General features: G+C 66.2%; 203 protein-coding genes, 8 tRNA genes, 3 rRNA genes, 1 pseudogene and 3 riboswitches (2 of these 218 only partly in view). Of the genes and pseudogenes, 69 read left to right on the top strand and 146 right to left on the bottom strand.

What is annotated here, in order from left to right; all coding sequences use genetic code 11:
- Positions 1 to 60: the 5' portion of an iron donor protein CyaY gene (cyaY, locus tag BAMB_RS01575; protein WP_006758798.1), read on the bottom strand. The gene continues 267 nt to the left of window position 1, outside the view; only the first 60 of its 327 coding nucleotides appear in the window; the start codon lies at positions 58 to 60; its stop codon lies off the left edge, out of view.
- Positions 61 to 99: 39 nt separating this feature from the next.
- Here cyaY and lptM point away from each other — a divergent pair, with 39 nt between their 5' ends.
- Positions 100 to 378: an LPS translocon maturation chaperone LptM gene (gene lptM / locus BAMB_RS01570; RefSeq protein WP_011655770.1), complete on the top strand. Its 279-nt coding sequence runs from the start codon at positions 100 to 102 to the stop codon at positions 376 to 378.
- 85 nt (positions 379 to 463) lie between these two features.
- Here lptM and msrQ read toward each other — a convergent pair whose 3' ends face one another.
- From msrQ to BAMB_RS01545, 5 genes are all read right to left on the bottom strand, one after another.
- A complete protein-coding gene (gene msrQ, locus BAMB_RS01565) occupies positions 464 to 1153 on the bottom strand; it encodes a protein-methionine-sulfoxide reductase heme-binding subunit MsrQ (protein WP_041491072.1) in 690 nt (229 codons plus the stop codon).
- A 20-nt stretch (positions 1154 to 1173) separates the two neighbouring features.
- On the bottom strand, positions 1174 to 2169 hold the full coding sequence (msrP, locus tag BAMB_RS01560) for a protein-methionine-sulfoxide reductase catalytic subunit MsrP (RefSeq protein WP_041491309.1): 996 nt from the start codon (positions 2167 to 2169) through the stop codon (positions 1174 to 1176).
- 158 nt (positions 2170 to 2327) lie between these two features.
- Positions 2328 to 3518, bottom strand: coding sequence for a c-type cytochrome biogenesis protein CcsB (gene ccsB, locus BAMB_RS01555; protein WP_011655767.1), 1191 nt, complete (start codon positions 3516 to 3518; stop codon positions 2328 to 2330).
- A 4-nt stretch (positions 3519 to 3522) separates the two neighbouring features.
- The gene (locus tag BAMB_RS01550; protein ID WP_011655766.1) at positions 3523 to 5745 is read right to left on the bottom strand and encodes a cytochrome c biogenesis protein ResB; all 2223 of its coding nucleotides are present in this window, start codon (positions 5743 to 5745) and stop codon (positions 3523 to 3525) included.
- Between the two features lie 201 nt (positions 5746 to 5946).
- Complete coding sequence (locus BAMB_RS01545) at positions 5947 to 6600, bottom strand: c-type cytochrome (RefSeq protein WP_006758792.1); 654 nt, start codon at positions 6598 to 6600, stop codon at positions 5947 to 5949.
- A gap of 217 nt (positions 6601 to 6817) precedes the next feature.
- On the opposite strand from BAMB_RS01545, the gene yihA reads away from it, so the two are divergent.
- Together yihA and hemB are read left to right on the top strand one after the other, a co-directional pair.
- The gene (gene yihA, locus BAMB_RS01540) at positions 6818 to 7477 is read left to right on the top strand and encodes a ribosome biogenesis GTP-binding protein YihA/YsxC (RefSeq protein WP_006752938.1); all 660 of its coding nucleotides are present in this window, start codon (positions 6818 to 6820) and stop codon (positions 7475 to 7477) included.
- A gap of 253 nt (positions 7478 to 7730) precedes the next feature.
- Complete coding sequence (gene hemB / locus BAMB_RS01535; RefSeq protein WP_011655765.1) at positions 7731 to 8729, top strand: porphobilinogen synthase; 999 nt, start codon at positions 7731 to 7733, stop codon at positions 8727 to 8729.
- A 109-nt stretch (positions 8730 to 8838) separates the two neighbouring features.
- Here the strand turns inward: hemB and dsbD are convergent, their stop codons facing one another.
- From dsbD to BAMB_RS01255, 55 genes are all read right to left on the bottom strand, one after another.
- The gene (dsbD, locus tag BAMB_RS01530) at positions 8839 to 10674 is read right to left on the bottom strand and encodes a protein-disulfide reductase DsbD (RefSeq protein WP_011655764.1); all 1836 of its coding nucleotides are present in this window, start codon (positions 10672 to 10674) and stop codon (positions 8839 to 8841) included.
- On the bottom strand, positions 10667 to 10993 hold the full coding sequence (gene cutA / locus BAMB_RS01525) for a divalent-cation tolerance protein CutA (RefSeq protein ID WP_011655763.1): 327 nt from the start codon (positions 10991 to 10993) through the stop codon (positions 10667 to 10669). The genes dsbD and cutA overlap by 8 nt, the downstream gene beginning before the upstream one ends.
- Before the next feature lie 200 nt (positions 10994 to 11193).
- Positions 11194 to 11589 carry a 50S ribosomal protein L17 gene (gene rplQ, locus BAMB_RS01520; protein WP_006477175.1) on the bottom strand — a complete coding sequence of 132 codons (396 nt, stop codon included), beginning with the start codon at positions 11587 to 11589 and terminating at the stop codon, positions 11194 to 11196.
- A 136-nt stretch (positions 11590 to 11725) separates the two neighbouring features.
- The gene (locus BAMB_RS01515) at positions 11726 to 12703 is read right to left on the bottom strand and encodes a DNA-directed RNA polymerase subunit alpha (protein WP_006477176.1); all 978 of its coding nucleotides are present in this window, start codon (positions 12701 to 12703) and stop codon (positions 11726 to 11728) included.
- A 124-nt stretch (positions 12704 to 12827) separates the two neighbouring features.
- Positions 12828 to 13451 (bottom strand): 30S ribosomal protein S4, encoded by a 624-nt coding sequence (gene rpsD, locus BAMB_RS01510; RefSeq protein ID WP_006752934.1) that lies wholly within the window; start codon positions 13449 to 13451, stop codon positions 12828 to 12830.
- Positions 13452 to 13607: 156 nt separating this feature from the next.
- Positions 13608 to 14009 carry a 30S ribosomal protein S11 gene (gene rpsK / locus BAMB_RS01505; RefSeq protein WP_004197937.1) on the bottom strand — a complete coding sequence of 134 codons (402 nt, stop codon included), beginning with the start codon at positions 14007 to 14009 and terminating at the stop codon, positions 13608 to 13610.
- 28 nt (positions 14010 to 14037) lie between these two features.
- Positions 14038 to 14403: a 30S ribosomal protein S13 gene (gene rpsM / locus BAMB_RS01500; protein WP_006752933.1), complete on the bottom strand. Its 366-nt coding sequence runs from the start codon at positions 14401 to 14403 to the stop codon at positions 14038 to 14040.
- Positions 14404 to 14441: 38 nt separating this feature from the next.
- Positions 14442 to 14558: a 50S ribosomal protein L36 gene (rpmJ, locus tag BAMB_RS01495; protein WP_004199844.1), complete on the bottom strand. Its 117-nt coding sequence runs from the start codon at positions 14556 to 14558 to the stop codon at positions 14442 to 14444.
- 20 nt (positions 14559 to 14578) lie between these two features.
- Positions 14579 to 14797: a translation initiation factor IF-1 gene (gene infA, locus BAMB_RS01490; protein ID WP_004521905.1), complete on the bottom strand. Its 219-nt coding sequence runs from the start codon at positions 14795 to 14797 to the stop codon at positions 14579 to 14581.
- Between the two features lie 9 nt (positions 14798 to 14806).
- The gene (secY, locus tag BAMB_RS01485) at positions 14807 to 16156 is read right to left on the bottom strand and encodes a preprotein translocase subunit SecY (RefSeq protein ID WP_011655761.1); all 1350 of its coding nucleotides are present in this window, start codon (positions 16154 to 16156) and stop codon (positions 14807 to 14809) included.
- A gap of 42 nt (positions 16157 to 16198) precedes the next feature.
- Positions 16199 to 16633, bottom strand: a complete 435-nt coding sequence (rplO, locus tag BAMB_RS01480; RefSeq protein WP_006482880.1) for a 50S ribosomal protein L15 — start codon at positions 16631 to 16633, stop codon at positions 16199 to 16201.
- Between the two features lie 26 nt (positions 16634 to 16659).
- Positions 16660 to 16842 (bottom strand): 50S ribosomal protein L30, encoded by a 183-nt coding sequence (gene rpmD / locus BAMB_RS01475; RefSeq protein ID WP_006400644.1) that lies wholly within the window; start codon positions 16840 to 16842, stop codon positions 16660 to 16662.
- A 15-nt stretch (positions 16843 to 16857) separates the two neighbouring features.
- A complete protein-coding gene (rpsE, locus tag BAMB_RS01470; RefSeq protein ID WP_006752931.1) occupies positions 16858 to 17376 on the bottom strand; it encodes a 30S ribosomal protein S5 in 519 nt (172 codons plus the stop codon).
- 14 nt (positions 17377 to 17390) lie between these two features.
- Entirely contained in the window at positions 17391 to 17756 is a 366-nt protein-coding gene (gene rplR / locus BAMB_RS01465) for a 50S ribosomal protein L18 (RefSeq protein WP_006477183.1), read from the bottom strand.
- A gap of 12 nt (positions 17757 to 17768) precedes the next feature.
- On the bottom strand, positions 17769 to 18299 hold the full coding sequence (rplF, locus tag BAMB_RS01460) for a 50S ribosomal protein L6 (RefSeq protein ID WP_006752930.1): 531 nt from the start codon (positions 18297 to 18299) through the stop codon (positions 17769 to 17771).
- 18 nt (positions 18300 to 18317) lie between these two features.
- Positions 18318 to 18713 carry a 30S ribosomal protein S8 gene (gene rpsH, locus BAMB_RS01455; protein WP_006477185.1) on the bottom strand — a complete coding sequence of 132 codons (396 nt, stop codon included), beginning with the start codon at positions 18711 to 18713 and terminating at the stop codon, positions 18318 to 18320.
- A gap of 14 nt (positions 18714 to 18727) precedes the next feature.
- Positions 18728 to 19033 carry a 30S ribosomal protein S14 gene (gene rpsN / locus BAMB_RS01450; protein WP_006482884.1) on the bottom strand — a complete coding sequence of 102 codons (306 nt, stop codon included), beginning with the start codon at positions 19031 to 19033 and terminating at the stop codon, positions 18728 to 18730.
- A gap of 7 nt (positions 19034 to 19040) precedes the next feature.
- Positions 19041 to 19580, bottom strand: a complete 540-nt coding sequence (rplE, locus tag BAMB_RS01445; protein ID WP_006482882.1) for a 50S ribosomal protein L5 — start codon at positions 19578 to 19580, stop codon at positions 19041 to 19043.
- 16 nt (positions 19581 to 19596) lie between these two features.
- Positions 19597 to 19905 (bottom strand): 50S ribosomal protein L24, encoded by a 309-nt coding sequence (rplX, locus tag BAMB_RS01440; protein WP_006477187.1) that lies wholly within the window; start codon positions 19903 to 19905, stop codon positions 19597 to 19599.
- A gap of 9 nt (positions 19906 to 19914) precedes the next feature.
- Complete coding sequence (gene rplN / locus BAMB_RS01435; RefSeq protein ID WP_006752929.1) at positions 19915 to 20283, bottom strand: 50S ribosomal protein L14; 369 nt, start codon at positions 20281 to 20283, stop codon at positions 19915 to 19917.
- A gap of 310 nt (positions 20284 to 20593) precedes the next feature.
- Entirely contained in the window at positions 20594 to 20866 is a 273-nt protein-coding gene (gene rpsQ / locus BAMB_RS01430; protein ID WP_006752928.1) for a 30S ribosomal protein S17, read from the bottom strand.
- A complete protein-coding gene (rpmC, locus tag BAMB_RS01425; protein ID WP_006400652.1) occupies positions 20863 to 21057 on the bottom strand; it encodes a 50S ribosomal protein L29 in 195 nt (64 codons plus the stop codon). Before rpmC ends, rpsQ begins: the two co-directional genes overlap by 4 nt.
- Positions 21058 to 21066: 9 nt before the next feature.
- Positions 21067 to 21483: a 50S ribosomal protein L16 gene (gene rplP / locus BAMB_RS01420; protein ID WP_006752927.1), complete on the bottom strand. Its 417-nt coding sequence runs from the start codon at positions 21481 to 21483 to the stop codon at positions 21067 to 21069.
- Positions 21484 to 21485: 2 nt separating this feature from the next.
- Positions 21486 to 22286, bottom strand: a complete 801-nt coding sequence (rpsC, locus tag BAMB_RS01415) for a 30S ribosomal protein S3 (RefSeq protein ID WP_006482899.1) — start codon at positions 22284 to 22286, stop codon at positions 21486 to 21488.
- A gap of 11 nt (positions 22287 to 22297) precedes the next feature.
- Positions 22298 to 22627 carry a 50S ribosomal protein L22 gene (gene rplV / locus BAMB_RS01410; RefSeq protein WP_004199272.1) on the bottom strand — a complete coding sequence of 110 codons (330 nt, stop codon included), beginning with the start codon at positions 22625 to 22627 and terminating at the stop codon, positions 22298 to 22300.
- A gap of 12 nt (positions 22628 to 22639) precedes the next feature.
- Positions 22640 to 22915 carry a 30S ribosomal protein S19 gene (gene rpsS / locus BAMB_RS01405; RefSeq protein ID WP_004199273.1) on the bottom strand — a complete coding sequence of 92 codons (276 nt, stop codon included), beginning with the start codon at positions 22913 to 22915 and terminating at the stop codon, positions 22640 to 22642.
- Between the two features lie 10 nt (positions 22916 to 22925).
- Positions 22926 to 23753: a 50S ribosomal protein L2 gene (gene rplB, locus BAMB_RS01400; RefSeq protein ID WP_006482900.1), complete on the bottom strand. Its 828-nt coding sequence runs from the start codon at positions 23751 to 23753 to the stop codon at positions 22926 to 22928.
- A 2-nt stretch (positions 23754 to 23755) separates the two neighbouring features.
- Complete coding sequence (rplW, locus tag BAMB_RS01395) at positions 23756 to 24070, bottom strand: 50S ribosomal protein L23 (protein ID WP_004199275.1); 315 nt, start codon at positions 24068 to 24070, stop codon at positions 23756 to 23758.
- Entirely contained in the window at positions 24067 to 24687 is a 621-nt protein-coding gene (rplD, locus tag BAMB_RS01390; RefSeq protein ID WP_006477192.1) for a 50S ribosomal protein L4, read from the bottom strand. Before rplD ends, rplW begins: the two co-directional genes overlap by 4 nt.
- Positions 24687 to 25337: a 50S ribosomal protein L3 gene (rplC, locus tag BAMB_RS01385; RefSeq protein ID WP_006752926.1), complete on the bottom strand. Its 651-nt coding sequence runs from the start codon at positions 25335 to 25337 to the stop codon at positions 24687 to 24689. Before rplC ends, rplD begins: the two co-directional genes overlap by 1 nt.
- Before the next feature lie 177 nt (positions 25338 to 25514).
- Positions 25515 to 25826: a 30S ribosomal protein S10 gene (rpsJ, locus tag BAMB_RS01380; protein WP_004199280.1), complete on the bottom strand. Its 312-nt coding sequence runs from the start codon at positions 25824 to 25826 to the stop codon at positions 25515 to 25517.
- A 284-nt stretch (positions 25827 to 26110) separates the two neighbouring features.
- Positions 26111 to 27301 carry an elongation factor Tu gene (tuf, locus tag BAMB_RS01375; RefSeq protein ID WP_011350666.1) on the bottom strand — a complete coding sequence of 397 codons (1191 nt, stop codon included), beginning with the start codon at positions 27299 to 27301 and terminating at the stop codon, positions 26111 to 26113.
- Positions 27302 to 27340: 39 nt separating this feature from the next.
- Positions 27341 to 29443, bottom strand: coding sequence for an elongation factor G (gene fusA, locus BAMB_RS01370; RefSeq protein WP_011655759.1), 2103 nt, complete (start codon positions 29441 to 29443; stop codon positions 27341 to 27343).
- Between the two features lie 123 nt (positions 29444 to 29566).
- Entirely contained in the window at positions 29567 to 30037 is a 471-nt protein-coding gene (rpsG, locus tag BAMB_RS01365; protein ID WP_006477195.1) for a 30S ribosomal protein S7, read from the bottom strand.
- A 172-nt stretch (positions 30038 to 30209) separates the two neighbouring features.
- Positions 30210 to 30590 carry a 30S ribosomal protein S12 gene (rpsL, locus tag BAMB_RS01360; RefSeq protein WP_006400662.1) on the bottom strand — a complete coding sequence of 127 codons (381 nt, stop codon included), beginning with the start codon at positions 30588 to 30590 and terminating at the stop codon, positions 30210 to 30212.
- Positions 30591 to 30818: 228 nt separating this feature from the next.
- Entirely contained in the window at positions 30819 to 32666 is a 1848-nt protein-coding gene (gene recQ, locus BAMB_RS01355; protein ID WP_011655758.1) for a DNA helicase RecQ, read from the bottom strand.
- Positions 32667 to 32909: 243 nt separating this feature from the next.
- Positions 32910 to 37151: a DNA-directed RNA polymerase subunit beta' gene (gene rpoC, locus BAMB_RS01350; protein WP_006753596.1), complete on the bottom strand. Its 4242-nt coding sequence runs from the start codon at positions 37149 to 37151 to the stop codon at positions 32910 to 32912.
- Positions 37152 to 37172: 21 nt separating this feature from the next.
- Positions 37173 to 41279, bottom strand: coding sequence for a DNA-directed RNA polymerase subunit beta (gene rpoB / locus BAMB_RS01345; RefSeq protein ID WP_011655757.1), 4107 nt, complete (start codon positions 41277 to 41279; stop codon positions 37173 to 37175).
- 377 nt (positions 41280 to 41656) lie between these two features.
- Positions 41657 to 42031, bottom strand: a complete 375-nt coding sequence (rplL, locus tag BAMB_RS01340; protein WP_006759674.1) for a 50S ribosomal protein L7/L12 — start codon at positions 42029 to 42031, stop codon at positions 41657 to 41659.
- Positions 42032 to 42094: 63 nt separating this feature from the next.
- The gene (gene rplJ, locus BAMB_RS01335; protein WP_006753593.1) at positions 42095 to 42592 is read right to left on the bottom strand and encodes a 50S ribosomal protein L10; all 498 of its coding nucleotides are present in this window, start codon (positions 42590 to 42592) and stop codon (positions 42095 to 42097) included.
- A gap of 307 nt (positions 42593 to 42899) precedes the next feature.
- Positions 42900 to 43598, bottom strand: coding sequence for a 50S ribosomal protein L1 (gene rplA, locus BAMB_RS01330; RefSeq protein ID WP_006759673.1), 699 nt, complete (start codon positions 43596 to 43598; stop codon positions 42900 to 42902).
- On the bottom strand, positions 43599 to 44030 hold the full coding sequence (rplK, locus tag BAMB_RS01325) for a 50S ribosomal protein L11 (RefSeq protein ID WP_006753591.1): 432 nt from the start codon (positions 44028 to 44030) through the stop codon (positions 43599 to 43601).
- Between the two features lie 140 nt (positions 44031 to 44170).
- Positions 44171 to 44728: a transcription termination/antitermination protein NusG gene (nusG, locus tag BAMB_RS01320; protein ID WP_006400672.1), complete on the bottom strand. Its 558-nt coding sequence runs from the start codon at positions 44726 to 44728 to the stop codon at positions 44171 to 44173.
- Between the two features lies 1 nt (position 44729).
- On the bottom strand, positions 44730 to 45110 hold the full coding sequence (gene secE / locus BAMB_RS01315) for a preprotein translocase subunit SecE (protein ID WP_006753590.1): 381 nt from the start codon (positions 45108 to 45110) through the stop codon (positions 44730 to 44732).
- A gap of 43 nt (positions 45111 to 45153) precedes the next feature.
- Positions 45154 to 45229: transfer RNA gene (locus tag BAMB_RS01310), tRNA-Trp, on the bottom strand.
- 59 nt (positions 45230 to 45288) lie between these two features.
- Entirely contained in the window at positions 45289 to 46479 is a 1191-nt protein-coding gene (gene tuf, locus BAMB_RS01305; RefSeq protein ID WP_011350666.1) for an elongation factor Tu, read from the bottom strand.
- 64 nt (positions 46480 to 46543) lie between these two features.
- Positions 46544 to 46618: transfer RNA gene (locus tag BAMB_RS01300), tRNA-Thr, on the bottom strand.
- A 25-nt stretch (positions 46619 to 46643) separates the two neighbouring features.
- A tRNA-Gly gene (locus tag BAMB_RS01295) sits at positions 46644 to 46717 on the bottom strand.
- Positions 46718 to 46760: 43 nt separating this feature from the next.
- Positions 46761 to 46846 (bottom strand) — tRNA-Tyr (locus BAMB_RS01290).
- 2193 nt (positions 46847 to 49039) lie between these two features.
- Positions 49040 to 49152, bottom strand: a 5S ribosomal RNA gene (gene rrf, locus BAMB_RS01280).
- 181 nt (positions 49153 to 49333) lie between these two features.
- Positions 49334 to 52215: ribosomal RNA gene (locus tag BAMB_RS01275) — 23S ribosomal RNA — on the bottom strand.
- A gap of 290 nt (positions 52216 to 52505) precedes the next feature.
- Positions 52506 to 52581 (bottom strand) — tRNA-Ala (locus BAMB_RS01270).
- Positions 52582 to 52623: 42 nt separating this feature from the next.
- Positions 52624 to 52700 (bottom strand) — tRNA-Ile (locus BAMB_RS01265).
- 63 nt (positions 52701 to 52763) lie between these two features.
- Positions 52764 to 54296: ribosomal RNA gene (locus tag BAMB_RS01260) — 16S ribosomal RNA — on the bottom strand.
- Together the 16S, 23S and 5S rRNA genes with 2 tRNA genes alongside form the textbook arrangement of a ribosomal RNA operon.
- Before the next feature lie 581 nt (positions 54297 to 54877).
- On the bottom strand, positions 54878 to 56143 hold the full coding sequence (locus BAMB_RS01255; protein ID WP_011655754.1) for an SGNH/GDSL hydrolase family protein: 1266 nt from the start codon (positions 56141 to 56143) through the stop codon (positions 54878 to 54880).
- Positions 56144 to 56339: 196 nt separating this feature from the next.
- On the opposite strand from BAMB_RS01255, the gene paaA reads away from it, so the two are divergent.
- From paaA to BAMB_RS01215, 8 genes are all read left to right on the top strand, one after another.
- On the top strand, positions 56340 to 57338 hold the full coding sequence (paaA, locus tag BAMB_RS01250) for a 1,2-phenylacetyl-CoA epoxidase subunit PaaA (protein WP_011655753.1): 999 nt from the start codon (positions 56340 to 56342) through the stop codon (positions 57336 to 57338).
- A gap of 36 nt (positions 57339 to 57374) precedes the next feature.
- The gene (paaB, locus tag BAMB_RS01245; RefSeq protein ID WP_006752453.1) at positions 57375 to 57659 is read left to right on the top strand and encodes a 1,2-phenylacetyl-CoA epoxidase subunit PaaB; all 285 of its coding nucleotides are present in this window, start codon (positions 57375 to 57377) and stop codon (positions 57657 to 57659) included.
- A gap of 10 nt (positions 57660 to 57669) precedes the next feature.
- The gene (gene paaC, locus BAMB_RS01240) at positions 57670 to 58473 is read left to right on the top strand and encodes a 1,2-phenylacetyl-CoA epoxidase subunit PaaC (protein ID WP_011655752.1); all 804 of its coding nucleotides are present in this window, start codon (positions 57670 to 57672) and stop codon (positions 58471 to 58473) included.
- A 25-nt stretch (positions 58474 to 58498) separates the two neighbouring features.
- A complete protein-coding gene (gene paaD, locus BAMB_RS01235) occupies positions 58499 to 59062 on the top strand; it encodes a 1,2-phenylacetyl-CoA epoxidase subunit PaaD (RefSeq protein ID WP_011655751.1) in 564 nt (187 codons plus the stop codon).
- A gap of 2 nt (positions 59063 to 59064) precedes the next feature.
- On the top strand, positions 59065 to 60153 hold the full coding sequence (gene paaE / locus BAMB_RS01230; protein ID WP_011655750.1) for a 1,2-phenylacetyl-CoA epoxidase subunit PaaE: 1089 nt from the start codon (positions 59065 to 59067) through the stop codon (positions 60151 to 60153).
- Positions 60154 to 60283: 130 nt separating this feature from the next.
- Complete coding sequence (locus BAMB_RS01225; RefSeq protein ID WP_011655749.1) at positions 60284 to 61099, top strand: DUF1835 domain-containing protein; 816 nt, start codon at positions 60284 to 60286, stop codon at positions 61097 to 61099.
- A 22-nt stretch (positions 61100 to 61121) separates the two neighbouring features.
- Positions 61122 to 61727: a TetR/AcrR family transcriptional regulator gene (locus BAMB_RS01220; protein WP_011655748.1), complete on the top strand. Its 606-nt coding sequence runs from the start codon at positions 61122 to 61124 to the stop codon at positions 61725 to 61727.
- 235 nt (positions 61728 to 61962) lie between these two features.
- On the top strand, positions 61963 to 62610 hold the full coding sequence (locus tag BAMB_RS01215; RefSeq protein ID WP_011655747.1) for a GNAT family N-acetyltransferase: 648 nt from the start codon (positions 61963 to 61965) through the stop codon (positions 62608 to 62610).
- 67 nt (positions 62611 to 62677) lie between these two features.
- Here BAMB_RS01215 and BAMB_RS01210 read toward each other — a convergent pair whose 3' ends face one another.
- On the bottom strand, positions 62678 to 63202 hold the full coding sequence (locus BAMB_RS01210) for an Lrp/AsnC family transcriptional regulator (protein WP_011655746.1): 525 nt from the start codon (positions 63200 to 63202) through the stop codon (positions 62678 to 62680).
- Between the two features lie 213 nt (positions 63203 to 63415).
- Here BAMB_RS01210 and hppD point away from each other — a divergent pair, with 213 nt between their 5' ends.
- Positions 63416 to 64513 (top strand): 4-hydroxyphenylpyruvate dioxygenase, encoded by a 1098-nt coding sequence (gene hppD, locus BAMB_RS01205; RefSeq protein ID WP_011655745.1) that lies wholly within the window; start codon positions 63416 to 63418, stop codon positions 64511 to 64513.
- Between the two features lie 114 nt (positions 64514 to 64627).
- Here hppD and BAMB_RS01200 read toward each other — a convergent pair whose 3' ends face one another.
- Positions 64628 to 64822, bottom strand: coding sequence for a hypothetical protein (locus BAMB_RS01200; protein ID WP_006752462.1), 195 nt, complete (start codon positions 64820 to 64822; stop codon positions 64628 to 64630).
- Between the two features lie 320 nt (positions 64823 to 65142).
- Here BAMB_RS01200 and BAMB_RS01195 point away from each other — a divergent pair, with 320 nt between their 5' ends.
- Complete coding sequence (locus tag BAMB_RS01195; protein WP_011655743.1) at positions 65143 to 68733, top strand: indolepyruvate ferredoxin oxidoreductase family protein; 3591 nt, start codon at positions 65143 to 65145, stop codon at positions 68731 to 68733.
- 135 nt (positions 68734 to 68868) lie between these two features.
- Here the strand turns inward: BAMB_RS01195 and BAMB_RS01190 are convergent, their stop codons facing one another.
- Entirely contained in the window at positions 68869 to 71139 is a 2271-nt protein-coding gene (locus tag BAMB_RS01190; RefSeq protein WP_011655742.1) for an NADP-dependent malic enzyme, read from the bottom strand.
- Between the two features lie 460 nt (positions 71140 to 71599).
- On the opposite strand from BAMB_RS01190, the gene BAMB_RS01185 reads away from it, so the two are divergent.
- The 7 genes from BAMB_RS01185 (at position 71600) to BAMB_RS01155 (ending at position 79177) form a co-directional block, all read left to right on the top strand.
- Complete coding sequence (locus BAMB_RS01185; RefSeq protein ID WP_006752465.1) at positions 71600 to 72286, top strand: orotate phosphoribosyltransferase; 687 nt, start codon at positions 71600 to 71602, stop codon at positions 72284 to 72286.
- Between the two features lie 240 nt (positions 72287 to 72526).
- Positions 72527 to 73129, top strand: coding sequence for a YbhB/YbcL family Raf kinase inhibitor-like protein (locus BAMB_RS01180; RefSeq protein ID WP_011655741.1), 603 nt, complete (start codon positions 72527 to 72529; stop codon positions 73127 to 73129).
- A 215-nt stretch (positions 73130 to 73344) separates the two neighbouring features.
- On the top strand, positions 73345 to 73917 hold the full coding sequence (locus tag BAMB_RS01175; protein ID WP_011655740.1) for a flavodoxin family protein: 573 nt from the start codon (positions 73345 to 73347) through the stop codon (positions 73915 to 73917).
- 200 nt (positions 73918 to 74117) lie between these two features.
- A complete protein-coding gene (gene argC, locus BAMB_RS01170) occupies positions 74118 to 75068 on the top strand; it encodes an N-acetyl-gamma-glutamyl-phosphate reductase (protein WP_011655739.1) in 951 nt (316 codons plus the stop codon).
- 429 nt (positions 75069 to 75497) lie between these two features.
- Positions 75498 to 76931, top strand: coding sequence for a DUF2957 domain-containing protein (locus BAMB_RS01165; protein WP_011655738.1), 1434 nt, complete (start codon positions 75498 to 75500; stop codon positions 76929 to 76931).
- 154 nt (positions 76932 to 77085) lie between these two features.
- Positions 77086 to 78327, top strand: a complete 1242-nt coding sequence (locus BAMB_RS01160; protein ID WP_011655737.1) for a DUF2957 domain-containing protein — start codon at positions 77086 to 77088, stop codon at positions 78325 to 78327.
- Positions 78328 to 78343: 16 nt separating this feature from the next.
- A complete protein-coding gene (locus BAMB_RS01155) occupies positions 78344 to 79177 on the top strand; it encodes an OmpW/AlkL family protein (protein WP_011655736.1) in 834 nt (277 codons plus the stop codon).
- 213 nt (positions 79178 to 79390) lie between these two features.
- On the opposite strand, the gene BAMB_RS01150 is transcribed toward BAMB_RS01155, so the two are convergent.
- Positions 79391 to 80311: a LysR family transcriptional regulator gene (locus tag BAMB_RS01150; protein WP_011655735.1), complete on the bottom strand. Its 921-nt coding sequence runs from the start codon at positions 80309 to 80311 to the stop codon at positions 79391 to 79393.
- A 97-nt stretch (positions 80312 to 80408) separates the two neighbouring features.
- Here BAMB_RS01150 and BAMB_RS01145 point away from each other — a divergent pair, with 97 nt between their 5' ends.
- Entirely contained in the window at positions 80409 to 81686 is a 1278-nt protein-coding gene (locus tag BAMB_RS01145; RefSeq protein WP_011655734.1) for an MFS transporter, read from the top strand.
- 71 nt (positions 81687 to 81757) lie between these two features.
- Here BAMB_RS01145 and BAMB_RS01140 read toward each other — a convergent pair whose 3' ends face one another.
- Together BAMB_RS01140 and BAMB_RS01135 are read right to left on the bottom strand one after the other, a co-directional pair.
- On the bottom strand, positions 81758 to 82393 hold the full coding sequence (locus BAMB_RS01140) for a LysE family translocator (protein ID WP_011655733.1): 636 nt from the start codon (positions 82391 to 82393) through the stop codon (positions 81758 to 81760).
- Positions 82394 to 82464: 71 nt separating this feature from the next.
- Positions 82465 to 83334, bottom strand: a complete 870-nt coding sequence (locus BAMB_RS01135) for an NAD(P)-dependent oxidoreductase (RefSeq protein ID WP_006757899.1) — start codon at positions 83332 to 83334, stop codon at positions 82465 to 82467.
- A 97-nt stretch (positions 83335 to 83431) separates the two neighbouring features.
- Between BAMB_RS01135 and BAMB_RS01130 the strand changes: the two genes are divergently transcribed.
- Positions 83432 to 84238 carry a Mut7-C RNAse domain-containing protein gene (locus tag BAMB_RS01130; RefSeq protein ID WP_011655732.1) on the top strand — a complete coding sequence of 269 codons (807 nt, stop codon included), beginning with the start codon at positions 83432 to 83434 and terminating at the stop codon, positions 84236 to 84238.
- Between the two features lie 74 nt (positions 84239 to 84312).
- Here BAMB_RS01130 and BAMB_RS01125 read toward each other — a convergent pair whose 3' ends face one another.
- On the bottom strand, positions 84313 to 84552 hold the full coding sequence (locus BAMB_RS01125) for a hypothetical protein (RefSeq protein WP_041491070.1): 240 nt from the start codon (positions 84550 to 84552) through the stop codon (positions 84313 to 84315).
- A gap of 369 nt (positions 84553 to 84921) precedes the next feature.
- On the opposite strand from BAMB_RS01125, the gene BAMB_RS01120 reads away from it, so the two are divergent.
- From BAMB_RS01120 to BAMB_RS01105, 4 genes are read left to right on the top strand one after another with little or no spacing between them, the layout of a single operon-like run.
- Positions 84922 to 86127: an efflux RND transporter periplasmic adaptor subunit gene (locus tag BAMB_RS01120; RefSeq protein ID WP_011655730.1), complete on the top strand. Its 1206-nt coding sequence runs from the start codon at positions 84922 to 84924 to the stop codon at positions 86125 to 86127.
- Positions 86128 to 86137: 10 nt separating this feature from the next.
- A complete protein-coding gene (locus BAMB_RS01115) occupies positions 86138 to 86836 on the top strand; it encodes an ABC transporter ATP-binding protein (protein ID WP_011655729.1) in 699 nt (232 codons plus the stop codon).
- Positions 86837 to 86854: 18 nt separating this feature from the next.
- The gene (locus tag BAMB_RS01110) at positions 86855 to 88009 is read left to right on the top strand and encodes an ABC transporter permease (protein WP_011655728.1); all 1155 of its coding nucleotides are present in this window, start codon (positions 86855 to 86857) and stop codon (positions 88007 to 88009) included.
- A gap of 8 nt (positions 88010 to 88017) precedes the next feature.
- Positions 88018 to 89184 (top strand): ABC transporter permease, encoded by a 1167-nt coding sequence (locus tag BAMB_RS01105; protein WP_011655727.1) that lies wholly within the window; start codon positions 88018 to 88020, stop codon positions 89182 to 89184.
- 13 nt (positions 89185 to 89197) lie between these two features.
- Here BAMB_RS01105 and BAMB_RS01100 read toward each other — a convergent pair whose 3' ends face one another.
- Together BAMB_RS01100 and BAMB_RS01095 are read right to left on the bottom strand one after the other, a co-directional pair.
- The gene (locus tag BAMB_RS01100; protein WP_011655726.1) at positions 89198 to 90535 is read right to left on the bottom strand and encodes a carotenoid oxygenase family protein; all 1338 of its coding nucleotides are present in this window, start codon (positions 90533 to 90535) and stop codon (positions 89198 to 89200) included.
- Positions 90532 to 91164, bottom strand: a complete 633-nt coding sequence (locus tag BAMB_RS01095; RefSeq protein ID WP_011655725.1) for a DUF2239 family protein — start codon at positions 91162 to 91164, stop codon at positions 90532 to 90534. The genes BAMB_RS01100 and BAMB_RS01095 overlap by 4 nt, the downstream gene beginning before the upstream one ends.
- 299 nt (positions 91165 to 91463) lie before the next feature.
- On the opposite strand from BAMB_RS01095, the gene BAMB_RS01090 reads away from it, so the two are divergent.
- Both BAMB_RS01090 and BAMB_RS01085 read left to right on the top strand, forming a co-directional pair.
- Entirely contained in the window at positions 91464 to 92804 is a 1341-nt protein-coding gene (locus tag BAMB_RS01090; protein WP_011655724.1) for an MFS transporter, read from the top strand.
- 72 nt (positions 92805 to 92876) lie between these two features.
- Positions 92877 to 94274: an enolase C-terminal domain-like protein gene (locus BAMB_RS01085; RefSeq protein ID WP_011655723.1), complete on the top strand. Its 1398-nt coding sequence runs from the start codon at positions 92877 to 92879 to the stop codon at positions 94272 to 94274.
- A 109-nt stretch (positions 94275 to 94383) separates the two neighbouring features.
- Here the strand turns inward: BAMB_RS01085 and BAMB_RS01080 are convergent, their stop codons facing one another.
- From BAMB_RS01080 to BAMB_RS01070, 3 genes are all read right to left on the bottom strand, one after another.
- Complete coding sequence (locus BAMB_RS01080) at positions 94384 to 94821, bottom strand: DUF4279 domain-containing protein (RefSeq protein WP_041491069.1); 438 nt, start codon at positions 94819 to 94821, stop codon at positions 94384 to 94386.
- Complete coding sequence (locus BAMB_RS01075; RefSeq protein WP_011655721.1) at positions 94811 to 95542, bottom strand: hypothetical protein; 732 nt, start codon at positions 95540 to 95542, stop codon at positions 94811 to 94813. Before BAMB_RS01075 ends, BAMB_RS01080 begins: the two co-directional genes overlap by 11 nt.
- 228 nt (positions 95543 to 95770) lie before the next feature.
- Complete coding sequence (locus BAMB_RS01070) at positions 95771 to 96859, bottom strand: arginase family protein (protein ID WP_011655720.1); 1089 nt, start codon at positions 96857 to 96859, stop codon at positions 95771 to 95773.
- 79 nt (positions 96860 to 96938) lie between these two features.
- On the opposite strand from BAMB_RS01070, the gene BAMB_RS01065 reads away from it, so the two are divergent.
- On the top strand, positions 96939 to 97619 hold the full coding sequence (locus BAMB_RS01065) for a CGNR zinc finger domain-containing protein (protein WP_011655719.1): 681 nt from the start codon (positions 96939 to 96941) through the stop codon (positions 97617 to 97619).
- A 300-nt stretch (positions 97620 to 97919) separates the two neighbouring features.
- On the opposite strand, the gene BAMB_RS33210 is transcribed toward BAMB_RS01065, so the two are convergent.
- The 11 genes from BAMB_RS33210 to BAMB_RS01020 all read right to left on the bottom strand — a co-directional run bounded on the left by BAMB_RS33210 (position 97920) and on the right by BAMB_RS01020 (position 108115).
- Complete coding sequence (locus BAMB_RS33210) at positions 97920 to 98201, bottom strand: PAAR domain-containing protein (RefSeq protein WP_006761785.1); 282 nt, start codon at positions 98199 to 98201, stop codon at positions 97920 to 97922.
- Positions 98202 to 98211: 10 nt separating this feature from the next.
- The gene (locus BAMB_RS01055) at positions 98212 to 99099 is read right to left on the bottom strand and encodes a DUF4123 domain-containing protein (RefSeq protein ID WP_011655718.1); all 888 of its coding nucleotides are present in this window, start codon (positions 99097 to 99099) and stop codon (positions 98212 to 98214) included.
- A gap of 32 nt (positions 99100 to 99131) precedes the next feature.
- On the bottom strand, positions 99132 to 101312 hold the full coding sequence (locus BAMB_RS01050) for a T6SS phospholipase effector Tle1-like catalytic domain-containing protein (protein ID WP_011655717.1): 2181 nt from the start codon (positions 101310 to 101312) through the stop codon (positions 99132 to 99134).
- A complete protein-coding gene (locus BAMB_RS33205; protein ID WP_011655716.1) occupies positions 101309 to 101935 on the bottom strand; it encodes a DUF3304 domain-containing protein in 627 nt (208 codons plus the stop codon). Before BAMB_RS33205 ends, BAMB_RS01050 begins: the two co-directional genes overlap by 4 nt.
- Positions 101936 to 101950: 15 nt before the next feature.
- Entirely contained in the window at positions 101951 to 104473 is a 2523-nt protein-coding gene (locus BAMB_RS01045) for a type VI secretion system Vgr family protein (protein WP_227739465.1), read from the bottom strand.
- A gap of 247 nt (positions 104474 to 104720) precedes the next feature.
- Complete coding sequence (locus BAMB_RS36235; protein ID WP_414429452.1) at positions 104721 to 104981, bottom strand: hypothetical protein; 261 nt, start codon at positions 104979 to 104981, stop codon at positions 104721 to 104723.
- 681 nt (positions 104982 to 105662) lie between these two features.
- Positions 105663 to 105738, bottom strand: a tRNA-Ala gene (locus BAMB_RS01040).
- A 66-nt stretch (positions 105739 to 105804) separates the two neighbouring features.
- A complete protein-coding gene (locus BAMB_RS01035) occupies positions 105805 to 106164 on the bottom strand; it encodes a c-type cytochrome (protein WP_011655714.1) in 360 nt (119 codons plus the stop codon).
- The gene (locus BAMB_RS01030) at positions 106161 to 106958 is read right to left on the bottom strand and encodes a BON domain-containing protein (protein WP_011655713.1); all 798 of its coding nucleotides are present in this window, start codon (positions 106956 to 106958) and stop codon (positions 106161 to 106163) included. The genes BAMB_RS01035 and BAMB_RS01030 overlap by 4 nt, the downstream gene beginning before the upstream one ends.
- 17 nt (positions 106959 to 106975) lie before the next feature.
- A complete protein-coding gene (locus BAMB_RS01025; RefSeq protein WP_011655712.1) occupies positions 106976 to 107560 on the bottom strand; it encodes an SIS domain-containing protein in 585 nt (194 codons plus the stop codon).
- A gap of 126 nt (positions 107561 to 107686) precedes the next feature.
- Positions 107687 to 108115, bottom strand: coding sequence for a YraN family protein (locus tag BAMB_RS01020; RefSeq protein WP_011655711.1), 429 nt, complete (start codon positions 108113 to 108115; stop codon positions 107687 to 107689).
- A gap of 46 nt (positions 108116 to 108161) precedes the next feature.
- Between BAMB_RS01020 and rsmI the strand changes: the two genes are divergently transcribed.
- Positions 108162 to 109052 (top strand): 16S rRNA (cytidine(1402)-2'-O)-methyltransferase, encoded by an 891-nt coding sequence (gene rsmI / locus BAMB_RS01015; RefSeq protein WP_011655710.1) that lies wholly within the window; start codon positions 108162 to 108164, stop codon positions 109050 to 109052.
- 96 nt (positions 109053 to 109148) lie between these two features.
- Here rsmI and BAMB_RS01010 read toward each other — a convergent pair whose 3' ends face one another.
- The gene (locus tag BAMB_RS01010) at positions 109149 to 109760 is read right to left on the bottom strand and encodes a septal ring lytic transglycosylase RlpA family protein (protein ID WP_011655709.1); all 612 of its coding nucleotides are present in this window, start codon (positions 109758 to 109760) and stop codon (positions 109149 to 109151) included.
- A gap of 658 nt (positions 109761 to 110418) precedes the next feature.
- Between BAMB_RS01010 and BAMB_RS01005 the strand changes: the two genes are divergently transcribed.
- The 3 genes from BAMB_RS01005 (at position 110419) to BAMB_RS00995 (ending at position 112269) form a co-directional block, all read left to right on the top strand.
- Positions 110419 to 111063 (top strand): MBL fold metallo-hydrolase, encoded by a 645-nt coding sequence (locus tag BAMB_RS01005; RefSeq protein ID WP_011655708.1) that lies wholly within the window; start codon positions 110419 to 110421, stop codon positions 111061 to 111063.
- Positions 111060 to 111719: a 3'-5' exonuclease family protein gene (locus tag BAMB_RS01000; RefSeq protein WP_011655707.1), complete on the top strand. Its 660-nt coding sequence runs from the start codon at positions 111060 to 111062 to the stop codon at positions 111717 to 111719. Before BAMB_RS01005 ends, BAMB_RS01000 begins: the two co-directional genes overlap by 4 nt.
- Before the next feature lie 79 nt (positions 111720 to 111798).
- A complete protein-coding gene (locus BAMB_RS00995) occupies positions 111799 to 112269 on the top strand; it encodes an Lrp/AsnC family transcriptional regulator (protein WP_006477376.1) in 471 nt (156 codons plus the stop codon).
- 27 nt (positions 112270 to 112296) lie between these two features.
- Here the strand turns inward: BAMB_RS00995 and BAMB_RS00990 are convergent, their stop codons facing one another.
- The 3 genes from BAMB_RS00990 to BAMB_RS00980 form a co-directional block, all read right to left on the bottom strand.
- Positions 112297 to 113454 carry a cation diffusion facilitator family transporter gene (locus tag BAMB_RS00990; RefSeq protein ID WP_041489740.1) on the bottom strand — a complete coding sequence of 386 codons (1158 nt, stop codon included), beginning with the start codon at positions 113452 to 113454 and terminating at the stop codon, positions 112297 to 112299.
- A 238-nt stretch (positions 113455 to 113692) separates the two neighbouring features.
- Positions 113693 to 113986, bottom strand: a complete 294-nt coding sequence (locus tag BAMB_RS00985) for an H-NS histone family protein (protein WP_011655705.1) — start codon at positions 113984 to 113986, stop codon at positions 113693 to 113695.
- Positions 113987 to 114341: 355 nt separating this feature from the next.
- The gene (locus BAMB_RS00980; RefSeq protein ID WP_041491307.1) at positions 114342 to 115001 is read right to left on the bottom strand and encodes a HugZ family pyridoxamine 5'-phosphate oxidase; all 660 of its coding nucleotides are present in this window, start codon (positions 114999 to 115001) and stop codon (positions 114342 to 114344) included.
- A gap of 98 nt (positions 115002 to 115099) precedes the next feature.
- On the opposite strand from BAMB_RS00980, the gene BAMB_RS34805 reads away from it, so the two are divergent.
- Positions 115100 to 115531 (top strand): hypothetical protein, encoded by a 432-nt coding sequence (locus BAMB_RS34805; protein ID WP_127456382.1) that lies wholly within the window; start codon positions 115100 to 115102, stop codon positions 115529 to 115531.
- Positions 115532 to 115601: 70 nt separating this feature from the next.
- Entirely contained in the window at positions 115602 to 116816 is a 1215-nt protein-coding gene (locus tag BAMB_RS00970; RefSeq protein ID WP_011655703.1) for an MFS transporter, read from the top strand.
- A 120-nt stretch (positions 116817 to 116936) separates the two neighbouring features.
- On the opposite strand, the gene BAMB_RS00965 is transcribed toward BAMB_RS00970, so the two are convergent.
- Positions 116937 to 118079 carry a branched-chain amino acid ABC transporter substrate-binding protein gene (locus tag BAMB_RS00965; RefSeq protein WP_011655702.1) on the bottom strand — a complete coding sequence of 381 codons (1143 nt, stop codon included), beginning with the start codon at positions 118077 to 118079 and terminating at the stop codon, positions 116937 to 116939.
- A 451-nt stretch (positions 118080 to 118530) separates the two neighbouring features.
- On the bottom strand, positions 118531 to 119610 hold the full coding sequence (locus BAMB_RS00960; protein WP_011655701.1) for an NAD(P)H-dependent flavin oxidoreductase: 1080 nt from the start codon (positions 119608 to 119610) through the stop codon (positions 118531 to 118533).
- Between the two features lie 281 nt (positions 119611 to 119891).
- On the opposite strand from BAMB_RS00960, the gene BAMB_RS00955 reads away from it, so the two are divergent.
- Together BAMB_RS00955 and BAMB_RS00950 are read left to right on the top strand one after the other, a co-directional pair.
- Positions 119892 to 120584: a dienelactone hydrolase family protein gene (locus BAMB_RS00955; RefSeq protein ID WP_011655700.1), complete on the top strand. Its 693-nt coding sequence runs from the start codon at positions 119892 to 119894 to the stop codon at positions 120582 to 120584.
- Positions 120585 to 120664: 80 nt separating this feature from the next.
- On the top strand, positions 120665 to 122143 hold the full coding sequence (locus BAMB_RS00950; protein WP_011655699.1) for an amidase: 1479 nt from the start codon (positions 120665 to 120667) through the stop codon (positions 122141 to 122143).
- Between the two features lie 102 nt (positions 122144 to 122245).
- On the opposite strand, the gene metF is transcribed toward BAMB_RS00950, so the two are convergent.
- The 25 genes from metF to flhD form a co-directional block, all read right to left on the bottom strand.
- Positions 122246 to 123076, bottom strand: a complete 831-nt coding sequence (gene metF / locus BAMB_RS00945; protein WP_011655698.1) for a methylenetetrahydrofolate reductase [NAD(P)H] — start codon at positions 123074 to 123076, stop codon at positions 122246 to 122248.
- A gap of 24 nt (positions 123077 to 123100) precedes the next feature.
- Entirely contained in the window at positions 123101 to 123454 is a 354-nt protein-coding gene (locus BAMB_RS00940; RefSeq protein WP_006477367.1) for a phage holin family protein, read from the bottom strand.
- Between the two features lie 155 nt (positions 123455 to 123609).
- The gene (ahcY, locus tag BAMB_RS00935; protein WP_011655697.1) at positions 123610 to 125028 is read right to left on the bottom strand and encodes an adenosylhomocysteinase; all 1419 of its coding nucleotides are present in this window, start codon (positions 125026 to 125028) and stop codon (positions 123610 to 123612) included.
- 34 nt (positions 125029 to 125062) lie between these two features.
- Positions 125063 to 125178: riboswitch (S-adenosyl-L-homocysteine riboswitch) on the bottom strand.
- A 200-nt stretch (positions 125179 to 125378) separates the two neighbouring features.
- Positions 125379 to 126113: an RNA polymerase sigma factor FliA gene (locus BAMB_RS00930; protein WP_006760814.1), complete on the bottom strand. Its 735-nt coding sequence runs from the start codon at positions 126111 to 126113 to the stop codon at positions 125379 to 125381.
- 14 nt (positions 126114 to 126127) lie between these two features.
- The gene (locus BAMB_RS00925; protein ID WP_011655695.1) at positions 126128 to 126946 is read right to left on the bottom strand and encodes a MinD/ParA family ATP-binding protein; all 819 of its coding nucleotides are present in this window, start codon (positions 126944 to 126946) and stop codon (positions 126128 to 126130) included.
- Positions 126939 to 128705, bottom strand: coding sequence for a flagellar biosynthesis GTPase FlhF (gene flhF, locus BAMB_RS00920; RefSeq protein WP_011655694.1), 1767 nt, complete (start codon positions 128703 to 128705; stop codon positions 126939 to 126941). Before flhF ends, BAMB_RS00925 begins: the two co-directional genes overlap by 8 nt.
- Entirely contained in the window at positions 128702 to 130804 is a 2103-nt protein-coding gene (gene flhA, locus BAMB_RS00915) for a flagellar biosynthesis protein FlhA (protein ID WP_011655693.1), read from the bottom strand. The genes flhF and flhA overlap by 4 nt, the downstream gene beginning before the upstream one ends.
- Positions 130801 to 132000 carry a flagellar biosynthesis protein FlhB gene (gene flhB, locus BAMB_RS00910; RefSeq protein WP_011655692.1) on the bottom strand — a complete coding sequence of 400 codons (1200 nt, stop codon included), beginning with the start codon at positions 131998 to 132000 and terminating at the stop codon, positions 130801 to 130803. The genes flhA and flhB overlap by 4 nt, the downstream gene beginning before the upstream one ends.
- 266 nt (positions 132001 to 132266) lie before the next feature.
- Positions 132267 to 132647, bottom strand: coding sequence for a DUF805 domain-containing protein (locus BAMB_RS00905; RefSeq protein ID WP_011655691.1), 381 nt, complete (start codon positions 132645 to 132647; stop codon positions 132267 to 132269).
- A 364-nt stretch (positions 132648 to 133011) separates the two neighbouring features.
- A complete protein-coding gene (locus BAMB_RS00900; RefSeq protein WP_011655690.1) occupies positions 133012 to 133509 on the bottom strand; it encodes a VOC family protein in 498 nt (165 codons plus the stop codon).
- Positions 133510 to 133676: 167 nt separating this feature from the next.
- A complete protein-coding gene (locus tag BAMB_RS00895; RefSeq protein WP_011655689.1) occupies positions 133677 to 134906 on the bottom strand; it encodes a DUF3443 domain-containing protein in 1230 nt (409 codons plus the stop codon).
- Between the two features lie 16 nt (positions 134907 to 134922).
- Complete coding sequence (locus BAMB_RS00890) at positions 134923 to 135426, bottom strand: DUF2844 domain-containing protein (protein WP_011655688.1); 504 nt, start codon at positions 135424 to 135426, stop codon at positions 134923 to 134925.
- A 297-nt stretch (positions 135427 to 135723) separates the two neighbouring features.
- Positions 135724 to 136455 (bottom strand): protein phosphatase CheZ, encoded by a 732-nt coding sequence (cheZ, locus tag BAMB_RS00885; RefSeq protein WP_011655687.1) that lies wholly within the window; start codon positions 136453 to 136455, stop codon positions 135724 to 135726.
- A gap of 1 nt (position 136456) precedes the next feature.
- Positions 136457 to 136852 (bottom strand): chemotaxis response regulator CheY, encoded by a 396-nt coding sequence (gene cheY / locus BAMB_RS00880; RefSeq protein WP_006754880.1) that lies wholly within the window; start codon positions 136850 to 136852, stop codon positions 136457 to 136459.
- 67 nt (positions 136853 to 136919) lie between these two features.
- Entirely contained in the window at positions 136920 to 138011 is a 1092-nt protein-coding gene (locus BAMB_RS00875) for a protein-glutamate methylesterase/protein-glutamine glutaminase (protein ID WP_006754881.1), read from the bottom strand.
- On the bottom strand, positions 138008 to 138769 hold the full coding sequence (gene cheD / locus BAMB_RS00870; protein WP_011655685.1) for a chemoreceptor glutamine deamidase CheD: 762 nt from the start codon (positions 138767 to 138769) through the stop codon (positions 138008 to 138010). The genes BAMB_RS00875 and cheD overlap by 4 nt, the downstream gene beginning before the upstream one ends.
- Complete coding sequence (locus tag BAMB_RS00865; protein WP_006755985.1) at positions 138766 to 139743, bottom strand: CheR family methyltransferase; 978 nt, start codon at positions 139741 to 139743, stop codon at positions 138766 to 138768. Before BAMB_RS00865 ends, cheD begins: the two co-directional genes overlap by 4 nt.
- Positions 139744 to 139746: 3 nt before the next feature.
- Positions 139747 to 141693 (bottom strand): methyl-accepting chemotaxis protein, encoded by a 1947-nt coding sequence (locus BAMB_RS00860; protein ID WP_011655684.1) that lies wholly within the window; start codon positions 141691 to 141693, stop codon positions 139747 to 139749.
- A 37-nt stretch (positions 141694 to 141730) separates the two neighbouring features.
- The gene (gene cheW, locus BAMB_RS00855) at positions 141731 to 142246 is read right to left on the bottom strand and encodes a chemotaxis protein CheW (protein WP_011655683.1); all 516 of its coding nucleotides are present in this window, start codon (positions 142244 to 142246) and stop codon (positions 141731 to 141733) included.
- Positions 142247 to 142294: 48 nt separating this feature from the next.
- Positions 142295 to 144529, bottom strand: coding sequence for a chemotaxis protein CheA (gene cheA, locus BAMB_RS00850; RefSeq protein WP_011655682.1), 2235 nt, complete (start codon positions 144527 to 144529; stop codon positions 142295 to 142297).
- Between the two features lie 33 nt (positions 144530 to 144562).
- On the bottom strand, positions 144563 to 144940 hold the full coding sequence (locus tag BAMB_RS00845; RefSeq protein WP_006755772.1) for a response regulator: 378 nt from the start codon (positions 144938 to 144940) through the stop codon (positions 144563 to 144565).
- 179 nt (positions 144941 to 145119) lie between these two features.
- The gene (motB, locus tag BAMB_RS00840; RefSeq protein WP_011655681.1) at positions 145120 to 146139 is read right to left on the bottom strand and encodes a flagellar motor protein MotB; all 1020 of its coding nucleotides are present in this window, start codon (positions 146137 to 146139) and stop codon (positions 145120 to 145122) included.
- A 13-nt stretch (positions 146140 to 146152) separates the two neighbouring features.
- The gene (gene motA, locus BAMB_RS00835; protein ID WP_006762546.1) at positions 146153 to 147013 is read right to left on the bottom strand and encodes a flagellar motor stator protein MotA; all 861 of its coding nucleotides are present in this window, start codon (positions 147011 to 147013) and stop codon (positions 146153 to 146155) included.
- 179 nt (positions 147014 to 147192) lie between these two features.
- Positions 147193 to 147747 (bottom strand): flagellar transcriptional regulator FlhC, encoded by a 555-nt coding sequence (gene flhC / locus BAMB_RS00830; RefSeq protein WP_011655680.1) that lies wholly within the window; start codon positions 147745 to 147747, stop codon positions 147193 to 147195.
- Between the two features lie 95 nt (positions 147748 to 147842).
- Positions 147843 to 148163 (bottom strand): flagellar transcriptional regulator FlhD, encoded by a 321-nt coding sequence (flhD, locus tag BAMB_RS00825; RefSeq protein ID WP_006751074.1) that lies wholly within the window; start codon positions 148161 to 148163, stop codon positions 147843 to 147845.
- Between the two features lie 666 nt (positions 148164 to 148829).
- On the opposite strand from flhD, the gene BAMB_RS00820 reads away from it, so the two are divergent.
- Complete coding sequence (locus BAMB_RS00820; protein WP_006751073.1) at positions 148830 to 149894, top strand: glycosyltransferase family 4 protein; 1065 nt, start codon at positions 148830 to 148832, stop codon at positions 149892 to 149894.
- Between the two features lie 103 nt (positions 149895 to 149997).
- On the opposite strand, the gene BAMB_RS00815 is transcribed toward BAMB_RS00820, so the two are convergent.
- Positions 149998 to 150294, bottom strand: coding sequence for an H-NS histone family protein (locus tag BAMB_RS00815; RefSeq protein ID WP_006751072.1), 297 nt, complete (start codon positions 150292 to 150294; stop codon positions 149998 to 150000).
- Positions 150295 to 150592: 298 nt separating this feature from the next.
- Here BAMB_RS00815 and aqpZ point away from each other — a divergent pair, with 298 nt between their 5' ends.
- Complete coding sequence (aqpZ, locus tag BAMB_RS00810) at positions 150593 to 151333, top strand: aquaporin Z (RefSeq protein WP_011655679.1); 741 nt, start codon at positions 150593 to 150595, stop codon at positions 151331 to 151333.
- Between the two features lie 105 nt (positions 151334 to 151438).
- On the opposite strand, the gene BAMB_RS00805 is transcribed toward aqpZ, so the two are convergent.
- Both BAMB_RS00805 and BAMB_RS00800 read right to left on the bottom strand, forming a co-directional pair.
- Positions 151439 to 152272 carry a Cof-type HAD-IIB family hydrolase gene (locus tag BAMB_RS00805; RefSeq protein WP_012362821.1) on the bottom strand — a complete coding sequence of 278 codons (834 nt, stop codon included), beginning with the start codon at positions 152270 to 152272 and terminating at the stop codon, positions 151439 to 151441.
- 290 nt (positions 152273 to 152562) lie between these two features.
- On the bottom strand, positions 152563 to 153444 hold the full coding sequence (locus BAMB_RS00800; RefSeq protein ID WP_011655677.1) for a glucosamine kinase nucleotide-binding domain-containing protein: 882 nt from the start codon (positions 153442 to 153444) through the stop codon (positions 152563 to 152565).
- A gap of 141 nt (positions 153445 to 153585) precedes the next feature.
- On the opposite strand from BAMB_RS00800, the gene BAMB_RS00795 reads away from it, so the two are divergent.
- Entirely contained in the window at positions 153586 to 154191 is a 606-nt protein-coding gene (locus BAMB_RS00795; protein ID WP_011655676.1) for a DNA-3-methyladenine glycosylase I, read from the top strand.
- A gap of 254 nt (positions 154192 to 154445) precedes the next feature.
- Here BAMB_RS00795 and rpsU read toward each other — a convergent pair whose 3' ends face one another.
- Positions 154446 to 154658 (bottom strand): 30S ribosomal protein S21, encoded by a 213-nt coding sequence (gene rpsU / locus BAMB_RS00790; RefSeq protein WP_006401410.1) that lies wholly within the window; start codon positions 154656 to 154658, stop codon positions 154446 to 154448.
- A gap of 541 nt (positions 154659 to 155199) precedes the next feature.
- On the opposite strand from rpsU, the gene BAMB_RS00785 reads away from it, so the two are divergent.
- The 3 genes from BAMB_RS00785 to BAMB_RS00775 all read left to right on the top strand — a co-directional run bounded on the left by BAMB_RS00785 (position 155200) and on the right by BAMB_RS00775 (position 157971).
- A complete protein-coding gene (locus tag BAMB_RS00785; protein ID WP_006751066.1) occupies positions 155200 to 156024 on the top strand; it encodes a flagellin domain-containing protein in 825 nt (274 codons plus the stop codon).
- Positions 156025 to 156211: 187 nt separating this feature from the next.
- A complete protein-coding gene (fliD, locus tag BAMB_RS00780; RefSeq protein WP_011655675.1) occupies positions 156212 to 157639 on the top strand; it encodes a flagellar filament capping protein FliD in 1428 nt (475 codons plus the stop codon).
- Positions 157640 to 157674: 35 nt separating this feature from the next.
- Positions 157675 to 157971, top strand: coding sequence for a flagellar protein FliT (locus BAMB_RS00775; RefSeq protein WP_011655674.1), 297 nt, complete (start codon positions 157675 to 157677; stop codon positions 157969 to 157971).
- Between the two features lie 145 nt (positions 157972 to 158116).
- Here the strand turns inward: BAMB_RS00775 and BAMB_RS00770 are convergent, their stop codons facing one another.
- The 6 genes from BAMB_RS00770 to BAMB_RS00745 are packed head-to-tail and all read right to left on the bottom strand — an operon-like array spanning position 158117 to position 169311.
- Entirely contained in the window at positions 158117 to 160381 is a 2265-nt protein-coding gene (locus tag BAMB_RS00770; RefSeq protein WP_011655673.1) for an O-linked N-acetylglucosamine transferase, SPINDLY family protein, read from the bottom strand.
- On the bottom strand, positions 160378 to 162864 hold the full coding sequence (locus tag BAMB_RS00765; protein ID WP_011655672.1) for a tetratricopeptide repeat protein: 2487 nt from the start codon (positions 162862 to 162864) through the stop codon (positions 160378 to 160380). Before BAMB_RS00765 ends, BAMB_RS00770 begins: the two co-directional genes overlap by 4 nt.
- A complete protein-coding gene (locus BAMB_RS00760; RefSeq protein ID WP_011655671.1) occupies positions 162861 to 165362 on the bottom strand; it encodes a tetratricopeptide repeat protein in 2502 nt (833 codons plus the stop codon). Before BAMB_RS00760 ends, BAMB_RS00765 begins: the two co-directional genes overlap by 4 nt.
- Before the next feature lie 12 nt (positions 165363 to 165374).
- A complete protein-coding gene (locus BAMB_RS00755) occupies positions 165375 to 166580 on the bottom strand; it encodes a class I SAM-dependent methyltransferase (RefSeq protein WP_011655670.1) in 1206 nt (401 codons plus the stop codon).
- Entirely contained in the window at positions 166577 to 167518 is a 942-nt protein-coding gene (locus tag BAMB_RS00750; RefSeq protein WP_011655669.1) for a UDP-glucuronic acid decarboxylase family protein, read from the bottom strand. The genes BAMB_RS00755 and BAMB_RS00750 overlap by 4 nt, the downstream gene beginning before the upstream one ends.
- Positions 167515 to 169311 carry an O-linked N-acetylglucosamine transferase, SPINDLY family protein gene (locus BAMB_RS00745; protein ID WP_041491065.1) on the bottom strand — a complete coding sequence of 599 codons (1797 nt, stop codon included), beginning with the start codon at positions 169309 to 169311 and terminating at the stop codon, positions 167515 to 167517. Before BAMB_RS00745 ends, BAMB_RS00750 begins: the two co-directional genes overlap by 4 nt.
- A gap of 403 nt (positions 169312 to 169714) precedes the next feature.
- Between BAMB_RS00745 and BAMB_RS00740 the strand changes: the two genes are divergently transcribed.
- The 6 genes from BAMB_RS00740 (at position 169715) to BAMB_RS00715 (ending at position 177309) form a co-directional block, all read left to right on the top strand.
- A complete protein-coding gene (locus BAMB_RS00740; RefSeq protein WP_011655667.1) occupies positions 169715 to 170500 on the top strand; it encodes a class I SAM-dependent methyltransferase in 786 nt (261 codons plus the stop codon).
- Complete coding sequence (locus BAMB_RS00735) at positions 170497 to 171882, top strand: NAD(P)/FAD-dependent oxidoreductase (RefSeq protein ID WP_011655666.1); 1386 nt, start codon at positions 170497 to 170499, stop codon at positions 171880 to 171882. Before BAMB_RS00740 ends, BAMB_RS00735 begins: the two co-directional genes overlap by 4 nt.
- Positions 171883 to 171887: 5 nt before the next feature.
- A complete protein-coding gene (locus tag BAMB_RS00730) occupies positions 171888 to 172595 on the top strand; it encodes a WbqC family protein (RefSeq protein WP_011655665.1) in 708 nt (235 codons plus the stop codon).
- A 10-nt stretch (positions 172596 to 172605) separates the two neighbouring features.
- Positions 172606 to 173256: a class I SAM-dependent methyltransferase gene (locus BAMB_RS00725; protein WP_011655664.1), complete on the top strand. Its 651-nt coding sequence runs from the start codon at positions 172606 to 172608 to the stop codon at positions 173254 to 173256.
- Between the two features lie 61 nt (positions 173257 to 173317).
- Entirely contained in the window at positions 173318 to 174526 is a 1209-nt protein-coding gene (gene rffA / locus BAMB_RS00720; RefSeq protein WP_011655663.1) for a dTDP-4-amino-4,6-dideoxygalactose transaminase, read from the top strand.
- On the top strand, positions 174523 to 177309 hold the full coding sequence (locus BAMB_RS00715) for a glycosyltransferase family protein (protein ID WP_011655662.1): 2787 nt from the start codon (positions 174523 to 174525) through the stop codon (positions 177307 to 177309). The genes rffA and BAMB_RS00715 overlap by 4 nt, the downstream gene beginning before the upstream one ends.
- A gap of 27 nt (positions 177310 to 177336) precedes the next feature.
- Here the strand turns inward: BAMB_RS00715 and BAMB_RS00710 are convergent, their stop codons facing one another.
- On the bottom strand, positions 177337 to 178923 hold the full coding sequence (locus BAMB_RS00710) for a TIGR04222 domain-containing membrane protein (protein ID WP_011655661.1): 1587 nt from the start codon (positions 178921 to 178923) through the stop codon (positions 177337 to 177339).
- 220 nt (positions 178924 to 179143) lie between these two features.
- Between BAMB_RS00710 and BAMB_RS00705 the strand changes: the two genes are divergently transcribed.
- Both BAMB_RS00705 and BAMB_RS00700 read left to right on the top strand, forming a co-directional pair.
- Entirely contained in the window at positions 179144 to 179458 is a 315-nt protein-coding gene (locus BAMB_RS00705) for a hypothetical protein (RefSeq protein WP_011655660.1), read from the top strand.
- Positions 179451 to 179735: a helix-turn-helix domain-containing protein gene (locus BAMB_RS00700; protein ID WP_011655659.1), complete on the top strand. Its 285-nt coding sequence runs from the start codon at positions 179451 to 179453 to the stop codon at positions 179733 to 179735. The genes BAMB_RS00705 and BAMB_RS00700 overlap by 8 nt, the downstream gene beginning before the upstream one ends.
- Positions 179736 to 179828: 93 nt before the next feature.
- Here the strand turns inward: BAMB_RS00700 and BAMB_RS00695 are convergent.
- Positions 179829 to 179904 (bottom strand) — tRNA-Arg (locus BAMB_RS00695).
- 252 nt (positions 179905 to 180156) lie between these two features.
- On the opposite strand from BAMB_RS00695, the gene BAMB_RS00690 reads away from it, so the two are divergent.
- Positions 180157 to 181065, top strand: coding sequence for a c-type cytochrome (locus BAMB_RS00690; RefSeq protein WP_011655658.1), 909 nt, complete (start codon positions 180157 to 180159; stop codon positions 181063 to 181065).
- 88 nt (positions 181066 to 181153) lie between these two features.
- Here BAMB_RS00690 and BAMB_RS00685 read toward each other — a convergent pair whose 3' ends face one another.
- Complete coding sequence (locus BAMB_RS00685; protein ID WP_011655657.1) at positions 181154 to 183241, bottom strand: UvrD-helicase domain-containing protein; 2088 nt, start codon at positions 183239 to 183241, stop codon at positions 181154 to 181156.
- A gap of 281 nt (positions 183242 to 183522) precedes the next feature.
- On the opposite strand from BAMB_RS00685, the gene BAMB_RS00680 reads away from it, so the two are divergent.
- From BAMB_RS00680 to BAMB_RS00635, 10 genes are all read left to right on the top strand, one after another.
- The gene (locus tag BAMB_RS00680; RefSeq protein WP_011655656.1) at positions 183523 to 184245 is read left to right on the top strand and encodes an SGNH/GDSL hydrolase family protein; all 723 of its coding nucleotides are present in this window, start codon (positions 183523 to 183525) and stop codon (positions 184243 to 184245) included.
- Positions 184246 to 184468: 223 nt separating this feature from the next.
- A complete protein-coding gene (locus BAMB_RS00675) occupies positions 184469 to 185521 on the top strand; it encodes an oxidoreductase (protein WP_011655655.1) in 1053 nt (350 codons plus the stop codon).
- Positions 185522 to 185746: 225 nt separating this feature from the next.
- Positions 185747 to 186115 carry a hypothetical protein gene (locus BAMB_RS00670; protein ID WP_011655654.1) on the top strand — a complete coding sequence of 123 codons (369 nt, stop codon included), beginning with the start codon at positions 185747 to 185749 and terminating at the stop codon, positions 186113 to 186115.
- 112 nt (positions 186116 to 186227) lie between these two features.
- Positions 186228 to 186331, top strand: a riboswitch (glycine riboswitch).
- Positions 186332 to 186363: 32 nt separating this feature from the next.
- Positions 186364 to 186497, top strand: a riboswitch (glycine riboswitch).
- An 84-nt stretch (positions 186498 to 186581) separates the two neighbouring features.
- Complete coding sequence (gene gcvT / locus BAMB_RS00665) at positions 186582 to 187700, top strand: glycine cleavage system aminomethyltransferase GcvT (RefSeq protein ID WP_006754102.1); 1119 nt, start codon at positions 186582 to 186584, stop codon at positions 187698 to 187700.
- 114 nt (positions 187701 to 187814) lie between these two features.
- Complete coding sequence (gene gcvH / locus BAMB_RS00660; protein ID WP_041491064.1) at positions 187815 to 188195, top strand: glycine cleavage system protein GcvH; 381 nt, start codon at positions 187815 to 187817, stop codon at positions 188193 to 188195.
- Positions 188196 to 188260: 65 nt separating this feature from the next.
- A complete protein-coding gene (gene gcvP, locus BAMB_RS00655) occupies positions 188261 to 191188 on the top strand; it encodes an aminomethyl-transferring glycine dehydrogenase (protein WP_011655652.1) in 2928 nt (975 codons plus the stop codon).
- Positions 191189 to 191340: 152 nt separating this feature from the next.
- Positions 191341 to 192477: an alginate lyase family protein gene (locus BAMB_RS00650; protein WP_011655651.1), complete on the top strand. Its 1137-nt coding sequence runs from the start codon at positions 191341 to 191343 to the stop codon at positions 192475 to 192477.
- Between the two features lie 30 nt (positions 192478 to 192507).
- Positions 192508 to 193896: an L-serine ammonia-lyase gene (locus tag BAMB_RS00645; RefSeq protein ID WP_011655650.1), complete on the top strand. Its 1389-nt coding sequence runs from the start codon at positions 192508 to 192510 to the stop codon at positions 193894 to 193896.
- 164 nt (positions 193897 to 194060) lie between these two features.
- Positions 194061 to 195764: a thiamine pyrophosphate-binding protein gene (locus tag BAMB_RS00640; RefSeq protein WP_011655649.1), complete on the top strand. Its 1704-nt coding sequence runs from the start codon at positions 194061 to 194063 to the stop codon at positions 195762 to 195764.
- On the top strand, positions 195761 to 196855 hold the full coding sequence (locus tag BAMB_RS00635) for a glycosyltransferase family protein (protein WP_011655648.1): 1095 nt from the start codon (positions 195761 to 195763) through the stop codon (positions 196853 to 196855). The genes BAMB_RS00640 and BAMB_RS00635 overlap by 4 nt, the downstream gene beginning before the upstream one ends.
- A 63-nt stretch (positions 196856 to 196918) precedes the next feature.
- Here BAMB_RS00635 and BAMB_RS00630 read toward each other — a convergent pair whose 3' ends face one another.
- The 3 genes from BAMB_RS00630 to exaC all read right to left on the bottom strand — a co-directional run bounded on the left by BAMB_RS00630 (position 196919) and on the right by exaC (position 200506).
- Positions 196919 to 197953 (bottom strand): helix-turn-helix domain-containing protein, encoded by a 1035-nt coding sequence (locus tag BAMB_RS00630; protein WP_011655647.1) that lies wholly within the window; start codon positions 197951 to 197953, stop codon positions 196919 to 196921.
- A 185-nt stretch (positions 197954 to 198138) separates the two neighbouring features.
- Positions 198139 to 198684: a hypothetical protein gene (locus BAMB_RS00625; RefSeq protein ID WP_011655646.1), complete on the bottom strand. Its 546-nt coding sequence runs from the start codon at positions 198682 to 198684 to the stop codon at positions 198139 to 198141.
- A 295-nt stretch (positions 198685 to 198979) separates the two neighbouring features.
- A complete protein-coding gene (gene exaC / locus BAMB_RS00620; RefSeq protein WP_011655645.1) occupies positions 198980 to 200506 on the bottom strand; it encodes an acetaldehyde dehydrogenase ExaC in 1527 nt (508 codons plus the stop codon).
- 317 nt (positions 200507 to 200823) lie between these two features.
- On the opposite strand from exaC, the gene BAMB_RS00615 reads away from it, so the two are divergent.
- Complete coding sequence (locus tag BAMB_RS00615; RefSeq protein WP_011655644.1) at positions 200824 to 201252, top strand: pyridoxamine 5'-phosphate oxidase family protein; 429 nt, start codon at positions 200824 to 200826, stop codon at positions 201250 to 201252.
- A gap of 198 nt (positions 201253 to 201450) precedes the next feature.
- Here the strand turns inward: BAMB_RS00615 and BAMB_RS00610 are convergent, their stop codons facing one another.
- Positions 201451 to 203067, bottom strand: coding sequence for an MFS transporter (locus tag BAMB_RS00610; protein ID WP_011655643.1), 1617 nt, complete (start codon positions 203065 to 203067; stop codon positions 201451 to 201453).
- A gap of 154 nt (positions 203068 to 203221) precedes the next feature.
- On the opposite strand from BAMB_RS00610, the gene BAMB_RS00605 reads away from it, so the two are divergent.
- On the top strand, positions 203222 to 204106 hold the full coding sequence (locus BAMB_RS00605) for a LysR family transcriptional regulator (protein WP_041491305.1): 885 nt from the start codon (positions 203222 to 203224) through the stop codon (positions 204104 to 204106).
- Between the two features lie 30 nt (positions 204107 to 204136).
- Here the strand turns inward: BAMB_RS00605 and eutC are convergent, their stop codons facing one another.
- The 4 genes from eutC to BAMB_RS00585 all read right to left on the bottom strand — a co-directional run bounded on the left by eutC (position 204137) and on the right by BAMB_RS00585 (position 209525).
- Positions 204137 to 204931 (bottom strand): ethanolamine ammonia-lyase subunit EutC, encoded by a 795-nt coding sequence (gene eutC, locus BAMB_RS00600; RefSeq protein WP_011655641.1) that lies wholly within the window; start codon positions 204929 to 204931, stop codon positions 204137 to 204139.
- Complete coding sequence (locus tag BAMB_RS00595) at positions 204928 to 206325, bottom strand: ethanolamine ammonia-lyase subunit EutB (RefSeq protein ID WP_011655640.1); 1398 nt, start codon at positions 206323 to 206325, stop codon at positions 204928 to 204930. Before BAMB_RS00595 ends, eutC begins: the two co-directional genes overlap by 4 nt.
- 111 nt (positions 206326 to 206436) lie before the next feature.
- On the bottom strand, positions 206437 to 207849 hold the full coding sequence (eat, locus tag BAMB_RS00590) for an ethanolamine permease (protein WP_006754010.1): 1413 nt from the start codon (positions 207847 to 207849) through the stop codon (positions 206437 to 206439).
- A 212-nt stretch (positions 207850 to 208061) separates the two neighbouring features.
- Complete coding sequence (locus tag BAMB_RS00585) at positions 208062 to 209525, bottom strand: mechanosensitive ion channel (protein WP_011655639.1); 1464 nt, start codon at positions 209523 to 209525, stop codon at positions 208062 to 208064.
- A 379-nt stretch (positions 209526 to 209904) separates the two neighbouring features.
- On the opposite strand from BAMB_RS00585, the pseudogene BAMB_RS00580 reads away from it, so the two are divergent.
- Positions 209905 to 210423 (top strand): annotated as a pseudogene (locus tag BAMB_RS00580) (AraC family transcriptional regulator); the annotation flags it as partial.
- Between the two features lie 245 nt (positions 210424 to 210668).
- Here BAMB_RS00580 and BAMB_RS00575 read toward each other — a convergent pair.
- Together BAMB_RS00575 and BAMB_RS00570 are read right to left on the bottom strand one after the other, a co-directional pair.
- Complete coding sequence (locus tag BAMB_RS00575) at positions 210669 to 211052, bottom strand: zinc ribbon domain-containing protein (RefSeq protein ID WP_011655637.1); 384 nt, start codon at positions 211050 to 211052, stop codon at positions 210669 to 210671.
- Between the two features lie 10 nt (positions 211053 to 211062).
- Positions 211063 to 213741: a heavy metal translocating P-type ATPase gene (locus tag BAMB_RS00570; RefSeq protein ID WP_041491063.1), complete on the bottom strand. Its 2679-nt coding sequence runs from the start codon at positions 213739 to 213741 to the stop codon at positions 211063 to 211065.
- Positions 213742 to 213822: 81 nt separating this feature from the next.
- Between BAMB_RS00570 and cadR the strand changes: the two genes are divergently transcribed.
- A complete protein-coding gene (gene cadR, locus BAMB_RS00565) occupies positions 213823 to 214254 on the top strand; it encodes a Cd(II)/Pb(II)-responsive transcriptional regulator (protein WP_011655635.1) in 432 nt (143 codons plus the stop codon).
- 68 nt (positions 214255 to 214322) lie between these two features.
- Positions 214323 to 214895, top strand: coding sequence for a PadR family transcriptional regulator (locus BAMB_RS00560; RefSeq protein WP_011655634.1), 573 nt, complete (start codon positions 214323 to 214325; stop codon positions 214893 to 214895).
- Between the two features lie 26 nt (positions 214896 to 214921).
- On the opposite strand, the gene BAMB_RS00555 is transcribed toward BAMB_RS00560, so the two are convergent.
- The 4 genes from BAMB_RS00555 to BAMB_RS00540 all read right to left on the bottom strand — a co-directional run bounded on the left by BAMB_RS00555 (position 214922) and on the right by BAMB_RS00540 (position 219315).
- Positions 214922 to 216343 carry an FAD-binding oxidoreductase gene (locus BAMB_RS00555; RefSeq protein WP_011655633.1) on the bottom strand — a complete coding sequence of 474 codons (1422 nt, stop codon included), beginning with the start codon at positions 216341 to 216343 and terminating at the stop codon, positions 214922 to 214924.
- Positions 216344 to 216354: 11 nt separating this feature from the next.
- Positions 216355 to 217143 (bottom strand): ABC transporter substrate-binding protein, encoded by a 789-nt coding sequence (locus tag BAMB_RS00550; protein WP_041491062.1) that lies wholly within the window; start codon positions 217141 to 217143, stop codon positions 216355 to 216357.
- A gap of 116 nt (positions 217144 to 217259) precedes the next feature.
- Complete coding sequence (locus BAMB_RS00545) at positions 217260 to 218414, bottom strand: pyridoxal phosphate-dependent aminotransferase (RefSeq protein ID WP_011655631.1); 1155 nt, start codon at positions 218412 to 218414, stop codon at positions 217260 to 217262.
- Positions 218415 to 218646: 232 nt separating this feature from the next.
- Positions 218647 to 219315, bottom strand: a complete 669-nt coding sequence (locus BAMB_RS00540) for a TetR/AcrR family transcriptional regulator (RefSeq protein WP_011655630.1) — start codon at positions 219313 to 219315, stop codon at positions 218647 to 218649.
- 119 nt (positions 219316 to 219434) lie between these two features.
- Here BAMB_RS00540 and BAMB_RS00535 point away from each other — a divergent pair, with 119 nt between their 5' ends.
- Positions 219435 to 221087 carry an acyl-CoA dehydrogenase family protein gene (locus BAMB_RS00535; RefSeq protein WP_011655629.1) on the top strand — a complete coding sequence of 551 codons (1653 nt, stop codon included), beginning with the start codon at positions 219435 to 219437 and terminating at the stop codon, positions 221085 to 221087.
- A gap of 34 nt (positions 221088 to 221121) precedes the next feature.
- Here the strand turns inward: BAMB_RS00535 and BAMB_RS00530 are convergent, their stop codons facing one another.
- Entirely contained in the window at positions 221122 to 221973 is an 852-nt protein-coding gene (locus tag BAMB_RS00530) for a LysR substrate-binding domain-containing protein (protein WP_011655628.1), read from the bottom strand.
- 113 nt (positions 221974 to 222086) lie between these two features.
- Between BAMB_RS00530 and BAMB_RS00525 the strand changes: the two genes are divergently transcribed.
- On the top strand, positions 222087 to 222755 hold the full coding sequence (locus BAMB_RS00525) for an FMN-dependent NADH-azoreductase (protein WP_011655627.1): 669 nt from the start codon (positions 222087 to 222089) through the stop codon (positions 222753 to 222755).
- Between the two features lie 181 nt (positions 222756 to 222936).
- On the opposite strand, the gene BAMB_RS00520 is transcribed toward BAMB_RS00525, so the two are convergent.
- The 3 genes from BAMB_RS00520 to BAMB_RS00510 form a co-directional block, all read right to left on the bottom strand.
- Entirely contained in the window at positions 222937 to 224076 is a 1140-nt protein-coding gene (locus tag BAMB_RS00520; RefSeq protein ID WP_011655626.1) for a branched-chain amino acid ABC transporter substrate-binding protein, read from the bottom strand.
- Positions 224077 to 224160: 84 nt separating this feature from the next.
- Positions 224161 to 228093 carry a trifunctional transcriptional regulator/proline dehydrogenase/L-glutamate gamma-semialdehyde dehydrogenase gene (gene putA / locus BAMB_RS00515; protein ID WP_011655625.1) on the bottom strand — a complete coding sequence of 1311 codons (3933 nt, stop codon included), beginning with the start codon at positions 228091 to 228093 and terminating at the stop codon, positions 224161 to 224163.
- Positions 228094 to 228443: 350 nt separating this feature from the next.
- On the bottom strand, positions 228444 to 229572 hold the end of the coding sequence (locus BAMB_RS00510; RefSeq protein WP_011655624.1) for a primosomal protein N'. It continues 1133 nt past the right edge of the window; only the last 1129 of its 2262 coding nucleotides appear in the window; its start codon lies beyond the right edge, outside the window — the gene reads right to left on this strand; its stop codon occupies positions 228444 to 228446.

The following is a 229572-nucleotide window of genomic DNA, read 5'->3' as shown; positions in this document are numbered from 1 at the left end:
GGTACGTTCGACGGACGCCAGCACAGCCTCGGCACGGGCCAGGTATTCAGTATCGGACATGCTAAACTCTATCGGTTAAATAATTGCTCAGGGACGATCATGCGAGTCGTTTTCCGGATGAGCGCGATTGTAGCGGCTTTGGCGATTCTTGCCGGCTGCGGGCAACGCGGTCCGCTCTATCTGCCTACCGTGCCCCCGTTGCCGGCGAAGCCCATCCAGCAGCAGGACACGCCGCCGTCGGACGTCAAGCCGACCGATGAAAACGCGTCCGACAGTATTCCCGATTCTTCCGGCACGCCGCTCACGCTGTCGCCCGAGCTGTCGAGCAGTGCGCCGAAGCCCGCCACGCCGGCATCAGGCCCGGCCGCCGCGCAGTAGTCGCGCGCCGCCGCCGCGGCGGTTTCTCTGGCGCCCCAAGGCGATGACTTCCGGTCATCGCCTTTTGTTTTTCGGGCCCGCCACGTCAGGTACGGACGCGCCGCCAGCCCCATGCAAGCAGCCGCCAGCCGAGCAGCACCGCGACGATCGTCGCGTAGAGCTTCGGCTGCGCGAGATCGTGCTTGCCGGCCCGCATCCACCAGAAATGCAGCACGGCGAACAGCGCGATCGCATAGATCGCGCGATGCAGCGTAGCCCAGCGACGGCCGAGCCGGCGCACCATCGCACGCGGCGATGTCGCGGCCAGCGGAATCAGCAGCACGAATGCAACGAAGCCGACCGTGATGAACGGACGCTTGCCGACATCCTTCAGGATCGCGAGCACGTCGAACCACTTGTCGAACCACAGGTACGTCGTGAAATGCAGCGTCGCGTAAAAGAACGCGAACAGGCCGATCATCCGGCGAAAACGCAACAACGCGGGAACGCTCGTCACGTGCCGAAGCGGCGTGATAGCGAGCGTGATGCAGAGCATGACCAGCGTCCAGAGGCCCGTCGAACGCGTGATGAACTCGATCGGGTTCGCACCGAGCCGGTCGGTCAGCCCGAACAGCACGAGTCGTGCGAGCGGATAGAGGCCGGCCGCGAAAACCAGCACCTTGGCGGGCACCAGCCAGCGCGGCGACGTCGTACGCACGGCGCCGGCCCGGGCGCTACCCGCGGCTGCCGTGCGCGTGCCGGACGTGCGCACGGGCTCCAGTGTCGAAGGAGGCATGTCGTTTCTCACCGTCGCGCTCAGAAATTCTTTTTCAGATCCATGCCCTGATACATCGACGCGACGAGATCGCCGTAGCCGTTGAACATCAGCGTCTTGCGCTTCGGCGTGAAGAAGCCGTCCTCGCCGATCCGGCGCTCGGTCGCCTGGCTCCAGCGCGGGTGGTCGACGTTCGGATTCACGTTCGAATAGAAACCGTATTCGTTCGACGCATACGTGTTCCAGCTCGTCTTCGGCTGCTTGTCGACGAAGCGGATCTTCACGAGCGACTTCGCGCTCTTGAAGCCGTACTTCCACGGCACGACGATGCGCACCGGCGCGCCGTTCTGGTTCGGCAGCACCTGACCATAGACGCCCATCGTCAGCAGCGTCAGCGGATTCATCGCCTCGTCCATCCGCAGCCCTTCCGAGTACGGCCAGTCGAGCACCGGCGTCGACAACCCCGGCATCTGCGACGGATCGGCCAGCGTGATGAACTGCACGTATTTCGCGTTGCCGGTCGGCTGCACGCGCTTGATCAGCTCGGACAGCGGCACGCCGATCCATGGAATCACCATCGACCAGCCCTCGACGCAGCGCAGCCGATACACGCGCTCCTCGAGCGGCGCGAGCTTCAGCAGTTCGTCGAGATCGAATACCTTCGGATGCAGCACCTCGCCCTCGACACTCACGCGCCACGGGCGCGGCCGCAACGTGCCCGCGTTCTGCGCCGGGTCGCCCTTGTCGGTGCCGAATTCGTAGTAGTTGTTGTAGGACGTGATGTCCTTGAACGGCGTCACCTTGTCGGCCGCGACGAACTTCGGGTTGGTTTGCGCCGCAAGCTTCGCGGCCCGCGCGTCGGGCGACGCATACGCGGCGAACGCCGCGCCGCTGCCGCCCAGCAATCCGCCCGCCGCCGCCAGGCCGGCTGCCTGCAATACGCGCCGCCGGTTCTCGAACACCGCGCGCGGCGTAATCTGGCTCTGCGCGATATCACCGCCGGTCAGTACGGTGCGCAAAGGGGTTTTGATCCACATCGTGCTGCTCCTCCTGCATGCGCCGCGCGCACGCTTCATCAGCGTTCGACCCGGCCGATCATGGGCCGTTCGACGCCCGGGCCACCCGCCCGTTACAAAACAAAACCGCCGGGCACGCAGTGCGCCGGCGGTCTTTTGTCGGACCAGCGTCGGAAATCTTACAGCTTGCCGTAGCTGTGCAGCCCGGACAGGAACATGTTGACGCCGAGGAACGCGAACGTCGTCACGAGCAGGCCCGTCAGCGCCCACCAGGCGGCGACCGCGCCGCGCAGGCCCTTCATCAGGCGCATGTGCAGCCAGGCCGCGTAGTTGAGCCACACGATCAGCGCCCAGGTCTCCTTCGGGTCCCAGCTCCAGTAGCCGCCCCATGCTTCGGCGGCCCAGAGCGCGCCGAGGATCGTCGCGATCGTGAAGAACGCGAAGCCGACCGCGATCGACTTGTACATCACGTCGTCGAGCACCTCGAGCGTCGGCAGGCGATCGGCGAGCACGCCGCGCTCCTTCATCAGGTACGCGACCGACACCATCGCCGACAGCGCGAAGCTGCCGTAGCCGATGAAGTTCGCCGGCACGTGGATCTTCATCCACCAGCTCTGCAGCGCCGGCACGAGCGGCTGGATCTGCTGCGCATCGCGCGCGACCGAGTACCACATCAGGAAGCCGACAGCCGCACTGATGACCAGCAGCACGAATGCGCCGAGTGCACGCGTGCCGTAGTGGCCTTCGTAATACAGATAAAGCAGCGCGGTGATCAGGCTGAACAGCACGAACACTTCATACAGGTTCGATACGGGGATATGCCCGACGTCGGCACCGATCAGGTAGGACTCGTACCAGCGCACCATCAGACCGGTGAAGCCCATCAGCACGGCGACCCACGTGAGCTTCTGGCCGATCGCGGAGCCCGACTCCGAGCGTGCGAGCAAGCCGATCCAGTAGAAGATCGTCGCGAGCACGAACAGCGCGCTCATCCACAGGATCGCGGACTGGCTCGACAGGAAGTACTTGAGGAAGAACGCCGAATCGGCGCGCGCGAGATCGCCCTGGTAGATCTGGATCGACAGCAGCGACAGCACCGCGATCGACGCCATCATCAGCCGGGCGGGCTTCCAGCGCCAGCCGAGCACGACAAGCGCCGGCACCGTGCCGATCATCACCGCCTTGTCGTAGTAATTCATGTGTTCGTTGTAGTGCACGAACGCATAGCCCGCGCCGACCACGAGTGCCAGCGCGAACAACCAGTCGATGACCGACAGGCGCGCGAGGAACGGACGGTCGTCGAACAACGGCGCCGGATTCGAAGCCTTTGCCGGCCCCGAAGGGGAGGAGGAAACTTGCGTGAGATCCATGATGTTACCGGGTGGAGTTCTCGGAATCGGAATCGGAACCGCCGCCGGCGGGCGGACGGGCAGTCGCTGCCGCGCCTGTGGGCGCGGCGTCGCGCGGTGCGGCGCGCAAGGCGGCGCCGGCCGCGTCGCGCGTCTGCACGAATTCTTTCTCGAAATCGAAGGTCTTGCGGGCCGTGGACATCGCCATCACCACATCGACGCCCGAACCGGCATCCTTGAGCCAGAACCAGAGGCGCCGCTCGCGCACGTAGAACATCGAGAAGATGCCGGCGACCAACAGCAGGCTGCCAAGATACACCAGATTCTTGCCAGGTGCGCGCGTCAACTGAAATACCGAAGCTTGCACCTGCTTGAAGGAGTCAAGCTGCAAATAGACCGGCGATCCATACAAAAAGCTGTCCGATAGCGCATTGATCGCGTTCTGCACGAAGCGGATCGTGTCGGTGCCCTGCTGGGCGGCCGGCTCGCCGGCGCGCTCGCGCGCGATCTGCCAGACCTCCCACATCGAGCCCTCGAGCATGCGCAGCAGCAGGCTCGCCGCCTTTTCCTGCTCGGCCTTCGGCACCGACCGGTCGATGAACGTCGCCACCGCCTGGAAGCCGCCGATCGGCTGGCCGTCGGCACCGCGACCCACGCTGTCGTCGCTCGCCGCGAAGAGGGTCAGCACCTTGAACGCGCTATCTTGCAGGCGGCCGCGCAGCGACGCTTCGGTCGTCGGCAGCGAACGCTGCGCGAAACGCGCGGCGGCGTCGGCGCGCACGGCCGGATCCTCGAGCGCGGCGCGCAGGCGCATCCATTCGCCGATCGAATCCTGGCTGTCGGCCGGAATCCGCATGTAGCGGAACGGATCGTTCGGGCTCCCGCGCACGCCGGCGAGGAACACGCGCGTGCCGCCCATGTCGACGGGCAGCATGTAGTTGTTGAACTCGCGCGCCTGGCCGTCCTTGCCGCGAATCTTGTACTGCACCGACGGGCCGATGTTGTGCAGCTGCATCGGCTTCGACGTCTTCGCGCCCGAGCCGAGCCGCTCGTCGAACACCTCCTTCAGCGACTCCGTCTTCGCGACGCCGCGCACGTCCGGCTTGCCGTTCGCGTCGGCCATGTTTTCGACGTTGATCGCACGGAAGTCGGAGAACTCGATCGTGTCGCCGTCGCTGCCCGGCATCTGCAGCGGCGCCGTACTGCCGATCGTGCCCTTTACCGCGAAGGTCTTCGCGTTGTCGCCCGTCATCGGGTAGGCCGTCATCTGCATCTGCGAGCCGCCGTCCTGGAAGCTCGACTGGTAGATCGACACGCCCTTGTACGTGAACGGCTTGTTGACCTCGACGCGCGCCGGAATCTTCTGGCCCGTCTCGCGATCGATCACGACGATGTCGCTCGCGAACAGCTTCGGCATCCCCGTCGTGTAGTAGTCGACGATGAACTTGTTGAGCTGGATCGAGAACGGCAGGTCCTGGATCAGCGAGCCGCTCGGCTGGTTCAGGATCGCGGTCGACACGAACTGGCCTTCCGGCACCCACGCGTAGCCGCGGAACGTCGGGTTCGACGTGGACAACCGGTGGTCGGGCGAGATCTCGCTGATCGTCGCGCTCGTGTTGACCGGACTCTTGCCGAACATCCACATCTGGAATTTGATGGGCAGGTTGCTGTCGAGCAGGCCGCCGATGCAGATCACGACGATCGCGAGGTGCGCGGAGATGTAGCCCCACTTCGTCAGCGCGCCGCGCTTCGCGGAGATCAGCGTCGCGCCGTCGGTTTCGCGCACCACGTGCTTGTAGCCGGCCTTCGCGACGAACGTGGCGAGCGTGGCCGCAACGGTCGCACGCGTGCCGGACGCCGTGTATTCGGCCTTGTGATGGAACGCGCGCAGGCTGCCTTCGCGGACCTTGTCCTTCCAGCTCTTCGCATCGGCGAGCATCTTCGGCGCGTTGCGGATCACGCACAGCGAGATCGACGTGACGAGGAAGATCAGGATCAGCATGAACCACCACGCGCTGTACACGTTGTACAGGCCCAGCGAGCGGAAGATGTCCGCCCAGAACGGCCCGAACTGGTTCACGTAGTTCGGATACGGGTCATCCTGGGTCAGGACCGTGCCGATGATGCTCGCGATCGACAACACCACCAGCAGCGCGATCGCGAAGCGCATCGAGCTCACCAGCTCGATCGCGCGCCTGGACGCACTTTGACCCGACTTCGACTGCAACCCCGACGTGGTAACGCTCATTCAAACTCCGACTTTGGGGGAAACAGCCCCCACGCTCACTTTGTTCGCTGCCCCGGAAGGGGCGGTCAGCACTCCCGGGGCGGCCCGGCGAGTGCCGACAAAAAAGGGCGAGGCCACCGCGATCGCGCGGCGCCCCACCCTTTTCTTGTTCTGGCTCCGGCTGCCCTTCGGGCGCCGGTCATTCCATTCGCGACGGCCCGTTCAACGCAGGCCCGCGATGTAATCCGCGACGGCCTTGATCTCGTTATCCGACAGACGCGATGCGATCTGATGCATCGCCTCGTTGTTGTTGCGCGCGCCGGCACCCTGCTGGAACGCGGTCAACTGGGCAACCGTGTAATCGGCCCACTGCCCCGACAGACGCGGGTACTGGACCGGCAGCCCCTGCCCCGTCGGCCCGTGACAGCTCGCGCAGGCGGGGACACCCTTTTCCGCGATGCCGCCGCGATAGATCTTCTGGCCGATCGGCACGGTCGCCGCATCGCGCGCGGTGCCGAGCTTCGTTGCCTGCGAGCCGTAATAGGCGGCGACGTTGCGCATGTCGTCCGCACTCAACGCGCTCGCGAACCCGACCATTACCGGATTGGTCCGCGCCGGCCCCTTCGCGCCCGACTGGGTCTTGAAGTCGTTCAACTGCTTGACCAGATATTCGGGATGCTGGCCGGCGAGCTTCGGGAAACTGCCCGACGCGCTGTTGCCGTCGGCGCCGTGACATGACGCACACACCTGCCCGGCAATCGCCTTGCCGCGGTCCAGATCCGGCTTTGCCGCATCCGCCGCGTTTGCCTCCGCTACGAAACCTACGAACCCTGCTGCAACCTGAAGCACCATCAGAGACTTGCACAGTCGATTCATTCGCACACCCTGTTTCGTCTTGTGGGAATTTGAGGTTCTGCAAAAAACGACGTCGACCAGTCTACCGCAGAAGCTACATAAAAGCGCGAGGCAGGCGCCCGCAACTCTTCGGCAAAACCGGCATATTGTACAATATCGCGCTGAAAGCTCCCGCGCCTATCGGGGCTACCCCGCCTCCACCCCAGCGGCTCGCGCCGCCCCGTCCCACCGGTTCCCCATGGCCTTTTTGCTCCATCAAGCCCGCTTCTATACGACCGTCAATCATCTGCGCGACCTGCCGCCGACGGTCCAGCCGGAAATCGCGTTCGCGGGCCGCTCGAATGCCGGCAAATCGACGGCGATCAACGTGCTGTGCAACCAGAAGCGGCTCGCCTTCGCGTCGAAGACGCCCGGCCGCACGCAGCACATCAACTACTTCTCCGTCGGCCCGGCCGCCGAGCCCGTTGCGAACCTCGTCGACCTGCCCGGCTATGGCTATGCGGAAGTGCCGGGAGCCGCGAAGGCCCATTGGGAAATGCTGCTGTCGTCGTACCTCGCGACCCGTTCGCAGCTGTGCGGCCTGATCCTGATGATGGATTCGCGCCGCCCGCTGACCGATCTCGACCGCCGGATGATCGAGTGGTTTGTGCCGACCGGCAAGCCGATCCACACGCTGCTGACGAAGTGCGACAAATTGACGCGACAGGAAAGCATCAATGCGCTGCGTAACACGCAAAAGGGGCTCGACGCGTACCGCGACCAGGGTGTGAAGGGCAAGCTGACCGTCCAGCTGTTCTCGGCGCTGAAGCGCACCGGGCTGGATGAGGCGCACGAACTGATCGAGAGCTGGCTGCGACCGTCCGTCGCCGACGAAAAAAGCGAGCCTGTAGCACAATGAGCGGGCAACGCGCGGCCAGGATTGGCTGTGCGCACCTGACGGCACCTGCGGATTCGGCCGGCTCATAAAAAAACCCGCCGTCGAACGGCGGGTCAAACAGCCTAATCGAATAACGACAGGCACCCGCTCAGGGAGGAGAAGCGGGGAGCAACACGCGACGCGTGCCGCTCGATCGCTATCATATACCAACGGTCTCGAAAATGACCTAAGGGTTCCGTAAGGTTCTTCTTGCCCTGATTTCTGCCAAATCGCCATGAGCTTCCATCCGCTTCATCGTCCGCGCCGGATGCGCCGCGACGACTTCTCCCGCCGCCTGATGCGCGAAAACCGCCTGACCACCGACGACCTGATCTATCCGGTGTTCGTCGTCGAAGGCACCAACGAACGCCAGCCCATACCGTCGATGCCCGGCGTCGAACGCGTGTCGGTCGATCTGCTGATGCAGGTTGCCGAGCAGTGCGTCGAACTCGGTGTGCCCGTGCTGTCGCTGTTCCCGGCCATCGAGCCGTCGCTGAAAACGCCCGACGGCCGCGAAGCGGCCAATCCGGAAGGCCTGATCCCGCGCGCGGTGCGCGAGCTGAAGAAGCGCTTCCCCGAACTCGGCGTGCTGACCGACGTCGCGCTCGATCCGTACACGAGCCACGGCCAGGACGGCGTGCTCGACGAAAACGGCTACGTGATCAACGACGACACGATCGAGATCCTCGTCGACCAGGCGCGCGCGCAGGCGGAAGCCGGAGTCGATATCGTCGCGCCGTCGGACATGATGGACGGCCGCATCGGCGCGGTCCGCGAAATGCTGGAAAGCGACGGCCACATCCATACGCGCATCATGGCCTACTCGGCCAAGTTCGCGTCGGCGTTCTACGGCCCGTTCCGCGATGCGGTCGGCTCGGCGTCCAACCTGGGCAAGGGCAACAAGATGACCTACCAGATGGATCCGGCGAACAGCGACGAAGCGCTGCGCGAAGTCCGCCTCGACATCGACGAAGGCGCCGACATGGTGATGGTCAAGCCCGGCATGCCGTATCTCGACATCGTGCGCCGCGTGAAGGACGAGTTCCGCTTCCCGACCTACGTGTATCAGGTGAGCGGCGAATACGCGATGCTGAAGGCCGCCGCGATGAACGGCTGGCTCGATCACGACAAGGTCGTGCTCGAATCGCTGCTCGCGTTCAAGCGCGCGGGCGCCGATGGCGTGCTCACGTACTTCGCGCTCGATGCCGCGCGTCTGCTGAAAGCGCAGCGCTGAGCCGCGCGCCGGCAGGCACAATGAAAAACGGCGGGACACTTCGGTGTCCCACCGTTTTCATTGGTAGTCCGGTCGACGCAAAGGTCGCCGGTGCACGCGGACGAGCGCGTTACACCGTCGGTACCGCTGCGCGATCGAGGCTGCGCAGGAATGTGTCGGCCGCCTGATAGCCGACCACGCGGCCGATTTCGTGGCCGTTGCGATCGAAGAAGATGATGCCCGGCGGCCCGAACAGGTTGAAGCGCTTGAGCAGCGCCTGGTCGTCCGGATTGTTCGCGGTGACGTCCGCTCGCACCAGATGAAGCTGCGCGAGCCGCGCCTGCACGCGCGAATCCGTGAACGTCAGATGCTCCATCTCCTTGCAGCTCACGCACCAGTCGGCGTAGAAATCGAGCATCACGGGCCGACCCGAGGTCTTCAGCAGCGTGTCGAGTTCGCCACTGGAGCGCACCGATGCGAACGCAGGCCCCTGCTGTGCGGCCGCCGGTGCATCGCCCGACGCAACCGTGCGCGCCGCAAGAACGGCCAGCGGCTTCACCGGGTCGTTGGAACCAGCAGCGAGACCGACGAGCAGCGTCGCAGCCCAGATCGCGAGCGCCGCACCGAGACCGCGGCCGAGACGGCGCCAGATCGACGCGGCGCCGGCATGCGGCGTGAACAGGCCGAGCGCCGCGGCGGCAACCAGCAGCCACAACGCGGCGAGGACCATCTTCAGACCGCCCGCGAGCACCGGCCACACGATCCACAGCGCGGCGGCGAGCAGCACGATGCCGAAGAACACCTTGACGCTGTCCATCCAGGCGCCCGCGCGCGGCAGCACCGTACCCGCACCGATGCCGACCACGAGCAGCGGCACGCCGAGCCCCAGCCCCATCGCGAACAGCGCGGCGCCGCCGAGCAACGCATTGCCGGTATGCGCGATGAACGCGAGCACCGCAAAGAGCGGCGCCGTCATGCATGCGCCGACGACCAGCGCCGACAACGCGCCCATCGCGGCGACCGCGATGAAGTGACCGCCCTGGCGCGCGCTCGATGCTTCGGCCGCGCCGTTTTGCCAGCGCTCGGGCAGCGCGATGTCCTTGCCCGAAATCAGCGATACCGCGAAGGCGGTAAGAATCAGACCGAACGCGCCGAGCACCCACGGATTCTGCAGCCACGCACCGAGGCTCTGGCCGACCAGCGCCGCCGCGATGCCAAGCACCGTATAAACGAGCGCCATGCCGACCACGTAGGTGAGCGACAGCGCAAAGCCGCGCGCATGCGTCGCGCGCGTGCCCTGACCGATGATGATCGCGGATACGATCGGAATCATCGGATACGAGCAGGGCAGCAGACTCAGCACGACGCCCGCGACGAAATACAGCGCGACGATCGTGAAGAAGCCGTGCCCCTCGAGCAGCGACTGCGCGAAATCCGCGCTCGTGACCTTGTCGAACCAGCTGCCCGAAGCCGTCGCGCCATCGGCCGGCGCGGTCGCGCCCAGCGCCGCGCCGTCGACCTTCACGACATGCTCGGCAGGCGGATAGCAGATCCCTTCGTCGGCACACCCCTGCGACGTCACCGCGAGCTCGAACGGCCCCGCTGCCTGCTTGACCGGCACGTGAATCACGACTTCGTCGCGATAGGTCTCGACTTCCTTCTGGAACGTCTGGTCGAACTTCACATGTCCGGGCGGGAATGTCGGGGCGCCGAGCGTCGCCTGTCCGCTCTTCACCGCGAACGCGAACCGCTCGCGGTACAGGTAGTAGCCGTTGGCGACCTTGAAGCGGACGTCCACCTGCCCCGGCGATTCACTCGCGCTGAACTTGAACGCCACCGACGGATCGAGAAAATCGTCGGCCGCACGCGCGACCGACAGGCAGCCCAGCACGAAAATGAACGACAACAGGATCGCGAGGAATCGCGGTGCGCGCATGCGCACGGAAAGCGCCATACCGTTAAACATGAAATAGACGTTGAGTTTCGCTGGTCACCCACTGGCCGTACCCGGCCGAGGCCGTCGCCTGCCACGAGACGATTTCCGGCGTCTCGTACGGATGATGCGCGAGAATAAATCGCTCCAGTTCGAGCGAGCGCACGGGGCTCGTCTTGAACAGCAACTGGATCTCGTCGGCCGTTTCGACCTTTCCCTGCCAGTGATAGCGCGACTTGATCGCACCGAGCTCCGACACGCACGCGGCCAGCCGCGCGTCGAGCGCACCGTCGGCGAGCGCTGCGGCCGTCGCCGCATCCGGCACCGTCGTCAGCATCAACACCACCACCATACGCCCTCCTGGCTGGTTTACCGGCTTTCGCCGCCCGCGATCGCGCGAGTACCCGCGCCGACCGTCCCGTATCGTAGCGCAGCGCGCGCGACGCTGCCGGCACGAGGCTGCGACAATCGATCGCAGCGGGTCGGCCGCCAAAAACAAAAAGGGCCAAGCAATTGCTCGGCCCCTTTCAGATACTGCTGCGTACCGGAAGCTTACTCAGCTTCTTGCACGTTTTCCGTTTCGTCGACTTCCGGACGATCGAGCAGCTCGACCAGTGCCATCGGTGCGTTGTCGCCAACGCGGAAGCCGAACTTCAGCACGCGCAGGTAGCCGCCCGGACGGTTCGCGAAACGCGGACCGAGCACGTCGAACAGCTTCGCCACCGAGTCACGATCGCGCAGGCGGTTGAACGCCAGACGACGGTTTGCCAGCGACGGCTTCTTGCCGAGCGTGATCAGCGGCTCGACGACTTTACGGAGTTCCTTCGCCTTCGGCAGCGTCGTCTTGATGACTTCGTGCTCGATCAGCGAGTTGGACATGTTACGGAGCATAGCCAGACGGTGGCTGCTCGTGCGGTTCAGTTTCCGCAGACCATGACGATGGCGCATTTCAGTTTCCTTGATTCAAAGTTTTGATCCAGCTCTTCTATCGCACCGCAGGGGTGCACGGGCCGGTAACGAAAAAAGCAAGATGCGGATTTTAAAGGAAAATCCGCATCTTTGCCAACTACAGCAACAACCGGGCTTACTTGTCGAGACCAGCCGGCGGCCAGTTTTCGAGCTTCATGCCCAGCGTGAGACCGCGCGAAGCGAGCACTTCCTTGATCTCGTTGAGCGACTTGCGACCGAGGTTCGGCGTCTTCAGCAGCTCGTTTTCCGTGCGCTGGATCAGGTCGCCGATGTAGTAGATGTTCTCGGCCTTCAGACAGTTCGCCGAACGAACCGTCAATTCGAGATCATCCACCGGACGCAGCAGGATCGGATCGATCTGCGGCGCGCGCGACGGTGCTTCGGCAGCCGTTTCCGTGCCTTCCAGTGCCGCGAACACGGACAGCTGGTCGACCAGGATGCGGGCCGATTGACGGATCGCCTCTTCCGGGGTGATCACGCCGCTCGTCTCGATGTTCATCACGAGCTTGTCGAGGTCGGTACGCTGCTCGACACGTGCGCTTTCAACGGCATAGCTCACGCGGCGAACCGGCGAGAACGATGCGTCGAGGACGATGCGGCCGATGATCTTGGCCGTGTCTTCGCCGTAGCGACGGACGTTGCCGGGCACGTAGCCGCGACCCTTTTCGATCTTGATCTGAACGTCGAGCTTGCCGCCCTTCGACAGGTGTGCGATCACGTGATTCGGGTTGATGACTTCGCAATCGTGCGCCAGCTCGATATCGCCGGCCGTCACGACGCCTTCGCCTTCCTTGCGCAGGGTAACCGTCACTTCGTCACGGTTGTGCAGCTTGAACACCACACCCTTCAGGTTCAGCAGCAGGTTGACGACGTCCTCTTGCACGCCATCAAGCGTCGAGTACTCGTGCACCACGCCCGCGATCGTGACTTCGGTCGGCGCGTAGCCAACCATCGACGACAGCAGCACGCGGCGAAGCGCATTGCCCAAGGTGTGGCCGTAACCGCGTTCGAACGGTTCCATGACCACCCTCGCGTGGTTCTCGCCAAGCGATTCCACGGCGATGATCTTGGGTTTCAGCAAACTGGTTTGCATGGGCTTTCCTTTTCAATACCCTCGGCTCGTTACACCGATAAGGCTGACCGGTAACAACCAGAAAATAAACAGCCGAGGCCCCCCCTTGCGAAACGCAATCGGGGTACCTCGGCCGTCAATCGGATTAACGCGAATACAATTCGACGATCAGGCTTTCGTTGATGTCGCCTGCGATGTCAGCGCGTTCCGGCATTTGCTTGAACGTGCCTTCGAACTTCTTCGCATCGACTGCAACCCAGCTCGGCATGCCGCCTTGCTCGGCCAGCGACAGCGCTTCGACGATACGCGCCTGCTTCTTCGCCTTTTCGCGGATCGCGACGATGTCACCCGCCTTCACTTGCTGCGACGGCACGTTCGCGACGACGCCGTTCACGGTGATCGACTTGTGGCTCACCAGCTGACGCGCTTCAGCGCGGGTCGAGCCGAAGCCCATGCGATACACGACGTTGTCGAGACGCGACTCGAGCAGTTGCAGCAGGTTTTCACCCGTGTTGCCCTTGCGGCGGTCGGCTTCAGCGAAGTAGCGGCGGAACTGACGCTCCAGCACGCCGTAAATACGCTTGACCTTCTGCTTTTCGCGCAGCTGCGTACCATAGTCGGACGTACGTGCGCCCGAGGTACGGCCGTGCTGACCCGGCTTGCTGTCGAGCTTGCACTTGTCGGCGAGCGAGCGGCGCGCGCTCTTCAGGAACAGGTCGGTGCCTTCACGGCGGGACAGCTTGGCCTTGGGGCCGATATAACGTGCCACGTTGCATTCCTTTATCAATCAGTCACGCGGATCGCAATCCGCGCTAGTTCGCGCCCTTTGGGGCGAACGGTGGGCTTAGTCAATCAAAAAAGCAACGCCCGTCGACGCTACGCGGCGACAGGCAAATGCGCCAGCACGAACGTGCCAGCAGCATTCTTAGATACGACGGCGCTTCGGCGGACGGCAGCCGTTGTGCGGAATCGGGGTGACATCCGAAATCGCGGTGATCTTGATGCCGAGGCCATGCAGTGCGCGCACTGCCGACTCACGACCCGGGCCAGGGCCCTTGATCCGCACTTCCAGATTCTTCACGCCGTATTCCATCGCCACGCGACCGGCCGACTCAGCAGCAACCTGAGCAGCGAACGGCGTCGACTTCCGCGAGCCCTTGAAGCCCTGGCCGCCCGACGTCGCCCATGCCAGTGCATTGCCCTGGCGATCGGTGATCGTGATGATCGTGTTGTTGAACGACGCGTGAACGTGCACCACGCCTTCAGCGACGTTCTTCTTAACCTTCTTGCGAACGCGTTGCGCCGCGGTATTCGAAGCCTTAGCCATTACGTTTTCCTGTAACTGTCAGTTCCGCTTACTTCTTCAGCGCTTGCGCTGCACGACGCGGGCCCTTACGGGTACGTGCGTTCGTACGCGTACGCTGACCGCGCATCGGCAGGCCCTTGCGATGACGGACGCCACGGTAGCAACCGAGGTCCATCAGGCGCTTGATGTTCATCGTCACTTCACGGCGCAGATCGCCTTCGACGATGAACTTGCCCACTTCTTCACGCAGCTTTTCGAGGTCTGCGTCGGTCAGGTCCTTGACCTTCTTCGAGAATTCCACGCCAGCTGCCGAGCAGATGCTGCGCGAGCGCGTGCGGCCGATACCGAAGATTGCCGTCAGGCCGATCTCGGTATGCTGGTGATTCGGGATGTTAACCCCTGCGATACGAGCCATTGTTTTTCCTCAAACAAAAAGCGCAAACAAACGCGCGGTCAGCCTTGGCGCTGCTTGTGGCGCGGATCCGAGCTGCAGATCACGCGAACGACGCCTTTGCGCTTGATGATCTTGCAATTGCGGCAAATGCGCTTAACCGATGCCATCACTTTCATGATAATACCCTTTTTTCAAATCACTTCGCCCGGAACACGATCCGCGCACGAGACAGATCGTAAGGCGTCAATTCAACCGTGACCTTGTCGCCCGGCAGGATGCGGATGTAGTGCATCCGCATCTTCCCGGAGATATGCCCCAACACGACATGGCCGTTTTCCAGCTTCACGCGGAAGGTAGCATTCGGAAGGTTTTCAATCACCTCACCCTGCATCTGGATTACATCGTCTTTGGCCATAGTCCTGAATTAACGCATTGGGATGTTGCCGCCCTTGAAGTTTGCCTTCTTGAGCAGCGACTCATACTGTTGCGACATAACGTACGACTGCACCTGCGCCATGAAGTCCATCGTGACGACGACAATGATCAGCAGCGACGTTCCACCAAAATAAAACGGCACGTTCCAGCGCAGCACCAGGAATTCCGGCAGCAGACACACGAAGACGATGTAGATCGCACCAGCCAGCGTCAGACGCGTGAGGATGCGGTCGATGTATCGTGCGGTCTGATCGCCCGGACGAATACCCGGAACAAACGCCCCGCTCTTCTTCAGGTTGTCCGCGGTTTCCCTGCTGTTGAACACCAGTGCGGTGTAGAAGAAGCAGAAAAACACGATTGCCAGCGTGTACAGCAGCACATAGACCGGCTGACCCGGCTTCAGCGCCTCCGCGACGTTATGCAACGTGTTGGAGATCCAGCTCCCCGTCGGCTGACCCGTGCTGAACCAGCCGAGAATCGTGGCCGGAAACAGGATGATCGACGATGCGAAGATCGGCGGAATCACGCCCGACATGTTCAGCTTCAGCGGCAAGTGCGACGACTGTCCACCGTAGATCTTGTTGCCGACCTGGCGCTTCGCGTAGTTCACGAGGATCTTGCGCTGACCGCGTTCGATGAACACGACCAGGTAAGTCACCGCGGCAATCAGAACGACGATGATGATCGCCGAAATGATGCTCATCGAACCCGTACGCACCAGCTCGAACAGCCCACCGACGGCATTCGGGAACCCTGCTGCGATCCCGCCGAAGATGATGATCGAGATGCCGTTGCCCAGACCACGCTCGGTGATCTGCTCACCCAGCCACATCAGGAACATCGTGCCGGTTACCAACGTCACAACCGTCGTCAGTCGGAACAGCATGCCGGGGTCGATCACGAGGCCAGGCTGGTTTTCCAGCGCAGCCGCGATACCGAACGCCTGGAAGGTCGCGAGCACCACGGTGAAATACCGCGTGTACTGCGTGATCTTCCGTTGCCCTGCCTGCCCTTCCTTCTTCAGCGCCTCGAGCTGCGGCGAGACGATCGCCAGCAACTGCATGATGATCGACGCCGAGATGTACGGCATGATCCCCAGCGCAAAGATCGTGAAGCGGGAAAGCGCACCACCCGAGAACATGTTGAACATGCCCAGGATGCCGCCCGCCTGGCTCTGGAACAGCTTCGCCAGTTGATCCGGATCGATGCCCGGCACGGGGATGTGCGCGCCGATGCGATAGACGATCAGCGCCAGGAGCAGGAACATCGCTCGCCGACGCAGATCGCCGAATTTCGCCGTGCTTCGACCGGGTTTTGCAAGACTCGGGCTGTTAGCCAAGTACCTTCTCCGATGAATGCAAGTAACGACGCGCTACGCGTGTCACTCGGCGAACGAACCGCCAGCCGCTTCGATCGCAGCGCGCGCACCCTTGGTGGCACCGAGACCCTTCACGACGATCTTGCGCTTCAGTTCGCCCGTCGCGATGATCTTTGCGCTCTTCGTCAGCTCGCCGACCAGGCCGGCTTGCTTCAGTGCGAGCAGATCGATCTCATCGACCGGCAGCTTCTCGAGGTCGCCCAGGCGCACTTCACCGACGAATTCCTTCGTCAGCGACGTGAAACCGCGCTTCGGCAGACGACGTTGCAGCGGCATCTGACCGCCTTCGAAACCGACTTTGTGGAAGCCGCCCGAACGCGATTTCTGACCCTTGTGACCACGGCCAGCCGTCTTGCCGAGGCCCGAACCGATGCCACGGCCGACGCGACGCTTGGCGTGCTTGGCGCCAGCGGCCGGCTTCAGGTTATTCAATTCCATATCAACTCCTTGATCCGTAGGGCCGCTTACGCGATGACCTTAACGAGGTACGAGACCTTGTTGATCATGCCGCGGACCGCCGGCGTGTCCTGCAGCTCGCTAACCGAGTTGAGTCGGCGCAGGCCCAGGCCACGCACGGTCGCGCGGTGCGATTCGCGGGTCCCGATCAGGCTCTTAACGAGCTGAACCTTGACAGTTTTTTCAGACATGGTGACCACCCGGGCTTAGCCCAAAATATCTTCGACGGACTTGCCGCGCTTCGCCGCGATGTCTGCCGGGGTCGACTGCTTGCGCAGACCGTCCAGCGTGGCGCGAACGAGGTTGTACGGGTTCGTCGAACCGTGGCTCTTCGCCACGACGTTCTGAACGCCCATCACGTCGAACACTGCGCGCATCGGGCCGCCGGCGATCACGCCCGTACCTGCCTTCGCCGGAGCGAGGAGGACAGCGGATGCGCCATGCTTGCCGTGCACTTCGTGCTGCAGCGTGCCGTTCTTGAGGGGCACCTTGAACATGTTGCGGCGAGCTTGTTCCATTGCCTTCTGGACAGCGACCGGCACTTCCTTCGCCTTGCCCTTGCCCATACCGATGCGGCCATCGCCGTCGCCAACCACGGTCAGTGCGGCGAAGCCGAGAATACGGCCACCCTTCACGACCTTGGTCACGCGGTTGACCGAAATCATCTTTTCGCGAAGGCCGTCGTCGCGCTCGTCAGCCTGAACTTTCGCTTGCATCTTTGCCATGACGAATTCCTTCCTTAGAACTTGAGCCCAGCTTCGCGAGCTGCCTCAGCCAGCGCCTTGACGCGGCCATGGTAGCGGAAGCCCGAGCGGTCGAAGGCGACGGATTCGATGCCGGCGGCCTTTGCCTTCTCGGCAATACGCTTGCCGATCAGCGTCGCAGCATTAACGTTGCCACCCTTGCCCGACTTGTCGGCCAGTTCGGCGCGCACTTCTGCTTCGAGCGTCGACGCGCTGGCGAGCACCTTGGTGCCGCACGGCGAGAACACTTGAGCGTAGATGTGCGTGTTCGTGCGATGCACGGCGAGACGCGCGACCTGCAGCTCAGCGATCTTGATACGCGTCTGGCGAGCGCGGCGCAGGCGAGATTGAGTCTTATCCATGATTGCGCACCCTTACTTCTTCTTCGTTTCTTTGAGGATCACAACCTCGTCGGAATAGCGCACGCCCTTGCCCTTGTAGGGCTCCGGCGGACGGTAACCGCGAACTTCCGCAGCTACTTGACCGACTTGTTGCTTGTTGATCCCCTTGATCACGATTTCGGTTTGCGTCGGGGTTTCAGCCTTGACGCCTTCCGGCATCTGGTGCACCACCGGGTGCGAGAAACCCAGCGACAGGTTCAGCTTGTCGCCTTGCGCCTGCGCACGATAACCGACGCCAACCAGCGTCAGCTTGCGCTCGAAACCCTTGGTCACGCCTTGCACGGCATTCGCGATGATCGCGCGCATCGTGCCCGACAGTGCATTTGCTTCGCGGCTTTCGTCGACCGGCGACAGATTCAGCGTGCCGTCGTTGTTCGCCACGTTCACGAGCGGATTGATCGCTTGCGTGATGGTGCCCAGCGGGCCCTTGACGGTGATTGCACCGTCGGCCAGCTTGACTTCCGCGCCTTGCAGCGCGATCGGGCTTTTACCTACTCGAGACATGTTTCTCTCTCCTCGGCTTTAAGCGACGTAGCAGATGACTTCGCCGCCGACGCCGGTAGCGCGCGCCTTGCGATCAGTCATCACGCCCTTCGGCGTCGACACGATTGCCACGCCCAGGCCGTTCATGACCTGGGGAATGTCGTTGCGGCCGCGGTACACGCGCAGACCAGGCTTCGACACGCGCTCGAGGCGTTCGATGACCGGGCGACCTGCGTAGTACTTCAGCGCGATATTCAGTTCGGACTTCGCACCTTCCGCCTTGACGGCGAAATCGTCGATATAGCCTTCGTCCTTCAGGACTTGCGCGATTGCAACCTTGACCTTCGACGAGGGCATCGCGACCGATACCTTCTCGACCATCTGCGCGTTGCGGATGCGAGTCAGCATATCGGCGATAGGATCACTCATGCTCATTTACGTTTCTCCTATTACCAGCTCGCCTTGGTCAGGCCAGGAATCTCGCCACGGAATGCGATTTCACGAATCTTGTTACGCGCGAGGCCGAATTTACGGAACGTGCCACGCGGACGGCCCGTGATCGCGCAGCGGTTACGCTGGCGGGTCGGGTTTGCGTTGCGGGGCAGTTGCTGCAGCTCCAGGCGTGCTTCGTAGCGCTCTTCTTCCGACTTGCTTTGGTCTTCGACGATCGCCTTCAGCGCTTCGCGCTTTGCTGCGAACTTCGCGACCAGGCGGGCGCGCTTCTTTTCACGTTCGATCAGTGCCAGTTTAGCCACGGTAACCTCAGTTTCTGAACGGGAACTTGAAGCTGGCGAGCAGTGCCTTTGCTTCGTCGTCGGTCTTCGCAGTGGTCGTGATGCTGATGTTCAGCCCACGCAGTGCGTCGATCTTGTCGTAGTCGATTTCGGGGAAAATGATCTGCTCTTTCACACCGATGTTGTAGTTGCCACGGCCATCGAAAGCACGACCCGACACGCCGCGGAAGTCACGCACGCGGGGCAGGGCGACGGTCACGAAACGGTCGAGGAATTCGTACATCGCACGGCCGCGCAGCGTCACCATCGCGCCAATCGGATAGCCTTGGCGGATCTTGAAGCCTGCGATTGCCTTGCGTGCCTTCGTGACGACCGGCTTCTGGCCGGCGATCTTCGTGAGGTCGCCAACGGCGTTCTCGATGATCTTCTTGTCAGCGATCGCTTCGCCAAGACCCATGTTCAGCGTGATCTTGGTGATGCGCGGCACTTCCATGACCGACTTGTAACCGAACTTCTCGATCAGGCCGGGCACAACCTTTTCTTTGTAAAACTCTTGAAAACGAGCCATTTTTTACTCCGCTGCGTCAGGCGCTCAGTACGGCACCGGTCGTCTTCAGGAAGCGAACTTTCTTGCCTTCCTCGACCTTGATGCCAACACGCGACGCCTTGCCATTCGCGTCGACCAGTGCGACGTTCGAAATATGCAGGGGCATCGTCTTCGCTTCCACGCCGCCCGTCGTACCCTTCATCGGGTTCGGCTTCACATGCTTCTTGACGAGGTTGATACCTTCAACCGTCACATGTTCAGCACCGACAGCCAGCACGACGCCGCGCTTGCCCTTGTCCTTACCAGTGACGACGATAACTTCGTCACCTTTGCGAATCTTGTTCATCGCGACTCCTTACAGCACTTCCGGCGCCAGCGAAACGATCTTCATGAATCGTTCGCTACGCAGCTCACGCGTCACCGGCCCGAAAATGCGGGTGCCGATCGGCTCAAGCTTGTTATTCAAAAGCACAGCGGCGTTGCCGTCGAACTTGATCAGCGAGCCGTCTTGACGGCGAACACCCTTGGCGGTGCGGACCACCACGGCGTTGTAGATTTCGCCTTTCTTCACGCGCCCGCGCGGCGTTGCTTCTTTGACGGTCACCTTGATGATGTCGCCAATGCCGGCATAACGACGCTTCGAGCCGCCGAGCACCTTGATGCACATGACTTCACGCGCACCCGTGTTGTCGGCTACTTCGAGCCGAGATTCGGTCTGGATCATGGTTTGTCTTTCCCAACTTAATCCGGATGCACCACCATGATGCATTCGGTCAGTCTTGGTCCCGTCAGCCAATCGGCTGCTTGGGTTGGAACAGCAGCGACGGCAAACGAAACCCGCCATCGCAATTCGGTGAATCTTTCGGACAGGCTGGCGCCAGTCCGCTTCCCCCACCAACTTCGCCCGCGACGGGGCTCCCATAAAGAGGGAAGACCAGGATTATAACAAGTAATCCTGGTCACGCAAGCAAAAACTTTGCGATTTCAAGCACTTCGTGGAGAAGTGCCTGTTACTGCCTACTGCACGGACCCGCTTAGATCACGCGAGCCGCTTCGACGAGGCGCGACACCGTCCAGGCCTTCGTCTTCGAAACAGGACGGGTTTCCTGGATTTCGACGAGATCGCCTTCGTTGCAGGTGTTCGCTTCATCATGCGCGTGGTACTTCTTCGAGCGCACGACATACTTGCCGTAGATCGGGTGCTTGACGCGGTGCTCGATCAGCACGGTGACGGTCTTGTCCATCTTGTTGCTGACGACCCGACCGACCAGCGTCCGCTTCAGCGAGGTTTTCACGCTATCGTTCATTTCTGGTTCGCCTTCTGAGTCATGACGGTCCGCACACGTGCGATGTCGCGACGAACCTTCTTCAGCTGGCTCGTGTTCGTGAGCTGCTGGGTCGCGAGTTGCATGCGCAGGCCGAATTGCGCCTTCAGCAGGTCCGCCAGCTCCTTGTTGAGCGCGGCCTGGTCTTTCTGGAGAAGTTCGGAAGCCTTCATGTTTTCTCCTTAGGCGCCGAGCTGGCGCACGATGAATGCCGTCTTCAGCGGCAGCTTGGCTGCAGCCAGACGGAACGCTTCGCGTGCCAGTTCTTCGGTTACGCCGTCCATTTCATAGAGCATCTTGCCCGGCTGGATCTCTGCGACGTAGTACTCCGGGTTACCCTTACCGTTACCCATACGCACTTCGGCCGGCTTCTGCGAAATCGGCTTGTCCGGGAAGATCCGGATCCAGATACGACCGCCACGCTTGATGTGACGCGTCATTGCACGACGCGCCGCTTCAATTTGACGTGCGGTCAAACGACCGCGACCGATCGCCTTCAGGCCGAAATCACCGAACGACACTGCGTTGCCGCGCGTCGCCTTGCCGGTGTTACGACCCTTCTGCTCTTTACGATACTTTCTGCGTTTCGGTTGCAGCATCGTTATTCTCCAGTCTTGCCGTCTTCGGGCTTGCCGGCGCCACGGCGCGGTGCGCCACGGCGAGCACCCGGAGCGCCGCCTTCGCCATCACGGCGCGGACGACGGTCGCCCGGACGCGCATTGCGACGCGGACGCTTGTCTTCGGCTACTTCTTCGACCACCGGCGCATCGTTGCGGCCGAGCGTGTCGCCCTTGTATACCCAAACCTTGACACCGATGATGCCGTAGGTCGTCTTCGCTTCCGAAGTCGCGTAGTCGATATCGGCACGCAGCGTGTGAAGGGGCACGCGACCTTCGCGATACCACTCCGTACGAGCGATTTCGATACCGTTCAGACGGCCTGCGCTCATGATCTTGATGCCCTGGGCACCCAGACGCATCGCGTTCTGCATCGCACGCTTCATCGCGCGACGGAACATGATCCGGCGCTCGAGCTGTTGCGTGATCGAGTCAGCGATCAGTTGCGCATCGGTTTCCGGCTTGCGGATCTCTTCGATGTTGACGTGAACCGGCACGCCCATGCGGCGTTGCAGCTCCGTCTTCAGCTGTTCGATATCCTCGCCCTTCTTGCCGATGACGACGCCCGGACGCGAGCTGTAAATCGTGATGCGCGCGTTCTTTGCCGGACGCTCGATGACAACCCGACCGACCGAAGCGTTCTTCAGCTTCTTCTTCAGGTACTCACGAACACCGATGTCTTCCTGCAGCATCGCCGCGAAATTGTTGTTGTTCGCGTACCAACGCGAAGCCCAATTGCGGCTGACAGCCAGGCGGAAGCCAGTCGGATGAATTTTCTGTCCCATCGTATGGCTCCTTAATTCCCGACCGTCACAGTGATGTGACAGGATTGCTTCTCGATGCGGTTACCGCGGCCCTTGGCGCGCGCGGTGAAACGCTTGAGCGATGCAGCCTTGTCGACGTAGATGCTCTTGATCTTGAGCTCGTCGATATCAGCGCCTTCGTTGTGCTCCGCATTCGCGATTGCCGACAGCACAACCTTCTTCACGATGCCAGCCGCCTTCTTCGGCGAGAACGTCAGGACGTTCAGCGCCTTGTCGACCGGCAAACCGCGGATCTGGTCAGCCACAAGGCGCGTTTTTTGCGCCGAGATGCGGGCACCGCGATGAATTGCTTTCACTTCCATCTTGATTGCCCCTTATTTCTTGGCCTTCTTGTCGGCCGCGTGACCCTTGAACGTACGGGTCAGTGCGAACTCGCCAAGCTTGTGGCCGACCATGTTTTCCGAGATGTACACCGGAACGTGTTGACGGCCGTTGTGAACAGCGATCGTCAGGCCGATGAAATCCGGCAGAATCGTCGAGCGACGCGACCAGGTCTTGATCGGCTTTTTGTCGCGCGAAGCTGCAGCCGCCTCAACTTTCTTCAGCAAATGGGCGTCGCAGAACGGACCTTTTTTTACAGAACGTGCCATTGCCTACTCCTTAACGCTTGTGACGGCGCTGAACGATCATCGTCGTCGTGCGCTTGTTGCTGCGGGTGCGATAACCCTTAGCCGGCGTACCCCACGGGCTCACCGGGTCGCGACCTGCAGCCGTCTTGCCCTCACCACCACCGTGCGGGTGATCAACCGGGTTCATCGCAACGCCACGCACCGTCGGGCGGATACCGCGCCAGCGGTTCGCGCCAGCCTTGCCGATCTGGCGCAGGCTATGCTCTTCGTTGCCGACTTCACCGATCGTTGCACGGCACTCGATGTGCACGCGGCGGATTTCGCCCGAACGCAGACGAACCTGCGCGTAGACGCCTTCGCGTGCCAGCAGCATGGCCGACGTGCCAGCCGAACGCGCCATTTGCGCGCCCTTGCCCGGCAGCATCTCGATGCAGTGGATCGTCGTACCGACCGGAATGTTGCGGATCGGCAGCGTGTTGCCTGCACGGATCGGCGCTTCCGAACCCGACATCAGCTGTTGGCCGACGGTCAGGCCCTTCGGGGCGATGATGTAGCGACGCTCGCCGTCTGCGTAGAGCACCAGCGCGATGTTCGCGCTACGGTTCGGGTCGTACTCGAGACGCTCGACCTTTGCCGGGATGCCATCCTTCGTGCGACGGAAATCGACGATACGATAGTGCTGCTTGTGACCACCACCCTTGTGACGCGTGGTGATACGGCCGTTGTTGTTACGGCCGGCGGTCGAGCTCTGCGAGTCGAGCAGTGCCGCGAACGGCTTGCCCTGGTGCAGATTCTTGTTGACCACCTTGACCATCGCGCGGCGACCCGGCGAAGTCGGTTTAACTTTCACGATTGCCATGATTACTTGGCCTCCGCTTCAAAGTTGATTTCCTGGCCGGGCTTCAGGCAAACGTACGCCTTCTTCACGTCCTTGCGGCGACCCATCGAACGGCCGAAACGCTTTTGCTTGCCCTTCTGGACCAGCACGTTGACCGAATCAACTTCAACCTTGAACAGCAGCTCGACAGCCGCCTTCACTTCCTGCTTCGTGGCATCCGGTGCGACTTCGAACACGACTTGCTCGTTCTTGTCGGCAACCAGCGTCGCCTTTTCCGAGATCACCGGTGCGAGCAGGACCTGCATCAAACGATGATCGTTTTTGCGAATCTCGCTCATGACAGCAACTCCTCGATCTGGGCGACCGCAGCCTTCGTGACCAGCACTTTCTTGAAGTAGATCAGCGACAGCGGGTCAGCGTAGCGCGGCTCGACAATCGCCACGTGCGGCAGGTTGCGCGAAGCCAGGTACAGGTTCTCGTCGACCGTATCCGTAATGATCAGCACGGAGTCGAGACCCATGGTCTTGAATTTGTCAGCCAGCAGCTTGGTCTTCGGCGCTTCGAGGATGATGTCCTCGACGACCGACAGACGGCCTTCACGGGCCAGCTGCGAGAAGATCGAGCAGAGACCTGCGCGATGCATCTTCTTGTTGACCTTGTGCGAGAAGTTTTCTTCCGGCGAGTTCGGGAAGATGCGACCACCGCCACGCCACAGCGGGCTCGACGACATACCGGCACGAGCGCGGCCCGTACCCTTCTGACGCCACGGCTTCTTGGTGGTGTGCTTGACTTGCTCACGGTCCTTCTGTGCGCGGTTACCCTGGCGAGCATTCGCCTGGTACGCGACGACGACCTGGTGGATCAGCGCTTCGTTGTAGTCACGACCGAACACGACGTCCGACGCGTTGACCACTGCACCTTCCTGACCATTTTCGTTCAGGAGCTTGAGTTCCATTATTTCGCCCCCTTGGTCTTGACGGCCGGCGTCACGAAAACCTTGCCGCCCTTCGCGCCCGGAATCGCGCCCTTGACGAGCAGCAGCTTGCGCTCTGCGTCGATACGAGCGATTTCGAGGTTCTGCACCGTCACCGTAACGTCACCGAGGTGACCCGTCATGCGCTTACCCGGGAAAACACGACCCGGATCCTGCGCCATACCGATCGAGCCCGGCACGTTGTGCGAGCGCGAGTTACCGTGCGTGGCACGGCCGGAGGAGAAGTTGTAACGCTTGATCGTACCGGCGTAGCCCTTACCGATCGACACGCCTTGCACGTCGACCTTCTGGCCTACTTCGAAAAGATCGGCACCGACCACGGCGCCATTCGACAGCTCGGCTGCCTTGGCCGCGTCAATGCGGAATTCCTTGAGGATTTCACCGGCTTCGACACCGGCTTTGGCGAGATGACCTGCCAGCGGCTTCGTCACGCGCGATGCGCGGCGGGAGCCGAATGCAACCTGCACGGCCGTGTAGCCGTCGGTTTCAACAGTCTTGATCTGCGTCACGCGGTTGTCCGACACGTCCAGCACGGTGACGGGAATCGAATCCCCTTCAGCCGTGAAGATACGGGTCATGCCAACCTTGCGACCTACGAGTCCAAGGCTCATCATTTTCTCCATTCCCGACTGCGATTGGTCGGGGCTGATTTACAAAATGCCGGGCACGCAAGGCCCAACTTTTTTATGCGAATACGCGAAAAGCCAAGCATTATAGCCCGACTTCACGATTTCCGCAAGCAATCAAAGACTTAGCGCCACCCGACAAGCCGGTTGGCGCTGAAAGCCTTACTGCAGCTTGATTTCCACGTCGACGCCAGCCGGCAGATCGAGCTTCATCAGCGCGTCAACCGTCTTGTCGGTCGGATCGACGATGTCCATCAGGCGCTGGTGGGTACGGATTTCGAGCTGATCGCGCGACGTCTTGTTGACGTGCGGCGAACGCAGGATGTCAAAACGCTGGATGCGCGTCGGCAGCGGCACCGGGCCACGGACGATTGCACCAGTCCGCTTCGCGGTATCGACGATCTCGGCAGCCGATTGATCGATCAAACGGTAGTCGAAAGCCTTCAGGCGAATGCGGATTTTCTGTTGCTGCATGACGATTCCTTGAAAAGAGCGAGGCGATGTTGCATCGCCGGACACTAAAAGAACGCGAAACCTGTTGCCTGCGGGGAGCGAGGCGACACGTCCCGAACGGTACTTCCACTGCTAAGCCCGCGATTCTACACGAAAATTCGCAGTGGTGGTGGGCGTTTGTCAATACCGCGACGCACGCCACAAAGACAAAACCGGGTGCCAGATCAGACTGGACACCCGGTTTCGACGGTACAACTGCCTACCGTGGAATCGCGGACCCCGGAGGGATCCGCGGATCGTCGATATTACTCGATGATCTTGGCGACGACGCCGGCGCCGACGGTACGGCCACCTTCGCGGATTGCGAAGCGCAGACCTTCTTCCATCGCGATCGGAGCGATCAGCTTCACCGTGATCGACACGTTGTCGCCCGGCATCACCATTTCCTTGTCCTTCGGCAGCTCGATCGAGCCCGTCACGTCCGTCGTACGGAAGTAGAACTGCGGACGGTAGTTGTTGAAGAACGGCGTGTGACGGCCGCCTTCGTCCTTGCTCAGCACGTACACTTCAGCCGTGAAGTGCGTGTGCGGCGTGATCGAACCCGGCTTCGCCAGAACCTGGCCACGCTCCACGTCTTCACGCTTCGTGCCGCGCAGCAGGATACCGACGTTGTCGCCTGCCTGACCTTGGTCCAGCAGCTTGCGGAACATTTCAACGCCCGTGCAGGTCGTCTTCACCGTCGGCTTGATACCGACGATTTCGATTTCTTCGCCGACCTTCACGATGCCGCGCTCGACACGACCCGTCACCACCGTACCGCGGCCCGAGATCGAGAACACGTCTTCCACCGGCATCAGGAACGCGCCGTCAACTGCACGCTCCGGCGTCGGGATGTACGTGTCCAGTGCGTCTGCCAGGCTCATGATCGCCACTTCGCCCAGCTCGCCCGTGTCGCCTTCCAGCGCCAGCTTTGCCGAACCCTTCACGATCGGCGTGTCGTCGCCCGGGAAGTCGTACTTCGACAGGAGTTCGCGAACTTCCATCTCGACCAGCTCGAGCAGTTCAGCGTCGTCCACCATGTCGCACTTGTTCAGGAACACGATGATGTACGGAACGCCAACCTGACGCGCCAGCAGGATGTGCTCACGCGTTTGCGGCATCGGGCCGTCTGCTGCCGAGCAAACCAGGATCGCGCCGTCCATCTGCGCTGCGCCCGTGATCATGTTCTTCACATAGTCAGCGTGGCCCGGGCAGTCGACGTGTGCGTAGTGGCGGTTAGCCGTTTCGTACTCGACGTGTGCCGTGTTGATCGTGATGCCGCGCGCCTTTTCTTCCGGTGCCGCGTCGATCTGGTCGTAAGCCTTCGCTTCGCCGCCGAACTTCTTCGTCAGCACCGTCGTGATCGCTGCCGTCAGCGTCGTCTTGCCGTGGTCAACGTGACCGATCGTACCAACGTTCACGTGCGGCTTGGTCCGCTCGAATTTACCTTTTGCCATGATTCTCTTCTTTCAAAAATAATCGATTGTGATAGCGAATTACTTCGTCTTCGCGCTGATGATCGCTTCTGCAACGTTCTTCGGAGCTTCAGCGTAGTGCTTGAACTCCATCGTGTACGTTGCGCGACCCTGCGTCAGCGAACGCAGCGACGTCGAGTAGCCGAACATTTCCGACAGCGGCACTTCGGCGCGCACGATCTTGCCGCCGCCTACCATGTCATCCATGCCCTGGATGATGCCGCGACGACCCGACAGGTCACCCATCACGTTACCCATGAAGTCTTCCGGCGTTTCCACTTCCACGGCCATCATCGGCTCGAGCAGAACCGGATCCGCACGACGCATCGCTTCCTTGAACGCCATCGAACCGGCCATGCGGAACGCATTTTCGTTCGAGTCGACGTCGTGGTACGAACCGAACGTCAGCGTGACCTTCACGTCGACAACCGGGAAGCCTGCCAGCACGCCGCTCTTCAGCGTTTCCTGGATACCCTTGTCAACCGACGGGATGTATTCGCGCGGAATCACGCCGCCCTTGATCGCGTCGACGAACTCGTAGCCCTTGCCCAGTTCGCTGCGCTCGAGCGTAATGACCGCATGGCCATACTGACCACGACCACCCGACTGCTTGACGAACTTGCCTTCGACGTCCGCGGCCGACTTGCGAATGGTTTCGCGGTAGGCCACCTGCGGCTTGCCGACGGTTGCTTCCACGCCGAATTCACGCTTCATCCGGTCGACCAGAATTTCGAGGTGGAGCTCGCCCATGCCCGAAATGATGGTTTGACCCGACTCTTCGTCGGTCTGCACGCGGAACGACGGATCTTCCTGAGCGAGGCGGTTGAGCGCCAGGCCCATCTTCTCCTGGTCAGCCTTCGTCTTCGGCTCGACGGCCTGCGAAATCACCGGCTCCGGGAAAATCATGCGTTCGAGCACGATCGGATGTGCCGGATCGCACAACGTGTCGCCCGTGGTCGCTTCCTTCAGGCCGACCGCAGCAGCGATGTCGCCTGCGCGAACTTCCTTGATTTCTTCACGCTGGTTCGCGTGCATCTGCAGAATACGGCCGAGACGCTCTTTCTTGTCCTTGGTCGCATTGAGCAGCGTGTCACCCGAATTGACGACGCCCGAGTAGACGCGGAAGAAGATCAGCTGGCCGACGAACGGGTCGGTCATGATCTTGAACGCGAGTGCCGCGAACTTCTCGTCGTCGGACGCACGGCGCTCCGTCTTCTCGCCATTTTCGAGTTCACCCGTAACCGGCGGGATGTCGACCGGCGACGGCAGGAAATCGATCACGGCGTCGAGCATGCGCTGCACGCCCTTGTTCTTGAACGCGGTACCGCACAGCATCGGCTGAATTTCGCACGCGATCGTACGGTCACGCAGACCCTTCACGATCTCGGCTTCGGACAGCTCGCCCGCTTCGAGGTACTTGTTCATCAGGTCTTCGTTCGACTCGGCAGCCGCTTCGACCATCTTTTCGCGCCATTCGTTGCACGTGTCGACGAGTTCCGCCGGGATGTCCACGTAGTCGAACTTGGTACCTTGCGATGCCTCGTCCCAAATGATCGCCTTCATCTTGATCAGGTCGACGACACCCTTGAAACCTTCTTCCGCACCGATCGGCACCACGACCGGAACCGGGTTCGCCTTCAGGCGCAGACGGAGCTGGTCGTAGACCTTGAAGAAGTTCGCGCCGGTACGGTCCATCTTGTTGACGAACGCGAGACGGGGAACCTTGTACTTGTTCGCCTGGCGCCACACCGTTTCCGACTGCGGCTGCACGCCGCCCACTGCGCAGTACACCATGCACGCGCCGTCGAGCACGCGCATCGAGCGCTCCACTTCAATCGTGAAGTCGACGTGACCCGGGGTGTCGATGATGTTGATGCGGTGTTCCGGATAGTTGCCGCCCATGCCCTTCCAGAAGGCCGTGGTAGCAGCGGACGTGATCGTGATGCCACGCTCCTGTTCCTGCTCCATCCAGTCCATCGTGGCTGCGCCGTCGTGGACTTCACCGATCTTGTGGTTCACACCGGTGTAAAACAGAATGCGCTCGGTCGTCGTCGTTTTGCCGGCGTCGATGTGAGCGCTAATACCGATATTACGGTAGCGCTCGATAGGAGTCTTGCGAGCCACTTTGATCCTCTACTAGGATGACATGATGCAGCCCTGCTGCATCATGCTTCAACACAAACGGGCGAGGCGCCTGAAAAGCGCACCCGCCCGGAATTTATTTCCGCTAACAGCCCAGACAGGCGCTTAGAAACGGAAATGCGAGAACGCGCGGTTGGCTTCTGCCATGCGGTGAACTTCGTCGCGCTTCTTCATCGCGCCGCCACGGCCTTCGGCCGCTTCGGAGAGTTCACCTGCCAGGCGCAGAGCCATCGACTTCTCGCTGCGCTTCTTCGCAGCCTCGCGCAGCCAGCGCATCGCCAATGCCATACGACGCGACGGGCGCACTTCGACCGGAACCTGATAGTTGGCACCACCAACGCGGCGGCTCTTCACTTCGACCACCGGCTTCACGTTGTTGAGCGCAACCGTGAACACTTCCAGCGGGTCCTTGCCACCCTTGGTCTGGATTTGTTCGAATGCGCCATAAACGATGCGCTCTGCGACCGACTTCTTGCCGGACAGCATCAGCATGTTCATGAACTTGGCTACATCAACGTTGCCGAACTTCGGATCCGGCAACACTTCCCGCTTGGGGACTTCGCGACGACGCGGCATGATTCTTCCTTTACCTGTTCAGTTGGAGCTGTATCCAGCTCCGCGGCCACCAACAAACCCGATCACATCTTCACGACTAACCAGCTTGGCCGGGTGACCACTTACTCGACAGCACCGGCAATCCGGCACTCCCGCCTTGACCGCCCTTGGGCGATCCCTGATCAAAAACTGCTTACTTGGCAGCCTTTGCACGCTTCGCGCCGTACTTCGAGCGCGCTTGCTTACGGTCCTTGACGCCCTGGGTATCCAGCGAGCCGCGAACCATGTGGTAACGCACACCCGGCAAGTCCTTCACACGGCCGCCGCGGATCAGCACAACCGAGTGTTCCTGCAGGTTGTGGCCTTCACCGCCGATGTACGAAATCACTTCGAAGCCGTTCGTCAGACGAACCTTGGCGACCTTACGGAGTGCCGAGTTCGGCTTCTTCGGCGTCGTCGTGTACACACGGGTGCACACGCCGCGACGCTGGGGGCAGTCCTGCAGGGCCGGGCTCTTGCTCTTCGTCGTTTCCGACTGACGGCCTTTGCGAACCAGTTGGTTGATGGTTGGCATTGTTTATTCCTGAAATTGAACAAAATCTGCACATCGATTTCGGGCAAAGCGAGAATCGACGCACAGTTGACTTCCGACACCGGCGGGTTGGACACGAACGTTGGAACGCGACGCGGCCTGCCGAATACCGGAACCCAACATCATATTCCGGAAATACCAACTAAGTCAACGGCTTGCGTGATTTGACGCCCACAGGAGCGGTTTACCGGAAGGGTCGGAACACCTGTGTCATGCGGATTCGACGACGTCGATGATCTCGTCGCCGAAGCGTTCGAGCTTGCGCACGCCCATGCCGGGGATATGGCGCAGGTCCTCGATCGTCTCGGGCGCATTGCGCGCGATTTCGGCGAGTGTGGCGTCGTGGAAGATCACGTAGGCCGGCACGCCGTCGGACTTCGCGGTTTCCGCGCGCCACGCACGCAACGCATCCCAGCGGGCCCGCTCGCGCGCGCCCATGCCGGCCGTCGGGTCGACCCGCGTGCCGCTGCGGCTGGACGACTGGCGCGTGCGCTGCGGCTTCACGTAGCGGCGCAGCGTGACCTTCTCCTCGTTCTTCAGCACCGGCTTCGCGGCCTCGGTCAGCATGAGCGCGCCGAATCCGCCATGGTCGACCGCCAGATAGCCGTATGCGACGAGCTGCCGGAAAATCGCGCGCCATTCGGGCTCGGACAGCGCCGCGCCGATCCCGAACGTACTGAGCTGGTCATGACCGCGCTGCAGCACCTTCTCGGTGCGGCCGCCGCGCAGGATCTCGATCAGATGGCTCGAGCCGAAATTGAAGCCGCTCGCGCGCTGCGCGCGGAACACGCACGACAGCGCCATCTGCGCCTCGCGCGTCGCATCCCACGAATCGGGCGGCTCGAGGCAGGTGTCGCAGTTGCCGCACGGCTGGCTCGCCTCGCCGAAGTAGTTCAGCAATCGCACGCGCCGGCACGAGATCGTCTCGCACAGCCCGAGCAGCGCGTCGAGCTTCGACGTCTGGACGCGCTTGTGCGCGTCGTCCGCATCGGATTCGTCGATCATCTTGCGCTGCTGGACGACGTCGCCGAGGCCATACGCCATCCACGCGTTCGCCGGCATCCCGTCGCGGCCCGCACGGCCCGTTTCCTGGTAATAGCCTTCGACGCTCTTCGGCAAATCGAGGTGCGCGACGAAGCGCACGTCCGGCTTGTCGATGCCCATGCCGAACGCGATGGTCGCGCACATCACGACGCCTTCCTCGCGCTGGAACATTTCCTGGTGCTTCTGCCGCACCTCGAACTCCATCCCCGCGTGATACGGCAGCGCCCGCACGCCCTGCGCCTTCAGCCATTCGGCCGTTTCCTCGACCTTGCGGCGCGACAGGCAGTAGACGACGCCCGCGTCGGTCGTGCCGTCCGCGTTCGTATGCTCCGCGCGGATGAAGTCGAGCAGCTGCGCGCGCGCGTTGTCCTTCTCGACGATCCGGTAACGGATGTTCGGGCGATCGAAACTCGACACGAACACGCGCGCATCGTCGAGCGCGAGGCGATGGATGATCTCGTCGCGCGTGATCGCGTCGGCGGTGGCCGTCAGCGCGATACGCGGCACCGACGGGAAGCGCTCGTGCAACACCGACAGCTGAATGTATTCGGGACGGAAGTCGTGCCCCCACTGCGACACGCAGTGCGCCTCGTCGATCGCGAACAGGCCGATCCTCGCGCGTTCGAGCAGCTCGAGGAAGCGCCCCGTCATCAGCCGCTCGGGCGCCACGTACAGCAGATCGATCTCGCCTTCGCGCAGCGCGCGTTCGGTGGCCGCGGCTTCGGCGCCCGACAGCGTCGAGTTCAGATACGCCGCGCGCACGCCGACTTCGCTGAGCGCGGCGACCTGGTCCTGCATCAGCGCGATCAGCGGCGACACGACGATGCCCGCGCCCTGCCCCGCCTCGCGGCGCAGCAGCGCCGGAATCTGGTAGCACAGCGACTTGCCGCCGCCGGTCGGCATCAGCACGAGGCAATCGCCGCCGCCGGCGACGTGTTCGACGATTTCGCCCTGCTGGCCGCGAAATGCGGAATAACCAAATACTTCGTCGAGGATTTCGAGGGCGCGGGACATGAATGAGAACGAGGACGGCGGAACGATGACCGCAATTTTAACAACCCGCTCGCGCAGCGCGCGGCGAATCGTGAAACGTTGGCCATCGGACAGGGTTCGTGCGCGCGCATGACGGGCCTGCGCAACCGTGCGGCAAGCCCGTCATGAACGTGAACGACGGATAAAAAAAACCGCCCGGCGGACCGGGCGGCTTCGATGACAGCGAATACGGCAACGTAAGGCGGCTCGCGCCGCCCATGCTGCTTATTCGGCTGCCGGGTGTTGCGGCTCTTCCGCCGGCGTGCTCGGCGTACCGAAGTCGAATGCCTCTTCCGCAGCGATCTGGTCGAAACGCTCGCGGTCGGACATCTCCTTCGCCTTGCGCGCCTTGTGGAACGCGAGACCCGTACCGGCCGGGATCAGACGGCCGACGATCACGTTTTCCTTCAGGCCACGCAGATCGTCGCGCTTGCCCATGATCGCCGCTTCGGTCAGCACGCGGGTCGTTTCCTGGAACGATGCCGCCGAGATGAACGAGTCGGTCGACAGCGACGCCTTCGTGATACCGAGGAGCACGTTGTCGTACGAAGCCGGGCGCTTGTCCTCGGCGATCATGCGATCGTTCTCGTCCAGCATGTCGGAACGCTCGACCTGTTCGCCCGGGATGAAGCGCGTATCACCGTTGTCGGTGATCTGCACACGACGCAGCATCTGGCGAACGATCACCTCGATGTGCTTGTCGTTGATCTTCACGCCCTGCAGACGATACACGTCCTGCACTTCGTCGACGATGTAGCGCGACAGCGCCTCGATACCCTGCAGACGCAGGATGTCGTGCGGATCGGCCGGGCCGTCCACGATCATTTCGCCCTTGTTGACGACCTGAGCATCGTGGACCAGCACCTGCTTTTCCTTCGCGATCAGGAACTCGTGCTGATTGCCTTCGAGGTCCGTGATGACGAGACGCTGCTTGCCCTTCGTGTCCTTGCCGAACGACGTCGTACCGGTGACTTCCGCGAGAATGCCGGCATCCTTCGGCGAACGCGCTTCGAACAGTTCCGCCACCCGCGGCAGACCGCCGGTAATGTCACGCGTCTTCTGCGCTTCGGTCGGGATACGTGCGAGCACTTCACCCACCTGCACTTGCTGGCCGTCCTTCACGGTGATCAGTGCGCCGACCTGGAAGCCGATCTGCACCGCGTGTTCCGTGCCCGGGATCTTCACTTCCTCGCCGTTCGCGTCGAGCAGCTTCACCTGCGGACGCACGCTCTTCGAAGCTTGCGAACCACGACGCTTCACGTCGATCACGACCAGCGTCGACAGGCCGGTCACGTCGTCGATCTGCTTCGCGACGGTCACGCCTTCCTCGACGTTCTCGAACTTCACCGTACCACCGTACTCGGTGATGATCGGACGCGTCATCGGATCCCACGTCGCCAGCTGCGTGCCGGCCTTGATCGCCGCGCCGTCGAGCTGCAGCAGCGTCGCGCCGTACGGGATTTTGTGACGTTCGCGCTCGCGGCCGATATCGTCGGTGATCAGCGCCTCGCCCGAACGCGAAATGACGATCTGCTCGCCCTTCGCGTTGGTGACGTAACGCATCGTCGCCGTGAAGCGCACGATACCGTTGCTCTTCGCTTCGACCGACGACGCCACTGCCGCACGCGATGCCGCACCACCGATGTGGAACGTACGCATCGTCAGCTGCGTGCCCGGTTCGCCGATCGACTGTGCCGCGATCACGCCGACTGCTTCGCCGACGTTCACGAGCGAGCCGCGGCCCAGGTCACGGCCGTAGCAGGCCGCGCACAGACCGTAACGCGTTTCGCAGGTCAGCGGCGTGCGCACGCGCACTTCGTCGATGCCGAGGCGTTCGATTTCCTCGACCGCCGTTTCGTCGAGCAGCGTGCCCGATTCGTACAGCGTTTCCTGCGTTTCCGGGTTCACGACGTCCGCGACCGCGACGCGGCCGAGGATACGGTCGCGCAGTGCCTCGACGACTTCACCGCCTTCGACCAGCGCCTTCATCGCCACGCCGTTCGACGTGCCGCAATCGTCCTCGACCACCACCAGATCCTGCGTGACGTCGACGAGACGACGCGTCAGGTAACCCGAGTTCGCGGTCTTCAGTGCCGTATCAGCCAGACCCTTACGTGCACCGTGGGTCGAGATGAAGTACTGCAACACGTTCAGGCCTTCGCGGAAGTTCGCGGTAATCGGCGTCTCGATAATCGAGCCGTCCGGCTTCGCCATCAGGCCACGCATACCGGCCAGCTGACGAATCTGCACCGCCGAACCCCGGGCGCCCGAGTCGGCCATCATGTAGATCGAGTTGAACGACTCCTGGCGCGTCTCGTTGCCGTCGCGGTCCGTCACCGGCTCCGTCGACAGCTGCTCCATCATCGCCTTGCCGACCGCTTCCGACGTTGCCGACCAGATGTCGACCACGTTGTTGTAGCGTTCCTGCGCGGTGACGAGACCCGACATGTACTGGCGGTCGTACTCCTTCACCTTCTTCGCGGCGTCGCCGACGATCGTTTCCTTCTGCGGCGGCACGAGCATGTCGTCCACGCAGATCGAAATACCGGCACGCGTCGCGAGACGGAAACCCGACTGCATCAGCTGGTCGGCGAACACGACCGTCGCACGCAGACCGCACTTGCGGAATGCGGTGTTGATCAGGCGCGAGATTTCCTTCTTCTTCAGCGGCTTGTTCAGCACCGAGAACGGCAGGCCGTGCGGCAGGATCTCCGACAGGATCGCGCGACCGACGGTCGTCGCGTACAGCGAGATCTTCGGCACGAATTGCGGCGCGCCTTCCGACGTGTCCTCGTTGCGAACCATTTCGGTGATCCGCACGTTGACGCGCGACGCCAGCTCGACTTCCTTGTTCTCGTACGCGCGGATCACTTCCGACACGCCGGTGAACGACAGGCCTTCGCCCTTCGCGTTGATCGCTTCGCGGGTCGCGTAGTACAGACCCAGCACGATATCCTGCGACGGCACGATCGAAGGATCGCCGTTGGCCGGGAACAGCACGTTGTTCGACGCCAGCATCAGCGTACGCGCTTCCATCTGCGCTTCGAGCGACAGCGGCACGTGAACGGCCATCTGGTCACCGTCGAAGTCGGCGTTGAACGCCGCGCAGACGAGCGGGTGCAGCTGGATCGCCTTGCCTTCGATCAGCACGGGCTCGAACGCCTGGATACCGAGACGGTGCAGCGTCGGCGCACGGTTCAGCATCACCGGGTGCTCGCGGATCACCTCTTCGAGGATGTCCCACACCACCGGCGTCTGGTTCTCGACTTCCTTCTTCGCAGCCTTGATGGTCGTCGCGACGCCCATCACTTCCAGCTTGTTGAAGATGAACGGCTTGAACAGTTCGAGCGCCATCAGCTTCGGCAGACCGCACTGGTGCAGCTTCAGCGTCGGGCCCACCACGATGACCGAACGGCCCGAGTAGTCGACGCGCTTGCCCAGCAGGTTCTGACGGAAACGACCGCCCTTACCCTTGATCATGTCGGCGAGCGACTTCAGCGGACGCTTGTTCGCGCCCGTCATCGCCTTGCCGCGACGACCGTTGTCGAGCAGCGAGTCGACGGCTTCCTGCAGCATCCGCTTTTCGTTGCGGACGATGATTTCAGGCGCCTTCAGCTCGAGCAGACGCTTCAACCGGTTGTTACGGTTGATCACGCGGCGATACAGGTCATTCAGGTCCGACGTCGCGAAACGGCCGCCGTCCAGCGGCACGAGCGGACGCAGTTCCGGCGGCAGCACCGGCAGCACTTCGAGGATCATCCACTCGGGCTTGATGCCCGAGCGCTGGAATGCCTCGAGGACCTTCAGGCGCTTCGCATACTTCTTGATCTTCGCTTCCGAGCCGGTGTTCTTCAGCTCGGTGCGCAGCGTCTCGACCTGCTCGTCGATGTTGATTGCGCGCAGCAGTTCACGCACGCCTTCCGCGCCCATCTCGGCACGGAATTCGTCGCCGTATTCCTCGACCTTGTTGTAGTAATCCTCTTCGGTCATGATCTGCCGCGCCTTCAGCGGCGTCATGCCCGGTTCGATCACCACGTACGCTTCGAAATACAGCACGCGTTCGATGTCGCGCAGCGTCATGTCGAGCACCATGCCCAGACGCGACGGCAGCGACTTCAGGAACCAGATGTGCGCGACCGGCGAGGCCAGCTCGATGTGGCCCATGCGTTCGCGACGCACCTTCGCCAGCGTCACTTCGACGCCGCACTTCTCGCAGATCACGCCGCGGTGCTTCAGGCGCTTGTACTTGCCGCACAGGCACTCGTAGTCCTTGATCGGCCCGAAGATCTTCGCGCAGAACAGACCATCGCGTTCCGGCTTGAACGTGCGGTAGTTGATGGTCTCCGGCTTCTTCACTTCGCCGAACGACCACGAACGGATCTTGTCCGGCGAGGCCAGACCGATCTTGATCGCGTCGAAAACTTCTTCCTGTTGGACTTGCTTGAATAGATCGAGCAGAGCTTTCATTGCCTTCTCTCCGTAGTCCGATTAATTGCGGTCGAGATCGATATCGATACCGAGCGAGCGGATTTCCTTCACGAGCACGTTGAAGGATTCCGGCATGCCTGCATCGATGACGTGATCGCCCTTGACCAGGTTCTCATAGACCTTGGTCCGGCCGTTCACGTCGTCCGACTTCACCGTCAGCATTTCCTGCAGCACGTAGGACGCGCCGTACGCTTCGAGTGCCCACACTTCCATTTCACCGAAACGCTGGCCACCGAACTGCGCCTTACCACCCAGCGGCTGCTGCGTGACGAGCGAGTACGGGCCGGTCGAACGCGCGTGCATCTTGTCGTCGACCAAGTGGTGCAGCTTCAGGTAGTGCATGTAGCCAAGCGTCACGCGACGTTCGAACATTTCACCCGTGCGGCCGTCGTACAGACGGACCTGGTTCTTCGACGGGTTCATGCCGAGCTGTTCGGCGATGTCGTCCGGGAACGCGAGGTCGAGCATCTTGCCCATTTCTTCCTCGGTCGCACCGTCGAACACCGGCGTCGCGAACGGCACGCCTTCGCGCAGGTTCTTCGCGAGTTCGAGGATCTCGTCGTCGGTGAAGCTTTCCAGATCTTCCTTGCGACCCGAGTCGTTGTAGATCTTCGTCAGGAACGAACGCATTTCCTCGATCTTCGCCTGACGCTGCAGCATTTCGCCGATACGCCAGCCGAGGCCCTTCGCGGCCCAGCCGAGGTGCACTTCCAGAACCTGACCCACGTTCATCCGCGACGGCACGCCGAGCGGGTTCAGCACGACGTCGGCCGGACGGCCATCGGCCATGTACGGCATGTCTTCGATCGGGACGATCTTCGACACGACACCCTTGTTACCGTGACGGCCTGCCATCTTGTCGCCAGGCTGCAGACGACGCTTCACCGCGAGGTACACCTTGACCATCTTCAGCACGCCCGGCGGCAGTTCGTCGCCTTGCGTGAGCTTCTTGCGCTTCTCTTCGAACGCGAGGTCGAACTGGTGACGCTTTTCCTCGATCGAGTTCTTGATCGCTTCGAGCTGCGCCGCTGCTTCGTCGTCCGCCAGGCGGATGTCGAACCAGTGGTAGTGGTCGAGGTCTTCCAGGTAAGCCTGGTCGATCTTCGTGCCCTTCGCGAGCTTCTTCGGACCGCCGTTCGCGACCTTGCCCACGAGCATGCGCGCGAGACGCTGGAACGCGTCGCCTTCCACGATGCGCAGCTGGTCGTTCAGGTCGAGACGGTAGCGCTTCAGTTCGTCGTCGATGATCTGTTGCGCACGCTTGTCGCGCTGGATGCCTTCACGCGTGAACACCTGGACGTCGATCACGGTACCGCTCATGCCCGACGGCACGCGCAGCGACGTGTCCTTCACGTCCGAGGCCTTCTCGCCGAAGATCGCGCGCAGCAGCTTTTCTTCCGGCGTCAGCTGGGTCTCGCCCTTCGGCGTGACCTTGCCGACCAGCACGTCGCCCGCTTCGACTTCCGCACCGATGTACACGATGCCCGATTCGTCGAGACGGCCGAGCTGGACTTCCGCCAGGTTCGAGATGTCGCGCGTGATTTCTTCCGGCCCGAGCTTCGTGTCGCGTGCAACGACGTTCAGCTCTTCGATGTGGATCGACGTGTAGCGATCGTCGGCGACCACCTTCTCCGAGATCAGGATCGAATCCTCGAAGTTGTAGCCGTTCCACGGCATGAACGCGATCAGCATGTTCTGGCCGAGCGCGAGCTCGCCCAGGTCCGTCGAGGCGCCGTCGGCCAGCACGTCGCCGCGCGAGACCTTGTCGCCCATCTTCACGATCGGACGCTGGTTGATGTTCGTGTTCTGGTTCGAACGCGTGTACTTGATCAGGTTGTAGATGTCGACACCGACTTCACCTGCGACGGCTTCGTCGTCGTTCACGCGAATCACGATACGGCCTGCGTCGACATAGTCGACGACGCCGCCGCGGAACGCCTGAACCGTCGTGCCCGAGTCGACCGCGCAGGTGCGCTCGATGCCCGTACCGACGACCGGCTTTTCCGGACGCAGACACGGCACGGCCTGACGCTGCATGTTCGAACCCATCAGTGCACGGTTCGCATCGTCGTGCTCGAGGAACGGGATCAGCGATGCTGCAACCGACACGATCTGCGACGGCGCGACGTCCATGTACTGGATACGGTCCGGCGTGACCATCATCGTTTCGCCGGCTTCACGCGACGACACGAGTTCGTCGACCAGCTGGCCGTTCTCGTCGATCGCGGCGTTCGCCTGAGCGATCATGTAGCGGCCTTCCTCGATCGCCGACAGGTAATCGATCTGGTCGGTCACCTTGCTGTCCACGACCTTGCGGTACGGCGTCTCGAGGAAGCCGTACTCGTTCAGGTGCGCGTACAGTGCGAGCGAGTTGATCAGGCCGATGTTCGGACCTTCCGGCGTTTCGATCGGGCACACGCGGCCATAGTGGGTCGGGTGCACATCACGAACTTCGAAGCCTGCGCGTTCGCGCGTCAGACCGCCCGGGCCCAGTGCGGAAACACGGCGCTTGTGCGTGATTTCCGACAGCGGGTTGGTCTGGTCCATGAACTGCGATAGCTGCGACGAACCGAAGAACTCGCGGATCGCCGACGAAATCGGCTTCGAGTTGATCAGGTCGTGCGGCATCAGGTTTTCGCTTTCGGCCTGGCCGAGGCGTTCCTTGACCGCGCGCTCGACACGCACGAGACCCGCGCGGAACTGGTTTTCGGCCAGTTCGCCGACACAACGCACGCGGCGGTTGCCGAGGTGGTCGATGTCGTCCACTTCGCCCTTGCCGTTGCGCAGCTCGACGAGGATCTTGATCGTCGCGAGGATGTCGTCGTCCTGCAGCGTCATCGGGCCGGTGATCTCGTCACGGCCGACGCGGCGGTTGAACTTCATGCGGCCGACCTTCGACAGGTCGTACGCTTCTTCGCTGTAGAACAGACGGTTGAACAGCGCCTCGACCGCTTCTTCGGTCGGCGGCTCGCCCGGGCGCATCATGCGGTAGATCGCAATGCGCGCGGCCGTCTTGTCGGTCGTTTCGTCGACACGCAGCGTCGACGAGATGTACGGACCCTGGTCCAGATCGTTCGTGTAGAGCGTCTGGATTTCCTTGATGCCCGCTTCGCGCAGCTTCTCGAGCACGCTTTCCGTGACTTCGTCGTTCGCGCTCGCGATCACTTCGCCGGTGTCGCCGTCGACGACGTTCTTCGCCAGCACGCGGCCGAGCAGATAGTCTTCCGGCACCGAGATGAACTTGGTCTTCGCGGCTTCGAGGTCGCGAATGTGCTTCGCGTTGATCCGCTTGTCCTTCTGGACGATGACCTTGCCGTCGCGATCCGTGATGTCGAAGCGCGCGACTTCACCACGCAGGCGCTCGGGCACGAACTCGAGTTGCGCGCCTTCGTCCATCAGCGTGAAGTTGTCGAACACGAAGAAGTTCGCGAGGATCTGTTCCGGCGTGAGGCCGATGGCCTTCAGCAGGATCGTGACCGGCATCTTGCGGCGACGGTCGACGCGGAAGTACAGGATGTCCTTCGGATCGAATTCGAAGTCGAGCCACGAGCCGCGGTACGGAATGATCCGTGCCGAGAACAGCAGCTTGCCCGAGCTGTGCGTCTTGCCCTTGTCGTGTTCGAAGAACACGCCCGGCGAACGGTGCAGCTGCGAGACGATGACACGCTCGGTGCCGTTGATGACGAACGAGCCCGTCGGCGTCATGAGCGGAATTTCGCCCATGTACACTTCCTGCTCCTTCACTTCCTTGACGACCGGCTTGTTCGGCGATTCCTTGTCGAGGATGACGAGGCGGACCTTCGCGCGCAGCGCGGAGCAGTACGTCAGGCCCCGCTGCTGGCATTCCTTGATGTTGAATGCCGGCGAGGACAGCGCATAGCTCACGAACTCGAGGCGCGCGAAACCGTTGTGCGAAACAATGGGAAATACCGATGTGAAGGCGGCCTGCAAACCTTCAGGCTTGCGTTGCGTGCCCGGCACATCGGCTTGCAGAAACGTGCTGAATGATTCAAGCTGGGTGGCCAGCAAGAACGGAACTTGGTGAACGATGGGGCGCTTCGCGAAACTCTTGCGAATGCGCTTCTTCTCGGTGAAGGAATATTGCATACGATCTCCGAATCACGGCGGGTGCTGTCGAGGCGGGATACCTGGACGTTTCTAACCCGAGTGTTCACCGACTGAGACCCGATGGCCGCCCGATGGCTTGAACGAGCCGAGAAGCTTGGTGGTTGGCCGCTACCAACCGCTGGCTGACGGCAGCGGATGCCTGTGTTGCCCGCTACCCGACCAAACTTGCCTTCTGCAGTCGCTTCAGAAGACAAAGAGAAACGCCAATCGTGACCATTGACAACGATTCGGCGGTTTTCTTTGGCTTCTGGGGCCGATTATTCGGGCTCCCAAAAGAGTGCCAGAATAACGTCCCCACAAAGCACAAAAAGGCCGGCGGTGAAAATACCGCCAGCCTTCGCACAGCGCGTCGAAACTTACTTAACTTCGACCTTCGCGCCCGCGTCTTCCAGCTTCTTCTTGGCTTCGTCAGCAGCAGCCTTGTCGACGCCTTCCTTGACAGCCTTCGGTGCGCCGTCAACGACGTCCTTCGCTTCCTTCAGGCCCAGGCCCGTCAGTTCGCGAACTGCCTTGATGACTGCAACCTTGTTGCTGCCTGCTTCAGTCAGGACGACCGTGAATTCGGTCTTCTCTTCTGCAGCAGCAGCAGCGCCGCCGCCTGCCGGGCCAGCGACTGCCACTGCAGCTGCCGACACGCCAAACTTCTCTTCGAACGCCTTGACCAGTTCGTTCAGTTCCAGAACGGTCATCCCTTCGACTGCTGCCAGGATGTCTTCTTTTGCGATTGCCATTTGAAATACTCCTAAATTGAATTCGGATACAGCCAGCGATCAGTGACGCTGATGCATGTTCGCTTACGCAGCTTCTGCTTGCTTCTTCTCGGCCAGCGCGGCGAGAGCACGCGCGAAGCCCGAAACAGGCGATTGCATAACGAACAGCAGCTTCGAGAGCAGTTCTTCGCGGCTCGGGATGCTTGCCAGCGCTTGCACGCCAGCCTTGTCCATCACCTTGCCATCGAACGAACCAGCCTTGATGACCAACTTGTCATTGCCCTTGCTGAAGTCGTTGACGACCTTAGCAGCGGCAATTGCATCTTCAGAGATGCCGTAGATCAACGGACCAGTCATCTGCTCTGCCAGCGGAGCAAACGGCGTACCTTCAACAGCGCGACGCGCCAGCGTGTTCTTCAACACGCGCAGGTACACCTGCTTCTCACGCGCTTGCGCGCGCAGCTTGGTCAGATCGCCAACCGCAATTCCACGATACTCAGCCAGCACAACGGTCTGGGCCTTCGCGACTTGCGCGGCAACCTCAGCGACGACGGCTTGCTTGTCTTCTCTATTAAGCGGCACGGTTAGCCTCCAGAAACGATACGTTCGGTGCGGCCGGCATGGCCGAACCTCACGCACCTCGTTCAACAACGGCGTCCGACCTCGTTAGGAGTATTTCCACCTCACGCCGTGAATCGCTTCACGACCTGCGGCTTCACCACTGCAAAACTTTTTCGGGTTCGCCATCTGCGTTGGCTTGAATTAAGGGATCGCCTGCCTGCTGCGCCCCACCAACGGTCTTTGATAACCGGTTGCCCGCCCTACTGCACGAACAACCGCCCAAAGCCCATGTAGGCCGCCTCGCGAACGAAGCGGCCCGAATACTTGCTTACTGTGCTGCCAGCGTAGCCTGGTCGACACGCAGGCCAACGCCCATCGTGCTCGACAGAGCGACCTTGCGCAGGTAGACACCCTTGCTCGTTGCCGGCTTCGCCTTCTGCAGCGCTTCGATCAGTGCCGACAGGTTCGAGCGCAGTGCTGCAGCTTCGAACGATGCACGGCCGATGGTCGCGTGGATGATACCGGCCTTGTCGACACGGAATTGCACCTGACCAGCCTTCGCGTTCTTGACTGCCGTCGCGACGTCCGGCGTGACCGTGCCGACCTTCGGGTTCGGCATCAGGCCGCGCGGGCCGAGGATCTGACCGAGCGTACCGACGATACGCATCGTGTCCGGCGAAGCGATCACGATGTCGAAGTCCATCTGGCCAGCCTTGATCTGCTCAGCCAGGTCTTCCATACCGACGATTTCCGCGCCAGCTGCACGTGCTTGCTCGGCCTTCTCGCCTTGCGCGAACACGGCAACGCGAACCGACTTGCCCGTACCTGCCGGCAGAACGACCGAACCACGAACGACCTGGTCCGACTTCTTCGCATCGATGCCGAGCTGGACTGCGACGTCGATCGATTCGTCGAACTTCGCGCTCGCGCATTCCTTCACGAGTGCCAGTGCGTCTTCGATCGCGTACAGCTTCTGACGGTCGACCTTGGCGGCAAATGCCTGACGGCGCTTGGAGATCTTAGCCATTTACACGCCCTCCACAGTGATGCCCATCGAGCGTGCGCTACCAGCGATGGTGCGAACGGCTGCGTCCAGATCAGCTGCCGTAAGATCCGGCATCTTGGTCTTCGCGATTTCTTCGGCTTGAGCGCGCGTGATCGAACCGACCTTGTCGGTGTGCGGCTTGCTCGAGCCCTTGTCCACCTTCGCCGCCTTCTTGATCAGGACGGTCGCCGGCGGCGTCTTCATCACGAACGTGAAGCTCTTGTCAGCGAATGCCGTGATGACCACCGGCACCGGCAGACCCGGCTCCATACCTTGAGTCTGCGCGTTGAACGCCTTGCAGAACTCCATGATGTTCAGGCCGCGCTGGCCCAGTGCCGGACCGACCGGCGGCGACGGGTTGGCTTTACCTGCAGGAATCTGCAGCTTGATAAAGCCGACAATCTTCTTTGCCATTTGTAAACCTCGTTGGAACGCCACGGGGCGTTCGGTGAGTGATAACGCGCGTTCGCCGCTGGCTACTGACGCTCCTCAACGGCCATAACGCGGGCCGTAAGCGCGAAGGTGGGCAGCCAAGGCTGCCCACCGAATCGGGATCAAACTTTTTCGACCTGACCGAACTCGAGTTCGACCGGGGTGGAGCGGCCAAAGATGGTGACCGACACACGCACGCGCGATTTTTCGTAGTTGACTTCTTCGACCGTGCCGTTGAAGTCCGTGAACGGGCCTTCCTTGACACGCACCATCTCGCCAACTTCGAACAGGGTCTTCGGGCGCGGCTTCTCGACGCCTTCCTGCATCTGCGACATGATCTTTTCGACTTCCTTCGGGGAAATCGGAGTCGGGCGGTTACGCGCACCGCCGACGAAACCGGTGACCTTCGCCGTATTCTTCACGAGGTGCCACGTTTCGTCCGTCATTTCCATTTCCACCAGCACGTAGCCGGGGAAGAAACGACGCTCGGTCACTGCCTTGTGGCCGCCTTTGACTTCGACCACTTCTTCGGTCGGAACCAGGATCTGGCCGAATTTGTCCTGCATGCCAGCACGTTCGATGCGCTCTTGAAGCGCGCGTTGCACGCTCTTCTCCATGCCGGAGTAGGCGTGCACGACGTACCAACGCTTTCCGCTCGGGGATGCCGGAGTATCGCTCATATCATTTCCATCCCAGAATCGCCGAGAAAATCACCCACTCGATCGATTTGTCGCTCAACCAGAGAAAAATCGCCATCACGAGCACGAAGCCGAACACGACGAGCGTGGTTTGCGTCGCTTCCTTGCGGGTCGGCCAAACGACCTTGCGGACTTCCTTGTATGAATCCTTGGCAAACGCGATAAGGCCCTTGCCGGGCGCGGACATCAGACCGACGGCCACGCCGGCGATGATACCTACCGCCAATGCGGCACCGCGGACATACCACTGCTGGTTGGCCAGCCAGAAGAAGCCCACGAATCCGGCCAAGACCAACAATACGCCCAGGGCCAGCATCAGCTTATCGCCGGAGGTATTTACAGTTTCGACGGATGGATTCGCCATAACACCTTAAAACAAATGCCACGTGGGACCACGTGGCGATTTTTGGCAGGGGCAGAGGGAATCGAACCCCCAACCTTCGGTTTTGGAGACCGACGCTCTGCCAGTTGAGCTATACCCCTAAACCATGTTGGGGCCGGCTGCTGCCAGCCCCAAAACTGTCGATCAACGAATAACTGGCTTACTCGATGATCTTGGCGACGACGCCGGCGCCGACGGTACGGCCACCTTCGCGGATTGCGAAGCGCAGACCTTCTTCCATCGCGATCGGAGCGATCAGCTTCACCGTGATCGACACGTTGTCGCCCGGCATCACCATTTCCTTGTCCTTCGGCAGCTCGATCGAGCCCGTCACGTCCGTCGTACGGAAGTAGAACTGCGGACGGTAGTTGTTGAAGAACGGCGTGTGACGGCCGCCTTCGTCCTTGCTCAGCACGTACACTTCAGCCGTGAAGTGCGTGTGCGGCGTGATCGAACCCGGCTTCGCCAGAACCTGGCCACGCTCCACGTCTTCACGCTTCGTGCCGCGCAGCAGGATACCGACGTTGTCGCCTGCCTGACCTTGGTCCAGCAGCTTGCGGAACATTTCAACGCCCGTGCAGGTCGTCTTCACCGTCGGCTTGATACCGACGATTTCGATTTCTTCGCCGACCTTCACGATGCCGCGCTCGACACGACCCGTCACCACCGTACCGCGGCCCGAGATCGAGAACACGTCTTCCACCGGCATCAGGAACGCGCCGTCAACTGCACGCTCCGGCGTCGGGATGTACGTGTCCAGTGCGTCTGCCAGGCTCATGATCGCCACTTCGCCCAGCTCGCCCGTGTCGCCTTCCAGCGCCAGCTTTGCCGAACCCTTCACGATCGGCGTGTCGTCGCCCGGGAAGTCGTACTTCGACAGGAGTTCGCGAACTTCCATCTCGACCAGCTCGAGCAGTTCAGCGTCGTCCACCATGTCGCACTTGTTCAGGAACACGATGATGTACGGAACGCCAACCTGACGCGCCAGCAGGATGTGCTCACGCGTTTGCGGCATCGGGCCGTCTGCTGCCGAGCAAACCAGGATCGCGCCGTCCATCTGCGCTGCGCCCGTGATCATGTTCTTCACATAGTCAGCGTGGCCCGGGCAGTCGACGTGTGCGTAGTGGCGGTTAGCCGTTTCGTACTCGACGTGTGCCGTGTTGATCGTGATGCCGCGCGCCTTTTCTTCCGGTGCCGCGTCGATCTGGTCGTAAGCCTTCGCTTCGCCGCCGAACTTCTTCGTCAGCACCGTCGTGATCGCTGCCGTCAGCGTCGTCTTGCCGTGGTCAACGTGACCGATCGTTCCAACGTTGACGTGCGGCTTGGTCCGCTCAAATTTACCCTTGGCCATTTTCGACTCCCAAAAGGAATTCACATGTTGCGCCGCGCGCAAACAGACACTGACTTGTAACTGCTGGTGCCCATGGGCAGGATCGAACTGCCGACCTCTCCCTTACCAAGGGAGTGCTCTACCACTGAGCCACATGGGCGGTATTACGCTTCAACTGCACGAACTGGAGCGGGTGAAGGGAATCGAACCCTCGTCGTAAGCTTGGAAGGCTTCTGCTCTACCATTGAGCTACACCCGCACGGGCCACTAACGATTCCCTACCGCTCTTTGCGCTGATGTTCTGGTGGAGGAGGTTGGATTCGAACCAACGTAGGCGTAAGCCAACAGATTTACAGTCTGCCCCCTTTAGCCACTCGGGCACCCCTCCGTAGAGAACTGACGATTATGGGGGTGCATCGCACTCTTGTCAAGCACATCCGGAAGATTATTTTCATTCTCTTCCAGCACGCCTGCGCGACTCACCCGACACCCGCACTCGCCCGGCTAAGGCAAGCACGAGAGGATCACCACACGGCGCCCACATCCTCGTCAGACTCCGCCTTCAGCTTCGATTTGCATCTTCGCTGAAAACGAAAGACCGCCATCATACGGCCTCCCGCTCATAATGCCAAGCGGGTAGATGAAAAAAATCCGCAATTTCCATGCCGGGCGGTTTTGCAGGGCGTCCGCGGAGGGGTCGGGGCGGGTGAAGTTGGTTATGCGGAACGCAGGAACGCGCCCGACGTACCGCCAGGCATGGGACGGCCGATGTCTTTGTAGTGGTTGTCAGCACACCAACGCTGAAGCCGGATTTGGAGTAAAGCGGCTACCGCTCTCGTCGTCGCCAACCCGGCCGATCTAACCGTCAGGAAAGGGCCGATTCGGTCGGCACCTTCTCATCACCCCAGATGGAAAGCCGCGCGTCGCCAATCCGCGCCGCACGATCAAGCTGACTCCCCTGCCCTCTCACGCCGTATGCTAAATCCGGCCTTTCTTGCCAGCGCGCCGCTCTTCGGGGCTACTTCGATGCGGGGGCACTCCAAAAGCGTGGGGCCTCGCAGAGAGGATCGCGGCAATGCGGTAGCAGTCGCTTTCCGAGAGCCGCGCCTCACAGCGCGGGGAAAACACGGTGGCCGTCACGGAGGGTGACACGTTAAAGCCGGCCATCGACGCCGGATGCGCGATCACGGCCGGGAACGGGGATGACGCCCGCGCGCTCAACCGGCCGCGCGACCACGACGCTCGCGCGACACGCGCCACCGGTTCGCGAGCTGCAACACGCGCGGCAGCATCCTCGGCGCCGACTGGAAAGGCGGCGTCCCGGCCCGGCGCGCGCATGCGTTCGATCGCGTGTGCGTATACGCGCCACGGGCGCCTCGAGATGCGATCAAGTGCGCGAGGCTGCGGAACGACGCGCAACCTACCGTATCGCGGCGCGCAGCGACCATCACGCCTCCCAGGGCGACGCCGACAGCGCAGCCGGCTTCGATGTCCCGTAGCTGCTGATGCGCGACGATCTGCGCACGCATGTGTGGCTGCCACCCCGGCTGCGCGGCCGGGGTCTCGGCGACCGTGCGGCAGCGCAACCCGCACCGCGGAGCCCCTCGTGCAAGCCGACCAACATGAGCGCCTGGTCGGTCCATCGCAGTGAAGCCGCGCTGTGCAACGACATTCGACGTATCGATACGATGCACGCCGTGTTCAGTTGAGCGGGGATAGTGACTGTCTCGGCGGCACCGGCTATTCGCCTGTCGGAGAAATCCATGTCCTTCGAGACGGGCTGCCGGCTCTCATCAAAAGCAACAGCGCGGGCTCTGACGAAATCGGACCGGCCGACCAAGTTTTTGTCTCCGTGTCGTCTCGACGTCGGCGAAAGGCATGGCGACAATTTCGCTCGGCACTCGGCGCCGAGAAGCATGGTCTTGCAGGTGCGTTCCGCCACACGAGCGTCACGGATTTGCCGCCAGACGCATCAGTCGCGCGCCGAATCCCCGAACGGCATCACCGATATTGAGCGGAGATAGCCGAAATACGCATGCCGATGGGCCGCGATAATGACTCACCACGGCGTGACGAGTCGGCGAGTCGTGCAATGCGCTTAAGGCAGCAAATAACGGGAGTAAGGCCATGAAACGAGATCATTGCGGGCATGAGCAACCACCAATGACAGCCACACGAATGACGAACCCTTTGCCTTGCGCAAGGGCGATCAGGGGGGTTGCCGATGGCCAATCGTTCGAATGATCGCAGTTGAATGGCAGCGCTAACAAGAACCTACGATGCGGCAGATCTCGCTGCGCAGTTCGATGCTGTCGTGCGTAATGAGAACCGGGATGCCTCGGCCTGACATCGCCAGATCGAACCCAATGATTCGGCGTCGCTCCCATTCCCGCTCTGCGCGCGGTGCAAGCTCACCGTCGTGGCCGCGGAGATGGGCGACGATACGGATGCGACCTGTGTAAGGATTCTGCCCGGCCAGCTCACCTGCCCGCCGGGCCAAGGCCCCACCTCGCTGCTCCCCTTTTCGACGCCACAAATGCAAAAACCCCCGCCTTTCGGGCGGGGGTTTCTGGCTTAGGGAGCCTGACGATTACCTACTTTCACACGGGAATCCGCACTATCATCGGCGTAGAGTCGTTTCACGGTCCTGTTCGGGATGGGAAGGGGTGGGACCGACTCGCTATGGTCATCAGGCAAAGAGGGTTGTCACGTTGCTTCGCAACGCGACCAATCTGGGAAGAAGCAGTAATTTAGGTTGTGAGCTGTATCTCACACATACGCGGTAGTTCAACCGCAGTACGTCGAGTGCCTTGCACTCGACGCTCGATATCCGTAAGCGCTGAAGCGCTAACGGCTATCGAGACAGACTTGTTATAGGATCAAGCCTTACGGGCAATTAGTATCAGTTAGCTGAACGCATTACTGCGCTTACACACCTGACCTATCAACGTCCTGGTCTCGAACGACCCTTCAAGGGGATCTAGTCCCCAGGGATATCTCATCTTAAGGCGAGTTTCCCGCTTAGATGCTTTCAGCGGTTATCTCTTCCGAACATAGCTACCCGGCGATGCCACTGGCGTGACAACCGGTACACCAGAGGTTCGTCCACTCCGGTCCTCTCGTACTAGGAGCAGCCCCCTTCAAATATCCAACGCCCACGGCAGATAGGGACCAAACTGTCTCACGACGTTTTAAACCCAGCTCACGTACCTCTTTAAATGGCGAACAGCCATACCCTTGGGACCGGCTACAGCCCCAGGATGAGATGAGCCGACATCGAGGTGCCAAACACCGCCGTCGATATGAACTCTTGGGCGGTATCAGCCTGTTATCCCCAGAGTACCTTTTATCCGTTGAGCGATGGCCCTTCCATACAGAACCACCGGATCACTATGACCTGCTTTCGCACCTGCTCGACTTGTCGGTCTCGCAGTTAAGCACGCTTATGCCATTGCACTATCAGCACGATTTCCGACCGTACCTAGCGTACCTTCGTACTCCTCCGTTACGCTTTGGGAGGAGACCGCCCCAGTCAAACTGCCTACCATGCACTGTCCCCGACCCGGATCACGGGCCAAGGTTAGAACCTCAAACAAACCAGGGTGGTATTTCAAGGACGGCTCCACCGAAACTAGCGTTCCGGTTTCATAGCCTCCCACCTATCCTACACAGATCGGTTCAAAGTCCAATGCAAAGCTACAGTAAAGGTTCATGGGGTCTTTCCGTCTAGCCGCGGGTAGATTGCATCATCACAAACACTTCAACTTCGCTGAGTCTCGGGAGGAGACAGTGTGGCCATCGTTACGCCATTCGTGCAGGTCGGAACTTACCCGACAAGGAATTTCGCTACCTTAGGACCGTTATAGTTACGGCCGCCGTTTACCGGGACTTCAATCAAGAGCTTGCACCCCATCATTTAATCTTCCGGCACCGGGCAGGCGTCACACCCTATACGTCCACTTTCGTGTTTGCAGAGTGCTGTGTTTTTATTAAACAGTCGCAGCCACCAGTTTATTGCAACCCCTTCACCCTCTGCGCGCAGGCGCATCAAGCTACAAGGGCGTACCTTATCCCGAAGTTACGGTACCAATTTGCCGAGTTCCTTCTCCCGAGTTCTCTCAAGCGCCTTAGAATACTCATCTCGCCCACCTGTGTCGGTTTGCGGTACGGTCATCATTAGACTGAAGCTTAGAGGCTTTTCTTGGAACCACTTCCAATTGCTTCGCTCCCTAAGGAGCTCGCGCCACACCCTTGAATTACGCACCCGGATTTGCCTAAGTGCCTTCTCCAATGCAGCGACCGGGACTTCCAACACCCGGACAACCTTCCGCGATCCGTCCCCCCATCGCATCTAACAATGGTGCAGGAATATTGACCTGCTTCCCATCAGCTACGCATTTCTGCCTCGCCTTAGGGGCCGACTCACCCTACGCCGATGAACGTTGCGTAGGAAACCTTGGGCTTACGGCGAGGGGGCCTTTCACCCCCTTTATCGCTACTCATGTCAGCATTCGCACTTCCGATACCTCCAGCACGCTTTTCAACGCACCTTCGCAGGCTTACGGAACGCTCTCCTACCATGCGAGCATAGCTCGCATCCGCAGCTTCGGTATATAGCTTAGCCCCGTTACATCTTCCGCGCAGGACGACTCGATCAGTGAGCTATTACGCTTTCTTTAAAGGGTGGCTGCTTCTAAGCCAACCTCCTGACTGTTTTAGCCTTCCCACTTCGTTTCCCACTTAGCTATATTTGGGGACCTTAGCTGGCGGTCTGGGTTGTTTCCCTCTTGACACCGGACGTTAGCACCCGATGTCTGTCTCCCGTGATTGCACTCTTCGGTATTCGGAGTTTGCTATGGCGGGGTAATCTGCAATAGACCCCCCAACCATGACAGTGCTCTACCCCCGAAGGTGAGACACGAGGCACTACCTAAATAGTTTTCGGAGAGAACCAGCTATTTCCAAGTTTGTTTAGCCTTTCACCCCTATCCACAGCTCATCCCCTAACTTTTCAACGTTAGTGGGTTCGGACCTCCAGTACGTGTTACCGCACCTTCATCCTGGCCATGGATAGATCACTTGGTTTCGGGTCTACGCCCAGCAACTGAACGCCCTATTCGGACTCGCTTTCGCTACGCCTGCCCTATACGGTTAAGCTTGCTACTGAACGTAAGTCGCTGACCCATTATACAAAAGGTACGCCGTCACCCCTTACGAGGCTCCGACTGTTTGTATGCATGCGGTTTCAGGATCTATTTCACTCCCCTCCCGGGGTTCTTTTCGCCTTTCCCTCACGGTACTGGTTCACTATCGGTCGATCACGAGTATTTAGCCTTGGAGGATGGTCCCCCCATCTTCAGACAGGATTTCACGTGTCCCGCCCTACTTGTCGTACACTTAGTTCTTTCATACTGTTTTCGCCTACAGGGCTATCACCTGCTATGGCCGCACTTTCCAGAGCGTTCGGCTAACAATACAAATAAAGAGTACAAGGCTCATCCCATTTCGCTCGCCACTACTTTGGGAATCTCGGTTGATTTCTTTTCCTGCGGTTACTTAGATGTTTCAGTTCACCGCGTTCGCTTCACATGGCCTATGTATTCAGCCATGGATACTCCAAAAGGAGTGGGTTTCCCCATTCGGACATCTACGGATCAAAGCTCGTTTGCCAGCTCCCCGTAGCTTTTCGCAGGCTACCGCGTCCTTCATCGCCTGTGATCGCCAAGGCATCCACCACATGCACTTGTTCGCTTGACCCTATAACGAGTCTGTCTCATCTTTCGACGCGACAGTCGCTACAGGTTGAGTTCTCGCGTTGTGCCGTATTCCAATTGAGTCAAACATAGAGTTCGAATCATCTTGAGATACATCGATACAATCACAACCCGGATAGTTTTCACGTCCATCTCAAGACGCTTCCGCTATCCAAATTACTTACTTCTTCCAGATTGTTAAAGAACGACAGCCGATATCTGTTGATATCACTCTGACTGGCTCAATCGCCAATGACAAAGATTCGACGACGTCGAACACTTGTCATTGAGGATTGGTGGAGGCAGACGGGATCGAACCGACGACCCCCTGCTTGCAAAGCAGGTGCTCTCCCAGCTGAGCTATGCCCCCATGAGTACAGATTTCCTCAGGTACCTACCGCAGACAAGACAATGGTGGGTCTGGTTGGATTCGAACCAACGACCCCCGCCTTATCAAGACGGTGCTCTAACCGACTGAGCTACAGACCCCTGAGTCTGTCTTTAATTTACAGCCGATAAGCGTGAGCGCTCAACTTTGCGAGATAGCTCTGGAAAGGAGGTGATCCAGCCGCACCTTCCGATACGGCTACCTTGTTACGACTTCACCCCAGTCATGAATCCTACCGTGGTGACCGTCCTCCTTGCGGTTAGACTAGCCACTTCTGGTAAAACCCACTCCCATGGTGTGACGGGCGGTGTGTACAAGACCCGGGAACGTATTCACCGCGGCATGCTGATCCGCGATTACTAGCGATTCCAGCTTCATGCACTCGAGTTGCAGAGTGCAATCCGGACTACGATCGGTTTTCTGGGATTAGCTCCCCCTCGCGGGTTGGCAACCCTCTGTTCCGACCATTGTATGACGTGTGAAGCCCTACCCATAAGGGCCATGAGGACTTGACGTCATCCCCACCTTCCTCCGGTTTGTCACCGGCAGTCTCCTTAGAGTGCTCTTGCGTAGCAACTAAGGACAAGGGTTGCGCTCGTTGCGGGACTTAACCCAACATCTCACGACACGAGCTGACGACAGCCATGCAGCACCTGTGCGCCGGTTCTCTTTCGAGCACTCCCACCTCTCAGCAGGATTCCGACCATGTCAAGGGTAGGTAAGGTTTTTCGCGTTGCATCGAATTAATCCACATCATCCACCGCTTGTGCGGGTCCCCGTCAATTCCTTTGAGTTTTAATCTTGCGACCGTACTCCCCAGGCGGTCAACTTCACGCGTTAGCTACGTTACTAAGGAAATGAATCCCCAACAACTAGTTGACATCGTTTAGGGCGTGGACTACCAGGGTATCTAATCCTGTTTGCTCCCCACGCTTTCGTGCATGAGCGTCAGTATTGGCCCAGGGGGCTGCCTTCGCCATCGGTATTCCTCCACATCTCTACGCATTTCACTGCTACACGTGGAATTCTACCCCCCTCTGCCATACTCTAGCTTGCCAGTCACCAATGCAGTTCCCAGGTTGAGCCCGGGGATTTCACATCGGTCTTAACAAACCGCCTGCGCACGCTTTACGCCCAGTAATTCCGATTAACGCTCGCACCCTACGTATTACCGCGGCTGCTGGCACGTAGTTAGCCGGTGCTTATTCTTCCGGTACCGTCATCCCCCGGTTATATTAGAACCAAGGATTTCTTTCCGGACAAAAGTGCTTTACAACCCGAAGGCCTTCTTCACACACGCGGCATTGCTGGATCAGGCTTTCGCCCATTGTCCAAAATTCCCCACTGCTGCCTCCCGTAGGAGTCTGGGCCGTGTCTCAGTCCCAGTGTGGCTGGTCGTCCTCTCAGACCAGCTACTGATCGTCGCCTTGGTAGGCCTTTACCCCACCAACTAGCTAATCAGCCATCGGCCAACCCTATAGCGCGAGGCCCGAAGGTCCCCCGCTTTCATCCGTAGATCGTATGCGGTATTAATCCGGCTTTCGCCGGGCTATCCCCCACTACAGGACATGTTCCGATGTATTACTCACCCGTTCGCCACTCGCCACCAGGTGCAAGCACCCGTGCTGCCGTTCGACTTGCATGTGTAAGGCATGCCGCCAGCGTTCAATCTGAGCCAGGATCAAACTCTTCAGTTTAAACCTGTTACTGTTTTCGGTTCGGTTAAGAACCGGTCGCTCACTCAAAGCTGACAGGAATATGAATCACTTCATAAACCTGACTTACTTTAGTGTGAGACTCTTGATACTTTCGCTATCTGATCCGAGGATCAGCTCGCTTCCATCAAGCGCCCACACTTATCGGCTGTTAATTTTTAAAGAGCATTTCTGCGAGAAACCTTCTGTTTCCCAGCAGCGCTGCGTTTTCAGCAGCAGAGAAGCGAGATTATGAACCGTCTTTCTTCGCTCGTCAACAACTTTTTGAACTGCTTCGTTGCGACGGCGGGGTTCAACTTCGCGTGCGCCGCGGTCGCTACAGCAACCCTCGTCAGCGCCGCTTCCCTTCCCTCCCGCGCCGCGTTTCCGTTAGCGCGAAAGAGGCGTGATTCTAAGCACCCGCCCCGGCCTATGCAACCCCTTTGTGAAAATATTTTGAAAAAGCCCCGGTGCGCTGCCGCGCACGGGGGCTTGGGGTTCGACGGACTACACACCACCCGCGATCCTGATGCATCTGGCGACTGGTCGCACTCCCTCTCTCTATATATATGTACTGGGCGATTTCACTTGCCGCCAGCCGCGGCGTGCAGCTGCTCCATCGGCACCGCGTCGGCCATTGCCGTATAGCCGGCGTCGCTCGGGTGAATGCCGTCACCGCTGTCGTATCGGCGCAGCAGCACACTCGGGCGCGCCGGGTCGCGCAGCACCGCGTCGAAGTCGACCACACCGTCGAACCCGCCGCCGCTCCGAATCCACCGGTTCACCTCTAGCCGGATCGCCTCGCGCCCGGCCGGCAATGCCGCAGGCGTAAGCGTTGCACCGAACACCTTCACGCCCTGGCGGTGCGCGGCCTCGATCAACCGGCGGTAGCCGTCGATCAACGATGCGGCCGTGACCTGCATATGCGGGCTGTCACAATCGAGCCCTGCACGCGGCGGCATCGCCGCGAAGTTGATGTCGTTGATGCCGATCAGCACGATCGCCGCCTTCACCCCCGCGCGCGAAAGCGCATCGCGCTCGAACCGCGACGCGAGCGACGTGCCGTAGCACGCCGAATCGCTGAGCAGCCGGTTGCCGCTGATGCCGAGGTTCACCACGCCGAGCGTATTCGAACCTGCCGCGGTCAGCCGGAGCGCCAGCGCATCCGGCCAGCGACGGTTGCGGTTCAGGCTGGAGCGCAGCCCGTCGGTGATCGAATCCCCGATCGCCGCGACACTCGCCCGCGCGGCGCCGGCCTCGACGGCCAATTCGGTCACCCACGCATACTGGGTAAAGCGCGTACGGAATGCGCCGGCACCCGGGTCGTTCACGTGATCGCCCGGCGCCGATACGTAGTTGAACTGGTTCGACACACGGTGCCACACGGTCATCCGCTGGTTCGCCCCCATCCGCAGGCTGATCGCATACGGCCGCCCGGCTGTCACGTCGATCGTCACCGGGTCGCTTTCGAGTTCCTGGCCCGGCGCGAGCGTCACCGACGCCTTGCCGCCGAAGCGCACGGCCGTGCCCGCCCCATCGGCAAGCGCCGCGCCGTCGCCCGCGCGCGCAAGACCCGCCGCGTCGATCACCAGCGGCGCGCGCCCGTATGCATTGCTCACGCGAATCCGCGCGGCATGTCCCGATGCGGTCGGATAGACGATCTGCCGAACGGTCCGCCCGGCCACGTCCGGCGCACGATAGAGCGGCGGCGGCGCAGCCAGGTCGGGAATCGGCTGCAAGGCCGTCGCCCACGCGGCGACCCACCCGGCCGGGGCGGCCGAGGCCACGAGCGGGGACAGAACCATGGACGCGCCCAGCACGGTCGCGACGAAGCTGCTTCGAAATGACATCGGCGAAATCCTTATCGGAAAGCGGGCATTGTGCCGCAGAAGCCGCCTCACGCGCCCAACCGCCTTCCCATTCAGCGATCGCGCCCCAACGCCCCTCGTTTACCCGAGTCTCCCCGCAAATCCGCAAGAAATTTATTAACCGACCGGTCGGTTGGTTTATACTTCGCACACATTCAACCGGACGAGAATCTCCGCCATGTACACGCAATCCCTCGACATCCCCGGCAACGTCGCGCCGCTCGACGCCGCAGCCGAGTCGCCCGAGCAGGCGCGGTTCGACGCGGTCATGGCCGCGGACGGCAAGATCGAACCGCAGGACTGGATGCCCGATGCCTATCGCAAGACGCTGGTCCGCCAGATCTCGCAGCATGCGCACTCGGAAGTGGTCGGCATGCTGCCGGAAGGCAACTGGATCTCGCGCGCGCCGAGCCTGAAGCGCAAGGCGATCCTGCTCGCGAAAGTCCAGGACGAAGCCGGCCACGGCCTCTATTTATATAGCGCAGCCGAAACGCTCGGCGTATCGCGCGATGCACTGATCGACGCGCTGCACGCCGGCAAGGCGAAATACTCGAGCATCTTCAACTACCCGACGCCGACCTGGGCCGACGTCGGCGTGATCGGCTGGCTCGTCGACGGCGCCGCGATCATGAACCAGATCCCGCTGTGCCGCTGCACGTACGGCCCGTACGCGCGCGCGATGATCCGCGTGTGCAAGGAAGAGTCGTTCCACCAGCGCCAGGGTTTCGATGCGCTGCTGTCGATGATGAAGGGCACCGACGCGCAGCGCGCGATGGTCCAGCAGGCCGTGAACCGCTGGTGGTGGCCGGTGCTGATGATGTTCGGCCCGAGCGATGCCGATTCGGTCCACAGCAGCCAATCCGCGAAATGGGGCATCAAGCGGATCTCGAACGACGATCTGCGGCAGAAGTTCGTCGACGCGACGGTCGACCAGGCGAAGGTCCTCGGCGTGACGCTGCCCGACCCGGACCTGAAATGGAACGACGCGCGCGGCCACCACGACTACGGCGCGATCGACTGGGATGAATTCTGGCGCGTCGTCAACGGCGACGGCCCTTGCAACAAGGAACGCCTCGCGACCCGCGTGAAGGCGCACGACGACGGCGCGTGGGTACGCGAAGCCGCGCTCGCGCACGAAGCGAAGCGCCGCGCCCGCGCCGAACAGCACGCCGCCTGAGCGGCAACCCTCGAATACAGGATTCAGGAGAGAGTGATGAACAAGGAATGGCCGATCTGGGAAGTGTTCGTGCGCAGCAAGCAGGGCCTCGACCACAAGCATTGCGGCAGCCTGCACGCGGCCGACGCGTCGATGGCGCTGCGCATGGCGCGCGACGTCTACACGCGCCGCCAGGAAGGCGTGAGCATCTGGGTGGTGCCGTCGTCGGCGATCACCGCGTCGGATCCGGCCGAGAAGGCCGAGCTGTTCGAACCGGCGGGCGACAAGATCTACCGTCACCCGACGTTCTACACGCTGCCCGACGAAGTCAACCACATGTAACGCCCGCGCCATGACGATCACGCCCGAACACCTCTCCTACGTGCTGCGCCTTGCGGACAACGCGCTGATCCTCGGTCAGCGCAACGCCGAATGGTGCGGCCACGGCCCGATCCTCGAGGAAGACATCGCGCTCACCAACATGAGCCTCGACCTCATCGGCCAGGCCCGCATGCTGTATACGCACGCAGCCGAACTCGAGCGCCAGCTCAACGGCGCGGCGAAGACGGAAGACGATTACGCGTACTTCCGCACCGAGCGCGAATTCGCGAACTTCACGCTCGCCGAGCTGCCGCACTACGGCCCGATCGCCGGCACCGCGCACGCCGACAAGGACTACGCGGTGACGATCGTGCGCAACTTCCTCTACGCGACGCTGATGCTGCACGTGTGGACGGCGCTCGAAACGTCGACGGACGCGCACCTCGCCGCGATCGCCGCGAAATCGGTGAAGGAGACCCGCTATCACGTGCAGCACGCGCGTGAATGGCTGGTGCGCCTCGGCGACGGCACCGACGAATCGCATCGCCGCGCGCAGGCCGCGCTCGATTACCTGATTCCGTACACGCGCGAATTCTTCGCGGCCGACGCGATCGACGACGCCGTCGCCGCACCGGGCATCGCCCCGGCACCGGCCGCGCTCGAAGCCGCGTGGCGCGCGGACGTGGACGATGCGCTCGCGGAGGCGACGCTCACCCTGCCGGCACCCGTCCAGCATGTGACGACCGGCAAGCAGGGCGAGCACTCCGAGCACATGGGCTACCTGCTCGCGGAAATGCAGAGCCTCGCGCGCCAGCACCCCGGCGCGAGCTGGTAACCGGCCGACCCAACGGAGCCCGACGATGTCCGTCCAGACCGCCACACCCGCCGACGCCACGCCCGCCGCGCATCGCCACGATCCGTTGCTCGCGCGTGCGTGGGATGTGCTCGAAGCGGTGCCCGATCCCGAAATCCCGGTCGTGTCGATCCGCGAGCTCGGCATCCTGCGCGACGTCCGTCGCGCCGACGACGGCTTGCTCGAAGTCGTGATCACGCCGACCTACTCCGGCTGTCCGGCCATGTCGCAGATCGCCGAGGACATCGCCGCCGCGCTGCAGGCCGCCGACCTGCCGCCGCACCGGATCGAGACGGTGCTCGCACCCGCGTGGACGACCGACTGGATCACGCAGGAAGCGCGCGAGAAGCTGCGCGCCTACGGCATCGCGCCGCCCGTCGGTCAATGCGGCAGCGCCGCGCCACGGGAAACCGTCGTGCGTTTCGTGCCGCGGCCGGTCGCGGCGCCCGTTTGCCCGCGCTGCGGCTCCGCGCGCACCGAGCGTCTCGCGCAATTCGCGTCCACGGCCTGCAAGGCGCTGTATCGCTGCGTCGACTGCCGCGAACCCTTCGACTACTTCAAACCCTATTGACCATGGCGACTCCGCAATTTCACCCGCTGCGTATCCGCGACGTGCGCCCCGAGACCGCCGACGCCGTTACCGTCTCCTTCGACGTGCCGCCGGAGCTGCGCGACGCGTTCCGCTTCACGCAGGGCCAGTTCGTCACGCTGAAGACCCATATCGACGGCGAGGAAACGCGCCGCTCGTATTCGATCTGTGTCGGCACGACCGACTACGACCGCGACGGCGAACTGCGCATCGGCATCAAGCGCGTGCGCGGCGGCCGTTTCTCGAACTTCGCGTTCGACACGCTGAAGCCCGGCCACACGATCGACGTGATGACGCCGGACGGCCGCTTCTTCACGCACCTGAACGCCGATCACGGCAAGCAGTACGTCGCGTTCTCCGGCGGCTCGGGCATCACGCCGGTGCTCGCGATCGTGAAGACGACGCTCGAACTCGAACCGCGCAGCACGTTCACGCTGATCTACGGCAACCGCAGCGTCGACGCGATCATGTTCGCGGAGGAGCTCGAGGACCTGAAGAACCGCTACATGGACCGCTTCGTCCTGTATCACGTACTGTCGGACGACCAGCAGGACGTCGAGCTGTTCAATGGCGTCCTCGACCAGGCGAAATGCGCGGAATTCCTCGCCACGCTGATGCCCGCCGACGCGATCGACGAAGCGTTCATCTGCGGCCCCGCACCGATGATGGACGCAGCCGAAGCCGCGCTGAAAGCAGCCGGCGTGCCGCAGGCGAAGGTCCATGTCGAACGCTTCGGCACGCCGCTGCCGCAGGCCGGCGCCCCCGTCGTCGAGATCACCGACACGACGCCGGCCGCGGACCTCGAAATCGTGCTCGACGGCAAGAAGCGCAAGCTGCGTCTGCCGTACGAAGGCGTGAGCCTGCTCGACGTCGGCCTGCGCGCGGGCCTCGCGCTACCCTACGCGTGCAAGGGCGGCGTGTGCTGCACGTGCCGGGCGAAGGTGGTCGAAGGCGAAGTGCGGATGGAAAAGAACTACACGCTCGAGGAACACGAAGTGAAGGACGGCTTCGTGCTCACGTGCCAGTGCCACCCGATCAGCGACAAGGTCGTCGTAAGCTTCGACGAGCGTTGAGCGGCGTCGGACCGGCGCCGCGTGCCGGTTTCTCGTCGTCACACATCTCGCTTACACTAGGGGCCGCCGGCCGGCTGGACGTCATCGCGTCCGCCCGTCCGGCGGTTTTCTTTTGTGTGATGACAGGCCGATGAGTACCATTCACGTGATTCAGGGCGGCACCGCCGCCGCGTCGCTGCGCGAGGCGCTCGCGCAAGCCGGACGCGACGAGCGCGTCGTCGGATTGCTCGACGATCTCGCGGTCGGGCCGCTGAAGGGCGCCGACGAGACGCCCGACACGCGCGCCGCCTTCTGGCAGCGCGTGCTCGGCGATCAGATTCCCGACTGGAACGCGGAAATCGAAGGCGAGTTCGCCCGCCTCGACCAGCTCGCGATGGACACGGGCCAGGTAGTCGTGTGGCACGCGCCGAGCGTCGGCGACAAGCTGCTGCTGCGCCGCGTCGCCTATCACCTGCGCAACGTGCCGCAACGCCTGAACGAGGTGCGGTTGTCGGCCGCCGACCTCGACGCACCGCAGCGCGCGGCGCTGACCCGCACCGACCAGGCATGTTCGACCGGGATGTTCTCGCCGGCGGCGCTCGCCCGCAAACGGCCGATGGCCGCGCCGGTCTCGGTGCTGCGCATCGGCCGCCTCGCGCTCGAATGGCAGGAGGCCAAGCATCTGAATGCCGAGTTGCGCTATTGGGTGAGCAATACGATCAAGAGCGGTCAGTATGCCGACCTCGACGCACTGATCGCCGCGCACGCGGAACCCGGCTGGCAGCCCGCACGGCGCGTGGTCGGCAGCATCATGGCCGGCGCCGACCGCGGCGGGCTGTTCGTCAGCGACTCGATCGCCTGGTGGCGCTGCCGCGAGCTCGCGGCAGCCGGCCGGCTCGAGCTGCAGGACGACGCGCCGGCCGCCCTCTCTTTCACGCAGGTACGCGCGCCCGCCGCGCCCCGCTAACGCTACTCTTTCGCATTCCACCATGGCCCGTACCCGAGCGCCCGACCACGAATCCCAGCGCGAGCAGATCCTCGATCTCGCCGCCGAGAAATTCGCGCAAACGAGCTATCCGAGCACGTCGATGTCCGATCTCGCGACTGCGAGCGGCACGTCGAAGGCGCGTCTCTATCACTATTACGAGAGCAAGGAAGCGATCCTGTTCGACCTGCTCGACCGCTACACGAAACGGTTGATGCTGATCATTGCCGAGGTCGAAGGCGCGAGCCAGCGGCGCGGCCTCAGCGAGCGCGACGCGTTCGCCGAACTGGTGCGGGCGTTCCTCGCCGAGTACGAGACGTCGCACAGCCGCCATGTCGCGCTGCTCAACGACGTGAAGTATCTGGAGGATGCGCAGCGCGAAATCGTGCTGGATCGCCAGCGCGACATCGTCGCGGCCTTCGCGCGCCAGCTCGCGCGCGCCTATCCGGACCGGATCTCCAAGGAAAACCAGACGTCGGTCACGATGATGGTGTTCGGGATGATCAACTGGACGTTCACGTGGCTCAAGCCGGGCGGGCGCCTCGGCTACCGCGACTTCGCCGAACAGGTGATCGACCTGATGGAGCGCGGGCTGTCAGCCGGCGCGTGATTGCCGCGGAGCAGCATGCGTTGCGTGGCGGGCACACTGCGGCAGCCCGCCACGCATTTCATATGATGAATTTTTAATCCGTTAAAAATCAAATAGATAGCAAATGAACTAAGCGGATTTAGAATTTCCCTTCAGCACAAATAACGTCAAATACGGGTTTTCCCCAACCCCGCTCGGGTAAAATGCTGTTGCGTCGCACAACACACATGTGCAGCAACACACTGAGGAACCCACGATGAACACGCAATCCAACCGCCGTGCCGATGCCGTCGGCCACGCCGGTACTGCGCCGGTTCTCGTCAGGGAACTGGCTTCCAAAGACCGTGAGCGCATGCTCACCCACTTTCTCTCGCTCGACGAAGAGGACCGCCTGCTGCGCTTCGGCCAGATGGTGCCCGACCACGTGATCGAGAACTATGTCCGGACGCTCGACTTCGGGCGCGACACCGTGTTCGGCGTGTTCGACCATGCGCTCGAACTGATCGGCGTCGGCCACCTGGCTTACCTGCCGGTCGAAGGCGACAAGCGCACGGCCGAATTCGGCGTGTCGGTGCTCGAAAGCGCCCGCGGCCGCGGCGTCGGCTCGAAGCTGTTCGAGCGCGCGGCGATCCGTAGCCGCAACACCCGGGTGACGATGCTGTACATGCATTGCCTGTCGCGCAACGCGACGATGATGCACATCGCGAAGAAGTCCGGCATGCGGATCGAATACGCGTACGGCGAAGCCGATGCGTACCTGTCCCTGCCGCCGGCCGACCACTCGACGATCCTCGCCGAGATGCTGCAGGAACAGGCCGCGGTGTTCGACTATGCGCTGAAGCGCCAGGCGCACCGCACGTCGAAGTTCATCGAATCGCTGATGCCCGCCACGCTGACGGCGTGACATCGGCCGACCGGGCTGCCCCGCGGGGCGCCCGGCCCTGCTTCCTTGCCCCCTTCCTCGCCGCGCGCTAGCGCACCGACCGAATCGGCAACGCCGTCGTCTCCTTGAAGCACTCGAGCGAGAAGCTCGTCTTCACGTCGATCACCGACGGGTGGTGCAGCAAATGCTCCTGCACGAAGCGGGAGAAGTGCGCCATGTCCTCGACCTGCACGCGCAGCAGGTAATCCATGTCGCCCGTCATCGCATGACACGCGACCACTTCCGGCCAGGTTTGCACGGCCGCGCGGAACAGTTCCGCGTGGGTGGCGCCCGCGCGCGCCGATGTCTCGTCGGCCCGGACCGGCGCCAGGCCGCCGCGCTTCTCGAGTCGCACACTCACATAGGCGAGCAGGTCGAGCCCGAGCTTCTGCGGATCGAGCAGCGCGACGTAGCCGGTGATCACGCCGATTTCCTCGAGCCGCCGGATCCGCCGCAGGCACGGGCTCGGCGACAGGTTCACGCGCTCGGCGATCTCCTGGTTCGACAGGCGGCCGTTCTCCTGGAGAATCGCGAGAATCCGCCGGTCGATGGCATCCAATTCGGCTTGCGCCATTTTCTGCCCTCCGATGATTATTTCGAGACTGTAAATTGCGTCATCGTAGGCACGGACAATTAAGTTCGCAAGTTTACGCTCCCCCCTGCCCGCTACACTTTGTCGCATGGAGCGATGCGTGGCGCGCGCCGCGGCACGCATCTCCTTCGACTTGAAACCGGCCGGGCTCCCCACCTCGCCCCGGCCGCTCGCACAGCACACAGGAGACACGGCATGCAGATCCCCAACTGGGAGAACCCCGTCGGCACCGACGGCTTCGAATTCATCGAATACACCGCACCGGATCCGAAAGCGCTCGGACAGCTGTTCGAGCGGATGGGTTTCACCGCGATCGCACGCCATCGCCACAAGGACGTGACGGTCTACCGCCAGGGCGACATCAACTTCATCATCAACGCCGAACCCGATTCGTTCGCTCAACGCTTCGCGCGCCTGCACGGCCCGTCGATCTGCGCGATCGCGTTCCGCGTGCAGGACGCCGCGAAGGCGTACCAGCACGCGCTCGACCTCGGCGCGTGGGGCTTCGACAACAAGACGGGCCCGATGGAGCTGAACATCCCGGCGATCAAGGGCATCGGCGATTCGCTGATCTATTTCGTCGACCGCTGGCGCGGCAAGAACGGCGCGCAGCCGGGTGCGATCGGCGACATCTCCATCTATGACGTCGACTTCGAGCCGATCGCCGGCGCGAACCCGAACCCGGTCGGCCACGGCCTCACCTACATCGACCACCTGACGCACAACGTGCATCGCGGCCGCATGCGGGAATGGGCCGAGTTCTACGAGCGCCTGTTCAACTTCCGCGAAGTGCGCTACTTCGACATCGAAGGCAAGGTGACGGGCGTGAAGTCGAAGGCGATGACGTCGCCGTGCGGCAAGATCCGGATCCCGATCAACGAGGAAGGCTCGGACACGGCCGGCCAGATCCAGGAATACCTCGACGCGTATCACGGCGAAGGGATCCAGCACATCGCGCTCGGCACGAACGACATCTACCGCGCGGTCGACGGCCTGCGCGGCAAGGAAGTGAAGCTGCTCGACACGATCGACACGTATTACGAGCTGGTCGACCGTCGCGTGCCGAACCACGGCGAATCGCTCGACGAGCTGAAGAAGCGCAAGATCCTGATCGACGGCGCCCGCGACGACCTGCTGCTGCAGATCTTCACCGAGAACCAGATCGGCCCGATCTTCTTCGAGATCATTCAGCGCAAGGGCAACCAGGGCTTCGGCGAAGGCAACTTCAAGGCGCTGTTCGAATCGATCGAGCTCGACCAGATCCGCCGCGGCGTGGTTCAGGACAAGGCCTGACGCACACGGCCGCGCGCACCTCGGCGGCACAAGAAAAAAGGGCGGGAATCTTTCGATTCCCGCCCTTTTGTCGTTCTGCGCGTTTCGGCGCGGCCCGGCGGCCGCGCGAACGGATCAACGCACGTTCGCCTTCGCTGCGATGGCGCGCTGGGCGGCCGGCTGCGCGGCGGCGTCCTGCGCCGGCGCGATCTGACGCATCTGCGCGCCGGCTGCCGCCAGTGCGCTCGCGCCGCGCGCGTGCACCGGGCCGGTCATCGCGAAAAACGCCGCGGACACGATCAGGAAACTCTGGATATGACGTGTGTTCATTGCACCTCCTTTAAAACTGCCGGCGCCTCCCCGGTCGCATCGAAACGGGCCGACGCGGCCGGGCACCTCCGGCAGGCCGACAAGATTAACGGCATTTGTACGAAGATGGGGCCGGCTTTACATGCTTTTACATGATGTAACGCATGGCGGCGCGCCGTTTTGTCGACGCGCGGTGGCCAATCGGCCGGTGGGCGACGGGTTTATCCCAGTGCTACCATCGCTTAAAACCGGCCAATATGCCGGCCACTGCCGAGACGTTCACAAGACGTCGACGCCCTTGAAGCTTTGGTGATCCCAAACTGGGTGGAGGAGACTGTTCAATGAATGCCCCGCTAGACGCAGACCAACGCGCTTCGCTCGAAGCCGCGCTGAAGTCCGTCACGCTCGACGACAAATACACGCTCGAACGCGGCCGCGCGTACATGAGCGGCATCCAGGCGCTCGTGCGCCTGCCGATGCTCCAGCAGGAACGCGACCGCGCCGCCGGCCTCAACACGGCCGGCTTCATCTCCGGTTATCGCGGTTCGCCGCTTGGCGGCCTCGACCTCTCGCTGTGGAAGGCCAAGCAGCACCTCGCCGCCCACCAAATCGTCTTCCAGCCCGGTCTCAACGAAGATCTCGCCGCCACCGCCGTGTGGGGCTCCCAGCAGGTGAACCTGTACCCCGGCGCGAAGTACGACGGCGTGTTCGGCATGTGGTACGGCAAGGGTCCGGGCGTCGACCGCACCGGCGACGTGTTCAAGCACGCGAACTCGGCCGGCTCGTCGCCGCACGGCGGCGTGCTGGTGCTCGCCGGCGACGACCACGCGGCGAAATCGTCGACGCTCGCGCACCAGTCCGAACACATCTTCAAGGCCTGCGGGCTGCCGGTGCTGTTCCCGTCCAACGTGCAGGAATATCTCGACTTCGGCCTGCACGGCTGGGCGATGAGCCGCTACTCGGGCCTGTGGGTCGCGCTCAAGTGCGTGACGGACGTGGTCGAATCGTCGGCGTCGGTCGACATCGACCCGCATCGCACCGAGATCGTGCTGCCGACCGACTTCATCCTGCCGGAAGGCGGCCTGAACATCCGCTGGCCCGACCCGCCGCTCGTGCAGGAAGCACGGCTGCTGGACTACAAGTGGTACGCGGCGCTCGCCTATGTGCGCGCGAACAAGCTCGACCGGATCGAGATCGACTCGCCCACCGCGCGCTTCGGGATCATGACGGGCGGCAAGGCGTACCTCGACGTGCGCCAGGCGCTGAGCGACCTCGGCCTCGACGACGAAACCTGCGCCCGGATCGGCATCCGCCTCTACAAGGTCGGCTGCGTGTGGCCGCTCGAGGCGCAAGGCGCGCAGGCATTCGCGCGCGGGCTCGATGAAATCCTCGTCGTCGAGGAAAAGCGCCAGATCCTCGAATACGCGATCAAGGAAGAGCTGTACAACTGGCCCGATGCGCAGCGCCCGCGCGTGTTCGGCAAGTTCGACGAGAAGGACGGCGCCGGCGGCGAATGGTCGGTGCCGATGGGCAACTGGCTGCTGCCCGCGCACTACGAACTGTCGCCCGCGATCATCGCGAAGGCGATCGCGACGCGCCTCGAGAAGTTCGAGCTGCCGTCCGACGTGCGCGCGCGCATTGCCGCGCGGCTCGCGGTGATCAACGCAAAGGAAATGGCGCTCGCGAAGCCGCACGTGCAGACCGAGCGCAAGCCGTGGTTCTGCTCGGGCTGCCCGCACAACACGTCGACCAACGTGCCGGAAGGCTCGCGCGCGATCGCCGGGATCGGCTGCCACTACATGACGGTGTGGATGGACCGCAGCACGAGCACCTTCAGCCAGATGGGCGGCGAAGGCGTGCCGTGGATCGGCCAGGCGCCGTTCACCGACGAAAAGCACGTGTTCGCGAACCTCGGCGACGGCACCTATTTCCATTCGGGCCTGCTGGCGGTGCGCGCGGCGATCTCGTCGAAGGCGAACATCACCTACAAGATCCTCTACAACGACGCCGTCGCAATGACGGGCGGCCAGCCGGTCGACGGCGTGCTGACGGTGCCGCAGATCACGCACCAGCTCGCGTCCGAAGGCGCGAAGAAGATCGTGATCGTCACCGACGAGCCGGAAAAGTACGACGACCAGAAGGCGCTGCTCGCGCCGGGCGTGACGATCCACCACCGCGACCAGCTCGACGACGTGCAGCGCGAGCTGCGCGAGATCGCCGGCACGACGATCCTGATCTATGACCAGACCTGCGCGACGGAGAAGCGCCGCCGCCGCAAGCGCGGCACGTATCCGGATCCGGCGAAGCGCGTGGTGATCAACGACGCGGTGTGCGAAGGCTGCGGCGACTGCTCGGTGCAATCGAACTGCCTGTCGGTCGAGCCGCTTGAAACCGAATTCGGCACGAAGCGCCAGATCAACCAGTCGAGCTGCAACAAGGACTTCTCGTGCCTGAAGGGCTTCTGCCCGAGCTTCGTCACGGTCGAGGGCGGCCAGTTGAAGAAGCCGAAGGCCGTATCGGTCGACGGCGGCGCGCTGCCGCCGATTCCGGAGCCGGCGCTGCCGGCGATCGATCGTGCCTACGGCGTGCTCGTCACGGGCGTCGGCGGCACGGGCGTCGTCACGATCGGCGCGCTGCTCGGCATGGCCGCGCACCTGGAGAACAAGGGCGTGACCGTGCTCGACGTCACGGGCCTCGCGCAGAAAGGCGGCGCCGTGATGAGCCACGTGCAGATCTCGCACGCGCCGACCGACATCCACGCGACGCGAATCGCGATGGGCGAAGCCGACCTCGTGATCGGCTGCGACGCGATCGTCACGGCCGGCGACGAATGCACGTCGCGGATGCGGCATGACACGACGCGCGTGGTCGTCAACAGCGCGCAGACGCCGACCGCCGAGTTCATCAAGAACCCGAACTGGGCGTTCCCGGGCGTGTCCGCGGAAAACGACATCCGCGCGGCGGCCGGCTCGGCCGTCGACTTCATCGACGCGAACCGCTTCGCGGTCGCGCTGCTGGGCGACGCGATCTACACGAACCCGTTCGTGCTCGGCTACGCGTGGCAGAAAGGCTGGCTGCCGCTCACGCTCGCGTCGCTCGAACGCGCGATCGAGCTGAACGCGGTGTCGGTCGAGAAGAACCGGGCGGCGTTCGACTGGGGTCGCCGCGCCGCGCACGACCTCGCGAGCGTAAAGCAGGCCGCGGCCGGCGACGCGCGCCCCGCGCAGGGCGCGACGGTGATCGCGCTGCACACGAAGAAGGCGGTCGATGCATTGATCGCGAAGCGCGTGGAGTTCCTCACCGCGTACCAGAACGCCGCGTACGCATCGCGCTACGCAGCCTTCGTCGACCGCGTGCGGGCGGCCGAACGCGCGCTGGCGGACGGCGACGCCGTGCAGGAGCCGCTGACCGAGGCGGTCGCACGCAATCTGTTCAAGCTGATGGCGTACAAGGACGAATACGAGGTCGCGCGGCTGCAGTCCGATCCTGCGTTCCTCGCGCGCCTGTCGTCGCAGTTCGAAGGCGACTGGAAGCTGAAATTCCACCTCGCGCCGCCGCTGTTCGCGAAGACGGACGCACACGGCCATCTCGTGAAGAAGGCGTACGGCCCGTGGATGATGTCCGCGTTCCGGCTGCTCGCGAAGGCGAAGTTTCTGCGCGGCACGGGGCTCGACCCGTTCGGCCGCACCGAGGAGCGCCGCACCGAGCGCGCACTGATCGGCGAGTACGAAGCGCTGATCGGCGAAGTGCTCGGTAAGCTCAACGCGGCCAACCGCCCGCTCGCGCTCGAGCTTGCGGCGCTGCCGGACGGCATTCGCGGCTACGGCCACGTGAAGGAGAACAACCTGCGTGCGGTGCGCCAGAAGTGGAACACGCTGCTCGCGCAGTGGCGTTCGCCGACGGCCGGGCAGACGAGCCAGCAGGTCGCGTAACGGTGCGCGGCGGGCGTTCGCGGTTGGAACGCCCGCCCCGTGCGGCAAGCAGGACAAAAAAAACGCCACGGAACGCGGGTTCCGTGGCGTTTTTCATGGTGCCGCGCGTGATGCGCGGCCCACGCGGGCGCGAACTTACTTCGTGTTCGCGTTCGCGGCGGCAACCGCCGTCATGTTGATGATCCGGCGCACGGTCGCGGCCGGCGTCAGGATGTGGACCGGCTTCGCCGCGCCGAGCAGGAACGGGCCGACCGTCACGCCTTCGCCGCCGACCATCTTCAGCAGGTTGTACGCGATGTTCGCCGCTTCGACGTTCGGCATGATCAGCAGGTTCGCTTCGCCCGACAGCGTCGTGCCCGGGAACGCGGCCTTGCGGACCGCTTCGGACAGTGCGGCGTCGCCGTGCATTTCACCGTCGACTTCGAGGTTCGGTGCCCGCTCGCTGATCAGCTTGCGGGCTTCCGCCATCCGGCGCGACGACGACGACGGCGCGCTGCCGAAGTTCGAGTTCGACAGCAGCGCGGCCTTCGGCGTGATGCCGAAGCGCTCGATCTCGGCGGCAGCCTGGATCGTCATGTCGGCGAGCTGTTCCGCGCTCGGCACTTCGTTCACGTACGTGTCGCACATGAACAGGTTGCGGCCCGGCAGCATCAGCAGGTTCATCGCCGCGTAGTGCTCGGCGCCGTTCGCACGACCCAGCACCTGCTCGATGAACTTCAGGTGCGTGTGGTACGTGTCGATCATCCCGCAAATCATCCCGTCCGCATCGCCCAGGTGCACGAGCATCGCGCCGATCAGCGTGTTGAACTTGCGCAGCGCGGCCTTCGCGACTTCCGGCGTGACGCCGTCGCGCGCGCCGATCTCGTGGTACGCCTGCCAGTAGCGGTGGTAGCGCGTGTCGTCTTCCGGATTCACGATCTCGAAATCGACGCCGACCTTCAGCTTCGAGCCGATCTTCTGCAGGCGCATCTCGACGACCGACGGACGGCCGATGATGATCGGCTTCGCGATCTTTTCCAGCAGCACGAACTGCGCGGCGCGCAGCACGCGCTCGTCCTCGCCCTCGGCGAACACGATGCGCGCCTGCTTCTGCTTCGCCGTCGCGAACACCGGACGCATCACCATGCCGGTGCGGTAGACGGTCGCGCCGAGCTGCTCGCGGTACGCGTCCATGTCCTGGATCGGGCGCGTGGCGACGCCCGAATCCATCGCGGCTTGCGCGACGGCCGGCGCGATCTTGATGATCAGGCGCGGATCGAACGGCTTCGGAATCAGGTATTCCGGCCCGAATTCGAGCGAGTGGCCTTCATACGCCTTCGCGACTTCCTCGCTCTGCTCGGTTTCCTGGGCCAGTTCGGCGATCGCGCGCACGCACGCGAGCTTCATTTCTTCCGTGATCGTCGTCGCGCCGACGTCGAGCGCGCCGCGGAAGATGAACGGGAAGCACAGCACGTTGTTGACCTGGTTCGGGTAGTCCGAACGGCCGGTCGCGACGATGGCGTCCGGGCGCACCGCCTTCGCGTCTTCCGGGCGGATTTCCGGTTCCGGGTTCGCGAGCGCCAGGATCAGCGGGCGGTCGCCCATCGTCTTGACCATGTCCTGCTTCAGCACGCCCGCGCTCGAGCAGCCGAGGAACACGTCCGCGCCGACGATCGCGTCGGCGAGCGTGCGCGCGTCGGTGGTCGCCGCATAGCGCTGCTTCGACGGATCGAGGTTGCCGCGCCCTTCGTAGATCACGCCCTTCGAATCGGCGACGAGGATGTTCGACTTCGTCAGGCCGAGGTTCACGAGCAGGTCCAGACACGCGATCGCTGCCGCGCCCGCGCCCGAGCACACGAGCTTCACGTCGGCGAGGTTCTTGCCGACGACCTTCAGGCCGTTCAGGATCGCGGCCGACGCGATGATCGCGGTGCCGTGCTGGTCATCGTGGAAGACCGGGATCTTCATGCGCTCGCGCAGCTTCTGCTCGATGTAGAAGCATTCCGGCGCCTTGATGTCCTCGAGGTTGATGCCGCCGAGCGTCGGCTCGAGCATCGCGATCGCCTCGACGAGCTTGTCGGGGTCGGACTCCGACAGTTCGATGTCGAACACGTCGATGCCCGCGAATTTCTTGAACAGGCAGCCCTTGCCTTCCATCACCGGCTTCGCGGCCAGCGGGCCGATGTTGCCGAGGCCGAGCACGGCCGTGCCGTTCGTGATGACGCCGACGAGGTTGCCGCGCGACGTGTACTTCTGCGCGTCGAGCGGATCGGCGTGGATCGCTTCGCACGCAGCGGCGACGCCCGGCGAATAGGCAAGCGACAGATCGAGCTGGTTCGACAGCGGCTTGGTCGGGGTGACCGAAATCTTGCCGGGTTTCGGGTTCAGGTGATAAGCGAGTGCGGCCTGCTTCAGTTGTTCGTCCATGATTGACCTGCGAGAGACATGCGAAATTTTGACGGTTCAGTACACAGCACCTTGAGCCGCGTCTGCCGGAATCGAGGGGATGGTCGACTGCGAGACGGCTCGCGACGCGCCGGATCGGCACGCCACCGAACCTTGGCGGGTGGACAAGAGGAAGTACAAAGTACTGAACGATTTCTAAGGGTCGCCTAGTGTACACCCCCTAAATGACCTCTGTTGGTGCACCGCGGCATCCCTGGCATCGGCATCCGCGTGATCGCGCCCCGTTTGTTTCGCCGGTGGTGAGCCGCGCGTCGAACCTGCGCGAGTTCCGCCGAAAACCGCCCCGAATCGGGTAAAATAGCCGGCTACGCGCGCAGCGATGCGATTGGCCTGCCGATCGCACCCCCGCCCCTCCGGCAGGTTCCCCTTGCTGCGCCGCCGGGCCCGCGCCCGCTCTTCGCTCATCACCCAAGGAATGCCCATGACAGGCTACGATCGTCAGTCGATCTCGGATACGACCGCCAAAATCCTGCTCGAAGTGCAGGCGGTGCACTTCAACGCCGAAAAACCGTTCATCTTCACGTCCGGCTGGGCAAGCCCCGTCTACATCGACTGCCGCAAGCTGATCTCGTATCCGCGCGTGCGTCGTGCGCTGATGGAAATGGCGGAAACGACGATCATGCGCGACGTCGGCTTCGAGCAGATCGACTCGGTGGCGGGCGGCGAGACGGCCGGCATCCCGTTCGCGGCATGGCTCGCGGATCGCATGATGGTGCCGATGCAGTACGTGCGCAAAAAGCCGAAGGGTTTCGGCCGCAACGCGCAGATCGAGGGTCATCTGGAAGAAGGCTCGCGCGTGCTGCTGGTGGAAGACCTGACGACCGACAGCCGCAGCAAGATCAACTTCGTCAACGCGCTGCGCACTGCGGGCGCGACGGTGAACCACTGCTTCGTGCTGTTCCACTACAACATCTTCAAGGAAAGCGTGTCGGTCCTGAAGGACATCGACGTCGACCTGCACGCGCTGGCGACCTGGTGGGACGTGCTGCGCGTCGCGAAGGCATCGGGCTACTTCGAGACCAAGACGCTCGACGAAGTCGAGAAGTTCCTGCACGCGCCGGCCGAGTGGTCGGCCGCGCACGGCGGTGCCACGGCCCCGAAGGAATGACGCCGCGCCGGCCCGCAGGCCGGCACCCTGGCTGAAAGAGCCGCTCGCCTGATCGCGAGCGGCTTTTTTTTCGTCCGTCGATCCGCATCACGCCGCGCCCGATTGCGGGCAATGGCATGCATCGTTCATCGAACCCTAATGCTAGACTTGATCCATCGCCTCCATTAGCTGCGCAGGCAACGCACAACGCCAACAATGCCGGGAGCATCGATCCGGTTCACGTGACGGGAGAAGCGCCATATGCGTGTGGATCGCCGGATCACTTCGCCTGCGTGCCCGGGTCGTCCGTCTCCGTTCATCGTCGCCGTTCTCTGCGCTGCCGCGTGCGCTGCGTTCGCCGCCCTGCCCACGCGGGCGGAAGGCCCGTTCACCGTGTCGAGCGACGCGCTGACGCCCGGCGGGCGCGTGCCCGCCGCGAACGTGTTCGACCGCGGCGACTGCAAGGGCGAGAACCGCTCGCCGCAGCTCAGCTGGCACAATCCGCCGCCCGGCACGCGCAGCTATGCGATCACGATCTTCGATCCCGATGCGCCGGGGCACGGCTGGTGGCACTGGGCCGTCACCGGCATCCCGGCGAGCGTCACGAGCGTGCCGGCCGATGCGAGCGCGTCGGGCTTCCTGCGGCGCATCGGCGCGAGCGAGGCGCGCAACGACTTCGGGATCGACGGCTACGGCGGCCCGTGCCCGCCGCCCGGCAAGCCGCACCGCTACGTGATCACCGTCCATGCGCTGAAGGGCACCGACCTGCGCGTCGCGCAAGGCCGCCCCGCCCCGATGTTCGAGCACGAGATCGGCACGCTGACGATCGGCACCGCCCGGCTCACGGTCAATTACGGGCAGTAAGCGGTCGCGCACGGCCACAGGGCCGGCGTCGCGATGGCCCGCGTCTGCGAAATCCCGTGCGTGCGACGCACGCTTTTCTCCCGTCATTTCGGCTTGCTAGACTCCGCTGCACCGCTCGCGGCATCCCGCCGTGCATCGGTCGCGCCGCCCGAGTGCGGCGCGTGTCGCGGCAGGCCACGACGCCTGCCCTTTCGCCCCCTTCCGGAGAACGCTTCATGTCGAACATCGTCATCGTCTATCACAGCGGCTACGGTCACACGCAGAAACTGGCCGAGGCCGTCCATGCGGGCGCGCAGGATGCCGGCGCCACCGCACGCCTGATCGCCGTCGGCGAACTCGACGACGCGGGCTGGGCCGCGCTCGACGCGGCGGACGCGATCGTCTTCGGCGCGCCGACCTACATGGGCGGCCCGTCCGCGCAGTTCAAGCAGTTCGCCGATGCCACGTCGAAACCGTGGTTCACGCAGAAATGGAAGGACAAGATCGCCGCGGGCTTCACGAACTCCGCGACGATGAACGGTGACAAGTTCTCGACGATTCAGTATTTCGTCACGCTGGCGATGCAACATGGGATGGTGTGGGTCGGCACGGGCATGATGCCGGCCAACTCGAAGGCGGCCACGCGCAACGACATCAACTACGTCGGCGGCTTCACGGGCCTGCTCGCGCAGTCGCCCGCGGACGCGACGCCCGACGAGGGCCCGCTGCCCGGCGACCTCGAGACCGCGAAGGCGTTCGGCGCGCGCGTCGCCGAAGCGACGACCCGCTGGCTGGCCGGCGGCCGCTGAACGCGCCCGGGCGTCCGGCCGCTCGCGCCGCGGGTCGCGGGTTCGCGGTTCGGGGGCGGCGCGGCGCACGCGCGTGAAAGGGACGCAAGACGGCCCGCGGGCCGTCTTTTTTCGCCCCGTGCGGTGCAGGTCCGCCGGATGACGTCTTAAAATGGCGGTTTCAGGGCGCCGCGGCTCCCGTTTCATTCAGCGAGAACGAAATGAGCACCAAAGTTTTTGTCGACGGCCAGGAAGGTACGACGGGCCTCAAGATCTTTGAATACCTGTCGGCGCGCAACGACATCGAGATCCTGCGCATCGAAGAAGCGAAGCGCAAGGACGTCGACGAGCGCCGCCGTCTCATCAACGCGTCGGACGTCACGTTCCTGTGCCTGCCGGACGTCGCATCGCGCGAATCGGCATCGCTGGTCGAGAACCCGGACACGACGCTGATCGACGCGAGCACCGCGTTCCGCACGAGCGCCGACTGGGCATACGGCCTGCCGGAGCTGACCCGCGCGCAGCGCGAGAAGATTCGCACGTCGAAGCGCATCGCCGTGCCGGGCTGCCACGCATCTGCTTTCGTGCTCGCGATGCGTCCGCTCGTCGACGCGGGCATCGTCGCGCCGACCTTCGCCGCGCACAGCTACTCGATCACCGGCTACAGCGGCGGCGGCAAGTCGATGATCGCCGAATACGAAAGCGCGGCGCCGGGCGGCAAGCTCGCGAGCCCGCGTCCGTATGCGCTCGCGCTGGCGCACAAGCACCTGCCGGAAATGGCCGCGCACACGGGCCTCGCGCATGCACCGATCTTCACGCCGATCGTCGGGCCGTTCCTGAAGGGCCTCGCCGTGACGACCTACTTCACGCCCGAACAGCTCGCGAAACGCGCGACGCCGCAGGACGTGCAGCGCGTGTTCGCCGAGTACTACGCGGACGAACCGTTCGTGCGCGTCGCGCCGTTCAACGCGGACGCGAATCTCGACAGCGGCTTCTTCGACGTGCAGGCGAACAACGACACGAACCGCGTCGACCTGTTCGTGTTCGGCAACGCAGAGCGCTTCGTCACGGTCGCGCGCCTCGACAATCTGGGCAAGGGCGCATCGGGCGCCGCGATCCAGTGCATGAACCTGAACATCGGCGCCGCCGAGGACGCGGGCCTCAACCGCTGATCCCGCTTGCACGCGATGCAAAGCCGGCCGCTGGCCGGCTTTTTATTTATGCGTCGCAGGCAATATATAAAATCCGGCTCGCGCATTTACAAATATTTACAAGCTTTCCATTGCGCGATTACCGGTGAATTAATTTCGCTCTCCTTTTCTCCTGTCAATCCCGAATAGGGATAAACCAGATACCCTCGCTTTAAACGCTTCCGTTATACGCGGGAAGGCTCCGCGAGCCGCCCGTGCGTGGCAATCGCCCAACTTCAGCGGCACTCTAGCGCCCTCCGCGCGTTTTAATTCTTACTGAAATCGCCAGCCTGCAAGGATTCCTAACGCCCGCTTTGTTTCAATCGCCTTTTTTAGACGAGTTCATCAATTGACAGCAAAAATCCGCGCAGCGACATTAGCTCGCACAATTAAACGATTGGAGACAGCGGCATGTCGCACGCCTTATCGAAGGGGGTGGCAACGGCCTTTGCCATCGCACCTTTCCTGATTGCCTGTGGTGGAGGGGACGGCGGCTCGCCCGCGCCGATCAACACCCCCCAATGTTCCGGATCGGACTGCGGCACGCAAGGGCCGCCGCCGTCGCAGCCCGTCAACGGCTCGCTGTGCCCGGCCGATGCCGACATCGTGAAGAGCACGTACCTCGGCGGCGCCGGTAGCGGCGAGATCGTCAGCGTCAACATCGACGCGGTCGCGATGACCTACACGCTGAAGTGGCTCGAATCGCCGATTCCGCTCGCGACCGGCACGGTCACGCCGACCCGCGCCGGCACCACGATCACCGGCAAGGTCATCCACCCGCCGACCGGCGCGCTGCCGACCGCGGAGCAGACGCGCTGCGCGTTCGTCCTCACGCCGGGTTCGGGTAAAGCACCGAACGGCTCGACCTATTCGACGGCCGCCGACTTCAACCATGCGAACCCGCCGATGCTGCTGGTCGGCATGGGTGTCGCGGGCGGCGGCATCCCCGGCGCGACGGTCCAGTACGACGGGCTGACGATCAGCGTGGTCGGCCTCCCGGTCTTCAAGAACGTCGGCCAGGTGCCGAACCGCCACTTCGACTTCTATCCGTTCCTCGGCTTCGCGAACACGACGACCGACCTCACGAAGCTGCCCGGCACGTACAACGCGCTGCTCTACCACCTCGTGCCGTCGGGCAACTACGCGACGAAGGGCACGAATTCGAGCGAGACGTTCGATGCAAACGGCGCGTGTACGTCGACGAGTTCGGGCGGCTGCCAGACGACCGGCGATCCGTGGACCGTCAACACCGCGAACGGCGGCTATCTCGACAGCACGAAGGCACCGCAGATCCTGCCGCAGACGCAACTGCCGCTGATCGGTGCGACCGGCAAGTCGGCGACCGCGCACATGGTCATCGGCCAGCTCAACGGCGCGACCGTGCCGGTGGTGGTCCGCACGGGCTCCGTTTATCTGGGCACCGACCTCGCACTGCATGCCGATGCGAAGGTCGACGACGAATCGGGCATCGCGGTGCTCGGCGCGGCGAGCGCGATCCAGTCGGGCGCGATCGACGGCGGCTACGCGGGTGCGGACTCGAACTTCAAGTACACGGCCGCGCTGATCCGTGGCAGCAACGCGTCGTTCATCAACCCGACCACGCAGGCGGAAGAAGACGGCTTCACGCTCGACTACGGCCAGACGACGCCGGGCCTGCTGAACGCGACGACCAAGCCGCCGAGCGGGGCGACCTACCCGTCGGCAACAGGCGTCGTGATCGCGACGGGCGGACTGTACGCGGCGCTGATCCAGGGCACGGTGAACGGCGGCGTCACGCCGACGTCGGCGAACTCGAGCACGTCGTCGACACCGTACTTCGGCGTGGGTGCGCAGATCAGCAAGTAACGATGGGGACGCGGCGGCGGCCGGTTCGCCGCCGCGGGATGCAGGGAAGGCACGAAGCGACGGCGCCCGGCACGGCGCGGGCAGCACGAGCACAAGCAATAGAAGCGGTCGACAGGGAGCTGGCCGCCGGACAAGACAAATCTGGAGGAGCAACATGAAGCGCAACCTCATTCTGGCGGCGGCCTTTGCCGCCCCCCTTCTTTCCGCCTGCGGCGGCGGCAGCGACAATCCGCCCCCGCTCGTCGAAGACCGGCTCTGCCCCGCGTCGCTCGACTACAACACCGTCTACACGGGCGGCGCCGGCAGCGGCGAACTGGCCAAGGTGCAGCTCGACACGACCAAGATGACCTGGCAGGTCACCTATGTCGAATCACCGGTGCCGCGAACGACCGGCACCGTCACGCCGACCCGCGCGGGCACCGTCGACAGCGGCACGCTCACGCAGGAAACGATGCTGCCGACCAACAAGCTCAACCAGTGCGCATTCCGCCTGAACGGCGCGAGCCTCGATGCGTCGCGTCCGGCGCGCATCTTCGTCGGCTTCGGCGTCGCGGGTGGCACGATCCCCGGCAAGGAAATCCAGTTCGCCGGCGTGCTCGGCCAGGCGGCCGTGCCCGACACGAAATTCCCGTACTACCCGTTCATCGGCTTCTCGTCGATCGAGACCGACATCACGAAGGTTGCGGGCACATACAGCCACGTCGGCTTCGGCGAAGTGCCGTCGCAGAATTTCGCGCCGGCGTCGATCGACGCGAAGGTGACGATCAACGCGGACGGCACGTGGACCAAGTGCGATACGACCGGCCAGTTCGCCGGCGGCGCATGCACGCAGCAGGGCACGAACTTCGTGCAGTCGGCCGACGGCAGCGGCGCGTTCCAGACGAACAACTACGCGAGCCAGCTGAAGCCGACGCTGTCGGCGACGCCGCAGGGCAAGGGCTTCATGATCGTCGGCAAGCTGCGCAACCAGCTGGTGCCGATCCTCGTGCGCACCGGTGTCGCGAACCCGAACCCGACGCCCGACAGCAACGGCGTGCCGGGCCTGACCGCCGACGACGAATCGAGCATCTCGATCCTCGCGCCGCAGACCGCGGTCGCGGCCGGCTCGCAGAACGGCGAGTACATCGGCGTCGACAGCCGGTTCGACTACCGGACCACCGCGCTGATCAACAACCAGGCCACGCTGCTGGATCCGTTCCAGCCGTCGCAGGCCTCGCTCGCGACGCCGCTCGACCTGGACTACACGCAGAAGGTGCCGGGCACGGTCACGACGATCCATACGGGTTCGGGCAGCACGTCGCCGACCGGCAAGTTCATCTTCACGGGTGGCGTGTTCGGTTTCCTCGACAACGCGGGTTCGACGCCGTATTTCACGATCGGCGCGTTCGTCCAGTAAGCGGAGGCAAGCCGTGATGAAGAAGACCCTTCTCTGCGCGGCGGCCGGCGCCGCCGCCCTGGCGCCGCTCGCGGCGCACGCGCAGAGCGCCGGCAGCAACGTCGTCACGCTGGGCTGGTTCCACGTGATGCCGCAGCAGAGCAGCACGCCGATGACGACCAACGTCGCGCCGACGCCGATCAACACGCCGCTGCGGCTGCCGCCGTCGTTCACGTCACCGGGCACCGGGCTGCGCACGAGCGGCGCCGATACCGTCGGCCTGACGGTCAGTCACTTCCTGACCGACCATATCGCGGTCACGTCGGTGGCCGGCGTACCACCGGTGTTCAAGGTATCGGGCCAGGGGACGATCCGGCCGCCGGGCCCGGCCGGCGCGCTCGGCACGCAGAACATCGGGCTCGGCTCGGTGAACCCGATCGTGAAGAGCGTGCGGCAGTGGAGCCCGGCGTTGATCCTGCAGTACTACTTCGCCCAGGCGAACGCGAAGTTCCGGCCGTTCCTCGGCCTCGGCGTGTCGTACAACTGGTTCAGCGACCTGCAGCTCAACACGAACTTCATCAAGCAGACGCAGGACAACCTCGGCGCGATTCTCGCGGCGGGCGCGGGCAAGCCGGGTACGACCTCGGTGGAGGCGAAGGCATCGTCGTCATGGCAGCCGGTGTTCAACGCAGGCCTGCAGTACAACATCACCGAGCATTTCGGGCTGGTCGCGTCGGTGACCTACATCCCGCTGAAGACGACGTCGACGGTGACGATCAAGGCGGCCGACGGCACGGTGCTCTCCGAGTCGAAATCGGACCTGAAGGCCGATCCGATCATCAGCTATGTCGGGATGACGTACAAGTTCTGACGCCGGCGACGGAAGGGACGCAGGAACGGGAATGGATGAATGGATAGCCCGCGGCAAAATCGCGGGCAAAAAAAAGCCCGCCTAAGAGGCGGGCTGAATCCATATCAGAGGAGACATGGAGGAGACAGGTGTAACTATAGCGAATCGATTTCCGCATTGCAACATTTCCGTGGAGAAAATCAGGATTTTCCCTCGAATGCGCACTCTAGATCGCTAGTTCGACTCCGACCCCTTCCTGATCTCCCTGTCGAGCACGTCCGTCAGTGCGTCGCGCAGCAGCGCGACCGGCCGCGTCAGGCGGCCCGGCAGCGCGCCGTGCACGACCCACACGTTGATCCGCGTCTCCAGCCCTGCCGTTTCCACCACCCTCAGCGCGTCGCGATGCGCGCTGCGCGCCAGCGCGTTCGGCGGCGCGATGCCGATGCCGGCGCCGCGCGCGACGAGCGACAGCTGCAACTCCGAGCCGAACGCCTCGACCGCGACGTCGAACGGCAGCCCGGCCGCGCCGAGCGCGCGGCTGAGCGCCGAACGCATCCCGCAGCCGTCCTGGCTCAGTACCCACGGGAAACGCGACAGCACGTCGAGCGACAGCGGGCCGTCCGGCAGCGGGAAATCGCGCGCGGCGACGAGCACCGTCGGCTGCGTGCCGAGCAGCGTGGCCGTCAGCGCGTCGGGCAGCGCCGCGCCGGCCGGCGCCATCACCGTCGCGACATCGAGCGTGCCGCGCTCGATGCCCTGCACGAGCGCCGGCGACCAGCCGGCCGTCACGCGCAGCGTGAGCCGCGGAAACGCGTCGCGCAGCCGGTCGATCGGCTGCTCGAGCGCCAGCTCGGACAGGAACGGCGGCACGCCGATGCGCAGTTCGCCGGACGGCTCGCTGTCCGGTGCGCCGGCCGCCATCAATTCGTCGACCGCGCCCAGCACGTTGCGCGCGAGCGCATAGACGTCGCGCCCGGCGGCGGTCGGCTTCAGCGGCTTGCTCTGGCGCTCGAGCAGCGGGATGCCCAGTAGCGTCTCGAGGTTCTGCACGCGCCGCGTGAGCCCCGGCTGCGTCAGATGAAGCTTCGCGGCGGCGGCGACCATCGACCCGCTGTCGACGACCGCGACGAACGCCTGGAGATCACGCGTATTCAAAGCAAACTCGCATAATCATGTTAGACATATTTCAATTGTCGCATAAACATCGGCCACCTACGATGGAGATTCCTTCGCTCTACTCCCCAGGCTTCCGATGAACTGCCCTGCCGACTCCCACCCCGCCGCCGGTCGCTCCGCGCTCGGCGCACCGCCCGCGCTGAGCGCGGGCATGACGCTCTTCTTCGCCGCGACGGTCGGCGTGATCGTGATGGACCTGTTCGCCGCGCAGCCGCTGACCGGCCCGATCAGCGCCGACCTGCGGCTGCCGCCCGGCCTCACCGGGCTCGTCGCGATGCTGCCGCAGCTCGGCTACGCGGCCGGCCTCGTGCTGCTGGTGCCGCTCGTCGATCTGCTCGAGAACCGCCGCCTGATCGTCGCGACGCTCGTCGCCTGCGCGGCCGCGCTCGCGCTGCCGGCCTTCACGCGGTCCGGCATCGTGTTCCTGCTCGCGACGCTGGCCGCCGGCGCCGCGTCGAGCGTGATCCAGATGCTGGTGCCGATGGCCGCGTCGATGGCGCCCGAAGCGCAGCGCGGGCGCGCGGTCGGCAACGTGATGAGCGGGCTGATGCTCGGCATCCTGCTGTCGCGGCCGCTCGCGAGCCTGATCGCGGGCACGGCCGGCTGGCGCGCGTTCTACGCGCTGGCCGCGCTCGCGAACGCGGCGATCGCGGCGGTGCTCGCACTGCGCTTGCCGCCGCGCGTGCCGTCGGCGACGGCCGGCTATCGCGCGCTGCTCGCCTCGATGGGCCGCCTGCTGGCCGACGAACCGGTGCTGCGCCGGCATGCGCTGTCGGCCGCGCTCGCGATGGCCGCGTTCAGCGCGTTCTGGACCGCCGTCGGGCTGCGGCTCGCGCAGCCGCCGTTCGGCCTCGACCTGCACGGGATCGCGCTGTTCGCGTTCGCCGGCGCAAGCGGCGCGATCGTCACGCCGCTGGCCGGCCGCGCCGGCGATCGGGGCCATGGCCCGGCCGCGCAGCGCCTCGCCCACGTGACGATGCTCGCGGCGCTCGGCGTGCTCGGCATCGCCGGCGCCGGCTGGTTCGGCTTCGATGCGCACGCGCATCGCGACGTCGCGCTGGCGCTGCTGGCCGGCGGCGCAGCGCTGCTCGATGCGGGCGTGATCGTCGACCAGACGATCGGCCGCCGGGAAATCAATTTGCTGAACCCGGCCGCGCGCGGGCGGCTGAACGGGCTGTTCGTCGGGCTGTTCTTCGTCGGCGGCGCGCTGGGCGCCGCGCTCGCGGGCAGCGCGTGGGCGTGGGGCGGGTGGAGCGCCGTGTGCGGTGTCGGCTTCGCGTTCGCGGGCGCGGCCGCCGCGTTCGGCGTGTCGGCCGGGCGCCGCAGCGGCATCACCGTGCGGCCGCGCGCGTGACGCGCTCCCGATGTGAAAACGCCCCGCCCTCTGACGAGGTGCGGGGCGTGCGGCGGGCCGCGCGGCCGGAATCAGTGGCGAACCAGCGCCATCATCGCGCCGAAGCCGACGAAGATGCCGCCCGTCAGACGGTTGAAGACCTTCGCGACGCTCTGGCTCTTCAGCGTCGCGCCGATGCGCGTGCCGAACGACGCGTAGACGAGATACCAGCTCACCTCGATCACCGCGAACGTGACGACGAGGATGCCGAATTGCGGCAGCGTCGGCTCGGCGGCATTGATGAACTGCGGCAGCAGCGCGGCCGCGAACAGGATCGCCTTCGGGTTGCTGCCCGCGACCAGGAAACCATTGCGGAACAGCGTCCAGCGCGATGCCGATGCGCCCTGCGAAACGGCGTCGACGTCGCCGGCCGGCGCGTCGTCGATGCGGGCGCGCCACGCCTTCACGCCGAGATAGATCAGATAGGCCGCGCCCGCGAGGCGCAATCCATCGAACATCGCCGGCCATGCCTCGAGGACCGCCCCGAGCCCCGCCGCGGACACCGCCAGCATCAGCACCAGCGCGCTCAGGCAGCCGGCCATCGTCGCCGACGAGCGGCGCAGCCCGTGCCGCGCGCCGTGCGTCATCACGAGCAGCATGTTCGGACCCGGAATCGCCGACACGACGAACACCGTCGCCACGAAAAGCCACCACGTATGCAGGTTCATGACCGCCCCGACCGAAAGAGAAACGAAATGTCGATTATGCCGCGTGCACGGCGTTGCTGTCGCGCGTCGGCTCAGCGGCCCGCGCGGCGCAGCGCGACTTCGCCGAGCACCGCGAAGTCCTGTTCGCCGCCGCCGTGCGCGAGCGCATCGAGCAGGCTGTCGCGCACGACGCTCGCCACCGGCAGCGGCACCGACACCGCGTCGCCGGCCTGCAGCGCGAGCCGCACGTCCTTCAGCCCGAGGCGCGCCTTGAAACGCGCGGGTTCGTAGCTGCGCTCGGCGATCATCCCGCCGTAGCCTTCGTAGACCGGCCCCGGGAACACGCTATTCGTGATCACGTCGAGGAAATCGCGCATCGCGACGCCGTGCGCACCGAGCAGCGCGGACGCCTCGCCGAGCGTCTCGATCGCCGACGCGAGCGTGAAGTTCGCCGCGATCTTCGCGACGTTCGCGTGCTGCGGCAGCGAGCCGAACCGCCAGGTCTTCTGGCCGATCGCGTCGAACAGCGGCTGCACGCGGTCGATCGCCTCGGCCGGGCCGCCGGCCATGATCGTCAGGCGGGCGGCGGCCGCGACGTCCGGGCGCCCCATCACGGGCGCGGCGACGTACTGGAGGCCGCGCGACGCGTGGGCGTGCGCGAGCGATTCGGCGAGCGCGACCGACACCGTCGCCATGTTCACGTGGATCAGGCCGCGCGGCGCGTCGGCGAGCAGCGCGTCGTCGAATACTTCGCGCGCGGCCGCATCGTCGGCGAGCATCGAGAACACGGCATCGCCGCGAAACGCATCGGCCGGCGTATCGACGATCTGTGCGCCCAACGCGGCGAGCGGCTCGGCGCGCTCGCGCGACCGGTTCCAGACCCGCACGGCGTGCCCGGCCTTCAGCAGGTTCGTCGCGATCGCCTGCCCCATTTCGCCCAGTCCGATAAATCCAAGATCCATTTCCCGCTCCTTCGACCCGTGAAGCGGGGAGTTAAACACAGATGGCGGCGGCCTGCAGCCCCCCGCCACCGGCCGCGCGCGGTGCGATACTGCGCGCATGGCGACCGCGACCTTCCGCTTCCACGGCGAACTGAACGCGTTTCTCGCACGCGCTCAGCGCGGGTGCGCGTTCGCGCACGTGTTTGCGCGCGATGCGACGGTCAAGCACGCGGTCGAGGCGCTCGGCGTCCCGCATACGGAAATCGGCCGGCTCTGCGTGAACGGCGCGCCGGCCGCACTCGACCGGCCGCTTGGCGACGGCGACCGGGTCGACATCCATCCGGAACGCGCGCGGCCGGCCATCGAATCGCCGGTGCAGCCGCAACCGGAGAGCTGGCGCTTCATCGCCGACGCGCATCTCGGCGGCCTCGCGCAGTTGCTACGCCTCGCCGGCTTCGACACCTGCTACGACAACCACTACCGCGACGACGAACTCGTCGCGCTCGCCGCGCGCGAAGGCCGGATCGTGCTGACCCGCGACCGCGAGCTGCTGAAGCGCCGCGCGGTCGTTCGCGGCTGCTACCTGCACGCGCAGCAGCCGGACGCGCAGCTGCACGAGCTGTTCGCGCGGCTCGACCTCGCGCCGCACATGCGCCCGTTCCGGCTGTGCCTGCGCTGCAACGCGCCGCTGCACGCGCTCGATGCGGCGGACGCCGCGCCGCGCGTGCCGGCCGGCGTGCGCCAGCGGCACCGGCGCTTTGCCGCGTGCGACGTGTGCCGGCGCGTGTTCTGGGAAGGGTCGCACTGGCGGCGCATGCGCGCGGTGGTCGACGCGATGCGCGCGCTGCCGCCCGTCGCGCCGGAGGCGGCGGACGCGGCGAGCGCGGCGAACGCGGCAGATGCGCCGGACGCGGCGGACGCGTAAAAAAAACCCCGCAGGCCGAAGCGTGCGGGGTTTCTCGACGGGCGGCCGGCGCTGCCGGCTCCGACGAAGCGTGCTTAGTTTGCTGCGCCTGCGTCGTTCGTGCCGGCTGCCGAAGCGGCGGCGGCCTTCGCCTTGCCCTTGGCCGAACCGTGCTGCTTCAGCGCGTGCTTCGGCTTGGTGTGATCCTTCTTCATCGGTGCCGAGGCGGGAGCCATCGCGCCGGCTGCCGGCGCCGAAGCCGCCTCCTGTGCGAATGCCGAAACCGATGCGAGAGCGAGTGCTGCGGTCATGATCGAAGCGAGCGTCTTCTTCATTGTTCTTCCTTTAGCGGAGAAAAAATCAAACGTACCGGTAAGAGATGCGAGGCATCCGCATCGGGACATCAGTCGCGCCGGGTTGACGGTCGCCGCCGGGCGGGTCGGCTTTCGCCTTTTCGCCGCGGCAAATACTGACGCACTCGGTCCATAACGCACCGCCCGCACCGCGAGTTGACACGCTGCACCCAACCCTCGGGTTTCCCCCGACGCACGGCCTTGCGGCCCGCCCGACGCGCCGCCGCGACCTGCGTCAATCGTCCGACAAACCGGCTCTCGCGCCCGCCGCGGCGACGCTATACTGGCGTCCTTCCGTCCCAACCGGAGCGCGGCCGGTCACGCTACCGCCGCCGTCGCGAGGCGCCCAAATTGCCCGACCACAATCTGGACAAACTGAAAATCGACCGGCGTCCGATCGCGCCCGCGCCCCGCCGGCGCCGGTGGGTCCGCTATGCGGTCGCCGCCGTGCTCGTGATCCTCGCGATCGCAGCCGCGCTCGCGCTCACCGGCCGGCCGACGGTCGACACGACCTCCGTCACGTCCGCGTACCCGTACCAGAACGACACCCAGCTCAATGCGACCGGCTACGTCGTGCCGCAGCGCAAGGCCGCGGTCGCGTCGAAGGGCCAGGGGCGCGTCGAATGGCTCGGCGTGCTCGAAGGCACGCGCGTGAAGAAGGGCGAGATCATCGCGCGGCTCGAGAGCCGTGACGTGGAAGCCTCGCTGGCGCAGGCCCGCGCGCAGGTGCTGGTCTCCCGGGCGAACCTCGGCGTCGCGCAGGCGGAACTGAAGGACGCGCAGATTGCGCTGCGCCGCAGCGCCGTGCTCGCCCCGAAGGGCGCGGTGCCGGCTGCGCAGCTCGACACCGACACGGCCCGCGCGAACAAGGCGCGCGCGACGCTCGGCAGCGACCAGGCCGCGATCGCGTCCGCCGAAGCGAACGCGCAGGCCGCGCAGGTCGCGGTCGACCAGACGGTGATCCGCGCACCGTTCGACGGCATCGTGCTCGCGAAGCACGCGAACGTCGGCGACAACATCACGCCGTTCTCGTCGGCGTCGGACAGCAAGGGCGCCGTCGTGACGATCGCCGACATGGATACGCTCGAGGTCGAGGCCGACGTCGCGGAATCGAACATCGCGAAGATCCGCGCGGAGCAGCCGTGCGAGATCCAGCTCGACGCGCTGCCCGACATGCGCTTCGCGGGCCGCGTGTCGCGCATCGTGCCGACCGTCGACCGCTCGAAGGCGACGGTGCTCGTGAAGGTGCGCTTCGTCGACCGCGACGAGCGGGTGCTGCCCGACATGAGCGCGAAGATCGCGTTCCTGTCGAAGCCGGCGTCGGCGCAGGACCGGCAGCCGGTGACGGCCGTGCAGGCGAGCGCCGTGGTCGAGCGCGACGGCCGCCCGGTCGTGTTCGTCGTGAAGGACGACACCGTACACGCAACCGCGGTGACGACCGGCACGCGGATCGGCGAACTCGTCGCGATCCGCGGCGTGAAGCCCGGCGACACGGTCGTGCTCGCGCCGGGCGCGAAGCTGAAGGACGGCGCGAAAGTGACCGTCGCGAAGAAGTAGCGAGGCGCGCGTGAACGACGCCTCGCCTCCCCTCGTCGAGATCAGCCACGTCGCGAAGTCGTACCGGCGCGGCAACCAGGTCGTGCCGGTGCTGACCGACATCACGCTCGACATCGGCGAAGGCGACTTCGTCGCGCTGATGGGGCCGTCGGGTTCCGGCAAGAGCACGCTGCTCAATCTCGTCGCCGGCATCGACCGGCCCGACAGCGGCGAGCTGCGCGTGGGCGGCCTCGACATCTCGCGGCTCGAGGAGGCGCAACTGGCCGAATGGCGCGCGGCGAACGTCGGCTTCATCTTCCAGTTCTACAACCTGATGCCCGTGCTCACCGCGTTCGAGAACGTCGAGCTGCCGCTGATGCTCACGCACCTGTCGCGCCGCGAACGGCGCGAACGCGTCGAGCTGGTGCTCGACATGGTGAACCTCGGCGACCGGACCAGTCATTATCCGTCCGAGCTGTCGGGCGGCCAGCAGCAGCGCGTCGCGATCGCGCGCGCGCTGATCACCGATCCGGTGCTGATCGTCGCCGACGAGCCGACCGGCGACCTCGACCGCGCGTCGGCCAGCGACGTGCTCACGATGCTGCAACGGATGAACGCCGAGCTCGGCAAGACGATCATCATGGTGACCCACGATGCGCACGCGGCCGGCGCCGCGCAGTCGCTCGTGCATCTGGAAAAAGGGGAGCTGATCGATGGGCACGCCGTCTGACCGGCGGGAGCGCGCGCGATGTACGTGCTGAAGCTGATTGCGCGCAATGCGCTGCGGCACCGGCTGCGCACGCTGTTGACCGTGCTCGGGCTGACCATCGCGGTGCTGGCGTTCGGGCTGCTGCACACGGTGGTTGACGCGTGGTACGCGGGCGCGGCCGCCGCGTCGAGCGGCCGGCTCGTCACGCGCAACGCGATCTCGCTCGTGTTCCCGCTGCCGGTCAGCTACGAGAACCGGATCCGCGGCGTCGATGGCGTGACGGCCGTGGTCCGCTCGAACTGGTTCGGCGGCGTGTACCGCGACCCGAAGAACTTCTTTGCGAGCTTCGCTGTGTCGGAAAACTATCTCGACCTGTATCCGGAATTCCTCCTGCCCGCGCAGCAGCGCGCCGACTACGACCGCGACCGCCGCGGCTGCCTGGTCGGGCGCCAGCTCGCGACGCAGTTCGGCTTCAAGGTCGGCGACGTGATCCCGTTGAAGGGCACGATCTATCCGGGCACGTGGGACTTCGTCGTGCGCGGCATTCTCGACGGCCGCGACGACTCGACGATCACGCGCCAGCTGGTGTTCCACTGGGACTACCTGAACGAGACGGTGCGCAAGCGCACGCCGAAGCAGGCCGACCAGGTCGGCGTGTTCGTGCTCGGCGTCGCGAATCCGGACGACGGCGCCGCGATCGCGCGCAACGTCGACGCGGTGTTCAAGAACTCGCTCGCCGAAACGCTGACCGAGACGGAGCAGGCATTCCAGCTCGGCTTCGTCGCGATGTCGAACCAGATCATCGCGGCGATCCGCGTCGTGTCGTACGTGGTGATCCTGATCATCATGGCCGTGATGGCGAACGCGATGGCGATGAGCACGCGCGAACGGACCGCCGAATACGCGACGCTGAAGGCGCTCGGCTTCGGCCCCGGCTTTCTCGCGCTGATCGTGTTCGGCGAATCGGTGGTGATCGCGGTGGCCGGCGGCGGGCTCGGGATACTCGCGACGCCGCCGGCGGCGAGCCTCTTCAAGCAGGCCGCGGGCGGCATCTTCCCGGTGTTCAAGGTATCGACCGAGACGATGGCGCTGCAGGCCGCATGCTCGGTCGCGGTCGGCATCGCGGCCGCGCTCGTGCCGGCGTGGCAGGCCGCGCGCGCGCGCGTGGTCGAAGGCCTGCGGGCGATCGGCTAGGCGCGCGCATGGCGATTCCGTTGACCTACATCGCGCGCAACCTGTGGACCCGGCGGCTCACCATCGCCCTCACCGCGGGCGGGATGGCGCTCGTGATCTTCGTGTTCGCGACGGTGCAGATGCTCGACGCCGGGCTCACGAAGACACTCGTGTCGACCGGCGAACCCGATAACGCCGTGGTGATCCGCAAGGGCGCCGAAACCGAGATCCAGAGTTCGATCGACCACCAGCAGGCCAACGCGCTCGAGATGCATCCGGCCGTCGCGCTCGGCCCTGACGGCCGGCCGCGGGTGTCGAAGGAAGCCGTCGTGCTGATCTCGCTCGTGAAGACGTCGAGCGGCAAGCCGTCGAACGTCGTGATCCGCGGCGTGTCGCCGGCCGGCCTCGCGCTGCGGCCGCACGTGAAGCTCGTGGCCGGCCGCACGTTCGCGCCGGGTTCGTCGGAGATCGTCGTCGGCAGCGCGATCGCGAAAGGCTTCAGCGGCACGCAGCTCGGCGACAGCCTGCATTTCGCGCAGCGCGACTGGACCGTGGTCGGCGTGTTCGACGCCGGCGGCAGCGGCTTTGATTCGGAGATCTGGGGCGACGTCGACCAGCTGATGCAGTCGTTCCGGCGCACGAGCTACTCGTCGATGGTGCTGCGCATCCCGAGCGCCGACGGCTTCGCGCGCTTCAAGGCCGACATCGACGTCGACCCGCGGCTGACCGACGAGGCGAAGCGCGAACAGACTTTCTACGGCGACCAGTCGAAGGCGCTGTCGCGGTTCATCAACATTCTCGGCATCACGCTGTCGACGATCTTCTCGATTGCCGCGATGATCGGCGCGATGATCACGATGTACGCATCGGTCGCGAACCGCACCGCCGAGATCGGCACGCTGCGCGCGCTCGGCTTCAAGCGCATGAACGTGCTCGCCGCGTTCCTGCTGGAAGCGCTGCTGCTCGGCTTCGTCGGCGGCGTCGCGGGGCTCGCGTGCGCGTCGCTGATGGAGTTCGCGTCGTTCTCGACGACCAACTTCCAGACCTTCGCCGACCTGTCGTTCCGCTTCGTGCTGACGCCCGCGATCGTCGTGAAGACGCTGCTGTTCTCGCTGGTGATGGGCCTCGTCGGCGGGTTCCTGCCGGCGATGCGCGCCGCGCGGCTGAACATCGTCGACGCGCTGCGCGCGCGGTGATGTGCGCGGCCGGTCACGCCCGGCGCTCGCGCGGCACCCACGCGCCGTGGAAGCCGGCGGGCACGCGACGCGGCAGGTGCACCGTCGCGACCGGCGCCGCATCGATCGCGCGGGCATCGAGAATCACGACGTCGCTCGTATCCGTCGCCGCGCGGTAGACCACCACCAGCAGCCAGCCGTCGTCTTCGTCGGTACCGCCCGGGCGCGGCACGAACACCGGTTCGCCGTTCTGGTCGCCGGCCGGCACCGCGTAACGCGTCGTCGTGCCGCGCACGTGGTCGAAGCGCATCACGCCGCGCATTTCCGCGTTGTTCGGCTGCTCGACCGCATACAGATAGCGGTAGCCGCGCCCCGTCCTGCTTTCGTTGATGCGCGGCAGCTCGATGCCGCCGTCGGCGAGCGGCCCTTCGTCGACCAGCCCGTTCGCGGTATCGATCACGTAGCGCCACAGCTCGCCGAGCGGGTTGTCGGCAAAACGACCGGTGCGCGCGTCGAGCCGCAGGAACCATGGATAGCGAACCACGTCGAGCACGATGCACGACACGTCGCAGTCGTACGCGTTCACGACGTGCTGGATGAAGCACGGCTCGATGCCGAACCAGCGCACGTCGCCGCCGTGGCGCGGGATCACGCCGATCCGTGCGTCGCGGTCGTCGTGCCAGCGCAGCGGCATCCGGTGCCCCTGCTTCAGCATCGCGAAGTCGTAGCCGACATTCAGGTCGAGCAGCAGGCTGCGGGTTTCGGTGATCGCGAGGTCGTGCATCATCGACGGCGCGCGCACGTCGACGGCGAGGTCGACGCGCTGCACGCCGCGCGCGTCCGCGACGCCATAGCGCAGCCACGGTTTGCGCCAGTCCGCGCGAAACAGGATCAGCTCGCCCGTCACCGGATCGACCTTCGGATGCGCGGTCATCGCGCCGTCGAGCGCCGCGTGCCGCGCGGGTGCGCCGAGCGTGTCGAGTGCGGCCGTGATCGCGACCGGCGCGCCCCCTTCGGCCAGCGCCAGCAATTCGCCCGCGTGCTGCAGGAGGTTCACGTTCGGATTGGTGTCGGGCAGGTGCGGTGCCTGCGCGGGTGCATGCACGGCGGCCCAGCGCCGCGTGCGCGCCCAGCGGTTCCGGTAGCCGGCCGCGCGGCCGTTTTCGAATGCGATCGCATGCAGCATCGCCGCTTCCGGCCACCACGACAGTATGTCGTTCCCGTCGAAGCGGCCGCCCGGCGGATTCGGGCCGTTGCGCAGCAGCGTGCCGTCGAGTTCGGGCGGGATCGTGCCGGTCACGCGCAGCCCGACGACGTCGACTTCGTCGGCGACCGGGGCAATCGCACCCCGGTTCAGGTCGAATACGGTCATCGCATCGGCGCGCCGTCAGAGTCTTCGGTCGACGGCGGCAGGTCGCCGCGCGCCAGCGCGAGCGCATGGTCGCGCACGTCGTCCGGCCAGCCGGCGATCAGCTCGGCCAGTCGCGCGAGGTCGTTCGCATACAGCGCACGCGCGGCTTCCTCGAAACCCGGCAGGTCGCCCGCGATCGCGGACATGAAGTGATACGCACGCGCTTGCGCGTCGCGACGCCGGTCGGCCGCCGCATGCGTGCGCCGCGCGTCCTCGACGAGCTTGCGCAGCGCGACCGACGCGCCGCCCGGCTGCGTAGCGAGCCAGTCCCAGTGACGCGGCAGCAACGTGACTTCGCGCGATACGACACCGAGCTTCGGGCGGCCGCGGCCGCGTGGTTCGTCAGCGCTGGCGGGTGCGGACGCATCGGCTGGCGCCGCCGCGTATCGCGCGCGGATCTCGTCCGCCGTGCCGCGCAGGTCGAGGTCGATCGCGCGGCCGGTCGCGTCGTCGAAGATCAGGATCGTGCCGGGCGTTGCGTCGCCGGCAGCCTGCCGGACCGCAAGCGCGACCGTCGCGAGCGGCCCCGACACGAGCCGCCGGTGGCCGTCGAAGGCCGTGTACGAAGGAAGGAGCGTGGAGAGTGTCATCGTGGTCGCCCGCAGGCTGGAATCAGAAAGACGCTATTTTTATCCGGGTATAAATTGATTGTCAATATTTATCCGGGTAAAAATATATCCCGATGTGCGACCGATCGATTCAATTCCTGAATCGATCAAGTCAGCAATTGGCATGAAAGCGCAATATTCGCCATGACAGAATGACCCGGACGCCCCGACTGCCGGGGCATCGACATCCGGTCTCCGGCCGGCAATACCACCACGAAAAAACGCGCGCACCCGACGCGCCGCCGCACGACGGCACCTTCCGCCCTTCGGAGGAGACAGTCATGAATCCGCTTCACGCATTGCCGGCATCCGTGTCGGCAACGGCCCGGCGCACCCGCGTGCGCTGGCTCGTGCTGACCGTGCTGTTCGCGGTCACGACGATCAACTATGCGGATCGAGCGGCGATCGCGATCGCCGGCCCGGCGCTCGCCCGCGCGATGCACCTGAGCCATGTGCAGATGGGCTTCATCTTCTCGGCGTTCGGCTGGTCGTACGTGATCGCGCAACTGCCGGGCGGCTGGCTGCTCGATCGCTTCGGGTCGCGCATCGTCTATGCGTTCAGCATCTTCTTCTGGTCGCTGTTCACGCTGCTGCAGGGCGGCATCGGCTTCTTCAGCGGTGCGGCCGCGTTCGCGCTGTTGTTCGGGCTGCGCTTCCTGGTCGGTGCGGCCGAGGCGCCGTCGTTCCCGGCCAACAGCCGGATCGTGTCCACCTGGTTCCCGGCCGCCGAACGCGGCACCGCATCGGCGATCTTCAACGCCGCGCAGTACGCGGCGACCGTCGTGTTCGCGCCGCTGATGGGCTGGCTCGTGCACGCGTTCGGCTGGCAGTCGGTGTTCGCGGTGATGGGCGTGCTCGGCTTCGCGTTCGTGCTCGTGTGGAATCGCACGATGTACGACCCGAAGGCGCACCCGCGCGTCAACGATGCGGAGCTGGACTATCTCGCCGAAGGCGGTGCGCTCGTCAACATCGACCAGGCGACCGGCGCGCGCGACGGCGGCCCGTCGATGCGTCACGTGAAGGCGCTGCTCAGGAACCGGATGCTCGTCGGCGTGTACGTCGCGCAGTATTGCATCAACGCGCTCACCTACTTCTTCATCACGTGGTTTCCCGTCTATCTCGTGCAGGCGCGCGGGATGTCGATCCTCAACGCGGGGCTGGTCGCGTCGATCCCGGCCGTGTGCGGGTTCCTCGGCGGGATTCTCGGCGGCCTCGTGTCCGACGGGCTGCTCAAGCAGGGCCGGTCGCTGTCGGTCGCGCGCAAGGTGCCGATCGTGATCGGCATGCTGCTGTCGATGTCGATGATTGTCTGCAACTACACCGACTCGCACGTGCTCGTCGTGCTGTTCATGGCGCTGTCGTTCTTCGGCAAGGGCCTCGGCGCGCTCGGCTGGGCCGTCAACGCCGACACCGCGCCGCGCCAGATCGCCGGCCTCAGCGGCGCGCTGCTCAATACCTGCGGCAATCTTTCCAGCATCACGACGCCGATCGCGATCGGCTATATCGTCGACCGCAGCGGCTCGTTCAACGGCGCGCTGGTGTATGTCGTCGCGCACGCACTCGTTGCCGTGATCTGCTATCTGTTCGTCGTCGGCGAAATTCGCCGCGTCGAGCTGAACTGAACTGAACTGAACGGCGCGGGCCGCGCCGGCGCGTCCGGCGGCCCGCGCATCACCGGAACCAGGAGCGAACCGATGTCCGAATCCCGCCGTGCCGGCACGCCGCGCGTCACGCGCATGCAGGTGATCCCCGTCGCCGGCCGCGACAGCATGCTGCTGAACCTGTGCGGCGCGCACGCGCCGTATTTCACGCGCAACCTCGTGATACTCGACGACAGCAGCGGCCACACGGGCGTCGGCGAAGTGCCCGGCGGCGAAGGCATCCGGCATGCGCTCGAACGGATGACCGACCTCGTGGTCGGCCAGTCGATCGGGCGTTACCAGGCCACGCTCAACGCGGTGCGCGCGGCGCTGTCCGGCGCGGCGGCCGGCGCCGGACGCACGATCCAGCACGAAGTGACGTCGGCCGGCGAGGCGGCCGTGCTGCGCCAGCCGCACGAGATCAACCTGCGGCTCGACAACGTGATCACCGCGATCGAGGCCGCGCTGCTGGACCTGCTCGGCCAGCATCTCGACGTGCCGGTCGCCGCGTTGCTCGGCGAAGGGCAGCAGCGCGACGCGGTGCCGATGCTCGCGTACCTGTTCTACATCGGCGAGCGGCGCCGCACCGACCTGCCGTATCGCGACGAAACGCAGGCAACCGATCCGTGGTTCCGCCTGCGCAACGAAGCGGCGCTCACGCCGGCCGCGATCGCGCAGCAGGCCGAGGCCGCGGTCGAACGCTACGGCTTCGCCGATTTCAAGCTGAAGGGTGGCGTGATGGCCGGCGCGGACGAGATGGAGGCGATCGCGGCGATCAAGGCGCGCTTTCCCGACGCCCGCGCGACGCTCGATCCGAACGGCGCGTGGTCGCTCGACGAAGCGGTCGCGCTGTGCCGCGGGCAAGGCCACCTGCTCGCGTATGCGGAGGACCCGTGCGGGCCGGAAGCCGGCTACTCGGGCCGCGAGGTGATGGCCGAGTTCCGCCGGGCGACCGGCATCCCGACCGCGACCAACATGATCGCGACCGACTGGCGGCAGATGGATCATGCGGTGCGGCTGCGGGCGGTCGACATCCCGCTCGCCGATCCGCACTTCTGGACGATGCAGGGTTCGGTGCGGCTCGCGCAGCTGTGCCGCGACTGGGGGCTCACGTGGGGTTCCCACTCGAACAATCACTTCGACGTGTCGCTCGCGATGTTCACCCATGCGGCCGCGGCGGCGCCCGGCACGATCACCGCGATCGACACGCACTGGATCTGGCAGGAAGGCGACGCGCGGCTCACGCGGGAACCGCTCGAGATCGTCGGCGGCCAGGTGGCCGTGCCCGAGCGGCCGGGGCTCGGGATCGAGCTCGACATGGCGCAGGTCGAGGCCGCGCATGCGCTGTATCGGGAGGTCGGTGGCACGGCGCGCGATGATGCGATGGCGATGCGGTATCTGGTGCCGGGGTGGACGTATGATCCGAAGCGGCCGAGTTTCGGGCGCGGGTGACGGCGGCTGCAGCCGGCCTCATGCGCAAACCGCGCGAGCCGGTCGCCGGCTCGGCGGCCGATGCACTACGCATTGCATTGCGCTGCGCTTTGCGCCGAACCCATGCACGTTATCGGTATTCATCGATTTCGAGCACGCCCCCGATCGATTCAATGAGCTTGCGCGTGGCCTCCGACACATAAGGCACACGATTACCCGTCTCGTTGTCCCAGTAGCAGAAGAATCGCATGCGCGCGTCAGCCCGTTCGATGCGCTCACGGACATCGTCGCGGGGCAACGAGAGGCGGTCGATCAGGTACCGAAGATGCGGCTCCAATCGATCGCTATGAACAGCTGGCTTGCTTTCCAACGCCCAAAGGTTGAGCTTTCCGGGCCGCGAACCGAGGCGTCCCGACGGTAGCAGATAGGGCTTTCCTCGCGTGATCGTTCGACTGGGGAAGACGCCGAAAAAGGCGGTCCACGTGTCCGGGTGCACGTCCTCCGACGAAATGATGAACGTCGCGTATGCGAGGATGTTTTCAGAAGGCGCCGGAGAGTCAGGGTGCATAGTCGTGAATGTTGTCTAGAATTACGCCTTTGAACTCGACGTCTCCGCTGTCGTGAAAGATAAGATTGTCGGCTGGTCCCAAGCCGTTTGCCGGCTTCAGCACGTGCAGCATCTGCCCGAACGTCTTGCGATCGTACCCGAGCATCTTTGCCGCAAAGTTCGGGTTGTTGGTCGAGGCGGCCAATGATTCGACGCCATCGCTCGCTGCCCCACCCACGTAATCGAACGGACGCGCATCCCCGAGCAACGTATCGGCACGTTGCGCAAACTCGGCTGTACGCCCTTCAGCGACAACGCCTTCCAGATAATCGATCAACGAGTCGGCAGATACGTCGCTCCACGTTGCCCAGTCCGGAAGCGGCTTGTCTACCGGCAATGCGGGCACCGACGGCACGCTTGCGCGTCGAAGGGGCCGTGAAAACGGCCGCGTCGACGGTTGGTCGGCAACACCGCCAATACTTGGCACCGCACGGTCGATGGATACCGACACTCGTCCGTCCTCGATCGCTGATTTCAGCGCAGCAATCGGATCGCCTTTGAATAGGCCAAGCCGCAGCTCCCGAAGAAAGCCGGCAGCGCCTGTCGTCAGCCCCGTGTACTTCGGCCAATGCAGCATCAATTCCAAGACAGCGGAGCGGTGTTCAAGCGACTGTCGTGATCCACCGTCGGTGGACAGCGTCGCTCGCCTGCCGAACCCCATATCGATCGTCACCGAGGCCATGCCGCACTACTCCGCCATTATCATCCGGCGAATTGGGCAATGCGGAGCAGTTTCCGGTCAACCGGTGACGGAGGACTCCGCCAGCAGAATACGACTCGTGTCCGTTGAAAGTTGCAGAGCTGTCAGGTGAGGAGATGCCGATAAGGGTGTAACGGAGCCCCCGATCAAATTGCGCCCAACCGTTACGGTTCGGTACGCCCCAGATGGGCTCCTGCATGCTATGCGTCTTCAGCGCGCGGCGAGTCGGAAGCGGCCGAGTTTCGGGCGTCGCAAATAGGCACGCGTTCGCGTCGGCGGCCGGGCGTCTTCCATCCGGCGGCCCGCACTATCGGCGCCGCGCCCCCGGCAGCGCGGCCGCGCTCCGCGCGATGCTGCGCGCGATCCGTCCGCATGCGCCAGCTCCGAATTGAGCCCCGGATCGTAGATCGTGAAGTCGATCCCCGCAACGCGACCGGACGCGACGAGCAGGCCGAGCAACGCATCGAGCCCATCGAAGTCCAGCCCCGGCGAGCCGGGCGAATCCACGGCAGGAAGTTGCGACTGATCGAGCACGTCGAGATCGACGTGCAACCACACCCGCCGAAGCGCGCGCCTGTGCAGCCAGTCGACGAGTTCGCCAGCGACGGCGGCAGGCCCGCGCGCGAGCAACTGCTGGATCGTCGTTTGTGTGATCGCCGTTCGAACGATATCGCCGTAGGCCGCCTCGAACTCGGCGGTTTCCGCGTCGCGCTCGCCGACCTGGCATACGTCGCGATCGTCGACGAGCGGACCATCGAGGTCCGGCCAGCACGTCAGCAGCGGCTCGCCCCGGCCGGTCGCCAGCGCGAGATCCATCCCGGCCGCGGAGCCGAGCCGCGTCGCCGTGTCGTAATTGCCCGGATGGAAGAAGTCGCTGTGCCCGTCGACGTGGACGAGCCCGCGGCCCCCTGCGTGCCGGTTGCCCAGCAGGCACCCGAGCAGGATGCTGCAGTCGCCGCCGAGCACGATCGGAAAGGCGCCCCGTGCGAGCGCACCGGCGACGTGCGCGGCGAGTTCCCGCGAGAACGCGCGGATCGACACGCCGTTACGGATGCGAGTGCCGGGTTGCGGCTCGAACGCATAGGCAGGATGCGGGAGCCACGCAACGCGCGCGCCCAGACGCGCGGCGAGTCCGGTGGCGAGTAGCGCGTCCGGGCCGCGCCACGTGTCGGGCTCGCGGCCGGCGCCGTTCGGCTTCAGGCCGAGGCTGCTCGGCGCGGCGATGAGTTCGATCGGCCGAACGACGCCGGTTGACGAATGTTCGGCCTGCAGGTCGGATGAAGCGGTCGGCTCCGTCATGACTTCTCCTCGCGCAATCGCGGTCGTCGGGCGTGATAACCTGTAAAAATGCCATCAAAGGTTAGTATCGATTTAACCCATGTCAAAGACTTCACCGGTTATGGAAGCGCACACGTTCGTGGCGCGCGATTTCATCGGCGGTCACGCCGTCCTCGACTTCGTCAACACGGTGACCGGCCGCGACGACACGCCGCGCGACTGGCTGCCCGATTACGACGCGTATCTGGCGTGGCTGGCGTCGGCGACCTTGCTCCCGGCGCTCGACCTGAAGCGGCTCGCGGCCCGCGCGGCCGAAGCCCCGGCGGCGGCCGACCGCGCGTTGCGCGATGCCAAGGGCCTGCGTGAAGCGTTGTTCGGGATCTTCGATGCGCTCGCACACCGCGCATCGCCGGCCGCAGCGGATCTCGCCACGCTGGAGCACGCGTGGCGGCGGGCGGTGAGCAGGCAGCGGCTGGTCGCGACGGCCGGACGAGTGGCATTCGGCTACGCGCCGGATACGCGCGTCGACGCGGATCTGCACCTGCCCGCCGAGCTGATTGCGCTCGACGCCGTGAAGCTTCTCGACGCGATACCGGACGGACGGCTCCGGATGTGCGCGGGTCCGAATTGCGCGTGGCTGTTCATCGACGGGTCGAAGACTGGGCGTCGCAAGTGGTGCGACATGGCAACCTGTGGAAACGTCGCGAAGGCGCGACGGCACTACCACGCGACGAGGCACGGGCTGGCGGGGGCGGCGCACGATCGCGACGCGGCCGAATAGGAGCGGGCCGCGTCGAAAGGGATACACGGGGCGCCGGCGCTATGCGCGGCATGCTGGAAAACAAAAAGGGCCCGGTCTTGCGACCGAGCCCTTCGGATTTTCGTTGGTGGAGCGGAGGAGGATCGAACTCCCGACCTTCGCATTGCCCCGGAAAGGCTACCCCCAAGCAATCGAAAACATTCGACGCCCGTGCTGACGCAGAAAAATGGGCACGAGCCGTTCGAACGAGAGATGGATCAGGGTCGCTTCACGCAAAAATCAAATCTGTGCCATACGAGGTCTGGTTCGGATGTCGTTAGTTCAGTCGCCGACGCGGGCAGTCATGCTGCCAATCAAGGTGCACCCGCACTCGGTATGATGACCGTGCAATGCGACGCGCTGGCCATCGATCGTCACCGTCGGATGAGCCTCGATAATTTTGTTGATGCCGTGCGGTCGACCGTCCGGATATTTTTCTGGACAGTCCACCAGGTCATGCAGCCGCGCAATCTTTTTGCCGTCGATGCTATGGGTTTCCGAACCGGTGATCACTCGCCCGCCGTGCGAGGTTTCATCACCGACCACGATCATCTGTAATGCCATCTTGCTCCCCTTATAGCGTGACTGACTGCGGCGCGGGCCCCGTGTCGCGCGCCGTCAGTATCTCAATCTCTGCCCAGACATTCATCGGGACCCGGGCGATGGCGACGCCGAACAATTCGTGTGTCTGCTGACGCCGAGCCAGCAGATCATGGACAAACCGATGCTGATCAAAATCCATGCCGTACAGGTAGGTGTACTGGCAGAAAACCAGGCGATCCCCCGGCTCACTGATTCCCCATTCCACCGCGCGGTGGTATCGGGGAATGAAGTCGTCAAACCGATCGAAATAGGGGCGATCGCCGTTGGCATCACCAGACTCGATCAGTGCCGCAAGAATCTCGTCCGGCTCCGTGTGTGCCGTAAGAACGTCAATATCAGCCTGCTCGAACTGGACCATGACGGAGCGGCATATCCGCGCGCTCGATGTCGAATCGTTTCGGATGCGCTGCCACGCCTTGTGGCGCCCCCGATACATCCACTGCTCGATCGGGCTCATGAACATGGCGCGAACCTGCTCGCCCCATGCGTCAAAGACCACCCCGGTGTTACGCGGGTCAAAGAACCGGACCATAGCGGTCATGTTGTCGCCAATGTCCGCAAACAGGAACGCTTGCAGGTGCGTGACGAGCGCATCCATTTCGACCCGGCTCCAGATCAACGACAGACAGGGACTTTGAAGGTCGAGTTGATCGAGCTCCGCAAACCAGTCCGCATCCGTGTCGCTCACCGGCACCAAGAACAGCGAAGCGGGTCCGAGCTCTTCTTCGGGCAGCCCGGCGAAAACGGAGCGGAACGGTACGCCGGAGCGTTCGAGTAAAGGCACGACCTTCGGCGGACATACCGCCGCGTCGATCAACCCCATCAGGCGCGCTGGCGGGGAGGTAGTCTGTAGTTCCATCGAAAATCCAGGTTAGCGGCTTCCAGCCCACGTCACGCCCAGCCGGCTTGGGTTTGGCCAGTGCCGAGGTCCAGTTGCGAAGCGTTTGATGCGAGGCCGAGATAGGCCTTGCGATTGTCCCCGCCTGCAAATATGACTCGCGGGAAACCATATCCCCCGGGTGCATATTCATGGAAATACGGTATCCGGAACCAGCAGCGGCTGTCGTGCACGTAGTCGTCAAACAGGGTAATGGCGGCCGCGGGCAACTTGTTCACGGCGTCGGGCGACGTATGCTGGCGCAGGAATGATTCCACGCCAGGCAATGGCGCAGCCATCACGTCGTCCTGCACTCGATAATGTTGCACAATCGTCGACCAGGTCGAGTTGAGCAATATTCCGCTATACGCAAGTGTGACGCAGGGAGAGTCGCTCCCCGGTTGATCGTGCGCGACAACAAGAGTTGGCGGCACCTTGATCATTTCGCCGCCGGGAATCACCACCGGACGATGTTCCGTGCGCTTCACCTGCCACCGTTCGCACTGGTCTGGATACAGGTGCCCCAGAAGCAGCCGCATTTCTTCCGCGCCCTGCCGCAGGTCGGTCTGATCATTGGTCGCAACATCCAGCGGTCCTTCCCCCGGACGCGCAGGCTTGGGCTTATTGACCCCGGGATGAGCCACCGCGCCGGCCAGTTGTTCGTTGCGCCGATCCATTGCCTCGCGAATCACCTTCGCCTGTGGTGTCGAGTTCATGTACGACGCGTATCCGCCGATCGACGATGTCATAGCATTTGCCCGGAGGAGATCGTATTGCGACTGCAGTTTCTTCATCGTCGCATCGTTCTCTGCCGCCTTCGGGAGCGCCTGCTGAACCTTGTGCGGCGTCATCTGGTCTTCGTGGGCGCGCTTGAAGAATGGCTGTCCGGTGACATAGCGCTGCGGATTGCCGATATCCGCACGCAGCGTTCGCCATGCCAACATCTGACCTAGTCCGGCCTTCAGCGCGTCTTCTACGCTGCTAACATTCTCGACGGTCTTGCGCCACGCATTGAACGCATCAATCAGTGACGGGGCCAGCGCGAAGTCGGCAACCAGATCTGCGCGTTTGCTTATCGAATCACTATCCACCAGCGGCACACCATACGAGGCCGCCTTCAGGTACATATCGTGCAGCGGGATCTGACTTAGCTTGTGGCTGTCGTCATTCGCTTTCGACGTGGCGCCTCCTTTGCCCTGTTCGTTCGGGGCGTAACCGCCACCCACGTCCGAATGGACGCCTGGATAGGCCACCTCTTCACGAATGCCGCCATCGTAGCTGTCCCCGTTGCGGATCGAGTCAAGCGGGAAACTCATGCGTTGCTCATGTACTGAGAACGCGTGATAACAAAATCGCACATCCTTCGGGATATTAAGCCTCCCGTCGTCAGCGAATGCGAAGTGTCCGTCGAATGCGCCGAAGTCCACGGTTGCGCGCGTCGAGTCGGGTGGTCCGACAGAGGCAACCGTATCGAAAAGACCGACGAAGTTGACCTTGTAGTTCAGTGCATACTTGCCAGTCTGGTAGCCAATCCGCCCATTCCGCGCCCATTCATTCATCAGCTTGTTCACGAACACGCGCGCGGATGCCGCCCCGCGGGAGAAGCCGATCACGTTGATCCAGATCTGCTTGACCGTCTGCGGATATCGTCCCTCATCGACGGCCTGCTTGTGGGCGAGACCCAGTCGATCGGTGCAGCCGACCAGCGGGAGTTTGTGGCCATCGGCTACGGCTGCGCAAATGTCGTTGGCTTTGTCATCCGGAATCAGGATCCGGGTTTTGTCCGTAGCAATGGCCTTGTAAATGGCATTCAGTACCCTTGTATAGCCCCACACGCAACGACTGCCGAAACCCTTTGCCATCGACTTACCATCAGTCGAGTACGTCAGCTCGCCAATCTCTTTAAACGGAGTACCGACGCCGGGAATGTAGAATGCGAAAATCCCCTCTTCGTTCTTATCCTGTGCTGCGTTGTAGAGTCGAGCAACGTTGCTATGCGTGCGTGCGAGCGAATCCCGCAACGGATTGGTCTGCACGTCGTTATTGTTCGTGCCGTCAAAGAACAGTGTGATGTGGAGCGTCTGGGGGCAGGACATCAAAGCATCGCACACCAGCGCGCGCCCTTTTCTCAACGCCGTGACACTGCCCGCCACACGCCCTCCCTGAGGCACCGGGTCGGCCCATTTGACGCTCATTGCGCGTTTCCTCCGTCACGGTATAACCGATTCCATTCCTGATCCACCGCCCCATGTGCGATGTACGGATCATTGTCCGGGGGGCGTATTCCCGGATCGTTGGCATCGCCTCTCTGGCCATCAGCCACCATGATGCGGACGCGGTCACCCGGCAGGAACACGGCCCACAAGCCGCCCATCACGCGCCCATATTTCGGTATCCGAACATTTTCCGCCTTGTACCAATACCCCGGTGTCTTACCGTCTTGCTTCTTGTCAACCAGCCAGCGCACCGTCAGCCTCAGATCCGGCTGCCATGCTGTAGGGATGTCACTGCAGCAAGTTTCCTTACCACCGCCGGACGGCTTGCCGTCCGCTCCCGCCGGCCATACATTAGGGCCACCGCCAGTCACCCCTGACCCATCGGGTCCCTCGATCCCCCACTGATGGATGTACCAAGGGGTGTAGTTCAGCGTCAATGAACTTGCGCCGAGCGTGTCGTAGTGCTTCGGCAGGTTCGCCAAGTCGAGTTGTTGCGCCACGGCGCCAGGATGCTTGTCGCATGCGCCGAGGCCAAGCACGGCAATAAGGGCGATGGTCTGGATCGTACGTCGCCCATAACGGGGAAATCGGTCTGTCATCATGAATAGGTCTACGGTTTAACGGGGCACCAGGGCTGCTCCGCCCCGGGCCGCCTTAAGCATGCATTCGACACAGATCTTCTTCGGCGACAGATCAACCATCTGGTCCTTCGGGCCCGGCAGGTCGTGCGTCGCCGCAAACGCAGTAAATTTGCCCGTTGTGCCGCTCACCACGCCGCTCGCGTCCATGTTCAAGAAACTGCCGTTGACCTCGACGCGGAATTTGTGCGCCCGCAGCAGGATCTCCTCGCTTTCCAGCAGGATCTGCTTCTGCGCCCGCGCCACGATGGACTTCGTCAGCGCGTTCAATACGATGTCGCCTGCCGCCGACACCAAGTGCATCGGGCCGGTCTGCGCGAACAGGCGAAGGGTGTCGCGCACCGTCGCGAAGAAGCTGCGGCCACTGGCAATACCAATATGGCCTTCCGTCGTGATCGCGGCCTGCTGGGACGCCACATGCACGGTCGCTGGCGTTGTGATCTCGACGCCGGCCTTGCCGTCGATCACCAAGTGCGGCTCCGACAACTCCGGGAACGTGTTGCTGCCGCTCGCGCCAGAGCCGCGAATTTGTTCGTTCTGTGCCGCAATGGTGTTGACGAGATCGGCCTGATGGCCGTCAGCATCCTGTGCCTCGCTCTGCTGCGCGATCTTCGTGAGTGCATCATGCAGTTGCTGCGCTTTCCCGAGTCGATCGACAGTCTCGCTCATGTCTTTCGCCGCCGCGGTCGCGCCCGCGCGCGTCTCGGTCGTCACCAGCATGCCGCGATTGGCGCGCAATACGCCCCAGGAATCCGTTGCCAGTTCCCAGCCGGTACCGCGCGCTTCGGCTCGCCCCGCGTTGCCGTCAATGCGAGTGTTGTACCCGACGACAAGGCGCGACTGCTCGTGGTCGCTCGAAACTTGTACCTGCAGTTTCCCCGGCGTGTCGTCGGCCACGACCTGATTTGCCGCCGTGCCCTCGAGGTCACGAGAGCGCAGACCTGATAGCGTCTGGTTATCCGGGAGCTTCCACTGCACAAAGTTGGTGCCGTTCGGCACGCGCCCGGTAATGATCGGGCGGTCCGGCGCGCCATCCAGGAATGACACGACAACTTCGTCACCAATGCGAGGGACATGGATCATCCCAAATCCCTCGCCCGCCCATGGATGGCTCACGCGGACCCAACAGGAACTGCGCTCGTCGCGTTGCCCGATCCGATCCCAGTGAAACTGCACCTTGACGCGGCCGAGTTCGTCGGTATAAATGCGTCGACCTTGCGGACCAACCACGGTCGCCGTCTGCATCTGCATGACGGGCTTACGGTGTTCGAACGGGCTGCGGAAGGGCACGGATTTGCGCTGCGCTTCGATCTCGACGAGGAAGAAGCCCTCGGAGCCATCGAAATGCGTGGAGCCGGAGGCCGGCTGCCCTCCGAAGTTTGCTTTCGCCTCAGCCAATCTCCCAGTCAGACTATGCGGTAGATCGCCGTGATGGCTCGATCCCGGCAAGTTGTTCTCGATCAGCCAGGCTACTTCGATGACGGCGAATTCGCTGCGCTCACCTGACTCGCGGTCGTGTTCCGGGTGCCCGGTGAGCTCAAACCACCGCCCGGCGTCGACGCCACGCAACCCGCCCGCGCCATAAAACCGCTTTGCGCGTGATTCCCATTCCTCCATGCGCACCTTGGAAAGGTGATCGCCACGTTCCTGATCGAGATAAGTATAGGGGCCGGTGTACTCATACATCTCCAACTGTTCCGGCAACTCCTGCGACACCGTCGGAATATTGGTGCCCTTCGGATTGGCGAGCGGCGCGGGATACTTATAGTCGAATGTTCGCGTGGTCAGGATGGCGCTATGGAGGGTTCGCAGGCCGGACCAGTGAACCAACGCATCGACCTCGCTGTTCGTGCCGTATCTCGAGAATTGAACTGATCGCGCGGCGAGCGGATCGCACGTATCCAGGTGATCCGTGATGGTCAGGGTATGGGATTTGCCGTCGTCGGCCTGCTTCCAGATGCCGAACAGGCCTTCTTCTTCCATCAACCGGTGGACGAAATTCCAATCGTCCTCATACTGCGTACAGTACGATCGGGGCGGAAGCGGTTTTGAGAGTGCAAAATCGAATCGGCCTTTCGCGGGCGAATGCGCGTTGAACACGTCCCTGAGGATTTCGTCGACGGGCTTGTCCTGCCAGATGCGCTGATCACGGCGAAACTTCAGGAAATGCATCCATGACGCAAAACAGATCTGGTAACTGGTCAAGCCCCCTTCCGATCCCAGTCTTCGCACGGCATAGACGTAACCGTTTCGGGGAAGATAGGACTGATCTGCCTGCTGGATCCACAGCGTAACGGGTTGCCCGATCAGTTTTTTCAGCTTGAGGTCGCTGCGCGTTGACAGGACATCGACTGTGAAGTCGAAATGCCGGCCGAGCCGGGACCAGCCGACAGTGCGTTGAGGGAGCAATACACTGTCCCCGAGCGGGGTATCCAGTTTCAGCAGGCGGTCTTGCTGAAGCAGCCCCCCTTGAACCGCCCTCACGATGTCTTGCGCATCCATTTCCATCTCTTTATTACTTTTCGTTATTGACTTATTTATTGTCATTTATATGACATGGGCTCTCTTGCGCGATTCTACAGCCAAAAGCCCACTTGCCAAGGTGAACCAACGTCAAACACGAATGTGCGGCGGTAAAAATGCTCAGCCGGGCACCGTGTATGCAACCTCTTCGCTGACTCCAAGCGGTGGCGCGCTCGCTGAACACCATCGGAGATTGCGGCGAAATATCGGGGAAGAGAGGACGCTCCTACCGCTTTCCCAGAGCTGGTGCAAAAGGACTCTGGCAGAAGCCCATTGGCCTTACTGAAGGGGCCAGCCAGCGCGCTCGAGTGCGCGTGCCAGCTCTGAATCGTACGCCTTCGCGCAGCGGCAGAGACTTAGCGAGCTGAATCAACTGAAGCCATACGCTCTCATCATCCTGTCGTTGTTCTTCACCCGTGCAAGTGAACGGACCGTCCCCGGTGATGCAGATTTGATGGTCTTCCAGATACTCTCGCTTTGTGCGCATATTGCGCGTATTCAAGCGAGCCGATCGGAACACTTAGTTCGGCAGCGCGCGAAACTTTGCAGCCCAAAGTGGCGGAGAGAATTGTTGGGTCGCTACGCTTTCCGCGATAGCAGCGTCCAACTTTGCTCGCCGCGCGGGCCCCTCAGCTTGTTGCGCGACCGACCGCTGGATGATCTCCGGCGACGGCGCAATGACGATGTCGGCTGCTGATTTCGCCGAACAAACCGCCCAATCCCGGGGAACGTCGCGAGGCTGATGGTGGGGCGGCATGTTCATCACCGTTCAGATGACGGTGCGAAAGACGCGACAGCTGATCCCCATCCACATGCACGCCTGCGTTGTTTCGCTGTCGCTCCGGCTCCGTTCGTAATAGCCGGTTTGCATGTCGTTAACTCACACAGGTCGTGCTCGCCGACGTCGGCCTTGGATCTCCCGATCCGAGTAAAGGCTCATCGGTACATGGGTGACTACGAGTTGGATTGTCGTTGGTCCGAGTCGATCAGTCACGGCTAGTCCGCGCTCTGGACGATGGCACCGTTGGGACATCTGTCGCTACGGCAACGAATCTCACGGGAGACTGGGACATCAATAGACCGTGCTGGGCCGAAAAAGACCGAGACCGATATATGAAGAAAGCAAGAAAAAACCGGCCAAAGAGTAGCCGGTTTTATAGGAATTTCTTGGTGGAGCGGAGGAGGATCGAACTCCCGACCTTCGCATTGCGAACGCGACGCTCTCCCAGCTGAGCTACCGCCCCAACAGACAACCATCATACACATGCATTTCCACGCTTGGCAATAGGGCTTGCGTCACCCCCGGCGCGTCACTTCGACGGCGCGCCGGCCAGCACCCATTCGACCACGGAACGCAGATCCGCGTCGCTCAGGCGCGGGTGCGCCGGCATCGGAATCGCGCCCCAGACGCCGGAGCCGCCGTCCTTCACCTTCTTCGACAACTTCGCAACGGCCTGCGGATCGGACTTGTAGCGGGCGGCGATGTCCTTGAACGACGGGCCGACGAGCTTGCGGTCCACCGCGTGGCAGCCCATGCACGCATTGCTGCGCGCGACCTTCAGGCCATCGCCGACGTCCGCGTGCGCGGTGCCGAGCGCACCAGTTGCGAGCGCCGCGGCCACGGCGCCCTGCACGAACCACTGCCTGATTCTGATTTGCATCGACTTCATTGCGGCGTTGCCTTCGGGTTGCCCGGATGCACGCTCGACGAATTCGAGATCGGCGCGGGCGGTTGCAGCGGGGCGGACTGCACCGATGCATCGGGCACCGCACCGACCGTCGCGGCATCCGCGGGCGCGGCGGCGGCCTGCGCGTCGGACGCAGTGCTCGGCGACGCAGCCTGCAACGCCTGCGCGTCCTGCGGCTTGATGTACTGGAATACCTTCACGACCTTCTCGACGCCCGGCACCTGGCTCGCCGCAGCCGCGCCGCGGTTGCCTTCGTCGACCGTCACGAGACCCAGCAGGTAGATGTTGCCGCGCTCGCTGACGACCTTGTAGTAGTTCGCCGACAGCCCCTTCGTCGCGATCAGCTCGGACTTCACGCGCCCTTCGAGGTACGAGTCGTTCGCGCGCGACGACAGCGACGATGCCGGCTCGACCGACAGCTCGTTGACGATCGCGCTCACGTTGTTGATGCCGCGCACGATTTCCTCGGCGCGCTGCTTCGATGCGTCGTTCGGCACTTCACCCGTCAGCAGCACGCGGCGGTTGAACACCGTGACGTTCACGTGCGACTGGTCCGGCAGCCCGTTGTTGATCTGGGTGAGCGACTTGACCTGGATCTCGCGATCCTCGGTCTGCGCGCCGAGCGTACGGCGATCGGTCGCGATCAGCGCGCCGCCGCCTGCCGCCGCACCCAGCACGCCGAGCACGCAGCCCTGCAGCGACATCGCGAGGCCCGCCGTCAGCGCGGCGAGCAACGTGGTTCTGACGAGCGTCTGTTTGACGCGGCTTTTATTCATCGACGGCTCTCCTTCGTTCAATCCTCACCCAGCAGCATCGCGTCGATGCCGTCGCACAGGCAGTGGATGGTCAGCAGATGGACTTCGTGGACGTGCGCCGCACGCGAGGCGGGCACGCTGATTGGAATATCGGTATCGGACAGCGCGGCCGCGACGGCGTGGCCGTCGCCGCCCGTCAGCGCGACGACGGTCATCTCGCGCTCGTGCGCCTCGTCGATCGCGGCCAGCACGCGCGGCGACGCGCCGCTCGCGTCGAGCACCAGCAGAATGTCGCCGGTCTGCCCGAGCACGCGCACCTGCTGCGCGAACAGCTGATCGGCAGCGGCTGCGCCGGTGAGGCCGCCCTGCGACGCATCGGTGGCCAGCGCGATCGCGGGCAGGCCCGGACGCTCGCGCTCGAAGCCGCCGACGAGCGACACGGCGAGGTAGTGCGCGGCGGCGGCCGACAGGCCGTCACCGCATGCAACGATCTTGTTGCCGTTCGCCAGCGCGGCGAACATCGCGTCGACCGCGGCTGCGATCGGCAGCGACAGCACATCGGCCGCTTCGGCGTGAAGCGCGGCGCTGTCGCGAAAATGTTGCTGAATACGTTCGACTGACATCGATTCCTGGTGAACTGGGCGCGTGGCACGCAGCACGCAACGTCATGGGTGCGGCGAGTTTACCGCACTCCGGCACCGTCTCCAGCGGTATGGCAAGAACTCTTTACATCTCGTCACAGCTCGCGGCTACACATCGTCGGCACGAAATGCGTCATGCAGCCACTCGAGCCGGCCGGCCTCGAACGCGACGACGTCGAAACGGCACGCGGCGCCCTTGCCGTGCCGCACCCAGAAATGAAGCGCGGCCTTGACCAGACGACGCCGCTTGCGCCAGCCGACGCTCGCGGCCGCGCCGCCGTGCCGAGTGCTGCGCCGCGCGCGCACCTCGACGAACACGAGCGTGCCGTCGGGCGTGCGCATCACGAGATCGAGCTCGCCGCCGCGCATCGTCACGTTGGCCGCGACGAACGCGAGACCGCGGCGTTCAAGGAACTGCCGCGCGCGCTGCTCGAACGTCGCGCCCACCGATCTGGATCCCGCCGCGCCGGAAAAGTTGCCGCCGCCGTGCGGCAAACCGCGCCCGCTAGCCGGCGCGGCCGGCGCCGCGTGGCACAATGCCGTCCTTGTTCCGCTTGCGCCGCGATTGCGCGCATTGCCTGCCATGACTGCCCTCCTCGAACTCGCGCAAACGCAGCACTACCCGAACGCCGCGCTCTACGTGGTCGCGACGCCGATCGGCAACACCGCCGACATCACGCTGCGCGCGCTGCACGTGCTCGGCCTCGCCGACCGCATCGCGGCCGAAGACACCCGCAACACCGGCCAGCTGCTGGCCCGCTACGGAATCTCGAAACCGCTCGTCGCCGTGCACGAGCACAACGAACGCGAAGCGGCGCTGCGCGTGATCGAACTGCTGCGTGCCGGCGAACGCGTCGCGTACGTGTCGGACGCCGGCACGCCCGGCATTTCGGACCCCGGCGCGCGGCTCGTCGACGCCGTGCGCGCGGCCGGCTTCCCGGTGATTCCGCTGCCGGGCGCGAGCGCGGCCGTGACCGCGCTGAGCGTGGCGGGCGACTGGGCCGGCGCGTTCACGTTCGCGGGCTTCCTGCCGCCGAAGGCGAAGCAGCGTGCGAACGCGCTGCAGGCGCTCGCGCGGCACCCGTACGCGCTGGTGTTCTATGAAGCGCCGCACCGGATCGCCGACACCGTCACCGCCCTCGCCGACGCGTTCGGCCCCGCGCGCCGGCTGCTGATCGCGCGCGAGCTCACCAAGCTACACGAGCAACTGTTCCAGGGCACCCTGGCCGAAGGACAGAGCTGGCTCGATGGCGATGCGAACCGGCAGCGCGGCGAGTTCGTGCTGGTCGTCGAAGGCGCGCCGGCCGACAGCGGCGAAGCCGACGACACCGCGCACGACGCGCTGCTCAAGCTGCTGCTGGAAGAAGTGCCGGTGAAGAGCGCGGCGAAGCTCGCGGCCGCGCTGACGGGCGCGTCGCGCAACACGCTGTATGCACGCGCGCTCGCGCTGAAGGAAGGCTCGAAGGAAGACTGACAGGCGAGCGCGGGCGGCACTTGCCGCCACGCCCGCGAAAACGCAAAAGGGCTGCCCGAAGGCAGCCCTTTTTGCATCAGCGGACGAACCGCCGCGTTACTTCGTCGATAGCGACGCGAGCATTTCGTCGCGTGCCTCGCGCGCTTCCTGCGGCGACAGCCCTTCGATCTTCACGCGACCCGTGCCGGAGTGCACGAGACCGATCATCCTGGCAGCTGCATACGACAGGTCGAGCACGCGGCCGCGCTTGTACGGCCCGCGATCGTTGACCTTCACGACGACCCACTTGCCGGTCGACGAATTCGTCACCTTGATGTACGAGGACAGCGGCAGCGTGCGGTGCGCGGCGGTCAGCGCGTTCATGTTGAAGCGCTCGCCGTTCGCGGTGCGCCGGCCGTGGAAATCCCGGCCATACCACGATGCCCGGCCCGTCTGGCGGAAGTCGGACACGTCCTTGCCGTCGATCGGCTCGGCGTCCGCCAGCGACGACTTCTTCGCGTCCTTGCTGTCGGCAGCTGGCATCGATGCCAGCGCGGAATCGAAACTCAGTTGCTGCTTGTCGTCGTCCGCCTTGGCGGCCGCGGCCGTCTTGCTGACCGCGCTCTTCTGGTTGATGCTGCCGGTCGTCTGGCTGGATGGCACCGCACAGCCCGTCAGCGCGAAAAATAATGCAATGGTCCCGAATCGAGTCGGAAAACGTAAATTCATCGACGTGTCGCCTTGTGGTTCGGGCCGCACCGATACAACGCTGCTCAACAACGCGGATACACGGCCCGGACGGCAAATGCGGGCACGCCCCGCTCGGATGCGAGCAGGCGGCTAGCATGGGCGCGGCTTTCGTCTGTGCCGCAACCGTCCTGATTAGTTTTCACGTCTGGCGCAACCTGTCCCCGGCAGCCTGACCAGACCCCACATGCCGCCATCGAACATGGCTTTCACGTTCGCGCGCGTCGCGTACAGCCAACGCACAGGAACGGCGGCACAGGCCTCATCCGGCGGCGCGGCAGCAAGGCCGCAGACGGGCGCGCAGCACCCGGCCGGACAAGACGTGAGCACCGAATGCTCGGTGCTGGATACACCGCCGGACTCCCCGGCGGTCGATGCTTGACGGTGAATTCGACGCCCTCATTTAACGGGGCCGAAACACCAGCGAATTGCGTGAAATTCACGCGCAATGGGCGGCATTATACATAAATCAAAACGTCATCTCGAAAAGGCGCCCGCCCGGACCATTGATTCTCTCTATGGCGGCAACAATCGGGATGCTCCGGGATTGCCCGCACGCGCGCGTCCGACGCTGCACCGCACGAGCGGCGGGCCGCGCGCGCGACCGGTACAATCGCTCCTTTTAGCCGCCGGTGCCTCCATGAAAGTCACGCTCATTCCGGTCACGCCGTTCCAGCAGAACTGCTCGCTGGTCGTCTGCGAAAAGACCGGCCGCGCCGCCGTCGTCGATCCGGGCGGCGATCTCGAACGGATCGAAGAGGAGATCGCGCGGCAGAACGTGCAGCTCGAGAAGGTGCTGCTCACGCACGGCCACATCGATCATTGCGGAGGCGCGAAGGCGCTCGCGACGCACTACGGCGTGCCGATCGTCGGGCCTCAGGAAGACGAGCGCTTCTGGATCGAGCAGCTGCCGACGCAGAGCCAGCGCTTCGGCTTCCCGGCCGCCGAAACGTTCGAGCCGGACCACTGGCTGAACGACGGCGACACCGTGCAGGTCGGCGACGAGACGCTCGAGGTCTATCACTGCCCGGGCCACACGCCCGGCCACGTCGTGTTCTTCAGCCGCGCGCATCACGTCGCGATCGTCGGCGACGTGCTGTTCGCCGGCTCGATCGGCCGCACCGATTTCCCGCGCGGCAACCATGCGGACCTCGTGCGCTCGATCAAGGAGAAGCTGTGGCCGCTCGGCGACGACGTCACGTTCGTCCCGGGCCACGGCCCGGTGTCGACCTTCGGCGACGAACGCCGCACGAATCCGTTCGTGTCCGACAAGGTATTCGGATGAACCAGACCGCCATTCCCGAAATCTACGTCAGCACCGACGTCGAAGCCGACGGCCCGATTCCCGGCCCGCACTCGATGCTGAGCTTCGCATCGGCCGCCTATACCGAGGACAAGCAGCTGATCGCAACGTTCTCCGCGAACCTCGAGACGCTGCCCGGCGCCCACGCCCATCCGGTGCAGGAAGCGTGGTGGAAGACCGAACCGCAAGCGTGGGCCGCGTGCCGGCGCGATCTGCAGGCACCCGAGGCCGCGCTCGTCGCGTACGTCGAGTGGGTCGAGGCGCTGCCGGGCAAGCCGGTGTTCGTCGCGATGCCGGCCGGCTTCGATTTCACGTTCATGTTCTGGTACATGATGCGCTTCACCGGGCGCTGCCCGTTCTCGTGGTCGGCGCTCGACATCAAGACGCTCGCGTTCGCGATGACGGGCCTGCCGTACCGCAAGGCGATCAAGCCGCGCTTTCCGAAGCACTGGTTCGACGATCATCCGCACACGCACGTCGCGCTCGACGACGCGATCGAGCAAGGCACGCTGTTCTGCAACATGCTCGCCGACCTGCGCCGTCAGCAGGCGGCGCTCGCGGGCCTCGCGGTATCCGATACCGACCGGTCGGAACAGGCGGGGGCGGGACAAAACCCCACGGATCCGCGCGCAAATTAGAGAATCCCGCTCACCGGCACGCCGCCAGATTGCCTTTCCTTTCCCGGCCCTCTAACATTGAGCATGTTGTAGCTGCCGCATGGAGGCGCAGGTGACGCTCGATTCCTTTTCGCAAAAAATCCTTCGCCTGTTGCAGCTCGACGCGCGCCGTTCCGTACAGGAAATCTCCGACCAGGTCGGCCTGTCGAGCACGCCGTGCTGGCGCCGCATCAAGGACATGGAACAGTCCGGCGTGATCCAGCGCTACACCGCGCTGCTCGATCGCGAGAAGCTCGGCCTGCACGTGTGCGCGCTCGCGCACGTGCACCTGACCCGCCACAACGAAGGCGGCGTCGAGCAGTTCGAGCGCGAAATCGCGACCTGCCCGGAAGTGACGGAGTGCTACAGCACGACGGGCGAAGCCGATTACATCCTCAAGATCGTCGCGCCCGACATCAAGGCCTACGACGTCTTCCTGCACGAACGGATCTTCAAGATCCCGGCGGTGTCGCAGGTGCGCACGAGCGTCGTGCTGCGCGAAATCAAGTTCGACACGCAGTTGCCGCTGTAACGCGCGGCCCGCGGCCGCCTGCGCCGCTCACGGCTGCGCGGGCAGCCCGCGGGTGAATCCGATCCGGCGCGCGCCGAACTGGCGCTTGAGCGTGTCGACATCGAGCCGGCCAGCCAGCGCCGCGTCGGTGTCGCCCGCGCCGGCGTCCAGCGTCACGTCGATCTCGAGCCCCGTACTCAGATAGTGCAGGTTGATCGCGGCCGGATGCAGCCCGCGCTGCGCGAGCGCGGCCTCGAGCCGCGTCGCGATCTCGGCGCGCGGCGGCAGCGCGAGCGCCGGACGGCGCGCTACGTCGTTCTCGGGATCGACGTGGATCAGCGCGTCGAGCACACGCGGGTCGCGCAGCACGCGCGCACGCGCGGTTTCCGCGATGTAGTGCCCTTCGGATACGGAGATCATCGGATCGACGAGGATGTGCGCGTCGACGAGCGCCGCATCGCCCATCTTGCGCGTGCGCAGCTCGTGCACGTCGCGCACGCCCGGCGTGGCCACGAGCAGCGCGCGGATCTCGGCCGACGCGGACGTGTCGAGCGCGCGATCCGACAGGTCCTGCAACGCGTCATAGCCGAACGTCCAGCCCATGCGCGCGACCATGAAGCCGACGATCGCGGCGGCGATCGGGTCGAGCAGCCGCACACCGGCGAGGCTGCCGACGATGCCGATCGCCACGACGAGCGACGATGCGGCGTCCGAGCGCGCATGCCACGCATTCGCGACGAGCATCGCCGATCGCACGCGCCGCGCCTCGCGCAGCATGTAGCGGAATAGCGCCTCTTTCGACACGAGCACGGTCAGCGCGACGATCAGTGCGGAGAAATGGACGGCCGGGATGTTCTCTAGGTTCACGAGACGGTTGCCTGCGCGCCAGAGCATGCCGATACCGACCGCGATCAGGATCGCGCCGAGGAACAGCGATGCGACCGTCTCGTAGCGGCTGTGTCCGTAATTGTGATCGGCATCCGGCGATGCACCACTATGGCGATTCGCAACCAGTACGACAAAATCCGAGATCAAATCGGAAATCGAATGGACGCCATCGGCAATCAATGCCTGCGAATGCGCAACCACACCCACGGCGATCTGAAACGTCGCAAGCACCACATTCAGCACGATACTGACGAGGGTGCTCTTGCGCGCCACCGTGTGCTTATCCGCGCTTTGCGCGTCGCCAGAAAACGTGGACATGAAATACGAGATATCGGTTGGGATACTGAATTCTATCAAACGGCGCCCGCGCGGCATTCGAGTAACACGAAATTTCCCATTTAAATCAACCGCTTATGCGAACGGGTCGCATTTTCATTCACGCACGCTTTCTGACATTTTCATGACAATCGCGCAACCACTCGGATGCCACAATGCAAAAAGCCGCGCTCCTCGACGGACACGCGGCTCTTTTTGAGGCGACGACTTAAACAGATGTTTAAATCGTGAACTGTTCGCGGTTCTTGCCGGCGATCCAGCGCGGCGGCTTGCCGCGGCCCGACCACGTCGCGCCCGTTTCCGGATCGCGGTACTTGGCGGCCACGCCTGCGCGCGGGCGACCCACCTTGCCTGCCTTCGCGCGGTTGAGGCCGAGTTCGGCGAGCGAAAAGCCGTAGTCGGCAATTTTCTGCTTCACGTCATTCAGCACTTCGGCGTATTCGCGCGACTTCGCTTCTTCGATTTGCTTCTCCAGCTTTTCCCGCTGGGCCAGCAGGTCCTTGTAAGAAGACATAGTTTCCCTTTCTATATGATCAATGGCGCCGGTCTCAGCCAGCTCACCATTCATGGAATATTTGTGCCTCGGATTTTCGAAGGCAGAGATTAGCACAAAAAAGATTTGATAGAAGCGGGATTCATGGAAATCCCGAGACCAATTGTAATTCACGCATGTCATTTTGACCGGCAACGGCCTTTTCTCAAATTTTCATGCGCTTGCATAGAGATTAGGACATTACCGATTCCGGTAATAGGGCTATCAACATACGCAATTACCCTGCATTCTGGAAAATCAAACCTTTCATCCCACGACAGGTTTGTGTAAATCGTATGGCGTTGTTCGCCATACAGACAAATCGGCATGCGCGGCGTCACGTCACATCCGCCGCGCATGCGATTAACCGCTCGCGCAGCGCACCGGCGTCGTCGGGCAGCGGATCGAACGGCGTGCGCACGCGGCGGCCGTCGCAGCGCCAGTCGGCGCCGTGGCGGTCGACGCCGAGCAGGTCGAGCCCGTCGCGGCGCGCGCTGCTCGATTCGTACGCGTCCCACAACGCCCGCTCGTCGTCGAACGCGAGCGGCGGCAGTGCGTCGAGGCTCGTGCCGTCCACCCATCCCATCCGGCCGAACCCGCCGATATAGCGCAGCCGCTCGATGTCGAGCGCCCAGAACGCGAAATCGCCGAGCGCGAGATAGCGCGCGGCGTCGGGCTCGTAGCGCGTGTAGCGCGCGGCGACATGCGGATCGTCGCCGAGCGGCGCGAAGCGGCCGAGCAGCGTCGCGCGCTCGGCGTTCAGCACGTCGCCGTCCGGCGCGTCGACGACGAGAAAGCCCGCGCGCGGATCGGCGGCGAGGTTGCGCGTGTGCTCGGCGAGGCCGCTCACCAGGATCACGGGCCGATGATTCGCATCCGGGGCAAACGGCACGACCGTCGGATACGGAAAACCTTGCGGGTCGCGCGCGTGGGTCGCGAGCGTGCCGAGCGCGCAGCGGTGCAGCAGGTGCAGGGCAAGGGCGGGATCGATGTTCACGGTGACTCCTGCGGTCGGAAGGACTGGGCGGCAAGGATGGCGAAGGCGCGCAGCACGGGCAAGCTTCGGCGCACGCCGCCTGCGCATCGATGTTACCCGTGGCGGCGGCCGGCCGGGCATCGGCCGGATGGCTGATGCGGGTGGCGTGGGTGGCGTGGGTGGCGTGGGTGGCGTGGGTGGCGTGGGTCGCGCAGGTCGCTCAGGTCGCTCAGGTCGCTCAGGTCGCTCAGGTCGCTCAGGTCGCTCAGGTCGCTCAGGTCGCTCAGGTCGCGCAGGTGCCGCAGGTCGCGCAGGTCGCGCAGGTCGCGCAGGTGGCGCAGGTGGCGCAGGTGGCGCAGGTGGCGCAGGTGGCGCAGGTGGCGCAGGTGGCGCAGGTGGCGCAGGTGGCGTGGGTGGCGTGGGTGGCGTGGGTGGCGTGGGTGGCGTGGGTGGCGTGGGTGGCGTGGGTGGCGCAGGTGCCGCAGGTGCCGCAGGTCGCGCAGGCGGAAACCGAGATCGGCCGAATGGCCAACACGCCGGCAAAACCGTAAGCGATTCGATAGAATCGGACGAATCCGATGGGCGCGACGCGCCCGCGTGTCGTCCATTCAAGCGAGTTCCATGTCCGAGTCCTCCTCCCGATCGTCGTCCGACTTCGCCGCGCCGCCCGACGCGCATCGCACGCTGGCCTTGCCGGTCCGCCAGCGCGCCCGCACGGCCACGATGGCGCTGTTCTTCGTCGCCGGCATGATGTACGCGTCGTGGGGCGTGCACGTGCCGACCGTACGCGACAAGTTCGCGCTGAGCCCCGGCCTGCTGTCGATCGCGCTGTTCGCGGTCGCGGGCGGCTCGATCGCCGCGATGCTGACGATCGCGCGCTGGATCGCGCGGGTCGGCTCGCGCACCGCGTGCCTCGTCGGCGGCCTCGTGATGTCCGCGTGCGCGGCGCTGATCCTCGTCGTGCCCGACTACTGGATGCTGCTCGTCGTGCTCGCGCTGTTCGGCTTCTCGATGGCGACGCTCGACGTCGCGATGAACGCCGAGGCGAGCGCGGTCGAGATCGCGCTCGGCAAGCCGATCATGTCGTCGCTGCACGGGATGTTCAGCATCGGCGGGATGTCGGGGGCGGCAGCCGGCGGCGCGCTGCTGTCGGCCGGCATGGCGCCGGCCGTGCATCTCGCGCTCGCGGCGGCCATCAACGCGGCGGTGCTGCTGGCCGCGATCCCGGCCGTGCTCCCGCACGTCCCGCATCACGAGCACGCGCACGGCGGCGGCAACCGCTGGCGCTCGGCCGCGCTGTGGATGCTCGGCGGCATCGCGTTGCTTGCGCTGATCGCCGAAGGCGCGATGTACGACTGGGCGACGGTGTACATGCGCGACGTCGTCGCGGCGAGCCCCGCGCTCGCAAGCGCCGCGTATGCGGCGTTCTCCGGCGGGATGGCGATCGCGCGTTTCGCGGGCGACGCGGTGCGCGCGCGGTTCGGCGCGCCGCAGCTCGTATTCGCGAGCGCGTCGCTCGCGTGCGCCGGGATGATCGGCGCGCTGCTGCTGCCGAACCCGATCGCCGTGCTGACGGGTTTCACGCTGATGGGCCTCGGCCTCGCGAACATGATGCCCGTGCTGTTCGCCGCCGCCGCGCGCGTGAAAGGCATCCATGCGGCCGAAGGTCTCGCGCACGTGGCCGGACTCGCGTACTTCGGACTGCTGTTCGGTCCGGTCGTGATCGGCGCGGTCGCGCAAACCGCGAACCTGACGGTCGGCCTGGCGGTCGTCGCGCTGTGCGCGGCGCTCGTCGCGGTGATCGCGCCGAAGGTGCTCGCGCATCTGAAAATCTGAGCGCACGGAGCACGGGGTACGGGGCACGGGCCACACCACCCGCCGCGAGCCCGCCAAAAAGAAAGCGCGCCCGCGTTGCCGCGGGCGCGCTTTCACCCCTTCTGTCGACCGCTTGTCAGCTTACATCTTCACTTCGTCGAGCAGCGTCTTCTTGCCGCTCTTGTAGTTGTACAGCGAGATCACGCCGTGCCGCAGGTCGCCCTTCGAATCGAAGGTCGTCGTGCCGATCACGCCCGTGTAGTTCGTCGCCGGCATGGCCGCGAGGATCTTCGCCGTGTCCGTCGAGTTCGCGCGCTTCATCGCGTCGGCGATGATGTACACGGCGTCATACGTGAACGGTGCGTAGATCTGGATCGGCTGGCCGAAACGCTTCTCGTACTTCGCCTTGAACGCGCCGCCGCCCGGCATCTTCTCGAGCGATGCACCGGCTTCCGAGCACACGACGTTGTCGGTCGCGTCGCCGGCCAGGTCGGCGAGCTTCTCCGTGCACACGCCGTCGCCTGCGAGGATCTTCGCGCGCAGGCCGAGCTGCTTCGCCTGTTTCGCGAACGGGCCGCCGGTGGCGTCCATGCCGCCGTACATGATCGCGTCCGGATTCTCGCCCTTGATCTTGGTCAGAATCGCGCGGAAGTCGACCGCCTTGTCGTTGGTCGCGTCGTGCGACATCACCTTCAGGCCGAGCGCCTTCGCCTTCTTCTCGAACTCGTTCGCGAGACCCTGGCCGTAGGCGGTCGAATCATCGACCACGGCAACGCTCTTGATGCCCTTCGAGTGCGCGTAGTTCGCGAGTGCAGGACCCTGCTGCGCATCGGTCGCCACCACGCGGTACGTGGTCTTGAAGCCTTGCTGCGTGTAGGCCGGGTTGGTCGCCGACGGCGAGATCTGCACGATGCCCGCATCGCTGTAGATCTTCGAGGCCGGGATCGACGTGCCCGAGTTCAGGTGGCCGACCACCGCGACGACCTTGTCGTCGACGAGCTTCTGCGCAACCTGCGTGGCCTGGCGCGGGTCGGCCGCGTCATCCTGCGCATCGAGTTGCAGCGTGATTTTCTGGCCGCCGACCGTGAGACCCTTGGCGTTGATCTCCTCGACTGCGAGACGTGCACCGTTTTCGTTGTCCTTCCCCAGGTGTGCAATGCCGCCCGTCAAGGGCGCGACGTGGCCGATCTTGACGACTTGATCGGCGGCCGCGTTGCTTGCAGCTGCAACGCACAGCATCGCCGCGGCGGTGATCGGCAGCAGCTTTTGCATCTTGATATTCATGTAAGTCTCCAGTTTCGGTCCCAATAAAACGCCATCGCCCGGTGCCCCGCTGCCATCCCTGTGTTTGCATCACTGGACGATTCGCCGGTTGCATCGTTCATGCACTTGGCATCAAGCACGTGAAGACAGTCGCTTTTAGCGGCTCCCCGTCCGTACTTGCGCGCAAGTGTAGGTGATCAAATTAATTTGTGGGACTTTTTTGGGGTAGTGGTAACACTACCGATACGGTGCTTTGGAATGACTGCTCGAATATCGCCGCAAGCCCCGCCCGATAAGGGTTTCCGCTAATTACGGATGGCCGGATGGAAGGTCGATTTAAAGCATTCCCGGGTCATTTCGATTCGGTATTTTGTGCCCGGGATCATTGAATGAAACGCGCGTGACAGCGCGCGCGTTTCTTCATGCGACAGACGCGCCGACACGAAGCGGTCACACGGGCGTCGATGCCCGTTCATGCGACGATTGCGCGCCATTCGGCGTCGAGCGCGTCGACGAGTTGCGACGTCGTCAGCGCGGCATCGCGCCGCCGCGCGAGCGGCGCGCCCTGCCCGGCCCACAGCGACAGGTAGTCGCCGTCGTTCGCGCGCGCGGCGGCCTGGCGCAGCGGCTGGGTCAGCGCGTTCTGCACCGGGTACGGTGCGGCATCGGCCACGCGTTCGCCGAGCCGCGCCATCAGCGTGTTGCGCAATCCGCGCGCATGACGCCCGGTGATCGCGCGCGTCACCTGCGTCGACGTATCGGCGCTCGCGAGCAGCCGCGCCTTCCAGTCCGCCGCGATCGCGCTTTCCGCGCACGTCAGGAACGCGGTGCCGAGTTGCGCGGCCTGCGCGCCGAGCGCGAGCGCCGCGGCGATCCCGCGGCCGTCCATGATGCCGCCCGCGGCGAGCACGGGCAGGCCGGTCGCGTCGACGAGCTGCGGCACCAGCGCGAGCGTGCCGATCAGCGCCTCGTCGGCCGAGCCGATGAAGGTGCCGCGATGGCCGCCGGCTTCGGCGCCCTGCGCGGACAGCGCGTCGGCACCGGCCGCCCGCCACGCGAGCCCTTCGGCGACGTGCGTCGCGGTGCCGATCACGTAGGTGCCGGCCGCCTTCAGGCGCGCGACGTCGGCCGCGTCGAGCACGCCGAACGTGAAGCTCGCGACCGGCACCCGCAGCGCGACGAGCGCATCGAGCTGCGCCCGGAAGTCGGGGGCGTAGCGCGCGGGCGCGGTGCCGGGCGGCAGGCCAAGTGCCGCGTTCAGCGGATCGATCGCGGCGAGCGCGCGGGCGACGCTCGCCGCATCGGGCGCGACCTTGGACAACACGAACAGGTTCACGGCGAACGGCCGCGCGGTCGCCGCGCGAATCGCGTCGACTTCGGTCGCGAGACGCTCCGGGTCGAACGCGCCGGCGCCTAGGCTGCCGAGCGCGCCGGCATTGGACGCGGCCACGACCATCGCGGCCGTGGTGGCGCCGACCATCGGCGCCTGCACGAGCGGCAGGCGCAGGCCGAAGCGTTCGGAAAACGGGGTGGAAAATGCACGGGCGGACATGGCGAATCCTTCGATGACGATGCGCGAAAGCGCTTTGTAAAAGCCGATACATCGACTCTAGCGAAGCCCCGCAGCGCCGAAAAATGAATAATCGAGATCGAAACGATCGCTGCACGAGAAGCGGATTCGGGCGCGGCTGCGGCCAGCGCGCGCATCCGGCACGCACTGGCACGCACGCGCCGGCGCGCGCTGCAACACCACAGGATTGGTGGCACACTAGGCCGCCCCTTTTTTCCATCCGCGGCGCGCCTGTCGCGCGCCCGTTCGCCAGGAGTTCAAACGTGACTGCCCAATGGATCGACATCCCGACCGGTAACGACAGCTTCGGCGGCTATCTCGCGCTGCCCAAGCGCGGCAAGGGCCCCGCCGTCATCATCATCCAGGAGATCTTCGGCGTGAACGCGCACATCCGCGCGGTCGCCGACCAGTACGCGGCCGACGGCTTCGTCGTGCTCGCGCCGGACGTGTTCTGGCGCACGCAGCCGCGCGTCGAGCTGACCTACGAAGGCGCCGATCGCGACAAAGGCATCGAGCTGATGAAGAAGACCGACGTCGGCCTCGCGGTCGCGGACATCGGCGCGGCCGCCGACGCATTGCGCGCACGCCCCGAAGTCGCCGGCAAGCTCGCCGCAATCGGCTACTGCTTCGGCGGCCAGCTCGCGTACCGCGCGGCCGCGACGGGCAAGGTCGATGCGGCAGTCGCCTATTACGGCGGCGGCATCCAGAATGCGCTCGACCTCGCCGGCAAGGTCACGCAGCCGATCCTGTTCCACTACGCGGAGAACGACCACGGGATCCCGCTCGACGCCGTCGAACAGGTGAAGGGCGCGTTCGCGGGCCGCGACAACGCGTCGTTCCACGTGTACCCGGGCGCCGAGCACGGCTTCAACTGCACGGACCGCGCGTCCTACAACCAGCGCGCGGCGGCCCTCGCGCACGGCCGCACGCTGACGTTCCTCGCCGAGCAGCTGTAACGCGGCCGGTACCGGGCCCGGCACGCCGGGCCCGCGTTATCCTCCTTTCATCGCCACAGGTCGCAACGGGGGTGACTGCGATGCACTCGGACTATTTGGCGCATGACGCGATCGGCCTCGCCGCACTCGTGCGCGAACGCAAGGCGAGCCCGCGCGAGCTGCTCGACGCCGCGATCGGCCAGGCCGAAGCGGTGAACGGCGCGGTCAACGCGATCGTGCTGCAGGACTACGACGCCGCGCGCAAGCGGACGGAGTCGGCCGTCGACGCCGGCACGGACGCGCCATTCGCGGGCGTCCCGTATCTCGTGAAGGATCTCGGCGCGGCGGTCGCCGGGCTGCCGCTGTCGATGGGCAGCCGGCACTACCGCTACTTCGTGCCCGCCGACGATTCGCCGCTGATCGCGCGCAGCCGCGCGGCGGGGCTCAACGTGTTCGGCAAGACCAACACGTCGGAAATCGGCCAGATGCCGTACACCGAGCCCGAGCTGTTCGGCGCGTGCCGCAATCCGTGGAACCTCGATCACACGCCCGGCGGCTCGAGCGGCGGCGCGGCAGCCGCCGTCGCGGCCGGCATCGTGCCGCTCGCGCATGCATCCGACGGCGGCGGCTCGATCCGGATCCCCGCGTCATGCTGCGGGCTGTTCGGGCTGAAGCCGAGCCGCAACCCGGTGCTGGTCGACCTGCCGTCGAACGGCGAGCTGGTGGTCCAGCACGCGGTGTCGCGCAGTGTGCGCGACAGCGCGCTGCTGCTCGACGTGACGACCGGCCAGACGCTGCCGCCCGGCGCCCCCGGCACCTTTCTCGGCGAACTCGACACGCCGCCCGGCCCGCTGCGGATCGGCCTCGTCACCGACCCGATGCTCGCCCCGGCGCTCGACGACGACACGCGCGCGGCGCTCGACGACGCGGCCGCGCTCGCCGAATCGCTCGGCCATCACGTCGAACCGGCGACGCTGCACATCGACTATGCGCGCGCGGCCGAGACCTTTCTCACGCTGTGGGCGACGATCGCCGAGGAGATGGTGCTCGGCGCGCGCACGATCACCGGCCGCACGCCGAAGCGCGCCGAATTCGAACCGGCCACGTGGGCGATGGCCGTGATCGGCCGGCGCATCGCCCGCGCGCGGTTGCAGGATGTGCTCGAATGGCAGCGCCAGCTCACCGTGCAGGTCGCGGGCCTCGTGTCGCGCTACGACGTCGTCCTGTGCGCGACGCTCGCGGGGCCGCCGGTCAGGATCGGCGCGCTGCAGCCGACGCCGTTCGAAGCCGCGCAGATGAAGCTGCTCGGCGCGCTGCCGGTGAAGCCGCTGCTGCGGGAAATGCTGGCGAAGACGTCGGAGAAGGCGTTCGCATGGGCCGGCTGCACCGAGCTGTTCAACCTGACAGGCCAGCCGGCGATGTCGGTGCCGCTCTACTGGAATGCGCGCGGGCTGCCGATCGGCGTGCAGTTCGTCGCGCGCCATACCGACGACGCGTTGCTGCTGAAGCTCGCACGCCAGCTCGAACAGGCGCGGCCGTGGTTCGACCGGCGCCCGCCGTTGATGCAGGCGCAGCGCTGACGCAAGCACCATTGCCACCGCCATCGCGCTCGGCCGATGGCGAAAAAAACCCCGCCGGTTTTGGCCGGCGGGGTTTCATCGCATGCAACCGCGCGATGGCGCTTACATCGCGAGCCGTTCGCAGATGGTCCGCGTCGCGGACGCCGTGTTCAGCGTATAGAAGTGCAGCCCCGGCACGCCCGCATCGACGAGGCGCTGGCACAGGCTCGTGACGACGTCCGCGCCGAACGCGCGGATCGCGTCGCGATCGTCGCCGAAGCTCTCGAGCCGGCGCGCGACCCAGCGCGGCACTTCCGCGCCGCACATTTCCGAGAAGCGCATCAGTTGCGTGAAGTTCGTGATCGGCATGATGCCCGGCACGATCGGCACGTCCACACCCAGCTTGCGCGCATCGTCGACGAAGCGGAAATACGCGTCGGCGTTGAAGAAGTACTGCGTGATCGCGGAATTCGCGCCGGCCTTCACCTTGCGCGCGAAATTCTCGAGGTCGGCTTTCGGCGAACGCGCTTGCGGGTGGTACTCCGGATAGCCGGCGACTTCGATGTGGAACCAGTCGCCATGCTCGGCGCGGATGAAGCTGACGAGCTCCGACGCATAGCGCAGCTCGCCGACCGCGCCCATCCCCGACGGCAGGTCGCCGCGCAGCGCGACGATGTGGCGGATGCCGTGCGAGCGGTACTGGTCGAGGATCGCGCGCAGGTCGGCGCGCGACGAGCCGATGCACGACAGGTGCGGCGCGGCTTCGAGGCCGTCCTTCTGCATGTCGAGCACGGTATCGAGCGTGCCCTGCTGCGTCGAGCCGCCTGCGCCGAACGTCACGGAGACGAATTTCGGCTTCAGCGGCAGCAGTTGCGCACGCGTCGCGCGCAGCTTCTCGACGCCTTCCGCCGTCTTCGGCGGGAAGAATTCAAACGAGAGTTCGATCGGTTTCATGATTCGCAAGAGTGGGCCCGGCCGTCAGCCGATGTCGCGCTGCCCGAAGATCAGCGCGGACAGCAGCCACGACACGATGCTGTACAGGATCGAACCGAAGAACGCGGACCAGAACCCCGACACCTCGAACCCCTTGAGCAGCGACGACGCGAACCAGAAGCACAGCGCGTTCACGACGAGGATGAACACCCCGAGCGTGACGATCGTGACGGGCAGCGTCAGCAGGATCAGCACCGGACGGATCACCGTGTTGATCAGGCCGAGCACGACCGCGATGATCAGCGCGGTGCCGAAGCTCTTGATGTGGATCGACGGCACGAGGTACGTGATGATCAGCAGCGCGAGGGCGTTGATGACCCAGGTGAGGATGACGCTCATGGAGGGCTCCGGTTCGGTTGTCGATCTGTACGGTCAGTGGCCGCCGCCGGCCGCCACGCGTGCCCGCGGGCACGGTGCGACGGCCGGCGATCCGGCACCATGCCGCGATGTCGCGCGCGCCCGAAGCGGGACGCGCGCGGCACGGCGGCGGCGCATCAGTAGCGGTAGTGGTTCGGCTTGAACGGGCCGTCCTTCTGCACGCCGATGTACGAAGCCTGCTCGTCCGTCAGCACGGACAGGTTCGCGCCGATGCGCGCGAGGTGCAGGCGCGCGACCTTTTCATCGAGATGCTTCGGCAGCACGTACACCTTGTTCTCGTACTCGGCGCCGCGCACGAACAGCTCGATCTGCGCGAGCGTCTGGTTCGCGAACGAGTTCGACATCACGAACGACGGGTGGCCGGTCGCGCAGCCGAGGTTCACCAGGCGGCCTTCGGCCAGCAGGATCACGCGCTTGCCGTCCGGAAAGATGATGTGGTCGACCTGCGGCTTGATGTTTTCCCACTGGTACTGGCGGGTCGACGCGACGTCGATTTCCGAGTCGAAGTGACCGATGTTGCAGACGATCGCGTTGTGGCGCATCGCCTTCATGTGATCGTGGTTGATCACGTGGTAGTTGCCGGTCGCCGTCACGAAGATGTCGGCCTTGTCGGCCGCGTATTCCATCGTCACGACGCGGTAGCCTTCCATCGCCGCCTGCAGCGCGCAGATCGGATCGATTTCGGTGATCCACACGGTGGCGCCGAGGCCGCGCAGCGACTGCGCGCAGCCCTTGCCCACGTCGCCGTAGCCCGCGACGACCGCGACCTTGCCCGCGATCATCACGTCGGTCGCGCGCTTGATGCCGTCGACGAGCGATTCACGGCAGCCGTACAGGTTGTCGAACTTCGACTTCGTGACCGAGTCGTTCACGTTGAACGCCGGGAACGGCAGGCGGCCGTCCTTTTCCATCTGGTACAGGCGGTGCACGCCGGTCGTGGTTTCTTCGGTCACGCCCTTGATGTGCGCGAGGCGCGTCGAGTACCAGGTCGGGTCGGCGTCGAGGTGCTTCGCGATCGACTTGTACAGCGCGACTTCTTCCTCGTTGGTCGGCTTCGCGATCACCGAACGGTCCTTCTCGGCCTTCGCGCCGAGGATCAGCAGCAGCGTTGCGTCGCCGCCGTCGTCCAGGATCATGTTCGCGAATTCGCCGTTCGGCCATTCGAAGATGCGGTGCGAGAACTCCCAGTATTCGTCGAGCGACTCGCCCTTGAACGCGAACACCGGCGTGCCGGCTTCGACGATCGCGGCAGCGGCGTGATCCTGGGTCGAGAAGATGTTGCACGACGCCCAGCGGACATCGGCGCCGAGCGCCTTCAGCGTCTCGATCAGCACGCCGGTCTGGATCGTCATGTGCAGCGAGCCCGCGATGCGCGCGCCCTTCAGCGGCTGCTGCGCCTTGTATTCGTCGCGGATCTGCACGAGGCCGGGCATTTCGGTCTCGGCGATGTTCAGTTCTTTGCGGCCCCAGCCGGCAAGCGCCATGTCGGCGACGACGTAATCCTTGGAAGCTTGCGAATCGATAATGGCGTTCATCACGCCCTCCTTTCTAAAAAAGTTCTAGAAATTGGTGACGTGAGCGCCGTTCAGGAAGCGGGGCCGGCGCGAATCTCGCCGCACGGCTGCTTGGTGAAGCTTTCCGAGCCTGGCGGACGCAGAAGGTCCGTCGCAACGCTCCTCGGAAAACGGGAGGGATTGTAGCAAATCGCGACGAAAATTTCTTGTGTCGGACCGTTGAATGGCCTATGCGGCGACGCGCAGGCCGAAGCGTGCCCTTTTATTGAGACTGAGATGGGCGCGGGCGGATTGCGCGGCAATCGAGCGCACCGCCTTCGATGGAAGACCTGCCCGGCGAATGACCCGCCGCGCCCCCGCCGTCCGCACGTTCAATTCTCCGCGCCGACCCACGCCTGTTCGCGCAACCGCGCGCGCAGGCGTGCGACGGCCTGGCTGTGCAGCTGGCACACGCGCGACTCGCTCACCTCGAGCACCGCGCCGATCTCGCGCAAGTTCAGCCCGCGCTCGTAGTACAGCGACATCAGCAGCTTCTCGCGCTCGGGCAGCCGGTCGATCGCGTCGACGAGCGCCTCGCGCAGGTGGTCGTCGAGCAGCGCCGACAGCGGATCGGCGTGATCGACGCGATAGCGGTCGAGAAACGGCTCGTCGTCGGCCGCGCGGTCGAAATCCTCGTAGTAGATGAGCTGGCTGCCGTGCAGGTCCTGCAGCATCCCCTGGTATTCGTCGAGCGGCATCTTCAGGTGCTCCGCGATCTCGGTCTCGCTCGCCGAGCGGCCGAGCTGCTGCTCGACCTGGTGCACCGCGTACTCGACCTCGCGCGAGGTCTTGCGCAGGCTGCGCGGCAGCCAGTCGTTGCTGCGCAGCTCGTCGAGCATCGCGCCGCGGATACGCTGCGTCGCGTAGGTCTCGAACTGCGCGCCCTGGTCTTCCTTGTAGCGGCCGGCCGCGTCCATCAGCCCGATCATGCCGGCCTGGATCAGGTCGTCGAGGTCGACGCTCGCCGGCATCTTCGCGACGAGCTGCAGCCCCAGGCGCCGCACGAGCGGCGCGTATTGCGCGAGCACGTCGGCCTGGGTCATCTTGCCTTGAGCGTTGTACATCATGGCTCTCTCCTTCCTCACGCGGCGTGGGCCGCTCCCGCCTCGTACGACGGCTTGCCGCCCGCATGCACGGCACGCCCCGCACCCGAGCTCGGGCGCATCGGCCAGTACAGCAAATCGGCGGCAATCTGCCGGTAATCGCGCGCGGCCGCCGACGACGGGAACGCGTCGACCACCGTATGCATCAGGTCGCGCGCATGCTCGGCGAGCGGATCGGCGCTCACGCAGCCGGCGTCGGCGATCGACACCGTCAGGTAGCGGCTCGCGACGCCCGCGAGGTTGTCGAAGGCGGTCCTGGCGTCGGCGTGGCTGCCGACGTGATTGGTCAGCACGCGGAACTGCGCGACCGCGTGCGCAAAATGCAGCCGTTTCATGCACGCGTACGCCTCGGTGATCGCCTGCGCGGCCACCCGCGTGACGATCAGCACGTCGTGCGCCTCGCGCGCGAGCGCCGAGAACGCGCCATCCGCGCCGAGCTGTGCGTCGACCAGCACGATGTCCGCCTGACCGTCGATGAAGTCGCTCAGCTGCGTGTCGCTGTAGCCGTCGCGCGCGAGCCCCGTGGCCGCGCACAGGCTGAACCCGGCGGCGACGCGCGTGCGTTCGCCGTCGCGCAGCCATGCGCCCGCCAGCGTCGCCGAGGCCGAATGCACGTCGGCACGCTCGTCGACGACGAGCACGTCCTTGCCGAGCGCGGCCAGCGCCGCCGCGACGTTCACGACGGTGGTCGTGCAGCCGACGCCCGCCGGCCCGCCCGTCACCGCGACGATGCGCGACGCGCGTCCGGCCAGCAGGCGCCGCAGCCCTTCTGCCTGGTCGATGATCCGTTTATCCAAATCGCACCTCGTGCAGATCGGCGGTGGAACGGGCGGTCAGTGCGGAAAGCAGCGTCGGCATGTCCTCGTCCTCGGGCACGAAGGGCGAACCGTCGCGCGGCACACAGAACGCGCTTTTCAGCAGGAATTTGGTCGAAGCAACGTACAGGTTCTCCGGCACCTTCTGGCCGGTCGACACGTAATGAATGGGCAGCTTGTAGCGGATCACGGTGTCGAGCACGCCGCCGAGGTGGGTCGCCTCGTCGAGCTTCGTCAGGATGCAGCCGGCGAGATCCGGATATTCGGCCGCGCTGCGGTAGGCCTGGACGACCTCGTTGAGCGTGTCGCCGTGGCTCGTCGCGTTGAGCAGCAGCAGGCGCTGCACCGGCGCGTTCGCGCCGTGCAGCATCGCGATCTGGTCGGACAGCGCGCGATCGCGCTGGCTCATGCCGATCGTGTCGATCAGCACGATGTGCTTGTTGCGCAGCTCGGACAGCGCGAGCTCGAGGTCGCCGGCATCCTTCACCGCGTGCACGGGCACGCCGAGGATCTTGCCGAAGATGCGCAGCTGCTCATGGCCGCCGATCCGGTAGCTGTCGGTGGTCAGCAGCGCGACCTTGCTCGCGCCGAAGCGCATCACGCAGCGCGCCGCGAGCTTCGCGGTGGTGGTCGTCTTGCCGACACCGGTCGGCCCCATCAGCGCGAACACGCCGCCGCGCTCCATCAGCGCGTCTTCGTTCTCGAGCACCGGCAGGTTCGCCGCGAGCACCGACTGCGCCCATTCGGCGGCCTGCTCGAAGGTCTGCGCGCCGTCGCCGGACGGCAGGTTGTCGACCATCATGCGCACCAGCTGCGCGGAGAAGCCGGCCGAGAACAGGTGCTTGGTCAGCGCGCCGTGCACCGGGCTGCGGCGCTGGCGGTCGTGCCACATCAGGCTGTCGAACTGCTCTTCCATCATCCCGCGCATCGCGCCGAGCTCGTGCATCACCGTGTCGTTGACGATGCTCTCGATGCGCGCCTTCACCGCGTCGGCTACTACGGCGGCCGCTTCGGCCGACAGGCGCGTGCGTTCGGCCGGCTTCGCGGTGTTCGTTTCATTCGTTTCGCTCGCGCGGACGGCGGCGGCCGCGGACGGCATCCGGCGTTCGGCGTTGCGCACGATGTCGCGCGCCCAGCCGGCCGGCGTCGCGGCTGCCGCGTCCTGCTGCATGCGGGCCGGCGCCGGTGCCTGCGGCGCGGCCGATGCCGCCTGCGCGCGGGCGATCAGCGCTTCGCGCTGCTGCGTCAGGCGCTTCGCGTGCTCGACGAGCCACGGCGCGGGTTCGGACGACGCGGCCTGAGCGCCGCCAGCGGGCGCAGCCGGCGACGCCGCTGCCGCGTCCGTTGCGGGCGAGTCCGCATCGAAGGCGGCCGGTTGCGCGGCCGGTTCCGTCGCTTCGGCGCTTGCGCCGAACACCGACGAGAACACGTCCGGCAGCCCGCCGTCGCCGGCTGCATACGGATTCACGGCCGGGCGCGCAAGCGCGGCGCCGGGGCGCGACACGATGCCGGGCACGGCCGCGGCCGGCACGGATTCCGGTGTGCGCGACGCGACGGTGCGCGGGCGCGCGGCGGCCGGCGGCGTGACCGCGGCGAGGTCCGAGTCGGCGAGTGCGACGATTTCGACGCTGCCGTCATCGAGCGTGCGGTTCGACAGCACGACGGCGTCGGCGCCCAGGGCCTCTCGCACGAGGCGAAGCGCGTCGCGGCTGGTCGCGCCAGTGAATTTGCGAATGTTCAAGCGGAACCCCCGATGACGTTAACGACTTTGATCGTGCGTGTGTCCGGCACTTCGGCGTACGACAGCACTTTCAGTTGCGGCAGGCTGCGGCGCAGGAAACGCGCGAGCATCGCGCGCAGCGCGTGCTGCACCAGCAGCACGGGCGGCAGCCCGAGATTCTGTTGACGCAGCATCGCCTGTTGCGTGCCGGTCAGAAGGTTGTGCGCGAGGCCGGGCTCGAGGCCCGGGTTCGCGCCGGTGGAGAGCGCCTGCGACAGCACGCGCTCGAGATTCGAATCGAGGCCCATCACCTGCATCTCGCCCGCGCCCGGATACCACTGCTGCGTGATCGCGCGGCCGAGCGACAGCCGCACCGCGGCGGTGATCTCGTACGCGTCGCCGCGGCCGGCGTGTTCGGACACGGCCTCGAGGATCGTGCGCATGTCGCGGATCGGCACGCCTTCCTCGAGCAGGTTCTGCAGCACTTTCTGCAGGGTCGTGAGCGAGATCGTCTTCGGCACGAGGTCCTCGACGAGCGACGGCGCATCCTTGCCGGTGCGCTCGACGAGCGCCTGCACTTCCTGGCGGCCGAGCAGTTCGGCCGCGTGCTGGACGACCAGATGGTTCAGGTGCGTCGCGACGACCGTGCTCGCATCGACCACCGTATAGCCGTACACCTGCGCCTGCTCGCGCATCGCGACGTCGATCCACACGGCCGGCAGCCCGAACGCCGGGTCCTGCGTCGCGGCGCCCGGCAGCGCGGCCGTCACCTGGCCCGGGTTGATCGCGAGCCACTGGCCCGGGAACACTTCGCCCGCGCCGATCTCCACGCCCTTCAGCGCGATCCGGTACGCGTTCGGCCGCAGTTCGAGGTTGTCGCGGATATGGATCACCGGCGGCAGGAAGCCGATTTCCTGCGCGAATTTCTTGCGGATGCTCTTGATGCGCTTGAGCAGCTCGCCATCGCTGTTCTTGTCGACGAGCGGAATCAGCCGGTAGCCGACTTCGAGGCCGAGCGGGTCGATCAGCTGCACGTCGTCCCAGGTCGCCTCGTGGCTGTCGCCCGGCAACGCGGCGGGCGGCGCGACCTCGGTCACGTCACCGGCGGCAAGGCGGGCCGCCGCGCGGCGGCTCTGCGTGCGGGCCAGCCAGATCGCGCCGGCGCCGAGCGCGAGGAACGCGAAGTGCGGCATGCCCGGGATCAGCCCCATCAGCACGATGATCGCGCCGGTGATGTTCAGCACGCGCGGGTTCGTGAACAGCTGGCCGGTGATCTGCGTGCCGATGTCCTCGTCGGTCGCCACGCGCGACACGATCACGCCGGCCGCCGTCGAGATCACGAGCGACGGGATCTGCGCGACGAGGCCGTCGCCGATCGTCAGCAGCGTGTAGTTGGTGCCGGCCGCCGCGAAGCTCATGTCGTGCTGCACCATCCCGACGATCAGCCCGCCGATCACGTTGATCGCCATGATGATGAGGCCCGCGATCGCGTCGCCGCGCACGAACTTCGACGCGCCGTCCATCGACCCGTAGAACTCGGCTTCCTGCGACACGGCCAGGCGGCGCTTGCGGGCCTGCTCTTCGTTGATGAGGCCCGCGTTCAGGTCGGCGTCGATTGCCATCTGCTTGCCGGGCATCGCGTCGAGCGTGAAGCGCGCGGACACTTCGGCGATCCGCCCCGCGCCCTTCGTGATCACCATGAAGTTAATGATCATCAGGATCACGAACACGACGATGCCGACCGCGAAGTTGCCGCCGACGAGAAAGTGGCCGAACGCCTCGATCACCTGGCCGGCCGCGTCGGGGCCGGTGTGGCCCTCGAGCAGCACGACGCGCGTCGACGCGACGTTCAGCGACAGGCGCAACAGCGTCGAGAACAGCAGCACGCTCGGGAACGCCGCGAAGTCGAGCGGCTTCATCGTGTACATGCTGACGAGCAGCACCATCACCGACAGCGCGATGTTGAAGGTGAACAGCAGATCCAGCAGCAGCGGTGGCAGCGGCAGGATCATCATCCCCAAGATCATGCAGATGAGGATGGGGCCCGCGAGCCCGCGCAGGTTGGCGCCCGCGAACGGGTTCGTGCGTTTGGCGAACAGGCCGGTGGTCGGGGTGCTCATGCTGCGTTCCCTTGCGTGCCGAGCGTGTCCTCGGCTTCTTCACGCGCGTCGTCGGCCGATACCGACGTCCCCTTGTCGAGGTCGGCCGGCACCTCGAGATCGACCGGCGCGGCCGGGAACGCGCCGCCTTCCGAGCGGAAGCGCCGCAGCTGGTACACCCATGCGAGCACCTCGGCGACGGCCGAGTACAGCGAGCCGGGAATCTCGCGTTCGATTTCGACGTTGTGATACAGCGCACGCGCGAGCGGCGGCGCTTCGAGCAGCGGCACGTTGTGCTCGGCCGCGAGTTCTCGGATGCGCGCGGCGACGAGGTTCACGCCCTTCGCGACGACCTTCGGCGCGCGCATCTCGCCGTCCGTGTATTGCAGCGCGACGGCGAAGTGCGTCGGGTTCGTGACGACCACGTCGGCCTTCGGCACGGCGGCCATCATCCGGCGCCGCGCGATCGCGCGCTGCTGCTGGCGGATGCGGCCCTTCACGTGCGGATCGCCCTCGTTCTCGCGATGCTCGCGCTTCACTTCTTCCTTCGTCATGCGCAACTTCTTGTTGTACTGCCAGATTTGGTAAGGCACGTCGAGCGCGGCGACCACCAGCATCCCGGCGACCGTCGTGCCGCAGCACACGGCGACCAGATGCATCGCATCGGCAACCGCCGAGCCGAGCGGCTGGGTCGCGAGACCGAGCAGCTCGTCCTTGCTGCGCCAGATCGCGATGCCGCCGATCCCGCCGACGACCAGCGTCTTCGCGAGCGACATCGCGAGCTGGATCGGCCCCTGGATCGAGAAGATGCGGCCGAGGCCCGAGATCGGGTTCAGGCGGTCGAACTTCAGCTCGAAGGTCTTCTGCGAGATCAGCCAGCCGCCGAGCGCCATCGGCGCGAGCAGCGCGGCAAGGCCGGTGAGCGCGAGGATCGGCAGCAGCGCGGCGAGCCCTTCGATGCTCGCGCTGCCGGCCGCCGACAGCATCCGGTGCGTGTCGAACGCGGTGGCGCGATCGAACGCGAACGCGCCGCGCAGCATGGCCTGGAGATGGGCGCCCGACGGAGCCGCGAGCAGCCACGCGCCATAGAACCCGGCCGCGAGCAGCGCGAACGAAGCCAGCTCGCGCGAACGCGCGACCTGCCCCTCCTCGCGCGCCTTTTCGCGGCGCCTCGGAGTGGCGGCTTCGGTTCTGTCGAGATCGCTCTCGTCTGCCACGTGGCCTCCAGTCGGGTACGGCGAAATGCCGCTTTCCAGTGACACCGATTATTCATGCGCGGGTCAAACGCCGATCGGTCGAGCAAAGCCGGGAAAGGGGGGTATTTCGGGGAATCGGGCAAGGCGGGTGCGGGGAGAGGCGGCGGGTGGGTGTGGCGGGGGGAGGATGGTGGGGGAAACGCGTGTGCGGGGGGGTGTGGTGAAGCGGAGGAGGTGAACTATCGCCCCGCCCCGACGCGACGGCCGCGCGTCGGGGCGGGCGGCGCTCAGATTGCCGGAATCGGATCCGTGCCGAAACGGTTCGGCCCGTTCGTGCCGCGCGAGCACATCCACACGAGCAGCAGGATCCCGCCGATGAGCGGAATGAACGCGATCAGCAGAAACCAGCCGGAGCGGCCCGTATCGTGCAAGCGGCGCACGGTGACCGCGAGGCTCGGCAGCACGAGCGCGAGCGACACGACCAGCGCGACGATCGCCAGCAGCAGCGGAACCGCGCCGCTTTCGCGGCCGGCGGCGGCGAGCAGCTGGCAGGCGATCGACACGACGCCGGTGAGCAGCGCGAAATACCAGTATTCGGCGCGGCGTGCGCGGCCTTCGAATTTCGCATACTGATTGAATACGGAACGAATGGCTTCGGTGAAATTCATCTTATTGCCCTCCTGTTTTTTAATCGACGACCCCGGAAACAACGGGGGCATTATAAGTTTGAATTTCGACACGTCGCATCTCTTTTCGCGTGACGATCGCCGTGGTGACGCCTTCACGGCCCCGGAGCGGCCACAGAAACGACGCGTCGGACCGCCGCGTGCATGTCACGCCATTTTTATAATCGCAACGCCCCAACAAAAAGATCAGCCGGATAATCAATGAATTGATTACGCCATGATGAAACGGATCATGGTCGATAATCCAACCGCCGGTCAGATGGCGACCGATTTACCGGCCGGCCGGGAATCGCTTCGTGCATCGCATGCCCGCATCGAAAATACCGCCTCCCGGCCGGCATTCGCGCTAGCCGGCCGCCGCCTGCTGCAACGCATCGAGATCGAGCTTCTTCATCTTCATTACCTGCGCCATCACGCGTTCGGCGCGTGCCGGGTCGCCCGTCATCAGCTCGGCCATCTGCACGGGCACCACCTGCCACGACACGCCGAAGCGGTCGCGTAGCCACCCGCACTGCTGCGCGCGCTCGTCGCCGCCTTCGGCCAGCGCCGCCCAGTAGCGGTCGATCTCCTGCTGGTCGCGGCAATTGACGACGAACGACACGGCCGGCGTGAGCGGAAACACCGGGCCGCCGTTGAGCGCGAGAAACGCCTGCCCGTCGAGTTCGAACGACACCGTCATTACCGTGCCCTCGGCCTGGCCCGACGCCTGCGCGCCGGATTTGCCGTAGCGGGCGACGTGCAGGATGCGCGCGTCGTCGAACACCGACACGTAGAAGCGGGCGGCCGCCTCCGCGTCCTGGTCGAACCACAGAAACGGCGTGATGCGTTGAATGCGCTGACTCATGGCGCTGTCTCCTCGATGTCGTGCCGGCACCAATGCCGGTCTTATATCGTAGGCGCTATGCCGGCGCGGCGCGGCCGCCCGGTACGTAGTCCGCCCGCCACGGCCGGCGGGATGAAAAAAGGGGGCGATCGCTCGCCCCCCCGCTTGCTGCCGCCGTTCGTGCGCGTTCAGAACGCGACGTAAGGCTGCTGTCCGCCGGTCGACGTCTTGTCCATCCCGAAGTAGATCGTCTTGCCGTAGAAGTGCGGCATGCCGAGATCAAGCCAGCCGGCCACGCCGAACGGGCCGGCGATGTCGTTGAACGCGAACGTCGACGCGTTCGCGAACACCGCATCGGCGTTCACGACGGGCATCGACACGCCGCCCGACGCACCGTTCCTGCCGGTCAGCGTCGCCGTATAGGTGGTCGACGAGGTCGGGCAATAGAACTGCGTATTGGTCGAGCACTTCCTCTGCGACGAATCGTCGAAGAAGTACGCGTTCGAGCCCGTATCGAAGAACGCGGTCGCGCTGCTGCCGAGGAACGTCGCGCTCACGTCGCCCGTCGTCGTCGACGTCAACACCGTCGATGCCCCGAGCGCGTTGTTGCTCTGCGTGCCGATCCCGAACGTCAGCAGGCCCGTCGCGCTGCCCTGCCCGCTGTTCGAGATGTTCGGCATCTGCACGATCACGCCGTTGTTGTCGGTCGCGAAGCGATGGACCGGGTTGGCCACCTGCTGCGCCACCGGCACCAGCGCCACCGTGCAGCTCGAATTGCCGTTCGGGCACGCGTAGTAGTTGTTGTACGTCGCCGACGTCAACGTCGCGCAGTTCGTGCCGCAATCGACCGGCGCCGGCCCGATGCCGAGGATGCCGTTCGCGCCGAGGTCGCGCGCCGTGTTGGCCGACGCGCCGCCGTTCGTGCACGAGCTCGGTACGTTGCTCGTGCCGAGGTCGCCGATGATCTGCACCGGCAGCGAAGCCGCGTGCTCGGAGCCGATCGTCAGGTCGACGGTACGCACCGTGCCCCACGTGTAGCTCGACACGAACTTCCCGCATTCGGCGACCGGCGCGCCGCCGCTCGTCACCTGCGGCAGGTTGTTCAACACGCCCACGGCGCTGCCGACCAGCCGCAGCCCGTACGACGCGGTGTCGACGAGCACGTTGTTGACCACCTGGCAGTTCGACGTGCCCGGCGCGCAGATCTTCACGTTGACGGTCGGGATGTTGATCACTTGCGCGACGCCGCTGTTGACCGTGATCACGGCCGTGTTCGCGGTGTTGCCGTCCGATACGTTGCCGCCGCCGCTACCGCCGTTGTCGTCGTCGCCGCCGCCGCATGCGGTCACGAGCAGGGCCGTGGCAGCCGCCAGGCCGAGCACGCCGACCCAGCGCTTGAAGGTACGAGGAATTCTCAAGATCGCTCTCCCGCTGTCACTGGATGTCGGTGCCGGACAGGCCGGCAGGCAGCGCGGCCGGCAGCCACGCCTGGCCCGCGAAGGCGCCCATGTGGCCGCCGGTGCGGATCACGAGCCCGCTCGTATCGACGGACACGGGCGCGCGCCAGCCGCGCGCCGCGTGCGCGGCCTGGACGCCGGCGGTGTACTGCGGGAAATAGCTGCCGAGCAGCGACGCGAGGTCCGGCATGCTCGGCCCGCGCCAGGCAAGGCCGAACACGGTGCCCGCGGGGCTCGTGTATTCGTGGATGACGGTGCCCGATCCGAGCGTGATCTCGCGGACGGTGTAGGCGGCCGTGTTCGCCTGCGCGCCGTCGGCCGAGCGCATCGCGCGCTGCATCGCGCGCACGGTGGCGGCGCGATCGTCCGCCGGCGGCGACATCGGCGCGCCGCCCAGTTCCGCGTGTGCGTGGACGCTCCACAGCACACCCATTGCAGCCGTCGCGTGCGCGGCGGCCCAGCCCAAGCGTTTCAGCTTCACGTTCCCCCCCAAAGGGACTGGCTTCGTCGCCGGCGGGCCCCATCAGGCTCGGCGCCACCGGCCAACATATGAAAGTCGTAAAAATGACGCGTCGTTACTGCTGACGCGTAGTATGCCTGCGGAGTGTGCCGGAGTGTCAAATCGTCGCGGCACGAAGGGCACGAAGGGGCACGAATGGCACGACGGGCGCACCGGCCCCGCTCCCGGCCGGTGGGGGGAAACCGGCAAGAACCACGCACGTCGGGCCGCTCCGCGACAGGGAGCGGTGCCGATGCGATGAGAAGCCGCGGGGCCGCCTCAGAAGCCGAGGCTTGCGAGCAGGTCGTCGACCTGCCCCTGATCCTGCACGACGTCGGACTTGCCTTCCGGCGCGATCTGCGGCCCATTCAGGAGCGACTCGGGGCTGCCGGTCGCGCTGATCTGCTCGGCCGCGAGCGCGGCGGCGGTCGCCGCGAACTGCTCGCGCCGCTCGGGCGCGATGTTCTCGACGAGCACGGTGAGCAGCTGCTGCTCGATCAGGTAGACCATGTCCATGATCTTCTTGATCACCTGCCCGGTCAGATCCTGGAAGTCCTGCGCGAGCATGATCTCGAGCAGCTGCGCGCTGGTCGCCGACGTCGCGTCGGGCAGCGCGTGCAGGAACGTGCGCGTGTCGTCCATCAGCTCGCGCACTTCCGCGTGCTCGATCGGCGCCGCGTACCACTGCGTCCAGCGCGCGTCGAGCGCCTCGGCCTCGTTCTGGATGCGCTCCTGCACCGGCTTCGCGATCTCGATCGCGTTCAGCACGCGCACGGCCGCCTGTTCGGTCATCGTCGCGACGTAGCGCAGCCGGTCGCGCGCATCGGGCACGGCTTCCGCCGCGCGCTCGACGTGCTTGTCGAGCCCCAGTTCGCGCATCGAGTCGCGCAGCGCGCGCGTGACCTGGCCGATGCGCGCGAGGATCCGGTCGCTCGCGAAATCGGCGCCTTCGGCGTGGCTGTCGGCGCTGAACGCCGCGCTGGCGAGCGCTGCATGGATCGGCTGGTTCACGTCAGCTCCCGGCCTTCGCCATCTTGTCGATGATCTTGTTCAGCTTCTCGTCGAGCGTCGCGGCCGTGAACGGCTTCACGACATAGCCGCTCGCGCCCGCCTGCGCGGCCGCGATGATGTTCTCCTTCTTCGACTCGGCCGTGACCATCAGCACCGGCAGGTGCGTGAGCGTCGCGTCCGCGCGAATTTCCTTCAGCATCGCGAGGCCGTCGAGGTTCGGCATGTTCCAGTCGGAGATCACGAAGTCGAAGCCGCCGCCGCGCAGCCGCGCGAGGCCGGCCGCGCCGTCCTCGGCTTCGTCGACGTTCGTGTAGCCCAGTTCCTTGAGCAGGTTGCGGACGATCCGGCGCATCGTCGGGAAATCGTCCACCACCAGGATTTTCATGCTCTTGTCCATCGTCGTTCCTTTCCAGATTCGTTACCGTCAGGGCCCGTAGCAACCCACGTGCCCCGTGACATTTGATTCAGACGCGCTGCACCCTATCGCCCATCGTCGCCAGGCGCGCCATCACGCGCCGGCTCATCTCGGCCAGCGAGACGACCTCGTCCGCCCCGCCGAGCGCGATCGCCTCGCGCGGCATCCCGAACACGATGCAGCTCGCCTCGTCCTGCGCGAACGTGTGCGCGCCCGCGCGCTTCATGTCCAGCAGGCCGGCCGCGCCGTCGCGGCCCATCCCCGTGAGGATCACGCCGATCGCGTTCTTGCCCGCGTGCTGCGCCGCCGAGCGGAACAGCACGTCGACCGACGGCCGGTGACGGTTCACCGGCGGCTCGTCGGACAACTGCGCGATGTAGTTCGCGCCGCTGCGCGCGAGCAGCAGGTGCGCGTGGCCCGGCGCGATGTACGCATGGCCCGGCAGCACGCGTTCGCCGTGCTCGGCTTCCTTCACCGCGATCCGGCACAGGCCGTTCAGCCGCTGCGCGAACGACTTGGTGAAGCCGGGCGGCATGTGCTGCGCGATCAGCACCGCCGGCGCATCCGGCGGCAGCGGCGTCAGCACCTCGCGGATCGCCTCGGTGCCGCCCGTCGACGCACCGATGATGATCAGCTTCTCGGTACTGACGAGCGGGTTGTTGATCATCGGCGCGGCCGGCTGGCCGCTCGCCGTGGGCGCGGCGGCCTGCGGCTGCGGCGTCTGGCGCACGCGGGCGCGCGACGCCGCGCGGATCTTGTCCGCGAGCTTTTCCGCGTAGTCGAGCATGCCGTCGCGAATCCCGACGCGCGGCTTCGTGACGAAATCCACCGCGCCGAGTTCGAGCGCGCGCAGCGTGATCTCGGAGCCGCGCTCGGTCAGCGACGACACCATCACGACCGGCATCGGCCGCAGACGCATCAGCTTCTCGAGGAAGTCGAGCCCGTCCATGCGCGGCATTTCGACGTCCAGCGTCAGGACGTCCGGGTTGTGCTGCTTGATGAGATCGCGCGCGACGAGCGGATCGGGCGCGGTCGCGCACACCGTCATGTCGGGCTGGCTGTTGATGATCTCCGTCATCAGGCTGCGGATCAGCGCCGAATCGTCGACGCACAACACTTTGATCTTCTGCACTGCGGTCATGCCTCCTGCTTTCTCGAAAGGTTGGCCGCGCTCGGGCTGCCGGCGTACGGACTGCCGGTCTTGGCATTCGTCGTCTGCGCGCCGCCGGCGCCGCGTGCGCCGAACAGCTCGATGCGCGGGCGCGCCGGCGGCGGCGCGGCCGGCCGCTTCGCCGCGAACAGCTCGACGTGCGCGCGCTGCCGGCCGGCGCGCACGCGGTCGGCCTCGCGCGCCAGCGCGGCTTCGCGCTCGGTCACGCCCGGCACCTGCAGCCGCAGCTTCTTCACCATCGCGCGCCCGGTGCGCGGCATGAACGCGACCTTGCGCGGGTGCACGCCCTGCAGATCCTCCGCGGTGATGCGGATGCGTTCGAGCGCGAGATAGCGGCGCACGAAATCCGCGTTGCGATCGCCGATGTTGATCGTCGTCATCCCGGCCAGCACGGCCGCGCCGCCGAACACCTTCGCCTCGAAGCGCTCGCGGCGCCCGCCCGCCTTGATCAGCTCGTTGATCAGCACTTCCATCGCATACGCGCCGTAACGCATCGAATCCGATGCGGCCGCGCCGGCATCGGCGCCGTCGTCGGGCAGCATGAAGTGATTCATCCCGCCGATGCCCGCGAGCGGGTCGTGCAGGCACGCGGCGACGCACGAGCCGAGCACGGTCATCAGCACCATGTCCTCGGACGTCGTGTAGAACTCGTTCGGCAGCAGCTTCACGCCCGGGCGTTCGAAGTGGTTGTCGAAGTAGCGATTGGTCGCGATCGGCAGGCCGCTCATTCGCGTTCTCCGTAAGCGAGCGCGGCACGCGCGGGCGCGCGCGGCGGCGCTGCGGCGGCCGGCGTCGCGCCGCGCGGGCGCGAGCCTTGCGCGGCATCGCGCGTCAGTTCGTACACCGTCTGCCCGCGCAGCCGGAACGCCTGCGACACGTACGTGAAATTCTCCGAATGCCCGGCGAACAGCAGCCCGCCCGGCTTCACGAGCGGCTCGAAGCGCGACAGCACCTGCCCTTGCGTCGGCTTGTCGAAATAGATCATCACGTTGCGGCAGAAGATCGCGTCGAACGGCTTCGCGATCCCGTAGTCGGCATCGGTCAGGTTCAGCTGCTCGAAACGGATCATCGCGCGCAGTTCCGGGCGCACCTTCACGCGGCCGGCCTGCGCGCCGGTGCCCTTCAGGAAGAAGCGCTTGAGCCGCTCCGGGCTCAGGTGCTTGACCTGGTCGTACGTATAGATGCCGGCCTCGGCTTTCGCGAGCACCTGCGTGTCGAGGTCGGTCGCGAGAATCGACGCACCGCGCGCGGCCGATTCGCCGAGCGCCTCGATCAGCGTGATCGCGATCGAGTAAGGTTCCTCGCCGGTCGACGCCGCCGAACACCACACCGACACGGGCGCCGCACGCCCCTTCACGAAGTCGGCCAGGATCGGGAAATGGTGCGACTCGCGGAAGAACGCGGTCAGGTTCGTCGTCAGCGCGTTGGTGAACGCCTCCCACTCGAGCGGATCGTCCTCCTGCTCGAGCAGGTCGAGGTAGTCGCGGAACGTGTCGAGGCCGCGTGCGCGCAGCCGGCGTGCCAGCCGGCTGTACGCCATGTCGCGCTTGTGCTCGGACAGCGAGATGCCTGCGCGTTGATGGATCAGCGCGCGGATGCGTGCGAAATCCGCGCCGGTAAACGCGAAGTCGCGCCCCGGCTCGCCCGCGCGGGGCGAGGTATCCGGTGCATCGGGTCGAAACGGTGCGCGCGCGGACGGCATGGCTTAGAAGGTCTCCCAGTCGTCGTCGGACGCACCGGCCGCGGCCAGCGCCGGCTTCTCGCCGTTCAGCGCCGGACGCACCAGCGCGGGCTTGTCGGCCGGCTTGGGCGAAGCTGCGGCGCCCTTCGCGAGACGCGGGCCGTAGCCGCCGGCGGCCGGCGCGTCCTTCGACGCGCGTGCGGCGGAATCCGTCGCGGGCTTCGCTGCATTGCGCGTCGCCGGTGCCGCGGCATGCGGCGCGGGCGCCGCGCGGCGGGCCGGCTGGGCGGCCGGTTGCGCTGCCTGCGGTGCGTGCGCCACCGGCGCGGCTTCGTGACGGCTCTCCGACGGCGACGCCGGGGCCTGGGTTTGTGCGGCCGGGCGCGCCGCGCCGCGCACCGGCGCCATCGCGATGCCGCCCGTGACGCGCCAGCTCGACACGATCGCCTTCATCTGGCGCGTCTGCTCCTCGAGCGACGCGGCCGCGGCCGCGGCCTCTTCGACGAGCGCCGCGTTCTGCTGCGTGACCGAGTCCATCTGGCCGACCGCGCGATTGACCTGCTCGATGCCGGTCGACTGCTCGTCCGACGCGGCGCTGATCTCGCCCATGATGTCGGTCACTCGGCGCACGGCCTGCACGATCTCGTCCATCGTCGAACCGGCCCGCGCGACGAGCGCCGACCCGCTTTCGACCCTCTCGGCCGAATCGCCGATCAGCTGCTTGATTTCCTTCGCGGCGCTCGCGCTGCGCTGCGCCAGCGAGCGCACTTCGCCCGCGACCACCGCGAAGCCGCGGCCCTGCTCGCCGGCGCGCGCGGCCTCGACCGCCGCGTTCAGCGCGAGGATGTTGGTCTGGAACGCGATGCCTTCGATCGTGCCGATGATGTCGACGACCTTGCCCGAGCTCGCCGCGATGTCCTGCATCGTCGACACGACCTGGCCGACGACTTCGCCGCCGTGCGTCGCGATGTCGGACGCGTTCACCGCGAGTTGGCTCGCCTGCCGCGCGTTCTCCGCGTTCTGGCGCACGGTGCCCGTGAGCTGCTCCATGCTCGACGCGGTTTCCTGCAGCGACGCGGCCTGCTCCTCGGTGCGCTGCGACAGGTCGGTGTTGCCGGTCGAGATTTCGCGCGCGCCGACGTCGATCGACTCGGTGCCGCGATGCACGGCCTGCACCATCGTCGTCACCGCGTCCTGCATCCGCTTGATGCCGCCGAACAGCCGGCCGATCTCGTTGGTGCTGGACACGTTCACCGGCTGCGTGAGGTCGCCGCCGGCGATGCGCTCGAAGTGCGCGATCGCGTCTTCCAGCGGATTGATGATCAGCCCGCGCATCGCGAAGCGGATCGCGATCACGACGACGAACGCGATCGCGACGCCGGCCGCGATCAGGCCGATCATCATCGAGATCCGCGACTGCGTCGCGGCCTGGCGGTCTTCCGCGCGCTTCTGCAGCGCCGCGACCACGGCCGCGGCCGCCTGGTCGTACGCGACGAACATCGGGCTGATCTTGGTGTCGGCGACCGCGTGATAGGCGGCCATGTCGCCCGCGCGCGCGGCCGCGAATTCCGGCTCGACGCCTTCCTTCACGATCGTCGCGTAGCGCGCGGCGAGATCGTCGACGAGCGCCTGCTCGATGCCGAACTTCGGCGTCGCCTGGAACGCCTGCCAGTTCTGGTTCGACTTCGTATACAGCTCCTGCGCGCGCTCGAGCACCTTGCTCGCGTCGGCCGTGTTACCGGCCTCGGTCAGCGAGCGGAAGCGGTCGAGCGACACGCGTGCGCGCAGCAGGTACGACGACGTGTCGTCGAGCGTATGGATCGCCGGCAGATCGACGTGCGCGATCTCGTCGAGCGAGCGGCTCGCGTGATCGAGCGCGTAAAGGCCGAGGCCGCCGACCGCGGCGGCCAGGCCCACGAGGATGAGTCCGACCGCCGTGAGCGTCGTGCGGATCGACCAGTTATGCAACATTGCAGATTCTCCCGAAATTCCTGCGTGCGCGGCGCACTTATCCGCCGAGCGTCTCGATCAACGCCATTTCCCGGCTCGACATCAACTTCTCGATGTCCATCAGGATCAGCATGCGGCCGTCGACGGTGCCGAGGCCCGTCAGGTACTCGGTCGTCAGCGTCGCGCCGAACTCCGGCGCCGGCATGATCTGGTCCGTCTGCAGCGTCAGCACGTCCGACACGCCGTCGACCACCATCCCGACCACGCGGTTCGACACGTTCAGGATGATCACGACGGTCTGGTGGTCGTACTCGACGCGGCCGAGATGGAACTTGATCCGCATGTCGACGATCGGCACGATGATGCCGCGCAGGTTGATCACGCCCTTGATGAACTCCGGGGCGTTCGCGATGCGCGTGACGCTGTCGTAGCCGCGGATTTCCTGCACCTTCAGGATGTCGATCCCGTATTCCTCGTCGCCGAGCGTGAAGACGAGGAACTCCTGCCCCGTCGCATCGCCATGCGCGGCGTCGCGGCCTCTGGTAGCCGCGTTCGCCGCGGCCGGATTGATCATTTGGACTTCAGCAGACACGTGTGCCCCCAATCGGTTGAATGGCGAGAGTCAGAAGATCGCGAGCTCGGCGCCGACTCGGGCGCCGTGCATCGCACGGGTTTCGCGGTTCAGCGCCGCGACGTCGACGATCAGCGCGACACTGCCGTCGCCGAGGATGGTCGCCGCCGAGATGCCGTGCACCTTGCGGTAGTTGGTTTCGAGGTTCTTCACGACCACCTGCTGCTGGCCGACCAGCTCGTCGATCAGCATCGCGAAGCGGCGCCCCTCGGTTTCCATGATCGTGACGATCCCCTGGGTCGGATCGGTGCGCGCGTCCTCGACCGAGAACACCTCGTGCAGCGCGACGAGCGGCAGGTATTCGCCGCGCACGCGCACCACGCGCTCGCCGTTGCCGACCGTGTAGATATCGTCGTTCGACGGCTGCAGCGACTCCATCACGAAGTTCAGCGGCAGGATGAAGATCTCGCTGCCGACCTTCACCGACATCCCGTCGAGGATCGCGAGCGTGAGCGGCAGCACGATCCGCGTGGTCGTGCCGCGGCCGGCCTGCGACGAGATCTCGACATGGCCGCCCATCGACTGGATGTTGCGCTTCACGACGTCCATCCCGACACCGCGGCCCGACACGTCGGTCACGGTCTCGGCGGTCGAGAAGCCCGGCGCGAAGATCAGCTGCCACACTTCGTCGTCGCTGATGTTGTCGGACACCTGCATGCCCTGCTTCGCGGCCTTCGCGAGGATCCGCTCGCGGTTCAGGCCGCCGCCGTCGTCGCTGACCTCGATCACGATGTTGCCGCCGTGATGCGCGGCCGACAGCACGAGCTGGCCGACCGCGTCCTTGCCGGCGGCGACGCGCTTGTCGACGGTTTCGATCCCGTGATCGAGGCTGTTGCGCACGAGGTGCGTGAGCGGGTCGATGATCCGCTCGATCAGGCTCTTGTCGAGCTCGGTCGCCTGGCCGAACGTGACGAGCTCGACCTGCTTGCCGAGCTTGCCGGCCAGGTCGCGCACGAGCCGCGGGAAGCGGCTGAACACGTAGTCCATCGGCATCATGCGGATCGACATCACCGCTTCCTGCAGATCGCGCGCATTGCGCTCGAGCTGCGCCATCCCGTTGAACAGGCGGTCGTGCAGCGCCGGATCGAACGCGCTCGCGGTTTCCGCGAGCATCGCCTGCGTGATCACCAGTTCGCCGACCAGGTTGATCAGCTGGTCGACCTTCTCGACGCCGACGCGGATCGAGCTGCCTTCGGCGCCCGCTGCGGCGCCAGCCGGGCGCGGACGCTTGTCGTCGTGATGGGCGGCGGCCGGCGCCGCGGGTTCGGCGTGCGGTTGCGGTGCCGGCTGCGGCGCCGGTTGCACGGCAGCGCCCGGCTGGGCCTGCGGTGCGGCGGCGGCCGGTGCGGCACCGGGGGCTTGTGCGAATACCTCGACCCGCGCGGCCGGCTCCGGCGCGGCGGCCGGCGCGGCTAACGATTCGGCGGCCGGCGCGGCGGCCGGCGCCGCCGGTGCGGCCGGCGCGGTGCCGCGCGCGATGCGGATCTGGCTGTCGTCGATCACGAAGCAGCACACGGCGGTGATGTCGTCGGACGACACGTCCGATTCGAGCCACAGTGTGAGGTCGGCGCCCGCTTCCTCGCGGCCGACGATCCGGCCGAGATTGCCGAGTTCCTCGGTGAGCAGTGCCTGGTCCTTCGGGTCGACACCGACGAGCGTGATCTTCAGGTGCGGGCCGTCCGCGCCGACGTCGGCCGCCGGATGTGCGGCGGCGACCGCCTGCTCGACCACGTGATCGGGCGCGCCGTTGCTGCCGGCGGCCGGTGCCGGCGCCGGTGCAGCCGCCACGGCCGCCACGGCCGGCGCGACGTCGTCGGCCGCGGGCGCACCCGCGCCGCTCTCGGCCTTCAGGCGTTCGAGCTTCGCGCAGATCGTCGCGGCGGCCGCCGCGTCCGGTTCCGCGCTCGCGCGATAGTCGACCAGCTGGTCGGACAGCACGTCCTTGGTTTCGAGGAACGCATCGACCATTTCCTTGGTCAGCGTCAGCTCATGGTTGCGGGCGCGGTCGAGCAGCGACTCGAGGATGTGAGTCGTCTCGGTCAGCGCGGAAAAGCCGAACGTCGCGGCGCCGCCCTTGATCGAATGCGCGGCGCGAAAGATCGCGGCCAGGTCCTCGGGGTCGGGCGAGCCGACGTCGAGGTTCAGCAGCAGCTGCTCCATCTGCGCGAGCAGCTCGTCGGCTTCGTCGAAAAAGGTCTGGTAGAACTGCGTGATGTCGAGAGTCATGCCCGGTCACCGGTTGGATTCGTCGCGTTCATGTCAGGAGGCCGTCTGCTCGGACAGCGTCGCGACCAGGTCGACCAGCACGGCCGGGTCGATCGGCTTTTCGATCCAGCCGGTCGCGCCCGCTTCGCGCGCGGCGTCCTTGAATGCATCGCTGCCTTCGGTCGTCAGCACGAGGATCGGCGTGTCCGCGTACGCGCTCAGCTTGCGCAGCGCGGCGATCACCTCGAGCCCGCTCCTGCGCGGCATGTTCTGGTCGGTCAGCACCAGGTCGTACGGCACGGTGGCCGCCATGTCGAAACCGGCCTCGCCGTCCGGCGCCACCGTCACGTCGTAGCCGGCCTGCGCGAGCGTCGCCTGCAGCAGCGCACGCATGGTCGCGGAGTCGTCGATCGCGAGAATGGTCCGGATCATGTGAGCCTCCGCGGGGCCGCCGCGACGGCGCAGCAGGCAATGCGCGGAGCATCGCTTCGCGCCTGTGCGTCCGGCCGGCTTTGCAGAGCCGGCCGTGGGCGGCCGAGCGCCCCCTCGGGGGGCAGCGAACAAAGTGAGCGTGTCGATCGTTTCATGCGTGTCTCGGAATCGGGGAAACGTCAGGGTTTCGGCGCCACGGCGACGGCGCTCGCGAGCTCCGGTCGCGCGGCCGGCGTCGGGCCGCCGAGCTGCTGGGCCAGCAGCTTCGAGCCCGCCGCGTCGGCCGACAGCGTCGTGGTCGTCGCGTCGTCGCGCATCAGCGCGTCTTCGGATTTGCGATTCAGCACGATCACGCTGATCCGACGGTTTTCCGGATCGAGCGGATCGGCCTTGTTCAGGTTCTGCGTCGACGCGAGGCCGAGCACGCGCAGCACCTTCGACTCGTCCATGCCGCCCGTGATCAGCTCGCGGCGCGACGCGTTCGCGCGGTCGGCCGACAGCTCCCAGTTGCTGTAGCCGCCTTCGCCGCCCGCGTACGGCACCGCGTCGGTGTGGCCCTGGACGATGATCCGGTTCGGCACGTCGTTCAGCGTCTTGCCGATCTCGCGCAGGATGTCGCGCATGTACGGCTCGACGTGGTCGCTCGACATCGCGAACATCGGCCGCTTCTGCGAATCGACGATCTCGATGCGCAGCCCCATCAGCGTCGAATCGATGCGGATCTGCTGCTTGAACTGGCGCAGCGTCGGGTTCGCCTCGATCGCCGCCATCAGCTTGATCTGCAGGTCGTGCAGGCGCGCCTGTTCGAGCCGGTCCTGCGCGCCTTGCGCCTGTGCGCGCGAATTCTGGTCGCCCGCTTTCGCGACGCGATCGGCCAGCGACGTCGTGCCGTCGGTGCGGCGCAGCGTGCCGGCGTCGGCGCTCGACAGGTCGCGGCCGCCGCCATTGATGATGCTGGAGTCCTGCGAACTGCGATCGCCGCTGCCGAACAGCGCGGCCTTCAGCGGCGTGTTGAAGTACTCGGCGATTCCCTTCAGCTGCACCGGCGTGACCGAGCTCAGCAGCCACATCAGCAGGAAGAACGCCATCATCGCGGTCATGAAGTCCGCATACGCGAGTTTCCATGCGCCGCCGTGATGGCCCTTCTTCTGCGGGGCCACCCGTTTCACGACGATCGCGCGATCCTTGCCATTGCTCATCGAACGCTCCGCGTCACTTTGCCTTCACGCGGCGCACGTGCTCTTCGAGCTCCGTGAACGACGGACGCTCGGTCGAGAACAGCACCTTGCGGCCGAACTCCACCGCGATCGCCGGCGCATAGCCGTTCAGGCTCGCGAGGATCGTCACCTTGATGCACTGGAACATCTTGGTGGACTCGGCGACGCGCTGCTCCGCGAGGCTCGCGAGCGGCCCGATCAGCCCGTACGACAGCAGAATCCCGAGGAACGTGCCGACCAGCGCCTGCGCGATCATCGCGCCGAGCACCGCGGGCGGCTTGTCGGCCGACGCCATCGTGTGCACGACGCCCATCACGGCCGCGACAATCCCGAATGCCGGCATCGCGTCACCGACGCGCATCAGCGCGTGCGCGGGGCCTTCGCCTTCCGTGTGGTGCGTCTCGATCTCCTCGTCCATCAGGCTCTCGATCTCGAACGCGTTCATGTTGCCGCCCACCATCAGGCGCAGGTAGTCGGTCAGAAATTCGACGATGTGGCGATCGGCGAGGATCTTCGGGTATTGCGTGAAGATCGGGCTCTTGTCCGGATCGTCGATGTCGGCCTCGAGCGTCAGCGTGCCTTCCTTGCGCGCCTTCGCGAGCAGCACGTACAGGAGCGCCATCAGCTCCATATAGACGTCCTTCGTGTACTTCGAGCCCTTGAAGAGCGTCGGCAGCACGAGCAGCGTCGCCTTGATGGTCTTCATGCCGTTGCCGAGGATGAACGCGCCGACGCCCGCGCCGGTGATCATCAGGATCTCGAGCGGCTGGACCAATGCGCCCAGATGCCCGCCTGCCAGCGCATAACCGCCGAAGACGGACAACAGCGTCACGAGTGTTCCCACGATAATCAGCACTGCCTGTCCCTCACGAAAGAACCGGCGGGGAGACCGCCGTTAATCAGGTTTACGGCAGTCGGCAGGAAAACTTTCGCGGCGGCGCCGCGGTGGCGCGGCGGTGTTTACCAGCAAGCCCCGGCCGGTTCGCGCGGGCCGCGGCAGCCGTCCCGCTGCCGCTCGGCCCCGCCCGGCGCCGTTCAGGCCGCGGCGGCAGCCAGTTCGGCGCGCGCGGCGGCGGCCTTGCGGGTCTTGCCGGCGCGCGACGGCGGCTGGCAGAGGCCGCACACGAAACCTTGATGTGGATCATGCGCATGGGCGACGAAGTGGCCGCCGCAGCGCGTGCACGGGGTCATCTGCAGCATCCCCGAGTCGAAGAAGCGCACGAGCGTCCATGCGCGCGTGAGACTCAGCGCGGCCTCGTCGCCGGACAGGTTCACGTGCTCCTGGTAGAGCCGGTACGCCTTCACGATCGACTGGATCGGATCGCAGCGGCCGTGGTCCTGCATGAACCGGTAGATGTTGTAGAACAGCGACGAGTGGATGTTCGGCTGCCACGTCATGAACCAGTCGGTCGAGAACGGCAGCATCCCCTTCGGCGGCGACACGCCCTTCAGCTCCTTGTACAGCTTGATCAGGCGATCGCGCGACAGGCTCGTCTCCGCCTCCAGCAGCTGCAGGCGGGCGCCCAGTTCGATCAGTTCGATGGCGAGGGTGATTTCCTTCACCTCGATCACGACGCTTTTGCTTGCCATGGTGAATAACTGTCCGCTTGACGTGGTTCGGATGAGTGGCCAATACGCCGCCCGCCGGCGCGGCGCGCCGGGACGAACGCAAGGCGAAAAAAGGATCAGCGGACGCTTTCGACCGGCTGGCCGGCCATCAGGATGGCCGAGTGCGCGTGCGTGACGACGTCGCTGCGACCCTTGTCGGCGAGCGACGACAGCAACGCGTGGTCGTCGAAGCGGAAACGGCACAGGATCTGGTTCGACGCGGCGAGCTTCACGGTCTGGGCGAGCGTGAGGTTCGCGAGCACGTCGGCGAGTTCCTGGGAAACGCCCATGCGGAACATCCCCATCGCTTTGTCTTCCCGCAGCAGTCGTTGCGCGAGGAGGAGGTACGACAGGTTGACCTCTTTGATCTCACTGAGCATTTCGCTGGTGGCGCTCATGATTCCCCCGTTAAAGAGCTTTGCTGTTGGCCTTTCATGTTATGAAAACGTTTGCTCGGTCGGGCCCTACTAAGCTCCGCCGGCACGTTTATCAGTCTTACAGGGCGAATTTTGGCCAAACCGCATTTATGTCGGTATCAGCGAAGTGGCGTATGCCGCGCAGGATTTGTCTGTAAACCGTGTAGGAATTTTTCCGACAAGGCGAATTGAAAGGGGACAAAAGGCGGGGCAAATAGGGGCGCGAATTCGTCGGAGATGCGGTTCCGCATGGGACGAATCCGGCTGGAGGCCGTCCGGCAAGGCTGCCGGCGGTGAATCGGTAAAAATTATAGTGGTTTTTCACGATAGCGCAACAATAGTTGCGTCTGTCTCGCGTGATGATTCCGGACCCTTTTTATCCGGGTTTTCTCGTATTTCACGGTGTAACAAGCCTTAAGTGTTTGAAAAAACACTCGAACCCTTCTAGGCGATATCGATAATGGACTCAAACGGGCGGCGGCGTGAGGCGCACCGCCCCGCCCCCGCAGCTTGCCGCCCGGCGTCCGGCGCATCCTGCCCCGGACCCGGCCACGTACCGCTCAGAGCGTGCGTCGGCGAGTTCCGTAACCTTGTATCGGACCGGCATGCGCATCGAGCGCCCACGCCGGTCGACACCGGAGAACGCCCATGCGTATTGCCCAGATCGCGCCGCTTTACGAAGCTGTCCCGCCCAAACTCTACGGCGGCACCGAGCGTGTCGTGTCCTACCTCACCGAGGCGCTCGTCGAGCTCGGCCACGATGTGACGCTGTTCGCCAGCGGCGACTCCGTCACGTCGGCCCGTCTCGAGGCGGCATGGCCGCGCGCCCTGCGGCTCGACCCGTCGATCCGCGATTCGATGGCGCCCCATATGCGCCTGATCGAGCAGGTCGCCCGTGTCGCGCATGAATTCGACGTGCTGCACTTCCACCTCGACTACCTGCCGTTCTCGCTGATGTCGCGCCTCGACACGCCTTACGTGACGACGCTGCACGGCCGCCTCGACCTGCCGGAGCTGCAGCCGGTGTTCGACGCGTTCCCGAATTCGCCGGTCGTCTCGATCTCGAATTCGCAGCGCAAGCCGCTGCCGCAGGCCGCGTGGGCCGGCACCGTTTATCACGGGCTGCCCGACACGCTGCTCACGCCGCAGCCGCACGTGAAGCCCGAATACCTCGCGTTCCTCGGTCGGATCTGTCCCGAAAAGCGGGTCGACACGGCGATCCGGATCGCCGCGAAAAGCGGGCTGCCGCTGAAGATCGCCGCGAAGGTCGACAAGGCCGACGCCGACTACTTCAAGGAAGTGATCGAGCCGCTGCTCGGCGAGGCGCATGTCGAATTCATCGGCGAGATCAACGAGGCGCAGAAGCCCGCGTTCCTGTCCGGCGCGAAAGCGCTGCTGTTCCCGATCGACTGGCCGGAGCCGTTCGGCCTGGTGATGATCGAGGCGATGGCCTGCGGCACGCCGGTCGTCGCGTTCAACCGCGGCTCGGTGCCGGAAGTGATCGAGGACGGCGTGACGGGCTTCATCGTCGAGGACGTGCAGGGCGCGGTCGGCGCGCTGCACCGGATCGACAGCCTGTCGCGCGACGCGATCCGCGCACGCTTCGATACGCGTTTCAGCTCGAAAGCGATGGCGCGCCGTTACGTCGAAACCTACGAATCGCTTTGCACGGCGGCAAAACGGCCGACCTTGCGCCAGGTCGCGGGCGCCTGACGCCGCGAAATTCGTCAGGAAATATTCCGTAAAATTCGCGCCGAAATCGGCGCGGAAAAACCAAAGAGCCGCATCGTCGATGCGGCTCTTTCTTTTTGCGCGGTCATTCGATCAGGAAACGATCGCGGTTTTTCCCGACGATCCAATTTGGCGGCTTGCCGCGTCCGCTCCAGGTTGCACCCGACTTTGGATCGCGGTACTTCGGCGGCAGCGGCGCCTTTTTCGGCGGACGCCCGCGCCGCGCGCGCTCCACGAAGCCCAGATCCTGGGCCGTGAGGCCATATTCGGCAATCATTCGCTGGACTTCGGCGATCACCGTCGCCACTTCCTGACGGCGCACGTCGTCCGCCTGAGCTTGCAGATCGGCGATCTGCGCCTTGAGTTTCGCGTATTGAGACATTTTTCGACTCCCTTTTTCCATGATGCGGCTCCGGCGAGTCCGGCCGGAACACCAACACCCGTTACGTCGTCCGCACTGCCGCCCTGCTCTTCAAAATTAATGCTGCCATCTTTAACCGATTTGGCTATATGGAGAATGCGGACTTATTCTAATAAAGGCCATTCGCCAGCATTCAAATTTAACAATCGTTGACCCTCTTGAACCCGATTCATTTCCTATAATCCAGACCAATTCCGGGCGGCGGAATAAATCATCCGCCCGCCCGTTTGTCTTCAACCCACTTGAACGAGGTCCCTACATGAATCTTTCTCAGCGTCTGGCTGCAGAGGCATTCGGCACGTTCTGGCTGGTGCTCGGCGGGTGCGGAAGCGCCGTGCTGGCCGCCGCCTTTCCGGGCCTCGGCATCGGCTTTGCCGGCGTCGCGCTTGCATTCGGCCTGACCGTGCTGACGATGGCATTCGCGATCGGCCATATTTCGGGTTGCCATTTGAATCCGGCTGTGAGTGTCGGACTGACGGTCGCCGGCCGCTTCCCGGCACGCGATCTCGCGCCGTACATCGTCGCGCAGGTGGTCGGCGCGACGCTCGGTGCGTTCGTGCTGTACCTGATCGCGACCGGCAAGCCGGGCTTCGACCTCGTCGGCGGCGGCTTTGCGACGAACGGCTTCGGCGAGCGCTCGCCCGGCCACTACTCGCTCGGCGCGGCGTTCATCTGCGAAGTCGTGATGACGGGCTTCTTCCTGTTCGTGATTCTCGGCGCCACCGACAAGCGCGCGCCGGCCGGCTTCGCGCCGATCGCGATCGGCCTGTGCCTGACGTTGATTCACCTGATCTCGATCCCGGTCACCAACACGTCGGTGAACCCGGCCCGCTCGACCGGCCCCGCGCTGTTCGTGGGCGGCGAGGCGATCGGCCAGCTGTGGCTGTTCTGGATCGCGCCGATCATCGGTGCGGCCATCGCCGGGATCATCTATCCGCTGGTCGCGGGGCGTGACAACGCCGTCGACCTGCTGCCCGCATCCGCTCGCACAAGCGAATAAAACACTACGGGGTGACGCGAGCAGAACAGCGAGCCTCACGCTGGCGAAGAACATCGAGGCAGGTAATTTGGACGGGCGCCGCTGGCGCCCGTTTTTCATTTGCGCTCAGGAAGCGGCGACGCCGTCGACGGTGTCCTCGAGCGAGAACAGCGTGCGCAGGTGGCGGGCGACGCCCGCGTCGAAGTTGTTGCCGATCCGCGGGATGTGCGGCAGCTGCGCGATCAGGTCGGGATTCGCGTTGTTCATCATGAACGCGTGACCGGCCGTTTCGAGCAGGTCGATGTCGTTCATGTTGTCGCCGAACGCGATGCAGTGGCCGGTATCGACGCCGAGCCGCGCGAGCACCGCGCGCAGTGCGCGGCCCTTCGACACGTTCGCGGTCATCACTTCGAGGCAGTCGGGCAGCGAGTACGTGACGTACAGCGCATCGCCGAACTGCACGCGCATCTGCTCGGCGACCACCGCCAGATCGGCCGGCTCGCCGATGTACAGCACCTTCGCGATGTCCGCGCCGTCGTGCGCGGCCATGTCGATCACGTCGTACCGGAAACCCGAATCCTGGTGGAATTCGAGCAGGTGCGGCGCTTCGCGGTCGATCAGCCAGCCGCGGTCGGTGAACAGGTTGACGATCACGCGCCCGTGCGCGCCGGTCACGCCCGGCTGCACGAGGCCGCGGACGATCGCGGGGTCGATGTCCTGCGCATGGATCGCCGTGTCGTCCGGCGCATGCACGCGCGCACCGTTCGACGTGATCAGGTACGGCCGGATGCCCAGCACGTCGCGGATGCCGGCGACGTCCGCGTAATGGCGGCCTGTCGCGATCACGAACTGCAGGCCGTCGCGATCGAGCCGGCGGACGGTCTCGATCGTGTACGGATCGAGCTGATGGTCGCTGTTCAGCAGAGTGCCGTCGAGATCGGTGGCGATGACTTTGTACATGGGAGCGGGGAAATGGCGCGCAGGATGCTGCGGAACCGCCATTTTAACGTCGCGCCCGGTGGGGCGTCGGGCGGTTGGTCGAACGGGGGTGGGGCGGGGAGAGGGGTTTCAAGCCGTTTAGGCTTGCGCGCGTTGCCCGTTCGGAGTGGCCGGCTTGCTTGCCATCCGGTTGGTCTGCTCGGGCTGCTCGGGCTGCTCGGTTTGCTCGCGCTGCGCAGTCCGCTCAGCTCGCCCACCTGCTCCAGCCGGTCAGCCCAGCCCACGCACCGCGCCCGGCCTCCTCAAACCACTCACCCCGCTTCAGCCGCCCGCAACGCCTGCAGCGCGAGCTGCAACGCGCCGTGCGCGGAATCGTCGAGCGGCGCGCGCAGCCGGCTCGCGTGACGTGCCGGCACGGCCGGTGCAAGCGCGTCGGCCAGCCCACCGCACAGCGCGACCGGCAGCGCCTGCTGCGGATCGAGCGCGTCGATCATCTTGCCGATCTCGTCGCCGGCCTGCGCGATCAGCGCGGCCGCATACGGATGGGTGCGGTGCGCGAGCACGATCGGGGCGAGGCGCGCATAGATCGTCTGGTTCGCATCGCACGACCACTGGACGAGTGCGTCTCGATCGTGCGCGCCCGTCTCCGCGAGCAGCGCGCCGGCGAACGCGTCGCGCGGCGCACGACCGTCGAGCGCCTGCTGGGCGTACGCCAGCGCGCGCAGCCCGAGCCACGCGCCGCTCGCTTCGTCGCCGGACGGGAAGCCGAAACCGCCCGCGATGCGGCAGTCGCCCGCCGCATCAAGCGCCGCCGCGATGCTGCCCGTGCCGAGTGCGACGATGAGGCCCGGCGCACCGCCGTGCGCGCCGACGACGGTCGTGTAGGCGTCGCTCTCGACCGCCAGCGCGCCGAGCGGCGCCTGCGCGCGGAACGCGGCGAGCCACGCGGCATTGTTGACGCCCGCCAGCCCGCAGCCGAGCGCGCACTGCGCCCAGTCGAATGCGAGCCCGGCCCGCGTGAATGCGTCGGCACAGGCCGCGCCGATCGACGCCCACGCCCGCTCGATGCCGAGGCCGAGGCCCGACGGGCCGCCGCGACCCTGCGCGAGCTCGCGCCCGTTCCGGTCGGCCAGCACCGCGCGGGTGCCGGTGCCGCCGCCGTCGATGCCGATCGCAAAAAGTAATGCCGTCATGCGTTGATCCTGCTGATTCGAACAGGCGCCAAGCTTAACCGGATCGGCGCCGCACGCCCATCTGCCGTTCGGCCAGCTATGCCGTGAATGGGCCTTCCGCTATGCTGGCACGATCGAATCGACACTGGAACGAGGCGGATGATGTCGCAGCGGTGCAACTGGGTAAAGACGGAAGCGGATGCTCACTATCACGATACCGAGTGGGGCGTGCCGTCACATGACGATCGCCACCTGTTCGAAATGCTGATTCTGGAAGGCGCGCAGGCGGGGCTGTCGTGGTCGACGATCCTGAACAAGCGCGCCGGCTATCGCGAGGCGTTCGCCGACTTCGATGTCGACGCCGTCGCGCGCTTCACGCCGAAGCACATCGAGAAGCTGCTCGAGAATCCCGGCATCGTGCGCAATCGCGCAAAGGTCCAGTCCGCGGTGACCAATGCACTGGCCGTGCAACGCATTCGCGACGAACACGGGTCGCTCGCGCACTTCCTGTGGTCGTTCGTCGATCACATGCCGGTGCAGAACGCCTGGCAGTCGTATCGCGACGCGCCCGCGTCGACCGCCCAGTCGGACGCGCTCAGCAAGGCGCTGAAGGCGTATGGCTGCAAGTTCGTCGGCTCGACGATCTGCTATGCGCTGATGCAGGCAACCGGGATGGTCAACGACCACGAGGCCGGCTGCCCGTGTCACGCCAAATGCGCGGCGCTCGGCGGCAAGCAGCAGCCGGCACGGCGCCGCAAGACCGGCTGACGGCGACGGCGCCGCTGCGCGCGGCCGGCGGGACTTCGCCGCACCGGGCTTCCTGGTCGTCAATGCCGGCGCGCTACCTGCCACGCATCGCCTGCCACGACGTGACGCCGCGCGCATCGATCGACAACGTGCTGAACCGCCGTCGCCGGGAAAACCCCAGCCCCGAAGCCCATTCCCACCCCCCAAAAGCAAAACGGCGGAGCGGCTTCTTTCGAAGCACGCTCCGCCGTTTCGCGGCGAACCGACAGACGCTCTTAGTGGAGCTTCTTCGGCAGCATCTGGCTGCGCAGGCGCTTGTGCAGGCGCTTGACGGCTGCTGCCTTCTTGCGCTTGCGGACTGCGGTCGGCTTTTCGTAGGACTGGCGTTCGCGCAGTTCAGCGATCAGGCCATTTTTTTCGATAGCACGGCGAAAGCGGCGAATCGCCACTTCGAACGGCTCGTTTTCTTTCAGAAGAATCGTCGTCATGTCGTTCCTAAATTGCTTAAACGGTCAAAAACGTAGCGGCCAAGCGCCACGCACCGGCCATCCGGGCGTCCCCACAACAGGCGAAACGAGCGGAAATACGGCCTCGGAGGCCGGAAAAGAGAGGCGGAAAGCACCGCGGGTACGCTTCACAAGCCACGTGCAGCGCCGCGTTTGACTGCCAGCAAGAATGCCGAGACGGCACAGGCGTGACAGAAAATCTCAATTCAGCCCGCCATCATATCAGGAAATCACAGACAAAACCATCCTTTTGTCGATGCCGGTTCGCCGTCCGACGCGGCGCGGCCACACGAGCCGCCCAACGAGACCCGCACGCAGCCCGGCCGAAATCGCTGCCAGCCACGCCGGACGCGGACTTCGCGGCGACGCGACTCTTCGGTCCCGAATTTCCTCGAACATCTCTCTAAAGTTTTCGCCGGGTGCCGCCGTCAACCAGGAAAGGCGGGCAGCGCCACTCGCGATAAAGCGCAACGCCGAAAACGACCCTGTCTGTACTCAGGCATTTTCCAAAAAGAGGAAGCAAATGCTGAACATCAATACCAACATCCTTTCGCTGACGACGCAGACGAACCTGTCGGGCTCGCAAAGCGCCCTGTCGCAAGCGATCAACCGCCTGTCGTCGGGCAAGCGCGTGAACACGGCAGCCGACGACGCGGCAGGTCTCGCGATCTCGACGACGCAAACGGCCGCGATCAACGCGCTGACGCAAGGCGTCTCGAACGCGAACAACGGTATCTCGATGATCCAGACCGCAGCCGGCGCGCTGCAGTCGACCGTCGACAACCTGCAGCGTATCCGTACGCTGGCAGTCGAATCCGGCGACGGCTCGCTGGACTCGAACGCACGTGCAAACCTGCAAGCTGAAGTCACGACGCGTCTGGGCGAAATCGACCGCGTGGCAACGCAAACGACGTTCAACGGCCAGACCATCCTGAGCAACGCCGGCAACGTCACGTTCCAGGTCGGCGCATCGGCGAACCAGACCGTCGCCGTCAACTTCGGCGCGACCGTGTGGACGAGCACGGGCGCAGGCCTGAGCCTGAGCGGCCTGACGGTCAGCGACCAGACGAGCGCACAGTCGGCAATCACGGCAATCGACACGGCACTGAAGAACGTCAACACGTTCCAGGCAACGCTGGGTGCAGCACAGAACACGTTCCAGGCTGCAATCACGACGACGCAAACGCAGGCAACCAACATGAGCGCAGCGCGTTCGCAGATCACCGACGCGGACTTCGCGACGGAAACGGCGAACCTGAGCAAGGCGCAAGTGCTGCAGCAAGCCGGCATCTCGGTGCTCGCGCAAGCGAACTCGCTGCCGCAGCAGGTCCTGAAGCTCCTGCAGTAATCGGGAACATCCGCGCCGGGCTCGCCGCCCGCGCGCACGGCGTCGTCCGCGTTGCGGCGCGCGACGGCGCCGGTCCGGTACACCGGACCCGACACTCCAGGGAGGCTTGCCTCCCTGCTTGCATTGAAATCGAAGCACGGCGACCCGCCGGAACGCGCGCAACCGCGCAAACGACTGGAGCACCCGCATGACCACGACGAGCACGAGCACGAGCACGACCGATATCGGCAGTCTTCTGGCGCAGGCCGGACAATCGATCATCAGCGGCGCGACCAATTCGACGCTCGACGTCAGTTCGCTGGTGTCCGCGCTGGTCACGGCCAAGACCGCCGGTCAGACTCAAACCCTCACAACCAAGCAGACGCACGACAACACCGAGCTGTCCGCGGTCGGCAAACTGAAATCGGCGCTGTCCGCGCTGCAGACCGCGATCGCCGGTCTCGCGAACGGCTCGACGCTGAGCGGCCTCGCGGCGACCGCGAGCGGCACCGGCATCACCGCGTCGGTCAAGAACGGCGGCGGGGCGGTAGCCGGCTCGTACGCGGTCAACGTCACGCAGCTCGCGACCGCGAACAAGCTGTCGTCGGCGGGCATCACGGCGTCGGACACGATCGCGGCCGGCTCGCTGAGCATCACGCTCGGCAGCAACGCGGCATTCAACGTCAACGTCGCGGCCGGCGCGTCGCTGTCCGACATCGCGACCTCGATCAATACGACGGCCGGCAACCCGGGCGTCACCGCGTCGGTCATCACTGGCTCGGACGGTCAGCATCTCGTGATCCAGTCGAACAACACCGGCGCGGCCAACACGGTGTCGGTGAGCGGCACCGGCGTGAACGCGAAGCTGACGTCGGGCTACTCGACCGTGACCAAGGCCGCGGACGCGCAATTGACCGTCGACGGCACGCCGGTGAGCAGCGCGTCCAACAGCGTGTCGGGCGTGCTGACGGGCGTCACGCTGAACCTGACGCCGGCCGCGCTGAACACGACCCAGACGGTCACGCTGTCGCAGGACACGACGGCCACGACGAGCGCGATCAACGCATTCGTCAACGCATACAACGGCTACGTGACGACCGCGAAGTCGCTGTCGTCGTACGATCCGAACACGTCGACGGCAGGTCCGTTGCTCGGCGACGCGATGCTCAACACGATCTCGAGCGGCCTCGCGACCGCGATCAGCGGCGGCGTCAAGACGGGCAGCCCGAGCACGACCTATTCGCTCGCGGCGATCGGCATCAACCTGCAGGCCGACGGGACGCTGCAGGTCGACTCGACCGCGCTGAACACCGCGCTCACGTCGAACAGCCCGACCGTCGCCGCGCTGTTCAACACGACGAACGGCGTCGGCCAGACGCTGAACAAGCTGGTCAACACGTACACGCAGGCGAACGGCCTGATCGACCAGCGCACCACGGCGCTCAATGCGGACCTGAAGAACCTGTCCAACCAGGCGACGCAGCTGAAGAACTATTCGGATCAGCTGACCGCGCAGTACAACGCGCAGTTCACCGCGCTGAACAACCTGATGGCGACGATGGCGAACAACACGAAGTATCTGACGCAGCTGTTCGGCGGCACGAACAGCGCCGGCGCGCTCGCCACCAACAAGTAAGCCGCCTGTTCGCAGGCCGCATCCGGACGACGACCATGACGACCGATACGCTGAATCAAGCGCTCCATCTGACCCACGCGATGCAGTCGGCCACCGCGCTGCGCGACTGGGAACGCGTCGCGGCGCTGGCCGACGCGCGCTCGCCGCTGTTGATGGGGCTATCGCCCGAGCAGACGCCGGAAGCGCTCGACACGATCCGGCGGATCATGGAGATCGATGCGTCGATCGCGCAGGACGCGCAGGCCGATCGCGATCAGCTCGCGCAGCAATTCACCGCATCGCGCGAGCGCATTCGCGCGGCCGGCCTCTATCAGGCGACCGGCATGCTGTAAGCCCCCGAACAACAACGCGCGCCGCCGTCGAGCGTGCGCCGATGTCGTAACGTCTAGTCGCCTTCGGGCGGCTATTTTTTTGCGTGAAGAAAAAAGAAACGGCACGGATGCCGGCACGATGCAAATCCGCACCGTGCCGGATCGACTAGCGCGCGGCCACCGCCGCCGCGTCGACCATCTGCGCGAACGCCGCTTCGAGATGGCGGGCGAAGCGCGGAGCATCGCACAGCGGCGAGCGCAGCAGCCGCTCGCGCAGCCCGGCCCGCACGGCCGCGACATGCGGCAGATCCTGCGCGAACGCGGCCGCCTTCGCGACATAGTCGTCGTCGTTGTCCGCGATCCATTCAGGCATCCCGAGCGTATGCAGGATGCTTTCGCCGATATGCGACAGGAAGCGGTCGCCGCGCCGCGTGATGAACGGCGCGCCCATCCACAGTCCTTCCATGCTCGTCGTGCCGCCCGGATACGGGAACGGATCGAGCACGATGTCGATGTCGTTGTACGTGGCGATGTGCGCGAGCCGCTTCGATCCGCCGCGCAGCAGCAGGCGCTCTGCCGGAATACCGTGTGCCGCGAAGCGCGCGGCGAGGCTCGTGCGCAGCGCGGCTTCGTCGAGCTGCGCCGACTTCAGCAACAGGCGCGAACCGGGTACCGCATGCAGCACGCGCGACCACAGCGCGACGACGGCGTCGCCGATCTTGTTCGCATTGTTCAGGCATCCGAACGTGACGACACCTTCGCGCTCGGCCGGCAGCGGCCCGACGTCGAGCGGCTGTGCGGGCGGCGTGAAGCACAGGTAACTGTCGGGCAGCCGCCACGGCCGCTCGGCGAAGTGATGCGCTTCGTCGTCGGGGAGCACGTGGCGATCGCCGATCACGTAGTCGATCGCGGCGATGCCGGTCGTCGCGAAATAGCCGAGCCAGGTCGCCTGCACCGGTGCCGGCTTCCATGCGAACAACGGCAGCCGGTTCGACGCGGTATGGCCGCTCAGATCGACCAGCACGTCGATGTGGTCATTCACGATCAGGTCGGCGGCCGCGCGATCATCGAGCGCGGTGATGTCGCGCCACAGCGCGAAATGGCGCTTGAGCGCCGCAGTCGTGTCGTCCTCCACCGACTGCGTCGCGTAGGCCACCGCCGCGATGCGCGACGGATCGAGCGCCGCGACGACGCTCAGCAGGAACACCGCGACCGGATGGGACTTCAGGTCTCCGGACACGAACCCGACACGCAACACGCGCCCGGCGGCCGGCCGCGGCACATGCGTACGCGGCGACGCCTGCGCGGCCATCCGCGCGCCGAATTCGCGCGCGCGTTCGAGGAGTTGCATGGGCGACAGCCGGTCGGTGCCGGCCGCGTGGAACATGCGGCCCGAGTGTGCGTTGCGGAACGCGGGATCGATTTCGAGCGCACGATCGTAGCTCGCGAGCCCCGCATCGAGGTGCCACATCGCGCACAGGATGTCGCCCATCACTGCGTGCATCTGCGCGGTCGGGTTCGGCAGCGACAGCGCGATCCGGCAACTGTCGAGCGCTTCACGCCGCTTGCCCTGCCGGACCAACGTCTGCGCGAGGTGGTGATGCAGGTCCGCACGATCGGGCGCCGCGGCAAGCGCACGCCGCAGGCTCGCCACCGTGCCGTCGAGATCGCCTGCACGCTCGAGCGCGGCCGCGAGGTGGAACAGGCAGTCCGCTTCACCCGATTCCGCCGCGCGGGTGAGGCTCGCGATCGCGGCCTCGCGATCATCGCGCTCGAACAGCAGCACGCCGAGCGCGTGATGCGCGGCATGCAGGTGCGGTTGCAGCGCGATCGCTTCGCGGTAGCACGCGATCGCCTCGTCGGGCCGGCGCTGCGCACGCAATACGTTGCCCTGGTTGAAGCGGGCCTGCGCGTAGCCGGGATCGAGTGCGATCGCCTTCTCGTACGCGCGCGCCGCGGCGTCCAGTTCGCCCTTGTCCTGCAGTGCGTTACCGAGGTTGTTGAACGCCGGCGCGTAATCGGGGCGCAGCGCGAGCGCCTGCGCGCAGCTCAGCATCGCGGCGTCCGCGTCGCCCGCGTCGCGCAACGCGTTGCCGAGGTTGCTGTGCGCTTCCGCATAGTCGGGCGCGAGCGCGATCGCACGCCGGTACGCGCCGATCGCATCGCCGAGCCGGCCGTGCGCGCGCAGCATGTTGCCGAAGTTGTTCAGGTAGACGGGATCGGCGCGCAGCGCGATCGCGCGCTCCATCAGCGCGAGGCCGGCCGGAAACTGGCCGAGCTGGCACGCGAGCAGCCCGAGGAAGTGCGTCGCATCCGGCTGATCCGGCTCGTCGCGCCGGATCGCCTCGTACAGCATGCGAGCGTCGTCGAAGCGCCCGGCCTGATGGTGCACGAACGCCGCGTTCAACCGTTCCACGACAGCGCCCGTCATGTGCGTGCGCCGTCCGTGTCGCCGGCCACGTAGCGCGCCCACATCCCGTGGAACGCATCCTCGAGATTGCGTGCGAAACGCGCCGCGTCGCACAGCGGCGACGCGAGCGTGCGTTCGCGCAGCGTCGCGCGCAATGCCGCCAGCGCGTCGCGATCGCCCGCGAACGCGATCGCCTTCGCGAGATACGCGTCCTCGTCGGCGGCGATCCAGTCGCCCATCCCGGCCGCATGCAGCAGGCTTTCGCAGATATGCGTGACGAAGCGGCCGCCCTTCATCCCGATCACCGGCACGCCCATCCACAGCGCTTCGGCCGTCGTCGTGCCGCCCGGATACGGGAACGGGCTCAGCGCGATGTCGATCCGGTTGTACGCGTTGAAATACTCGGCGCGCGGCGAACCGCCTTCGAGGATCAGCTGATGCGCGCCGATGCCGTGCCGCGCGAAACGCTCGAGCGTCGCGCGGTTCAGGTCGCTCGCGCCGAGCTCGTGCGCCTTCAGCATCAGCCGCGCATCGGGCAGCGCGTGCAGCAGGCGCGACCACAGCGCGATCACGTCGTCGCTGATCTTCGTGAGCTTGCCGAAGCAGCCGAACGTCACGCCACCGTTCGTGGCCATCGGCAGCGGGCCGACCGCGACGTCGTAAGCCGGCGGCGTGAAGCACAGGTAGCTGTCCGGCAAATGCCACGGTTGCTCGACGAAGTGATGCGCCTCGTCGGCCGGCAGCGTATGCGGGTCGCCGATGAAGTAGTCGATCGCGCGGCAGCCGGTCGTCGCGAAGAAGCCGAGCCAGCTCGCCTGCACCGGCGCGGGCCGGTGCGCGAACACGGGCAGCCCGCTCCAGTTGGTGTGGCCGGCCAGATCGACGAGCACGTCGATGCCGTCGTCGTGGATCATCCGCGCGGCCTGGTCGCGATTCAGGCACGTGAGCTTCTTCCAGCTCGCGAAGCCCGTTTTCAGCCGCGCGGTCACGTCGTCTTCCACCACGAAGGTCACGTATGCATGCGGCTCGATGCGCGTGCGATCGAGATGCGCGAGCACGCTTTCGAGGAAAATCCCGACCGGATGCTGACGCAGGTCGCCGGACACGAAGCCGACGCGCAACGGCCGGCCGCGCGCCTGCCGCGCACGCTGTTCGCGGTCATGCGACAGCAGCCGCGCGTCGCGCGCCAGGTAGTCGCCGTAGCGCTGCGCATCGACGACCCACTCCTCGGGCGCGAACGCCGGCGAGCTCGACATGTTGAACAGCAGCCGCGCGTAAGCGCGATGCGGATCGTGTTCGACGGCTTCGCGGAACGCCGCGACCGCACCGGAGAAATCGCGCTTGGCCCACAGGATGTCGCCGAGCGTCAGCTGAATCTTCACCGGATCGACGCCGAGTTCCTGCGCGATCCGGTATTCGCTCATCGCCTCGTCGAGCTTGTCGAGACGGAACAGCGCGGCCGCGAGATTGTGGTGCGCGTCCGCGTCGTCCGGATTCAGGTCGATCGCGTGGCGATGGCTCAGCTCCGACGCCGCCATCCGGTCGAGGTTGTGATACGCGAGACCGAGGAAGTTGTACGCATCCGCGAGTTCGGGATCGAGTTCGATCGCGTGCCGGCACAGGCGCAGGGATTCCTCGTATTCGCCCTGCTGGCAACGCAGCTCGCCGAGCCGGCACCATGCCGGCGCGTAGCCGGGATCGATCTCGCACGCGCGCTCGAACAAGCGCGCCGCGCCGTCGAAGTCGTTCATGCTGCGCAGCGACCGCCCGAGCATGCAATGGCCTTCCGCATCGTCCGGTTCGAGCCCCGCGCGCGCATGCTCGAGCGCGCCGTCGAAATCGTCGGTCGCCCGCAGCGCAATGGCGAGCCCGCGATGCGCGACGCGCAGCGCAGGGTTCAGTTCAATCGCGCGGCGGTAGTGGACGATCGCGTCCGCGTGCCGCTCCTGTGCGCGCAGCACGTTGCCGAGGTTGCTGTGCGCTTCCGCGTACGCGGGATGGAAGGCGATCGCCTTGCCGTAGCTTGCCGCGGCCGCATCCAGTTCGCCCAGGTCCTGCAGCACGTTGCCGAGGTTGTTGTATGCCTCCGCGTAGCCGGGGCGCAGTTCGATCGCGCGCGAACAGCTCCGCATCGCCTCGGCCGGATCGCGCGCGTCGCGCAGCGCGTTGCCGAGGTTGTTGTGCGCTTCCGGATAGTCGGGACGCAACGCCACCGCGCGACGATAGTGCGCGATCGCGTCGTCGAGCCGCCCGCATTCGCGCAGCATGTTGCCGAGGTTGTTGAAATACGACGCGTCCGGTCGCTCGGCGAGCGAGCGCTCCATCAACGCGAGGCCCGCGTCGTACTGCTTCAGCTGGCACGCGAGCAGCCCGAGGAAGTGCATCGCGTCCGGCTGCCCGGGCTGAGCGTGCAGGATCGCGTCGTACAGCGTCTTTGCTTCCCCGAGACGTCCGGCCTGATGGTGCGTGAGGGCCTCCTGCAGGGCCTGCTGGATATCGTTCATGCTGTCTGTGCCGTTTCCGTATAGCGTGTCCACATGCCGGCGAAGGCATCTTCGAGATTGCGTGCGAAGCGTGCCGCATCGCACAGCGGCGACGCGAGCGTGCGTTCGCGCAGCGTCGCGCGCAACGCCGCCAGCCGCGCGCCGCCCTGCGCGGCGGCGACCGCCTTCGCGACATAGTCGTCCTCATCGCCGGCGATCCAGTCGGGCATCCCGGCCGCGTGCAGCAGGCTCTCGCAGATGTGCGTGACGAACCGTCCGCCCTTCATCCCGAGCACCGGCACGCCCATCCACAGCGCTTCGGCCGTCGTCGTGCCGCCCGGGTACGGGAACGGGCTCAGCGCGACATCGATCCGGTTGTACGCGTTGAAATACTCCGCGCGCGGCGATGCGCCGTCGAACAGCAGCCGGCTCGCGTCGATCCCGTGCCGCGCGAAGCGCGCGGCGGTCGCGTCGCGCACCGCCGCCTGTTCAAGCTCGCGCGCCTTCAGCAACAGCCGTGCACCGGGCAGCGCATCCAGCACGCGCGACCACACGCGCACGACGTCGTCACCGAGCTTCACGAGCTTGCCGAAACAGCCGAACGTGACGTGGCCGTTCGCGGCCATCGGCAGCGGGCCGACTGCGACGTCGTCGGACGGCGGCGTGAAGCACAGGTAGCTGTCCGGCAAATGCCACGGTTGCTCGACGAAGTGATGCGCCTCGTCGGCCGGCAACGTCCGCGCGTCGCCGATGAAATAGTCGATCGCGTCGCAGCCCGTCGATGCGAAGAAGCCGAGCCAGCTCGCCTGCACGGGCGCCGGCTTCCAGCCGAATGCGGCCAGGCCGCTCGCCTGCGTATGGCCGGCGAGGTCGACGAGCACGTCGATGCCGTCGTCGTGAATCGTGCGGGCGGCGGCTCGCGGATCGCAACCGGCGATCGAACGCCAGACGGCCGCATGCGGCTTCAGCCGTGCGGTGATCGCGTCCGCTTCGTCCGACGTCGTGTACACGTATGGCGCAACGCGCGTGCGATCGAGATGCGCGAACACGCTTTCGACGAAGATCCCGACCGGGTGCTGCCGCAAGTCGCCCGATACGAAGCCGACCCGCAGCGGGCGGTGCAGCGCGTCGGCCGCGCGTGCGCGCACGTCATGCGTATAGCGCGTCGAACGCGCCGCGAGGTGGCGGCCGTAGCGGCGCGCGTCATTCAGATAGTCGGCGGGGGATACGGTCGCCGATGCCGCGGCGGCGAACAGCAGGCGGCCGAGCACCTCCGCCGCATCGTCGCTCGCGTCGTCGCGCACCAGCGCAAGCGCATCGCGATACGCGGGCACCGCGGCGTCGACGTTGCCCTGCGCACGCAGGATGTCGCCAAGATTCACGTACATCGACACGGTCGGGCGGCCGCCCGCCAGCGCCTGCCGGCAATACGCGAGCGCATCGGCGTGCCGCTCGCGCTTGAGCAGCACGACGGACAGGTTGTGGCACGTGCCGCTGTCGGCCGGATTCAGCTCGAGCGCGGTGCGGTAGCACGCTTGCGCCGCGACGAGATCGCCCAGGCCGTGGTGAGCGTTGCCCGCCTGGTTGTGCGCATCGGCGAGATGCGGTGCGATGCGGATCGCCTCCTGCGCATGCACGAGCGCTTGCGCATAACGCGCCTGACGGCGGCGCACGCCGCTCAAGTTCGCATGCGCGGCGGCTAGCGACGCATCGAGCGCGATCGCGCGTGCGTAGTGCGCCGCGGCGGCGTCGAGGTCACCCGCGTCGCGCAGCACGCCCGCGTAGTTGTTGTGCAGGCTCGCGTCGTCGGACCCGGCCGCGGCGGCGCCCAGCACGCTCACGGCTTCGCTCAGTTCGCCGAGCGCCCACAGCGACAGGCCGAGGCCGTGACACGCGGCGGGCAGCGCAGGACTCAATTCGATCGCGCGGCGGTAATGAACGATCGCGTCCGCGTGCCGCTCCTGTGTGCGCAGCACGTTGCCGAGGTTGCTGTGCGCTTCCGCATACGCGGGATGGAAGGCGATCGCCTTGCCGTAGCTCGCCGCGGCCGCATCCAGCTCGCCCAGGTCCTGCAGCACGTTGCCGAGGTTGTTGTATGCCTCCGCATAACCGGGACGCAATTCGATCGCGCGCGAACAGCTCTGCATCGCCTCGGCCGGATCGCGCGCGTCGCGCAGCGCGTTGCCGAGGTTGTTGTGCGCTTCCGGATAGTCCGGACGCAACGCCACCGCGCGACGGTAGTGCGCGATCGCGTCGTCGAGCCGCCCGCATTCGCGCAGCATGTTGCCGAGGTTGTTGAAATATGACGCGTCCGGCCGCGCGGCTAGCGAGCGCTCCATCAGGGCAAGGCCCGCGTCGTACTGCTTCAGCTGGCACGCGAGCAGCCCGAGGAAGTGCATCGCATCGGGCTGCCCGGGCTCCGCGTGCAGGATCGCGTCGTACAACGCCTTCGCTTCCCCGAGACGTCCAGCCTCGTGATGCGCGAGCGCCGCGCGCAATTGCAGTTCAATCGGCTCCATCGCGCGCGCCGCTCAATACGGATGCGGTTCGCGCCCGAAGTCGATCAGTCGGCCGTCGTGCTCGATCATCACGGCCGCCGCCGCGATCCCTTCGCGCGACATCTCGGCGACGATGTCGCGTGCGCGCCATTGCGTCGGAATGATGATCACGTCGGCCGGCGCCGCCTTCAGCGCGTCGCGGAATTCGATCTTCTGGCCGGTGCCCGGCACATAGGTGCCGACCTTGTCGGGATCGGAATCGACGACGAGCGGGAAGCGCGCGGCATCGGCATCGAAGTGATGGATGAACGCGGCGGCCTTGCCGGTGCCGCCCCAGATCGCGACGCGCCGCCCCGACCCGGCAAGCTCGGTGAGCTGCCCGGCGATCGCCGCGCGGTTCTCGACCGAGCGCGCCGCGAACCGCAGCGATGCGTCGGCGCGCGTGCGCGCGTGCGCCGGCACGCCGAGCCGTACCAGCGCATAGACGACTTCACCGTCGTAGCCGTGCGCGAGCGTCACGATCTCGCCGGCGCGCGCCATCAGCGTGCGGAACGACTCCGTCGTGAACTGCGATACGTGCTCGTAGAAGAAGTCGGCGAGGCGGTCGGTCTCGAACACGCGATCGATGCACGGTACTTCCGCGAACAGCCAGCACGCGTTCGGCTGGCGCGACGCGCCCCATGCGAGCTGCTCGACGAGCTTCGCGGGTTCGGTCAGGTGTTCGAGCACGTGCCGGATCACGATCGCGTCGGGGCGGAACGCGGGCATGTCGGCCAATGGTTCGAACAGCCGCGCGTGGAATTCGATGCCGTTGCCGGTGCCCGCGCTCGCGTTCGGATCGAAGCCGGCGAAACGCCCGCCGCGGCTCGCCTGCGCGAGGCCGCGCACGAAATGGCCTTCTCCGCAGCCGATCTCGACGACCGTCGGTTCAGTCGGCAGCGTGCCGAGCAGCAGGTCGCGCGTGGCCGCGAGATGGCCTTTCCAGATCCCGCCGCTGTTGAACATCCGGTTCGGGTTGCTCTGATACGGAATCGCGTCGTAGCTGAACCGGTGGTTCCACACGTGCGAACACTGCGGGCACTGGACGAAGTCGAGCGCATGACGCGGCAGCCCGCGCGCCGCTTCGGCGGATGCGGGCCACGCGAGCGTCGCGAGCGTGCGCTCGCCGCCCGGGAAGAACGGCGCGGCAACCGTATGCGCGCAGACGGGGCAAGGGGCGTCGATCAGGTCGGGGCTCATGCATTCACCTGTTTGCGGAAATGGGCGATCGTCTCCTTCAGGCCGTCCTCGAGCGCGATGCCGGGCTGCCAGTCCAGACGCTGGCGCGCGCGGCCGATGTCGGGACGGCGCTGCAGCGGATCGTCGGCCGGCAGCGGGCGATATTCGATGCGGCTTTTCGAACCGGTGAGCCGCAGCACGCATTCGGCCAGCTCGCGGATCGTGATCTCGCTCGGGTTGCCGAGGTTGATCGGGCCGGTGTCGTCGTCCTGGTTCATCATCCGCAACAGCCCTTCGACGAGATCGTCGACGTAGCAGAACGAACGCGTCTGGCTGCCGTCGCCGTACAGCGTGATCGGCTCGCCGCGCAGCGCCTGCATGATGAAGTTCGACACGACGCGCCCGTCGTCCGCGCGCATGCGCGGCCCGTAGGTATTGAAGATCCGCACCACGCGGATATCGACGCCATGCTGACGGTGATAGTCGAAGAACAGCGTCTCGGCGCAGCGCTTGCCTTCGTCGTAGCACGCACGCAGCCCGTTCGGATTCACGTTGCCCCAGTAGCTTTCCTGCTGCGGATGCTGCTGCGCGTCGCCGTACACCTCGCTCGTCGACGCCTGCAGGATGCGCGCGCCGCAGCGCTTCGCGAGGCCGAGCATGTTGATCGCGCCGAGCACGGCCGTCTTCACCGTCGACACCGGGTCGCTCTGGTAGTGCACGGGGCTCGCCGGGCACGCCATGTTGAACACGCGGTCCGCTTCGACGTAGAGCGGCAGCCACACGTCGTGGCGGATCACCTCGAAATTGACCTGGCCGATCAGGTGTTCGATGTTGCGCTTGCTGCCGGTGTGGAAGTTGTCGACGCACATCACGTCGTAGCCGGCGTGCACGAGCCGCTCGCAGAGGTGCGAGCCGAGAAAGCCCGCGCCGCCGGTAACGAGGACGGACTGGCCGTTCACGCTGCGGCTCCCGGTGCGGCGTCGACGCGGCGCACCCACATTTCGTGCAGCGCCTCCTCGAAATGACGCGCGAAGCGGGGCGCATCGCACAGCGGCGACGCCAGCACCTGCGCACGCAGCGTCGTGCGCAGCACGGCCAGCTCGGCCGGATTGCGTGCGAACGCGACGGCCTTCGCGACATACGCGTCGTCGTCGTCCGCGATCCATTCGGGCAGGCGCGCCGCCTGCAGCAGGCTTTCGCAGATGTGCGACAGGAACCGCGCGCCGCGGCGGCCAAGCACGGGCACGCCCATCCACAGCGCCTCGGCCGTCGTCGTGCCGCCCGGGTACGGGAACGGGCTCAGCATCAGGTCGACGCGCCGGTAGGCGGCCAGATATTCGTCGCGCGGCGACCGGCCTTCGAACAGCAGACGCGCCGCATCGATGCCGTGCGCGGCGAAGCGGGCCGCGAGCGCGTCCTGCTCGCGCGGATCGTCGAGATGCGGCGCCTTCACGAACAGTCGTGCGTTCGGCACGTCGCGCAGCACGCGCGACCATACGTCGATCACGTGATCGGTGAGCTTCGCGAGCTTGCCGAAATAGCCGAAGGTCGGATAACCGTTCGCGAGCATCGGCAGCGGGCCGCCGTCGAGCTCGACAGCTGGCGGCGTGAAGCACAAGTAGCTATCGGGCAGGTGCCACGCGCGTTCGACGAAATGCGCGGCCTCGTCGGCCGGCATCACGTGGCGATCGCCGAGCACGTAGTCGATCGCGCGCATGCCGGTGCTCGCGAAATAACCGGGCCAGCTCACCTGCAGCGGCGCGGGCTTCCACGCGAACAGCGGCAGGCGGTTGTGGATCGTATGGCCGGATGCGTCGATCAGCACGTCGATGCCGTCGTCGTGAATGCGCGCGGCAGCCGCCGCGTCGTCGAGGCCGGCAATACACGTCCACGACGCGAAGCGCGGCTTGATGCGCGCGGTCACGTCGTCCTCGATCTCGCGCGTCGGATACGCATGCAGTTCGATGCGCTCGCGCTTCACGTGCGCGAGCATCCCTTCGATGAAATAGCCGACCGGGTGCGCCTTCAGGTCGCCCGACACGATGCCCACGCGCAGCGGCCGCCCGATGCGCGCGCCCAGGTCGACCTGCCACGTCGAGTACGGCTGCGCGCGCTGCGTGACGAGCGCATCGAAGCGCGCGGCTTCGTCGAGGTACGCGTGCGGGTCGAACGCGTCGCTGTAGTGGTACGCGAACAGCAGGTTGCTGCGCGGCTCCGGCAGCTCCGGACGCAGCGCAACCGCGTGCTGGTACGCCTCGAGCGCGGCCGGGATCTCGTTCAGGTCGAGCAGCGCGTTGCCGAGGTTGTTGTATGCCTGCCCGTGGTCGGGCTGCAGCGCGATCGCCTGGCAGAACGCGTCGACGGCCTCGCGTGCGTGGCCCGCGAGCCGCTGCGCGTTGCCGAGGTTGTTGTACGCGTCGACGTAGCCGGGCCGCAGCTCGATCGCGAGGCGGAAACACTCGGCGGCGGCGGCCGGCCGATTGTTCGCCTGCATCACGTTGCCGAGGTTGTAGTAATAGGTCGCGTCGGGCTTGATCTCGATCGCCGCCATGATCAGTTCCGTCGCCTCGTGATAGCGCCCGTACTGGTGACCGATCAGGCCGAGCAGATGCAGCGCGTCCGCGTGCCGCGGCTCGGCGTCGAGAATCCGGCGGTACAGCGTCTCGGCTTCCTCGAGCCGGTCGGCCTGGTGGTGCGCCAGCGCCGCTTCGATCGTGGCGACGGGGGAGTCGGACAGCGTGAGATCAGTCATCGTGGTAAGCCAGCGTGAGTTCGGTACGGAGCGCGCAACCGCGCGGAGGCCGGCATCGCACACGCGCGGACGGCCCTCGACATGCCAGCATTCTCGGCGCGGGCCCGCCGTTCCAATCGGCGGAGCAGGTGGCGGATTTGGTCGCTTTTCATCTGAAGGTGCGATCGGCGGCTTGACGACGATCAAGGTCGCGGCACGCGCCCGGCCCCGGCTGTGCCGGCATTCCCCGAAATGCGGGGGAAAACGGCCCGCTAATCCGGCATTTGATTGGCGCGCGGGTCGCTAGACTCGTTCACAGACTTGGAGGCGTCCACCGCGCGGCCGATCGCGCAGGGCGCAAGCCGCTTGCCGGCCCGCGGCCAGGGATGCCCCGAAGCCACCCTCAGCGCCTGGAGCCATGTGTATGCACGAGTCCTCAATCATCTCCAACTCGAACGACGACCAGCTCGCCGCACGACGCGAACTGTTCGACCTGATGCAGACCTATCCGGCGACGCAAGAGGAGTTCGAACGCTCGCTCGGCCTGTTCGTGCGCGGCTCGCTGCTCGCGCGGATCCTCGCGACGTTCGAGGTCTACGAGCAGATCGTGCCGCTGCCGGGTTCGATCCTCGATCTCGGCACCTGGCGCGGCCAGACCGCCGTGCTGTGCGAAAACTTCCGTGCGATCCTCGAGCCGCTGAACTTCCAGCGCCGGATTCACGCGTTCGATACGTTCACCGGCTACGCGGGCTTCTCCGACGGCGATTCGCGCGACCGCAAGCTGTTCTCCGACGGCACGTACTCGCTCGCCGGCGACTATGCGGACCTGCTGCGCAACCTGCTGTCGCTGCACGAGCGCAACAACGCGATGGGCCACGTGAACGGCAAGCACCACGTGTGGGAAGGCGATTGCCGCGACACGCTGGCCGCCTACGAGGAAGCGCATCCGGGCGAGCCGGTCGCGCTCGCGTGGTTCGACCTGAACGTGCCGGGCCCGACCCGGCAGGCGTTCGAGACGGTGATGAAGCGCCTCGTGCCGGGCGGCGTGGTCGCGTTCTGGCAACTCACGCGCGGCGGCCAGACGCCGGCCGAAGGGATCCACTACGTGCGCGAGCTGCTCGGCAAGCATCCGCACCGGATCCACAAGGCGAAGTCGTATCCGTCGCTCTGCTACCTGAGCTTCCCTGAAGGCGGCGGGGTGCGCCCATGAAGATCGCGATCCTCGGCAACGGCATCCTCGGGCTGATGACGGCCCGTGCCTGGCAACGCGCGGAGCCGGGCATCGAGCTCGTCGTCGTCGGCCCGGCGCAGCGCCCCGGCTCGGCGACCCGCGCGGCCGCCGCGATGCTCAACTCGTTCACCGAACTGGAAGGCGATTCGCTCGGCACGCCGATCGACCGCTTCAAGTTCGAACTGAGCCGCGCGGCGACTGCCGCGTGGCCCGACGTATTTGCGGAGATCTGCACGCCGGATCGCGCGGTCGCGCACGGCTTCGGCACCTACGTGCTGAACAACGCGGCGACCGACGCGCTCGACGACGAGAATTTCGCGGCGCTGCGGCGCTTTTGCCGCGAGTTCGAGGAACCGTGCGAGGCGGTCGATCCGGCCGGCATCCCGAACTACCAGCCGCTGCCGCAGTTCCGCGCGCTGAACGCGGTGTATCTGAAGCGCGAAGGCTGGGCGAACCCGAAACAGTTTCTCGATGCGCTCCAGGCCAGCGTGGCCGCGGCCGGCAACGTCACGTTCGTGTCGGCCGAAGTCGAACGCATCGACGTCGCGGGCGGGCGCGTCGCCGGTGCCCGCCTGAGCGACGGCACGACGCTCGACGCCGACCGGTTCGTGCTCTGCAACGGCGCGAACCTGACGCGCGTGCTGCAGGCGAGCCTGCCCGAGCTGCCGGTGCAACGGCTGTTCTACGGGATCGGCATGTCGATCGAACTGCAGAGCAACGAGAACGTGCATACGCACTGCGTGCGCACGACCAACCGCGGCCTCGCGTGCGGCGTCTATTCGGCGCCGTACGGGCCGGACCGCACGCTCGTCGGCGCCAGCAACTACATCAGCCCGGTGCCGCACGAGCACGGGCACGCCGGCAGCGCGTACACGCTGCTCAAATCCGCGATGGACCAGATCAACTCGCGGTTCTCGCGTGCGAATCTCGTCAACGTGAACGTCGGCTGGCGGCCGACGACGTCCGACCTGTATCCGCTGATCGGCGAAACCAGCGTGCGCGACCTGTGGATTCTCGGCGGCACCAAGCGCGACGGTTTCCACCTGTCGCCGGTGCTGTGCCGCGACCTCGTCGCCGCGATGCGCGGGCTGCCGATCGATCCGCGCTATGCGCAGCTGGCACCGGAGCGGCCGCTGATCCGCAACCTGTCGCGCGACGCGGCGATCGCGAAGACGGTCCGCCACCAGATCAACGCCGCGTACCAGCACGACTTCGTGCCCGCGCGCAACCGCATGGTCGAGCAGCTCGAACGCGCGATCCGCGCGGATCTCGAAGCGCTGCACGACCGGCTCGGCGCGACCGACTGGGGGATTCCGCCCGAGCTCGTCGACATGTACCGGTACGGTCACATTCCGGTCTGAACGACATGACTGCGCAGCCGAAACGCATCGCGATCGTCCAGTCGAACTACATCCCGTGGAAGGGCTACTTCGACCTGATCGCCGCGACCGACGAGTTCATCCTGTACGACGACGCGCAGTACACGCGGCGCGACTGGCGCAACCGCAACCAGATCAAGACGCCGCAAGGCGTGCAGTGGCTGACCGTGCCGGTCCGGGTGAAGGGGCGCTATCACCAGAGCATTCGCGAAACCGAGATCGACGGCACGGAGTGGGCCGAACAGCACTGGACGCGGCTGCGCCAGAACTACGCGCGCGCGCCGCATTTCGCGCGCTACGCGCCGGAGCTCGAAGCGCTCTACCTGCACGGCCCGCACGACACGTTGAGCGCGCTGAATCTCGCGATGCTGACCTGGGTCAACCGGCAGCTCGGCATCGCCACGCGCATGTCGTCGTCGTCCGACTACACGCTGGAAGGCGATCGCACCGACAAGCTGCTGAACCTGTGCCTGCAGGCCGGCGCGACCGAATACCTGTCCGGCCCCGCCGCACGCGACTATCTCGACGAAAGCCGGTTCGCCGCCGCGCAGGTCGCGGTGCGCTGGTTCGACTATCCGGCCTATCCGCCGTACGCGCAGCTGTGGGGCGAGTTCGTCCACGGCGTGACGGTGCTCGACGTGCTGTTTCATTGCGGGCCGGATGCGCACCGGCATGTCGTGACCGGCCGACACTGAGGATTACGCGATGCACGATTCCCGACACTCGGGCCTGCTGGCAGACGTCGCCGCCTATTACGGCGCGCGCCTGGCCGAGCACGGCCAGACCGCACGCGGCGTGGACTGGAACGGCGAGGACGGCCAGCGGCTGCGGTTCGCACAACTGACGAAGATCGTCGCGCCCGCCGCCGACGGCTTCTCGGTCAACGACCTCGGATGCGGCTACGGCGCGCTGGTGGATTTTCTCGACGAGCACGCGGCCGGGCGCAGCCATGCGTATGCGGGCAACGACGTGTCGCCGGAGATGATCGATGCGGCCCGGCAGCGCTATCGCGATCGCGCCGACGTCGCGTTCCACGTCGGCGACACGCCGTCGTCGGTCGCCGACTACGGCATCGCGTCGGGCATCTTCAACGTGCATCGCGGCCACGGCGACGACGCGTGGCTCGACTATATCCACGCAACGCTCGACACGCTGCACGCGACGAGCCGTCTCGGCTTCGCGTTCAACTGCCTGACGTCGTATTCCGATCCGCCGCACATGCGTCCCGAGCGGCTGTACTACGCCGATCCGTGCGCGCTGTTCGATCGCTGCAAACGCCGCTACTCGCGCCACGTCGCGCTGCTGCACGACTACGGGCTGTACGAATTCACGATCCTCGTCCGGAAGGATGGCTGAGCGCGCACGCGCAAGCCGCCGGCCCCGTTGCCCCTCTTCACGCCTTCGCGGAGTTTCCGTCATGTTCGCTCCTCCCAATCTCGACCGCATTCCGTTCGGCCGTCCGTTCATTGTCGGCAAGGAGCTCTACTACATCGCGAAGGCGGTCGAACAGGGCGGACTCGCCGGCGACCAGGCATTCACGAAGCTGTGCCACCAGTGGCTGGAAACGCGCATCGGGTGCCATCGCGCGCTGCTCACGCACTCGTGCACGGCCGCGCTCGAGATGGCGGCGATCCTCACCGACGTCGGCCCGGGCGACGAAGTCATCATGCCGTCCTATACGTTCGTGTCGACCGCCAATGCGTTCGCGCTGCGCGGCGCGACGCCCGTGTTCGTCGACATCCGTGCCGATACGCTGAATCTCGACGAAAAACTCGTTGCCGCCGCGATCACCGAGCGCACACGCGCGATCGTCCCGGTCCACTATGCGGGCGTGTCGTGCGACATGGACACGATCGCGCACCTCGCCGACGACTACCGGCTGTGGGTCGTCGAGGACGCCGCGCAGGCGATCCAGTCGACCTGGAAGGGCAAGCCGCTCGGCAGCCTCGGCCACCTCGCGTGCCTGAGCTTCCACGAGACCAAGAACGTGATCGCCGGCGAAGGCGGGGCGCTGCTCGTCAACGACGCGCGGCTCGTCGAGCGCGCGGAGATCATCCGCGAGAAAGGCACCAACCGCAGCCAGTTCTTTCGCGGCCAGGTCGACAAGTACACGTGGGTCGACCTCGGTTCGTCCTATCTTCCCGGCGAATTGATCGCCGCGTTCCTGTACGCGCAGTTCGAGCACGCGGACGTGATCACCGCGCAGCGGCGCGCGACCGTGAAGCGCTACGAGGATGCGCTGCGGCCGCTGCACGACGCCGGCCACCTCACGCTGCCCGCGACGCCGCTGAGCGAAGCTGGCAACGGCCATCTGTTCTATTTCCTCGCGCGCGACCTCGGCGAGCGCACCGCGCTGCTCGAGCGGATCCGCGCCGCGGGCGTGTTCGCCGTGTTCCATTACGTGCCGCTGCACAGTTCGCCGGCGGGCCGCCACTACGGCCGCTGCGGCTCCGGCATGCAGGTGACCGACGACGTCGCCGACCGGCTCGTGCGCCTGCCGCTGTACCACGCGATGAGCGACGCCGAGCAAGACCGTGTCCTTCAGGTGGTATCCGACTTCTACCGCAGCGGCGCGCGACCGGCCGTCCGTCCTGCTTCGCCGCACCTCGAGCCCTCCCTTTCATGAACGACTCACCCCGCATCTTCGCGTCGCTCGGCCATCCGTACTACGTCTTCGCGCCGCCGTACCTGCAGACCTCCGGCGGCGTGCGCGCGATGCACTACCTGTGCCACGCGCTGAACCTGCTCGGCTGCGAGGCCTATGTCAACACGACGGTCGTGCACCGCGACTTGCGCACGCCGTTGCTGACGCCGGAAGTCGCGCACGTGCATGGCGCCGCGGGTCGCAGCCCGGTCGCCGTCTATCCGGAAATCGTCGACGAAAACCCGTTCAACGCGCGCTGCGTCGCGCGCTACCTGCTCGCGGAGCCGGGCCGCATCAACGCGAAGCCGATCGCCCTCGCGCCGACCGATCTCGTGTTCGCGTTCGGGCCGTCGATCGTGCCCGATGGATGGCACGCCGACCTGCTGAGAATGCCGCTCGTCGATACGCGCATCTTTCACTGCGACGGCGTCGACGACGCGGCCCGCAGCGGCACGGCCGTGTTCCTGAACCGGCATCTGCGCCGCGGCGGCAACCTGCATCCGGCGACGGCCGACTCGATCGAGATCTCGGGCCGCGTGGCGCCGCGCTCCGCGCACGAGCTCGCCGAGCTGTTTCGCCGCGTCGAATGCCTGTACCTGTACGAGTGGTCCACCGCGGCCTTCGAGGCGCTGCTGTGCGGCTGCCCGGTCGTCTGCATCCTGAACGACGCGTCGATGCCGAACGCGGAACGCTGGGTGATGGGCGGCAAGGGCATCGCGTGGGGGCTCGATCCGCATGAAATCGCGCACGCGAAGGCGACCGTGCACGAAGCGCGCGACGTGTATCGCGAAGAAGAGACGACGTTCTGGCGGCAATTGCGGCAGTTCGTCGACAAGACCCAGGTGCGCGCCGATGAGCTCGATGTGCGCGGCGGCCCGAACGGTGCGGCCGCCGCGCGAGCGACCGCGCCCGCGACGCGGCGCATGGCCGTCGTGTGCGCGGAGCCGGCCGCGCAAGCGCAGATCGCGGCGCGGTTCGCGCTGCCCGCCCGCGAATGGACCGTGGACTTTCCCGTCGGCGCGAACGGCATCGACCTCGACGTGCTGCAACGGGCCGACGTGATCGTCCTGCACGACGCGACGCCGAGCCTGCTGTCGGGCGCCGCGCTCGAGCAGATGTTCGCGCTCGGCAAGCCGGTCGTCTGCGACCTCGACCGGCCGCTCGATGCCTTCTCGCTCGACGATCCGCACATCGCCGGCAGCGCGCGCCGGCTCGCCGCCATGCGCGACGCGATCCGCCGCGCCGATGCGCTGGTGGTGCGCTCGGACGCCATCGCCGCCACGTATCGTCACGTGAATGCGGCGGTACACGCGCTGCCCGTCGATGCCGAGCCCGCGCGACGCGGCGCGCTGTACGCGCGACTCGCCGAACAGGGCCGGCGGCCGGCCGCCGCGGTTCCAGCACCCGGCGAACCGCCCGCGACGCGCGCGCAGCAGAAGAAGCGCCTCGTCGCGTACGCGATCGATCCGGTCGACGGTGCGTCCGTGCAGCGCCGTTTCGCGCTGCCGTTCGCGCGGCTCGAGGACGACTGGGCGCTCGTCAGCGGCCTGGCCGACAGCGCGGCGATCGCCACGGCCGATGCCGTGCTGCTCGATCGCCACACGCCGGGCCTGCTGCCGCTGAAGGCGCTCAGCGCGATCTTCGAGTTCGACAAGCCCGTGATCTACGCGACCGATCTTCCGCTCGCCGCGCAGCCGACGACGCAGGCCGACTCGACGTGGACCGGCATCGCGTTCACGCTCGGCAACGCGCACGCGATCATCGTCCCGACGCCGGATCTCGCACGCCAGTACCGGCCGTGGAATCCGAACGTGTTCGTGCTGCCCGACAGCGTCGATCTCGACCTGTTCCTGCGCCCGGTGCCCGCACGCGGCGATGCACGCGTGACGATCGGCGTCGCCGGCGCATCGCTGCTGCCGGCCAACTTCGCGCGGGTGGACGCCGCGCTGCGTGCGCTCTGCGAGCGCCATGCCGGCCGCATCGCCGTGCAGTTCCTCGGCGCGCAGGTGCCGGCCGGCTGGGCGGATCATCCGGCCGCCGAGTTCCGGCCCGCGCCCGACGGATACCGCGCCTACGCGCAGCAGTTGCGCGCGCTCGACTGGGACGTCGCACTGATGCCGCTCGCCGATGCCGACGATGGCGCGGCCAGCGCGATCCAGCGGCAGGAATTCGCGGCCGCCGGCATCGCTGTCGTCGCGAGCGACCGGCCGGCCCTGCGCATTACCTTGAACGACGGCGACGACGCATTGCTCGCCGGCGATGCCGCGCACGCATGGGACGACGCGCTCGAGCGCGTGGTCACGCAGCCGGCGCTGCGCCGGCGGATCGCGCGTACCGCGCAGGCACGCGTGCGCAAGCACGACGCGCTGCAGGCGCGCCTGCCGCTGATTCGCGAGATCTACCGGATGTGCGCTGAAGGCGAAGGCACGGCGGTGCGGTTGCCGCCGCGGGATGCGCCGATTCCCGGTGCGCTGATCCTCGACGCCGCCGGCGACGCCGAGCGCGTGCAAGCCGCGCTGCGCATCGTCGCGGCGCGTGACGAGCGGGATCTGCTGAGTGTCGTGCTGACGACGTCGTCCGGACCGTTGCCCGAATGGACGGACCGGCTGCGCTATCTGAGTACGTCGGCGCAGGAGTACGCGGCCACCGCCGACCAGCTGGCCGCGATGCCCGCGTTCGACTGGGTCGCGATCATCGACGCGGCGGACATGGAGGCTGGTGCCAGCGCGCCGGAAACGGCGATCGCGGACGCCGCGATCGATTGACGACGGCGGCGCACGGAGCTTCGTGCGTCAGCTGCTCGACGAACAGCCGCCGCAACTGCTCGAGCTGCACGAGCTGGAGCTGCATGAACTCGACGACGAGCAATTCGAGCTCGAGTCGGAGGAGCTGGACGTGGAGCCGGACGAGCCGCCGCCGCGCGCGGCCATGGGCGGCACCGGCGGCGGCTCCATTAGCGCCATCGAATGCGCGGCCCACGCGGTGCCGGCCAGCGCGCCCGCGCCGAACAATGCGGTCGCCCATAGCACCGCGTCCGGTGAATCGGGCTCGTCACGGCGTGCGCGCTGGTGTTCCGCGAGCGCCGTTCTCGCACCGACCGTCAGGCCGCCGCGGCCGAATCCCGTCAGGCGTCGCGTGACGATCCGGTACGCGATCGCAAACACGGCCATGCTGATCACGAGCAGCAGCACTGGCCGGCCGCGGCTCAGCCCGACCGCGAGTTTCGCCGCGCCCGTGCCGAGCACGGCCAGCGCGATCGCGCGCGAAGCCATTCGGGCGGCCCGCATCTCGCCCGCTTCCCACAGCCACCCGCCCCTACGCCCGCGCAGCGCGTTCGCGTAATTGGACACGCGCCGCGCAAGCCGCTGACGGAACGCGCCGAAGCTGGCCTCGCCCTCCGGTCGCGCGGCGAGCCAATCGCACTCGTCTGCATATGCACCACCCCGCGTCGGATTGACGCTGCGCGCGCGCGCGCCCAGCCGCCCGCCCATCGACAGGTCGATCGCGCCCGCCTGGACGAGCGACAGCGTCGCGACCTGCACGGCCCGCGATTCGTCGCCCATGAGATAGGCAGCCTCCTCGGGCGTCAGGCCCGACGAGAAGGCTTGCGCGCGTCGGCGCCGGCAGCGGTATTCGATCTGCTGCAGCACCACGATCAGCAGCAGCGCGACGATGCAGACCGGCAGGTAGAACGCGAGAAACTGCGGCCCCGTGTAGTTCAGGACATCGAAATCGCGCGCCGATGCGGCGGTCGCGATCACGCTCGCGGCGGCGGCCGGCACGATGGCCTTCGGCAGCCGGTCGCGCCAGATACGGCGGCCTGCCGGAATGGCGGCGGACGGCGGTTCTGTCGGCCTGTTCGTGCTTGGCGCTGCATTCGTTGCATTCGTGTGCGGTGCTCCGGCGTCGGTCGGTCGGGGTTCGGGACGCGGCCAGATCGACGCGGGCGGTTCGCAGCCGAACAGGCGGCGATAGCTATCGAGCGTGTCCTGGTAGCGCCGCGCGTACACGGCGGCTTCGTCCGGCGCGCCGGTGCCGGGCATGTGATGCAGCGGCGCGCGCAGCACGCGGGCGCAGAACACGTCCCAGTATTCGAGCGTGTATTGCAGGTGGAAATGCCATGCGGCATCGACCGCGACCGACGGTGTGACCGGGTGTCCGGCGGCCTGCGCGAGAAACGCGAAGCGCTTGTACTCGTCGATCACGGCCAGTGCGTGAGCGTGCGTCCAGCCTTCCGCTTCGGCTAGGCGGCGGCTGTATGGCTGCGCGGCGTGGGGGTCGTCGGGGGAATAGGTAAGCAGGCGCGTGAGGAGCGCCTGCTGCGCATCGGTCAGCGCGCGGGCATCGCCTGCGCTCGGGAGAGACGGGATGGCTGCCATCGGGAGAGTCGGCGCGATGCGCGGACGGCCGCCGCGATCGACGCTTGGAGTTGTCGGTGGGGGGATTCTCGCATGACGGGGTGGCGGCACGACACCGTTTCGGGGGACCGGAACGCGCTGGAATGGCCCAGCATGCCTGAAAACTACTCATCACGCCGTCGGCTACCCATGCACATGGATTCGCGTTGCGACACATACGGCATTGCCGTATAATCTTCCGATGTACACGGTCATCGAAACAGAAGTATTCCAGCGGTATGCCGCTGACATCTGGCGCGACGGTGAGCGAGAAGCCTTCATCCTCTGGCTGGCCAACAATCCGCTTTCCGGGGACGTCGTTCCTGGCAGCGGCGGCTTGCGCAAAGTTCGATGGTCGCGCGCCGGTATGGGTAAGCGCGGTGGCGCGCGAGTCATCTATTACAACGTGCTCGACGATGGATGTATCTGGCTCCTGATCGCTTACACAAAGGCGAAATTTGACAATCTGCCGGTAGACTTTCTCAACCGGTTACGTGAAGAGGTCGAAAATGGATAAGGAACTCGAACAGTTCCAGGCCGACCTGCTGAAGTCGGTTAGCGAGATGAAGGCGGGAAAACGCGCACGCGTGACCAAGGTGGAACCGACCGTGGCATCGCTGGCACGCACGAAAGTTGGCCTGTCGCAGAGCGCTTTCGCTTTACTGCTCGGGGTGTCGGTACGGACGCTGCAGGATTGGGAACAAGGGCGCCGAGAACCAACCGGCGCCGCGCAGACCTTGCTGCGAGTTGCAGCACTTCATCCCGAAGCGCTGCGCGATTTGCAAGCAGCTTGACCGCACAAGGTCCGCAGGCCAATGTGCCTGCCGCGGGGCAGCGGGGAAAACGCTGAAGTAACGAAACCACCAAGGGCCTTACTAGGCTAGACTTGGCGCGCCCGGCTGGGATCGAACCAGCAACCCCTGCCTTCGGAGGGCAGTACTCTATCCATTGAGCTACGGGCGCGTGTGACAGTGAACCGACCCTGATAAACCGGCCGCCCACCATTGGCAAGACGGCAAGGATACCCGGTTTCCCATGACGCGTCCACCTTGCCCGCCCGAATCCCCACCCGGCCCCGTTTCGTGCGGGTAAACACGCGCCCTCGCACCGCTCGCCGTGATGTAAACGTTCCGTCTATAATCGTCCGTGCTTCATTGGACTGCCATTTGCCGTTGCACCGCGCTCACAATTCCTATTAATGGAGACGAGGCAAGCATGAGCGAAGCACCCCACGAATCTCCCGTCAAAACTCCCGGGCAGCTGATTGCCGTCATCATTGCGTCGTTCGCGATTCCGATCGCCGTGATCGTCCTGTTTGCCACCTATGCCAACCATGCGTTCCGTGCGGGCGCAGGCACGGACGCGCTCTCCGACGAACAGGTCGCCGCGCGCATCGCACCGATCGCGAAGGTCGACGTGAAAGACGCCAACGCGCCCCGCACGTACAAGACCGGCGAGGAAGTCTACAAGGCCGTGTGCGTGACCTGTCACGGCACGGGCGCCGCCGGCGCGCCGAAGGTCGGCAACAAGGACGACTGGGCGCCGCGCATCTCGCAGGGCTTCGACACGCTGCTGAAGACGGCGCTGTCCGGCAAGGGCGCGATGCCGCCGCGCGGCGGCACGAACCCCGACGACGTCAGCGACTATGAAATCGCCCGTGCAATCGTCTACATGGCGAACAACGACGGCGCGAACTTCCCCGAGCCGGCTGCCCCGGCCGCCAATGCGGCGCCGGCAGCCAGCGGCGCGGCGGGCGCGGCGGCCACGGCAGGCGCATCGGGCGCCGACGCATCCAACGCGCAAGCCGCCGCCGCAATGGCCGCGATCGCCGCGATTCCGAAAGCTGGCGAAAAGCCCGCGGCCGCACCGACCAGCGCCGACGCCGCATCGGCCGGCAAGGCGCTGTACACGCAGGTGTGCCAGGCGTGTCACGCGGCCGGCGTGCTTGGCGCGCCGAAGTTCGGTAACAAGGATGACTGGGCGCCGCGCCTGAAGGAGTCGATGGATACCGTCTACAACTACGCGCTGCACGGCAAGGGCGCGATGCCGCCGAAGGGCGGGTCGAACGCGTCCGACGCCGACGTGAAGGCGGCCGTCGACTACATGGTCAACGCGTCGAAGTAACGCCTGCCGGCCAGAAAAAACCCCCGCGGCGCACACGCATCGCGGGGGTTTTGTTTTGCGGAGGCCGAAACGAAGGCCCGCGCGCACGTCACTTCTGCAACAACGCCTTCAGGCTCGCGAGCCGGTCCTTCGGCGTCATCGGCGCTTCTTCCGGCGTCGGCGGCGGCGCTTCGTCGAGCCCCATCTCGGGGATGAAGCGCGACGGCTCGCACACGACCGTCTCGCGCGCCCGCTTGCGCTTCTTGCACCAGTTCAGATGCAGACTGCGCTGCGCGCGCGTGATCGCGACGTACATCAGCCGGCGCTCCTCCTCGATCCGCTCGCTGTCGATCGGGCCGTCGTCCTCGCTGCCGCCGCGGTGCGGCATGATGCCTTCCTCGACGCCGACCAGGAATACGTGCGGATACTCGAGGCCCTTCGATGCATGAACGGTCGACAGCCGCACGGCGTCCGGATCCTCGTCCTTGCCTTCCAGCATCGACATCAGCGCGACGGTCTGGATCAGGCCGAGCAGGTTCTTGCCGGTATCGGCGAGCCCGTCCGCGTTGTGGAACCCTTCCGCCTCGCCGTCGACGGCTTCCGTCTCGGGCTTCGTGCCCTTGCGCTTCAGCCACTCGAGGAATTCGAGCACGTTCTGCCACTTCGACTGCGCCTGCCGCTCGTCAAACGCGTCGTACAGGTAGGCCTCGTAGTGGATGGCCTCCATCATGTCGTCGAGCACGACGGTCGCGGGCTCCTTGTCCGCGCGATCGGTCAGGCGCTGGATGAAGTCGCAGAACATGCGCAGCGGCTCGACCTGCCGCGCGGACAGCCGCGCCTCGATCCCGCCCATGTACACGGCCTCGAACAGCGACACCTTGGCCTGGCCTGCGAACGAGCCGAGCGCTTCGAGCGTCGTGTTGCCGATCCCGCGGCGCGGCGTCGTGACCGCGCGGATGAACGCGGGATCGTCGTCGGCGTTCGCGATCAGGCGCAGGTACGCGCACAGATCCTTGATCTCGGCCTTGTCGAAGAACGACTGGCCGCCCGACAGCACGTACGGGATCCGCTCGCGCCGCAGCACCTGCTCGAAAATCCGCGCCTGGAAGTTGCCGCGATACAGGATCGCGTAGTCGCGGAACTGCGCGCGCCGCTCGAACTTGTGCGCGGACAACCGGAACACGACCGATTCGGCTTCGTGTTCCTCATCGTTGCACGGCGTGACGGTGATCGAGTCGCCCATCCCGTGCTCGGACCACAGCTTCTTCTCGAACAGCTTCGGGTTGTTGGCGATCACGTTGTTCGCGGCGGTCAGGATCCGCACGGTCGACCGGTAGTTCTGCTCGAGCTTGATTACGTGCAGCTTCGGGAAATCCTTGCCGAGCTGCGCGAGGTTTTCGAGCGTCGCGCCGCGCCAGCCGTAGATCGCCTGGTCGTCGTCGCCCACCGCCGTGAACGCGGCGCGCTGGCCGGCGAGCTGCTTCAGCAGCTCGTACTGGCACGCGTTGGTGTCCTGGTATTCGTCGATCAGCAGATAGCGCAGCTTGTTCTGCCAGCGGTCGCGCACCTGTTCGTTCTTCGCGAACAGCTCGGCCGGCAGGCGGATCAGGTCGTCGAAGTCGACCGCCTGGTACGCATGCAGCGTCGCGACGTAATTGCGGTAGACCAGCGCCGCCTGATGCTCGTCCTCGTTGGCCGCGATCGTCATCGCCTCGTCGGGCATGATCAGGCCGTTCTTCCACAGCGAAATGGTGCTCTGGATCTTGCGGATCAGGCCCTTGTCGGTGGTGCCGATCTGCTCCTGGATCATCCCGAAGCAGTCGTCCGAATCCATGATCGAGAACTGCGGCTTCAGCCCGACGTGCTCGGCTTCCTGGCGCAGGATCTGCACGCCGAGCGAGTGGAACGTGCACACGGTGAGCTGATTGACGGGCACCTTGCGGCCTTCCTTGCCGGGCGTGGTGAGCGTCTTGCCCTCGAGCAGCTTCGACACGCGCTCGCGCATTTCGGCGGCGGCCTTGTTCGTGAACGTGACGGCCGCGATGTGGCGCGGCTCGAAGCCTTTCGCTTCGATCAGGTGCGCGATCTTCTGCGTGATCACGCGGGTCTTGCCGCTGCCCGCGCCGGCGAGCACGAGGCAGGGACCGTCGAGGTAGCGCACCGCTTCGTTCTGAGCGGGGTTGAGGCCTGCGGACATGATGGCGGATGATGTTGCGGTTGACGGCGAGACGCCGGGAGGATGCCGCGCGCGGCAGGCCTGGAATGCAGGCGGACACACGGGGCAGGACGCGCATGTTAACACGTCGGCGGCGCACTTTTCGGGAGCCCCGCCGGACGGGGGCCGCGCAGGCAGGCTGCCGTTTTCGTCCCCTGTCCGATCGGCCAATCCGGCCCCATCCGCGGGCCGATCGGCCACAATGGACGCATGTCGGCGCGTCTGCGCGCTGCGCCCGCCAGCATCGTTACCGGATCGATTTCATGGGATACCCGTTCGCCACCGCCGCCCTCGGCCCGCTGCTGTTCCTCCAGGGGCGCCACGTGCGCCGTGTCACGCCGCGGCTGCCCGAGGCGGCCGGCCCGCGCGACGGCGTGGCCGGCGACGGCCCGCCGCTACGCGTGCTGGTGGTCGGCGATTCGGCCGCCGCGGGCGTGGGCGTCGCGTCGCAGCACGACGCGCTGTCCGGGCAGCTGGCGCGCTCGCTCGCGGCCACCCACCGGGTCCGCTGGAAGCTGCTCGCGCGCACCGGGCTGACCACGCGGGAGCTCGTCGACTGGCTCGCGACCGAGCCTGCCGAGCCGTTCGACGTGGCCGTGACCTCGCTCGGCGTCAACGACGTGACGGGCGGCGTGCCGCCGGCCCGCTGGCAGGCGCAGCAGGCCGAACTCGTGCGGCTGCTCGCCGCGCGCTTCCAGGTCGGGCACGTGATCCTGTCGGCGGTGCCGCCGATGGAGCGCTTTCCGGCGCTGCCGCAGCCGCTCGCGTGGTATCTCGGGCTGCGCGCGAAGCGGCTCAATGCCGCGCTCGCCGACTGGGCCGCGACCCAGCCGAACTGCACGTTCCTGCGCGTCGCGCTGCCGCTCGAACGCCACCTGATGGCCGCCGACGGCTTTCATCCGGGCGCGGTGGCCTGCGCCGCGTGGGCCGCGCAAGTGGCCGACGCACTGCCGCGGCAGCGGGCGCCGGGTCACGCGGCACGCTGACGGACTGCCGGCCGGCGGTCCCATGCCGCCGGCGGCACGACCAACCGCGCGCCACCTTCCGATGCCGCGCCAAACGCCGGCCACAACCGCGCATCCGCCGCCTCCTGCCGCGCGTTTTGCCGACGGCCGCGATGCGTGCCGCCGCGCCATGCCAAAATAGCCGGTCATCCACGCGCCGCCACGGCGCGCCATCCTTTCGTTTCGTACGCAGCCAGGGATTGCCATGTCGTCATTGCTCAGGATTGGTTTGATGGGTTTCGGTTTCGCCGGCGCGACGTTCCACGCGCCCGTGATCGCCGCGAGCGGCCGCACGGAGGTCGCCGCGATCGCGACGGGGCAGCCCGATCGCGCACGCGCCGCGTATCCGGGCGCGCGCATCGTCCCCGATCTCGATACGCTGCTCGGCCTCGACGATATCGACTGCGTGGTGATCGCCACGCCGAACGACACCCACTTCCCGCTCGCGCGCCAGGTGCTCGAAGCCGGCCGTCACGTCGTCGTCGACAAGCCGGTCACGCTCACCGCCGACGAGGCGCTCACGCTCGCGCGGCTCGCGAACGCGCGCAGCCGCCTGTTCGCGCCGTTCCACAACCGCCGCTGGGACGGCGACTTCCTCACCGTGCGCCGCATCGTCGAATCCGGCGAACTCGGCCGGCTGACGTATTTCGCGTCGCACTTCGACCGTTTCCGGCCGACCCCGCGCACGCGCTGGCGCGAGGAGCCCGCCCGCGGCGGCGGCCTGCTGCTCGACCTCGGCCCACACCTGATCGACCAGGCGCTCGCGCTGTTCGGGCTGCCCGACACGGTCAGCGCGACGGTCAAGACGCGCCGCGACAACGGCACGGCGCCCGATTTCGTGCACCTGCTGCTCGGCTATCCGGACAAGGACGTCGCGCTGCACGCGAGCGCGCTGTCGGCGATCGAGCCCGCGCGCTTCACGCTGCACGGCACGTGCGGCAGCTATCAGAAGTTCGGGCTCGATACGCAGGAAGACCAGTTGAAGGCAGGCCTCACGCCCGATCACGTCGAGTTCGGCGGCGGCAACCCGCCCGGCGTGCTGCGCACGCTCGAAGGCGAGGTCGAGGTCGAGCGGCCGGTGCCGACGCTCGACGGCCAGTATGCGGAGTTCTATCGCGCGCTCGCCGCGTCGGTCCACGACGGCGCACCGTTCCCGGTCACGCCGCAGGACGCGGTCGACGTGATGACGATCATCGAGCTTGCCGCGCAGAGCGAGCACGAAGGCCGTCGGGTACCATTCGTGCGCCGCATCGTCTGACGGCCGCCGGCCGGGTCGATGCCGCCCCGGCCACAAAGCCGCCATCCCGCGGCAATCCGCGCCATTGCGCGCCGCCCCGCACGCCGGCGGCGGCCCTGCGTCAGCCCCACGGCGCCCTGCCCCGAACATTCCGTTACAAATGGTGCGGGAACGAAAGTCAGCGGTCGGCCGGTCTGACGCGTTTCTCAAAAAGTCGATCCGACTCCAAACCGTCAGGAGAATGTGATGCAACGGTTGATTCGCGCAGCGGCATGCTGCGTCCTGGTTTCCTCGCTCGCCGCGTGTGTCGTGCAACCGCAGCGGCCGGTCCGGCAGGCGCCGCCGCCTCCCGCGCGACCGAATCCGCAGGTCATCGCGAACGAGCGCATGCAGGAGGTCCAGGGCCGGATCGACAACCTGCACCGCCGGATCGACACGCGCGTCAACGGCGGCTACTACCCGCCGCCGTACGGCGCGCAGCTGCACCACCGCCTCGACGTGATCCGCCAGGAAGCGAACGACATGTCGACCCAGCACAACGGCGGCCTGTCCGGCGACGAGCAGCGCGTGCTGAACCAGGAACTCGACACGGCCGCGCGCGCGATCGGCGAGTGACGCCGGCGCCCGCCCGCGCCGGCAAAAGCGGCGGCGCCCCACGCCGCCGCTTGTCGCGAAGCGACATTCTTTTGCTCAAATTGACAACGCCCACCCGCTCGCGTACAGTCGCCCGCACGCGTCGGGAGAGCGTGTGACCGCGTAGCTAGGAACGCCGGTCGCGCCGCCGAAGGGGCACACCCGCAAACTCTCAGGCAAAAGGACCGACCGCGTCGGGGAATCCCGTCCGCGCATTGCGCGGGCCGCACTCCCCGCACTCTGGAGAGCGGCAGTAGCCCATTGCGCCCATGCGGCGCGGGCAAGCTGCCCACCGAAGGGGCGCGCGTTCGCAGGCTCACGGCCGCAGCGCAATCTCTCAGGTATCGAGGACAGAGGGGCATGGACTGGATCGCTCGCAGGCACACGGCCGCGACGGTCGGCACATGGCCGTTCTGACCCGCGCGCAAGCGCCTTGCCTGAGGCCTCGATGACTGCACTGAATCACACCCCGCTCAACGCCGCGCATCGCGCGCTCAATGCCCGCATGGTCGACTTCGGCGGCTGGGACATGCCCGTCAACTACGGCTCGCAGATCGAAGAACACGAAGCCGTGCGCACCGACGCCGGCATGTTCGACGTGTCGCACATGTGCGTCGTCGATTTCACCGGCAGCCGCGTGCGCGCGTTCTTCGAGCACGCGATCGCGAACAACGTCGGCAAGCTCAAGACCCCCGGCAAGGCGCTCTACTCGTGCCTGCTCAATCCGCAGGGCGGCGTCATCGACGACCTGATCGTCTATTACTTCACCGAAGACTTCTTCCGCGTCGTCGTCAACGCCGGCACGGCCGAGAAGGACATCGCGTGGTTCAACCAGCTCAACGAACAAGGCGGCTACGGCCTGACCATCGCGCCGCGCCGCGATTTCGCGATCGTCGCCGTGCAGGGCCCGAACGCCCGTGAAAAGGTCTGGACGACGGTGCCCGCCGCGCGCGCCGCCACCAGCGAACTGAAGCCGTTCAACGCCGCACGGGTCGCCGGCACGCCGTTCGGCGAGCTCACCGTCGCGCGCACCGGCTACACCGGCGAAGACGGCTTCGAAGTGATCGTCCCGGCCGTGCACGTCGAAGCGCTGTGGACCGCGCTGCAGCAAAACGGCGTGCGCCCGTGCGGGCTCGGCGCGCGCGACACGCTGCGCCTCGAGGCCGGCATGAACCTGTACGGCCAGGACATGGACGAGACCGTGTCCCCGCTCGACGCCGGCCTCGCATGGACGGTCGACCTGTCGGCACCGCGCGACTTCGTCGGCCGCGCCGCGCTCGAGCGCGACGGCACGCGCGCCGCGTTCGTCGGCCTGATCCTGCAAAAGGAAAACGGCAAGGCGGGCGGCGTGCTGCGCGCGCACCAGAAGGTCGTCACGCCGCACGGCGAAGGCGAGATCACGAGTGGCACGTTCTCGCCGTCGATGCAGGAATCGATCGCGTTCGCACGCGTGCCAGCGGCGGTCCACGTCGGCGACACCATACATGTGCAGATTCGAGACAAGCAACTGCCCGCGCGCGTGGTAAAACTGCCGTTCGTGCGCAACGGCAAGGTCCTCGCTGCGTAACGACCGGGGGGCCACCTCCCGGCAAGCCGGGAAATGGCGCCCGGCGCAACCCCATCCGGCGCGCCCAGGCGGCGCGCCAGCATAACGAACATACCTTTTATCCAGGAGCATCCGATGAGCAACGTCCCGGCCGATCTGAAGTACACCGACGAACACGAGTGGATCCGCACCGAAGCCGACGGCACGCTGACGGTCGGCATCACCGATCACGCGCAGAGCACGCTCGGCGACATCGTCTTCCTCGAGCTGCCGGCAGTCGGCAAGTCGGTGAGCGCGGGCGACGCAGTCGGCGTCGTCGAATCGGTGAAGGCAGCATCCGACATCTACTCGCCGGTGTCCGGCGAGATCATCGCCATCAACGAAGAAGCCGCCGACTCGCCGGAAGAAGTGAACAGCGACGCATACGCCGTGTGGCTCTTCAAGATCAAGCTCGCGGACGGCGCATCGACCGACAAGCTGATCGACGCCGCTGCATACAGCAAGCTGATCGACTAATTTTCCTTACCCGAACCGCGCGCGGCCGGCCAGCCAGCCGGCCCGCGCGGGACCAGAGTCACGCCATGAAGCTCGAACACCCGGACCGTCTGATGAACCGCACGCCCCTCTCGCTCGCCGCGCTCGAAACGCACGACGCGTTCGCAGAACGCCACATCGGCCCCGATGCCGCCAGCCAGCAGGCCATGCTCGACACGCTCGGCTTCGCGTCGCGCGCCGCCCTGATCGACGCCGTGATCCCGGCCTCGATCCGCCGCGCCGAAACGCTGCCGCTCGGCCCGTTCGCGCAGCCGAAGAGCGAGGCCGAAGCCCTCGCCGCGCTGCGTGCCCTCGCGGACAAGAACCAGGTGTTCCGCTCATACATCGGCCAGGGCTATCACGACACGCACACGCCGGCCGTGATCCTGCGCAACGTGCTCGAAAACCCGGCGTGGTACACGGCCTACACGCCGTACCAGCCCGAAATTTCCCAGGGTCGCCTCGAGGCGCTCCTGAACTTCCAGCAGATGGTCGCCGACCTCACGGGCCTCGCGATCTCGAACGCATCGCTGCTGGACGAAGCCACCGCCGCGGCCGAAGCGATGACGCTGCTGCAGCGCACCGGCAAGCCGGCGTCGAACGTGTTCTACGTCGCCGACGACGTGCTGCCGCAGACGCTCGAAGTGATCCGTACGCGCGCGCTGCCGGTCGGCATCGAAGTGAAGACGGGCCCGGCAGCCGACGCCGCGCAGGCCAACGCGTTCGGCGTGCTGCTGCAATATCCGGGCGTCAACGGCGACGTGCGCGACTACCGCGCGCTCACCGAAGCGATCCACGCGGCCGGCGGCCATGTGGTCGTCGCGGCCGACCTGCTCGCGCTGACCGTGCTGACGCCGCCCGGTGAATGGGGCGCGGACGTCGCCGTCGGCAACACGCAGCGCTTCGGCGTGCCGATGGGCTTCGGCGGCCCGCACGCCGCGTATCTCGCGGTGCGCGACGAATTCAAGCGCCAGATGCCGGGCCGCCTCGTCGGCGTGACCGTCGATGCACAGGGCAAGCCCGCGCTGCGCCTCGCGCTGCAGACGCGCGAACAGCACATCCGCCGCGAGAAGGCGACGTCGAACGTGTGTACCGCGCAAGCGCTGCTCGCGATCATGGCGAGCATGTATGCGGTCTACCACGGCCCGCACGGCCTGAAGACGATCGCGCTGCGCGTGAACCGCATCGCGGCGCTGTTCGCCGCCGGCGTGAAGCAGCTCGGCTTCGCGCCCATCAACGACACGTTCTTCGACACGCTGACGATCGACACCGGCGCGCGCACCGCGCAGGTCCACGAATTCGCGAAGGCCCGCCGCATCAACCTGCGCCGCGTGAGCGACACGCAAGTGGGCGTGTCGTTCGACGAAACGACGACCCGCGACGACCTCGCCGCTCTCCTCGCCGTGTTCGCGCAGGCCGCGGGCGGCACCGCACCGTCCGTTGACGCGCTGGACGCGGGCCTCGCCGGCGTCGCCGCGCTGCCGGCCGGCCTCGAGCGCACGAGCGCGTACCTGACGCACCACGTGTTCAACCGCCACCATTCCGAGACCGAAATGCTGCGCTACCTGCGCAGCCTGTCGGACAAGGATCTCGCGCTCGATCGCTCGATGATCCCGCTCGGCTCGTGCACGATGAAGCTGAACGCAACGTCGGAAATGCTGCCCGTCACGTGGCCCGAGTTCGGCAGGATCCACCCGTTCGCGCCGGCCGAGCAGACCGTCGGCTACCGCGAGATGATCGACCAGCTCGAGCAGATGCTCGTCGCGGCCACCGGCTACGCGGCCGTGTCGCTGCAGCCGAACGCCGGCTCGCAGGGCGAATACGCGGGCCTGCTGATCATCCACGCGTACCACGCATCGCGCGGCGAAGCGCATCGCGACGTGTGCCTGATCCCCGCTTCCGCGCACGGCACGAACCCGGCCTCCGCCCACATGGCCGGCATGAAGGTCGTGGTCGTCGCGTGCGACGCCCAGGGCAACGTCGACATCGCCGATCTCAAGGCGAAGGCCGAGCAGCACGCGAACGACCTCGCGGCGATCATGATCACGTATCCGTCGACGCACGGCGTGTTCGAGCAGAACGTGCGCGAGATCTGCGAGATCGTCCATGCGCACGGCGGCCAGGTGTACGTCGACGGCGCGAACATGAACGCGATGGTCGGCCTGACCGCGCCGGGCCAGTTCGGCGGCGACGTGTCGCACCTGAACCTGCACAAGACCTTCTGCATCCCGCACGGCGGTGGCGGCCCGGGCGTCGGCCCGGTCGCGGTCGGCCCGCACCTCGCGAAGTTCCTGCCGAACCAGCGTTCGACCGGCTACACGCGCGAAGAAAACGGCATCGGCGCGGTGTCGGCCGCGCCGTACGGCTCGGCGTCGATCCTGCCGATCTCGTGGATGTACATCGCGATGATGGGCGCGAAGAACCTGACCGCCGCCACCGAGACCGCGATCCTCAACGCGAACTACATCGCGAAGCGCCTCGCGCCGCACTACCCGGTGCTGTATTCGGGCCCGGGCGGGCTGGTCGCGCACGAGTGCATTCTCGACCTGCGCCCGATCAAGGAAACGAGCGGCATCAGCGTCGACGACGTCGCCAAGCGCCTGATGGACTACGGCTTCCACGCGCCGACGATGAGCTTCCCGGTGCCGGGCACGCTGATGGTCGAGCCGACCGAATCTGAATCGCAGGAAGAACTCGACCGCTTCATCGCCGCGATGATCGCGATCCGCGAGGAAATCCGCGCGGTCGAGGAAGGCCGCGCCGATCGCGAGGACAACCCGCTGCGTCACGCGCCGCATACGGCCGCCGTCGTCACCGCGAACGAGTGGCCGCACGCGTACTCGCGCGAGCAGGCCGCGTACCCGGTCGCATCGCTCGGCACGAACAAGTACTGGCCGCCGGTCGGCCGTGCGGACAACGCTTACGGCGACCGCAACCTGTTCTGCTCGTGCGTGCCGATGTCGGACTACGCATAACGCCTGCCGCACGCCGGAGTCCGATCGTGACCACACCGCACGCAACCGTCGGTTGCGTGCGGTTTTTGCATTCGCCGCCCGGCCAATCGATTCACGCTCGCCCGCCAATCCGGCTAACATCACACGCGATCCAGCCAATCAAGGAGTTCCGCATGGTGCGTCCGATGTTTCCGGGCCAGGGTGCAACGCAGGAGCGGCCGCGCACGCGCCGCTTCGTGCCGCTGCTCGTCGCGTCGCTGTCGTTCGTCACCGTCGGCCTCGGCACGGCCGGCAGCGCGCGCGCGGCGATGAATTTCTGCGCGGCGCCCGCGTTGCAGGCGAGCGAGACGATCCAGGCCGAGCCGGGCGTGCAGGCGCTGATCCGCAGCGTCGACGCGCGCATCGGCGAGCAGCCGAAGGCGATGCCGCGCGTGCACACCGAGGGCACGCTGCCGCACGAAGGCATCTACGACCAGAGCGCCGACGCGCTGAAGGACATGGAGCTGATGCGCGACGCCGCGCTCGCGTGGCGCGTGACGAATGCGCCGCGCTACCTGCAGCTCGTCGACCGCTTCCTGTCCGCGTGGGTGTCGACCTACCAGCCGAGCTTCAACCCGATCGACGAGACGCGCTTCGACAGCCTGATCGTCGCGTACGACATGACGGCGAGCGCGCTGCCGGTCAAGACGCGCAACGCCACCGCGGCGTTCATCGCGAAGCTGGGCGCCGGCTATGTCGCGCAGATCGACGCGCAGAAGCGCCCGCTCACCGGCACGTGGCGCAACAACTGGCAGAGTCACCGGATCAAGCTGATCGCGCTGTCCGCGTTCACGCTCGGCGATCGCAAGATGATGAACGCCGCGCAGCGGCTGTTCGTCGAGCATCTCGCCGACAACATCGGCCCGGACGGCAAGACCTGGGATTTCGACGAACGCGATGCGCTGCATTACGCGGTGTACGACCTGCAGCCGCTGGTGACGGCCGCGCTCGCCGCGCGCCGCTTCAACCGCAACTGGCTGCGCGAGCGCGGCGCGAACGGCGCGTCGCTCGCGGCCGCGCTCGACTGGCTCGTGCCGTACGCGCTCGGCGAGAAGACCCACGAGGAATTCGTGAATTCGCCGGTGCCGTTCGACGCGAAGCGCCGCGAAGCCGGCTTGCCGGGCTACACGGGGCAGTGGGACCCGAAAAACGCCACCGAACTCTTTCATCTGGCCGCGCGGCTCGACGGGCGCTATGCCCGTGTCGCGCGGCAGTTATCCGTCATGCCGCCCGCATGGCTGGCCGCGTGCCTGCCATTGCAGGCGCGCTAGCATCATTCTCAAAGCAAGGCAGATATCAAAATGGCAGTCAGCGTGTTTGACCTCTTCAAGATCGGCATCGGCCCGTCCAGTTCGCATACGGTCGGACCGATGCGCGCGGCGCTGATGTTCGTCCAGGGCCTCGAGCGCGACGGGCTGCTCGACGCGACGGCCAACGTGAAGGTCGAGCTGTACGGGTCGCTGGGCGCGACCGGCAAGGGCCACGGCACCGACCGCGGCGTGATGCTCGGCCTGCTCGGCGACGCGCCCGACACCGTCGATCCCGACACGATCGACGCGCGGCTCGACGACGTCCGCAAGTCGAAGCAGCTCGCGCTGCTCGGCACGCATCCGGTGCCGTTCGTGCTGAAGGAGCACATCGCGTTCTACCGGCAGGCGCTGCCCGAGCACCCGAACGGGATGAAGCTGCGCGCGTCCGACGCGAACGGCGACGTGCTGGTCGAGCGCACCTACCTGTCGGTCGGCGGCGGCTTCGTCGTGACGGCCGGCGCGCCGAACACGAAGGTGCTGAGCGCGGCCGAGCAGATGACGCACCCGTTCCGCACCGGCGCCGAGCTGCTCGCGCTGACCGAGGCGACCGGCAAGTCGATCGCGCGGCTGATGTGGGAAAACGAGCGCGCGTGGCACACCGAGGAAGAGACGCGCGACGGGCTGCTGAAGATCTGGGCCGTGATGCAGTCGTGCGTGTCGCGCGGCTGCGGGATCGGCAATCCGGACGCCGACGGCAACCTGCCCGGCCCGTTCCAGGTGAAGCGCCGCGCGCCGCAGCTGTATCGCACGCTGACCGGCAACCCGGAACAGGCGCTGCAGGATCCGCTGTCGATGATCGACTGGATCAACCTGTATGCGATCGCCGTCAACGAGGAAAACGCGGCCGGCGGCCGTGTCGTCACCGCGCCGACCAACGGCGCGGCCGGCATCATTCCGGCGGTGCTGCACTACTACACGCGCTTCACGCCGGGCGCGAACGAACAGGGCGTGATCGACTTCCTGCTGACGGCCGCAGCGATCGGCATTCTGTACAAGCTGAACGCGTCGATTTCGGGCGCGGAAGTGGGCTGCCAGGGCGAAGTGGGCGTCGCGTGCTCGATGGCGGCCGGCGCGCTCGCGGCCGTGCTCGGCGGCACGCCGCGCCAGGTCGAGAACGCGGCCGAGATCGGGATGGAGCACAACCTCGGCCTCACCTGCGACCCGGTCGGCGGGATGGTGCAGATCCCGTGCATCGAGCGCAACGCGATGGCGTCGGTGAAGGCCGTCAACGCGGCGCGCATGGCGCTGCGCGGCGACGGCTCGCACTACGTGTCGCTCGACTCGGTGATCAAGACGATGCGCGAGACGGGCGCCGACATGAAGACGAAGTACAAGGAAACGTCGCGCGGTGGCCTGGCGGTGAATATCGTCGAGTGTTGATGCGGTAAGGTCCGCGAGCGTGTGCTGCATCACAGTGGCTCACGCTCGCTCCATGCGTTTCCTGGTCGTTCCTTTCGCGATCCGACACTTTTCACCGGCCGGCGTACCGGCGCCCCGCCAACCGGCGTAAGCTGTACGTCCCGCTACCAAGGAGACGGCAGCCCATGTCGCATTCCAAGGATCTCGAGCAGAGCGCCACCACCGGCGCGCGACTGCTCGTCGATGCGTTGCTCGCCAATCACGTCGAACGCGCGTTCTGCGTGCCGGGCGAGAGCTTCCTCGCCGTACTCGATGCGCTCGCGGATCACACCGCGCGCATCCAGACGGTCGTCTGCCGCCACGAGGCGGCCGCCGCGAACATGGCGGAGGCGGTCGGCAAGCTGACCGGCCGCCCCGGCATCGCGTTCGTCACGCGCGGGCCAGGCGCGACCCACGCGTCGATCGGCGTGCACACCGCGTTCCAGGATTCGACGCCGATGATCCTGTTCGTCGGCCAGTGCGCGCGCGAGCACCTCGACCGCGAAGCGTTCCAGGAAATCGACTACCGGCGGATGTTCGGCCAGATGGCGAAATGGGTCGCGCAGATCGACGACCCGCGCCGCATTCCCGAATACCTGAGCCATGCGTTCCACGTCGCGACCGCCGGTCGCCCGGGCCCCGTCGTGCTCGCGCTGCCGGAGGACGTGCTGTCCGAAGCGTGCGCGTCGCAGCCGGTCGTGCCGGCCGCGAAACGCGTCGCGGCGTCGCCGTCGGCCGCGCAGCTCGACGAACTGCGCGAACGGCTCGCGCGCGCGGAACGGCCGTTCGCGATCGTCGGCGGCAGCGGCTGGACGCCCGACGCATGCGCGAACCTGCGTACCTTCGTCGAGCGCTGGCAACTGCCGGTCGCATGCGCGTTCCGCTTCCAGGACACCTTCGACAACGCGCACCCGAACTACGCGGGCGACGTCGGCCTCGGGATCAATCCCGCGCTCGGCAAGCGGATTCGCGACGCCGACCTGCTGCTGGTGCTCGGCCCGCGCCTCGGCGAAGCGACGACGGGCGGCTACACGCTGCTCGACATCCCGAAGACGCGCCAGACGCTGATCCACGTGCACCAGGGCGCGGACGAGCTCGGTCGCGTGTATGCGGCCGACCTGCCGATCGTGTCGGGGATGCCGGAGATCGCGGCGCCGCTCGCCGCGCTCGAGCCGCCGGCGCACCTCGCATGGGCCGGCACGGCCGCCGACGCGCACCGCGCGTACCGCGAATGGCATGCGCCGCTGCCGATGCCCGGCGACGTCCAGCTCGGCGACGTGATGGTGCAGCTGCGCGAGCGCCTGCCGCACGACGCGATCCTGACCAACGGCGCCGGCAACTACGCGATCTGGCTGCATCGCCACTTCGCGTACCGGCATTTCCGCTCGCAGCTCGCGCCGACCAGCGGCGCGATGGGTTACGGGCTGCCCGCCGCGCTCGCCGCCAAGTCGCTGTATCCGGAGCGGGCGGTCGTCGCCCTTGCCGGCGACGGCTGCTTCATGATGGCCGGCAACGAACTCGCGACCGCGATGCAGTACGGGCTGAACATCGTCGCGATTGTCGTCAACAACGGGCATTTCGGCACGATCCGCATGCATCAGGAGCGCAACTATCCGGGGCGCGCGCACGGCACGGGGCTCACGAACCCCGATTTCGCCGCGTATGCGCGCGCGTTCGGCGCACATGGCGAGACGGTCGAGCGCACCGCCGACTTCGCGCCGGCACTGGAGCGCGCGCTGACCTGCGGGCTGCCGGCGCTGATCGAGATCCGCATTCCGCAGGACGCCAGCACGCCGGCCGCGACGCTCGAGCAGATCCGCGAGCAGGGCCGCCGGGCGCGCGGCGCATGATCATGGGCATGCACGCCGCACCGGCCAGTCTCGCGTTGTCGCACGACGACGCGCTCGTCCTCCCCGGCACGCTGCTCGCGCCCGACGGCACGCTCGTCGCGCCGTACGACGTCGAGCACGGCAGCGATCGCGCGGAAGGCTGCGTGCCGGCCGCGGCGGCGCTCGGCCTGCTGCATGCCGTTCATCGGCCGTTCCGGCGCGATTACGGCCGTGCGTCGGACGTGCACGTGATCAACGGGATGGGTGTCGCACTCGGCGACTCGGTGATCGGGCTGACCGCGCTCGCCGCGCTGCGCGCGATGCATCCCGGCGTGCGCTTCACGCTGTACCGGCCGGCCCGCGCACCGCGCTACGTCGAAGCGCTGTATGCGCTCGCAGCCGACGTCGTCGCGCCGTCACGCGCGCTGCCGTACGCCGCCGACGCGCTGCCCGCGCACGCGCCGTGCATCGATCTCGGCAATCACCTGTACTGGCCCGCGTTCGCACAGCAGCCGATGATCGATTTCTTCCTCGACGCGCTCGGGGTGGATCCGGCCACGGTGCCGGCCGCCGCGAAGCGCAATCGCTGGCTCGCGCGGCTGCCGTTGCCCGCGCTGCCGGCCGAATGGCAGCGGCCGTACGTACTGTTTTGCCCGACGGCGAGCACCGCGGTGCGCAGCGTGCCGTCGGCGCTGCGCGCGGCATTCGTGGAGCGGCTCGTGCAGCGTTACGGGCTGCCGGTGGTCGGGTTCGGTCCGATCGCGCATCCGGCCTACGTCGACGTGAGCCGCCACGCGCCCGACACCGCGCACTTCATTGCCTGGGTCAAGGGTGCGAGCGTGCTGTTCGCGCCCGACACGGCCGCGCTGCATGTCGCCGACGGCTTCGACGTGCCGACGCTCGCTTGTTTCACGACGATCGGGCCGGCGCTGCGCGTGCGCGACTATCCGCACTGCGTGCCGGTCGAGCTCGATGTGCCGGCCGAATTGCGCGGGCTGCATCGCAGCGAGCGGCCGGAGGATCTGACGGCGGTCGAAGCCGCTTACCAGGCGATCGACTGGGATGCGCTGTCGTGGCCGCCGCCGCGCGAAGCGGGCGCCGCGGCCGAATAGAAAAACGGAAGTCGCCGGAAAGATCGAACCTTCAGCGGCCTGCACACGCCGCCGCCACCACGCTTACCCGGCCGCGACCATCACGGCGCGGTCGCGCAGCGTCTCCGACGGCCGCTTGCCGAACAGCCGCCGGTAGTCGGTCGCGAACTGGCTCAGATGCCAGAAGCCCCACGCCTCCGCGACGTCCTGCACCGAACCGGCCGCCCGCCCGCACAGGTCGCGCCGCGCGCCGTTCAGCCGCAGCGTGCGCAGGTAGGTCGCGGGCGCCATGCCGAGCACGTCCTGGAAGCAGTACTGCAGCGTGCGCCGGCTCACGTGCAACTGCTCGCACAGCTCGGGCACGCCGACCGGGCGCGTACGGTGCGCCAGCACGTACTCGCGCGCCTGCTCGACGATCCAGCGCCGTGTCGACGGCGCGCCGCCCGCGCCGTCGTCGGCCGGTTGCGCGCATGCATCGAACAGCGCGCCCAGCACCTCGGCCTGCAGGTCGTCGCGCTGCGCGTCGGGCAGCGGGCCGCCGACGGCCGCCGCGTCGTCGAGCCGGCGGCCGAGCAGCGCGCAGAGGCGCGCGAGCCGCGTGTCGCCAACCTGAATCACGTGTTGCGTGAACAGCCGCTCGTCGAGCGCGCGGTGCTCGACTTCCTCCGCGTAACGGCGCAACACGTCGCCGCGCACGACGACGCCGTAGATCGAGAACTGCGCGGGCGTCAGCAATTCGAATTCGACGTTGCCGGGCCGGAACGCGAGCGCGCCGGGGCCGATGCGGCATGCATCGACGCGTGCGGTGCCGTCGCTCACCAGCGGGATGCCGAACCAGTACGCGTCGCCGCGCACCTCGCACGCCTGGCGCAGCAGGTGGCTGGTCGATTCGCGAAACAGCTTCATCGTGTCGAGCGGCAGCTCGGTCAGCGTGCCGACGAAGCGGCCGGCCGCGAGCTGGTCGTAGGTCTGCCGCCAGCCGATCAGGTTGCGCGCCTGCTCGTCGGCGTCGTGCGCGACGCTGACCACGGCCTGGCCGGCCAGCGCATCGTCACCCTGCGCGCTGCACCGCGTGTCCTCGGCCGTCGGTTCGGCCATGCACTCCGTTCGTTGCTCCATCGTGTTCTCCTCACCTGCCCGGGACCGCGTCCATCACGCAAGTCCCGTGCCGAACCGCGCGGCCCGGCGACAAGCCCGTCATTGCACGCCGTACGGCCGCCGCGCGCCATGCGGGCGCACCCGGAGGCGGCGTGCCGCGCACCGCGCGGGTGCGGCATGCATGCCGCCGGCGGCCCGGCCACGCGCTAGGTGCGCGGCTGCAGCCGCACGACGCGCGTGCCGCAGTTGCCGTACGCCTGCGCGACCGCCAGCTCGACGATCGGGCTCCCGGCCGGCCAGGGCGCCGCGTCCGCTTCCGGCAGATCGGCCCGCAGCGTCGCGCGGCCGTTGATCCGGTAGCGGATGCCGCGCACGAAATCGATGAACAGCAGCCCGACGCCGCGGCCGTCGCATTCGCGCGCATCGATCCGGTCGCCGTCGCCGCGCGGCGGCGGCAGCGCGAAACGCAGCGTCTTCGTGTCGATCACGCGCACGACCGGCCACAGATCGCCGTTCGCGTCGCGCACGCCCTGCACGATGTCGCAGGTCACGCGCGTCGGTTCGCCGCCAGTCGTGCCGACGAACATGAACGGCTGCGACTCGACGAACTGGCGCACGCCGATGCTCAGCCGCGTCGTCACGACGTCGCTCATCCGCTCGGCTTCGTCGGCAACGCCGAACCGGTGATGCGCGTCGAGCTCGCCTGCGTGGAACACCGGGTGGCGTGGATAGGATCGGGATGGTTCTGCCATGCTGGTTTTCCGTCAGGCCCACCGCTGCGCGATGCGGCCGCGCGACTGCCGGGGGGTGGGCGACGCCGCGAGTCGAATGTCTCGAGGCGAAAGCGGCGAAGTGCCGGGCGAGCGGCCGGCGGCGCATTGCATCGCTGCGGGCACTGCTCGGCGACGGCGGCCAATGCGTCACCCGAGCGTCGACCCTTGCGCGGAATCCGCAATTGGCAACCGGAAATCGTGAACCGGCAACCGAACCAGGCAGCATTCCCCCGCCGCCCGGCCGGCCCCGGCACTTCGCCCCCTGCTTCGGCGATCAGAAGAACCCGAGCGCCTCGGCCTGGTAGCTGACCAGCAGGCACTTCGTCTGCTGATAGTTCGACAGCGCCATCTTGTGCGTCTCGCGACCGATGCCCGACTGCTTGTAGCCGCCGAACGCCGCGTGCGCCGGGTACAGGTGGTAGCAGTTGGTCCACACGCGGCCGGCCTCGACCTCGCGGCCCATCCGGTACGCACGCGTGCCGTTGCGCGTCCACACGCCCGCGCCGAGCCCGTAGAACGTGTCGTTCGCGAGTTCGATCGCTTCCTGCTCGTCCTTGAACGTCATCACCGACGCGACCGGCCCGAAGATCTCTTCCTGGAACACGCGCATCTTGTTGTTGCCGAACAGCATCGTCGGCTTCACGTAGTAGCCCGTGCCGAGATCGGCGCCCGGTGCCGTGCGCTCGCCGCCCGTCAGGCATTGCGCGCCTTCGTCGCGGCCGATGTCGATGTACGACAGGATCTTGTCGAGCTGCTGCTGCGACGCCTGCGCGCCGATCATCGTCTGCATGTCGAGCGGGTGGCCGGACTTGATGCGCTCCACACGCGCGACGGCCTTCTCGATGAAGCGTTCGTAGATCGATTCCTGGATCAGGATCCGCGACGGGCACGTGCACACCTCGCCCTGGTTCAGCGCGAACATCGCGAGGCCTTCGAGCGCCTTGTCGAGGAACGCGTCGTCCTGGTCGAGCACGTCCGCGAAGAAGATATTCGGGCTCTTGCCGCCCAGTTCGACCGTCGACGGGATCAGGTTGTCGGCCGCCGCTCGCAGGATGTGCTTGCCGACCGGCGTCGAGCCGGTGAACGCGATCTTCGCGATCCGCTTGCTGGTCGCGAGCGCTTCGCCCGCTTCCTTGCCGAAGCCGCTCACGATGTTGATCGTGCCGGCCGGGAACAGGTCGCCGATCAGTTCCATCAGCACCATCACCGACGCGGGCGTCTGCTCGGCCGGCTTCATCACCACGCAGCAGCCGGCCGCGAGCGCCGGCGCGAGCTTCCACGCGGCCATCAGCAGCGGGAAGTTCCACGGGATGATCTGGCCGACGACGCCGAGCGGCTCGTGGAAGTGATACGCGACGGTGTTGTCGTCGATCTCGGAAATGCCGCCTTCCTGCGCGCGGATGCAGCCCGCGAAATAGCGGAAATGGTCGATCGCGAGCGGCAGGTCGGCCGCCATCGTCTCGCGCAGCGGCTTGCCGTTGTCGATCGTCTCGGCCACCGCGAGCAGCTTCAGGTTCTTTTCCATCCGGTCGGCGGCGGCAAGCAGCAGGTTCGCGCGCTCGGCGACCGACGTCTTGCCCCACTTGCGGCGCGCGGCGTGCGCGGCGTCGAGTGCGACCTCGATGTCGTCGGCGCTCGAGCGCGGCACGCGGCAGAACGGCTTGCCGTTGATCGGCGACACGTTCTCGAAATACTCGCCCTTCACCGGCGGAACCCACTTGCCGCCGATGTAGTTGTCGTACTGCTGACGGTACGGATATTCGACGTCGAGGCCCAGTTGTTTCAGGTCAAACGGGTTCATACATGTCTCCTGTTCATCGTGCTTGTGTGAATGCAGCGCCGGTTGGATCGCGCTGCACGGTTTACGCAACATGCGTGCCACACGGGCCGAAAACGGAACAGGAGCGGTGCGTCCGGCCGCCCGCCGGGCGCGGTGCCGGCGCACGGAAAACGAGTGTGCCGATTCTGAACACCGCGACGGCACAGCGGCGCGGCGGGTGTTCGGATTTTTCACAGCGCACCTGTGCAGGCGTCGCCGCGCGCCACGCGCGCCGCATGGCATGTCGCTTGCGTGAGCAACGCAAATCCGCACGCCGCGGCCACGCGCCGACCAACACCATGAACGATTCGGGCCCCCTCAGCGACGATGCCGTCGCGTTCATCCGCGAACAGGCGTTCCTGCTCGTCGCGACCGCGAACGCGGCGGGCGACAGCGACTGCTCGTATCGCGGCCGGCAACCGCGCGCGGACGGTTCGTTCGCGCCGCTCGTCGACTTGCCCGATCGCCGGACGCTCGTGCTGCCCGACTTCGCGGGCAACAACCTGTTCAACACGATCGGCAACCTGCTCGTGAATCCGGCGATTGCGCTGCTGTTCGTCGATTTCGTCCGGCAGACGACGTGGCTCGTGCAAGGGCGCGCAACGATCGACGAGGACGCGGGAAGCCACGCGCACCTGTGGCCGGCTGCGCAGCGTTACGTGATCGTCGAAGTCGAAAGCGCACACGCGCGCGCCGAAGCGGGACTGCCGCCGCTCGTGCTGGCGTGACGGCGCGATGCGGATAGTCGCCGGCATGCGGCCACGGCGATGAAGGCATGCGCGTGCGCTGTCGCTGCCATCGCCGCACTCCGGTGCTGGCGTGACGGCGCCGTGCGGATAGCCGTCGGCATGCGGCCCCGGCGATGAAGGCATGCGCGTGCAGTGTCGCTGCCATCGCCGGAATCCGTCGCCCCGCCGACACCGTGCTCAGCGCCCGTTTGCGTCCGCACACGCCGGTTCGCTCCGGCGTCGCACCGGCGCTTCGCCATGCGCCGGCTCACCTTCATCGCCGCGCCCTTGCGCAACCGCCGGCCGCGCGCCAAGAAACGCGAACACGACGCCCGCGCACAGCACCGTGACGACCGCGAGGCCGATCAGCAGCCGGTCGAACGCGTGCGTATAGCTCGCGAGCAGCGCCGCACGATCGACGCCCGGCAACACGGCCGCCGCGCCGGCGAGATCGCCGGTCGCGAGCCGCGCGGCGGCCCGCAGCGTCGCGCCGGACGTGCCGGACATGCCCGGCGCCAACCGCCGCAAATCACCATGCGCGAACGTCGCGAGCACTGCGCCGACGATCGCGAGCGCGATCCCCTCGCCCGCCACGCGCGTCGTGCTGAAGATCCCGGTTGCCATCCCCGCGCGCTCCTTCGGCACGACGCTGACCGACAGCCCGTCCATCAGCCCCCACGGCATGCCGGCCCCGACGCCGATCGCGAGCATCGGCGCGATCGCCGCCGGCCCCGCGCCGCCGCGCAGCGCGACGTCCAGCCACACGAGGCCCGCCGCCGCGAGCAACAGCCCGAGCCCCGAGATCACGCCGGCCGACAGCCGGCGCGTGAGCGTCGCCGCGACGAACGGCACGACGAGCATCGGCGCGGAGATCGCGAGCATCAGCCAGCCCGCGTCGATCTCGCTGAAACCGTCGATGCCGATGAAGCGCAGCGGCAGCACGACGAGCAGCACGATGTAGCAGCAGCAGGTCGACACCGGCAGCACCTGCACGCCGACGAAGCGCGGAATCCGGAACAGCGACAGGTCGAGCATCGGCCGCGCGACGCGCGTCTCGATCGCGACGAACGCGCACGCGCCGAGCGCCGCGCCCGCCAGCAGCGCGACGACGAGCGGATCCGTCCAGCCGCGCGCGGGCGCCTCGATCACGCCGAACGTGAACAGCGTGAGCGCGGCGGTGAACGCGATCGTGCCGGGCCAGTCGAGCCCCGTCGCGTGCGGATCGCGCGACTCGTGCATGCGCGGCAGCCCGAACGCGAGCGACAGCGCGCCGGCCACCGCGCCCGTGACGAAGATCGCGCGCCAGCCGTAGTGCGCGATCAGGCCGCCGGCGAGCACGGGCCCGAATGCGAGCCCGATCCCGAACGTCGTGCCGAGCAGGCTGAACGCACGCGTGCGCGCCGCGCCGTCGAACTCCTGCGCAAGCGCGGCCGTGCCGCCCGCCAGCGCCGCGGCCGCCGCGAGCCCCTGCGCGGCGCGCAGCAGGTCGAGCGCGAGCATCGACGGTGCGAACGCGAGCGCGACCGACATCAGCGTGAAGCCGCCGACGCCGATCGCGAACACGCGCTTGCGGCCGAACTGGTCGGCCAGCGCGCCCGCCGCCATCAGGAAACTGCCGAACGCGAGCATGAACGCGTTGGTGATCCAGTTCATCGCGACCGGGCCGCCGTGCAGGTCGCGGCCGATCGCGGGCGTCGCGACCGCGCCGCCCGAAAACGACAGCGGCAGCGCGACGGCGGCCATGCAGACGGCGGCCAGCACCCATGCGCGCCGGCGCGCCGAGCTGGCCGAATCGGGTGAAAACGGGTGATCCATTATCGCTCCTCGAAAAGCGGGCGCGGATGCGCCGCCAGAGCGATCAAAGATAAATCCGATTCAATCGACGAAAAACTGTGCAAGATTCCGGATATAACGGACTAATATTCTGCAATCTGCCTCTTCGTCTCTTCTTGCTGGCGCGCTTATGTCGATGGAAAACCTGAACGGCATCGCCGCGTTCGTCCGCACCGCCGAGGCGCTCAGCTTCGTCGCGGCCGGCCGTGCGCTCGGCATTTCCGCGTCCGCCGTCGGCAAGACGATCGCGCGGCTCGAGCAGTCGCTCGGCGTGCGCCTGTTCAACCGCACGACCCGGCGCGTCACGCTGACCGACGAAGGGCGCCATTTCTACGAACGCTGCCAGCGGATTCTCGAGGATTTTCGCGATGCGGAAGCGACCGTGACGGCCTCCGCGCAGCACCCACGCGGCAAGCTGCGCGTGAGCCTGCCGGTGATCGGCTACCGGTTCCTGCTGCCGGTGCTGCCCGAATTCAGGCAGCGCTATCCGGACGTCGAGCTCGACCTGGATTTCAACGACCGGATGGTGGACGTCGTCGAAGGCGGTTTCGACGCGGTGATCCGCAGCGGTCCGCTGTCGGATTCGAGCCTGATGTCGCGGCGGCTCGGCCCGTTCGCGTTCGTGCTGTGCGCGACGCCCGCGTATCTCGCGCAGGCCGGCACGCCGCGCGCGCCGCACGATCTCGAAGCGCACGATTGCGTGCGCTACTGCTTCCCGACCACCGGCAAGCTGCAGGACTGGGCGCTCGCCGCCGCCGACGGCACGCCGCTTAAGCTGCGCACCGCGATGACCTGCAACAACATGGAAGCGCTGCGCGGCGCGGTCATGGCTGGGCTCGGCATCGGCTACATGCCCGACTTCCTCGCGCGCGACGCGCTGGACACCGGCGCGCTCGTCACCGTGCTCGACGACTACCGGATCGCGCCGGGGCAGTTCTCGATCGTGTGGCCGTCGAGCCGGCAGTTGTCGCCGAAGCTGCGCGTGTTCGTCGACTTCCTGTGCGAGCGGCTGTTCAAGTAGACGGCTGGCGCGCCAGGCACCGCCGCCCCGTCATTCCGCACCGATCCGCTCCGCGTCCGCCTGCGGCAGCAGCGCATCGCTGTCGTCCTTCAGCCCGACACCCGTGAGCCCGAGCCGGCGCGCGTGCGTCATCAGGTAATGCAGCTTGTGCGCGGCGGCCGCATGCGGGAGCCCTTCGGGCCGCACGTTCGAGATGCAGTTGCGCAGCGCGTCGTGGCAGCCGACCTTCGGCGCCCACGTCAGGTACACGCCGAGACTGTCGGGTGAGCTGAGCCCCGGCCGTTCGCCGATCAGCATCGCGACGACCTTCGCGCGCAGCAGCTCGCCGATCTCATCGCCGAGGGCGACGCGCGCCTGCGTCGCGACCACCACCGGGCCGATTCGCCAGCCGTCCGCGTCGAGCCGCGGCCGCACGGCCTGCAGCAGCGGCAGCGCCTGCTTCGCGGCCGCGAACGCCGACAGCCCGTCGCCGACCACGAACACCACGTCGGGCGCGTCGTCGAGCGCCGCACCGTAGCCGGCCAGCAGCCCGCGGCTGTCGTCCGACAGCTTGCGGCCGAGGTCGGGCCGGCGCAGATAGTGGTCGCGGTCGGGCGCGGCGCTCTGCACGCCGAGCGTCGGCAGCAAGCCGGCCGCCTCGATCTCACGCCGCAGCGCGTCCGCGTCGAGCGGCTGGTGCACGGCGTCGCGCGCCTGCGCGTGAGACAGGTTGAACGCGAGCAGCGGCGCGGTCGGCAGGCTGTTGCCCGCGCGGCCGAGCGCGATCCGCGCGTTCGTGAACGACCTCAGCTGCGCCCACGGATTCTTTTCGACGGCGTCGCTCATGCGGAAATCCCCATCCAGTCGTTCGCGCCCGCGAGCAGCGGCACGCGTGCGCTCGCCACACGCAGCGCGCCGTGCGCGTCGGCGATCTCCATCGTCTCCAGCCATTCCTCGAACTCGGGCGCGCGACGCAGGCCGAGCACTTCGCGCACGTAGAGCTGGTCGTGAAACGACGTGCTCTGGTAGTTCAGCATCACGTCGTCCGCGCCCGGAATCCCCATGATGAAGTTGATGCCGGCCGCACCCAGCAGCGTCAGCAGCGTGTCCATGTCGTCCTGGTCGGCTTCCGCGTGGTTCGTGTAGCAGATGTCGCAGCCCATCGGCACGCCGAGCAGCTTGCCGCAGAAGTGATCCTCGAGCCCCGCGCGGATGATCTGCTTGCCGTCGTACAGGTATTCGGGCCCGATGAAGCCGACCACCGTGTTCACGAGGAACGGGTCGAACTTGCGCGCGACCGCGTACGCCCGCACCTCGCAGGTCTGCTGGTCGACGCCGAAGTGCGCGTTCGCCGACAGCGCGCTGCCCTGGCCCGTCTCGAAATACATCAGATTGTTGCCGACGGTGCCGCGCCCGAGCGACAACGCGGCCTCGCGCGCCTCGCCGAGCAGCGCGAGCGAGATGCCGAAGCTCGCGTTCGCCTTCTCGGTGCCCGCGATCGACTGGAACACCAGGTCGACCGGCGCGCCCTTCTCGATCGCGGCGATCGTGTTCGTCACGTGAGTGAGCACACACGACTGCGTCGGCACGCCGTAGCGTTCGCGGAACCCGTCGATCATCGCGAGCAGCTTCACGATCGCCGCGAGGCTGTCGGTCGCCGGGTTGATGCCGATCATCGCGTCGCCGCAGCCGTACATCAGCCCGTCGAGCATCGACGCGGCGATGCCCTTCACGTCGTCGGTCGGGTGGTTCGGCTGCAGCCGCACCGACATCCGGCCGGGCAGCCCGACCGTGTTGCGAAAGCGCGTGACGACGCGGCGCTTCCGCGCGGCCGCGATCAGGTCCTGGTTGCGCATCAGCTTCGACACGGCCGCGACCATCTCCGGCGTGAGGCCCGGCGCGATCCGCTCGAGCGCGGCGCCGTCGGCCACGGGCGACAGCAGCCAGTTGCGGAAATCGCCGACCGTCAGGTGCGAGATTTCCGCGAACGCGGCCGCGTCGTGATCGTCGAGGATCAGGCGCGTGACCTCGTCGTGTTCGTACGGAATCAGCGCCTCGTTCAGGAATGCCTTCAGCGGCACGCCCGCGAGCGCGATCTTCGCGGCGACGCGCTCCTCCTCGCTCGCCGCCGCCACGCCGGCGAGCTGGTCGCCGGAACGCAACGGGCTCGCCTTCGCGAGCAGCGTCTTCAGGTCCGCGAAGCGGTACGTGCGCGGGCCGATCGTCTCCGTATAGGCCATCGTTCGAATCTCCTTGCCAGTCCTTGCCCATCCTCGCCGGACGCCGACGGCACGCCCGTTCGACGGGGCGCGCCGGATGCCGTCAGGCGCGGCCGTGCGGGTTCGCCATCCTCACTCCTCGAGCGCCACGTCGCCCGGCGCGCTCGCGCGCTGCGAACGGGTCGCGAGGAAGTACGCGTAGCCGAGCGCGAGGAAGCCGACGAACACCATCGCCACCAGCCCGTTGAAGTACACCATCGTCCCGAGGCAGACCAGCGCCGCCACGATCGCGAACGCCGGGAAGAACGGGTACAGCGGCGCGCGGAACGGCCGCGCCATGTCCGGCTGCGAACGGCGCAGCTTGAACAGCGCGGCCATGCTTACGATATACATCACGATCGCACCGAACACCGACATCGTCACGATGTTCGCGGTGAGCGTCTGGCCGCCGAACTGGATCAGCTCGTCGCTGTAGATCGCGGCGATCCCGACCACGCCGCCCGCGAGAATCGCGCGATAGGGCGTGCGAAAGCGCGGATGCACCTTCGCGAGCCATTCGGGCAGGTAGCCCTCGCGCGCCAGCGCGAAGATCTGGCGCGAATAGCCGAGGATGATCCCGTGGAACGACGCGACCAGCCCGAACAGCCCGAGCCACACGAGCATGTGCATCCAGCCGCTGTTCGCGCCGACGATGTACTTCATCGCCTGCGGCAGCGGGTCGTTGATGTTCGCGAGCTTGGTCCAGTCGCCCGCGCCGCCGGCGAACACCATCACGCCGATCGCCAGCGCGACGAGGGTCAGGATGCCGGCCACGTAGGCGATCGGGATCGAGCGCTTCGGGTTCTTCGCCTCCTCGGCGGCCATCGCGACGCCTTCGATCGCGAGGAAGAACCAGATCGCGAACGGGATCGCCGCGAACATTCCGTGGAAGGCGCCGACGCTGAAATGATCGGCGCCCGACCAGCCGCCCTTCATGAAGTTGCTCCACGCGAAGCCCGGCGACACGACGCCCATGAACACCAGCAACTCGAAGATCGCGAACAGCGTGACGACCAGCTCGAACGTCGCGGCGATCTGCACGCCGACGATGTTCAGCGCCATGAAGACGAGATACGCACCCATCGCCGCGTGTTTCGGTTCGAGCCCCGGAAACTGCACGTGCAGATACGCGCCGATCGCCAGCGCGATCGCGGGCGGCGCGAACACGAACTCGACGAGCGTCGCCGCGCCGGCGAGATAGCCGCCCGCCGGGCCGAATGCGCGGCGCGCATATGCGAACGGGCCGCCCGCGTGCGGGATCGACGTCGTGAGTTCGGTGAAGCTGAAGATGAAGGTGGTGTACATCGCCGCGACGAACACCGCGGTGATCACGAAACCCAGCGTGCCGGCACTCGCCCAGCCGTAGCTCCAGCCGAAGTATTCGCCGGAAATCACGAGGCCGACTGCGATGCCCCACAGTTGCCAGGTCCCGAGCGTCTGCTGCAGCGCGGGCTGGCCGGACGACTTGGCGCCGGCGGCGGGCCGGCCATTCGACTCTGCTTTCATCGGATTCTCCTGAAAGGCGCCGGCCTGCCGGCCCGCGCGACTGAGAATCGATGCTAGAGAGTCATTAAAGGACGTGTTATCGAAATTCGGCAAAGATGAGGGCGGGCGTTTCGCCGGCGGCAACGCCGGCCGCGGCGCGCGATCGTCCTGCGCTCCTTCATCCGCGCGCCATCCGGCCGCACGAAGCGGCCGGATGGGCGACACGACGCCGCTTACTGGCCGCCGCCGCGCTGGTTGAACCAGCGGTCGAGCAGCTTGCCGGCCGCTTCGCGGCCGCCGAGGCCGAACGACAGCGCGACCGCCACCGCGATTGCACCGAGCACGAGGCCGAACGCGAGCTGCACGATCTCGTTGGCGATGCCCATCGCGCGCAACCCCATCGCGAACACGAGGCCGAGGATCGCGAATTGCGCGATCCGCGCGAACAGCACGCTGTGTTCGCGGTCGGCCTGCTCGATCACGCGGCGCGCGAGGCCCGCGAGCCACACGCCGATCACGAGGATCACGCCGCCCATCAGCACGTGGCCGCCGAATTCGATGAACAGCGTGACGACGTCGCGCACCTGCGTGAAGCCGAGCCGGTTCGCGGCCTCGACCGCCGCGAACAGCATCGCGAAGAACACGATCAGCCGCGCGACCAGCACCGACGGCTGCAGGATCCCCGAGAACACGCGCTCGACGCCGAGCATGGCCGGCAGCCCGTCGACGCCGGCGGCTTCCAGCAGCCGCTGCGCGAGCGACGCGACGAAGCGCGCGAAATAGTACGTGACCAGCACGATCACGATCGCCGCGACGATGTCCGGCACCGCGCCGAGAAACTGGTTCAGCATGTTGGTGGCGGGAATCGAGATCGCGTCGATCTTCAGCGCGTCGAGCGCCGAGATCAGCGTCGGCACGAACACGAACACGTAGACGATGGTGCCGACCAGGCTCGACACGCGCACCGGCGTCGGGCTGTCCAGACTCGCGGTGAGGCGGTCGGCGCCGGCGGCGACCAGCAGGTTCGTCACGAGGCCGCGCAGCACGCGCGCGACGATCCAGCCGACGACGCCAATCACCGCGGCCGCGAACAGGTTCGGCACGATCGCGAGCAGCTTGTCGACCATCCCCTGCACCGGCGACAGCAGGCCGGACAGCGCGAACGACCCGAGAATCGCCGGCAGGAACATCAGGATCACGAGCCAGAACAGCACGTCGCCGAGATAGCCGCTCATCGGCTGCATGCCCGCGCTTTCGGACAGCTTGTCGTCGACCTTGCTCGCTCGCAGCGCGCGGTTCGCGAGGCTGCGCAGCAGCGACGCGATCAACCACGCGATCAGCGTCAGCGCCGCGCCGCCGATCAGGTTCGGCAGGTAGTTGACGATGTGCGTGACCAGCAGCGAGAACGGATTGGATACCGCGTACAGGTTGAGCACGTTGAAGATGCCCACCGCGGTGACGAGCAGCACGAGCCAGAACAGCCCGCCGGCGATGATCCGCTCGACGCGTGCGCCCTGGCCGGTGCTTTCGGTGATCCGCTGATCGACCTTCAGCGCGTTGAGCAGCCGGAGCGTGCCGGCCCGCACCACCACGGCGATCAGCCAGCCGATCACCAGGATGCCGATCGCACCGGCGATCTTGGGCAGGTATCCGCCTAGCGTGGTCTGCAGCGACGTGATGAAGCTGGAAGCATCCATTTCTTATTCTCCCGAAAAACGTGGCGTTGCCATTGGACATCGACGAACTACCTGCGTACTTCGAAAACCGTGCGGTGCGGCCCGACCAACTTACCCGAGAAAAATGACACGTTCACCCGATTTCACCGTCTTTAACTTTAGACAAGATCGACGGGGACGAGACCCAATTTGTTCGGAATAAAAAGGGGCGGATTTGGTGGTCCTACGTATCTCCGCGAGATTTGTCGATCGGCGGCGTGCTACCGTGGCCTCGGTTCGTGCAGGGGATGCACGCGGGAGCGTCGAGACGAAAGGCGGAACGGTGGCGTGGATCCCCATGCGACACGCGTCGCGCGCTGTGCGGCGAGTCGATCGGGCGGATGGTGCGACGGGGCGAGTCCACCGTCCGATTTATCCGTTACAGAGAGGAGAGGAAGACATGTTCAGGCATCAAGTCGAGATCCGGCGGCTGCCGGAACTGCGCGGTTATGCGGTGCCGCATACGGGCGCGTACCTGAAGATCGGCGACGCGTTCGGGCAGATCGGCGCGTGGGTCGCGCAGCACGGGCTGATCGGCCCCGGCGCGAAGATGATCGGGATCTTCTACGACGATCCCGATACCACGCCGCAAGCGCAATTGCGCGCGAAAGCGTGCTTCGTGCCGGCCGACGGCGCGCCGGATGTCGAGCCGACGCCGCCCGTCGAGCGCGTGACGGTCGCCGGTGGCGAGTATGCGGTGCTGATGCATACGGGACCCTATGCGGACCTGAAGGCGGCCTACCAGTGGCTGTACGGCGACTGGCTGCGTCACTCGGGCCGCGAAGCCGCCGACGCGCCGCCGTTCGAGCTGTATCTGAATACCCCGATGGATGCGGCGCCGGCCGACCTGCGCACCGAGATTCATTTGCCGCTGCGTTGATCGGCGGGCTGGGGGCGGGGATTCTGGCGTTCTGGCGTTCTGGCGTTCTGGCGTTCTGGCGTTCTGGCGTTCTGGCGTTCTGGCGTTCGGGCGTTCGGTCCGTCGGTCCGTCGGTCCGTGGAGCTGTCGAGCTGTCGAGCTGTCGAGCGCGAGCCAGCGCCCCGTTGCGACATTAGGGCCGTTACAGGCGCCATGCCGTCGTCGAAATCGGCTGTCACGCCGGGAACAAACCCCGCGAGCGAGCCTTACCCGGCCTGCGTCCCGCAGTTCGGACAGAAGCGCGCGTCGGCGGCCAGCGCCGCGTGGCAGCGGCTGCACGCGTTGCCGCGCTGTGATGCGCCGCACTGCGCACAGAAACGCGCATCCGCCGCGTTGATCGCGCCGCAGCCCGCGCAGGCGAGCTGGCGCAGCGGCACGTTGCCGCCCGGACTGCCCTGCGCATCGGCCGACGGCTGCCAGCCCCAGCCGTGACGGTCGCGGCCGCGCGCATCGTGGCCGTCGTGGCCGTCGTGGCCGTCGTGGCCTTCCCGGCCCGCTCCGCCATGATGCCCGTCGCCATGGCCACCACCACCGTGTCCGCCGCCATGACCACGCCCGTGGCCGCCTAGGATCCGTTTAAGAAAGCTCATCACCCGCGCCTCATCGCTGCGTCTGCGCGCCGTCGAACACGCCTGTTTTCGACAGCAGCCGCAATCCGTTGCCGACGACGATCAGGCTCGCGCCCGCGTCGGCGAACACGGCCATCCACATCGTGCCGAGCCCGGCGACCGTGAGGCCGAGGAACACGATCTTCACGCCGAGCGCGAAGCCGATGTTCTGCACCAGCACGCGGTGCGTAGCGCGCGACAGCCGCACGAACGCGGGAATCTTGCGCAGGTCGTCGTCCATCAGCGCGACGTCGGCCGTCTCGATCGCCGTGTCGGTGCCCATCGCGCCCATCGCGAAGCCGATGTCGGCGCGCGCGAGCGCCGGTGCGTCATTGATCCCGTCGCCGACCATCCCCACCGCGCCCGCGCCGCCCGCCGACAGTTCCTCGACCGCCGCGAGCTTGTCCTCGGGCAACTGGTTGCCGCGCGCATCGTCGATGCCGGCCTGCTGCGCGATCGCCTGCGCGGTGTGCGGGTTGTCGCCGGTCAGCATCGCGGTGCGGATGCCGAGTGCGTGCAGATCGGCGATCGCCGCGCGGCTGGTGTCCTTGATCGTGTCGGCCACCGCGAAGATGCCGAGCACGCGCGTGTCGTCGACCAGCATCACGACGCTCTTGCCCTGCCGCTCGAGAGCATCGAGCTTCGCCTCCAGCGCGGGTGAGCAGCGCTCGAGCTCCTCGACGAGCCGATGGTTGCCGAGCCAGTAACGCGTACCGTCGATGGTGCCGCGCACGCCGCGCCCGACGAGCGCTTCGAACGCGTCCACCTCGGCGAACGCCGTCGCCTGCGCGTCGCGGGCCGCCGCGGCGATCGCCTGCGACACCGGGTGATCGGAGCGCGCCGCGAGGCTCGCGCCGAGGTGACGCACGCGTGCGGCGTCGACGTCCGTTGCATGCAGGTCGAAATCCGTCTGCACCGGCTTGCCGTGCGTGATCGTGCCGGTCTTGTCGAGCGCGAGCCACGCGAGCTTGCGGCCTTCTTCCAGATACACGCCGCCCTTCACGAGTATCCCGCGCCGTGCCGCGGCCGCGAGCCCCGACACGATCGTCACCGGCGTCGAGATCACCAGCGCGCACGGGCACGCGATCACGAGCAGCACCAGCGCGCGGTAGATCCAGTCATGCCACGCGCCGCCCATGACGAGCGGCGGCGCCACCGCGACCAGCAGCGCGATCGCGAACACGATCGGCGTATAGACGCGGGCGAACTGGTCGACGAAGCGCTGCGTCGGCGCCTTCGCGCCCTGCGCTTGCTCGACCGCGTGGATGATCCGCGCGAGCGTCGAGTTGGCGGCAACCGCCGTCACGCGATAGTCGAACGAACCGGCCTCGTTGATCGTGCCCGCGTACACCGCGTCGCCTGCCGTCTTGTCGACCGGCAGGCTCTCGCCGGTGATCGGCGCTTGGTTCACCGTCGAGCGGCCCGCGACGACTTCGCCGTCCAGCCCGATCCGCTCGCCCGGCTTCACGCGCACGACCGCGCCGAGCGCGACCTGCGCGGCCTCGATCGTGCGCCACGTGCCGTCGACGCCCTGCACGGTCGCGGTGTCCGGCGCGAGCTGCATCAAGCCCTGGATCGCATTGCGCGCGCGGTCGAGCGACTTCGCCTCGATCAGCTCGGCGATCGTGAACAACACCATCACCATCGCGGCTTCCGGCCACTGGCCGATCGCCATCGCGCCCGTCACCGCGATGCTCATCAGCGCGTTGATGTTCAGGTTGCCGTTGCGGATCGCGATCCAGCCCTTCTTGTAGGTGGTCAGCCCGCACGCGAGCACCGCCGCGAGCGCCAGCACGGCCGACAGCCACACCGGCAGGCCGGCCCAGCTCACGGCCTCGGACGCGATCGCGGCGACGCCTGCCAGCGCGAGCGGCCACCACGGCTTCGCGGGTGGCGGCGCGACCGGCGTTGCCGGCGCGTCGGCCGCTGCGGCCTCCGGCGTCATCCCGAGCGTGCGGATCGCGCTTTCGATCGCGGGCTGTGCGCCCGGCACGTGTTCGACGGTCAGCATCCGCTGCATCAGGTTGAATTCGAGCGCCGACACTTGCTGCATCCCGCCGAGCTTCTTGCGGATCAGCGTTTCCTCGGTCGGGCAGTCCATCTGCATGATCCGGAACGCGGAGCGCACGTGACCCGACGCGGTCGCCCGCGCGACCGGCAGCGGCGCGAGCGTCAGCGCGGCAGGCGCGCAGCAGGCGCCGGCGGCGTGGTCGTGGTCGTGGTCGTGGTCGTGGTCGTGGTCGTGGTCGTGACCAGCATGGTCATGCGCCGCATGGTCGTGCGAGCACGCAGCGCCATGCACATGCCCGTCGCCATGCGCGTGGTCAGCATGATCGCCGTGGTCGCGCGCGGATGCGTGATCGTCGTCATGGTTGTGGCCGCATCCATGCGGCTGCGCGCCGCGCACTGCCGCGTCGCCATGCGCGTGGTCGGCATGGTCGCCGTGGTCATGCCCCGTGCCGTGCGCCGATGCGTGATCGTGGCCATGGTTGTGACCGCATCCATCAGCCTGCGCGCCGCGCGCTGCCGCGTCGCCGTGCGCGTGCTCGCCGGCCGCCGGCCCCGCATCGGCAACGGTCGCCGCCTGCGTGTCGCGCGCGTCGGCGCTGCAGGTCGCGGCGCCGCCGGCATGACGGTGTCGTGGGTCGTGGGGACGCTGCGCGTCGGTCATGACAACCTCCTCTATGGCTTGACGGTGTAGAGTTAACACCCTGAAGCCACTACAAGGTCAACCCTTGCAACGGAGAAAGCCATGAAGATCGGCGAATTGGCCAAGGCGGCCCGCTGCACGCCCGAAACGATCCGCTTCTACGAGCGGGAGGGGCTGATGCCCGATGCGGAGCGCACCGATGCGAACTACCGCAACTACACCGACGTGCACGTCGAACGGCTGCGCTTCATCCGCAACTGCCGCGCGCTCGACATGGCGCACGACGAAATCCGCACGCTGCTGCAACTCACCGACACGCCGGCCGACCCGTGCGATTCGGTCAACTCGCTGCTCGACGAGCACATCGGCCACGTCGATGCGCGCCTCGCCGAACTGACGCATCTACGCGACCAGCTCACCGAATTGCGCCGCCAGTGCGTCGGCGAACATTCGGTGGAGGATTGCGGAATCGTGCATGGTCTGGCGACGATGGAAACCGTCGCGCCGGCCGCGAAGCGCTCGCACCTCGGCTGAAACCCTTGTGGAATATGATGGTCTAGTTAATACTAGTCATATTCTTACTAGGTATAAAACAACTATTCATGACATCGAGCCGCCCGTCTCCGCTCGCCCTCGCGGTCCTCGCGACGCTCACCGAAACGCCGATGCATCCGTACGGGATGCTGCAGCAGTTGAAGGCGCGCGGCTACGACGAAGTCGTCAACGTGCGGCAGCGCACGAGCCTCTACCAGACGATCGACCGTCTGCTGCGCGACGGACTGATCGCCGTGCACGACACCGAGCGCGATGGCGCGTTTCCCGAGCGCACGCTGTACACGCTGACCGAGGCCGGGCACACGGCCGGCCAGGCGTGGCTGCATGCGCTGCTCGCGGAGCCTGCGCGCGAGTTTCCGGCGTTCGGCGCCGGCCTTGCATTCCTGCCGCTGCTCGACGCGGAGGACGCTCGCCACCAACTCGAGCGCCGTATCGCCGCGCTCGAAGCTGAGCGCGAACGTCTCGAGTCGCTGCGCAACGCCGCGCAGAACGACCAGGTGCCGCGCCTGTTCCTGCTGCAGAACGAGCATGCGCTCGTGCTGCTCAACGCGGAGCTCGACTGGGCCCGCAGCGTCGTCGAACACCTGAAGATCGGCGCGCTGCGCTGGGTCGACGTCTGACGCGCATCACCCTCGGCTCGCGCCGCTCAAAGCACCTTGCCGGGATTGAGTAGGCCTGCGGGATCGAGCGCGGCCTTCAGGCGCCGCATCAGGCCGATTTCGGCTTCGCCGCGCGTGTGGCCGAGATAGGCTCGCTTGAGCATGCCGATGCCGTGCTCCGCCGACACCGAGCCGCCCATCTCGCGGACAACCGCATACACGCACCGATCGATCGCGTCGGCATCCGTGTCGCGCATGTCGGCGAGCGATACGCCGATATGCACGTTGCCGTCACCGACGTGGCCGAAGCACAGACACACGATATCGGGCCAAAGCGCGCGCAATGCCGCTTCGCAGCGCTCGGCGAACAGGCCGAGTTCGCCGGTCGGCAGGCTCACGTCGAAGTTCACCAGATGCGGCAGCGCATCGATTGCGAGGCCCTCGCGCAATGTCCACAGGTCACGCGCCTGCCGCTCCGAGGTCGCCAGCGCGGCATCGTCGACGAGTCCCATGTCGAGCGCATCCGCGAGCGCGGTTTCCAGCGCCTCGCGCGCATCGCCGCGCGGGGCGCTCGTCGCGCACTCGATCAGTACCGCGAAGCTGCCGTCGCCCGCGAACGGCGCGACCACGCCGGGCGTATGACGCGCGACGTAGTCATAGAAAGCCGGCCACATCGCTTCGAAACTGACGATCTCCGGTAGCGCGCGCATGCGATCCCACAACGCGACGACGGCATCGTAGCCATGCACCCGGCAGAGCGCGGTCGCCGGCGCGCCGAGCTTGGGATGCAGCCGCAGCACCGCGCGCGTGACGACGCCGAGCGTGCCTTCGCTGCCGATGAACAGCTGCTTCAGGTCGTAGCCCGCGTTGTTCTTCAGCATCCGGTTCATCGACGACACCACGGTGCCGTCGGCCAGCACCGCCTCGAGGCCGAGCACCTGCTCGCGCATCATGCCGTAGCGGATCGCGCGCGTGCCGCCCGCGTTGGTCGCGAGCATGCCGCCGATCTGGCACGAACCGCGTGCGCCGAGATCCACACCGAACGTGAAGCCCGCCGCATCCGCCGCTTCCTGCACAGTCTGCAGTGGCGTCCCGGCGCGCACCGTCATCGTCCCTGCCGCCGCGTCGATTGCTTCGACGCCGGCGAAACGTTCCAGCGACAGCACGACCTCGCCGCCCAGCGCGACCGCGCCGCGCGCGAGCCCCGTGAGGCCGCCCTGCGGCACGACCGGCTGCCCGAGCCGCGTGCACAGCGCAAGCGCGCGTGACACGTCGTCGACGCTGCGCGGCCGCACCAGCGCGCGCGGCCGCACGCCGGCCGGCTCGTTGTACGCGGTGAAGTAGTGCGGATCGATGTCGGCCGCCCGCGTGACGAGTGCGTCGCCCAGGCCGGCGACGAGCGCCGCCTCGAGCGCGTCGTCCGCCGCGCCGCAACCGCTTTTCCCCGCAGCCGTATCGAAGCTCTGCATCGCGCGCCCGCTTACCGGGTAGAAATGTCGATGTCGCCGAAGTACTTCTGGCCGAGCGACTTCACCGTGCCGTCCGCCTTCAGCTTGTCGATCGCCGCATCGAGCTTCGCCTTCAGCGCGTCGTCGCCCTTGCGCAGGCCGAACGCGATCCCGCTGCCGAGAATCTTGTCGTCGCGCACCGGCTGCCCGACGAACGCGAAGCCCTTGCCGTCCGGACGGGACAGGAAGCCGCGCTGGCCGGCCGGCGCGAGCACCAGCGTCGCGTCGACGCGGCCCGCCACGAGATCCGCGTACGCCTGGTTCTGGTCCTGGTACGCGACGATCGACACGCCGGCCGGCTCCCAGTGCGCCTTCGCGTAGGTTTCCTGGATCGACGCCTGCAGCACGCCGACGCGCTTGCCCTTCAGCGATTCCGGCGTCGGCAGCAGGCCGCTGCCGGTGCGCGCGATCAGTTGCGTCGGCACGCGGTAGATGATCGTCGTGAAGTCGATCGCCTGACGCCGCTGTTCGGTCGCATTCATCGCCGAGTTGATCGCGTCGAACTTGCGACCTTTGAGCGCGGGAATCAATCCGTCGAACGACGTCTCGACCCACTTGCACGACAGCTTCGCGCTCTGGCAAACGGCGTTGCCGACGTCGATGTCGAAGCCCTGCAGGTCGCCGTTCGGCGCCTTCGATTCGAACGGCGGGTATTGCGCCTCCAGGCCGAAACGCAGGGTCTGGCCGTCGGCGAACGCCGCACCGGCGCCGAGCGCGCATGCGAGTGCGAACGCGAGTTTCAGGGTGTGTCCGTGCTTCATCGTGAATCTCCTGACTTGTCGACCGGCGCCGCGCTTCGGCGCGTGCTCCGGTCCCATCCGTGGCCTTCGGTGCGACGTACATGTCGCCTGCTTGGGTGCGGGCTCGCGCCCGCGATTTACAGCGACCGCAACCGCCGCGCGCCTTCGATCAGCGTCGCGTCGTCCTTCGAGAAACTGAGGCGAATCACGCCCGCGTCGGTGCCGTCGGCATAGAACGCCGACAGCGGAATCGTCGCGACGCGCGCATCGCGGATCAGGCGCAGCACGAAGTCGCTGTCGCGCTCGTCCGAGAAGTGCCGGAACCGCGCGAGCATGAAGAACGAGCCTTCGCTCGGCAGCAGCTCGAAGCGCGAATCGGCCAGCTCGCGCGCGAGCAGGTCGCGCTTGGCCTGGTAGAACGCCGACAGGCCGAGATAGCTGTCGGGCCGCGCGAGGATCTCCGCGAACGCGACCTGCATCGGCGTATCGGCCGAGAACACCATGAATTGGTGCACCTTGCGGATCTCGCCCATCAGCTCGGCCGGTGCGAGGCAATGACCGACCCGCCAGCCCGTCACGTGGAACGACTTGCCGAACGACGACACGATCACGCTGCGCTCGGCCAGCGCGCGATGACGCGCGACGCTCTGGTGCTGCGCGCCGTCGAACACGACGTGCTCGTAGACTTCGTCGGACAACACCACGATGTCGGTATCGCGCGTGAGCTGCGCGAGCCGTTCGAGATCGTCGGCGGAAAACACCGTCGCGGTCGGGTTGTGCGGCGTGTTGACGATGATCATCCGCGTGCGCGGCGTGATCGCCGCGGCCACTTCGTCCCAGTTCACGCGGAAATGCCCGGACGACAGCTTGATCGCGACCGGCGTCGCGCCCTGCATCCGCACGATCGGCGCATAGCTGTCGAACGACGGCTCGAAATAGATCACTTCGTCGCCCGGATGCACGAGCGCGCTGATCGCCGCGTAGAGCCCTTCGCTCGCGCTCGCGATCACCGTGATCTCGGTGCCCGGGTCGTAGCGCGTGCCGTACAGCGCCTCGGTCTTCTCCGCGAGCCGCTCGCGCAGCGACGCGAGGCCGGCCATCGGCGCGTACTGGTTGTGGCCGTCGCGCATCGCGCGCGCGACGCCCTCGACGAGCGCCGGATCGGGCGCGAAATTCGGCGCGCCCTGCGACAGGTTCAGCGCATCGTGCTGCGCGGCAAGCTGGCCGATCACCGTGAAGATCGTCGTCCCGACGTCCGGCAGTTTCGAACGAGGCGTGGTGGCGCTTCGCATGACTCCTCCTTCTGATGTCCTTTCGGCTGGCCCGCGCAACGCAACGCGCGCGGCCCGGCTCATGCGGGATGATTTAGCCCGAGCCAATAACCGTGGACAACCGAAAGTTCGTCATGGAGGCCATGCATTTTTCTCATGGCCCTGCAGCAGAAAGGCGCGACGCCACCGTGGTGCCGCCGGCCACGCATGCGAATCAGGCATTACCCCTAGGGCCGTGTGGCCGCCGCGCGCATCACTCGCCTGCGGCCGCCAGATAGGCGCGCAGCACGGCCTGAAGCTCGGCGCGCAGTGCGATGAAATCGAGCGAGGGCCCGAGCGTGAGCAGCGCCTGCGACACGCCGCCGTAGCAGATCGTATGCGCCATCCGGGCGACCCCGTCGAGCCGCGCGGCCGGCGGCGGATCGGCGGCCTGCGCGAACGCGTCGCGCCACAGCGCGACATACGCGTCGTAATGCCGGCGATACGCAGCGAGCGGCGACACCTGCCGCTCCAGCGCGAAGAAAGCGCCCCACAGTGCGGCGTCGGCGCCGATCGCATCGACCTGCACATCCACCAGCGCGGCCGCGAGTTCGGCGCGCGGCGCGCCGCCCAAGCCGTGCGCCGCGTCGCGCAGCCGGTCTGCCAGCGCCTGCACGCGCCGGTGGATGCACAGCGCGGCGAGGCTCTGCTTGTCGCCGAAGTATTCATAGAAGGTGCCGATGCTTACGCCCGCGACGGCCGCGATCTCGCGGATCGTCGCCTTCGCGTAGCCGCGCTCGAGCAAAAGCTGAACGAAGGCCTGCTGAAGCGCGTCGGACGTGGCCTGCGCGCGCGACTGGCGCGGCCGGCGGCGCAACGCGGGCGCGGGTTGCGCCGCCGGCTGGCCGGGCGGCGCCGGAACCTGAACATGTCGCGGCGGCATATTTGCTACTCTGAAATTCAGCGGATACACGTTTGACCGGAAGCCGGCGCTGGCGCGCGATCGCCAGTGGCACGGCACCCGCGCAGCAGACCGCGAAGCACGAGACCGGAGACAGCCCGATGACCGAGTCGAACCATGCAGTCACGAACCAGTTCGACGAACTGGTCGACTATAACCTCTTCGCCACCGACATCGCGCTGCGCGACGCGCTGGCCCGCGCGGGCGCCGACTGGGCCGTGCCGCAGCTCGACGCATACGGCGCGCGCCTTGGCAGCGCCGACACCGCACAGCTCGCCGACGAAGCGAACCGCCACACGCCGGAGCTGAACGCGTTCGACCGGCGCGGCCGGCGCATCGACCGCGTCGACTTCCATCCGGCCTGGCACACGCTGCTCGGCCTGTACCGCCACGAAGGCTTCGTGTCGCTCCCGTTCCGCGATACGCGCCCCGGCCGCTGGGCCGCGAGCGCCGCCGGCTTCTACCTGCACGGCCAGATCGAGGCCGGCACGCTGTGCCCGGCGACGATGACGCAGGCCGCGATTCCGGTGCTGCAGAAGGAGCCCGCGCTGTGGAACCTGCTGCGCGACAAGCTGTACAGCGACGACTACGATCCGCGCGACGTGCCGGTCGCCGACAAGCGCTCGATCTGGTTCGGCATGGGGATGACCGAGAAACAGGGCGGCTCCGACGTGCGCGCGAACACGACGCTCGCGACTGCCGTCGGCGCGGGCGGGCGCGGCGGCGAATACCGGCTGCGCGGCCACAAGTGGTTCTTCTCCGCGCCGATGTGCGACGCGCACCTGGTCGTCGCGCGCACCGAGGCCGGTGGCCCGTCGTGCTTCTACGTGCCGCGCTGGCGGCCGGACGGCACGAAGAACGCGGTCGAGATCCAGCGGCTGAAGAACAAGGTCGGCAACCGCAGCAACTCGAGCAGCGAGATCGAGCTGAACGACGCGTGGGGCATCATGCTCGGCGACGAAGGCCGCGGCATTCCGACCATCATCGAGATGGCCACCTACACGCGGCTGAGCTGCGTGCTCGGCAGCGCGGCGATGCTGCGCCAGGGCGTCGTGCAGGCGATCGCGTACACGCGCCAGCGCCATGCGTTCGGCCGCGCGCTCGCCGAGCAGCCGCTGATGCGCACCGTGCTCGCCGATCTCGCGCTCGAAAGCGAGGCCGCGCTCGCGCTCGCGATGCGGCTCGCCGACGCGTTCGAACGCGACGACTCGCCGCGCGAACGCGCGTGGAAACGGATCGTCACGCCCGCCGCGAAGTTCTGGGTCTGCAAGCGCGCGGTCGAGCTGACCGGCGAGGTGATGGAGGTGTTCGGCGGCAACGGCTACGTCGACGACGGCCCGATCGCGCGGCTGTTCCGCGAAGCGCCGGTCAACTCGATCTGGGAAGGCTCCGGCAACGTGATGTGCCTCGACGTGCTGCGCGCGGTGTCGCGCGAACCCGACGCGGCCGCGGCGCTGCTCGCCGAACTGACCGACCTCGGCGCGGGCGAACCGCGCATCCGCGCGGCGCTCGATGCGCTGCGCGCGATGCTCGCGGCGCCGGCCGACACGCTCGAGGCGTCGGCCCGCCTGTTCGCGCAGCGGCTCGCGCTCGTCGCGCAGGCGTGCCTGCTGCGGCGTGACGCGCCCGCGGCCGTCGCCGACGCGTTCGTCGCGACGCGGCTGGGTGAATCGTCGTGGGGGCGGATTGCAGGCGGCTTCGATCCGCATGCGCTCGACGTCGCCGCGTTGCTGCAACGGGCCTATCCGGCTTGAGGGCCTCCCGCCCCGGTCGCCGCGATGATCGTCGTCATCCTTTGTGCGCGAATGCCAGCACGATCGCGTTGCCCAGTTCATCGACAACCCGGGCCGACGCGCCCGGCGCCGCGAACATCGTGAACTCGACATCGGGCAGGGCCGGCAGGCCGGCATCCGGCGGGATCGCACGCAAGCCGTGCGCCAGTTGCGTGTGCACGATCGGCGTCACCGCAAAGCCCGCGTGCGCGGCGGCGCACAGGCCGGCGCTGCTCGGGGACACGAGCACGATCCGGTAATCCACGCGCGCGCGGGCCAGTGCTGCCAGCGCGGCCTCACGATACGGGCACGGTTCCGGCAACAGCGCAATCGGCACCGGTGCGCCAGGCGTGAGCGACGCCCAATCCGCACCGGCCCACACGAGCGGCTCGCGCCAGAGCACGCGTCCGGTGGGCCCGTCGTGGCAGCGTCCACCCATCACCACATCCAGTTCACCGTGATCCAGCGCCTGGAGCAGTTCGCCCGGGATGCCGACCCTGATGCTGAATGCGATGCGCGGGTACCGCACGGCAAACGCCTGCATCACATGCATCAGCCTGACATTGGCGAGGTCTTCCGACAGACCCACGCGGATCGTGCCAGCGCTCGGTTCGCGCATCAGCTGCGCCCGCGCATCCTGATTGAGCGCGAGGATGGCGCGTGCGTAACCGAGCAGCAGTTCGCCGTCCACTGTGAGCGTGACCGAGCGGGTGGTGCGCACGAGCAGGTCACGGCCGATCTGTTTTTCCAGGCGCCGCAGATGCGCGCTGACCGCGGACTGCGTCAGATTCAGACGGGCCGCGGCATGCGTAAACCCGCCTTCCTGGACGACGGCCACGAAAGAGCGCAGCAAAACGGTATCGAACATGAGACGCCCCGCCATATAGTGCGAATGCTACTGATTAGCGCGATGATACTTCGTTTATATTTTGAATCGAACTATGTTCTGATGAGGGCCGTCAACCTGTCAGGAGTGGTTCCATGCCGACCTTGCTGCATATCGAATCGTCCCCGCGCAAGTCGCGGTCCGCATCGCTCGACGTCGCGCACGCGTATCTCGACGCCTGGCGCGACGCGCATCCGGAGCATCGGGTCGACGTGCTCGACCTGTGGGCGACGCACTTGCCCGAACTCGACGGCGATGCGCTCGATGCCAAATACGCGGACTTGAGCGGCACGCCGCTCAGCGAAGGCCAGCAGCAAGCGTGGGCAGGTTTTCGGCGGCTGGCGCAGCGGATGCACGACGCGGATACGCTGTTGTTCTCCGTGCCGCTGTGGAATTTTTCCATCCCCTACAAGCTCAAGCATTTCATCGATGCCGTGTCCCACCGCGGCATCCTGTTCTCATATGACGAGCGCGGGTTGGCGGGATTGCTGAACCGCAAGAAAGCCGTCGTGATCTATGCGAGAGGCCTCGACTATTCAAGGCAGTCGAGCACGCCCGCCGAGTCGTTCGACTTTCAGCGGCCGTTTCTCGAAGCGTGGCTGCGCTTCATCGGTATCACGGACATCGAATCGATCGTCGTCGAGAAAACACTGTTTGGACCTGAAATCGATCACGCGGGCAGAGAGGCTGCGCGCGAACGGGCCGTGACGCTGGCACACGCGGCTTCGTCATCATCGGCAGCGTCGGCTTCGGTTGACGGCTGAACCGGCCAATGGCGGGAGATCGCCGAGCAGCGTGCGGTCGTCGGCGATCGAAAATCATTGCAGACGAAAAAACGCCCGCCACAAGCGCATCGCGCTTGCAGCGGGCGTTCGACGCCGGCGGCCGACACCGCAAAACTCCCGTTTCACGGCGCCGCGAACCCCCGTCATACCATCATCGTGCTTACTTGCCGCCGATGCTCTTCAGCGGCTTCCACTCGCCCTTCTCGACCTTGTACATCGTGATGCCGCCGTTCTTCAGGTCGCCCTTCGCGTCGTACGCGACGTGGGTCGACGTGACGCCGGCCATGTCGGTCTTCGCGAGCACCGGCAGGTACTTCGCCGGATCGGTCGAATCGGCCTTCTTCATCGCGTTCAGCATCGCCATCGCGCCGTCGTATGCGTACGGCGAGTAGGTCTGCACGTCTTCGCCGAAGCGCTTCTTGTACTTCTCCGCGTACGACTTGCCGCCCGGCATTTCGTCGAGCGGGAGGCCCGCCAGCGATGCGATCGTGCCTTCGGCCGCGTTGCCCGCGATCTTCAGGAACGTCGGCGTCTTCACCATTTCGCCGCTCATCAACGGTGCGCTCATGCCGAGCGCCTTCATCTGCTTGACCATCGGCGCTGCCTGCGAATCCGCGCCGCCGTAGTAGACGAGATCCGGCTTCGCCGCCTTCAGCTTGGTCAGGATCGCCTTGAAGTCGACGGCCTTGTCGTTCGTGAACTCACGGTCGACGATCGTCGCGCCGCCGGCCTTCGCAGCCTTCTCGAACTGGTCGGCGAGACCCTGGCCGTAAGCCGTGCGGTCGTCGACGATCGCGATCTTCTTCATGCCGAGATCCTTCGACGCGAACGTGCCCGCCACCGAGCCCTGCTGCGTGTCGGACGTCATCATGCGGAAGGTCGTCTTGTAACCCTGCTGCGTGTATTCCGGCGCCGTCGCCATCGCGATTTCCGGAATGCCGGCGTTCGCGTAGATGCGCGAGGCCGGGATCGTCGTGCCCGAGTTGAAGTGGCCGAGCATGCCCTTGATGCCGTCATCGACGAGCTTCTGCGCAACCGTCGTGCCGGTGCGCGGGTCAGCCTGGTCGTCCTGCGTCTCGAGCATGAACTTCACCGGCTTGCCGCCGATCTTCGGGTTCGTCGCGTTGAAGTCTTCCAGCGCGAGCGCGATCCCGTTCTGCATATCCTTGCCGTAGTGAGCCTGGGCGCCCGTCATCGGCCCTGCGTAACCGATCTTCACGTCGTCCGCATGGGCCGTCCCCGCCAGCGACATGACAGCGACGAACGTCGCGCCTGCCACCTTTTTCATCGTGTGTTGCATAGCATCTCCTTGGTACCAGGGTAAATGGAGCGGCTTCGGGATCGCCTTGCCGCTTCCTTTGTTTGATCCGAACGGCAAGGATGGTCAGCCGATCGTCATCAAATTCGCATTGCCGCCCGCCGCGGCCGTGTTCACGCTGACCGAGCGCTCGGTCAGCAGCCGCTCGAGCGCGTAGTCTTCCGCGTCGCCGTTCTCGAACGCGCCCGCCGACACGCCCTGCACCGACACGATCGGGCCCGGCCGCTGCGCGACGTCCTTCACGAGCGTCTGCAGTTCGTCGCTGTCGCCTTCGAACAGCACCGCGTCGAACGGCGCGTCGGGCTGCTTGCGCACGGCCGCATGCGCCTTCAGCGCGGCCGGCAGCGCCGCGACCAGCGCCTCGCCCGCCGCACCGGCGAACAATGCGCGGTTGCCCGTCGCCAGCACCGCCGCGAACTGCGCACGCGCACCGCTCGGCGTCGCCGCGACGCACAGCACCGTGCCGCGCGGGCCGAGTGTATACGTGTTTCGCTCGCCCGTCGGGCCGGTCAGCACCGCGGTCGCGCCGGCCGGCACCTGCGCCAGATAGCCGTCGCAGCGCGCGGCCAGCGCCGGTTCGCGCTGCTCGATCAGCCAGTCGCGCAGCGCGGTGAGCGCCGCCGCCGGGTTGCCGCGCGAGTCGCCTTCGACCGCGCCGTCCGCGATCAGCATCTGCGCGAGCGAGCGCGGCAGGCCCGACGGACGCGTCGCGAGCAGGCGCTGCAGGTACAGCGCGCCGCCGGCCTTCGGGCCCGTACCCGATAGCCCTTCGCCGCCGAACGGCTGCACGCCGACCACCGCGCCGATCACGTTGCGGTTCACGTAGATGTTGCCGACGTGCGCGTTCGAGATCACGTGCGCGATCGTCTCGTCGATCCGCGTATGGATGCCGAGCGTCAGCCCGTAACCGGTCGCGCGGATCTGCTCGAGCAGCTTGTCGAGTTGATTGCGGCGGTAGCGCACGACGTGCAGCACGGGGCCGAACACCTCGCGCTTGAGCTCGTCGATGCTGCCGATCTCGATCAGCGTCGGCGGCACGAACGTACCGTGCGCACAGGCTTCCGGCGCCGGCAGCTGCGTGACCGTGTGGCCCTTGTCCGTCATCGTCGCGACGTGCGTGTCGATCGTCTGCTTCGCTTCGGCGTCGATCACCGGGCCGACGTCGGTCGACAAACGGTCCGGGTTGCCGAGCGCCAGCTCGTGCATCGCGCCCTTGAGCATCGTCAGCGTGCGGTCCGCGACGTCGTCCTGCAGACACAGAACGCGCAGCGCCGAACACCGTTGACCGGCCGAGTCGAACGACGACTGCAGCACGTCCGCGACCACCTGCTCCGCGAGCGCCGACGAGTCGACGATCATCGCGTTCTGGCCGCCCGTTTCCGCGATCAGCGGAATCGGCTTGCCGTCCGGGTCGAGGCGCGCGGACAGCGTCTTGTTGATCAGGCGCGCCACTTCGGTCGAGCCGGTGAACATCACCGCGCGCGTGCGCGAATCGGCGACCAGCGCCGCGCCGACGGTCTCGCCGGTGCCCGGCAGCAACTGCACCGCGCCGGCCGGCACGCCGGCCTCGCGCAGCAGGCGCACGGCTTGTGCGGCGATCAGCGGCGTCTGTTCGGCCGGCTTCGCGAGCACCGTATTGCCGGCTGCCAGTGCAGCGGCCACCTGGCCCATGAAGATCGCGAGCGGGAAGTTCCACGGGCTGATGCAGACCACGGGGCCGAGCGGACGGTGCGTGTCGTTCGAGAATTCGTCGCGGATCTGCGCCGCGTAGTAGCGCAGGAAGTCGACGGCCTCGCGGATTTCGGCGATCGCGTTCGGCAGCGACTTGCCGGCCTCGCGCACGATCAGACCCATTAGCGTGTGCATCTGCGCTTCGAGCAGGTCGGCCGCGCGCACCAGGCAGTCGGCGCGCGCATCGACCGGCGTCGCCTGCCAGATCGGCGCGGCAGCCACCGCATGCGCGAGCGCCGCGCTCACGTGTTCGGCCGTCGCTTCGCTGACCGTGCCGACCACGTCGCGCAGGTCGGCCGGGTTGCGCACGTCGCGCGCCGGTGCGTCGGCGAGCGCGTCGTCGGCGAGCATCGGCGCCGCGCGCCACGGATGATGCGCACTCGCGAGCAGCGCGGACGACAGCGACGCGAGGCGGTGTTCGTTCGACAGGTCGAGGCCCATCGAGTTGGGACGCTCGTCGCCGTACAGGTGGCGCGGCAGCGGGATCTTCGCGTGCGGCGCGCCGAGCGGCACGACCTTCGACGCCTCGTCGACCGGATCGGCGACCAGTTCCTTCACCGACACGGTCTTATCGGCGATGCGGTTCACGAACGACGTGTTCGCGCCGTTCTCCAGCAGGCGGCGCACCAGGTACGCGAGCAGCGTTTCATGCGTGCCGACCGGCGCGTACACGCGGCACGGGCGGTTCAGCTTGTCGCGGCCCGTGACTTCCTCGTACAGCGGCTCGCCCATCCCGTGCAGGCACTGGAATTCGTACTGGCCCGGGTAGTAGTTGTGGCCGGCGAGGTGATAGATCGCGGCCAGCGTGTACGCGTTGTGCGTCGCGAACTGCGGGTAGACGGCGTCCGGCGCCGCGAGCAGCTTCTTCGCGCACGCGAGGTAGGACACGTCCGTGTAGATCTTGCGCGTGTAGACCGGATAGCCTTCGAGGCCGTCGACCTGCGCGCGCTTGATTTCGCTGTCCCAGTACGCGCCCTTGACCAGGCGGATCATCAGGCGGTGACGGCTGCGGCGCGCGAGATCGATCAGGTAGTCGATCACGAACGGGCAGCGCTTCTGGTATCCCTGCACGACGAAGCCGATGCCGTTCCAGCCCGCGAGCTCCGGATCGAAGCACAGCGCCTCGAGCAGGTCGAGCGACAGTTCGAGACGGTCGGCTTCTTCCGCGTCGATGTTCAGGCCGATGTCATAGCGACGCGCGAGCAGCGCCAGCGCGCGCACGCGCGGCAGCAGCTCGCTCATCGTGCGGTCCTGCTGCGAGCGCGCGTAGCGCGCGTGCAGCGCCGACAGCTTGATCGAGATGCCCGGGCCTTCGTAGATGCCGCGGCCGCCGGCCGCCTTGCCGATCGCGTGGATCGCCTGCTCGTACGACGCGTAGTAGCGCAGCGCGTCCTCTTCGGTCGTCGCCGCTTCGCCGAGCATGTCGTACGAGTAGCGGAAGCCGCGCGCTTCGTACTTGCGGCTGTTCGCGAGCGCCTCGGAAATCGTCTCGCCGGTGACGAACTGCTCGCCCATCAGGCGCATCGCCATGTCGACGCCCTTGCGGATCAGCGGCTCGCCGCCGCGGCCGATCAGGCGCGTGAGCGCCGACGACAGGCCCGCTTCGCTGTTGGTCGTCACGAGCTTGCCGGTGATCATCAGCCCCCAGGTCGCCGCGTTCACGAACAGCGACGGCGCGTGGCCGACGTGCGAGCGCCAGTCGCCCTTGCTGATCTTGTCGCGGATCAGCGCATCGCGCGTCGCGCGATCGGGGATGCGCAGCAGCGCTTCGGCGAGACACATCAGCGCGACGCCTTCCTGGCTCGACAGCGAGAACTCGTGGATCAGCCCTTCGACGCCGCCGCCCGAGTTCTTCTCGCGCAGCGCCTCGACGAGCGTCGTCGCGAGCGCCTGCGCGTCCGCTTGCAAGTTGGCCGGCAGGCGCGCCTGGCCCAGCAGGAACGGCACGCATTCCGGCTCGGGTCGGCGATACGCGGCCGTGATCGCCGCGCGCAGCACCGATTGCGGCTGCACGTTCTGCGCGAACTCGAGGAACGGATGCGGCGAGTTGTCGTCGTCGCTGTCCGTCGCCTGACCGTCGGCGAGCTCCGTCACGCCGCTGTGGCCCGACAGCTCGGGCGGCAACTGGCCGTGCTCGATCCGCTCGAGATACGCGAAGATCGCCTGCTTGATCAGCCAGTGGGGAGTGCGCTCGAGACGCGCGGCCGCGTCTTTCAGGCGCGAGCGGAGAAGGTCGTCGACTTTGACGCCGAGAGTCGTGCTTGCCATGGTGGGTTCGTGCGCCGGTGCGGGCCCGGCAATGTGGTGTGAGAGGATGCGCGAAATCCTACGGCACGCAATAAAAAGGTGCAACCGAATTGCGAGATTGGTTGCACCCACAAGTTAGCCAATATAATCAGCCACTTAGATCGTTGCAACCTAGGGGTTGCCCGTGGTCGGCGGATCGGTGTTTTCCCTGATCGGGCCGATTTGGCGCGCGTGGGCAACCCGCGGGGTGCCGGGCGGAGAGCGAAAACGGTTGCACTGGGCGGCTGGACGGGTGCCGCAAGCGGGTGGGAGAGAGTCTCGACAGCCGGCTCGCGTGAACAGATGATGGCGCGCGGCCCGCGCCGCTCGGATCAGATATCGAGCGGATCGACCTCGAGGTTCCACCGATGGACGCCCTTCAGCGCGCGCAGCTCGGGGAGCCAGGCCCGCAGCGCATGCTGCAGCGCCGCCCGCGACGCGCTTTCGAGCAGCAGTTGCGCGCGGTGGACGTTCGCGACCTTCACGATCGTCATCGGCACCGCGTCGTATACGGTCACCCGATCGGCGCCTGGCAGCCCCGGCAGCGCGGCGGCGGCCTGCAGCAGGAACGCGAGCGCCGCGTCGAGCGTGCGTCCTTCGGCGCGCAGCAGCGCCTGGTAGACGAACGGCGGCAGGTGCGCGTCGCGGCGCTCGCCGAGCGTCGAATTCGCGAAGCCGACGTAATCCTGCCGGCCGAGCGCGTGATACAGCGCGTGACGCGGATAACGCGTCTGCACCAGCACCTCGCCGGGTAGCCCGGCGCGCCCGGCGCGACCGCTCACCTGCATCAGCTGCGCGAACAGCCGCTCGCTCGCGCGGAAGTCGTGCGAGAACAGCGCGGTGTCCGCATTGAGCACGCCGACGAGCGACACGCGCTGGAAGTCGTGCCCCTTCGCGATCATCTGCGTGCCGACCAGGATGTCGACTTCACCGGCGTGCACGTCCGAGAACAACGCCTGCGCGCTGCCCTTGCGTCGTGTGCTGTCCGCGTCGATCCGCAGGATCCGCGCGCCCGTCACGGCCTCGGCAAGCGCCTCCTCGATGCGCTGCGTGCCGCGCCCGAGCGGCGCGATGTCGACGTTCCCGCATTCCGGGCACGAGCGCGGAATACGCGCTTCCCAGCCGCAGTGATGGCAGCGCAGCGCATGCTCGGGCTTGTGCAGCACGACGTAGGCGCTGCAGCGCGGGCAACCGGCGACCCAGCCGCACGCGTCGCACGCGAGCTGCGGCGCGTAACCGCGCCGGTTCAGGAACACGAGGCTCTGTTCGCCGCGCTCGAGCCGCGCCTTCAGCGCCGCGACGAGCGGCCCCGACAGCCCGCCCAGCGACGCGCGCCCGCGCCGCCGCTCCTCTTCGAGATCGATCAGCCGCACGGTGGGCAGCGTCGCGTCGGCCACCGCGCGGCGCGACAGCGTGAGCCGCGTATAGCGCCCCTGCTCGGCCTGCCACCAGCTTTCGAGC

The sequence above is a fragment of the Burkholderia ambifaria AMMD genome (genome assembly GCF_000203915.1).
Taxonomy (GTDB): domain Bacteria; phylum Pseudomonadota; class Gammaproteobacteria; order Burkholderiales; family Burkholderiaceae; genus Burkholderia; species Burkholderia ambifaria.
This window is presented reverse-complemented; position numbering and strand designations above follow the sequence as displayed.

What these genes read in the sequence shown, in the direction of transcription:
- lptM (WP_011655770.1), top strand. Translation starts at nt 100, where the DNA reads ATGCGAGTCGTTTTCCGGATGAGCGCGATTGTAGCGGCTTTGGCGATT.
- msrQ (WP_041491072.1), bottom strand. Translation starts at nt 1,153, where the DNA reads ATGCCTCCTTCGACACTGGAGCCCGTGCGCACGTCCGGCACGCGCACG.
- msrP (WP_041491309.1), bottom strand. Translation starts at nt 2,169, where the DNA reads ATGTGGATCAAAACCCCTTTGCGCACCGTACTGACCGGCGGTGATATC.
- ccsB (WP_011655767.1), bottom strand. Translation starts at nt 3,518, where the DNA reads ATGGATCTCACGCAAGTTTCCTCCTCCCCTTCGGGGCCGGCAAAGGCT.
- BAMB_RS01550 (WP_011655766.1), bottom strand. Translation starts at nt 5,745, where the DNA reads ATGAGCGTTACCACGTCGGGGTTGCAGTCGAAGTCGGGTCAAAGTGCG.
- BAMB_RS01545 (WP_006758792.1), bottom strand. Translation starts at nt 6,600, where the DNA reads ATGAATCGACTGTGCAAGTCTCTGATGGTGCTTCAGGTTGCAGCAGGG.
- yihA (WP_006752938.1), top strand. Translation starts at nt 6,818, where the DNA reads ATGGCCTTTTTGCTCCATCAAGCCCGCTTCTATACGACCGTCAATCAT.
- hemB (WP_011655765.1), top strand. Translation starts at nt 7,731, where the DNA reads ATGAGCTTCCATCCGCTTCATCGTCCGCGCCGGATGCGCCGCGACGAC.
- dsbD (WP_011655764.1), bottom strand. Translation starts at nt 10,674, where the DNA reads ATGTTTAACGGTATGGCGCTTTCCGTGCGCATGCGCGCACCGCGATTC.
- cutA (WP_011655763.1), bottom strand. Translation starts at nt 10,993, where the DNA reads ATGGTGGTGGTGTTGATGCTGACGACGGTGCCGGATGCGGCGACGGCC.
- rplQ (WP_006477175.1), bottom strand. Translation starts at nt 11,589, where the DNA reads ATGCGCCATCGTCATGGTCTGCGGAAACTGAACCGCACGAGCAGCCAC.
- BAMB_RS01515 (WP_006477176.1), bottom strand. Translation starts at nt 12,703, where the DNA reads ATGCAAACCAGTTTGCTGAAACCCAAGATCATCGCCGTGGAATCGCTT.
- rpsK (WP_004197937.1), bottom strand. Translation starts at nt 14,009, where the DNA reads ATGGCTAAGGCTTCGAATACCGCGGCGCAACGCGTTCGCAAGAAGGTT.
- rpsM (WP_006752933.1), bottom strand. Translation starts at nt 14,403, where the DNA reads ATGGCTCGTATCGCAGGGGTTAACATCCCGAATCACCAGCATACCGAG.
- rpmJ (WP_004199844.1), bottom strand. Translation starts at nt 14,558, where the DNA reads ATGAAAGTGATGGCATCGGTTAAGCGCATTTGCCGCAATTGCAAGATC.
- infA (WP_004521905.1), bottom strand. Translation starts at nt 14,797, where the DNA reads ATGGCCAAAGACGATGTAATCCAGATGCAGGGTGAGGTGATTGAAAAC.
- rplO (WP_006482880.1), bottom strand. Translation starts at nt 16,633, where the DNA reads ATGGAATTGAATAACCTGAAGCCGGCCGCTGGCGCCAAGCACGCCAAG.
- rpmD (WP_006400644.1), bottom strand. Translation starts at nt 16,842, where the DNA reads ATGTCTGAAAAAACTGTCAAGGTTCAGCTCGTTAAGAGCCTGATCGGG.
- rpsE (WP_006752931.1), bottom strand. Translation starts at nt 17,376, where the DNA reads ATGGCAAAGATGCAAGCGAAAGTTCAGGCTGACGAGCGCGACGACGGC.
- rplR (WP_006477183.1), bottom strand. Translation starts at nt 17,756, where the DNA reads ATGGATAAGACTCAATCTCGCCTGCGCCGCGCTCGCCAGACGCGTATC.
- rplF (WP_006752930.1), bottom strand. Translation starts at nt 18,299, where the DNA reads ATGTCTCGAGTAGGTAAAAGCCCGATCGCGCTGCAAGGCGCGGAAGTC.
- rpsH (WP_006477185.1), bottom strand. Translation starts at nt 18,713, where the DNA reads ATGAGCATGAGTGATCCTATCGCCGATATGCTGACTCGCATCCGCAAC.
- rplE (WP_006482882.1), bottom strand. Translation starts at nt 19,580, where the DNA reads ATGGCTCGTTTTCAAGAGTTTTACAAAGAAAAGGTTGTGCCCGGCCTG.
- rplX (WP_006477187.1), bottom strand. Translation starts at nt 19,905, where the DNA reads ATGAACAAGATTCGCAAAGGTGACGAAGTTATCGTCGTCACTGGTAAG.
- rplN (WP_006752929.1), bottom strand. Translation starts at nt 20,283, where the DNA reads ATGATCCAGACCGAATCTCGGCTCGAAGTAGCCGACAACACGGGTGCG.
- rpsQ (WP_006752928.1), bottom strand. Translation starts at nt 20,866, where the DNA reads ATGAACGATAGCGTGAAAACCTCGCTGAAGCGGACGCTGGTCGGTCGG.
- rpmC (WP_006400652.1), bottom strand. Translation starts at nt 21,057, where the DNA reads ATGAAGGCTTCCGAACTTCTCCAGAAAGACCAGGCCGCGCTCAACAAG.
- rplP (WP_006752927.1), bottom strand. Translation starts at nt 21,483, where the DNA reads ATGCTGCAACCGAAACGCAGAAAGTATCGTAAAGAGCAGAAGGGTCGT.
- rpsC (WP_006482899.1), bottom strand. Translation starts at nt 22,286, where the DNA reads ATGGGACAGAAAATTCATCCGACTGGCTTCCGCCTGGCTGTCAGCCGC.
- rplV (WP_004199272.1), bottom strand. Translation starts at nt 22,627, where the DNA reads ATGGAAGTGAAAGCAATTCATCGCGGTGCCCGCATCTCGGCGCAAAAA.
- rpsS (WP_004199273.1), bottom strand. Translation starts at nt 22,915, where the DNA reads ATGGCACGTTCTGTAAAAAAAGGTCCGTTCTGCGACGCCCATTTGCTG.
- rplB (WP_006482900.1), bottom strand. Translation starts at nt 23,753, where the DNA reads ATGGCAATCGTGAAAGTTAAACCGACTTCGCCGGGTCGCCGCGCGATG.
- rplW (WP_004199275.1), bottom strand. Translation starts at nt 24,070, where the DNA reads ATGAGCGAGATTCGCAAAAACGATCATCGTTTGATGCAGGTCCTGCTC.
- rplD (WP_006477192.1), bottom strand. Translation starts at nt 24,687, where the DNA reads ATGGAACTCAAGCTCCTGAACGAAAATGGTCAGGAAGGTGCAGTGGTC.
- rplC (WP_006752926.1), bottom strand. Translation starts at nt 25,337, where the DNA reads ATGAGCCTTGGACTCGTAGGTCGCAAGGTTGGCATGACCCGTATCTTC.
- rpsJ (WP_004199280.1), bottom strand. Translation starts at nt 25,826, where the DNA reads ATGCAGCAACAGAAAATCCGCATTCGCCTGAAGGCTTTCGACTACCGT.
- tuf (WP_011350666.1), bottom strand. Translation starts at nt 27,301, where the DNA reads ATGGCAAAAGGTAAATTCGAGCGGACCAAGCCGCACGTGAACGTTGGT.
- rpsG (WP_006477195.1), bottom strand. Translation starts at nt 30,037, where the DNA reads ATGCCGCGTCGTCGCGAAGTCCCCAAGCGGGAAGTGTTGCCGGATCCG.
- rpsL (WP_006400662.1), bottom strand. Translation starts at nt 30,590, where the DNA reads ATGCCAACCATCAACCAACTGGTTCGCAAAGGCCGTCAGTCGGAAACG.
- recQ (WP_011655758.1), bottom strand. Translation starts at nt 32,666, where the DNA reads ATGTCCCGCGCCCTCGAAATCCTCGACGAAGTATTTGGTTATTCCGCA.
- rpoC (WP_006753596.1), bottom strand. Translation starts at nt 37,151, where the DNA reads ATGAAAGCTCTGCTCGATCTATTCAAGCAAGTCCAACAGGAAGAAGTT.
- rpoB (WP_011655757.1), bottom strand. Translation starts at nt 41,279, where the DNA reads ATGCAATATTCCTTCACCGAGAAGAAGCGCATTCGCAAGAGTTTCGCG.
- rplL (WP_006759674.1), bottom strand. Translation starts at nt 42,031, where the DNA reads ATGGCAATCGCAAAAGAAGACATCCTGGCAGCAGTCGAAGGGATGACC.
- rplA (WP_006759673.1), bottom strand. Translation starts at nt 43,598, where the DNA reads ATGGCTAAGATCTCCAAGCGCCGTCAGGCATTTGCCGCCAAGGTCGAC.
- rplK (WP_006753591.1), bottom strand. Translation starts at nt 44,030, where the DNA reads ATGGCAAAGAAGATTGTCGGCTTTATCAAGCTGCAGATTCCTGCAGGT.
- nusG (WP_006400672.1), bottom strand. Translation starts at nt 44,728, where the DNA reads ATGAGCGATACTCCGGCATCCCCGAGCGGAAAGCGTTGGTACGTCGTG.
- secE (WP_006753590.1), bottom strand. Translation starts at nt 45,110, where the DNA reads ATGGCGAATCCATCCGTCGAAACTGTAAATACCTCCGGCGATAAGCTG.
- tuf (WP_011350666.1), bottom strand. Translation starts at nt 46,479, where the DNA reads ATGGCCAAGGGTAAATTTGAGCGGACCAAGCCGCACGTCAACGTTGGA.
- BAMB_RS01255 (WP_011655754.1), bottom strand. Translation starts at nt 56,143, where the DNA reads ATGTCATTTCGAAGCAGCTTCGTCGCGACCGTGCTGGGCGCGTCCATG.
- paaA (WP_011655753.1), top strand. Translation starts at nt 56,340, where the DNA reads ATGTACACGCAATCCCTCGACATCCCCGGCAACGTCGCGCCGCTCGAC.
- paaB (WP_006752453.1), top strand. Translation starts at nt 57,375, where the DNA reads ATGAACAAGGAATGGCCGATCTGGGAAGTGTTCGTGCGCAGCAAGCAG.
- paaC (WP_011655752.1), top strand. Translation starts at nt 57,670, where the DNA reads ATGACGATCACGCCCGAACACCTCTCCTACGTGCTGCGCCTTGCGGAC.
- paaD (WP_011655751.1), top strand. Translation starts at nt 58,499, where the DNA reads ATGTCCGTCCAGACCGCCACACCCGCCGACGCCACGCCCGCCGCGCAT.
- paaE (WP_011655750.1), top strand. Translation starts at nt 59,065, where the DNA reads ATGGCGACTCCGCAATTTCACCCGCTGCGTATCCGCGACGTGCGCCCC.
- BAMB_RS01225 (WP_011655749.1), top strand. Translation starts at nt 60,284, where the DNA reads ATGAGTACCATTCACGTGATTCAGGGCGGCACCGCCGCCGCGTCGCTG.
- BAMB_RS01220 (WP_011655748.1), top strand. Translation starts at nt 61,122, where the DNA reads ATGGCCCGTACCCGAGCGCCCGACCACGAATCCCAGCGCGAGCAGATC.
- BAMB_RS01215 (WP_011655747.1), top strand. Translation starts at nt 61,963, where the DNA reads ATGAACACGCAATCCAACCGCCGTGCCGATGCCGTCGGCCACGCCGGT.
- BAMB_RS01210 (WP_011655746.1), bottom strand. Translation starts at nt 63,202, where the DNA reads ATGGCGCAAGCCGAATTGGATGCCATCGACCGGCGGATTCTCGCGATT.
- hppD (WP_011655745.1), top strand. Translation starts at nt 63,416, where the DNA reads ATGCAGATCCCCAACTGGGAGAACCCCGTCGGCACCGACGGCTTCGAA.
- BAMB_RS01200 (WP_006752462.1), bottom strand. Translation starts at nt 64,822, where the DNA reads ATGAACACACGTCATATCCAGAGTTTCCTGATCGTGTCCGCGGCGTTT.
- BAMB_RS01195 (WP_011655743.1), top strand. Translation starts at nt 65,143, where the DNA reads ATGAATGCCCCGCTAGACGCAGACCAACGCGCTTCGCTCGAAGCCGCG.
- BAMB_RS01190 (WP_011655742.1), bottom strand. Translation starts at nt 71,139, where the DNA reads ATGGACGAACAACTGAAGCAGGCCGCACTCGCTTATCACCTGAACCCG.
- BAMB_RS01185 (WP_006752465.1), top strand. Translation starts at nt 71,600, where the DNA reads ATGACAGGCTACGATCGTCAGTCGATCTCGGATACGACCGCCAAAATC.
- BAMB_RS01180 (WP_011655741.1), top strand. Translation starts at nt 72,527, where the DNA reads ATGCGTGTGGATCGCCGGATCACTTCGCCTGCGTGCCCGGGTCGTCCG.
- BAMB_RS01175 (WP_011655740.1), top strand. Translation starts at nt 73,345, where the DNA reads ATGTCGAACATCGTCATCGTCTATCACAGCGGCTACGGTCACACGCAG.
- argC (WP_011655739.1), top strand. Translation starts at nt 74,118, where the DNA reads ATGAGCACCAAAGTTTTTGTCGACGGCCAGGAAGGTACGACGGGCCTC.
- BAMB_RS01165 (WP_011655738.1), top strand. Translation starts at nt 75,498, where the DNA reads ATGTCGCACGCCTTATCGAAGGGGGTGGCAACGGCCTTTGCCATCGCA.
- BAMB_RS01160 (WP_011655737.1), top strand. Translation starts at nt 77,086, where the DNA reads ATGAAGCGCAACCTCATTCTGGCGGCGGCCTTTGCCGCCCCCCTTCTT.
- BAMB_RS01155 (WP_011655736.1), top strand. Translation starts at nt 78,344, where the DNA reads ATGAAGAAGACCCTTCTCTGCGCGGCGGCCGGCGCCGCCGCCCTGGCG.
- BAMB_RS01145 (WP_011655734.1), top strand. Translation starts at nt 80,409, where the DNA reads ATGAACTGCCCTGCCGACTCCCACCCCGCCGCCGGTCGCTCCGCGCTC.
- BAMB_RS01140 (WP_011655733.1), bottom strand. Translation starts at nt 82,393, where the DNA reads ATGAACCTGCATACGTGGTGGCTTTTCGTGGCGACGGTGTTCGTCGTG.
- BAMB_RS01135 (WP_006757899.1), bottom strand. Translation starts at nt 83,334, where the DNA reads ATGGATCTTGGATTTATCGGACTGGGCGAAATGGGGCAGGCGATCGCG.
- BAMB_RS01130 (WP_011655732.1), top strand. Translation starts at nt 83,432, where the DNA reads ATGGCGACCGCGACCTTCCGCTTCCACGGCGAACTGAACGCGTTTCTC.
- BAMB_RS01125 (WP_041491070.1), bottom strand. Translation starts at nt 84,552, where the DNA reads ATGAAGAAGACGCTCGCTTCGATCATGACCGCAGCACTCGCTCTCGCA.
- BAMB_RS01110 (WP_011655728.1), top strand. Translation starts at nt 86,855, where the DNA reads ATGTACGTGCTGAAGCTGATTGCGCGCAATGCGCTGCGGCACCGGCTG.
- BAMB_RS01105 (WP_011655727.1), top strand. Translation starts at nt 88,018, where the DNA reads ATGGCGATTCCGTTGACCTACATCGCGCGCAACCTGTGGACCCGGCGG.
- BAMB_RS01100 (WP_011655726.1), bottom strand. Translation starts at nt 90,535, where the DNA reads ATGACCGTATTCGACCTGAACCGGGGTGCGATTGCCCCGGTCGCCGAC.
- BAMB_RS01095 (WP_011655725.1), bottom strand. Translation starts at nt 91,164, where the DNA reads ATGACACTCTCCACGCTCCTTCCTTCGTACACGGCCTTCGACGGCCAC.
- BAMB_RS01090 (WP_011655724.1), top strand. Translation starts at nt 91,464, where the DNA reads ATGAATCCGCTTCACGCATTGCCGGCATCCGTGTCGGCAACGGCCCGG.
- BAMB_RS01085 (WP_011655723.1), top strand. Translation starts at nt 92,877, where the DNA reads ATGTCCGAATCCCGCCGTGCCGGCACGCCGCGCGTCACGCGCATGCAG.
- BAMB_RS01080 (WP_041491069.1), bottom strand. Translation starts at nt 94,821, where the DNA reads ATGCACCCTGACTCTCCGGCGCCTTCTGAAAACATCCTCGCATACGCG.
- BAMB_RS01075 (WP_011655721.1), bottom strand. Translation starts at nt 95,542, where the DNA reads ATGGCCTCGGTGACGATCGATATGGGGTTCGGCAGGCGAGCGACGCTG.
- BAMB_RS01070 (WP_011655720.1), bottom strand. Translation starts at nt 96,859, where the DNA reads ATGACGGAGCCGACCGCTTCATCCGACCTGCAGGCCGAACATTCGTCA.
- BAMB_RS01065 (WP_011655719.1), top strand. Translation starts at nt 96,939, where the DNA reads ATGTCAAAGACTTCACCGGTTATGGAAGCGCACACGTTCGTGGCGCGC.
- BAMB_RS33210 (WP_006761785.1), bottom strand. Translation starts at nt 98,201, where the DNA reads ATGGCATTACAGATGATCGTGGTCGGTGATGAAACCTCGCACGGCGGG.
- BAMB_RS01055 (WP_011655718.1), bottom strand. Translation starts at nt 99,099, where the DNA reads ATGGAACTACAGACTACCTCCCCGCCAGCGCGCCTGATGGGGTTGATC.
- BAMB_RS01050 (WP_011655717.1), bottom strand. Translation starts at nt 101,312, where the DNA reads ATGAGCGTCAAATGGGCCGACCCGGTGCCTCAGGGAGGGCGTGTGGCG.
- BAMB_RS33205 (WP_011655716.1), bottom strand. Translation starts at nt 101,935, where the DNA reads ATGATGACAGACCGATTTCCCCGTTATGGGCGACGTACGATCCAGACC.
- BAMB_RS01045 (WP_227739465.1), bottom strand. Translation starts at nt 104,473, where the DNA reads ATGGATGCGCAAGACATCGTGAGGGCGGTTCAAGGGGGGCTGCTTCAG.
- BAMB_RS36235 (WP_414429452.1), bottom strand. Translation starts at nt 104,981, where the DNA reads ATGCGCACAAAGCGAGAGTATCTGGAAGACCATCAAATCTGCATCACC.
- BAMB_RS01035 (WP_011655714.1), bottom strand. Translation starts at nt 106,164, where the DNA reads ATGAAGTCGATGCAAATCAGAATCAGGCAGTGGTTCGTGCAGGGCGCC.
- BAMB_RS01030 (WP_011655713.1), bottom strand. Translation starts at nt 106,958, where the DNA reads ATGAATAAAAGCCGCGTCAAACAGACGCTCGTCAGAACCACGTTGCTC.
- BAMB_RS01025 (WP_011655712.1), bottom strand. Translation starts at nt 107,560, where the DNA reads ATGTCAGTCGAACGTATTCAGCAACATTTTCGCGACAGCGCCGCGCTT.
- rsmI (WP_011655710.1), top strand. Translation starts at nt 108,162, where the DNA reads ATGACTGCCCTCCTCGAACTCGCGCAAACGCAGCACTACCCGAACGCC.
- BAMB_RS01010 (WP_011655709.1), bottom strand. Translation starts at nt 109,760, where the DNA reads ATGAATTTACGTTTTCCGACTCGATTCGGGACCATTGCATTATTTTTC.
- BAMB_RS01005 (WP_011655708.1), top strand. Translation starts at nt 110,419, where the DNA reads ATGAAAGTCACGCTCATTCCGGTCACGCCGTTCCAGCAGAACTGCTCG.
- BAMB_RS01000 (WP_011655707.1), top strand. Translation starts at nt 111,060, where the DNA reads ATGAACCAGACCGCCATTCCCGAAATCTACGTCAGCACCGACGTCGAA.
- BAMB_RS00995 (WP_006477376.1), top strand. Translation starts at nt 111,799, where the DNA reads ATGGAGGCGCAGGTGACGCTCGATTCCTTTTCGCAAAAAATCCTTCGC.
- BAMB_RS00990 (WP_041489740.1), bottom strand. Translation starts at nt 113,454, where the DNA reads ATGTCCACGTTTTCTGGCGACGCGCAAAGCGCGGATAAGCACACGGTG.
- BAMB_RS00985 (WP_011655705.1), bottom strand. Translation starts at nt 113,986, where the DNA reads ATGTCTTCTTACAAGGACCTGCTGGCCCAGCGGGAAAAGCTGGAGAAG.
- BAMB_RS00970 (WP_011655703.1), top strand. Translation starts at nt 115,602, where the DNA reads ATGTCCGAGTCCTCCTCCCGATCGTCGTCCGACTTCGCCGCGCCGCCC.
- BAMB_RS00965 (WP_011655702.1), bottom strand. Translation starts at nt 118,079, where the DNA reads ATGAATATCAAGATGCAAAAGCTGCTGCCGATCACCGCCGCGGCGATG.
- BAMB_RS00960 (WP_011655701.1), bottom strand. Translation starts at nt 119,610, where the DNA reads ATGTCCGCCCGTGCATTTTCCACCCCGTTTTCCGAACGCTTCGGCCTG.
- BAMB_RS00950 (WP_011655699.1), top strand. Translation starts at nt 120,665, where the DNA reads ATGCACTCGGACTATTTGGCGCATGACGCGATCGGCCTCGCCGCACTC.
- metF (WP_011655698.1), bottom strand. Translation starts at nt 123,076, where the DNA reads ATGAAACCGATCGAACTCTCGTTTGAATTCTTCCCGCCGAAGACGGCG.
- BAMB_RS00940 (WP_006477367.1), bottom strand. Translation starts at nt 123,454, where the DNA reads ATGAGCGTCATCCTCACCTGGGTCATCAACGCCCTCGCGCTGCTGATC.
- ahcY (WP_011655697.1), bottom strand. Translation starts at nt 125,028, where the DNA reads ATGAACGCCATTATCGATTCGCAAGCTTCCAAGGATTACGTCGTCGCC.
- BAMB_RS00930 (WP_006760814.1), bottom strand. Translation starts at nt 126,113, where the DNA reads ATGATGTACAACGCTCAAGGCAAGATGACCCAGGCCGACGTGCTCGCG.
- flhA (WP_011655693.1), bottom strand. Translation starts at nt 130,804, where the DNA reads ATGAGCACCCCGACCACCGGCCTGTTCGCCAAACGCACGAACCCGTTC.
- BAMB_RS00905 (WP_011655691.1), bottom strand. Translation starts at nt 132,647, where the DNA reads ATGAATTTCACCGAAGCCATTCGTTCCGTATTCAATCAGTATGCGAAA.
- BAMB_RS00900 (WP_011655690.1), bottom strand. Translation starts at nt 133,509, where the DNA reads ATGAGTCAGCGCATTCAACGCATCACGCCGTTTCTGTGGTTCGACCAG.
- cheY (WP_006754880.1), bottom strand. Translation starts at nt 136,852, where the DNA reads ATGGACAAGAGCATGAAAATCCTGGTGGTGGACGATTTCCCGACGATG.
- BAMB_RS00875 (WP_006754881.1), bottom strand. Translation starts at nt 138,011, where the DNA reads ATGACCGCAGTGCAGAAGATCAAAGTGTTGTGCGTCGACGATTCGGCG.
- cheD (WP_011655685.1), bottom strand. Translation starts at nt 138,769, where the DNA reads ATGAGCGGCCTGCCGATCGCGACCAATCGCTACTTCGACAACCACTTC.
- BAMB_RS00865 (WP_006755985.1), bottom strand. Translation starts at nt 139,743, where the DNA reads ATGCCGTCCGCGCGCGCACCGTTTCGACCCGATGCACCGGATACCTCG.
- BAMB_RS00860 (WP_011655684.1), bottom strand. Translation starts at nt 141,693, where the DNA reads ATGTTGCATAACTGGTCGATCCGCACGACGCTCACGGCGGTCGGACTC.
- cheW (WP_011655683.1), bottom strand. Translation starts at nt 142,246, where the DNA reads ATGATCAATCCGGCCGCGGCGAACGCGGCTACCAGAGGCCGCGACGCC.
- cheA (WP_011655682.1), bottom strand. Translation starts at nt 144,529, where the DNA reads ATGACTCTCGACATCACGCAGTTCTACCAGACCTTTTTCGACGAAGCC.
- BAMB_RS00845 (WP_006755772.1), bottom strand. Translation starts at nt 144,940, where the DNA reads ATGATCCGGACCATTCTCGCGATCGACGACTCCGCGACCATGCGTGCG.
- motB (WP_011655681.1), bottom strand. Translation starts at nt 146,139, where the DNA reads ATGAGCAATGGCAAGGATCGCGCGATCGTCGTGAAACGGGTGGCCCCG.
- flhC (WP_011655680.1), bottom strand. Translation starts at nt 147,747, where the DNA reads ATGGCAAGCAAAAGCGTCGTGATCGAGGTGAAGGAAATCACCCTCGCC.
- flhD (WP_006751074.1), bottom strand. Translation starts at nt 148,163, where the DNA reads ATGAGCGCCACCAGCGAAATGCTCAGTGAGATCAAAGAGGTCAACCTG.
- BAMB_RS00820 (WP_006751073.1), top strand. Translation starts at nt 148,830, where the DNA reads ATGCGTATTGCCCAGATCGCGCCGCTTTACGAAGCTGTCCCGCCCAAA.
- BAMB_RS00815 (WP_006751072.1), bottom strand. Translation starts at nt 150,294, where the DNA reads ATGTCTCAATACGCGAAACTCAAGGCGCAGATCGCCGATCTGCAAGCT.
- aqpZ (WP_011655679.1), top strand. Translation starts at nt 150,593, where the DNA reads ATGAATCTTTCTCAGCGTCTGGCTGCAGAGGCATTCGGCACGTTCTGG.
- BAMB_RS00805 (WP_012362821.1), bottom strand. Translation starts at nt 152,272, where the DNA reads ATGTACAAAGTCATCGCCACCGATCTCGACGGCACTCTGCTGAACAGC.
- BAMB_RS00800 (WP_011655677.1), bottom strand. Translation starts at nt 153,444, where the DNA reads ATGACGGCATTACTTTTTGCGATCGGCATCGACGGCGGCGGCACCGGC.
- BAMB_RS00795 (WP_011655676.1), top strand. Translation starts at nt 153,586, where the DNA reads ATGTCGCAGCGGTGCAACTGGGTAAAGACGGAAGCGGATGCTCACTAT.
- rpsU (WP_006401410.1), bottom strand. Translation starts at nt 154,658, where the DNA reads ATGACGACGATTCTTCTGAAAGAAAACGAGCCGTTCGAAGTGGCGATT.
- BAMB_RS00785 (WP_006751066.1), top strand. Translation starts at nt 155,200, where the DNA reads ATGCTGAACATCAATACCAACATCCTTTCGCTGACGACGCAGACGAAC.
- fliD (WP_011655675.1), top strand. Translation starts at nt 156,212, where the DNA reads ATGACCACGACGAGCACGAGCACGAGCACGACCGATATCGGCAGTCTT.
- BAMB_RS00775 (WP_011655674.1), top strand. Translation starts at nt 157,675, where the DNA reads ATGACGACCGATACGCTGAATCAAGCGCTCCATCTGACCCACGCGATG.
- BAMB_RS00770 (WP_011655673.1), bottom strand. Translation starts at nt 160,381, where the DNA reads ATGACGGGCGCTGTCGTGGAACGGTTGAACGCGGCGTTCGTGCACCAT.
- BAMB_RS00765 (WP_011655672.1), bottom strand. Translation starts at nt 162,864, where the DNA reads ATGAACGATATCCAGCAGGCCCTGCAGGAGGCCCTCACGCACCATCAG.
- BAMB_RS00760 (WP_011655671.1), bottom strand. Translation starts at nt 165,362, where the DNA reads ATGGAGCCGATTGAACTGCAATTGCGCGCGGCGCTCGCGCATCACGAG.
- BAMB_RS00755 (WP_011655670.1), bottom strand. Translation starts at nt 166,580, where the DNA reads ATGAGCCCCGACCTGATCGACGCCCCTTGCCCCGTCTGCGCGCATACG.
- BAMB_RS00745 (WP_041491065.1), bottom strand. Translation starts at nt 169,311, where the DNA reads ATGACTGATCTCACGCTGTCCGACTCCCCCGTCGCCACGATCGAAGCG.
- BAMB_RS00740 (WP_011655667.1), top strand. Translation starts at nt 169,715, where the DNA reads ATGCACGAGTCCTCAATCATCTCCAACTCGAACGACGACCAGCTCGCC.
- BAMB_RS00735 (WP_011655666.1), top strand. Translation starts at nt 170,497, where the DNA reads ATGAAGATCGCGATCCTCGGCAACGGCATCCTCGGGCTGATGACGGCC.
- BAMB_RS00730 (WP_011655665.1), top strand. Translation starts at nt 171,888, where the DNA reads ATGACTGCGCAGCCGAAACGCATCGCGATCGTCCAGTCGAACTACATC.
- BAMB_RS00725 (WP_011655664.1), top strand. Translation starts at nt 172,606, where the DNA reads ATGCACGATTCCCGACACTCGGGCCTGCTGGCAGACGTCGCCGCCTAT.
- rffA (WP_011655663.1), top strand. Translation starts at nt 173,318, where the DNA reads ATGTTCGCTCCTCCCAATCTCGACCGCATTCCGTTCGGCCGTCCGTTC.
- BAMB_RS00715 (WP_011655662.1), top strand. Translation starts at nt 174,523, where the DNA reads ATGAACGACTCACCCCGCATCTTCGCGTCGCTCGGCCATCCGTACTAC.
- BAMB_RS00710 (WP_011655661.1), bottom strand. Translation starts at nt 178,923, where the DNA reads ATGGCAGCCATCCCGTCTCTCCCGAGCGCAGGCGATGCCCGCGCGCTG.
- BAMB_RS00705 (WP_011655660.1), top strand. Translation starts at nt 179,144, where the DNA reads ATGTACACGGTCATCGAAACAGAAGTATTCCAGCGGTATGCCGCTGAC.
- BAMB_RS00700 (WP_011655659.1), top strand. Translation starts at nt 179,451, where the DNA reads ATGGATAAGGAACTCGAACAGTTCCAGGCCGACCTGCTGAAGTCGGTT.
- BAMB_RS00690 (WP_011655658.1), top strand. Translation starts at nt 180,157, where the DNA reads ATGAGCGAAGCACCCCACGAATCTCCCGTCAAAACTCCCGGGCAGCTG.
- BAMB_RS00685 (WP_011655657.1), bottom strand. Translation starts at nt 183,241, where the DNA reads ATGTCCGCAGGCCTCAACCCCGCTCAGAACGAAGCGGTGCGCTACCTC.
- BAMB_RS00680 (WP_011655656.1), top strand. Translation starts at nt 183,523, where the DNA reads ATGGGATACCCGTTCGCCACCGCCGCCCTCGGCCCGCTGCTGTTCCTC.
- BAMB_RS00675 (WP_011655655.1), top strand. Translation starts at nt 184,469, where the DNA reads ATGTCGTCATTGCTCAGGATTGGTTTGATGGGTTTCGGTTTCGCCGGC.
- BAMB_RS00670 (WP_011655654.1), top strand. Translation starts at nt 185,747, where the DNA reads ATGCAACGGTTGATTCGCGCAGCGGCATGCTGCGTCCTGGTTTCCTCG.
- gcvT (WP_006754102.1), top strand. Translation starts at nt 186,582, where the DNA reads ATGACTGCACTGAATCACACCCCGCTCAACGCCGCGCATCGCGCGCTC.
- gcvH (WP_041491064.1), top strand. Translation starts at nt 187,815, where the DNA reads ATGAGCAACGTCCCGGCCGATCTGAAGTACACCGACGAACACGAGTGG.
- gcvP (WP_011655652.1), top strand. Translation starts at nt 188,261, where the DNA reads ATGAAGCTCGAACACCCGGACCGTCTGATGAACCGCACGCCCCTCTCG.
- BAMB_RS00650 (WP_011655651.1), top strand. Translation starts at nt 191,341, where the DNA reads ATGGTGCGTCCGATGTTTCCGGGCCAGGGTGCAACGCAGGAGCGGCCG.
- BAMB_RS00645 (WP_011655650.1), top strand. Translation starts at nt 192,508, where the DNA reads ATGGCAGTCAGCGTGTTTGACCTCTTCAAGATCGGCATCGGCCCGTCC.
- BAMB_RS00640 (WP_011655649.1), top strand. Translation starts at nt 194,061, where the DNA reads ATGTCGCATTCCAAGGATCTCGAGCAGAGCGCCACCACCGGCGCGCGA.
- BAMB_RS00635 (WP_011655648.1), top strand. Translation starts at nt 195,761, where the DNA reads ATGATCATGGGCATGCACGCCGCACCGGCCAGTCTCGCGTTGTCGCAC.
- BAMB_RS00630 (WP_011655647.1), bottom strand. Translation starts at nt 197,953, where the DNA reads ATGGAGCAACGAACGGAGTGCATGGCCGAACCGACGGCCGAGGACACG.
- BAMB_RS00625 (WP_011655646.1), bottom strand. Translation starts at nt 198,684, where the DNA reads ATGGCAGAACCATCCCGATCCTATCCACGCCACCCGGTGTTCCACGCA.
- exaC (WP_011655645.1), bottom strand. Translation starts at nt 200,506, where the DNA reads ATGAACCCGTTTGACCTGAAACAACTGGGCCTCGACGTCGAATATCCG.
- BAMB_RS00615 (WP_011655644.1), top strand. Translation starts at nt 200,824, where the DNA reads ATGAACGATTCGGGCCCCCTCAGCGACGATGCCGTCGCGTTCATCCGC.
- BAMB_RS00610 (WP_011655643.1), bottom strand. Translation starts at nt 203,067, where the DNA reads ATGGATCACCCGTTTTCACCCGATTCGGCCAGCTCGGCGCGCCGGCGC.
- BAMB_RS00605 (WP_041491305.1), top strand. Translation starts at nt 203,222, where the DNA reads ATGGAAAACCTGAACGGCATCGCCGCGTTCGTCCGCACCGCCGAGGCG.
- eutC (WP_011655641.1), bottom strand. Translation starts at nt 204,931, where the DNA reads ATGAGCGACGCCGTCGAAAAGAATCCGTGGGCGCAGCTGAGGTCGTTC.
- BAMB_RS00595 (WP_011655640.1), bottom strand. Translation starts at nt 206,325, where the DNA reads ATGGCCTATACGGAGACGATCGGCCCGCGCACGTACCGCTTCGCGGAC.
- eat (WP_006754010.1), bottom strand. Translation starts at nt 207,849, where the DNA reads ATGAAAGCAGAGTCGAATGGCCGGCCCGCCGCCGGCGCCAAGTCGTCC.
- BAMB_RS00585 (WP_011655639.1), bottom strand. Translation starts at nt 209,525, where the DNA reads ATGGATGCTTCCAGCTTCATCACGTCGCTGCAGACCACGCTAGGCGGA.
- BAMB_RS00575 (WP_011655637.1), bottom strand. Translation starts at nt 211,052, where the DNA reads ATGAGCTTTCTTAAACGGATCCTAGGCGGCCACGGGCGTGGTCATGGC.
- BAMB_RS00570 (WP_041491063.1), bottom strand. Translation starts at nt 213,741, where the DNA reads ATGACCGACGCGCAGCGTCCCCACGACCCACGACACCGTCATGCCGGC.
- cadR (WP_011655635.1), top strand. Translation starts at nt 213,823, where the DNA reads ATGAAGATCGGCGAATTGGCCAAGGCGGCCCGCTGCACGCCCGAAACG.
- BAMB_RS00560 (WP_011655634.1), top strand. Translation starts at nt 214,323, where the DNA reads ATGACATCGAGCCGCCCGTCTCCGCTCGCCCTCGCGGTCCTCGCGACG.
- BAMB_RS00555 (WP_011655633.1), bottom strand. Translation starts at nt 216,343, where the DNA reads ATGCAGAGCTTCGATACGGCTGCGGGGAAAAGCGGTTGCGGCGCGGCG.
- BAMB_RS00550 (WP_041491062.1), bottom strand. Translation starts at nt 217,143, where the DNA reads ATGAAGCACGGACACACCCTGAAACTCGCGTTCGCACTCGCATGCGCG.
- BAMB_RS00545 (WP_011655631.1), bottom strand. Translation starts at nt 218,414, where the DNA reads ATGCGAAGCGCCACCACGCCTCGTTCGAAACTGCCGGACGTCGGGACG.
- BAMB_RS00540 (WP_011655630.1), bottom strand. Translation starts at nt 219,315, where the DNA reads ATGCCGCCGCGACATGTTCAGGTTCCGGCGCCGCCCGGCCAGCCGGCG.
- BAMB_RS00535 (WP_011655629.1), top strand. Translation starts at nt 219,435, where the DNA reads ATGACCGAGTCGAACCATGCAGTCACGAACCAGTTCGACGAACTGGTC.
- BAMB_RS00530 (WP_011655628.1), bottom strand. Translation starts at nt 221,973, where the DNA reads ATGTTCGATACCGTTTTGCTGCGCTCTTTCGTGGCCGTCGTCCAGGAA.
- BAMB_RS00525 (WP_011655627.1), top strand. Translation starts at nt 222,087, where the DNA reads ATGCCGACCTTGCTGCATATCGAATCGTCCCCGCGCAAGTCGCGGTCC.
- BAMB_RS00520 (WP_011655626.1), bottom strand. Translation starts at nt 224,076, where the DNA reads ATGCAACACACGATGAAAAAGGTGGCAGGCGCGACGTTCGTCGCTGTC.
- putA (WP_011655625.1), bottom strand. Translation starts at nt 228,093, where the DNA reads ATGGCAAGCACGACTCTCGGCGTCAAAGTCGACGACCTTCTCCGCTCG.